This is a genomic window from Gordonia iterans (assembly GCF_002993285.1).
GTDB lineage: Bacteria > Actinomycetota > Actinomycetes > Mycobacteriales > Mycobacteriaceae > Gordonia > Gordonia iterans.
The window spans coordinates 2,182,252-2,412,937 of record NZ_CP027433.1 but is presented as its reverse complement, the minus strand read 5'-3'; the positions used below and the strand labels follow the sequence as shown (position 1 = coordinate 2,412,937).

The window sequence follows — 230,686 nt, the reverse complement described above, 5'->3', positions numbered from 1 at the left end:
AGCAGCACCACTGCGGCGGCGACCACCACTGCTATTGCCAACCCGATCAGGACCCACGCCCACCACGCCAGCCCGTGTTCGGAGTTGGTGAAGCTGTCGTCGGGAGCGGCCTGCTCACCGGGGGCACCGTCACCGGCCACGGCCAGGGTGAAGGTCCGCTGGCCCTGCACCACGTGACCGTCGGCCGAGGTGACCCGGAAATTGATCTCGTACTTGCCTGCGGGGCCAAGGGAGTTCACCGGCACCGAGACGGCGTTGCCTTCAACGGCTGCTTGTCCCTGCTGGTAGAAGTTGCGGTCAGGCCCCACGACTGTGAGGTGGGCGAACTCGGGGCGAAGGTTCTCGTTGAAGGTCACCGCCACCTGGCCGGGCGAGGTCTGCACCGTGGCCCCGTCTGCCGGGCTGGAACCGGTGGCACCGGTGTGCGCCGCGGCGACTCCGACACCGGTCAGCAGCGTGGCCAGAAAAAGGGCTCCGGCAATCGCCGCAGCGAACGAACGGGAGACTCGACAAACGCTCATATGCCACATGCTGCCAGGTCCGCTACCGTTGAGCGGTGCCGGTCCCTCGCACGTCCCTACACAGTTCAGGGTGTGCAGGTGGCGGCGCTTCTCCCACTTCGCGGCATCCTCCCCGCAGAACGGAAGGGGAGCACCGCCTGCTCGTGCGAGTACACCCGCGAAGCCGAGTCAGCGCCTGTCCCGAACCGAAAGCAGAACTTGTGACCAAGAGCACCAAAATATCGATAGCGCTAGCAGCGGTCGTTGTTCTGACGATCGGAATTTTCCTCTTCGTGAGCGCCCGAGACGACGATTCTGACATCAGCGCCGTCAACGGACCATCAACGGCGGCGAACACCGAGCTCCTGGTCCGCGCGGACAGCAACAAACTCTCCAACGGGCCAGAGGCTACCTTCGTCGAGTTCCTCGACTTCGAGTGCGAAGGCTGTCTGGCGGCGTTCCCCGCGGTGGAGGAACTGCGCACCAAGTACGGGGACCGGGTCACCTTCGTGGTTCGTCACATGCCCCTGCACAACAACTCGATGAACGCCGCCCTGGCCTCGGAGGCCGCGGCGAACCAAGGCAAGTTCGAACCCATGTACAAACGACTGTTCGAGACCGTCGGTGAATGGGGACACAAAGAGGACTCCCAGGAGGAGTACTTCGCGGGCCTGGCCCGCGACCTCGGTCTGGACATGAATCAGTACTCCGCTGATGTGAAAGATCCCGCCACGCGTGCGCGTGTTGATCAGAGCACCAAAGACGGCACAGCCCTCGGTGTACAGGGAACTCCGACCTTCTTCCTGAACGGGGAACGGCTCAACCCGAGGACCGCTCAGGACCTGCAGGCAGCCTTCGACAACGCGCTCGATGAGTGACCGCGCTACCACGAACCATCGGGGTCTGGCGGTACTGCTGACAGCCGGAGGTGTCATCGGGCTGGTCGCCGCGACGGCGCTGCTGGTCGAGAAGATCGCTCTGCTCAAGAACCCGGACTACATTCCGACATGCAGCATCAACCCGGTGCTCTCATGCGGATCGGTGATGACCACACCGCAAGCCGAAGCATTCGGCATCCCGAACCCGATCCTCGGTGTCGCTGGCTTTGCCGTGTGCGCAACGATCGGCGCGGCGCTGTTGGCCGGCGCCGACTTCTATCGCTGGTTCTGGCTGGGATTGCAGGCCGGGGTCACGTTCGCGGTGGTGTTCGTGCACTGGCTGATCTTCCAGAGCCTGTACCGGATCGGTGCCCTGTGCCCGTACTGCATGGTGGTGTGGGCGGTGACAATACCGATCTTCGTCGGAGTGACCGTCACGAATCTGCAACCGCTGGCCCAGCGGGGGCGACCGTACAGCCGCGTCATCGCTGTTGTGATCGAGTACCGGAGCCTGATCGTCACCGCCTGGTTCGCCCTGATCATCATCGCGATCACAGTCCGATTCTGGGACTACTGGACATCGCTGGTGTGAATCACCCCTTGAATCCGCGCACACGGACCCGATGACCTTCCCGTTCGACGTGGAGTTGGCCATATGACACAGACCGCCACCGCCCCGAGCCCGCCGCGTCCCGGCCCGGCCCGGCCGGGGCCGTTGCGCCGCTGGCTAATCAACCCGCTGCGCAAGTCCTGGCACGAGCTGACGTCGATGCGCACCGCGCTGGCCCTGCTGTTCCTGCTGGCCCTCGCCGCGATCCCGGGCGCACTGCTGCCCCAGCGCGACCTGAACGAGGGAAAGACGCAGCGGTACATCGCCGACCGCGGTGAACTCGGCGTCTGGATGGACCGCTTCCAGCTGTTCGAGGTCTTCTCGTCGGCCTGGTTCACCGCGATCTACGTGTTGCTGTTCGTGTCCCTGATCGGCTGCATCACCCCGCGCTGCTGGGAGTTCATCGAGCAATTGCGTGCCGAACCGGTCAAAGCGCCGCGCAACCTCAGCCGCCTGCCACGCCACCTGACCCAAACCGTCGACGGCACCCCGGAGGAACTATCCGAACGCGTCACCGCGAATCTACGTGGGTGGCGCACCAAGACCCGCGTCGTCGAACCATCCAAGACATATCCAGGCGGGGCCGTCGAAGTCTCCGCAGAGAAGGGCTACCTGCGCGAGGTCGGGAACCTGACCTTCCACATCTCGCTGGTGGCGCTGCTGGTGACCATCGCGGTCGGGAAGCTCTTCGGGTACGAGGGGACGCGCATCCTGGTGGCCGACGACGACCAAGTCCTCTGCAACACCTCCACCGCCGTGTACGACAGCTTCCGATCCGGTGCGATGGTCGACGGCACCGATCTTTCACCGTTCTGCATCACCGTCGACGAGTTCGAGGCCAGCTTCCTGCCCAACGGGCAGCCGGACATGTACACCTCGGACGTGTCGTACACGACTGACGTGTCCAAGCCCGAGGACCAGTGGGACAAGGGCATGATTCGCGTCAATCATCCGCTGCGGATCGCCGGGGACCGGATCTATGTCCTCGGCAACGGTTTCGCGCCGACCTTCACCGTGACCTGGCCCAACGGCGAGTCACGCACGCAGACCGCGCCGTTCCTCCCGCAGGACGTCCAGACCATGCTCTCCGATGGCGCCGTGCGCTTTGACACCCCGGCCGGGATGTACCCGGACGAGGACGAGCGCCGCAAGCACCAGGTCGCCATCGCCGGCCTCTTCGCTCCCTACCCGACCTATCACGCCACCTTGCTGCTTTCACAGTCAGCGCAGGTGAATAACCCGGCGGTCGCGATCCGCGTGTACGTCGGCGACGCAGGCCTGGACACCGGCCGCGCGCAGAGCGTCTACACCTTGGATCGCTCGCTGATCGACCAGGATCGCCTGGTGCGCAAGGCTTCGGTGAACCTCGACGTCGGCCAGAGCACGACGCTGCCCGGTGGCACCGTGATCCGATTCGACGGCTACAAGCGCTGGGTATCCATGCAGGTCAGTCACGACCCCGCCCAGAACTGGGTGCTGGTCTCGTCGGTGGTGATGGTGGTCGGACTTGTAGTGTCCATGCTGGTTCGACGGCGACGTCTCTGGGTACGCCTGGCGCCTGACAATTCCGGTGGCGGCGACTTCTCAAGTCTACGACGTACTGTCGTAGAAGTCGCCGGTCTGGCCCGTACAGACCAGGCCGGCTGGGGGGACGGTTTCGACGAGCAGGCCCGCGGCCTGACAGTCGACGGAGGACGCGTGAAACCCGGGAAGCTGTAGAACGACGCAAACGTGGACCAGAAGTGAGCGATTACGTCGACGCCGCGTTGAGTGGATCGACGGACGATACAGATCACGAGCACGACTAACGCGTGGGCTGGACCGCGACAGTGCGTTCACCCATCGGCGGCGACCGGACTGGAACGCCCCAGATTGTCGCCGATCTTAAGCTGCAGCCGTAGTATCACTCTGCGTGACGACATACCCAGATCTGGATAATTATGAGCAGCTGACTGACGAAGTGTATAAGTATCTGGATCGACTGTGGAAATTCGAGGTCGAAAACGATTCGGAGATGGCTGCCGATGACCAGTACCTGGAGCCTGTTAAGAGAACGTCACAGGAGTACGTCTGGCAGCTACTCGGGAGCGCAATCGATCACCTGCGTCTGGTCGGAGAATCCGGGCAACGGCAGCAGGAATCCAATCCCTTCGCCTTCTGCACTCTCATCCGTACCGCCATCACGACAGCTTCAACCGCCCTCTGGATCCTCGGCGCCGACGATCGCGCCACGCGAAGAAACCGGATCCTCCAAGTTGTTGCCGCCGATTACGCGTCGTACATACGGTTCCGAGACACCGTCAAGCAAGGAATGTCCACTCCTGAAGAGGCTGCCGCCTTCGATCGCGAAGGCGACATTCTCGATGAGCGGACGGGTTGGATCATTGCAGAATATGTCGCACCGACCGCGAAACGTCGGACAACATTGAGACAGGTTGAGGGAGAAGTTAGCGACACCGCGATGGTGAAATCGGCAGGGGCACTGCTTGACGCGAGCCAATTCGCTGGCGACATCGACCAGGGCGTTGAGCTCGTTGCTGCATGGCAGTTACTCAGTGGCTATGCCCACGGCCGCCCCTGGGCGTATCAGGCGGCGAAGACGACGTCCGGCCCGGAGTCGCCGGATGGCACAGCGCCAACAACGATCTCTGGTCAGGACTGGCAGATTCTCGGCTGCGCGGCGTTGGCGCTCGCACTGATCCGACTCGCATTTGAGCGGGCTGAAGCGCTGAGCCGAACGTGACAGTGCGTCGGGCTCTCAGCGCGGAGAGATGGACATAAGGTCCAAGGATTCAAGCTCTTCTCCGCTGATGATGAAATTGAACTCCATCTCCACCTCGATGCTCCCCGAGACAAGCACGTACCGCTCGTTCCAATCCGGGTCGATTACTACCCAGGCAGGGTCTCCGTCAAACTGGTCGGCCTTGTGAACGAACCCGTCGTAGTGGACCTCAGCAGGGAAAATCGCCGACCCGAGCGTGGTGTCCCCGTCGAGGTTCTCGTGCGTGTCAATCCAGAGGGCGTCGAGATCGGGCTCGATCGACTCGATTTGAGCGTTCTCAACCTGGCCGGGCAGTGAAAGATCGGATCCGGCCTGGTGCCTGTCGTAGTGTCTACTGATCTCGGTGCCGATCAGCCGGTCGAGTCCGCCAGGCAGAGCGCTCCGCAAGATGTCGCGTTTCGACGCGAAGAACTGGCTAACGTCCTCACCGTCGAACTCATCACGTGCCTCGGCTTCGGCGCCACCTTCCTCGGCATCTTCATCGTCGGCCTCGGCGCTCGCTTCTGTCCGGGTATTTCGGTGTTTTACCGCCTCAGAGAGTTCCTCGACGAGCGTGATCGTGCTGTCCGGCGCGGTAGTTTCGAACGACGCTTTTAGGTGGGGGTGGAGCGAACCGTGTTGCCGAAAATCCTTGTCATTTGTGACGAATAGGACGTCGCGCCCGGATCCGGCTGCCACACGACACACCGTCAGCCACAACAGCGCATCTCTGTATCCCTTGTCTGATTGATCGAATGGCGGATGCCGATCAAGTGACCAGTCCACCAAGGTGGAATGCGAAATGTCGGGTAAGTCGGCGATCTTCACGCCTGCGGCACGGAGTTGACTGCGCATCGTGGCTGCGATCTCATCTCGCCGGGGGAGGACGACCTCGTGCATCGCGTCTGGATCCGGCACGCTGATTGTGAGCCCGGCGCGGGGAGCCCGGTTGACGACCGTCCGTAGGGCTTTCTCGGTTTCGCGACGAGCCTTCGAGATGGCCGCGGCCTCGTGTTGCGCATGTTCCCTGACCACGACATCAGGGACGATAATCTCGGTTCCGTACCCATCGGCGCGGGCCAGGTCGAGGACAGTCTTCCAATGGGATCCCTCGTCGTAGGCAACGCTGTCATTCACCCAGAGCGCGTTCGTGTCGACCACGATGACAAGACCCATACCCGACAGTCTATGGGCCGCTGATGCTGGTGAGCGGAACCGTAGCCTGGCCAGTCCGTGACGGACGTGCCAGCTCCGCGGCACCGAGAGCGCCGTCCGCGCTCCATCTGCGCAGGGCCCGGCCTGACGCCCTGGCGTCGACCTACTCGTGGACGATCTCCGGTCGCTGTCGGCAGTAGAGGACGTCGAAGAGTTAGCCGCCAAGGAGCCACCTGGACGTCTAGGTGGACAACGCCACCGTTCAGCGATCGACACGTGTGTCGGACCGCGGCAAGTGAGTCGGGGAATGGTCCGATTAGAGGTGGACCGCGGCGATGGCTGGTCACGCCGTTCGGCCGCGGGTCACGGGGACACCCGCGGCTTCAGAATGAATGGATTGGGTTGGGCCTGATGAGGATCGAGTGGACGCGACGGACCGGCGACGAGATCGAGGAACTGTTGTCGATGATGATTTGCAGGGTAAGGCCGCATGGCTACCGTATTCGTCCTTCCCAGGGCGATGGCGGTATCGATGTGTGCGTGCCGGCCTCTGAAGGCCACGTGGAGATTTACCAGGTCAAGAAGTTCGCGTCGAACCTCACCTCGGGCCAACAGGCGCAGATCAAGAGATCGCACGCCAGGGTCGCCGATTACGCGAAGCAGCGTGGTTGGACGATCGACAAGTGGCATCTGGTGCTGCCACTGGACCCGACGCCCGGCAACACCACGTTTCTCGAGGAGGAAGTCCAGGCAAAGGCGGACTTTCCCTGCTTCTGGGTCGGCTTGCCGGTGATTGAAGGATGGGTCGCTCTGTATCCAGAGGTGGTCGACTACTACCTCAACGACTGGAACGACCGCCTGAAACGCGAGATAGCAGACTTTCTGAGCATGTCCAGTCTGGGGGTGTCAATCGGCTCGGTACAAGGAACGAGCGTCGCTGTCGATGAGTACGCGGATCTGAGCCCCGCCTTGGCCGTTCCTCGGATTGAAGCACTGGCGCGCACCCTCAATCGACACGACCCGCACTATACGTTTGAGATCCATATCGTCTACCAGGAGCCGACTCGCGCGCTACTCAGGGAGATGAGTTCCTCCTCGGGCGCTGTGGCGATCTCAGTCCGTCAACTTGAGGACTGTTTCATCGTCTTCGCAGTGGTGTCGCGCTGCGTCGAGTCACAGTTCGAACGACCGATCCAGGCAAAGGTCACGCTCGAAGCGAAGGTCGGCAGCGACGCAGAGCGGGACTTACGAGAGTTTCGCATGTACGGAAGGATTCCTGACGCACCGTTTGCGGCGTCGGGGATCTCCCTCGAACTCCCTGGCGGGCTTGGAGGTCAGCTTGGCGCCGGCAACGTGGCGGTGGTTCCTAGCCCGTTGGCGACTCATGAGACAGTTCGACACCGATACACAATCATTGATCCCGATGGTGTCGAATTGGCTTCGCTGGAGGTAGTGAGCCAGGGCAAGACGGTCAACTACGACAACACAGGTCTTTCGCTCTCTAGCACCGACGCATCCGGGGTGTTGACGCTCGAAGTGCTCAGTTCCATCAACCAGCCTGAACCAGTCGCTGCCGGCGAGGGTGACGAGCCGGCGATGCCGACTGTCGACATGATCTTGCGGTATCAGCGCCAGGATCCGAGTGGGAAGTTCCCGGATGAGGTCGAACCTGCACTGCGGTTTCTCGCGCACTTCCACGCACCCAATCTGCTCAATATGGCTCCCGCACGCGGGAACGGTGCAAGTTTCACCCACAAGCTCCCCGTTTCCGAGGGCGCAGATCGTCGCGCCCGGACTGCTGGCGACGAGGCCCAGTACGTGGAGGCGCTTGCTGAAGTACAGAAGCACACCGACGTCGAGCTACGAATCCCCGATCTGTCGACCGAGAGCGATGACGCCCGCAGCAGCGTGAAGTTCGCTGCGCTGATCCTGCGAGGGCAGACTGTATCCGGACACTGGGAAAGCCTGCAATTCGCCGGCGACCTCGACGCCGACCCCGAAGCACCCTTTGCGACGAGACTCGTCCATGACCTCAAAGTCCAGATCGGAGATCGCCTGCTGACTGTCGGACAGGTCGAAGCCACGATCACGGCAGAGGACGGCATCGAGGTCGAGCAGAGCACCGTCGAAGTCGATGGTGTCGAGGTCCACGCCGCCCGGATAGTAGCCAAACGTGGCCCAGGCGTCGTTGCCTACCGTCTCTGGACCGAGGACGCCACAGCAAGTGGGACCGCGAATCAGGGCGAACTCAGCCAGGGGACGTGAGCCGAGCCGAGCGACGAGGCCGAGATGCGGCTCGTCGAATGCCCAGGCGTTCGGCCGACTCGGGTCGTAATCATCGCTGACTCGATCTCCTGTGGGCCCGGCCTGCTCTCACCGCCAGGACATGGGGCACTCGTACAACGAGTCTCTGATCGAACGACGTCACCGATCCGATCGAGTTGATGAAGCAGAACGGGCCACCGGCTAGCTGGTGCCGCGTCCCCGCCGAGGGGGCGCCGGGCGGACATTGCGTGCGCCAGCCGGCTACTGCGGTCGGTGCTTCAGCTGATCGCCCGGCCATCACCCGATAGGTTCGAGGGATCGATGTTGCAGGATCGATCTGGTCGCCAGTCTGGCCTTTGATCGAGTTTGAGCACGACTGAGTGTCGACTGCGGAAGGATGGTCGTCGTTCCGATGACGCGTGTTCCACCGGTGCCGTTCCCGGCGTGGGAGGGGGTGCTGGCGATGGTTCCGGGTGCGGTGTTCTATCGCGGGCCGGGAGGCGATGCCGATAGTCACGCGCACCACGCGATCCAGATCATCGCGTCGCTCGATGGGCCGTTCACGCTGAGCTTCGATCAACACCGCGAGCGAGCGACCGCAGCGCTGATACCCAGCGGCGTGCGTCATGGTCTGACCTGCTCGTCTGGGCGTCTACTGATCGTCCTGGTCGACCCCTTCGGGCCGCGGGGCCGCCGACTGGAGGCTGCGGCGGGCCGTATGACGACTCGGCAGGTCGGCCGCGCCCTGGCTCCGGTCCTGGCTGACTCCGGTGCGGCGCCAGACCCTGGGAGTGCGGTTGATGAGTTCATCGGCGCGCTCGCCCCAGACTCACCCGACAAGGTCAGCGTGCTCTCTGATCCGGTACGGGCGGCGTTGCAGTATCTGGAAGGGGCGGCGCACGCGGGCCCGAGGCTTGCCGAGGCCGCCGCCCAGGCACACCTGTCGCCGTCGCATCTGACTCATCTGTTCAGCCGCGAGGTGGGTATGCCGTTCCGCCGGTACGGAATCTGGGTTCGATTAAGGCGGGCAGCTGAACAGGTCGCTGCGGGCGCGACGTTGACCGATGCGGCGGTCGCCGCCGGGTTCAGCGATTCCGCGCACTTGAGCCGGGTGTTCAAAGCCAACTTCGGACTGAGTCCGTCGGCCCTGCTGGCGATGGCCGTGCGTCGTGACGCTTGGCCCGAAGCCGTCACCGATGCCGATACGCGAGGGTGGTGAAGGTCCGCCGGAAAGTTCAAGGGGTGCGGCCGCGGTCGCCTACAGACTCGATGACATGGACACTCACACGTATCTCCAGGCCACCCCGATCCTCGACTTCGACGATCCTTCGCTCGAAACTCTGGTCACTGATCGCCGGTGGCGAACTCTGCCGGTGTACGAGCGCATAGGAGCGGTCTACGACTTCGTCCGGAACGAGATCGCTTTCGGATACAACGTCTCCGACGAATTGCCGGCCTCGGAGGTACTCGCCGACGGCTACGGCCAGTGCAATACCAAGACCACGCTGTTGATGGCGCTGCTGCGCAGCGTCGGAGTGCCGTGCCGATTCCACGGGGCGACGATCCACAAACGCCTGCAGAGGGGAGTGGTCGAGGGTGTGCTGTACCAGCTGGCCCCCGACGACATATTGCACAGCTGGGTGGAAGTGCGCCTGGATGATCGCTGGATCGAACTCGAAGGAGTGATCCTCGACGAGGACTACCTGACCGGCCTGCGCACGACCGTGGCCGCCGAGGGAGCGTTCCTGGGCTACGGCGCTGGCACCGACGACATCGAAGCCCCTGCCGTCGAGTGGCACGGCGACGATACCGCGATCCAGAAGACCGGCGTCAACAACGATCTCGGCGTCTACGACGCCCCGGACAGCTTCTACCGCCGACACGGAGTGAACCTGACTGGGCTCAAAGGGCTGCTCTTCCGTCACGTGGTCCGCCACCGAATGAACCGCAAGGTCACCTCGATTCGCCGTGCCGGGTGCCCGGCCCGGTGAACCTGCGCCTTCCGGGCCCTGCGCCGTTGCTGACCGCACGTCTCACCTCGACGGAATCGTTACCCGGCGCTATCATCGTCTTATGGCGATGATTGATGGTGGTGCGGTGCCGATCGATGAGGTGTCCACTGCCGCGTACGCGCATCTGTTTCAGGCGCTGGCCGAACCGACCCGCCTCGCGATCGTGCAGCACCTGGCCTCGGGTGAGCACCGCGTGTGTGATCTCGTCGAGCACATGGGACTGGCTCAGTCCACGGTCAGCAAGCACGTCAGCTTCCTCGCCGAATGCGGCCTGCTCACCTGCCGGCCTGAAGGGCGGGCGAGCTGGTATGCGCTGGCAGAGCCCGCACTGCTGCGCATCCTGATCGCGGCGGCGGAGAAGATGCTCGACGCCACCGGCAACCCCGCGGTTCTCTGTTCACATCTGCGTCCCGACGGTGTCGGGGTGGTCGTCGGGAACGGAGCGTAACGGTGGGCGCAGGACACAGCCACGGACCGGCGGAGGGCAGTGCCGGCCGTCCTGGCGACTACCGCAAGAACTTGTGGATCGCCTTCTCGCTGACAGCGATCATCGTTGTGGCCCAAGCGGTCGGGTCGGTCATCACCGGAAGCCTGGCGCTGCTGACCGACACCGCGCACGCGGCCGCCGATGCTTCGGGGTTGTTGGTGGCACTGATCGCCGCGACCCTGATGCTCAAACCTCCGACACCCCAGCGGACGTGGGGGTTCCGTCGGATCGAGGTCCTCGCGGCGCTGGGGCAGGCCACCTTGCTGATCGCGGTCGGCCTGTACGCCGCGGTTGAGGGGATTCGGAGACTGTTCGAGCCCCCGGAGATCAGCGGCGGGCAATTGCTGATCTTCGGGATCATCGGCCTGGCCGCGAATATCGTCGCCCTGGTCATCTTGACCTCCAGCCGCACCGCGAACTTCAACATGCGTGCGGCGTTCCTGGAAGTGCTCAACGACGCCCTGGGCTCTCTCGGAGTCATCATCGCTGCCGTCGTGATCGCCACGACCGGCTTTCAGCGTGCCGATGCCATCGCGGGCCTGCTGATCGCGGCCCTGATCGTGCCGCGTGCGTTCAAGCTGATCCGCGAGACGACGAGCGTCTTGATGGAGTTCAGTCCGAAGGACCTCGATGTCGAGGGCGTCCGCGAACACATCCTCGCGCTCGATCATGTGCTCGGCGTCCACGATCTTCACGCCTCCACCATCGCCACGGGCCTGCCGGTGGTCACCGCACACGTCGTCGTCGAGGACGAGTGCTTCACCGACGGTCACGCCACTGAACTGCTTGAGCAGATCAAGGCCTGCCTCGCCCAGCACTTCGACGTCTCGGTCCAGCACTCGACATTCCAGATCGAGACCGAACGCATCGCCGCGGGGGAACTGGAAACCGTGATTCACCGATAGCCCGCCGACATCCCCCTGACAGCCCCACCGCACCACCCAATGAAGGACTCCGAAAACCCATGTGCCAGCCCTGTAATCTGAGCACCCGACGCCACGACCTGCACCGAACATTCCGCTCAGCGATTCGGTCCGGCCGCGGCCGTAACGTACGCGAGGCAGCGCCGTCGTTGCGCGCGCGTCTGGTGAAGTTCGCGGCGCTGGTGTTGGCCATCGCCGTTCTCTCCTCGTGTAGCGCCTCATACGGCAGCGACGTGCAGCCCGGCGACAATGTCGCCGATCTTATGAAGCCCACCATCTCGGTGGCCAAAGAAGGCGGCGGCCGGCTGGCACCCAATTCAGTCGGGGTCGAACCCGGGCTGCCCATCGTTGTCACTGCCAACGACGGAATCCTCGCGAAAGTGAATATCCCGAAATCCGACGGCAGCGCCCTCGACGGACGGATGAGCGAGGACGGCAGCACGTGGACCAGTACCGAGGCGCTGGGCTATTCAAAGCGCTATTCCCTGCAGGCCGAGGCGGTCGGTGTCGGTGGCCGCGCAACGGTGTCTCAGCGGTTCACCACGACCTCCCCGGGGTCGCTGACCAGTGCGGTGATTCTCGGTGAGAGGACCGTGGGGATCGCCCAAACCGTCGGTATCCGGTTCACCGATCCCATCCCGGATCGCACGAAGGCGCAGAACGCCATCAAGATCACCTCTGACCCGCAGGTCGAGGGCGCGTTCTACTGGATCAGCAACTCCGAAGTTCGGTGGCGGCCCGAACACTTCTGGAAACCGGGCACCAAGGTGAGTGTCGCGGTGAACATCTACGGTGTCGATCTCGGTGACGGCCTATACGGCGACAAGAACTCGTCGTATGACTTCACGATCGGCCGGGCCCAAGAGATCTTCGCCGATGACAACACCAAGACCATCGTGGTCAAGCGCGGAGACAAAGTCATCCGAACGATGCCGACTTCCTTCGGTAAAGACAGCACGGCAACACCCCGCGGGATCTACATGATCGGCGATCGTGTCGAGCACATCATCATGGACTCCTCGACATACGGCGTCCCTGTCGAATCGGCGGCGGGATACCGCACACCCGTCGATTGGGCGGTTCAGATGTCCTACAGCGGCATCTACATGCATGGAGCTCCGTGGTCGCTCTGGGCGCAAGGCAACAGCAACGTCAGCAACGGCTGCCCGAACCTGAGCCCCGCGAACGCCGAGTGGCTGGTGAAGAACACCCTGCGAGGAGACCCGGTCACCGTCAAGAACACCAATGCCGAAGTCCTCTCCGGCACCGACGGCCTCGGCGACTGGAACATCCCCTGGTCGGTATGGAAGAAGGGCAACGCCGAATGACACCGATAAGGGCACCTCGCCCTCGCAGCACGCACGATCGGATGCGACCGGCACGGGCACACGACCTGCGATCGACACCGCACGGCCACCTGCGGTGAGCACCATCTCGACCAGCGCACCCGCGCCGGCGCCCGACAGGTACTTCGAACGGCTGACCGTGCCACTGTGGTGGTGGCCGTTCGCGTCAGGACTGGTGGCACTACTGGGCTACGAGGTGCAGATGGCGGCATACCAGCGGCCCTGGGCCATCATCACCTATCCGATCCTCGGTGTGCTGGTCGCCTGGCTGTTGTTCTCGTTGAGCAGGATGAAGATCCGCGTCGACGCCGACGGCACCCTCTATGCCCACAAGGCCATGCTCCCTGCCGACGCCATCGCACGCGGCGCCTCCGTACCGCCGTCAGCCCGCAGCGCCGCGATGGGCCGCCAACTCGACCCGGCGGCCTTCCTGGTCTACCGATCGTGGATCAAGCCGATGGTGCTCCTGGTCCTTGACGACCCTGAAGACCCCACCCCGTACTGGCTCATCTCCACCCGGCACCCCGAGAAGGTTCTGGCCGCGATGGGACTGGTCGACGCCGCCACCTCCGGCCAGATCGCACCGGCCACAGAAGAAGACTCCACCGACACCTGATCGTCGTCAACGCTGACAGATCAAGGCGGGAGGCCACGTTCTGATGCGTACCGGAGACCCTCACGCGATTGACAAGCGGACCCACTATCATATCAATATAGGTCAGAATATTGATATGTCTGATGAGCGTGATGATCTGTGTGACCTGCTCTGCCTGGACCTGCCGCACGCCGAGCGGATTCGCGGTGACCTGCCTGATCTGGCCGATGTGGAACGGCGAGCAGTTCAGGCCAAGGCGCTCGCCGATCCCACGCGACTGCGGGTAGCGGCGGCGTTGCACGTCGGGAATGAGTTGTGTGTGTGCGATGTCGCTTGGGTGTGTGGCAGCGCTCAGAACCTGGTTTCGCACCACCTGAGGCAGTTGCGATCGGCCGGGCTCGTCTCCTCGCGACGTGACGGTCGCCTGGTGATGTACTCACTCACCGAACGAGGTCGCGGACTCCTCGTCACCCTCCTCAACGACGAGGTGCTGACTGACTCGCGTCGAAGCGGCGAGGATGAGATGGTGCGCGATGTCTGAGGTCTGCTGCGGTACGACGCCGGCCGCTGCCGGAGCAGAACCGGTCCCGGATTCGGCGTCCGGCGAGCGGATTTGGCAGGTTCGTGAACTCCAGTACGCGGTCGTTGCAGTCGTGGGCCTAACGGCCGGGTGGCTGTTCGAGCGGGCCGGGATGCACTCTGCAGGCGCCGGCCTGGAATTGGCGTCCGCGGCGGTGGCGGCACTGTCGTTCGTTCCGGAGTCAGTGAGGGCGTTGGCACGCGGGAAGGTCGGCGTCGGCACGTTGATGACGATCGCGGCGATCGGCGCGGTAGCGCTGGGACAGTATGGCGAAGCCGCCATGCTCGGGATCTTGTTCTCGATCGCCGAAGGGCTGGAGCATTACGCGGTGTCGCGGACCCGGCGCGGTTTACGGGCACTTTTGGCGCTGGTACCACCGGTGGCGTCGGTGATCCGCGACGGTCGCGAGGTACAGGTCGAACCCGACGAACTGGTGCTCGGTGACGTCATGGTTCTGCGGCCCGGGGAGCGTGCGGCCACCGACGGAGTGATACTTCGTGGGCGGACCACTCTGGATGTCTCCGCGCTGACCGGCGAGTCTGTGCCGATCGAAGCCTGCCCCGGCGATGATGTCCAGGCCGGTGCAATCAACGGTGGTGGAGCGATCGAGATGACGGTCACGGCGCGGGCGGCAGACAGTTCACTCGCCCGGATCGTGCACATCGTGGAGGAGGCGCAAGAGCGGAAGGGCAGCGCGCAGCGTCTGGCCGACCGTGTGGCCCGCCCACTGGTTCCGGCCATCATGATCCTGGCCGCGGCTGTGGCGGCGATCGGCCCGGTGCTCGGTGATCCGCGGGTCTGGATCGAGCGGGCGCTGGTGGTGCTGGTCGCGGCTTCGCCGTGTGCGCTGGCGATCGCGGTCCCATTGACAGTCGTCGCGGCCGTCGGTGCGGCATCGCGCCGCGGTGCGCTGGTGAAAGGTGGCGCTGCGCTGGAACGACTCGGAGCGGTCAAATTTATCGCGCTCGACAAGACCGGAACCCTGACCCGCAACGCGCCGGAAGTCATCGAGACTCTGGCGGTCGCTGGTACTGCGGCCGGAGAGGTCCTCGCCGTCGCGGCGGCACTGGAGGCCCGAAGCGAACATCCGCTGGCGCGTGCGATCCTCGATGCCGGGCCCAAAGAGGTCCCGGCCGCCGACGGCGTGACCGCGGTAGCGGGGCACGGCCTGTATGGCACGCTCGGTGCCTCCAGCCTGCGGCTGGGTCGACCCGGATGGATCGGCAGTGGACCGCTCGAAGACGACATTGCTCGACTTCAGGAGCAAGGAGCCACCGTCGTTCTCGTGGAGCGTGACGGGCTGCTGATCGGTGCCGTCGCGGTGCGCGACGAGCTTCGTCCGGAGGCTCCAGAGGTGATTGCGCGGCTCGACGCGCTCGGTATCACCACAGCCATGCTCACCGGTGACAACCCGCGGACCGCAGCAGCGCTGGGTACCCAGGCGGGCATCGGCGAGGTGTATGCCGAACTACGCCCCGAGGACAAGGCTGAGGTCCTCACCCGGATCGCGGCCGGGCGCCCCAGCGCGATGGTCGGGGACGGGGTGAATGACGCACCCGCGCTGGCCACCGCCGACGTGGGGATCGCGATGGGCGCGATGGGTACCGATGTTGCGATCGAGACCGCCGACGTCGCCCTGATGGGCGAAGATCTACGGCATCTTCCGCAGACGGTGTCACTGGCTCGGCGGGCGCGCCGGATCATGCTGCAGAACATCGTGTTGGCGCTCGCCATCATCGTGGTACTGATCCCACTCGCTGGTGCCGGCGTGCTCGGCCTCGCCACCGTGGTGCTGATTCACGAGTCCGCCGAGGTGCTGGTAATCCTGAACGCGATCCGTGCCGCGCGGGTGAAGGACGACGCCGCTCTGGCGCAGGTGGTGGAGGTCGACGAGTCAAAGCCGCACACCGTCGCCGTGCCGCTGCTCCATACGCCCGATGACCCGTGCTGTTCGGGAAAGTAGCGGGGCGATTCGGGGGTATTCGTCTAGGAGTCCCCGGGCGTGGGGCCTGCTGGATCTGGGCTGGGTCTGCACCAACTGCGCGGGACGTGCCGCGCGAGGGAGTGTCGCCAGCGCAGCGATCCCGCTCCCCGACGGCTCCGGCACGTCCCGACTTTTCGGTGACGTAGTGGGATCAGAGCATCCGTACCACTTGCGAGAGCGCTCCGGGGCGGACGGGGGAGATCTTCACGACGTCACCGGAAGCTGGGGATTCGAGCATGGTTCCGTCCCCGAGGTAGAGCGCGACGTGTGCGCTGCCGCCGGGACCCCAGAACAGCATGTCGCCGCGTTTCATCTCTGAGAGAGGGAACTGCGGGCCGGCGGTGAATTGATAGCCCGAGTACTTGGGAAGGTCGATGCCGACGGCGGCGAAGCCGTACACCATCAGGCCCGAACAGTCGAAGCCGACCTTGTTGTAGTCGCCGTACGAGTCGGCGACACCGCCGTCCCGGACGCCCAGGGTGGGCCCGTTGGCATTGCCGCCACCCCACGCGTACGGCACACCCAACTGCGACTTCATCCGGTTAACGACCACTTCGATGCCCTGCGCGCCACGCAAGCCCGGCTGGACCTGTCCACCCTCGCCGCCCAGGAATCCCAATCGGTTCAGGAGGCTCCCGTTGCCGCTGAGGCTGCCATTGAGTGGCATACCGCCGATCCCGAGCTCGTTGAGCAGTTCGGACTGAGGCACCTGAGGGTCACCGATGAGGGCAGCGATCAGTTCCTGTCCGGCATCAAGGGCGAGCTTGGCGATGGCGGCCGCAGGGTCGGCCTCCGGATCACCTTCGATCTTGGTGGGAGGTGGCACGCCGAGCACTTCGCTCAGGGCGGGCGCCTTGCTTTTGCCACCCTTGACAGTATTGAGCTTCTGCACCAAAGCCTTGCGCTGATTGAGCAGTGCCGAGCGCTTACCGCGTTCCTCGCTGATGGCCTTGCGCGCATCGGTCACCGCCGCCAACGCGACGTTGCGGCGGTTCTCAGCGCCCTTGGCCGCGGCCGCGGTCTGTTTGCGGGCTACCTTGGTCGCGGCCGCACGATTGCTCTGCTGACTGCGCAGCTGCTGGAGATTGCGGATCACCGTGCGCTGGTGCCGGGCGAACTGATCAGCGCCGGTGACCTTCTCCAGTACCTTCTCCGGATCCGATGAAGAGACGTAGTCAGTCATCGACCCCAGGTTGTTACCCTGCCTGTTGAGGGTGCGCAGGAACGCGTCGAACTCGCGTTGGGCCGCGTCGACCTTCTTCTTGGTTGTGCGCAGCGATGCCTGCGCCGAGTCGTCAGCGGCCGCGGCCAGGCCTTGAGCAGCGATGGCGTTCTGGAAGTCGACCAACGTCTTGTTGACGTTCTGCTTCTTCGTCTCCACCGCGGAGGAGAGGTCTGCCAGGTTCTGGTCGACGGCAGCGATCTGGTTCACCAGTTTCGCGACCGGTGAGGTCTCATTCTTGGGCTCGGCACCGGCGGTGCCGGCAGTCAGCACGCCGACGAAGAAGAGAGCCCCGACGGTGCTTCCTCGCAGCGCGGTGCGTGCGCTGTTCGTTGCTCGCTTCAACCGACGCACTCCTAGCATTCCCATGAACCACTCACGACTCACTGCCCTCATACACCACGCCTACCTCACAGATGATCAGCAGTGCCTTTGACCAATGTACGTCGCATCCGACACACCTGAAAAGTGCAAGTACCGAATCACAAACTAGTGATTAACCTGCAGAAACGCACTGATCAGCGAAGACTGCGCTACAACGGTCGCTACATAACGGTTGGACAACTATCCGCTACGCGATAGGGGGACCACATGCTGTTTCCGAGGGCGAGGCCCCGTGCCCCGGTCCGCACTACCTGATGTCCGCCGGCCCTGCTGGTTGGCTCGGCGCGGTCCCACGCTGCCTGTGCGGCGGGCCCGGATTTCGGCGTCGGTGGCGCAAAGATGCCGGCTTCGTGAGGGCATCCGATTGACTCGGCCACTGTCGACGGAGGGGTAGAATGATGATGCTGTTTGATTCTCGGCGCGACCTACAGCGACGAGGGCGCTTAAGCCCAACCCGCTTTCCGACTTCTGCATACGGACAATTGCCGAGGCCGAAAGTGCGGAGTTCGGTGAGGTGTCAACACTCTGGCCCTTATCCGGATACGTGCTTTGCAGCAGCACGTGTGCTTCCGCCAGATAGGCGAATCTGCGTTCGAATCAGACACGAAAGGGGATCTAATCATGGGTACCGTTGTCTCGGCACAATATAGACTGCCTCATCATCTTTGGGTTGACTACTCGGTCATCGGAAGCACCTTCGATACCTACATCGGCCCGATTCGGGTGAAGATCATAACTCCGACGCGGTCGAGTTCATCCGTAGCCGAGACCGTCCGTCCTGATGTGTCGGGCGTGCCAGACGACGCATGGTCGCCAGCAGATGAGTGGTCGAAAACCTACGCAGGATTCGGTACAGACAACGAGACCGCGCTACTACGAATCGGCTTGGAGCTGTCCGAAGGAGCGCGCACGATCCCCAGCTATCTGCCATATCCAGAGAATCCTGAGACTGAGGCCCAACGGTCCGAGAAGATCGGGTCGATAACAGCGGCATGCATGGATGAGTGGTTCACGAGAATCGCCGAATGGACGTCCGTTGTAACAGGGGAGGATGTCAACCCCCGACATCCGGTATTCGACGCTACCGTCATCGGCGGGGGATTCGAGTACTGGAGTGGCAGTAGTTGGCAGGGGGGAGGATTTCGATTTACGATGCCTGAACCGAGAGCACTTACAAGTCTCTCTCTGCAGGCAATTCTTGACCGGGTCGCCGATTTTGAACGTCCACCATTGGAGCACCTACTCATCTGCGATAGCGTCGGTGCCATACGCCGAGAGGACCCTCGAAAAGCCGTCCTGGACGCAGCAACGGCCGTTGAGGTGTGCCTCATACGACTCGTCGACGAAGTCGAGAAATCCACTGGCGTAGGGTGCAAAGGGAAGGACAGCCGAGGCTTGATTCCGCGGTCTCGGTGGCTAGAGGGAAATTCGGCTTCATACGCTGCGGAACCCGGTTTGGCGAAGTTGGCCGATGCTCGAAATGGTGTCATTCATGCCGGGGATTCACCATCGCACGACGAGGTGAATCAGATTGTCAGGACCGCTATTGCGATAGTCGGACAACATGGTCGATCGCCCGATCCTCGTCAGCCTACAGCTACGCCATAGCCCGCTGCGCTTCGTCCGCCGGGAGATTTCAGAGAAAATACCTTACCGCAATTCGTGGCAATCGCTAGCGTTTACCAAAGGGGAAGATACAAATCACTCCTGAAGCTGGTCGATTCCGAATGTTCCCTCGCTTGCAGAGCTTCTTATGATCACTAATCTCTTCGTGCAGGTTTGTTTGCAGCTATGCTGAAGATGTTGACTAGGTGCGCGTTGTTCGTGACTGGGGGTCGCCAGATATCTGAACTTCAGATGCTGCGAAGGTCAGCTCGGATGTGGCAATATCAACGAGGCGCACAAGGTCATCGATGATGCCGTTGACCGAGTGTGTCGATTGAACCGGAGCGAGTCGGCATCGAAGACCACTGCGAAACTCGGCGCCTTCCTCTGCTCGATGCCAGAACTGCCTCGCTGTTTGCGGCTGAAAGTGCAGGCGTGTGAACCGGGTCGCCCACTTCAGAACTTCGACGTAGGTCTGATATCTGTCAACGAGCGCATCGGGGTCTAATGGCATCGGCGGGGCCGTGCGACCCAGATTGGAGTGTCGAATAAATGATTCAGCTATCATCTCAAGTGAATTGCCAGGCATTACCCGTGCGTAGACCGTCTTCCGCATGTGTCGCTCTACCTTGTGGATGGTGCGCGGGACATCTCTGGGTGGGTCGCTGTGGTTGATGCCGAGCCAACGATAGTGTTTGAGGCAGGTCATATATCGGTGGTGATTGTAGGTTTCGAAGGGCAGTCCCGAGCAACACTTGGCGCAGCCTTGCCTGGTGGTTGGGTTGGGACTGAATGCGTGCGAAATAGTAGTAGGACGGCCCATCGACCGTATGAAATCGGATTCGAAGTGCGTCGGAGGGGGTCCGCCGAGCTCCTCGATTACTCGACCGAGTTCACCCGCATACTTCGTGACCGTGCGGCGTCTTCGAGCGCAACTGAGAACGTACTCCATGTCAATAACATTGGCCTCGCAGAGTCTCCGGAGGTACGACTCCGGTGTCTCATATTGCATCGGCCGTGGCCGGACGAGTTGTTCCTCGAAGTGGTTCACGGACGAGCTTGCGGTGTTCATGCAGGCTTCTTCTTGCAGGCCGCAGGTTGGCGCTGCGCCGTACTGTTGGCGGCAATTCCCAAGTGGCGATCGGTCAACTCTTCTTGGCTCTTCGTGGATTCCTTCTCTTCGAGCATGGTGAGCATCGCGAATCCCAGCACTCGCCGCAGTGCACCGATCCGTCCGCCAGTGATGGCATGCAGCCCATCGGCATATTCGCTGAGGTCAGGTGGGCCGTCGACCAGGCTCATCTGAGTCGCGAACGCCTTCACCAGGCGAGCCCACGACCTGCGAGATCCTTCGGAGGCGTAGTCGAATGGCGAATGCCGGTGCGTCTCTCCTCGCGCCATTAGCTGCTCAGCAGCGCGGCTCCCAAGATGGACATCGAGATCGATGCCCGCGAGCACGGTGACGACCCCTGTGTTGTTAATGATCGCTTTGACCGTATTGATCGCATCATCGCCGCGGCGTCCGTCGAGTTGCACAGCATGGAACTCATCGACTATGAGCAGTGATGTCCTCCGTTGAGCGATCACTTCTGACGCCTGACGCACAAGCACCTGGTGCGAGTCTCGCTGCCGGTATGGGACAGCAAAGAAGTCGAGGAGTGAAGTCGCTACGCCCTTCGGGGTCGCGCCCGGAGCCATCTCGATCAACGCGACCGGAACATGTCCGTCCTCGCGGAACGCTGAGTACCGGCGATATGCTCGAGCCTCGGCTTCCTTTGCGAGCTGGAGCAGTGAGGTGGACTTGCCGACATTTGCCGGACCGGTGAGGACACATACCCCCTGACTTCCAATTGCTTCAAGATCCCTCATGGCAAGGTATGCGCGGACACTGCGAAGAAGTGATGTTGTCGCTTCGTTGGACAGAGTGAATCCGGAACCGAACCACCGGACTCTGCGTGCGTCGTACATTTCGCGCTCGGCATCGGGCAACTGCTCGTACTCCTCACGGGAGTGCGCCTCGGGCTCGTCGACGACTCGATCGATCCGGCGGCGCATGCCCACGAGGGTGTTCTTCACCGACGTCCGAGCGTCGGAAGTGCTTGGTCTAGTCATTCCAAAACCGATCGCTCGGGCGGACCACGACGAAGTCGTCGACATCTTCATCTAGAATGTCCGGGTCGGGTGGGGGAGGATCCTTAATTGTTGCTGGCCTCGGGTCTGAATCGTCCTGGCGCCGAGCTTTGACAGACTCGTCGCGAACCGCTTTCCGGGGCTTACGACCCTTCCGCGCTTGCGCTGCCGTCTTCTCCAACTGCTCAGCGGCCCACTCTGATGATGCCGGCGGCGAATCTTGCGCTGCGTTCCGCAGGAGTCTCAATCCCGATGCGAAGGGGTAATGTGACCGCTGGTACGAGTCCGAGATGCATTCGATCCAGTTGTCGTCCTCGGGGTGCTGAATCCAAACTCGATCTATGTCATATGGATCTTTGCGTATGACCCACTTCCCGTCTCTCGATGGCGGTGTCATTTTTCTGAACTCAGAGAGGACGTCGTTCCAATATGTCAGTCGATCGATCTGGATTCCATTGTTCTGGATGGTCCGGCGATACGCTGGCATGAGGCTTATGAAGGTCGCTTCGTCGATTGGCACAGGGACACCCGCGCCGGCGTCGAAAAGTGCCGTGTACATCTGATTCGGGCTATAGCATCGTCCGGGTACGTCACGGTCGCGGAGTTCGGAGTGGGGAGTACGCTGATACACGCGGACCCACCATTCCTCGAATGACTCGCGCAGCTCGCGAAGAGTAAGGAGGTCAGCTCGATCGGCGTGTCGACCTCGATTAGCAACGCTATTGCCGATATACCCGGGGAGCTTCTGCATCCAGGACGTCTCGATCGTTCCCATCAGGCGCTCGACGTGGCCTTTATAGGTTGGGGAGTGGGGAGGGGCCGCGATTACCCCGATCCCAAAGTGACGGCACGCTGAGACGAAGGTCTCAGAAAGGTAGTCTCTTCCTCGATCGGTGGTGATCGTCTCGGGGACGATATACGGAACGGCGATGGCTTCGGACTGTCTGTCATCACACGCCTGCATCGCCTGGTACGGGAGATCACCGGCGTCCGAGAGGTTCATGTTCGTGGTGCCGGGGCGGGACTTCCGCGGACGGAGAATTCTGGCGAGAAGATCAGCGTGTTCGACGCCAGTGGCTCCCACCGGGACGATGTCGAAACCTAGAATCGATCGCGTCGCCACGTCCAGGGCAACCGTTAGGTGTGCGCGGGCGGGCTTACCATCGGGCATGAGAGCCAGAACGTTCACTGGTGTCGAGTCGATCTCGACAAATTCTCCGGGACTTGTCGCGGACACGGGCTGTGGTCCACGGTCGTGGCGGTTCGATTCAGAGCGGCGCGTACTGGCTTTTCCGACCGCGAGTTTCCGCCGGTCGTACGCGTCGATCAATCGACGCATAGTGCGCACAGAAGGCATCTCCGGAGAATCTTTGCGATAGCGCACGGCGAGTCGTGCACGAATCTTATCGATCAAAGTAGTGATCGACACCGTGGAGTCGGACATCGTTCCGGCGAGCACAGCAAGGGTAGCCTCCAGAACTCGTTCATCGACTACCGGAACGCCGGGAGTTGTAGCTGTAGTTCGCTGATCGACGAGGGCGTGCACCCCTGAGCTACGATATGCTGCTTGTTTCCGTTGAATACTTCGAACAGAGACCTTCTGGTAACCGGCTGCGTGGAGTTCTTCGACCTTGAGGCGTTCTCGCTCAGCTTTCGTTGTACCAAGCTCGTAGCCTTTGCGTGGTACTGCGTGAGGATCGTCGGGGTCAGTCACACCAAACTCGACTTCATTGAGGTGCGGAACCCACCATCGGGCGGCGCTGAGCGCATCATCGTCAACCGGTACGGTAGCGGCGACGGATTGAGCGCCGCCGCTCGCACTGGAATTAACCACTGCGGGCCGGATTTCGTCGGCGAGAGTGAGAAGATCGACCCACACGGATTGCTCATCGCACAAGCGACGTAGGAGCGTGGCCGGCGGACTGACCCCAGCGACTATATACTCCTCGTCATTCCACACGACAAGGTCACCTAGATTTACGTACAGCACGACTTCTCCTCGCTCGCTGATGCGGTGGTAAGAATCGAGTCAAAGTCCAGACGAGCAGTCAGGTCGGTGATCAATGTGCGATGCCAGAGCAAGTGCCTGATGAAAGGCATCGCGAGAGCAGGAAATCGGCGATTGATCATTTCGCGCCCCTCCTGAACGGTCCGTCCGCCGACGAACACGTCGTGGATTCGCTCGACTATCTCGGCTGGCGGATGACAGCGGAGATGCCGTGACGAAGCCAGGAACTTGAGATTCAAGCTCAATACCGGGGCTGGTTCGTTGAGCACTACGTGTCGCCAGCCAACGGCCTCGCACACACGAGCGGTCTCATTGAACTGCACTTGTGTGCGGTGGTTCATCCGAGCGCTGGGTTTCACGTCGTACACGACTTGATCACCGTTGTAGTGAATCGCAAAGAAGTCAGGATCGTGCCACACCTGCTCGGATTCTGTGCGGAACAGTAGCCGAAACGGTTGCGCGCAGATCCGCTGCACATCACCAGATTGGTCTAATACAGCAAGGCACGAGGCCTCAAGAGCGCTCTCGTACCATACGTGTGTTCCGGTCGTCTGCCAGAAGTAGAGTCCGTGCCGGTTCAGGCGGTTCTGCCATTGCCCGCCCTGCCTGATTGGGTCGCCGTCGATAATCGGGATCCTGACGACCTTGCGGTCAGCTGCGTGCATCTGCATCTGACCGCGGCTGCGCCATTGTAGGCAATCGCGGCCTGAGGGCGTCCGAGACGCCAGGGTGGCACCAACCTCAACATCGCTCATGTGACTACCATCTCATCCGCCTACGACAATCTCGGTCTTGGATGTAAATCACCTCCGGTGGTTGACCCTGGTCTGCGGTCGGGCCGAACAAGGCGATACCGAGGTCCGCATGAGCCTCCAGACGTTCAGACCGGTCCACAGAACGTTGGCAGTTCCGGGGTCTCGGCGAGCGAATCGCGCAACCGAACTGCTGCCGCTATTTCGTCACAGTGACGTTGAAGGTGGAAGTGATTTCTGGATCCGACGCGAGGGGCCGGAGGGTTGGGCGGTCGGCCTTGTCGGCCGTGCGCGCTGAGATCGAGTTCGCCAAGTAGGGCGCGCTGGCATCGAATCCGCCAAGTAGTTGGCAGATTTCGCCAGATAGTTTGGCAATTCGCCAACTAGGCTGGCAAATCACAGTGTCACTCGGCACGATGTTGGTTGAACCCGTCCTAGTTATAAGCCGATAAGCCGATAAGATACATTATGTCAACTAAACCACTGCGTATTGCAACCGATGAATCACGAGCCTGTCTCCGACGAACTTGCGGAAACCTCAGTCGTGACCTGCAATGATACTCAAACGCGCGACGTTGCGCGGTTACCAGAACTCGCTGCGCGCCTTCACCTCGTACGTGAGCAACCCAGACTATGGCTGGGATCTCGTGTGCGAGAAGCATTTCGGCACACATCCTGCGCAGGTCTTCTTCGACTGGAACACTGCTCGTCACGTCCAAGAAGACGACAGTCAACCGCAACGCCGGCCCTACAGTCGCGAAGAGCTAGTGTCGCGTGTCGTTAATTCATAAACGCTTTGGTGGGTGGGAGAATGGGGTATGGCGAATGCACCTGCTCCGGCTATTGCGCTTCGTGATGGCGATGATGTTGAACTCGACAGGATCTTGCGGTCGACGACGGCCTCGGCTGGTCTGGTGAAACGAGCTCGTATCGTTTCCCTTGCTGCGCAGGGGGTGTCGAACGCGCGGATTCGGGAGTTGACCGGGGCGTCGAGTGCGACGGTGGTCAAGTGGCGGGCCCGGTATCTGCACGACGGGATCGCGGGGCTGGCCGATACCGCCCGTCCGGGTCGTCCCCGCCGGGTCGATCACGCCGACATCGTTGCGGCCACCCTGACGCCGCCGCCGAAGAAGTACGGCATCACGCACTGGTCCTCACGGCTGCTGGCACGACATTTGAAGATCGGGAACGCCACGGTCTCACGCGCCTGGCGCGAGTACGGAGTCCAGCCCTGGCGGGCCGGGACGTTCAAGTACTCCACCGATCCCGAGCTGGTTGCCAAAGTGACCGACGTGGTCGGCCTGTACCTGGCGCCGCCGGAGAACGCGATCGTGCTCAGCGTGGACGAGAAGTCCCAGATCCAGGCCCTGGACCGGACCGCGCCGATGCTGCCCATGCAGCCCGGGCAGATCGAACGCCGCACCCACGACTACAAACGCCACGACACCACCACCCTGTTCGCCGCCCTGGAGATCGCCACCGGGCAGGTCACCGCCGCAGTCAAGCCGCGCCACCGCCACCAGGAGTTCCTGGCGTTCCTGCGGCAACTGGATCGCACCTACCCCGACCAGGAACTGCACTTGGTCATGGACAACTACGCCACCCACAAGACCCCTGAAGTGAAAGACTGGCTCGCCCGACACAAGAACTTCCACGTCCACTTCACCCCGACCTCAGCGTCCTGGCTCAACCTCGTCGAAGTCTGGTTCGGCATCATCGACCGACAAGCCATCCGCCGCGGGATCTTCACCTCAGTCAAAGACCTCAACACCAAAATCCGCGCCTTCATCACCGGCTGGAACGACCGCAAACACCCCTTCGTCTGGACCAAGACCGCCGACGAAATCCTGACGAAAGCCCAACCGGCTAGGAATTAATGAAACGCGACACTAGACGCATTGTTTGATCATGCCGACGACGAGGTCGAACGGATCGGCACGACGAGCCGCAAAGGCTGGCAAGCGGCCTACCGCGATGCGACGATGATGAAACTTGCCTACGCGTACGGACTTCGGTTCAACGAGCTAAGCCACCTGCAGACGATTGACTTCGCCCGCAATCCGCATGCTCCCGAGTTCGGAAAGTTCGGGGTGTGCAAAGTCCGATTCGGTAAGGCGCGCCGCGGCTCGCCGCCGAAAGGGCGATCGGTGCTCACAGTCTGGCGCTGGACGCCGCCGATCATCGAGGATTGGCTCGCCAACGGCCGCGGAGATCCAGGCACTCTGGACCTGTTCACCAGCGAACGCGGGGGCCTAGTCGGCGAGACCACACTGCTGAAGCGGCTTAAGCGTTACCGGAAGGACCTCGGCATCCCCGACGGCGTCGACCTCCATTCATTCCGTCGAAGCTACGCCACTCACCTACTCGAGGCCGGATGGGACCCGCGGTTCGTACAGGATCAGATGGGCCACGAGCACGCATCGACGACCGGGATCTATCAGTTCACCTCGGACGAGTTTCGGCGATCGTCACTCCGCGCAGTACTTGATCGAACGGTTGACAACGCACTGGAACTCGGCGCTAGGAGGAACACATGACCAGACGCGACGTCGACTACACCTGGCGCCTTGCCGAACTGATGGCCGCGCGAGGGCTGAACAACACTACAGACCTCGTTCCCTTGCTTGCCGAACGAGGAATTGCGCTCTCACGTCCCCAGGTCTATCGGCTCGTCAACCAGCGCCCCGAACGCGTCTCCTTGCAACTCATTGCTGCTGTCTGCGACATCTTCAGCTGCAGCCCAGGTGACCTGCTTACGGTCACCGCAGCCGACGCGAGGCACAAGAAGGCGGTCAACGCCTCTCCCCCGAATGTCGTCACGCTCGACCGAAGCACGCGGCCGCGACGAGCGAACATCCTTGACGAGTAGACCCGGCGGTGAGGAATGACAATGGAACCCGAAGGGCTGAACCCGCGTAACACCGTTCGCGGACGCCCTCGCAAGACATACGGTACGCGGGATTGCGCCCGCTGTGGCAAACCACTGCGCCGAGTCCAGGCGACCTGGCCCGAAGGTAGAGTCTGCTTTCCCTGCTGGTTTGTTGCGATCCACACACGGGGAGAATGCCCACGCTGTGGCGTTGACCGGCTACTCCCCGGTCCAGCTGATGAGAACGGACGAAACGTCTGCGGGCCATGCGCTGGAATCGTGGACGACTTCCATTGCGGCCGCTGTGGTGCCGAAGCCGGGCACCATCGCAAGAATCTCTGCGCACGCTGCGCACTCCGCGACGACCTGCACGTCCTGCTCGGCGGCGTCCCGGCCGATCCGACCCTCGCCGGGCTCGTCGATGCCCTCTGCTCGGCCGAGCGGCCAGAATCCATCCTCATCTGGAAACGATCACCGAAAGTGCAACAGTTCCTCCGCTCGCTCGGCGACGGCTCCATTGCGCCGACCCATGAAGGCTTGGACAGCCACCCCGGGCGCGTCACCGAACACCTCCGCGCACTCATGCAGCACAACGGACTGCTGCCGCAGCGTGATCCGTGGCTCCCCGTGTTCGAGCAATGGATTGAGGCCAAACTTGCGGATCTGCCGATCGAAGTGCGACGCCCGGTGGAGCGATTCGCCACCTGGCATCACCTGCGCCGAATACGTGAGATTGAGCTAGTTGGCGGCCAGACTCGGCCCTCGATTCGCTGGTCGAAGCAGGAGATCACCGAGACCGCGAAGTTTCTGCTCTGGCTTCACCAAGCGTATGGGCGCACGGCCGCGGAATGCACAAAAGGTGACATCGATGAATGGATTGCCGGCGGTCCGACGACCCGAACCGCGATCCGCACATTCGTCGTGACAACACTGCCCGCGTTCACGGGAAGAACGATCGCGATGGACCACCGCACAGCCAGATCGACGCCGACAATATCGCAGGATCAGCGTCTCTCCTGGATACGGGAACTCTTAGCTGGCACGAGCGAGTCACTCCCGTATCGGGTCGCCGGTATCCTAATCCTCCTCTACGCCCAACCGCTGAACCGAATTGCGGCCCTGCGCACAGACGCTGTCGACGATACTCAGCACGGCCCGATGACGATCACCTTCGGCAAGCACCCCGTCGACGTGCCCGAACCATTCGCCGCACTCCTTCGCGACCACCTCAGCAACCGACCGAACCTACGAACCGGGTCCAACTCGTCGAGCCCGTGGTTCTTCCCGGGCTACCACGCTGGTGACCACGTACATGTCGACACGATCATGCATCGCTTGCGCCAGCTCGGCCTCAGCAACCTTGGCGGCCGCAACCGATCTCTCGACGAACTCGTCGTCGAATGCCCGCCGCCGATCGTCGCCGATGCAGTCAACTACAGCTGCCAAGTCGCCACGAAGCACGCAGCGAACGCCGGCGAATCGTGGGCCCGCTACACCGGCCGACGAATCCGGGAGCCTTAGGCAATTCACCAACCGTGGCGGGTCTGAAGATTGTGGCGCGCGTGACGGTCGACGGATTGCTGCCGTCAACCCGGCTCTTCGAACTTAATCGGGCAGTCCCTGGTCAGAGCTGCGGCGTGTCGTTGACGTGAAGGGCCCCTGACCTTCGTGATTCTGGATGTTGCGAAGCATTCAAGAAGCGAAGGAGCAGGGGCCGTGTCCGAGCCTACGTCGTTGTTGCTGGGTCTGGAAGGTGTGCAGGTCGTCTCGGTCTCGGTGGCGGCCGATCGCACCCGGATCGTTGATGTCGTGACCACTGATGAGCGGGCGGCATGCTGCCCCGACTGTGGGCAGAAGTCGTCGTCGGTGAAAGAGCGCACCGTCACCTGCCCGCGAGACATCGGATACGGGACTGATCCGATCCTGTTGCGGTGGAACAAGATCCGCTGGCGTTGCCGCAACACCGAGTGCCGACGGGTCACGTTCACCGAGGCCATCGACCAGGTTCGCGCGCGACGACGCACGACCGGCCGGCTGCGTGAACGGATCGGCCGCGCCATCGGCGACACGGCCCGGTCGGTGGTCGAGGTCGCCGCCGCCCACGGGGTGTCGTGGACGACTGCGCACACGGCGTTCTGCGAGGTCGCCGACCGCGAACTGCGTCCTCCGGAGCTGGTGACGGTGCTCGGGATCGATGAGACCCGCCGCGGCAAACCCCGCTGGGTCCGCGGCCAGGACGGCCGCTGGCGGCGGGTCGACCCGTGGGACACCGGATTCGTCGACCTGGCCGGTGATCAGGGGCTGCTCGGGCAGGCCACCGGCCGTACCAGTGCGGCGGTCGTCGACTGGCTGCGCGCGCAGTCCCCGAAGTTCCGGGACACGATCACCCATGTGGCGATCGATCCGTGCGCAGCCTATGCCGCGGCAGCAGCCGAGGTGTTGCCGAACGCGCAGTTGGTGGTCGATCATTTCCACCTGGTCAAGCTCGCCAATGACATGGTCACCACGGTGCGCAGGCGGGTCACCTGGGAACAACGCGGACGCCGGGGGCGGGCCGCCGACCCTGAATGGGCCAACCGGCGACGGCTGCTGACCGCCCGTGAACGTTTATCCGAACACGGCTACGCGAAAATGTGGAATGCGTTGCGCGCCAACGACCCCGGGAACGAGGTCCTGGCCGCCTACATCGTGAAAGAAGAACTCCGCGCCCTCCTCGGACTCGCTCGCAGGCGACCCGAGCGGCACGAGCTCCGTGACCGGCTCTACCGCTTCTACGACCTGTGCGCCGAGATCAACATGCCCGAGGTGAGCACGCTCGCCAGCACGATCGACACCTGGTGGCCGGCGATCCTGGCGTTCATCGACACCGGGATCACCAACGCCCGCACCGAAGGCCTCAACCGACTGGTCAAACAAGTCAAACGCGTCGCATGCGGCTTCCGAAACCTCACCAACTCACGCCGCCGGATACGATTCCACTGCACCCGCAAACAGCGGGCCCGCATCCAGTATCACTGCTGAGGTTGCCCGGTTAAGTTCGAAGAGCCGTCAACCCGGAGGGGCACTCACAAGCTGATCCGAGTGCTGGCCTCACCGATCAAACGGGCTCTTCCGGTTTCAGAGTGCATGGAGGTGTTCTGCCAGGCCGCCGGAGTGGATCAGTGACCGCAAGATGTAGTGGCGTAGGTTGCGGAATCCCAGGGCGATACCGCGGAGGTGTTCCAGGCGGCCGTTGATGGCTTCGACGGGTCCGTTGGATGCGCCGGTGTCGAAGTAGGCCAGAATCTCTGTTCGGCGGACCCACAAGGATCGGCCGAGCTGCGCTGCCTCGGCCAGCCCGGCCGGTAGGCCGACCAGGCCAACCGAACACGGCGTGCCGGCCTCGTTGAGGATCGCCGCGATCCGGCGGCACCCGGCCACCTGCCGCTGATCGGTGAACGCCTTGCCGATCTTTTCCTTGAGGGCTTCGCGGCGCGCCGCGGTCGCAGTCAGCGATCCCGCTCGCGTACGCCAGGCATAAAACGACGACCGCGGCACATTCAACTGATCACACATCCACGCGATCGGATAATTGGCCTTCTCCACCTCGATCAGGGCTGACTTCTCCTTCAGTCCTGCTCCCGGGCAAAGAAGGCTGCGGCTTTTTTTAGAAACTCGTTCTCCATTTGACCCGGCGGAGCTCTTCTTCTAATTCAGCCATACGGGCGTGATCGGCCGGGGTGAGTGATTTATCCGGCTCCGGATTATCTTGACGATACTTGTTCACCCAATTACCCAGAGTGCCGGCGTTGATACCCAACTCGGCGGCGACCGTGGCGATCGGCCGGTCCGACTGGACGACCAACTGAACCGCTTCTGCTTTGAACTGCGGACTGAACTTCCGCCGTGACCGTGCTGCCATGTCCTCGATCCTTCCTCACAAGGACTGTCCACGAACCTTGGTACACCCTCGACTGGCTGAAGCTCTGGAGTCAGCTTCGCGATCGCTTGCAGCAGCCTGACTAATCGGGAAGTCAAAACTGGACGGTAGAAGTTCCAGCCGCACTCAGACTGCAGCGGATGGCTCGCCGCCGCTCGCACCGAAACGACCGGGCTCTAGGGTTGCCTCGCCACCTCCCCGGCGACCTCGGCGATCGAGCGGTCACAACCCATCCGACAAGAAGAAGCCCCGATTTAGCGAGATCCGCCGGCGCCAGGGCGGTTCAGGTCGTGGATGGACTCGGCCGGGGTGGGTTTGTCTCCCTGCTTGCGGGCAGCAAGAAAATCATCAACGAGTTGCACGCATCCGTCGTGGTCGACGGTGCAGAGCCCAGTGAGGCGAGCGAACACGACGGGGCCGAGGAGTTGAACGATCGCGAAGGTGGTGTCGATGTTGCCGAGCTGTGCCTGTACGTCAGGATGTGTGAGGATGTGGTCAAAGGGCTGCCGGTATTCCTCGATGACTCGACTACGCAGTGAGGTGATCGCGGCCGAATCGGCAGGATCGCCGCCGACTGATCCGATTGACAGCCAAGCCAGAGTCGTAATGTTTAGCGGCGCCTGGTCAATCAGGTCGGCTTGGGCCGTGAGAAGCGCGATGAGTTGGTCGCGTACCGACCCACTGGTGGCAGAGACTTCGACGCGGGGCAACAGCCGCTCGAAGGTCGCCGCAAGCAACTGGGCGGTCCCGCCGAAATGCCGATAGAGCGTGGCCCGCGCAACCTTTGACATTCGAGTGACCGCCTCGACGGTAACCGCCTCTACACCGCCAGTGCTCAGGAGATGCGTGGCAGCGTCGAGCAATCGTTTTCGTGAGCGCAGCAGTCGCGGATCGAGCTGATCGTCGTCCGTAGCGGGCCGGTCAGCACTCCAGTCGTTCACGCTCTCCCCTTCGGCCGACGGTCGCATCTCGTCCAAGCTAACCTGTCCAGCCAGCCGGATACTGTGATACTACTTGTCTCAGACCAAGACCGGTCATCTCACAGCAAGGGGTCGGCGATGCACTCACCGCAACAGACCATCACCGAGTCATCCCGGTGGACCCGAGCCGAATGGTGGATGCTCACGGTGTCGTGCCTAGCCGTGGCGTTGGTGGTCGCGGCCATGGCCGCGCTGTACTCGGCATTACCGGAGATTGCGGTAGGGACTGGAGCGACGCAAGCCCAGCTGACCTGGATCGTCGACGGCTACACGCTGGTACTGGCGTGCCTGGTCCTGCCCGCTGGAGCGATCGGTGACCGCTATGGCAGACGCGCAGTTCTCGTAATAGGCCTGGCGATATTCACCATTGCGTCCGCACTTCCCCTGCTGCTGTCTGACCCGGCCTGGTTGATCGCTGCGCGAGCGATTGCCGGGGCGGGCGCTGCACTGGTAATGCCCTCGACGCTCTCGATTCTGACTGCTGGTTTCGCCGCCGTTCATCGCGGCCGAGCAGTAGGTGTGTGGGCTGGAGTCGCCGGCTCCGGAGCAGTGTTAGGCATCCTCGGCGCCGGGGTGTTGCTTGAGCGCTGGTCGTGGGTGTCGGTATTTGTCGGACTGACCGCAGCGGGAGCCCTACTGGCCGCGCTGGCATGCACGATCGCTGAGTCCAGCCAGCATGAGCACCCTCCCGTGGACTGGGTGGGCGCGGCGGCAGCTGCAGTCGCGGTTGCGGGAATCGTATTCGCCACGATCGAGTTTCCAGCGCGGGGCTGGGCCGACCCGATCGTTCTCGCCAGCGCCGGGGCCGGCATGTTGGCGACAGCCTTTTTTATCCTGATTGAGCTGCGATCCTCGGCCCCCTTGTTGGATGTTCGGTTGTTCGCCAAGCGCGGCTTCAGCGCCGGCTCGTTGTCGGTGGCCATCCAATTCTTGGTCACTTTCGGGGTATTCCTACTCCTGGTGCAGTACCTACAACTGATCCTGGGATACGGACCGCTGGCCTCGGCGTTGGGATTGGTGCCGATGACGGTCCCCCTGATCGTGATCTCGGTGATCGCCCCCCGACTGTCACAGCGATTTGGACTACGAGTGATGACCGTCGCCGGTCTGGTGACCATCGCAGTTGGCCTGATGCTGGTCAGCCGGATGACCGTCGACGCACGTTACCTCGACCTGCTATGGCCGCTGTTGATCATGAGCGCAGGGCTCGGACTATGCACAGCCCCAGCGACCTACGCGATCATCGCCGAAACTCCGGAGAGCAAACACGGGGTCGCCGCCGCAGTCAACGATGCGGCCCGCGAGATCGGCGCTGCGATGGGGATCGCAGTGGCCGGCAGTGTGCTGGCCGCCGGATACACCCGCCACATCCAACCCGCCCTGCCTCAGTTACCCGAACCTGCCCGCGGTCCGGTCTCCGACTCCCTGGCCGCCGCCCTAGAGATCGCCGCACAAGCCGGACCAATGGCGCAACCATTGGTCGACTACGCCAAAGAGGCATTTGTCAACGGCAGCAGTCAGGCCACACTTACGTTGGCAATCCTCACCGCCGCAGCCGCAGTCTTGCTAGCGATCCTTGCCCCGGGCACTGCTCCGCGTGACCACAAGACCAGTTCCACAGCACCGGCACACCGGGACAGCGTCGGATAGGTGGCCCGTCCGGCTTCCGGCTGCACTGACTCGTGCCTGGAGAAACTGCGCAAGGTCAGCAAGAACCGCGGTCCCTCCCGAGTGCCGAATCTCGGCGGTCGAGCTGCTGTGGCTAGCGATACCCACCATCTTCAGGGCGGGGGTCAGTGGCTGGTGCGTCCACGCCCGCCCGCTTCAACGCGCTGTAGTGCGCGGTAGAGCGTGGATCGGCCAACTCCGAGATTGCGGGCGATCACTGATGGCCCCTCCCCTGCCTCGATGCGGGCCCGGGCTTTGTCGACCTGCTCGGCGGTCAGGACTCGCTTACGACCCTTGTACTTGCCCTTCGCCTTAGCGATGGCAATGCCCTCGGCCTGACGTTCACAAATGATGGCCCGCTCGAACTCGGCGAACGCCCCGAGCAGCGAAAGCATCAGATCGGCTCGAGGATCTTGGGCGCCGGCGGCGTAGGTAGCCCGTTCATGGACAAACTCCACACTCGCGCCCTTGGCAGTGACCTCACCAACGATCTGCTTGAGATCGACCAGGGAACGAGCGAGTCTGTCCATTGACGCGACGACGAGCTCGTCACCGTCGCGCAGGTACCCGATGCACTCGGCGAGCTTCTCGCGATCGGCGCGCGAGCGCGCAGACTGCTTTTCGACATAGACCCGATCACACTCCCCCACCGCCTCGAGCTGACGCGCCTCACCCTGATCCGCAGCCGACACCCGCACATAGGCCACCCTCTGCCCGCGCGGACGCGAGGCCCGGCGAACCGACGTCGGATCCGGCTTTGGCTTCCCCTCGACGATGTTCTCCGAGTCCGTTGACTCCACCCGAAAGTTCCAGCCCAACTCGTCCCGGCGACGGAACCGAGTCCGCGCCTTCCCGCGGCTGACGATGAGCACCTCCTCGCCACTGTCACCCGAACGGCTCAGAAGCGTCCCAATCCGATCCGCCATTGAAGGCCCTCCCCGCATCCGGCGTATCAATACACCCTAGACCCGGAGAGACGACGTTTCATAACTTGGCTAACCCACCCTGCGCTACAGCGAGAACAGTGCAAGGCTCGCCGTCCCGCACGGGTGTACCCCAGGCTGTGACGCTCATCTTGTCGACGATCATCCGCCGCAACATCCAGGCCGTGGTGCGGCGGGTGACCTGGGTTCGTGGGGCAACGATGTCCCCGATATCGGCCCGGAAAATGCTTTGGTCGCAGGCGGTGCTCTCGCACCGGTAGCGCGGAACCTGCAGGTGCAGGCGGGTGGGGTGGCCCACGATCGGCAGGTCAGCGACCTCGCGGTGCACATGATCACGCAACCGTCCGGCCGCCCCGCAGCCTGGGCACCGATCATCCGGGGCAAGGAGTTCGCAGTAGAGATGGGTGCGGTCCTGCCCGTCGAGGGCTGCGCCGGTGATCGTCACTCCGAGGTCGATGGTGCGGCAAATGGTATCGGCGATCGCGGTATTCTCGGCCATGGGTCCTGTCGGTGTTCGTGGTGTGGGTGTCAGAACTTTCACCCTGACACCACAGGACCCACCTACCTCGCCACGACTCGCCGCCGGGCCCACCATGCGCAGCCCGTCCCGCCCCTACATGTAGTGGTAACCAGAACCGGTTCTACGCACCGTCAAACCGGAAGAGCCATCAAACGCTCGCCTACCGGATGGCAGGAGTGTCCTGGTACTCCTCTACGCACAACCGCTCAAGTGAGTTGCTGCCCTACATGCCGACGCCATGGGAAGACGGTGCGGATGCCAATGACCTCGCCCACCGATCGAACCTAAGGGCCAGCCACTGGCTGCGCGATCGCCGCTGCGGTGTGGCGCCCTCGCTACGCGGGGCACCGCATTAGAGAACCACGATGCGAGCGCCGTGCACGATCAGTGGCCGCTTCCGAGTCTGCCAGACATACGGTCCAACCGTTCGAGGCTCGCACCGTCGAGCCCGATGATGGTGAGGTTCTTGCCTTTCGCGGCGTACTTGTAGCGGATCGCGTCGAGAGTGGCGACAGTGGAGGCGTCCCAGATGTCGGCGTCGGAGAGGTCGATGGTGACGTTCTCCGGATCGTCAACGTAGTCGAACTGATACACGAGGTCGTTGCTGGAAGCGAAGAACAGTTCACCGGAAACGCGGTACACACGGGTGTCGATCGCACCGTCATGGTCAGTGTCGGCATCGGCGACCTTCTCGACGTTGGTCATGTGGGCAACGCGCCGGGCGAAGGCGACCATCGCGGTGAGCACGCCGACAATGACGCCGTAGGCCAGGTTGTGGGTGACTACTGTGACTGGCGTGTTCCCTCTAGATTGGTCCGCTCGGTACTGAGTCCGTGATCGCCCCCGAAGGCGGGGCGGGATAGGACAATGATCGGTATGGCTGGACGGAAGAGGCACTCGGCGGACGAGATCGTCCGCAAGCTGCGCAAGGCCGATGAGCTCGCTGCGGCGGGATCGACGGGCGAGGAGATCGCCGCCGAGTTGGAGGTGTCGGCGGCAACGCTCTACAACTGGCGACGCTCGTACGGCGGGATGGACCTGGACGCGGCGAAGGAGCTCAAGGACCTGCGGGAGCAGAACAACCGGCTCAAGCGGCTGCTCGCGGACGCGGAGTTGGAGAAGGACGCTCTGCGGGAGGTGGCTAAGGGAAAATTCTGAGCCCGGACGCCAAACGCGCCGCCGTCGACATGCTCAAGCGGGTCAAGGGCATGTCGGAACGGATGGCGTGCAAGACGGTCGGGCTCTCCCGCTCCACCTACCGCACCCCGAAAATCACTGACACACCACAGGATCCAGACGCGGAACTGCGGGGCTGGCTCCGTGATTACTCGACGAAACATCCCTGTCATGGGTTCCGCCGGGCGTGGGCGGCTTTGCGTCACGACGAGGGCCGGCAGATCAACCGCAAGAAGGTCCACCGGTTGTGGACCGACGAAGGGTTGCAGCGCAAGATCCGCTCCGCCCGTAAACGCGCCGGCGAGTCGTCCGCGCCCCCGTTCATCGAGGCGGATGCCCCGAAGGTGGTGTGGGCCATCGATTTCCAGTTCGATTCCACCATCGACGGGAAGGCAATCAAGATCGCGTCCGCGGTCGATGAGCACACCAAGCAGTCGGTGCTCAACATCGTCGAGCGTTCCGTCGACGCGCCGCGGCTCGTTCAAGAGCTGGAGAAGGCGTTTACCGCCGCGGGAGGGCCGCCGCAGGTGCTGCGACTCGACAACGGCCCGGAGTTCATCTCCCAGGTTCTCAGGGGCTTCTGCGACGGTCGGGTGGGCCTGGACTACATCCCACCAGGCACGCCGTGGAACAGCGGCACCGCCGAATCGTTCAACAGCCGGATGCGCCGCGAGCTGCTCAACCGCAACCACTGGACGTGCCTGCTCGAGGCACGGGTCGCGATCGCTGACTACAAGGAGGACCACAACACCCGACATCGGCATTCATCGCTGGGCTACCTCACGCCCGACGAGTACGCTGCCCAGTGCAGGCACACCCACACCCCGGTGGCCTGCGAGATCGACTGAAAGACGGAAATCACCCCCTGGACTCCAGGACGGGGTGGACCGGATATCGGGTACCTGCCAAGTCCCGAGTCGTGCCACTTTAGTGCCCCGTTGAGGCGTGGAGTTTCGCGATGATGTAGGCGGCGGTTCCGTCGAGTGGTGTTTCGGCCATGACGTGTTGTCCGCGTACCCGGATCATGACGTCGCGGACTGGGCGCAGTGTGGTGATGATGCGTTTGATGGAGTAGCCGGTGGTGTCGGTGAGGTGGCGGGTGACGGCGAGTGCGGCGAACACGATGGTCAGGTGCGCTTCGATGGAGTCACGCTGGTGGTGGAACATCGGCCGGGCCCGTAGGTCGCTTTTGGCCATGCGGAATGATTCCTCGACTCGGAAGAGGTCGTGGTAGGCCGCGACGACTTGTTCGCCGGAGAGCGTGTCTTTGGAGAGGCTGGTGACATAGCCTTTGAGGCCGAGGTAGGAGCGGGCCTTGTCGACCGCGTCCCAGTTCACGCCGGGCTGGTTCCCGAGGGCCACGAATCGGTCCTTCTTCGGCCGGCGCCGTCCGTCGGCGATGTCCTGGGCTCGTTCGATCTGCTTGTTCAAGGTGATGTTGTCGCGGCGCTCGCGTTTGCGTGAGTAGTGCCAGACCACCCGCCGTGTGCGAGCGTGCGCGCCGGTCCCCATGGTCCGCTTGGTCTCGATGGTTTGGCCGTCGCGAAGGTAGGTGCCGCGGCGTTCGTAGTGTTCGGCCAGGTCACGTGGCGCCGAGCCGGTGCGGGACCCTACGATGAAATCGAAACCTGCCTCCTGCAGGGCGTTGAGATTAGCGGCCGACAGCATTCCGGCGTCAGCGACGACGACGACGTCAGCGCCGTGGTGGCGTTCGCGGAACCGGGTGAGCACGGGCAGCAGGGTGCTGGTCTCTGCCCGGTTGCCGGCGAAGGAGTGCACTTCGAGGGGAAACCCGGTCGGGTCGACGAGCATCCCGACGAGGATCTGGGGGTCGACCCGCCGTTCCTTGCTCATCCCGACTTTCCGGAAGGTTTCTTCGTTCTCGGCTTCGAAGTACAGGGTCGTCACGTCGTACATCACGACAGACAGGGCCCCGCCCGCGGTGACATGCCCCAACGCCGCCGAAGCGAGCTGTGTCCGCCAGTCCTCGCTGACACTGCGTGTGAGGGTGCGCCAGATCGTGCGCAGCGATGGTGAAGGCACTCCGAGTTCGGCCAGCACTCGGATCGTGTCGGCCTTGCTCGTCGGTTCGACGATCCTGGCCAGCACCAACTGTTTGAACGCGTCAGTGCCGATCTTGTCGAACCCGAGATCGCGGTAGCCCTGTTCGAGGACTTTCCACAACACGCGCGATTGCGACCCGGCCACCTCGGGGACCGCCGGGACCTTCGCCGGCGCCAACGCCGACAAGTCGAAAGCGAGCTGACCTGCATGGAGCTTCGTATCGGCGACCTCGAGCAGCACCGCGAGTTCTTCGGGTGAATGCGCCGATCCGATGTGTTCGACGATCCGGCGCACACCACGTTCCTTCGACACGATCTGTACCGCTGTCGCACCCGACGCGGTCCGCACCTTCCGGACGAACAACCCCACACGATCGATCGTAGACACCCAGTTTAGTGCCCTAAACGGGCACTACCAGCGGCCAAAACCCCAGGTCGCAACGACCCGCCGAGCCAAGTCACCAAAATGTGGCACGAGTCAGGTCAGTCACCCAGGCTTCGTGTGCGTGAAGGACTGGGTGAGTTCGCGGGCCGCAACTCCCCATGTGCCCCCCCAGTTTCGGCGGTTCGGTCGGGACTTGCTTCGAACTGGCGATCGCCGTCACGGTCGGCACCTGTGCGCCTGAACCCCGAACGACATCGCCAGACACGACGACTCGCCAGCGAGTTCCTCGGAACATCGGCATGCCATCGCCGAGACCCACCCGTCGACCCGACGCACTGCCAGATCTGCAATACGCGCTGATTGAATATGCAGGCTTTCCAGTAAACCTCTCGTGTCATCGAAGTTGTCAGGGTCTCGCGCATCTGTCCTGTTAGGCCAAGCTCGCCGATGCATCACCTGATCTGATGCGTGACTTGCTGCAGACGATGATCAACGCCCTGCTCTCGGTCGACGCCGACGCCGTCTGCGGCGCCGAGTGGAACGCCCGCTCGGCCGAGCGCACCAACTACCGCAACGGCTACCGGCACCGACCCCTCGATACCCGCGTGGGCACCCTCGAAGTGGCCGTGCCGAAACTGCGCTCGGGCAGCAATTTTCCCGAATGGCTGCTCGAGCGCCGCTAACGCGCCGAATCGGCGCTGATCACCGTGGTCGCGGACTGCTACCTCGCGGGAGTCTCGACCCGCCGGATGGACAAGCTCGTCAAGACCTTGGGCATCGATTCGTTGTCGAAGTCGCAGGTCTCCCGGATGGCCGAAGACCTCGACGAACAGGTCACTGCTTTTCGGCATCGCCGCCTGGACGAGGTGGGGCCGTTCACGTTTCGTCACCGCCGACGCGTTGACGATCAAGGTCCGCGGAGAACAAGCAGGTCGTTAAAGCAGTCGTCTTGCTGGCTACGGGCGTCAACGGCGACGGCCACCGCGAAGTCCTCGGCATGCAAGTCGCGACCAGCGAAACCACAGCCTCGTGGAACAGCTTCTTCGCCGATCTGGTGGCCCGCGGCCTGGGCGGAGTTCGCCTGGTGACCTCCGACGCACATGCCGGGCTCATCGAGGCGATCGCAGCGAACCTACCCGCAGCGGCCTGGCAGCGCTGCCGCACCCACTACGCCGCGAACCTGATGGCCGCGTGCCCGAAATCTATGTGGCCGGCTGTGAAAGCGATGCTGCACAGCGTGTACGACCAACCCACCGCGGACGCCGTCCATGCCCAGTTCGACCGGCTCCTGGAGTACACCGAAGACCGACTACCGCAGGTCGCCGAGCACCTCGGCGATGCACGCGAGGACCTCCTCGCGTTCACCGCGTTCCCTGATGATGTGTGGCGACAGATCTGGTCCGACAACCCCACCGAGCGACTCAACCGCGAGATCCGGCGGCGCACCGATGTCGTGGGCATCTTCCCCAACAGGGACGCCATCGTCCGCCTCATCGGCGCAGTCCTGGCCGAACAGACCGACGAATGGGCCGAAGGCCGCCGCTACCTCGGCCTGGAAGTCCTCAGCAGATGCCGACTCACCCTGACCACCGACCCCGACTCGCAGACGGAGGTGAGCACCGACCCGTTGATGGAGCTCCCCGCCTGACCACAAACGAAGGATCACAAACCAGTTACACCACTACCCGGGGCTTGACCTTCGATGGCCCTGGACAGGAGCAGTACATTGCATACCGCTCACGCTAGACGCGACCACCGACATTCGAAGCTAACGGGTCCGGCGACATGACACGCAGCTCGTAAGAAGCGCACGCCCCGGCCGTTACTGTCGTGTCTGATGAGACAGGTCGGCGCTCTCAGGGCCATGGACGCCCGCGTGATCCTGCGGGTCTCGCGTCTCACGAGATGTCAGGATCGCTGAGAAGGGACATCGCGATCGATGAACCCGCACTGAAGCTGGTCTGTTTCGCCACGCAGGACAAGGCTCGTGTTGCACCCTATATCGACCAGTGTCAATTTCGATGAATGTCGAAATCAATGGGAATCGAGGTCCCGCCGGTGCGGTGTTCGCCGCTGGTGCGTGAGCCGTTGACGCCCGAGCAGTCGGTGCAGGCGGCCGCGGTGTTCAAGGCGCTCGCCGATCCGGTGCGGTTGCAGTTGTTCAGCCTGATCGCCAGCCACGACGGCGGTCAGGCGTGCGTGTGCGACATCTCGCCGGCGGTCGATGTCTCGCAGCCGACGGTCTCCCACCACTTGAAGGTCCTGCGGACCGCTGGGCTCCTGGAGTCCGAGCGTCGCGGATCGTGGGTGCACTATCGGGTGGTGCCGGCCGCCCTCGACGTCGTCGCCGGCATCGTGGCACCGCTGACCGGGAAGGCCCTGGCATGAGCGTCCAGACGCCGAGCCGCAGCGTCGCCGGGAAGTTGTCGACGCTGGACCGGTTCCTTCCGGTGTGGATCGGGTTGGCGATGGTCACCGGGCTACTGCTCGGTCGGATGATCCCGGGCCTGAACACCGTCATCGACAAGATTCAGGTAGACGGGATCTCCCTGCCGATCGCACTCGGGTTGCTGATCATGATGTACCCGGTGCTGGCGAAGGTCCGCTACGACCGCCTCGGCACCGTCACCGGCGACCGACGCCTGCTCATTGGATCGCTAGTCCTGAACTGGGTTGTCGGTCCGGCACTGATGTTCGCCCTGGCGTGGCTGTTGCTGCCGGACCTGCCCGAGTACCGCACTGGCCTGATCATCGTCGGCCTGGCCCGCTGCATCGCGATGGTGATCATCTGGAATGACCTCGCCTGCGGAGACCGCGAGGCCGCGGCCGTGTTGGTGGCGATCAACTCGATATTCCAGGTCCTGATGTTCGCCGTTCTGGGGTGGTTCTACCTGTCGGTACTGCCCGGCTGGCTCGGCCTGGAACAGACCACGATCGACGCCTCGCCCTGGCAGATCGCCAAGTCAGTGCTGATCTTCCTCGGCATCCCTCTGCTCGCCGGGTACCTCAGTCGACGGATCGGGGAACGTCGCCGCGGCAGAGACTGGTACGAACAGTCGTTCCTGCCTCGCATCGGGCCGTGGGCCCTCTACGGGCTGTTGTTCACGATCGTGCTGCTCTTCAGTCTGCAAGGCGACCAGATCACCTCCCGTCCCGCCGACGTCGCCCGCATCGCACTGCCGCTACTGGCCTACTTCGCCATCATGTGGGGCGGCGGCTACCTCCTCGGCGCCCTCCTGGGCCTCGGCTACGAACGAACCACCACACTCGCGTTCACAGCAGCGGGCAACAACTTCGAACTCGCGATCGCCGTCGCGATCGGCACCTACGGCGCCACCTCCGGCCAAGCCCTGGCCGGCGTCGTCGGACCACTCATCGAGGTCCCCGTCCTGGTCGCCCTGGTCTACGTCTCCCTCGCCCTCCGCAACCGGTTCACCCCCAACACTTCTCAGCCCACCGAAAGGGGCCTGCCATGACACCATCCGTGCTGTTCGTCTGCGTCAAGAACGGCGGCAAGTCCGTGATGGCCGAAGGCCTCCTGCGCCAAGCCGCCGGCGATGCGATCGAGGTCCACTCGGCCGGCACCCGCCCCGGCACCGCCGTCAACGCACTCTCCGCCGAAGCCCTCGCCGAAGTCGGCGTCGACATCACCGGACACGTCCCGGTGGGCATCGACCCAGCCCTGCTCGCCCGCGTCGACAAAGTGATCACCTTGGGCCGGGAAGCCGTCGTCGACGCCCCCGGCGTCACCGTCATCAACTGGGACACCGACGAGCCCTCCGAACGCGGCATCGACGGCATCGAACGCATGCGCCTGGTCCGCGACGACATCACCGCCCGCATCCGGGCGCTCGCCGCCGACCTCACCCCGGAGGTCACGGCTCCATAGACGACGGAAGCCACGCTGACTCGGTGCCGATATGGGCGCAATACGCGCGGATGCAATACGCAGGGTGTTCACTATTGGGAGTTGCCTCGCTGTCTACGCTGGCTGTCGGGTAATGCTTCCCCCAACCGCGGCTGCACCTCTACCCGCCGCGGAGCATCTGCCGAGTCCAGTACACGACGGCGCCGAGAGCGGCGACCGCTGCTCCGGCGGCGACCGACTGCCACGGCAGAGTGAACGCGAGAACTGCGCATCCGATTGCGCCGACAGCAGGAATCGTCCTTCGGGTCCGGCCCTCGGCTGACCTCAGTGTCCACGCCGACGCGTTGGCGATCGCGTAATAGACCAGCACGCCGAACGAGGAGAACCCGATGGCCTCACGGATGTCGACGGTGAGGACCAGCGCGGTGACAGCGATCCCGACGGCGAGTTCGGCATGATGCGGCACCTTGTAGCGCGGGTGCACCGCCCTGAGCGTCGTGGGCAGATGGCCGTCGCGGGCCATCGCAAGCGTGGTGCGGGAGACGCCGAGGAGCAGGGAAAGCAGTGAGCCCAGCGCCGCCACCCCGGCGCCGATCGCGACGGCGACTGCCAGCCCGGGCACTTCGGTGATCTGGGCGACCTCGGCAAGCGGCGCCGCCGACGCGGCCATCGACGCGGGGCCCAGCACCGCGAGCGTCGTGGCCGCGACCGCCGTGTACACGAGCAGCGCCAGCCCCAGTGCGACGGGAATCGCCACGGGAATCGTGCGCCTCGGGTCACGCACCTCTTCGCCGAGCGTGGCGATCCGGGCGTAGCCTGCGAACGCGAAGAACAGCAGCCCGGCCGCTTGCAGCACCCCGTAGGCGGTGACGTCGCCACCGACGGCCAACCGGTCGGAGTGCACCGCCCCGGAGCCCAGCGCGGACACCACGACGGCCGCCAGCACCGCGAGCACGACGGCGACGATCATCCGCGTCAGCAATGCCGACTTCTGCACACCTCGGCAGTTCACCGAGGTCAGCGCCACCACTGAGGCCCCCGCGACCGCCCGCGCATGCTCAGGCCAGGCATATGCGGCGACCGTGAGAGCCATCGCCGCACACGAGGCCGTCTTGCCGACGACGAAGCACCAGCCGGCCAGGAAGCCCCAGAACGGACCCAGGCGCTCACGCCCGTACACGTACGTGCCGCCGGACTGCGGGTACCGGGCTGCCAGGCGGGCTGATGCGGTCGCGTTGCAGTACGCCACCACGGCTGTCGCGAGAAGTGCGATCAGGATTCCGGATCCGGCGGCCGCGGCCGCCGGTCCGAGGGCTCCGAAGATCCCCGCCCCGATCATCGATCCCAGCCCGATCACCACCGCGTCGCCCACGCCGAACCGGCGCTCGAGACTTGGTCTCGCCGCCTCTCTGGTCATCGCCGCCCATTCCGATCACGTCCGAGTCGCCTCGGACTGTATCCGGCACTGCGGTCGGCGGTCGAGGGCCGGGGCCGGTGCAGCGGGTTGTTCACCGAATGTTCAGACAAACGCCGTCATGGTCAGAACGGAAGCGGCCTTGCACCACGGCCTCCCGGTCGTGACCGTCAGCGCGGGGTCAGGGTGAATCGCCCGACCTCGAGGCCGCCGAGGAAGGCCGGGCCTTCGTAGCCGCCGCGGCCGTCGCTGTTCATGATCACGCGGTGGCTCGGAAAGAAGTCCACGTACCCGCCGTTGCGGGTCGGGTGAATCCGGTACCGCCCGATGAGGACGAGCTCGCCGTTCTGAACGCGGCCTTCCCGCTGCAGGAGGATGATGCCGGACGACCACGTCGTCGACGTATACAGGCCCGGTCTGACGGCGGCGGCCGCTTCCCCGGTCGGGCTGAGGACTGTCGCGGTCGCGGCAGCCACGGCGACTGCGAGGGTCCGGAGAACGTGTTGACGGGTACGAGCAGACATCGTCGTCTCCTGAAGACTCGGGGTTCACAGTCTACTCCCGAATCGGCCGGTTTGACCCGAATGATGCCGTGATGCGCAGCTTCGTCGATCGCCCTCGCGCTCGTCGAAGAGGTCGGTGACCCACCGCGTGCGGTCACCGAGCGGTCGTATTCTCCACCACCAGGATCAAGTCGCGCGCCTCGACCGATCGAGGCGTCGGCACGACGATCCGCCGCACCACACCCGTGACGGGTGTCGTGCTAGAGGACTCCATCTTCATGCCTTCGATCATCGCGACTGCATCGCCGGCCTGAACCTCGTCGCCGACCTGCACGGTCGCGGCGGCGACGCCCTGAAACGGTGCTGCCACGTGGCCGGGATCGTCCGGATCCGCCTTCTCGGTGACCACCTCGTTCCCCTGCACCGAACGATCGCGGACCGTGATCGGACGCAGCTGCCCGTTGATCGTGCAGAGGACCGCGCGGAATCCCGCGTCGTCGGGCTCCCCTATCGCCTCTATCCCGAGGTAGAGCTCCTTGCCTTCCTGGATCTCGATCGCGTGCTCCTCGCCGAACCGCAGCCCGTACAGGAAGTCGACGGTCGGAAGGACCGAGACGTCGCCCCACGATTCACGGGCACACTCGAAGTCGCGGGTCGGACCGGGGAACAGCAGCCGATTGAGCGTGGCCCGGCGCTCGCCGAATCAGGGCTGTTCAGCTTCGCCGAATCCTCCGGAGAGAGCTCGGCGGTACGCGGCTCCCAGATCCGTCCGGCGATCGCCTTGGAGCGGAACGGCTCGGGCCAGCCTCCCGGCGGAACACCGAGTTCGCCGTGCAGGAACTCCAGCACGCTTGCCGGGATGTCGTATGCGCCGGGGTCCTCCTCGAATGCGGCGGGATCGACGCCGGCCGCCACCAGAGCGAGGGCGAGATCGCCGATCACCTTCGACGACGGAGTCACCTTGGGAACGCGGCCCAGGATGTCGTTCGCGGCGGCGTACATGTCCTCCACCTGTTCGAACCTGTCCGCGACGCCGAGCGCGATCGCCTGCTGCCTGAGGTTCGAGAGCTGGCCTCCGGGGATCTCGTGGCGATAGACGCGCCCCGTCGGTGACGTCAGTCCCGACTCGAACGGGGCGTAGACGCGGCGCACCGCTTCCCAGTACGGCTCCATCGCGGCCACCGCTTCCAGACTCAGATCGGTGGCGCGCCTGGCGCCTTCCGTGGCGGCGACGAGCGCTGACAGTGACGGCTGGCACGTGGTGCCCGCCATGGTGGCGCACGCGGCATCGACGGCGTCGACCCCCGCATCGATCGCCGCGAGAAGCGTCGCGAGCTGGCCGCCGGGGGTGTCGTGGGTGTGCAGATGCACCGGCAGGTCTGCACCAGGCCGTGAGGCACGTCAGGCCTCGTGACAGTAAACGGACATCAGTTGTATCTCGGACTTCGTGCGGATGCTGTGGACCCGGGGCGGCGGCCGGTCGGCGTGCCGGCCGTATTCGGTCTTGTCCGGGTGGACTACCGTCGCAGCGGTCGCGCGGCCGCGACGTTCATCCGATGTCCGGGGCGGCGGGCAGGGGCAGGGTCACCAAGCGGTCGGCTTCGGTCGAGTCGAGGCCGAGCATGAGGAGCATGTGACGGGTGTAGTCATCCGAGATCCGAGCGTCGTCGAGGTGCGGGTCGGCGTCCAGGAGTTGCATGAGGCCCAGCAGGGCGCCGCCGACCATCATCAGAGCGACCTCCGCGTCGGCGACTGAGAATCGGCCGGAGTCGATGCCGCGCTGGAGGTCGGCGAGTGCGCGAGGGCGCAGTCCGCGATCGGTCAGCAGGACCGACATGCCCTGGTTGAGCATCACGCGGACCATCTCCGGGAGCCGGCGTTGCACGCGACCGATCATGCGAAAGCTGGTGGCGAACGCTTCGGCGGGGTCGTCGATGCCTGCGACGACGACGTCGCGCATCTCCCCCCAGATATCGAGAGTGTTGGCGACGGCCTCGCTGAAGAGGTCCTCTTTGCTGTCGAAGTGGTTGTAGAAACTGCCGAATCCGACGCCCGCCTCGGTGGTGATCTCCTGCACGCTCACCGCGACGCGACCTTCGGCGAGGAGCCTCCGGGCGGCGGCGATCAGGGCCGCTCGCGTGCGCGCTCGGCGCGGGTCGGGCTTCCGGGCGGACTGGGCGGGGGCCTCGGTGGTCATGATTACAGCTCCTTCGTCGACAACCTCGTCGAACGTCGGCCTGCGGACAGCCGCGTCGTCGTGCGGGCCGTGGCGTCCGAGAGGGTGATGTCACGGGCCAGGCGGCTGCCGGATCTCGTCCGGTGCGAGTTCGAGTTTGCTGTCGCAGAAGGCTTCCTTCTGGCGAGTGAAGTCGCCCAGCGGCACGGGCGGGCCGATCTTTCGCGCGGCCTTCGGGATCCGCTTGGCCTCCCAGCTGAGGATCTCGTCGCGAGTCACTCGGCGCCCATTGATCAGCCCGGCGATGTTCAGGTGCTGGTTCGACATGTGTACGCCCGCTCTCGCCTTATCGGTTGTTAACGCAACTACAGTTGCATTTATACCGCCCCGGCGAAGCTGCGTCAACGAAACCTGAAAGGATGGCCGCATGGCCGACTCCGACGGATCATCGTCTTCCCGCCCAAGGCCCGGCGGTCGATCGGCACGGGTCGTCGCAGCCGCGCACGCCGCGGCCCTGGAAGTTCTCCGGGACGTCGGCTATGACGGTCTTCAGCTCGCCGACGTGGCCAAACGTGCCGGGGTCAACAAGACGACGGTCTACCGTCGATGGCCGACGAAGGCTGCGCTCGTCGGGGACTTGATGGCTCAGTTCACTCGATCCGCCGTGGCGACTCCGGACACGGGTGCCCTGCAGAGCGATCTGGAACTGCTCTTGACGGAGATCGCCGACGCCTTGGAAGACCGCGCGGTCCGCGCGGTGCTGTATGCGGCTCTTGCGGCCGGCGACTCCAACGATGACATCCTCGCCGCCCGCACCGGCTTCTGGGCGGAACGGTTCGCCCGCAGCGGCGAGATCGTCGAACGCGCCTGTCTCCGTGGCGAGCTCCCCGTCGGTGTCGACCCCCGGACCTTCTTGGAGATGGCTTCGGGGCCGATCTACTTCCGCGCCCTGTTCAGCGACGACGACGTCGACCGGCGCTTCATTGAGGAGGTCGCTGCGCGAATCGTCCGCGGATACCGAGCCGACTGACGACGCCCCGTTCGGCCGGATGCCGCCCTGCCTCAGGCGTGCGGGTTCACGATGATCTTGACGTGCTCCTCGTTGTTGTTGATCAGCTGGTCGTAGCCCTTGCTGACCAACTCGTCGAGGGCGATGCGGCCGGTGATGAACGGGGCGAGATCAAGCTTGCCGCTCTGGACCAGAGCGATGGTGGCCGGGTGGTCGTTGGCGTAGCCGATGGTGCCGCGCAGATCGAGTTCTTTGAGGACCAGTTTCGGCATGTCGACGGGCGGCTCGTGCCCCCAGATCGACACGTTCACGATCACTCCTCCCGGACGGACGGCATCGATCAGCATGTCGAGAACGGCAGGGACGGAAGAACATTCGAACCCGACATCGGCGCCGCGACCGTCGGTCAGCTGGCGCACCTTCTCGGCGACGTCTCCGTCGCGCGGATCGAAGACCTCGTCGGCGACGCCCGTCTTGCGTGCCATCGCCTTGCGCGCGTCCGACAGTTCGGAGATGTAGACGGTGAGGCCCTCGGCCTTGAGGACGGCCGCGGTCAGCAGGCCGATCGGCCCGGCGCCGCCGACGATCGCGGTCATGCCGGCCTTCGCCCCCGAACGCACGAACGCGTGATGGCCGACCGAGAGCGGTTCGATGAGCGCGGCCTGATCGAGCGGGATGTCGCCGATCGGGTGCACCCACCGTCGTCGCACGACGATCTTCTCCGCCAGACCTCCCCCACGGCCGCCGAGACCGATGAAGTTCATGTCCTTGCTCAGCTGGTAGTCCGAGCCGGGGCCGGTGTCGACGTCGTCACCGATGATGTACGGCTCGATGACGACGTTCTCGCCGACGCTGAGGTCGTCGACGCCCTCCCCGAGCGCGATGACGGTACCGGAGAACTCGTGCCCGATCACGACCGGCGCGGACTCCCCCGAGAGGGGATGCGGATGCCCGGCCGGCGGAATGAAGATGGGGCCTTCGAGGTACTCGTGCAGATCGGTGCCGCAGATTCCGCACCACGCGACCTCGACGGCGACGGTGCCGGGCGCGAGCTCGGGTTCGGGGACGTCCTCGATGCGGACGTCGTGGCGATCGTAGTAGCGGGCTGCGCGCATCGAGAGTCTCTTTCCCGGTCGGAACTGTGGTGGCGCTCACGCTAGCCCGCCGCGAAGGCGCCGTCGCGGGATGCAGCCGGTTGCAGTCGTCCGCTCAGTCGGCGCGCCGCTCGCCGTCGAGCGTGAGCAGCACCTTGGTGGCGCGGCGCTGATCCATCGCCGCGTAGCCCTCGGCGGCTCGCTCGAGCGGCAGGGTGAGGTCGAAGACCTTCCCCGGATCGATCTGGCGCTTCCAGATGCGGTCGATCAGGTCGGGCAGATAGCGGCGCACCGGAGCCGGTCCGCCGTGCAGGTGGATCTCGGCGAAGAAGAGCTTGTCCATCGGCAGCGTCACGCCTTTGTGGGCGACGCCGACGAACCCGACGTGTCCGCCGGGGCGGGTCGCTCCGATCGCCTGCGCGAACGATTCCTGGGTCCCGACTGCTTCGATGACGCTGTGCGCGCCGAGCCCGTCGGTGAGCTCTTTGATCTTCGCGATGCCTTCCTTGCCGCGTTCCTCGACGATGTCGGTGGCTCCGTACTCGCGTGCGAGCGCCTGACGTTCGGGGTACCGCGACATCGCGATGATCCGCTCGGCGCCCATCTGCCCGGCCGCCAGGATGCCCATCAGGCCGACGGCCCCGTCCCCGACCACGGCGACGGTCTTCCCGGCGCCCACCTGCGCGGCGTCGGCGGCGTACCAGCCTGTGCCGAGCACGTCGGAAGCCGCCAGCAGCGAAGGGATCAGGTCCGGGTCGGGCATGCCCGGCGTGGCGACCAGCGTTCCGTCGGCGAGTGGAATCCGGGCCCGCTCCGCCTGCGTGCCGATGGTGGCGCCGACGAACGCGTAGTTCACACATTTGGACTGATAGCCGTCGCGGCAGATCGGGCACTCCCCGCAGGAGATGACGAACGATCCGACGACGAAGTCGCCGGGCTTCACGGTCTTCACCGCGGCACCGGTCTCTTCGACGATGCCGACGTACTCGTGACCCATCGCGGCATGATCGACGGGTTCGACGCCGCGATACGGCCACAGGTCGGATCCGCAGATGCACGTCGCCACCAGCCGGATCACCGCATCGGTCGGTTCGACGATGCGGGGCTCTTCCCGATCCCCCACCGAAATCCGGCCCGGGGCGTCCATGATCACTCCACGCATCCGCGCTACTCCTTCGATCGGATCTTCCGCCTATGTTCTCCGATTCAGTTCATCACGGCGAGGCCCTCCGCGGGGAGGCCCTCGGAGTACCACCCTCGGCGGGGACTTCGCGCGAGCGCGAGCGGGCTCAGACTTCGATCTCCCGGATGGGCCGGGACCCCTCCCACGATCATGTAGGGCGGAACATCCTTGGTGACGACGGAGCCGGCGGCGACGATCGAGCCGTCACCGACCGTGACCCCTGGTACGAGGGTCGAGTTGGCTCCGATCCACACCCGCGCACCGATCACGACGGCCCGGGGTTCCGTGGTCGCTCGCTCGTCCGGAGCGATGGCGTGGTTGAGGCCGGCGATCACCACGTTGTGTCCGATCAGCGCATCGTCGCCGAGCGTGATGCCGCCCTGGTCCTGAAACCGGCAGCCACTGTTGATGAAGACGCGCTCGCCGATACGGATGTTCTTGCCGCAATCGGTGGTGAACGGCGGGAACACGCGAAAGCTTGCAGGCACCCGACGTCCGGTGATGCGCGACATGATCTCGACGCGTTCATCAGGAGTCGTGTAGCGCGTGTTCAGTTCCATGCACAGTGCGATCGCCTCTTCTGCGAGACGGTGCATCGACTCCGCCGACGCAGTGCCCGGAACTGCGGGTTCGCCGGCGTCCATGTGGGCGAGGAACTCTTGGTTATCGATGGTCGACTCCTGTTCGGGATGCAGGTCAGTGCCGGTCGTCGGATGCCGCGCGCTGCTCGTGGCCGCTGGTCCGGGGCCGCTGCTCGTGTGTCGCGGCCCAGCTGGCGAGGAGCTCGATGCGCTCGGCGCTCGGTGAGCCGGGTTCGGCCGTGTAGACCGTAAGCGACAGACCGGGCTCGGCCTCCATGGACAGTCCTTCGTAGGCCAAGGTCACTTCGCCGACGATGTCATGCCGGAACGTCTTGAAACCGGAGCCGTGATGGCGGACGTCATGGGCACCCCAGAGCCGGCGGAACTCGTCGCTCCGGGTCGAGAGCTCGCCAATGAGATCGTGTAGATCCTTGTTGTGCGGATCGCGCCCGGCCTCAGTGCGCAGGATGGCGACTGTGACCTCAGCGAACGCGTTCCAGTCCGGATAGAAGTCGGCTGCGCGCTCGTCGAGGAAGGTGAAACGGGCGATGTTCGGCGAAGAGCCGGGCATGTCGAACACCGAGCGATAGAAGGCCCTGGCGAGCAGATTGGCGGCGAGGATGTCCATGCGTCCGTTGCGCACGAAGGCCGGCCCTCCGGTGACCGCGTGGAGCACCCACTGGAGGCCGGGATGCGGAGTCCACGATGTCACGCTCCGCCGCTTCGGAGGCCGGGCCACCGGGCCAGCGGCGTGAGCAAGGTTGAACAGATGCGCCCGCTCGGCGTCGTCGAGCAGCAAGGCTTTGGCCAGCGCGTCGAGGATCTGCGGAGAGGCGCCGCTGATCGCCCCCCGCTCGAGCTTGGTGTACTACTCCACGCTGACGCCGGCCAGGGTCGCGACCTCGCTCCGCCGTAAACCGGGGACTCGACGGTTGGCCGCGGCGGGGAGTCCGACGTCGCCGGGACGGAGACGCGCGCGGCGAGTGGTGAGGAACTCGCGGACTTCGGCTCGGTTGTCCATGAGATCCACGGTAGGCGGGGCGCCGCTGGGCTGGGAGTCTCCGCCAGTACCCGTCCTGCCGGGGTCCGTTACCGCAGGCCGGAAGGCACGACCTTGCCGTTGACCGTCACCGTGACTGCGCCGGTCTTGGTGTTCTCGGTGATCTTGCCGTGCTCGAAGGTCACGACCTCGAGGTCGCCCTCGGTGGTGAGATCGCTGGTCGGCACGCCGAGCGGTCCGGCCGAGCCGTTCTTCCCGGTGAGCAGCGGAGTGCCGTCGGGGCCGCGCTCGGTGTTCCAGGCGTCGCGGATCTTGCCCGACGTGAGGATGTACGCGGGGGTGCCGGGGTCGTCGTTCTTCGCGGTGATCACACCGCCCTGGAACTGCTGGAACACGACACCGCTTTCCCGGGTCTCGGCGTTGTGATCACCGGTCAGCGGCTTGCCGAGGGCCTGTTTCTGCGCGGCGGTGGCGGACGCGTACTTGACGGCGATCGGACCGGTCAGCGTCACCTCGACGTCGCGCTCCCCGGTGAGCTTCACCTCGGAGGGGGCCGTCGTCGCGACGGTCTCGGCGACGGTGCCGGTGGACTCCTCCGCGTCGGCCTGCACCGACTCCGTCGACTCCCCCGCCGTCGTCGCGACCGCCGACGACTGCGGCGCCGCGTCGTCGTTCTTGTCACCGCTGCAGCCCGCGGCGATCAGCGCGAGGGCGGACAGGCCGGCGACGACGGCGGTACGACGGTGAGCGAGCTTCGTCATGGGTTCCTCTCGGGTATTCGGCGCGGGGCCGGTCCGGAACGGGCCGATCCAGACTTTCCGCCCGACTCTATCGGTACGAGGACGCCGAATCGTGCCGTCGTGACCGGTTCTTGACGGCAGCGCGCCCGCTGAGGCCGGCGATCACGGCCCGGTCTCGGTGTCCCGGACGCGCGCGATCTCTTCGACGATCTCGCGATAGGCGGCCACCCGTGCCAGGACCCGTTCGGCGCCGTACTCGGCAGCACCCTCATCCGGCGTGTTCTCCGCCCCGTAGAGCATGGCACTGAGATCTCCGTGGAGTTCGGCGCGCCGGCGTTCGTTCTCCGCGGCCTCCCGCTGCCTGCGCAACGAGTCGTCGATCAGGTCGGCCTCATCTGCACACCGGATCATCAAGTCGGCGAGGCGGTTCGCCGCATAATCCAGGCGCTCGGCGGCGATCCGTGCGTCGCCGACGATACGGCGATCATCGGGGCCGGGGTCGGCCAGCGCTGTCAGGTCGGTTGCGGTCTTGCGCAGCGCGGTCGACTTCTCGAAGTGGTCGGCGATGGTGCGCAGATCGTCGGCGAAGTCGACCTCGCCGAGCCAGCCTTCGGCCGCGGCCTCGGATGCGGCGACCCGATCGGCCGCCTCGTGCGCGGCCTCGAGCCGTTCGAGGTTCTCGCTTCCCAGCCGATCCCTCCGGCGAGCCTTGACCAACTGCACCTGTTCCTCCGAGATCGCTCGCTCGGCGGCCACGCGAAGCTCGCGCCGCTGCGTGAAGTCCTTGCGGACGAGAGTGCCGACGACGACGCTCCCGGCGGCGACCAGAATGATCGCGAACGTGATCCACACCGGTTTCGGCACCGCGATCGCGACGACCACGCCGAGCACCAGCACCACCAGGCCGACAACGGCGGCGCCGTCGTCCCGCTCGCCCATCGCCCGGACCTCCTGACGTGCGCCGACCGCGCGGCGCGACTCGCCTCACATCCTACGGAAGAGCCTCGGGCCGCGGCCCCGAGTCCACGGCACGCTGCCGCACCAGCGTGATCTGCTGCTTGATTTCCCGGTAGCCGGAGACTCGCGTCATCACCCGCGCCGCACCGGAGTCGGCGGAGTGCGGTGTCGGCGCCGCCTCGATGCCGTAGAGCATCGTGCTCAGCTCGCGGTGGAGTTCGGCGCGCTGCTGCGCCGTCCGTGCCTCCTCCCGCTCACGGCGCAGCGATTGGTCGATCAGCTGTACCTCTGCCGCGCACCGGCCGATGAGGTCCGCGCACTCAGTGCCGGATCGTTCGAGGGCGTCTGCGGCCGAACGCGCCTCGGCGACGATCCGCCGATCGTCGTCGCCCGGGCTCCGCAGCTTCGCAAGCCGGTCGGCGGTCTCGCGCAGTCCGGCCGCCTTCCCGAAACTGTCGGTGATACTCGCGATGTCGGTGCCGAAATCCACATCGCCGAGCCAGCCCTCCCGTGCCGCGTCCGAGTCGGCGATGCGCTGTGCGCCGAATATCGCGGCTTCGAGGCAGCGGGCGTTCTTCTTGCCCAGTCGCCGGGCGCGCTGCTGCTTCTCCCACTCCTCACGCTCCGCGCAGGCCCTCTCTTCGGCCCGGAGTGCCTCCTCTGCCGCCGCCTGTCTCAAGGCCCGCTTCGCCGACAGCCAAGCGCGGACCTTGGCCATGATCCAGACGAGTGCGACGGTCCCGGCAAGCGCGCCGAGCACGATCCAGATCCCTGCCGGGATCGCTGCGATCGCCCCGATAACCAGGACACCCACCACAGTCAGCAGGCAACCGGGATTGTCGTCCTTGCTCTTGGCCACGGCACCCTCCCCCCGTCTCGTCGTACCCGGCGGACTGCCGAGGTACCGACAGGTTAGGGCGGGGTACCGACAGTCTCGTCGACCCGTGACCGCGGGCGGCCGGGCCCCGTACGGTCGACCCATGGGACGCGGGTCGATTCGTGTGTTGGTCGTCGGCGCAGGCGTGGGCGGACTCGCGTCGGCAGGCGCGCTCCGCAGGGCCGGGGCCGAGGTCACCGTCGTCGAGCGGACGGACCGTTTCGGTCGAGTCGGCGCGGGACTCTCGTTGTTCGGCAACGGGTTCCGGGCGCTCGAGGCGCTGGGCCTCGACACAGCAGTGCGCGCCGTGGTCGCGCCGACGGCGCCGGAGGGTCAATCCGGCATCCGGCGACCGGACGGCCGCTGGCTGGTCCGGGGTGCGCCCACGGCGACGAGGGACCTCCGCATCGCCGATCGCACCGAGTTGCACGGGGCGCTCCTCGCCGCGGCGATCGGCGTGGACGTCCGCACAGGTGTCGACGTGGCGACGGCGCACGACGACGGCGTCGTCACGGCGGGCGGGGACCGAATGGGCGGATACGACCTCGTCGTGGGCGCCGACGGCCTGCGCAGCCGGGTACGTCGTGGTTGGCCCCACGACGCCTCCGTCGCCTACGCGGGCTACGGGGCCTGGCGGGGGATCGCCCCCTACGGCCGACCGCTGCGCGCCCACGGGGAGACCGTCGGCCGGGGCAAGCGATTCGGCATGGTGCCGCTCCGTGACGGCCGCGTCTACTGGTTCGCCGTCGTGAACGCCGACCGCACCGAACGTCCGGCCGTCGAAGCGCTCGAGTCCGGGTTCGCGTCATGGCACCGACCGATCCCGGAACTCATCGCCTCGACCGCCGCTTCACAGATCTCCTACTTGCCGATCGAGTATCTGTCCGAGCCGCCGCCGTCGTACGTTCTCCGGCGACGAGTACTTCTCGGCGATGCCGCGCACGCCATGCCCCCGGACCTCGGACAGGGGGCCAATCAGGCGCTCGAGGATGCCGCGGTGCTCGTCCGCGAACTCACGCCCGCGATCCGTACGCAAGACCCGGCTGCGATACCGCAGGCGCTGCTGCGCTACGACCGCAGACGCCGGCCCCGCAGCCGGAGGATCGCCTGGCAGGCGGCACTGATCGGGCGCGTGATGCAGTCCTCCGGTCCGCTCGGCGTGGTGCGTGACGCCGCGTTGCGGACTATCCCGGATCGGGCGGTCACCCGGCAGGCAGCGCGATTGCAGGACTGGGCGCCATGATCCGCCACACCGATTCCACCGACCGGGCCGACCGTGCACTCGCCCGCTTCCCTACCCCGGGACGATCATCACCGGGCAGTGGGCGACCTGCAAAACGGCCTGGCTCGTCGAGCCGAGCAGCAGGGTGCGGAATCCGCCGTGCCCGCGACTGCCCAGCACGATCAGCTGAGCGAGGGAGGCTGCTTCGATGATCTGCGCGGCGGGCTCTTCGATCGTCACCACCGTCTGGACGTTCACGTCGGGGTAGTCGGACAGGCAGCCGGCCAGGCGGGACCCGAGTCCCGCGCGGGCCTCGTCGACGATCCGCTGACGGCCCTGCTGAACGACGTCGAAGGTCTGCACCCCGGTGTACCCGCCGTAGGTGTGGACTGCGATCAGGCCGACACCGAGTCCAGATGCCTGGGCGAAGGCGACCTCGGTCGCGGCCTGCGACACCGGCGATCCGTCGACGCCGACCACCACGGGCCCCCCGGTCGGCGGGTCCTCGCTGACGACGACGACCGGACAACTCGCGTGCGACGAGACGTAAGTGCTCACCGAGCCGAGCAGCAGGCCGGCGACGCCGCCGAGTCCGCGGCGTCCGAGGACCATCATGTGCGCGCGGCTGGTGAGATCGCGCAGCACCAGTGCGGGACGTCCGACGACGATCTCACCGCTGGTCTCGACGTCGGTCGCGACCTCCGAGACCACCGAACGGGCGACGTCCAGAGCGCCGTCGGCCAGCGCCCGGGACGCGTCCGCGAATGCCTGCGCGGTCACGATGCCCTCGCCGAACTGGAAGGCCGGACGGTCGACGACGCTCACCAGATGCAGCGGCCGGTGGGTACGGGCGGCGGCGCGGGCCGCCCAGCGCACCCCGTCCAGGGCATGCTCTGAGCCGTCGACGGCTGCCATGATCGGCGCATTCACGGTAGGCACCGGTATCAACTCCCTGGGTCGCATCCGAGCGGGTGAGGCGTGCGAACCAGCCGAAACGCCGACGCCTACGCCTACCAACCTACGCGCGCCGGCGTCGTGCGGACCGCGGACGAAGGTCCCGAAACCACCGGGACCCCGGCCGCGGGCGGCGGCCGGGATCCCGATTCGAGCGGTGGGGTCACTCGGTCGCGACGACCTTGCCCTTGACGGTCACGACGACCTTGTCGGAGTCCTCGTCGTACGTGATCTCGCCATTGTCGAACGTCGACTTCATGACGTCGCCGGTCTCGGTCTCATCGCTTGTCGCCGCACCGAGCGGGCCGTCGGAACCGCCCTTGCCCGCGGGATCGGGCTCGCCCTCGGCGTTGCGCTTGACGTTCCAGGCGTCGCGGATCTTTCCCCAGGTGATGTACGCCGGGGTACCGTCGTCGCCGTTCTTGGCGGTGATCACACCGCCGGCGAATTGCTGGAACACCACGCCGCTGTCGCTGGTTCCGGATGCGTCGGCGCCGGAGAGGGGCGCGCCGAGATCCTCCTTCTGATCCTCAGTGGCGGCGGAGTACTTGGCGGCGATCGGTCCCGTGAGCGTGACCGTCTGACCGTCGGCGGTCTTCAACTCGACGTCGTGTGCGTGGTCGTGATCGGCGCCGTCCGCGGCTCCGGACTCGGTGGCAGACGCGACGACCGAGTTCGTGGCGGCGGGTTCGTCTTCGGAATCACTGCACCCGGCGGCCACCAGGGTGGTGGCGGCCAGTCCGGCGACGACGGCGGCGGTCTTGCGATTGGCGAACTTCCTCATGGTTTCCTCCACATGTCAGGCCTGCGCCGGGAGGATCCCGGCCCCCCCACCCGCCGTTCTGAGGGCGGTGTCACCAGCGTGTGAGAGGAACGCGAGGGCCACGCGTTTTGAGCCGGTTCGTACGGATTCGGCGGGTCCGAGCCGCGCCGACCAGGCCCTACGGCGACTATCTCCGCAGCCGGTCAGCGCAGCTTCTCGCCGTAGACGCGCTCGACGTGCAGGGCGGCCAGGACGCGCCGGTCGTCGACCATCACCTGCCGGTACTCGGTCCAGTCCGGGTGCTCTCCCGCGCCGAGCCGGTAGTAGTCGACCAATGCATCGACTTCCGCTGAGTCCGGATCGTCGCTGGGGCCGCTCAACGTCACCGGTCCTTCGGCAGTGGCCCACGTGTAGCCGTCCGGACTCGTGAACTCGATCGCTGCGCGGGGATCACGGCGCAGATTCGCGGTTTTCGCGCGACCGGCGGTCATCGAGATGTAGACGACGTCGGCGGCGCGGTGGTAGACGGCGGTCACCGGTGACAGTTGTGGCATCCCGCTGGCCTTCAGCGTCGCCAGAACGCCGATCGAGGTGTCGGAGATCAATTGCCGGGGGTCGTAACCGGAGTCGCTCATGACGTCCTCAACCCCGTGGGAGTGGTCGCTATTCCGCCGGCGGATCCGGCTGTCGGACGGGCCGCTTACAGTGAGCGCCGTGGAGTTGTACCCGGCGCCGGACGGCGCGCTGAGATGTCACTGGGCGGCGGACGGTCCAGGGATGCTCGAGTACCACGACGCCGAGTGGGGCTTCCCGGTCGTCGATGACCGTCGTCTGTTCGAGAAAGTCAGCCTGGAGGGCTTTCAGTCGGGTCTCAGCTGGCGGACCATCCTGAACAAGCGGCCGGCATTCCGGGAAGTGTTCGGCGGCTTCGATTTCGCCGAGATCGCCGAGTACGGCGAGGACGACATCGCCCGGCTGCTCGAAGACGCCCGGATCATCCGCCACCGGGGAAAGATCGAAGCCGTCGTGAACAACGCCCGGCGCGCACTGGAACTGGTCGACGAGACCGGGACGCTCGCGAACTACTTCTGGAGCTGGGAGATTCCAGCCGGTGAGATCACGGTGCCTGCGTCAGTGAGCACCTCACCGTCATCGATCGCGATGGCCAAGGACCTCAAGCGGCGTGGCTGGCGGTTCGTCGGGCCGACAACGGCTTTCGCATTCATGCAGGCGATGGGCCTGGTCAACGACCACGCCGAGGGCTGCGTGACCCTGGCGACGGTCACCGCAGCCCGGCAGGCCTTCGGACCGCCGCGGGAGCCCGATCGTCACCTGTAGGGTTGAAGTCACCCATTACGGAGAAACGGGGTCACGTGCTCGGCATCATCCTGTTGATCATCGGCGGCGTCGGCCTCGTGCTGATGCTGCTCTCGCTCGTCGGCCTGGACTTCGGCGAGTTCGACTTCGACCTGGGCGACTCCGGTGCGGGCTTCGTGTCCCTGCTGATGCCGTTCGTCACCGGGTTCGGGCTGGTCGCGGGCAGCATGATCCAGTTCGGCGGCACCGGCACCGGCAACGGCGTGGCGCTGGTGGCCGGCGCCGGTGCGGGCCTGATCATGGCGATCACTGCGGCCGCGGTGATCCGCTGGTTGTGGCGGTCCGCCGAGGAACTTCCCACCGTCGAGGTGATCGGGAGTTCGGCGCGCATCGTCGAGCCGCTGATGGCCGGCCACTACGGAACGGCAGAGATCTCGACGCCGCTCGGATCACGCCAGGTGACCGTCACCGCCGATCGGGACTTCCACCACAACGAGAAGGTGCGCGTGGTCGCCAAGATCGACGACCTGGACGCGTACTTCGTCGAACAACTCCCCTACTCCGACTTCGATTCCTGATTCGAAAGGAACACCCCTGAAATGGAAACGATCCTGATCCCCGTGATCATCGTCGTCGTTCTGCTGGTCCTGCTGGTACTGCTGCTGTTGTCTCGCTATCGGGTTCCGGGGGCCGAGGAGGCCTTCATCGTGACCGGTACCGGCAAGGGACACCAGGGCAAGGTGTACCGCGGCACCGGCACGTTCGTGCTGCCCGTCGTCCAGCGCGCGACCCGCGTGCAGCTGTCGTCGATCAAGGCGGACCTGGACACGTCGACTCCTGCCAACGACGGCATCGAACTGAAGGTCCGCGGTGTCGCTGTGGTGAAGGTGGGCGACGATCCGGAAGCAATCCTGAAAGCCGGTCCGCGTTTCGGAGACGACCTCAACCGCGTGAAAGCCCTTGTCACCGAACAGCTTTCCGGTGAGCTCCGGTCGATCGTCGGCACCATGACGGCAAAGAGCATACTGGTCGACCGCCAGGCGCTGGTCGATCAGGTCGCACAGTCGATCAAGGAGATCCTGGCCAACCAGGGTCTGCTTCTGGACAGCTTCTCGATCAACGACGTCCAGGATTCCGACGGCCAGTACTTCAGCGACCTGGCCGCCAAGGAGCGTTCGGACCAGGCTGCCATCGCCGCGCAGTCGCGTGCGGAGGCGCACCGGGTGGCCGAGCAGAGCCGGATCCACAACGAGCAGGCCATCATCGAGCAGCAGCGTGAGCTCGACATCGAACGCGAGGCCGCCCGCCAGGCGACCGATCGTGCTGCGGCTGAAGCGGACGCCGTCCGCCCGCTGGTCGAGGCCGAGCGCCGCCGCATCCAGGTGGAGAAGGACAACGAGGTGGCCGAGCAGGCCGCGCGTCTGCGCGACACGCAACTCGACGCGGAGGTCCGCCGTCCGGCCGAGGCCGAACTGTACGCCGCGCAGCAGCGCGCCGAGGCTCGCAAGGCCGAGATCGTCGCGGAGGCGGCGGCCCGCGCCGAGGGCATCCGGATTACCGGTGAGGCCGAGGCCGAGGCGCTGGAGAAGCGTGCCGAGGCACTGGGCAAGCTCGACTCGGTGGGTCAGCTTGAGCTGGTGCTCGGCAAGCTGCCCGAGATCGTGCGCGCCGGCGCTGAACCGCTGAGCGAAGCCAACATCACGCTCGTCGGCGACGGCGTCGACCCGCTCACCAAGAGTGCGGGCGCGGGACTGGTCAGCAGTCTGGAAATGATCCGCGGCACCACCGGAATCGACGTCGCGAGTCTCCTCAGCGAACTGGGCGGCAGCAACAAGCACGACGAACCTGAGAACTAGGAGTGCTCATGCGACTCTCCACTCGCAACCAGCTCACCGGCACCATCGTCGAGGTGAACCTGTGCGGCGCCGATAGCGTCCCGAGTTGATCGATCGGGCTCGACGACGAAAGATCCCGCCGTCCGAATGGACGGCGGGATTTTTCGCAGAACGGGGGTCTAGGTGTGGGTGCCCGGACCGAACCCGAAGCTGAGCGCCAAGAAGACCACGCCGATGATCAGTCCGATGATGCCGGTGATGACCGCCGCGTGCGAAGCGTTCAGGTAGTCGGTCCGCCCGGCGCGAACCACCTTCTCGCGGCCGATGAAGCCGAGGATGATTGCGATCAGGCCGGCGAACGGTGCGATGATCGGGATCCAGCAGAAGGCGATCGAGCCGATGCCGAGGATCACGCCGGCAGTGGACATGTTCCGCACGAGCGGTGCGTCGTAGTAGTGGGTCTGGTTCTTGCTCAAGATTCCCCCCAGGGTCGTCAGGCTGATGCGTCCAGAGTCGAGCCTATCGCGCATGCCGCAGCGACGGCACTACCCGAGCTTTGATCGGGTGTCGTTTAGCCGGCCGTCGTGACTGTGGCCGAGCAGCACTGGCGACCGGGTGTCAGGCGACCCAGTGTCCGTGCACGATCCGGAATGGACGGGCAGTCCGGTGTTCGCTCGGTGGCCCGGCCGCGTGCGGTGAAGCGATCACTTCACGCAATGCGCTGACGTCGGGCATTCGTATGTTGCCGGGTGGTCCGGTGTCGGACGGCGGTTCACCTGCTGCTGGGACACGGGCGGGTTCGGGTGCGAGGCGTTCGGGGTGGAACATGATGTTGCTCTGCCACCGGAGGCTGCGCCCGACGGGCCGCCACCCGACGCGTCCGGCGTCGGGACCGAAGGTCAGGACCGTCGACTCCCAATGCCCGGCAGTCTTACCGTTCATCCGGTTGTGCCGGCCGCACGCCCCACCCAGACGGTCGATATCGGTGATACCACCGTCGGTCCAGTCGGGCATATGGTGGGCTTGGGTGCGGATGAACGGGACGGTGCAGCCCGGGGCGGTGCAACCGCGGTCGCGGGCGAACAACGCCAACCGTTGCGCCGCGGTGGCGAACCGGCTCGCCCGCCCCAAATAGAGCACTTGTCCGGTGGCTTGGGAGAACACCGCCAGATACGGGATGGTGTCGGCGGCGAACTGCACCAGATCCGACACCGGGATGCGGGTGCCGGTGGCGGTCCAGCCGATCCCGGCCTGCCGCGCCAAATCCTCATCGGTCACGGTGACCACCACTTGCGAGGGAATCTGGGTGGGTGCGGGTGGCCCGGCCAGCGCGAGGGCCCAGTCGCACAACGCTTCGAGGGCGTCGTGCTGACGCTGCCCCAAGGTCCGTGTATCCCGTTCGGCGGCGGCCGCCAGGACGGCGGGGTCGAGGCCGGGTTGGTCGGCGGCCCCGCGTGGGGAGTCGGGGTCGTCGGGGTTGTTCATCCCCGTGGTGGCCCACTGATGCAAGATCACTTCGAGTTTGGCGCGCAGGACGGGGGTGAGCAGGGCGCGGACTTTGCTCATCAGTTGCCGGTTCTGCGGCTGCAGGTTGAAGGTGCGGCGGCGCTGGCGGTCGTGGTCGTCGGCCAGGGTGCCGTCGGGGTCGAGCCAGGCCAGGATCCGGTTGCCCACCACGGTGACCGCGGCCGGGTCCAGACGGCGCGCCGCATCAGCGAGCATGGCTTCGGCTTTGACGCGCTGATCGTGAGTGACCGCCGAGGGGAGTTTGTCCATGATCTCGGCCACGGCGGCGACGTGGGCGCCGCCGGCCTCACCGTCGGCCACCGCCGACGCGGTCGCTGCGAGGTGGGGTTCGAGGCGTTCACCGGTCAGGGCGCTCATGGCGCCGATGCCTTCGGCTGTGACCCGGCGGCGGCGGGCCTCACCCACCCCGAGACGCACCCCGTGGGCGTAGAGCTGGTGGGTCGAGATGTGTCCGGCGCGCCGGTACACGCCACGGTCGGAGATTTCGATGTAGAGGGCGGCGTCGAACACTTCGGCGCGGCGGTGGGTCTGTTCACGGGTGTCGAGCAGCCCCAACAGCGCGTCGTCGGACTCGGCGGCCAACAGTGCGGTTGCCTCGGCGCTCAAGCGCTTCTCGGCGGCGGTCTGTACCGCCAGCAGTTCTGCGGGCGACAGTCCGGTGATCAGCGTGTCGGGGTCGAAACCAGCGGTGTCGAGACGTGCGGTGCTGGGCCCGCTGCGGGCGTCGTCGTTGTACGAGATGCCGTTGACGGTCACGATGTTCACCTCCCCCGAAGTGCTGTTCCCGCTGTTAGAACCAGATATCCGGGTTCTCGTTGTGTGTCTGACATCACTCTACGACGGGGCTACGACAGAATCGGCGTCTGCTTCTCGGGTGAGGCGGGATTTCGACTCGCTGCGCTCGCTCAATCATCGGAGAAGGGTGCTCGGTCAATCATCGGAGGAGGGTGCTCGCTCAAGCATCAGAGGAGGTGATTTCGACTCGTGGTTCGTGAGGTTCCTCAAAGGGCGGCGCTCCCTCGATCATCGAGGGCCTCGTCAGTGCCGACGACGGCGCGGGGTGAGTCGGCTATTGGGCAGCGGCGGCGCGGGAATCCGGTCTCGGTCCGTCCAGCCGGCCACGGTGCCGAAGCGCGCCGAGCGGGCCTCCCATTGCTCGCGGTACTCGACGATCTCGTCGTGCGTGCGGGCGACGAAGTTCCACCACATGATGAGATCTTCGGCGAACGGTTCGCCGCCGAGCAGGACCGCCCGTGCCTCGGAGTCGGTCGGGTTCGTCACGGTCAGACGGTCTCTTCCCGGACCGGCGTACCCCAGATCGCCACGGCCGAGGCGCACACCGTCGAGGCTCGCCTGCTCGAAGTCCAGGATCAGACCGTGTTCGAAGGTCGGATCGACATCGAGCACCACTTCGGAGTTCGGCGCCACTGTCAGTTCGGCGCCGAGCAGCGGCGTAGCGGTCTCGACCGGCGAGGCGTCGCCGGCCAGTTCGCCGATGAACACCCGGACCGACCCGCCGGCAATATGAACGGGTGCGGGCGCATGGAACTGGAATCCTTGGGAGCCATGCCGAGCGGACTCGGGGAGGGCGACCCACAACTGCATTCCGTGCAGGCGCCGGGTCTGGGGTGTGGACACCTCCGAATGACTGATTCCAGCGCCGGCCGACATCAGGTTCAGCTCTCCCGGCCGGACCATGGCGTGTACGCCTGCACTGTCGGTGTGCTCGATCTCGCCCTCGAAGAGCCAGCTCACAGTCTGCAGACCGGTGTGTGGGTGAGGGAGGACGCGCATGCCACTGGTCCTGAGCGGAGTCGAAGGGCCGGTTGCGGAGACGTCGTCCGGCCCGTAGTGATCGGCGAAGCACCAGGCACCGACCATCGAGCGGTCGCGGGTCGGCAGGGTCCGGCGGACCAGCATGGCCCGCGGTCCGCCCAGGGGCACCTCTCGGGGGGCGACTACCTCGATGCCTTCGTCGGGACCGGGGCCGCAGTCGACTTCGATCGGGTGGGCTTCGACGTTGCTCACCTCTTCGATGGTACGTCGCTCCCCTGGATCGCAGGGAGAAGTGATTTCGACTCGCTGCGCTCGCTCAATCATCGAGGGAGTCGCCGGTCATCAAGGGAGACGCGGTGGGCTCGCCGGTCATCGAGGAGACTGCGCATGCGCCGTCAGTAGATTCACCCGCCGGCGGCGGCGACGATCTGCTCGGCCGCCAGCGCCGGAGTGAGTGTGCCGTCGAGGATGGCGCGCTCGGCATCCGTACGGACCCGGCGGACTTCCGGGTCGGATTCGAGGCGCGAGAGGATCGTCTCTTGGACCATCTGCCAGGTCCAGTTCACCTGCTGGCGGGCCCGTCGTCGTTCGAACTCCCCCGCTTCGGTGAGTACGTCCCGATGCTTGACGATCGCCTGCCAGTACTCGTCGACGCCGGTGTTCTCCAGCGCGCTCATGGTGAGCACCGGGGGCGTCCACAGGGCGTCGTGCGGATAGATCAGGCCCAGCGCGTTGCGGAGTTCGCGGGCTGCGGCGCGCGCCTCGTTGAGGTGCTTGCCGTCGGCTTTGTTCACGACGACGATCTCGGCGAGCTCCAGCACTCCCTTCTTGATGCCCTGCAGTGCGTCTCCGGTACGGGCCAGCGTCAGGAAGCTGAAGGTGTCGACCATGCCGGCGACGCTCACCTCTGACTGGCCGACGCCGACGGTCTCGACCAATACGACGTCGTATCCGGCGGCCTCGACCAGGACGATGGTCTCGCGGGTCGCTTTGGTGACGCCGCCGAGCGTGCCCGACGTCGGGGACGGCCGCACATAGGCTTCCGGTGCGGCGGAGAGCTTCCCCATGCGGGTCTTGTCGCCGAGGATCGAACCGCCGGTACGCGTGGACGAAGGATCGACGGCGAGCACCGCCACGCGATGCCCGAGATCGATCAGATGCATGCCGAGCGCCTCGATGGTCGTCGACTTGCCGACGCCGGGCACACCGGTGATGCCGACCCGGAACGAGTTGCCCGAATCCGGCGTCAGTTCGAGGAGCAGCTCCTGCGCCTTCGCGCGATGGTCGGGCCGCGTCGACTCGACCAGGGTGATGGCGCGGGCCAGTGTCGAGCGATCGCCGGACCGGACCCCGTCGGCGAGTGCCCCGACGTCGATCGTGCGTCGTGCCATCTCCCGCGTCAGCCCGCGTCCGGCAGGACCAGATCGAGTTCCAGCTCTCCGGCGAGCTTGCCGATCAGCTCCACCGCCGCATCGGCGATCACCGTGCCCGGCGGGTAGATCGCGGTGGCCCCGGCCTGGTAGAGCTCATCGAAGTCGCCCGGCGGGATCACCCCGCCGACCACGATCATCACGTCCTCGCGTCCGACGTCGGTGAGCGCCTTCTTCAGCGCCGGCACCAGAGTGAGGTGACCGGCGGCCAGCGACGACACGCCGACGACGTGGACGTCGTTGTCGGCGGCCTGCGCGGCCACCTCTTCGGGCGTGGCGAACAGCGGGCCCACGTCGACGTCGAAGCCGAGGTCGGCGAACGCGGTCGCGATCACCTTCTGGCCGCGGTCGTGCCCGTCCTGTCCCATCTTGGCGACCAGCACGCGCGGCCGACGGCCCTCCGCTTCTGCGAAGGCATCGACGACGGCGATCGCCCGATCCACGTTGCTCACGTCTTCTCCCACTTCGTGCCGGTAGACGCCGCTGATGGTGCGGATCTCTGCCTGATGACGGCCAAAGACCTTCTCCATCGCGTCGGAGATCTCGCCGCCGGTGGCGCCGTGGCGCGCGGCCTCAATGGCCAGCGCCATGAGATTGTTCGACAGATCCGAACCGCCCGACTCGCCCGCCGCACGAGTCAGGTCGGCCAGCGCCGCCTCGACGGCCGCCGAGTCCCGTTCGGCGCGCAGACGAGTGAGCTTCTCCAACTGTTCGGCGCGCACCTTGGAGTTGTCGACCTTGAGGACCTCGATCTCCTCGTCCTCGTCGACGCGATACTTGTTGACACCGATCAGCGGCTGCTGGCCGGAGTCGATGCGTGCCTGGGTGCGGGCGGCCGCCTCTTCGATCCGGAGCTTCGGCAGGCCCTCGTTGATGGCCTGGGTCATACCACCCGCCGCTTCCACCTCGGCGATGTGGGCCCGGGCCTTGTCCGCGAGGTGCGCGGTGAGCCACTCGACGTAGTTCGACCCCGCCCACGGATCGATCGGCCGCGTGGTGCCCGACTCCTGCTGCAACAGCAGCTGGGTGTTGCGTGCGATGCGCGCGGAGAAGTCGGTGGGCAGCGCGATCGCCTCGTCGAGCGCGTTGGTGTGCAGCGACTGGGTGTGCCCCTGGGTCGCGGCCATCGCCTCCACACAGGTGCGGGCGACATTGTTGAAGACGTCCTGTGCCGTCAGCGACCAGCCCGAGGTCTGCGAGTGGGTGCGGAGCGAGAGGCTCTTGGCCGACTTCGGCTCGAACTTCGCGACCAGCTCGCTCCACAGCAGACGCGCGGCGCGGAGCTTGGCGACCTCCATGAAGAAGTTCATCCCGATGCCCCAGAAGAACGAGAGCCGCGGCGCGAACTTGTCGATGTCCAGGCCCGCTTCGAGTCCGGCACGGATGTACTCGACCCCGTCGGCGAGCGTGTAGGCGAGCTCCAGATCGGCGGTCGCACCCGCCTCCTGGATGTGGTAGCCGGAGATCGAGATCGAGTTGAACTTCGGCATCTTCTGACTGGTGTACGCGAAGATGTCGGAGATGATCCGCATCGACGGCGCTGGCGGATAGATGTAGGTGTTGCGGACCATGAACTCTTTGAGGATGTCGTTCTGGATGGTCCCGGCGAGCTTCTCCGGCGGCACACCCTGCTCCTCGGCCGCCACCACATAGAGGGCGAGGATCGGGAGCACCGCGCCGTTCATCGTCATCGACACCGAGACACTGCCCAGGTCGATGCCGTCGAACAGCTGGCGCATGTCCAGGATCGAGTCGATGGCCACCCCGGCCATGCCGACGTCGCCGGCCACGCGAGGGTGATCGGAGTCGTAGCCGCGGTGGGTCGCCAGGTCGAAAGCCACAGACAGGCCCTTCTGTCCGGCGGCGAGGTTGCGGCGGTAGAAGGCGTTGGACTCCGCGGCGGTGGAGAAGCCGGCGTACTGACGAATGGTCCACGGCTGATTGACGTACATCGTGGGATACGGCCCGCGGATGAACGGGGCTTCGCCCGGAATCGAGTCGAGCGGGTAGCCGCTCTGCGCCGCGTCCTGGTCGCGGTCGGCGCGAGTGTAGACGGGTGCGACGTCGATCTGCTCGGGCGTATGCCAAACGGTTTGCTCCGGGGTGTAGCCGTGCGTGGTCGACAGTGTCTCGACGAGACCGGCCGCCTCCTCGGGAGTGGGCGTCTCGGCGAGCGCGTCCAAGTTCAGGTCGACGTCGGAGAAGTTGGGAATGGTGTTCTCGCTCATGGCTTCTCAGCCCTCCTTCGACGCGGTGAGAACGTCCAGCAGCTCGGTCAGGGTGGCGACGGCGTCGATGCCTGCTTGCAGCGAGCCGTCGGGCGAGTCATCGCCGTCGGGCCACTCTTTCGTCGGTCCGGCGAGCAGGATGCGCGAGATTCCGGCGGCGCGGGCGGCCGCGAGCACTGCGGGACCGTCGTCGGCGTAGCGCGCCTTGGTTCCGCACAGGACGGCCACCGTCTCCGGCCCTTGCGCTTGTCGTAAGGCATCGGCCGCCAACCCGACGAGCGCCTCGACGGTCACCGGACCGGGGTTGACCGCCTCGATGCCGCCGGCGGCCAGCAGGTTGCTGACGAAGGTCGTCCGCCCGTTGTGCTCGGCGACGCTGCCCAGGGGCAGTAGCAGGATGCTCGGCCGGACCGACTGGGCATCTGCCCGGTCGCGCAGTTCTTCGAACCGGCGGGCGACGCGGGCGAGCTTCCCGGTAGCGGTCGGCAGGTCGTTCGCGCCGGCGAGCGCGGAGCCGACGGCGGCCTCCCCCAGGTTCGGGAACTCCGAGACACCGGTGACGGGTGCGCTTCGATGGGCGACGGCCGCATCGCGCGCGGCGAGCGCCTCGTCGATCCAGCGGGCGATCGCTCCCTGGTCCAGGGCGTCGGTGTAGCCGCCGTGAGTCTCGACGTCGGTGAACACCTTCCACCCGGCGGCGGCGAGGTCGCCGGTGAGCTGTTCGACATACCAGGATCCGCCCGCCGGATCGAGGACACGGCCGATGTTCGACTCCTCGAGGAGCAGCAGCTGCGTGTTGCGGGCGATGCGCGCGGAGAAGGTCGGGCTCGACGAGCGGGAGTCCTGGGGCAGGGCGGCGTCGTACCCGAGCACGGTCACCTGATCGGCGCCGCCGACACCGGCGCCGAACGCGGCCACCGTGGTGCGCAGCATGTTCACCCACGGATCGCGTTGGGTGAGCATCGACAGGTCGGTGACGGCGTGCGTCAGGGCCGCGCCGTCGCCGGGGGCGTCCAGAACCTGGGCGACGCGCGCCCACATCAGGCGCAGGGCGCGGAGCTTGGCGATGGAGGCGAACTGGTCGTCGCCGACCGCGACCGCGAAGGAGATCTGACGCAGCGCGTCGCCCGGCGCGAGGCCGGCAGCGACCAGGTCGCGGACGTGAGCTACCGCGGCCGCCACCAGCAGGCCGAGCTCCTGGACGTTGGTCGCGCCGGACTGGGCGAAGTCGGTGCCGTCGACGCGGAAGGTACGGACCCGTCCGGGACACGTCGCGGCCAGAGCGGTCGCCTCGTCGGCGGGCACGGTGGCGCGGCCCGAATAGGCCGCCGTGTACGGAGAGAGGCCGAGGCTGTGCGTGGTGCTCAGCAGCGACGGCGCCTGTTCGGGAGCGGCCGGAGCGTCGTCGAGCAGTCGCAAGAACTCCCGGGCGGCGGCGATGCCGTCGGAGCCCGCGTCCAGGGTGACCGGCATGAGGTCGAGGTAGACCCCGGCGAGCGCTGCGCCGAGCTCACCGACCGGCACCGCGGCGCCGACCTTCAGCCAGATGCCGCTCGCGCCGCTGCCCGCAGCGTCCAGGACGGTCTCGTTGACCCCGGCGGGCGACTGACCGGCCAGATCGCCGAAGCGCTCGGTGACCCGCCAGCCCTGAACTACATCGCGGGCTGCGTCGGCGCCGCGCACGAAGGGGAAACTGCCGGGCAGTCCGCGCTCGGGCGTCTCGTCTCGACGGGTATACAGGGGGCGTACGACGACGTCGTCCCGTGTCTCGCTCGACAGGAGCACGTCGGGTGCGCCGGGCAGATCTGCCGGCTCGACGCGCCGCCCCTTGGCGAGGACCGCGGCGGCGGCGGCGGACCAGCGCTCGTAGTCGTCGTCGAGCTGGTCGCGGGTGTGTAGGTTGCCGTCTGCCGTCATCGCTGCCGTAGTCCTCCGTGGTCGCTGGGCCTGGATGCACAGTAACGGATGAGCAGTGTGACATTTCGCGATGGCGTTGTGACCCGTGACACCGGGACGTGCGGCGTGGATCAGCGTTGTGGGCGGCCTAAGCTTGCTGGGTGCGTCGTTCCAATCGGTCCCGGGTGGTGGACGAGCCGGTAGACCTGGTCTCCGGCGCCGTCGGCCCGGCGCCGTCGTCGCCTGCCCGGCGGCCGCTCTGGCGTGCGCTGGCCGGACTGGCCGCGGTCGTAGCGGTGCTCGTCGGCGCCTACCTGGTGCCGCTGCCGTCGGTGGAGCGGGCGCGGGAGTGGTCCGATGCGCTCGGCCCGTGGTTCGCCTGCGTGTTCTTCGCGGTGAACACGATTGCGATCGTCGGACCGATTCCGCGGACGGCGTTCACGGTGACGGCCGGCGCGTTGTTCGGACCGGTGGTCGGTTTCACCGGTTCGATGGCGGTGGCCGCGGTCGCCGCGACGGTGGCGTTCGTGTTGGCGCGCCGGCTCGGGCGTGCCCGGGTGGAGCGGCACCTGGACAAGCCGGGGTTCCGGGCCGTCGAAGAGCGCCTGGAGCGACGGGGCTGGCTCGCAGTCGGCTCGTTGCGGCTGATCCCGGTGGTGCCCTTCGCCGTGGTGAACTACGCGTCCGGTCTCTCGTCGGTGCGGCCGATGCCGTATTTCGTGGCGAGCGTCGTGGGTACGGCGCCGGGTACCGCCGCGGTGGTGTTCCTCGGCGATGCGCTGGCGGGCGAGGCGTCGCCGGTGATGATCGTGGTGTCGGCCGCCTTGTTCTCGCTCGGCGTGGTCGGCCTGATCGTCGACTCCCGACTACCGGTGGGAGAATCAAGTGCAAAGGCTTGATTATGAGATATCAAGCATGGATACTTGATTTGAGAATATCAAGCATAGAGACTTGATGGAGGTGACGGCATGTTCGTGCTGACCGCAGACCAGCGCGCGAGCCGCAGCGATGCCGACCGCGTTCCCGACCTGCTCGACCGTTACCGGGGCGCGCCGGTCGTGCGGGCCTTCGAGCGCACGGCCGGCGACGAGGTAGAGGCGGTGTTCGACGATCCGGCCGCGCTGGCCCGAGTCGCGGTCGATCTGGCGGCCTCCGGCCACTGGTCGGTGGGCGTCGGCGTCGACGACGTCGACCTGCCGCTCCCCCGCCAGACACGCGCCGGACGTGGCCGCGCATTCGAAGCGGCCCGGGCGGCGGTCGAATCGGCGAAGGGGCAGCGGGTGCCGCTGCAGGTGCGTGGGTCGTCATCGTGGTGCCGCCCGGCACAGACCGCCGCCTGCCTCCTGGTGGATCTGGAGACCGGACGCACCGAAGCGGGCCGGGAAGCGGTCGAACTGGTCGCCTCCGGGCTCACCCAGGCGCAGGCCGCGGAACAGTTGGGCATCACTCCGCAGGCGATCTCGCTGCGGCTGCGCTCGGCGCGGTGGGACCTGCAACGTGACACCGAGGACCTCGTCGTCGTGCTGCTGCGGCACAGCGACGTTCGGCCGGACGGCGGGCAGGAGGAATGACGATGATCGCGACAGTGCTGATGGCCCTCGCCGTCGCGTATGCGCTCGCCGGAGTTCCGGTGCGGGCCCGGCTGGTGAAGGACCCGGATCGCTCGGACGCCGACCTGATCCGCTTCGACCTCGTCATGTCGGCCGCTCTGACGGCACTGCTGGGAGCGGCGGCCGTCGCGGCTGCTGTGTCGGACGGCTTCGACGGCCCGGCACTCGTCGCGGGCCGGGTCCTGGCCGTGGTCGCCGCGGCGACGACCGGCGGCTACGCGGTGCGCGCGGTCCTGGCCGCCGGCGGCATCCCGACGCGTGACGACAACTACGACGACCCCGCCCTCGATCCCCCGCTGCGAGGCGGCCGGGTGATCGGCCTCATGGAGCGCACCGGCATCGCGGTCAGCCTGCTCTTGGCGTGGCCCGCCGGAATCGCCGTGATCCTCGGCGTCAAAGGACTGGCCCGTTTCCCCCAGTTGCGTGAGCACCATGCGAGCGAGCAGTTCATCCTCGGCACCTTCGCGTCAGTCCTCTGGGCGTGCGCCGCCGCCGGAATCGGCTGGCTCCTCGGGCACAGCTGACGAGGCGCGTCGGCACCCCGACCTCCACCAGCCAGGACGCTCGGTCGCGGACCCGACCGGAGCTACTCCGGCGGTTCGGTGACGAAGTCGATCAGTTCCTCGACGCTGCGGATCAACGGCACTTCGAGCTCACGGAAGCTGGACACCGCGTTCAGCACCCGGCGCCAGCCGTCCTGCGGGGTTCCCCAGCCGAGCGCATCGCAGATGCCGGTCTTCCAGTCGGTGCCCATCGGTATCACCGGCCAGGCCTCGATGCCCACGGCCGCGGGCTTGACCGCCTGCCACACGTCCACGTAGGGATGACCGCACACCAGCACGTCAGGCCCGACGCCGGTGGTCAGCTTCTCCTCCTTGGAACCGGACACCAGGTGATCCACCAGGACTCCAGCCCGACGATGCGGTGCCGGCTGGAAGTCGGCGAGCGCGTCGTCGAGGTTGTCCAGGCCGTCCAGGCTCATCACGACGACGCCCTCGGCGCGCAGGTCGTCGCCCCACACGCGTTCCAGCAGAGTCGCGTCGTGGACGCCTTCGACGAAGATCCGGCTCGCTCGCGCGGTCCGCGCACGCTGTTTCGGGAGTGCTCGGGATCCGGACGCGGTCTGGATGGTCTGGGGTGCGTTGGGGCCGCGTCCGCGGGGCCGGACCAGCGTCACCGGGGCGCCGTCGATCAAGAAGGCCGCGGGATAGGCGTGGAAGACGCGCGTGCGCCCGTGGCGGTCCTCGAGCCGGACCATGTCCGCGGCGTAGGTCTTCTCCCACCCGACCACGGCGCCACAGAATCCGGTGCCCGCGTCCTCGACCACCAAGCCGGGCTCCCCAGCCACCTCGGGCGCCTTCGGTTTGGCTCGACGGGGCTGGGAAAGAACGTCACGTCCGTAGCGATCATTCGTCACGGGTGCTCAGGGTAGGCCATGCGGAGGTGTTCACGCCGGGCGACGCTCCGCGTATCGTGGTGTGGCCATGTCGACATCACCACCTCGGGCCCTGCTGCGCGCCTGGCCGGCGTCTGCGCTCGCCCTGTGGGCGACCGCGTGGCGGGCCGGTGTCGTCGCACCGGACGACGCGGTGCACACCCTGCACGACTACGCCCAGGCGCATGAAGTCGACGCTGCGCCGGGCACCGGGATCGTGTCGAGCGACTCCGTGCTGGACCTGCTGAAGCTGGTCGGGCGCGCCACGGCCTGCGCCGTCGTGCTCCCCGCACCGGGAGATGCCCAGGGCCTGCCTCCTCGAGTGCTGAACGACGATGTTCTCGCCGCCCGCGAAGTGCTCTTGTTGGCCCCGGAGGCCGGAGAGCGGCTAGCGATGACAGCGCGAGGAACGGCTGAGCGCTGCCGGTGGACGGTCCGCGCGCTGGACGACTCGGTGGACATCGAGGCGATCGGCGCCGACCAGACCGCCGGCGAGCTCGAATACGAGCTGCGCGAGGCCGTCGCCGAGGCGGCCACGGTGATCGCCGGCCTGTCCGGCCCGCGCACGTCCGGACCGGCCGACCTCCGCGATGCGCTCGCCGCCCGTACCCGGGCGCTCGGTCTGGACCTGCCCCCGCACGAGCGGCAGCGGGTGGACCGGATGCTCGCCACCGCCGGGCAGATCGACGCGATCATCAGCCTGGTCGCTTCGACGGGACTCGGGGCCGGCGGCAGTCTCGGCGTCTCGGCCGAGCAGGTCGCGTCGGCGGACGCTCAACTCCGGCGGCTGGCGGCGCTCACTCGCAGGGCTCGCGCCGCCGCCGTCAACACCCTGCTCCGCGACTTCCGCCGAGAGCCGTGACGCCGCGTCAGCGGATCGGTGCGCGTGACGCGCGAATCCGCTGACGCTTAGGCCCGGACCGAGCGGATCCGCTGAATCTCAGCGCGTGGGCCGGGCCGGAAGCGCGCAGCAACCGGTACGGCAGAGCGAGCCGTTGTCGCCGCAGCCGAGAACATCGCAGTCGCCTTCCCCGTCGGCGTACCGCTCAACCAGATCGGCCGCCATCGAGATGAACGCCGGATCGGTGCCGACGGTGCCGGCGCGCGCGTACGCCAGCCCGAGTTCGGCGGCGCGATCGCGGGCCTCGGAGTCCAGGTCCCAGATCACCTCGAGGTGGTCGGAGACGAAGCCGATCGGGCACACGACGACGCGGCCGACACCCTGCGCGGCGAGTGCTTCCAGGTGGTCGCAGATGTCGGGCTCGAGCCACGGAACGTGGGGCGGGCCCGAGCGCGACTGCCACACGACGTCGTACTCGCCGACGCCGAGCTCGGCGGCGACCCGGGCCGCGGCATCGCGCACCTGCCGCGAGTACAGGTGGCCGCCGGCTTCGGGAGGACCGGCGGTCCGGTCGGCCGCAAGCGGAATGGAGTGCGCGGTGAACACCAGCCGAGCGGGCGGCCCCGCCCCCAACTCCGCCTGCGCCCGTCGTACCGTGGCCGCGGCCGCGGCGGTGAACCCCGGCTCGGACCAGTACTGCGGGAGCTTGCGCAGCAGCAGATCGTCGCGCCGACCGGTCTCGTCCAGCGCACGCGCGACGTCCTCGTGGTATTGGCGACAGCCCGAGTACCCACCCCATGCGGACGTCGGGAAGACGAGGGCGCGGGAGTGTCCGTCGGCCACGATCTCCGAGACCGCATCGGCGACGTACGGCGTCCAGTTTCGGTTACCGAAGTAGATCGGCAGTTCGATTCCGCGGCTGCGCAGTTCGGCGGCGAGCGCGGCGATCATGTCCAGATTGAGCCGGTTGATCGGTGACACTCCGCCGAAGTGCAGATAGTGTTCGACCACCTCGTCGAGCCGCTCCGGGGGAACGCCGCGGCCCCGGGTGACGTTCTCCAGGAAGGGTCGGACGTCCTCGGGACCGTCGGGGCCGCCGAAGGAGAGGAACAGCAGTGCGGTGAACCGGCCTGTCGTCGTGTCGGCACGGTTCGTCGCTGCGCTCCTCCCCGACTCGTTGAGCGATGCCGGGGCTCGACCGGCGACGGCGTCCGGGAGATCAGCCTGCCGCACGTCAGCTCAGCATGTTCTCGGGAAACCAGGTGTTGTGGCTGGCGCCGCCGTCGACGTAGACGATCGAGGCGGTGGTGGCCGGCAGCCAATCAGAGAGCAGCGCGACGACGCTCTTGCCGACGGGGGTGGGATCGTCGACGTTCCAGCCGATGGGCGAGGCGCCGTCCCAGTACTCGTTGAGCATGTTCAGCTTCTTGGCATCGTCGGTCGCGGTGCCCGAGATCGCCTTGGCCGCCAGCGTCTTGATCGGGCCCGCGGCCACCAGGTTGGAGCGGATCTTCTTGGCGTAGCCGACCTCGCGAGCGACGTACCGGTTCACCGACTCCAGGGCGGCCTTGGCCACGCCCATCCAGTTGTAGTCCGGCACGGCGGTGCGCGGGTCGAAGTCCATGCCCACGATCGAGCCGCCCTCGTTCATCACCGGCAGCACCGCGCGGGCCAGCGACGCGTAACTCCACGCGGAGATCTCGAAGGCCTTCGCGACGTCGGGACCGGGCCCTTCCAGGAACGGCAGCGCGTCGGGCCCCATCAGGGTGCGCGGGGCGAAGGCGATCGAGTGCACCACACCGTCGACGCCCTCGGGTGCCAGTTCGCGGACGCGGTCGGCGAGCGCGCCGAGGCTCTCTTCGTCGGTCACGTCGAGCGGGATCGCGTCGGGGACTTCCTGCGGCAGGCGCTTGGCGATGCGATTGATCAGCCGCAACCGCTCGGGGATGCCGGTGATGATCACCGTGGCGCCGGCTTCCTGAGCCTGTGCCGCGGTGGCGAAGGCGATGGATGCGTCGGTGATGATGCCGGTGACCAGGACGGTCTTGCCCGCGAGGATTCCGCTCACTGTGGTAGCTCCTTGAAGTCGAAGAGGGGTGTCGAGGGCGAGATCGCCCGGTCGGGAACGGTCAGTGGCCCATACCCAGGCCGCCGTCGACGTTGATGACGTTGCCCGTCACGTACGCCGAATCGTCCGAGGCGAGGAAGCTGACGACGGCCGCGACCTCCTCGGGCCGGCCCATCCGCTTGGCGGGGATGGCCTGGTCCACCGCGGTCTTGGTGTACTCCTCGGGCAGCGAGCGGGTCATGTCGGTGTCGATCAAACCGGGCGCCACGACGTTCGCCGTGATGTTGCGGGCGCCGAGCTCACGGCTGACCGATCGGGCCAGGCCGATCACGCCGGCCTTGGACGCAGCGTAGTTGGCCTGTCCCGGGGTGCCCATCAGGCCCACCACCGAGCCGAGGTAGATGAAGCGGCCCCAGCGCTTGCGCAGCATGTCGCGAGTGGCGGCCTTGGTGACCCGGAAGGCCCCGGTCAGGTTGGCGTCGACGACGCGCTCGAAGCTGTCGACACCCATGCGCATGAGGAGCGTGTCCTCGGTGATCCCGGCGTTGGCCACGACCACCTCCACCGGTCCCTGGTGCTCGGCGACGGTCGTGAACGCGGCATCGACCGATTCGGTGTCGGTCACGTCGCACTGGACGCCGAACAGACCTTCGGGAGCGCCCGAGCCGCGATGGGTCACCGCGACCTTGTGGCCGTCGGCGGCGAGGCGCTGTGCCACCGCCAGGCCGATGCCGCGGTTGCCTCCGGTGACGAGGACCGAGCGCGGGGTGAAGTCTGCATTCTTGTCTGACATGGTTGCTTAACCTATCTCACGGAAGTCGGCGATTGAGGAGGAGGGCGGCCAGCAGCGCGGCCAGCACCACCATGGTTCCGGCGATGAGCCAGGGCCGCGAATTGTCCCCGCGTTCCCGCTCGAAACCGATCTGGCGTTGCAGGGTCTCGTAGACCCGGTTCAGTTCGTCGAGGCTCGAGGCGGTGTAGAACTCGCCGCCGGCGAGATTGGCGATCTGGCGCAGCGACTCGTCGTCGACCGGCACCGGTACCCGCTCCACTTGGCCGCCCGGGCCTTCGAGTTCGACGGTGCCGTGCATGGTGCCGAACGAGATGGTGGAGACCGGGATCTGCTCCTCTTTGGCCTTGCGGGCCGCAGTGAACCCACCGCGCGGATCGTCCGGGCTCTCCGGCACAGTCTGCTTGCCGTCCGACAGCAGGACGATGTGCGCGGGCGGGGCGTGATCGTCGCCGCCGAGCGCGGAGTTGAGGGTCTGGATCTGGTCCAGTGCCGCGAAGATGCCTTCGCCGGTCGCCGTCTTGTCGGCCAGCTTGAGCTTGCCGAGGGCGTTCTTGGTCGCGTTGTGGTCCGGTGTCGGCGACACCAGCGTCGAGGCGGTGCCGGCGAACGACACCAGACCGAGGTTGATGCCGGGTGTCAGCTCGTCGGCGAACCGCTTGCCGGCAGCCTGGGCGGCCTCCAGTCGGGAGGGCGCGACGTCGGTGGCCTTCATCGAGTTGGAGACGTCGACGACGAGCATGACCGTCGCCCGGTCGCGGGGCACGTTGCGCTCGGCGAGCGGGCCGGCCATCGCGATGGTCAACAGGAGCAGGCCGACGGCCAGGAACGCGAAGGGCACATGCCGGAAGCGGTCCTGCTTGGCCGGCGTGACGCTGCGCAGGACGTCGAGGTTCGCGAACCGGAGGGCGCGGGCCTTGCGGCGGCGCATCTCGAGGACATAAGCCGCGACAAATCCGGCGACGAGCAGGCTCGCCAGGAGCCACCAGGGGTGCCCGAACCAGCGTCCCATCAGCGTACCCCCGCCGCACGACGGCGCCGGCCCACGAAGCGCACCGTGTCGGCGATCCAGTCGCGGTCGGTGCGCAGGGTCATCAGGGCGCCCGCCGAACCGCGGAAGGTGCTCTGCACCTCGGCGCGATGGGCGGCGGCCGCCGCGGCGAAGTCGGCGCGCACCCGCGGGGTCACGTCGATCTCCACGATCTCGCCGGACTCGGCGTCGGCCAGCGTCACCGGTCCGACGTCGGGCAGTTCGACGTCGAGCGGGTCGAGCACCTCCACGCCCAGGAGCTCGTGATGCGCGCCGATGGCGCGCAGCGAGCGGGACCAGTCCAGGGGCCCGAGGAAGTCGCTGATCACCACCGCCATGCCACGCCGGCGCTGCGGGCGCCGCAGCGCTTCCAGACCCGCGTTCAGATCGCCGCGCACACCGGTTTCGGCCCGGTGGGTGGTGGCCAGAGCCTTCAGCAGGTTCCGCGCATGCGCCCGGCCCGCCCGGGCGGGGATCCTGGTCACCGAGTCGCCGGTGACGATCACCGCGCCGTGGCGGTTGCCGCCGCCGGACGTGAGATGGACGATCGCCGCGGCTGCCGCCACCGCGAGATCGCGTTTGCTGTGTTCGCCGGAACCGAAGTCCAGACTGGCCGAGGCGTCCATCACGAACCACGTCTCCAGTTCGCGGTCGGCGATCATCTGCCGGACGTGCGGCTGCGTGGTCCGGGCGGTGACCGACCACTCCATCCGCCGGATGTCGTCGCCCGGCTGGTAGGGCCTGGCCTCCCCCGGTTCGGACCCCGGACCCGGGATCAAGCCGAGATGCGAACCCTGCAAGACGCCGTCGAGCTTCCGGCGGACCGTCAGTTCGAGGCTGTTGAGCGCGGCGGTGAGCTGCGGGTCGTCGAGCCGCCCGCCGCGCAGCGCCGGGAGATCGCTATTGGCCGACATGACCGTCCGGCTGCACGGCCGCGCGCTGCTGAGCCGGCATCGGCGCGTTGCCCGGCGCGTGCGGCTGCTGGGCCGGGGCGGCGCTGACCTGTGGCAGACCCACGGTCTGCAGAATCCGGGTGATGATCTGATCCGGGGTCACCTCGTCGGCGAGAGCGTCGTAACTCAGCACCAGGCGATGGCGCAGCACGTCTGGAATGATCTCGACGATGTCCTGCGGGATCACGTAGTCGCGGCCGCGGATCACCGCGAGGGCGCGAGCGGCGGCCACGATGCCCAGGGTGGCGCGCGGCGATGCGCCGTACGAGAGCCAGGTCTGCACGTCGGTCAAGCCCAGGTCGGCGGGACGGCGGGTCGCGTTGATCACCCGGACGACGTAGTCGACCAGGGCGTGGTGCACGAACACGTTCGCCGCGACCTTCTGAAGGCGGATGGTGGTCGCCGGATCGAGGATCTGCGACGCGGTGGGGGGCTCGATGCCCATCCGGTACACGATCTCGCGCTCCTCCTCCACCGACGGGTAGTCGACGAGCACCTTGAACAGGAAGCGGTCGCGCTGCGCCTCCGGCAGCGGGTAGACGCCCTCGTTCTCGATCGGGTTCTGGGTGGCCATCACCAGGAACGGGTTGGGCATCGGGTAGGTGACACCGCCGATGGAGACGTGCCGCTCGGCCATCACCTCGAGGAGGGCCGACTGCACCTTGGCCGGTGCGCGGTTGATCTCGTCGGCGAGCAGGAAGTTGGCGACGACCGGGCCCAGCTCGGTGTCGAACTCCTCCCGGCCCTGCCGGTAGATGCGCGTGCCGATGAGGTCGGTGGGGACCAGGTCGGGGGTGAACTGGACGCGCGAGAAGCTGCCTCCGACGACCGTGGCAAAGGTCTCGACCGCAAGAGTCTTGGCGACGCCGGGCACGCCTTCGAGAAGGATGTGACCGCGTGCGAGGAGGCCCGCGAGGATGCGCTCGACCAGCTGGTCCTGGCCCACGATGACGCGCTTGACTTCGTACATCGCTCGCTCGAGGAGTTTGACGTCCTCGGGGGTGAGCGCGTTCTCGGCGGCGGGTGAACTCAAACCGGGACTCCTCAGGTGGGGCGATGGAGCGCGCAGGCTCCGCGTCGTTCATGCTGCCGACAGCCTACCGGGAGCGCCGATCGGGACGCTCGGGGCTCGGCCGGCGCCGGCCCGCGAGATCAGAGCAGGCGCACGACCTGCGGCAGCGCGCCCGCCATCACCGGCGAGATCTTGACGACGTCGCCGGACTGCGGGGCCTCGATCATGGTGCCGTCGCCGAGGTAGAGCGCGACGTGCTGGCTGCCGCCCGGGCCCCAGAAGAGCATGTCGCCGCGCTTCATCTCCGAGATCGGGAACTGCGGTCCGGAGGTGAACTGGTAGCCGGAGTACTTGGGCAGGTCGATGCCGACGCCGGCGAAGGCGTAGACCATCAGTCCGGAGCAGTCGAAGCCGACCTTGTTGTAGTCGCCGTGGGCGTCGGCGACGCCGCCGTCGCGGATGCCGAGGGTGGGGCCGTTGCCGTTGCCGCCGCCCCACGCGTAGGGCACGCCCAGCTGTGACTTGGCACGGTTGATGACCAGTTCGATCGCCTGCGGGCCGCGCAGTCCCGGACGCACCTGTTCGCCGCCACCGCCGAGCAGCGAGCCCAGCCGGTTGATGAGGCTGCCGGAGTCGCCGGTGCTGCCGTTGAGCGACTGACCGCCGAGGCCGAGTTCGTCGAGCAGTTCCGAGTGCGGGATCTGCTGCTCGCCGATCAGACCGGCGAGGAGCTGCTGTCCGACGTCGACGGCGAGTTTGGCGACGGCGGCGGCCGCCTCGACGGCAGGATCGCTCTCGGCCGGGGTGTTCGGCAACGCGCCGAGCACGTCGCTGAGGCCGGGTGGTGCGGCGGCCACCTTGTTCTTGCCGCCCTTGAGCTTCTCCAGCTTCTGCACCAGCGCGGTGCGCTGGTGCAGAAGCGACGAGCGCTTGCCGCGTTCTTCGCTGACGGCCTTACGGGCTTCGGTGACCGCCGACACGGCGGCGTCCCGCCGCTTCTCGGCGCCCTTGGCCGCGGCGGCCGTCTGCTTGCGGGCCACCTTGGTCGCGGCCGCCCGGTTCGCCTGCTGGTTCCGCTGGTGCTGGAGGTTGCGGATCACGTTGCGCTGATGCCGGGCGAACTGCTCGGCGCCGGTGGCCTTCTCCAGGACCTTGTCGGGATCGGACGACGACACGTAGTCGGTCATCGATCCGAGATTGTTGCCCTGCCGGTTGAAGGTGCGCAGAAACGCGTCGAACTCCTTCTGCGCGGCGGCGACCTTCTTCTTGGTCGCCCGCAGGGAGGCTTGCGCGGAGTCGTCGGCCGCGGCGGCCAGCCCCTGGGCGGCGACCGCGTTCTGGAAGTCGACCAGGGCCTTGTTGACGTTCTCCTTCTTCGCCGCCACCTGGGTGGTCAGGTTCGCGAGGTTCTGGTCGACGGTGGCGATCTGGTTCACCAGACTCGCGACCGGGGATGCGTCTTTACCGGGGTCCGCGGCGGCGGTTCCGGCGGTCAGCACTCCGACGAGGAGGGCGGCCCCCGCGGCGCTGCCGCGCAGCGCCGTGCGTGCGCTGTTCGTTGCTCGCTTCAACCGACGTACTCCCTAGCTCTCCCCATGGGTCACCCACGGCGCATCGTTCCCTTAGGACTCGCCTGACCCCGGGCGACTCATCTGTGTCGTTTAGAACCGTACGTCACATGAGACACACGTGAAAAGCGCGAAGAATGAATTACACACAGGTGATTACCTGCGGAAATGCACTGATCAGCGCAAAGTGACCCCGCCATCGTCGATAACGGTTGAGTAACAGGCCGGAAAGACGCCGGCCGACGGGGTGCGGCGCCGCTACCGCGCGTCGGATCCCGGCCGCTCGTCGTCGTTGCGGACGTCGTCGTCGGGGTCGGCGGCGGGGCCCGCAGCCGGGCCGTTCGTTGCCGGGGCCGGGGCGTCGGCAACGGGACGCCGGCGGCGCAGTTGCGTCATCCGGGCGACGACGGCCCCGATCACCACGACGACGATCAGCCCGATGGTCACGAGCGTCCAGTCCACATGCGGTGCGGTGGCGCGGTCGTAGATCTGCTCCGCGGCGATCGCGGGCGCGGTGCCGGCGGTGACCTCGGAGGTTCCGTCTTCGAGCTCGACGCGGCTGAACTCGCTGGAGGAGGTGCCGGTGCCGGTGCCGCCGAACACGATCACGGTGCCGCCCACCTGGGTCTGCAGTTCGGTCGCGATGTCCCGGAACACGGTGAAGGGCGTATACGTCTTGTCCAGGACCACCAGATGGAGTTCGTGTCCGTTGGACTCGGCCTTGGCCACCACCTGCTCCAGGGCGGGCGACTGGTCGGCCGGTGCGTAGACCCCGGTCGCCTTCAGCTGGGCCACGATGGCGTCGAGATCCAGGTCGGACCACTGTTCGGTGGTGTCGGCAGGCTTCGCGATGGTGAAGGTGGCCGGGCCCGGGGTCATGCGTGCTCCTGAAGGTCTGGGTCTGACGGAAACCCGCTGGGGTCGTCGCGCTCACCTTACTGGGAGCACGGCGGCCGGCCCGCGCACCCCGGCCGACGACAGTTCACCGCGCCGAGCCGCACCGTTAGTCGAAACCAGTACGCGCGTACTGCTATCATGGACGCGCAGCGGTCGCGAGCCCCAGCCCGTTCGGGGCCGCTCGGAATTCCCCCGCCGGCGCAGCCCGTCGGCGGTCACGCACGATGAGAGTGGAGCACACGTTGAGCAAGGATTCGTTTGGCGCCCGCGGCACCCTGGAGGTGGGCGACAACTCTTATGAGATCTTCCGCCTCTCCGCCGTTCCCGGCACCGAGAAGCTGCCGTACGCACTGAAGGTTCTCGCCGAGAACCTGCTGCGCACCGAGGACGGCGCGAACATCACCACCGAGCACATCAACGCCCTGGCGAACTGGGACCCGAACGCCGAGCCGAGCATCGAGATCCAGTTCACCCCGGCCCGCGTCCTGATGCAGGACTTCACCGGTGTGCCCTGCGTGGTCGACCTGGCCACCATGCGCGAGGCCGTCGCCGCGCTGGGCGGCGATCCGAACAAGGTGAACCCGCTCTCCCCCGCCGAGATGGTCATCGACCACTCGGTGATCCTGGACGTGTTCGGCACCGCCGATGCCTTCGAGCGCAACGTGGAGCTGGAGTACCAGCGCAACGGCGAGCGCTACCAGTTCCTCCGCTGGGGCCAGGGCGCGTTCGACGACTTCAAGGTCGTCCCGCCGGGCATGGGCATCGTGCACCAGGTGAACATCGAGCACCTCGCGCGCGTGGTGATGACCCGCAACGGGCAGGCCTACCCCGACACCTGTGTCGGCACGGACTCGCACACCACGATGGAGAACGGCCTGGGAATCCTGGGCTGGGGAGTCGGCGGCATCGAAGCCGAGGCGGCCATGCTCGGCCAGCCGGTCTCCATGCTGATCCCGCGCGTGGTCGGCTTCAAGCTGACCGGTGAGATCCAGCCGGGCGTCACCGCGACCGACGTGGTGCTCACCGTGACCGACATGCTCCGCCAGCACGGCGTGGTCGGCAAGTTCGTGGAGTTCTACGGTGCCGGCGTGGCCGAGGTGCCGCTGGCCAACCGCGCCACGCTGGGCAACATGAGCCCCGAGTTCGGTTCGACCTGCGCGATCTTCCCGCTCGACGAGGAGACCATCAACTACCTGCGCCTGACCGGCCGCAGCGACGAGCAGCTCGCTCTCGTCGAGGCGTACGCCAAGGAGCAGGGCATGTGGCACGACACCGAGAACGAGGCTCAGTACTCGGAGTACCTGGAGCTCGATCTGTCGACCGTCGTCCCGTCGATCGCCGGTCCGAAGCGCCCGCAGGACCGCATCCTGCTCTCGGAGTCCAAGGTCGCCTTCCGCAAGGACATCCACAACTACGTCGAAGAGAACATGCCCGCCGAGCACACCCAGCTCGACGAGGCCGTCGAGGAGTCGTTCCCGGCGTCCGATCCGGCGGCGCTCTCCTTCGCCGACGACGGTGCGGTGAACGTGCAGTCGGCCGCCAACGGCGCCGAGGGGCGCCCGAGCAAGCCGGTCCCCGTCTCGGGCGAGCGCGGTGAGTTCATCCTCGACCACGGCGCCGTCGCGGTCGCGGGCATCACCTCGTGCACCAACACGTCGAACCCGTCGGTCATGCTCGGCGCCGGCCTGCTGGCCCGCAACGCGGTGGAGAAGGGTCTGACCAGCAAGCCCTGGGTCAAGACCAACATGGCGCCGGGGTCGCAGGTGGTCTCGGACTACTACGAGAAGGCCGGCCTGTGGCCGTACCTGGAGAAGCTCGGCTTCTACCTGGGCGGTTACGGCTGCACCACCTGCATCGGCAACACCGGTCCGCTGCCCGACGAGATCAGCAAGGCCGTCAACGAGCACGACCTGACCGTCACCGCCGTGCTCTCGGGCAACCGCAACTTCGAGGGACGCATCTCCCCCGACGTCAAGATGAACTACCTGGCGAGCCCGCCGCTGGTGATCGCCTACGCGCTGGCCGGCACGATGGACTTCGACTTCGAGACCGAGCCGCTGGGTCAGGACCCGGAGGGCAACGACGTCTTCCTGAAGGACATCTGGCCGTCGGCCCAGGAGATCGACGACACCATCAAGTCGGCCATCAACGCCGACATGTTCAGCAAGTCGTACGCCACGGTGTTCGACGGCGACGAGCGCTGGCAGGGTCTGGACACCCCGGACGGCGACACCTTCGCGTGGGATCAGAACTCGACCTACGTCCGCAAGGCGCCGTACTTCGACGGCATGAAGATGGAGCCCGAGCCCGTCTCGGACATCAAGGGCGCCCGCGTGCTCGCGCTGCTCGGCGATTCGGTCACCACCGACCACATCAGCCCGGCCGGCCCGATCAAGCCCGGCACCCCCGCCGCGCAGTACCTGGACAGCCACGGTGTGGCCCGCAAGGACTACAACTCGCTGGGCAGCCGTCGCGGCAACCACGAGGTGATGATCCGCGGCACTTTCGCCAACATCCGCCTGCAGAACCAGCTGCTCGACGGTGTGTCCGGCGGGTACACCCGCGACTTCACCCAGGAGGGCGGCCCGCAGAGCTTCATCTACGACGCGTCGCAGAACTACCAGAAGGCCGGCATCCCGCTGGTCGTGCTGGGCGGCAAGGAGTACGGCTCGGGCAGCTCGCGCGACTGGGCCGCCAAGGGCACCGTGCTGCTCGGCGTGAAGGCCGTCATCACCGAGTCCTTCGAGCGCATCCACCGCTCGAACCTGATCGGCATGGGCGTCGTGCCGCTGCAGTTCCCGGAGGGCGAGTCCGCCAAGACTCTGGGTCTGGACGGCACCGAGGTGTTCGACATCACCGGCCTGGAGCAGCTCAACGAGGGCGTGACGCCGGAGACCCTCAAGGTCACGGCCACCAAGGAAGACGGCCGGGTGATCGAGTTCGACGCCAAGGTCCGGATCGACACCCCCGGTGAGGCCGACTACTACCGCAACGGCGGCATTCTGCAGTACGTCCTGCGGAACATGATCAAGAGCTGACCGGGCGGACGTAGCGACGGGAAGTATGCACAGTGCCTAAGGTCAGCGATGACCGGCTGGCCGCGCGCCGTCGGGAGATCCTCGACGGCGCGCGGCACTGCTTCGCCGAGTACGGGTACGACGGCGCCACGGTGAAACGGCTGGAGGAGGCCACGGGACTGTCCCGGGGCGCGATCTTCCACCACTTCAAGGACAAGGAAGCCCTGTTCCTCGCGCTGGCGCGCGAGGACGCCGAGCGAATGGCCGACGTGGCCGCCGAGGAAGGTCTGGTCCAGGTGATGCGCGACATGCTCGCGCGGCCGAAGGACTTCGACTGGCTCGGCACCAGGCTGGAGATCGTCCGGAAGATTCGCACGGATCCGGCGTTCGCCAGCGCGTGGTCGAGTCACGCCGAGGGGCTGGAAGCGGTGACCCTCGCGCGGCTGAAGCGCAAGCGGGAGGACGGTGCGCTCCGCAAGGACGTGCCGACCGAAGTGCTGGTGACCTACCTGGACGTGGTGCTCGACGGGTTGATCACCCGGCTGGCCACCGGTCAGTCCACGGACGACCTGCACGCGGTGCTGGACATGGTGGAGGCATCCGTGCGTGCGGCGAACTGAGTCGGCGGCGATCGCACATCGACGTGACGAGCGGGACGAGGGACGTGACGGTCCCCCGTCCCGCTTTTCGTCGCCGACGATCGCGCCGCGCCGCCACCGGGTTCTTAGCCTGACCTCACTCCCGATACGATCGCGTTGTGAATCCGCGTCCCCGCTCCCGGCGGTCTGCCGTGCGCCCCGGCATGCTCGACCGGATGCACGCAGGCACCCGCATCGCGGTGGTCACCGGCCCGATCGACCTGCCGGATCCGGACACTGCGGGCGAGCGCCTCGCCGCGTTCGCCCGGCTCGGGCCGGCGACCCGCATCGCGTTGCTGCCCGAACCGGACGGCCGACGGTGGGTGCACGTGCCCGATGCGATGCCGGGTGCCGTCGCCGACGCTCCGTCCGATCCGCGCGATCTGTTGCGCAGCGCCTGCGCGCGGACGCCATTCCAGGTGACCCTGGCCGGCGACTACCTGCTCACCGAGCACGACCACGGGATCGGCGAGATCCAGCTCGCGCTGTATGCGATGCTCGTCGTGACCGGAGCCCTGGATTCGGCCCCCGGCCTTTCTCGGTCGCTCAGCCGTCGGGACGACGGGCTGGTATCCGCTGCTGTCCGCGTCTTCGGCTCCGATCCGCGGCGGGTGCGTGCGGTGCTCAAGATCCTCGAGCAGCTGCCGGATCCGGTCGACGACGGAGTGCCTGACGTCCCGGCGACGCCGGCCGGTTCGGCCGGAACGCGCGTCGAGGCCGTCCGGCTCGATGCCGCCACCGTGGCCGGCGTGCGGCGATGGCGCGACGCCGCCGGTGTCGCCGCGTCGCTGAAGACACTGCTGCTCTGCGGGGTGGTGCGCGCCCTCGACGACGCCGGTCTGGCCCTGCATCCGGACATCGTGGTTCCGGTGGACTGCGTCGTTACCTTCGGACCGGCGTCAATCCGCTCGGAAATTTCGTCGCCGGCCTGCGGTTCCGACACCGTGCGGGCGACGATCCCGAGCGGCTGCAACGGGCACTCTCCGAGACGATCGAGTCGGGCCGTCCGGTCGCCAGCGCGGTGCGCAGCGCATCCGCGGTGGCGCTGCAGCGGTACCGCCGGACGGGTCACGAGGAGGCCGCCGGCGGCACTCTCCCGCGTCTGCTCTTCTCCGGGATCAACGAGATGGCGCCGCTGCGCGCGCTCGGGTGGCGGGACCCCGCGGCGGGTGCGTTGTACGGGCGGGTCGATCCGATCGGGCCGGCCGACCTGACCCTGGGCACGGTCGGCGTGCACGGTGCGGTCACGCTGAGCGTCTCGTTTCACCCGGACCGGCACCCCGCCGGCGTGATCTCCGCCGCATTACAGCGATTCGCCGCGGATCCGACTTCCCACTTCCAGTAAGTCTCCCCTAAGCTAGCCAAGGTTTACCTAACCTCTGCTAGTTTGGAGACTTCTGTGTCCGGTCCGACGTCGGCTCCGCCGTCGCTCTGCGTGGTGATCTGCTGTTACACCGCTGACCGCTGGGCGCTGCTGACCCGGGCGATCGACGCCGTGCACGAGCAACTGTCCGGATCGGACTCGCTGGTGATCGTCGTCGATCATCATCACGACCTGCAGGCCGCCCTGGAGCGCCGATTCGGCTCTCGCCGCCGCCTGAGCGTCGTCCCGAGCGCCGACCACCGGGTCTGTCGGCGGCGCGCAACACCGGTCTGCAGTCTGCGGCCGGCGAAGCCGTGGTGTTCCTCGACGACGACGCCGTGGCGCAGCCGGGCGCCCTGGATGCGGTCCGACGGGCCTTCACCGACCCCGGCGTGGTGGCCGTCGGCGGTGCTGTGCAGGCCGACTGGGCCGCCGGCGGACCGCCGCGCTGGTTCCCGGACGAGTTCGGCTGGGTGGTCGGCTGCGACTACCGGGGACTCGCCGGATCAGGTGCGGTGATCAGGAATCCGATCGGGGCGGCCATGGCCGTTCGCCGGGCCGCACTGGCCGCCGTCGGCGGGTTCTCCACCGAACTGGGGCGGGTCGGGACCTTCCCCGCCGGGTGCGAGGAGACCCTGATGGGCATCGCTCTGCGGCGAGCCGATCCCGACTCCCGCATCGTCCGCGACGAGCGCTTCCGCGTCCGGCACGCCGTGCCCGCCGCGCGCGGCGAGGTCGGCTACTTCGTCCGCCGCTGCTACCAGGAGGGTCGATCCAAGGCGGTGCTGGCCGGCTTGTCGAGCACCGACGAGGCGCTGTCGAGTGAGCGCTCGTATGTCACGAAGACCCTCACCAGCGGCTTCGCCGCCCACCTGCGGCACCACCCGGTCCGCGCTCTCGCGCTGGCACTGGGTCTGGCCTGCACCGCGGGGGGATTCGTCTCGGGCGCCGTGCATCGTCTGCTGCACCGTCCCCTCTGGAAGGGAAAGATGTCGACATCTGTCTCAGCCCTGCTGCGCAATCCGCGCACCTCCCGGTTCGCCGCACTGCTGCTCCTGGCCTACTTCGCCGCGGAGTGGATCGTGTCCGCCTCCTGGCGGGGCGGCTTCACGTACCGGTGGGCGCGCTCGGGCGAGCTGGGCATCCCGTACTGCGGCGCCCGCGGCGACCTGCCGTGCAGCAGCATCTGGCCGCTGATGAACGCCGGAATGATCCTGACCGGTGCGGCGATCATCGTGATCGCCGCCTCGTGGCGCGCGCTGAAGTGGGTGCCGAACACCGCCACCGGCGCGCTCTGCGTGAGCGGTGCCGGCCTGATCGCCTCGGGACTGGTCACCGAGCGAGTCGACTACGCGGTACACGCCACGCTGATGAACGTCTTCCTGGCCTTCGGGGCCGCCGGCTGCCTGCTCGTCGCGGCCTCGTCGAGCGCCCGACTGCCGGGATCAGGCCGGCTGGTGCTCGGTGTCGCCGGAGCGGTGGCGTCGGTCGCGGTCCTGGCCTACACCGGTGGCCTGACCGGCTGGCTCGGGCCGGGCGGAACCGAACGCGCGGCCGTCTACTCGATTCTGATCGGTCTGTTCGTCGCGGCGCTTCGGGGTGCCGCGAGGATCCCGGATCACTCGCGGACCGCTGGCGAAACGGTTTCCGGTGACTCGGCTTCCGGTGACAGGACTTCGGGCGACACGGCGACGACTCGGCTCTTCCCCTGGGCCAGGAGCCGCCGAGCCGCACTCCCAGCTTTCCTGGCCTCGACCATGGCGGTCTCGGTCCTCGCCGCGGGCTGTACGACGTCGACGGCCGCGGAACCCGAACCGCGAGTGCTGTTCGCCGACGACTTCGACGGCCCTGCCGGTCCGGTCGGCGCCCCCTGGCAGCCGCAGGTCGGCGCCGGCGGCTGGGGAAACGACGAACTGCAGCGGTACACCGACTCCACCGAGAACGTCAGGCTCGACGGCAAGGGCAATCTGGCGATCACCGCCCACTACCGGGACGGCGAGATCACCAGTGGCCGAGTGCACACACTCGGCGAGTACTCGCTCGTCAACGGCCTGGTCGCCGCCCGCATCTCGCTGCCTGGCGGCCGGGGGCTCCACCCGGCCTTCTGGCTGCTGGGAGACGACATCGAGAAGGTCGGCTGGCCCGACGCCGGTGAGATCGACGTCATCGAAACCCTCAACGACGCCGGGGACTTTCACACCGGCGTCCACGCACCGCAGGATTCGGCCGAGCGCGGCCAGAATCTCTCCGCCAGCGGCCCCGCTCCGGTGCCGCTCTCCGGTCAATTCCGGGTGTACTGGATGCGCAAGTCGCCCGGGCGCATCGAGACCGGGATCGACGATGAGACGCTGTTCGCGGTCACCCGCGCCGATCTGGCCGACGACGCGCGCTGGGTGTTCGATCAGCCCTTCCACCTCCTCCTGAACCTCGCGGTCGGCGGTGACTGGCCCGGGCCCCCGGACGAGTCGACGCCGAATCTGTCGACCATGCTCATCGACTGGGTCAAGGTGACCGAACTGTGAACGAAGTCCACGACGTCCTCTCCGTCCCGATGACTCCGGGCGGCCCGCCGGCCTTCCCCGAGGCGACCTGGATCAGGCGGGTGGTCACCCTGTCGAGGATAGGCGGCACATGGACATCCGCCGCGGTGCCGCGTCTGGCACTCCCCCGCGGTCGGCTTCTTCCAGGACGCCGATAGACTCGCTGAGCACACCATGATGTGAGGAAGCGATGCTGACACCCGGACGGACCTTCGCCGAGCACTACCGTGTGGTCCGGCGGCTCGGCGCGGGTGGAATGGGTCAGGTCTACCTGGTGGAGAACCTTCCGCTGCAGCGGCTGGAGGCGCTGAAGACTCTGGATCCGGAGAAGTGCGATCAGCTGGCTGCCCGCTTCATCCGGGAAGCGCAGGCCGCGGCCAAGCTCCAGCACCCGTCGATCGTCTCCATCTACCATGTCCGCCCCGACGCCACGCCGCCGTGGTTCACCATGCAGTACGCCGGGGGCGACGATCTCGACCGGACGCCCACCCGCTCGGACCGGGAAGCACTGGACGTGGTCGAACGGCTCGCCGGAGCGCTCGACTACGCCCACCGACGGGGCGTGGTGCACCGGGACGTCAAGCCGGCCAACGTGATCGTCGCCCGGGACGAGGCCGGTGCGATCGAATCGTGCTGTCTGCTCGACTTCGGCATCGCCAAGCTGGCGGAGGTGACTCCCCTGACCGCCGCTGGGGGTGTGGTCGGGACGCTGCAGTTCCTCGCCCCGGAGGCGTGGAACGGCGAGGCCGGTCCGGCGGCCGACCAATACGCCCTCGCCTGTACCGCCTACGCGCTGCTCGGCGGCCGTTCGCCGTTCTCCGGGCAGGTCCGCGATCTGATGGTCGCGCACATGATGCTGCCGCCGCCCAAGCTCAGCGACGTCCGGCCCGAGGCGGCCTCGGCGTCCCGGGTGCTCGAGCGGGCGCTGGCCAAGTCGCCGCACGACAGGTACGCCTCATGCGGGGAGTTCGCCGCGGCGCTGGCTGCGGCGCGCCGCGAACCTTCCACGCCGGCGTCGCCGCCCGACGAGGACGAACGCCTGCCCGGAACCGTCGTCCGGTTCCCCACGCCGCCTCCGGCGGCCAGGCGCACCGCCGCGCGGTCGTCCGGTTATCTCGGACCGCGTTTGACCCGGGACTGACGACGCTCGGCTAGACTGCGGCATGCACACTACGGTGTGCAACCGTTTTGGGGGTGACGATGACAGCAGTGCCGACAGGCGGCTGCCGGGGATCAGAGCGGCCGTTGTGCCGCCGATCGGCAGATGTGGCGGGATCCTTTGCCGCACAGACGTTTCCCGGTGAGGCTGTACCCGGGCCGGGGTTCGTCGCCCTCATGGACCTCGTTCCGACAGTTCCGCCCCGTCTCACGGAAGAAGTTTCATGACCGAGCCCGCCGGGAACCTCCTGCCGATCTACTTCGTGGCCGACCACTCCGGCTCGATGGACCTCTACATCGACGATCTCAACCAGGCGATCCGGGACCTGCTGGAGACCATGCGCTACGAGTCGTTCGCGGCCTCCAAAGTGCGATTCTCGATCATCGGTTTCAACGCCGGCGCCGGCGTCGTGCTTCCCCCGACGGATCTGCGGTACGTCGAAGAGGTGCCGCAGTTCGAGGCGTACGGCATGACCAGTTTCAGCGTGATGCTCGACCTTCTCGCCGATCAGATCCCCGTGGACGTCGCCGCGCTCAAGGCCGAGGGCTATCGCGTGTACCGCCCCGCCGTCTTCCTGATGACCGACGGCTATCCGACGGATGAGGAGCACGAGTGGCGAGGCGCCCTCGAGCGGCTGAACGCCATCCCCGCGCGCCCCACCATGCTGACGTTCGGGATCGGCGACGCGCTGGACGAGGTGCTGGTCGCGCTGGCCTCCCCGAATCTGGCTCACCGGTACGACGGTCACGGCAGCCCCGCGGACGGTCTCAAGAGCGTCATCACATCGCTCACCAACTCGGTGGTGCAGTCCGGCAACGCGATGGCCGACACCGCGGTCGCACCGCAACTGCACTTCGAACCGCCGACCGACTTCATCCGCATCGACATCGACGAGGTGTGAACGTGCGGTTGCGGAAGAAGCCGAAACGCCCCGACGACGACACGCCGCCGCCCGCGGAGCCGGCCGGCGGCGCCGGCGCGATTCCGGATCCGGTCGCGGTCGCCCCGCCACCTCATCCCGTGCCGCCTCCTCCGGTATCTCCTGATCCCTGGTCTATTCGCCCCGCGGTGCCGCTCCACACCGGCGATCAGCTCCCTGCGATCGGCGTCGAGGACGGGTGGCCGTCGTACCGGCCCGTGGTGGTCGGAGAGTCCTCCGTCCCGCGCACCGCGGTCCCCGTCGTCGGTCCGGCGCGGTCGGTGTACCGGCCGGACACGGTCCTCGACGGCTGGACCGAGGCCGGTCTCGGAATGCTGGCCGCATCGGTGCGGGGCGACGGGCACCGCAGGACCGGCCTGCCCCGCCAGGACGACGTGGCGGTGCTGTACGACGCTCAGCGCCGCCGGGTCGTCGTGGCGGTGGCGGACGGGCTCTCGGCCGCCAGTCACGCGCACCAGGCCGCGTCGGCGGCATGTCGGTACGCCGTGCAGTGGCTCGACACCCAGTGCGGCGACGTCGCGGCGACGGACATCCCGTGGGAAGCACTGATCGGTGCCGCAGCACACCAGGTCCGGTTGGTCGCCGAGCAGGCCGTCACGCCCGACCCCGGCCTCGACGACCTTGCGCGCCTCAATGTGCTCGCCGCCGCCGCGGCGACCACGTTCAGCTGCGTGGTGATGGACATGAGAGACGGCGAACCGGAGCAGGAGTATCTGTCGGGTTCGGGCGTCGCGATCGGAGACTCGTCGGTCGTGCGGCTCTCGGAGGCCGGTTTCGAGTTCCTCGGCGGCGCCAAGAGCGAGGATCCCGGCGGACTGGCCCGGTCGGAGGTGCTGCCACTCCCCTACTTCGCGCCGTCGACCATCGAGCCGTTCAGCGTCGACCTGTACGCCGACGAGTACCTGCTGGTCGGGACGGACGGCGTATGGGACGCCCTGGGTGGGGGCGGTGGCCGGTTGGGCTCCGCACTCGGCCGCGTCCTCCGGAGGGCGCAGCCGTCGATGACGGAGTTCGGGCACGTCGTCGACTTCGCCAAGGACACTTTCGACGACGACCGCACGCTGGCCGCACTCTGGCTGTCCGAGAGAGGTGAGAACGATGGATGTGATTGACCGTGCGTCGCTGAATCTCGGGGCACGTCTGAACAAGGGCGGCCAGGGTGTCGTGTACCCGATCGTCGACGACGGGAGCGGCGCCGACTACGTGTACAAAGAGTACGTCTCCGGCGTCGACGTCGACTACGCGGTGCTCGACCAGTTCCCGGGCCGCTTCAAGATGCTGCCGCCGCGCACCCGCACGAGGCTCGCCTTCCCTCGGAAGCTGGTCGCGGTCGGCACGGAGCGTCTCAGCGGCTTCGTGATGCCGCGTATCCCGGAACGGTTCTTCCTTCCCAACGGACGGGAGAAGAAGCTCCAGAACCTGCTGAACGGTCCGGAGTTCGCGGCCAAGATCGGCACGCCGTTCTCGGACCGGGAACGATTCCTGCTGCTCGCGGATCTGGCGACCACACTCCACGAACTGCATGACGACGGCATCGCGGTCGGCGACATCTCGCCGATGAACGTGCTCTACACGTTCGACCCGGAACCGGAGGCGTACCTGATCGACTGTGATTCGATGATCGTCGGCGGACATCGGGCGCTCGATCCCGCGGAGACGCCGGACTGGGACGCCCCCGGCGGCACCGGACCTCCGGACGAGGCCGACGCCGACGATGCCTACAAATTCGGACTCCTGGTGCTTCGGCTGCTGGTCGGCGACCAGCAGGTCCGCGACCCGGATCGACTCCCGGCAGGCACCCCGGCCGAGATCGCCGCGCTGCTGCGCACGAGTCTCAGTTCCCGGCGACGCACTCGACCGCGGATCGAGGCCTGGCTCGCGCCGCTGTCCAGGGCCGCGGACTCCGCGTCGCGCACCCGGCACAAAGCGGCGGCGAAGCGCCGGCCGACCGCCGCGACGCGACCGGTCGGGCAGTACGGCACTCCGTCGAACACCGGCCAGATGAGTTCCGGTCAGACCAGCACCGGACAGGGCAGGGCGCAGAGCGTGCCGCCCGTGGCGGGCGTCGCTGCGACGGCCGGAATGGCCGGCGGCTATGCGGTGCCGGTACGGCCCGTCACGCACTACGGCCAATCTGGGCTCGTTCCGGGTGCTGCTCCCGTCGGTGATCCGAACCCGTCCGGCGGGTCGAGCCCCTGGGGTTCACTGCTCGCAATCTTGGTGGTGCTGGGCGTCGTGGTGGCCGGCGTGGTCCTCTGGACGAACCGAGGCGGCGGATCGACTGAGGAGCGTTCGGCTACCGAGCCGTCGTCGAGCTCGGTCGTCACCACCGAGTAACAACCGCCTCCGATCACCACCTACGACCCGCCGACCTCGAAGTCACGGGTCTCCGCGACGCCGCCGGTACCGGGCGGAACCCCCGTGGATGCGCTGTCGTGTGGAGCTCGAACCACCTGGGGTGTCACGAAGGATGGAGAGGACTGGATTCCGTCCTTGAACATCGGGGTCGGGGCCACGACACCTGCCACGCGCTGCGACTTCGCCGAGAACGTCGCAAGAGAGTACGGCAAAGCGGATAGCGTCAATACGACAGTGGTGGCGCGAAGCCCAAGCCTGCAGCGCGACTTCACGATGTACTGCAGCGAGACCAGCAAGGAACCGTACGTTCTCCGCTGCCATGATGGCGCGAACGCCGAGGTCTACCTCTATTACTGATCTTCGCGATTGTGCGCCGTAACACACTGCGCCGTGACGTCGACATACCGGACAGTCGGGTCCCACTCTGGGTCGGGAGAAGCGAGCGGAGTCATGCTCACCTCTACTCGACGCCGGATCCTCGCGATGATGGCCGTGTTTGCGCTGGTTCTCAGCGCGTTGATGATCGGCGGTCCGGCGAGCGCGGACGGCGACGATTCCTCCGGCCCTGGTTCCTCCACGTCCGCGAGTACTTCTGAAGAGTCGCCTGCCGACGACGATCCACCCCCGGGATCGGTGTCGTCGTCGGTGCCGTCGTCGCCGAGCAGTTCGGTGCCGTCGTCGAGCCCTTCGTCGTCGAGTCCATCCAGCGAACCGCCGACGGCCGACGGCTTTCTGCACATGCGCGCCATCGACATCACGACCGGACGTGAACTGGTGAACGTTCCGGCCCGGGTCTGGCGGCCGACCGAGACCTCCGACACCACTATGCCCTCCGCGTTCGCGTTGCCGCCCGGCCCGTACCGCGTCGAGGTGCTTGCCGTCCCGGCCGGCTATCGGCTGGTCTCTTCCTGGGCGTTCAACGCGATCGTGGTGTCCCAGAAGGAGTCGTGGGTGACCTTCGAATTCGCGCCCGTCTCCGGGCAGCGCGGCCGGGTTCCGATCAAGAAGATTCCGTCCGGGCGGACGCAGTGATCATCGCAGTCGTCCGTCGACTGCTGATCGTCCTCATGACGGTCGGAGCGCTGGTGCTGACCTCCTGCGGCTCGCCGCAGGAAGCGCCGCAGTCGCAGACGGGCGCCCAGGAATCTCTACCCCCGCCGGTTCTCGCCGAATCAGGTGAGCCCTCCACCCCCGCCCGGTTGACCGTCGACGGCGCCACCGCGCCTACTCAGACGGTGGACACCGACGACGACGGGGTGCTGCTGCCGCCCGTAGACGTGCAACAGCTCGGCTGGTGGGTCGGTTCGGCACAACCCGGATCGGGGGCGGGGACCATCGTCATCACGGGACATGTCGACGACGTCGAGCAGGGTGACGGCTTCGCCGCACGGTTCGCCGACCTCGAAGCGGACGACGCCGTCGCGGTGACCACCGCAGACGGTTCCGTCCACCGCTATCGCGTGACGGAAGCCGCAGCAGTGAACAAGGAGGGCGGTCTGCCGGTCGGCGAGTTGAATCGCCTCGACGGTCCGGAGACTCTGGCGCTGGTGACGTGCGGCGGGCCCTTCGTCGGGCCGCCGCTGGGCTACCGCGACAACATCGTGGTGTTCGCCGTACCCGAAGAGTATTGAACTCGGCCCGCTCGCTCGTAGAGCGCTCCATTTCGATGACTGAGGGTGCGCTCCCTCCTCCGATGATTGAGTCCTCCCTCGGTGATTGAGCGAGCGCCCTCCCTCGACGTTTGAGCGAGCGCCTCCTCTCGATGATCGAGCGAGCGCCTCCTCTCGATGATTGAGCGAGCGCCTCCTCTCGATGATTGAGCGAGCGCAGCGAGTCGAAATCACCCCCTCAGATTGTTGTGGGTTGGGCCCGTGCGAGGCGCCCCCTTCGCTCGTTGAGCCGGTGCGAGGCGCCAGCCGAGCGCCGTGTCGAAACGCCCCCTTGCTCGTTGAGCCGGTGCGAAACGCCAGCCGAGCGCCCCCCTCGCTCGTTGAGCCGGTGCGAAACGCCAGCCGAGCGCCCCCCTCGCTCGTTGAGCCGGTGCAAAACGCCAGCCGAACGCCCCTCGCTCGTTGAGCCGGTGCGAGGCGCCAGCCGAGCGCCGTGTCGAAACGCCCCGCCCGCAAAGCGAAGAGCAGAATTGTCAGAGGGCCGCCGTACAGTGACCTCAGACACACAAGAAGAACCGAGAAGTCCCGGTTCGACCAGCGGAAACAGCACTTCGGGGGAGGTGAACATCATGGCCGTCAACGGCATCTCGTACAACGACGACGCCGCCGCCGCTGTGGGCGCGACCGATCGCGCCACCCCCACCGACGCCACGGACGTGTTCGATCCTGCGGTGCTGCTCGCCGGCCTCTCACCAGCCCAGCTGCTGGCAGTACAGACCACCGCCGAGCAGCGCCTGACCGCCGAGGCGACCGCACTGGTGGCCGCCGAGTCCGACGACGGCCTGCTCGGGCTGCTCGATGCCCGTGAACAGACCCGCCGCCGCGCCGAAGTGTTCGATGCCGCCCTCTACATCGAGATCTCCGACCGTGGCGTGTACCGCACCGCCGGACACATCTCAGTCCACCAGCTCTACGCCTACGGCGCGCGTCTGGGTGTGGGTGAGGCCCGCCGGCGCCGGGTCACCGCCGAGGGCATCGGTGCGATGGGCGCCCTGTCTGGTGAGCGTCTCGAACCACAGCTGACCGCGACCGCCACGGCGGTCGCCGACGGGGACGCCGGCGGCGCGCATGTGGCCGCGGTGGCGGAGATCATGGACAAACTCCCGTCGGCGGTGACCCATGACGAGCGGGTGAAGGCCGAGGCCATGCTCGCTGGTGCGGCGCGGCGTCTGGACCCTGCCGCGGTGACGGTGGTGGGTAACCGGATTCTGGCGTGGCTCGACCCCGACGGGACCCTGGCCGACGACCACGACCGTAAACGGCGGCGCACGTTCAATCTGCAGCCGCAGAACCGGCAGCTGATGAGCAAAGTCCGGGCCCTGCTCACCCCCGTGTTGCGCGCCAAGCTGGAGGTGATCCTGCATCAGTGGGCCACTGCCGGGATGAACAACCCCGACGACCCGGACTCCCCACGTGGGGCGGCAGACCAGCCCGGCCTGGACCCCGCCGTCCTGGCCGCCGCCGCTGAACGGGATATGCGGACGCTCGGGCAGCGGCAGCATGACGCTCTGGAAGCGTTGTGCGACTGGGCCCTGGCGTTGGCCGGTCAGCCCGCACCCACGAGGATTCCGTCGCAGACGGTGGTGACGGTGACTGATGAGGATCTGGCGCGGCAGGCCGGGATCGGCTGGACGGCGACTGGTGCCCGGATTCCGGTGTCGGATCTGGTGCAGTTCGCCGCGGACACGGTCCCGTATCTGGCGGTGTTCTCTAAAGCCACCGGACAGGTGCTGTATTTGGGGCGGGCGAGTCGGTTCGCGACGGCGGCGCAAAGGTTGGCGTTGTTCGCCCGTGACCGGGGGTGCACCGCACCGGGCTGCACGGTGCCGTTCATCCGTACTCAAGCCCACCATATGCCCGACTGGACCGACGACGGACAGACCGATGTCGATCGTCTGGGTGGGGCGTGCGGACGTCATAACCGCATGAACGGTAAAGCCCCGGGGCAGTGGGAGTCGACCGTCCTGACCTTCGGGCCCGACGCCGGGCGTGTGGGCTGGCGGCCCGTGGGCCGCGACACGCGGTGGCAGAGCAACGTTCTGTTCCACCCCGAACGCCTAGCCCCCGAACGACCGGCACCCGACCTCGGGCACGGCCACCCCACAACCGCGGCGGCCGGACCACCCGGCGACCCCGGACAATCCGGCGACCCCGGACCATCCGGCGACCCCGGACCATCCGAGGACCTCGGACCACCGGAGGATCTCGGGTATCCCGACGCGCCCCGGGTCACCCGAAGATTCTGGACCACTCGAGGACTTCGGGGATCCCGACGACCTCGGACCACCCGAGGATCCTCGACCACTACGGGCCGTCCCCGATCCGGGGGAAGAGTCCCGGTCGACCCGCCCTCGGGCGTCGAACAGATCCTCGCCCGGCTCCTGGCACAGGCAGTCTGACCGCACCACCGCGGCCAGGCCGCTGGTGCCGCCCTGTGCCAGACCGGACGCTCTGAGCGGAGCAATGCCCCGGCGGATCGGCGATGCGGCGGCTGGCGCGCCCGGGCGAAATCGGTGGGCATGCGACACTGATCCGTGTCGAGAGAACCGGTTTGGAGCGGTGCCGATCAGTCCGTTGCCGCCGCATACGGCGCGCGAGCCCAGGAGTATGTCGATGCCGTCGGCCGTATGGATCATGTCGATCCTGCCGATCTGGCCTTGGTGACCGGATGGGCACGAGGTCTCGCCGGGCCGGTGCTCGATGTCGGTTGTGGGCCGGGCCAGTGGACCGCTCACCTCGCCGGACTGGGCTTCGACGTAAATGGAATCGACCCGACGCCGGAGTTCATCGCGATCGCTCGCGCCTCCGATTCGGCCGCACCCGACTGCACTGCACGCTACCGGCTGGGCAGTGCTCACGACCTCGGCGTCGAGGACGGTTCTCTCGGCGGAATCCTCTCCTGGTACTCGCTGATCCATCTTGAGCCCGGCCTGATCAGCACCGCGCTCGCGGAGTTCGCACGCTGCCTGCGGCCTGGTGGAGGCCTGGCGCTCGGCTTCTTCACCGGCGAAACGGTGGCGTCGTTCGACCACGCCGTCGCGACGGCCTACCGCTGGCCCGTCGATCTGCTTGTTGAGGCCGTCGATGCCGCCGGCCTCACCGTGACGCACACCGAGCGGCGCCCAGTTCGGACTGCGCGCGACCACGCTGCGATCCTCGCCGTACGACGCGCGTAGAGTGTTCGCGCGTGACCGCAGTGCCCTCGTATCTCTCACTTGAGTCGCCACAGGTCGAGATCACCGTCACCGACGACGATCTCCGGCGAATGGCGCGCCAGGCGTCGACCGCCGTCGTCCTGCGCACGGGACTGGTGCTGATCGTCCTCGTCGCGATCTGCGTGGCAGCGACGGCGCTGGCACTGAACTTGTCGATCCGCGTCGCGTTCGGCATCGTCCCCGCGAGCGCGATCGTGCTGTTCGTCCTCCTCAAGCTGCGCTGCGACCGATCGCTGTACTGGATGATGAACAGCGGTCGTGCGGCGGCGAGCTATCGTCTCGCAGTGTCGTACGGGCCGGACCATCTCGACTACGCCGATGTCGACCGATCGGTGGCGCGGCTGCTCTACTCCACGGTGACAGCGGTGAGCGTTCGGGACGACGTCGTCGTGATCTATCGCGGTCGCACAGCAGGGCTGATTCCCCGTGCGTTGATCGACGACACGACGCTCGCCCGTTTGCGCGACCGGGGCAGGTCCGCGCAGGTGCCGGGTCCGCATCCGCAACGCCTGTCTCGTCCGGAGATCACCGTCCCGAATCCGGACGTCGAGGCCGTGTACCCAGCCGCAGACCTGCCCTCGCTGAGCGCCGCGGCGAGCCGGTCTCTTGCCTGGAGGGTCACGTCCGGACCGATCGCGGTGGTCGTGGTGTCGAGCGTGATCGGCATCGTCGCTGCACTGGTCGTCGAGCCCCTGCTCGTGATTCTTGTCGCGATCTTCCTACCGCTCGCGACCGCCGCGCTAGTGCTGCTCTGGTTCGCGGTGAAGTCGTCGTGGGCCCAGAACATCCTGATCCTGTTGACCGGAGGCGCGCCGGGGCCGTTCTACCGTTACACCTGCGTCACCGGACCGGACCACCTCGACCTGGGGATCGACGACCGACACGTGAGCCGGCTGTACTTCGGAGGCAGTGATGCGGTGAAGCTGCGGGTCTTCGACCGCGTGGTGCTCGTCTATCGAGGCGGACTCGTGCTCTTCGCCGTGCCCCGGGAGTTGTTCGACGACGGAGCGCTCAGCGCGATGGAGGCGGCCGGCGTCAAGGTCACGCGAGCTCGATGAGCTCCTGGTACTCGTCGGACCAATGGTCCTCGGTGCCGTCGGGCAGCAGAATCACGCGCTGCGGATCAAGTGCGGCCGCCGCGCCCGGATCGTGTGTCACCAACACGACGGCTCCGGTGTAACTGCGCAGCGCCTCGAGGACCTGCTCGCGTGAGATCGGATCCAGGTTGTTGGTGGGCTCGTCGAGCAGCAGGACGTTGGCCGCCGACGACACCAGTCCCGCCAGGGCAAGTCGTGTCTTCTCACCGCCGGACAGCGTCCCGGCCGGCTGCTCCAACTGGGGCCCGGAGAACATGAACGCGCCGAGCAGCCCGCGCAGGTCCTGCTCCCCCGCATCCGGTGCGGCGTGACGGATGTTCTCCCAGACGGTCGCGTCGTCGTCGAGCGTGTCGTGCTCTTGCGCGAAGTAGCCGAGCTTCAATCCGAACCCGGGCTCGATGGACCCCAGGTCCGGCTTCTCGGTCCCGGCGAGCAGCTTGAGCAGCGTGGTCTTCCCGGCGCCGTTCAGACCGAGCACGACGACGCGGCTCCCCTTGTCGATCGCCAAATCCACGCCGGTGAAGATCTCCAGCGAGCCGTAGACCTTGGTGAGCTCCGACGCCGTGAGCGGAGTCTTGCCGCACGCCGCGGGCTCGGGGAAGCGGATCTTGGCCGTCTTGTCGGCGACGCGCTCCTCCTCGAGCTCGTTGATCATCTTCTCGGCGCGTTTGAGCATCTGTTGTGCCGCAGTGGCTTTAGTGGCCTTGGCGCCGAGCTTGGCGGCCTGCTCCCGAAGCGCTCCGGCCTTCTTCTCCGCGTTGGCGCGTTCCCGGCGGCGGCGCTGTTCGTCGGTAGCCCGCTGATCCAAGTACCGCTTCCAGCCCATGTTATAGACGTCCACCTCGCCGCGCACGGCATCGAGGAACCAGACCCTGTTCACCACCTCGGCGAGCAGGTCCACGTCGTGACTGATCACGACGAGCCCGCCGTCGTGGTTCTGCAGAAAGGTGCGCAACCAGGCGATCGAGTCCGCGTCGAGATGGTTGGTCGGCTCGTCGAGAAGCAGTGTGGTGTCAGACTTTCCGGAACCGTCGGACGCGGCGAACAGGATCCGGGCCAATTCGACACGCCGGCGCTGGCCTCCCGACAACGTGCGGAGCTCTTGCTCGAGCACTCGGTCCGGGAGGCCGAGGCTGGAGCAGATGCGCGCAGCCTCTGATTCGGCGAGATAGCCGCCCAGCGCGCCGAAGCGCTCCTCGAGGCGGGAGAACTTGCTGATCGCCTTGTCGCGCACGCGATCGTCGTCGGTATCGGCCATGAGCGTCTGCTGCTTGGCCATCTGAGCCAGGATCTGGTCGAGTCCGCGTGCGGAGAGCACGCGGTCCTTGGCCAGGACGTTCAGGTCGCCCTCTTTCGGGTCCTGCGGCAGATAGCCGAGTGGCCCGCTCCGGCGGACGGTACCGGCGTACGGCTCGGTCTCGCCTGCCAGGATCCGCAGGCTGGTCGTCTTGCCTGCGCCGTTGCGACCGACCAAGCCGATTCGGTCGCCGGGCGCGATGCGCAGGGCGTCTCCGGGGGCCGACAACAGGGTACGGGCGCCGGCTCGAACCTCCAGATCCGTCGCGGTAATCACGACGAGCCATGCTACCGGCGCGGCGGCAAGCCCCGAAATCGTCCGACGACGGCGTAGTGGTCCGATCCGGCGACCCGGATGCGGCGGAACTCCACCGGCTCGGGTCCACCACGCGAGAGCATCCGGTCCAGTGCGAGCAGCGGCGGAAAGAAGCGGTCCGCCGGGTAGGTCGGCACCATCCCGGCCCCGGTGTGCTCGGCGGCGTCGATCATTCCCGGCCTGCCGGGCGCCACCGCGGTCAGCGCACGGTAGGCACGGTGGTCGTGGGTGGCGTTGAAGTCCCCGGACACGATCACCGGCAGTTGCTCGTCCACCAGGTCCTCCCGGAGTGACGTCAGCTCCGACCGCCATTGCGCCGAGGTATTCGGGTACGGCGGCATCACGTGCAGCCCGTACACCGCTAGCGGTGCCTTGTGCGGCACGGCGATCACGGTCCGCAGATTGGGCAGCCAGAAACCGTCGAGCCGACGTCGCTCGACGATCGGGAACCGCGAGAACACTCCCCCGCCGTTACCCGCCCGCGCCGGCTGCGTGTACGAATACCGGAGGTCGTCCGTGATCGGCGACGCCTCGACTGCGGCCAGCGCCTCGGCGGTGAGCTCCGTGACGGTGAGGACGTCAACATGCTCGCGGCGCACCAGATCGGCGAGCTCGGAGACCTCTGCTTGTCCAAGCATGAGGTTGAACTGCAGGACGGTCAGTTCGGACGGTCCCCCAGATCTGGAAGGGAGGTACAGCGGGACCTGTGTGAACGTCGATACCAGCACGACGACCACTCCTGCGGCGGTGAGCCACCACGCCCGCAGAACGGCGCCCAGTAGCAGCCCACCAAGCGCCACGGCCATCAGGTAGGGCGCGAACGCGGCCAGACTCACCACTGTGTCGGTGCGCACTCGGGTGAAGTGGAGCCAGAATCCGACGACCCCCACCGCGAGGCAGCCGCCGCAGACCAGCAGGCCGGCTCGCCTCCACGCTCCCGCTCGCCGCCACACCCGGTGAACATTAGCGCCCGGACGGCGAGATCGGTCGCCGCACTGCGTGATCGCCGAGCACGGCCCCGCCGAATCGGACCCGTGGGATGACCTAGGCTGGATGACTATGACTGATATCACCGCCGCACTATCCGGAAAGTCCGCCCTCGTCACCGGTGGGAGCCGGGGCATCGGCCTCGCCATCGCCACCGAGCTCGCCTCCCGTGGAGCCGCTGTGGTGATCACCGGCCGCAAACCCGAGCCGCTGGCCGAAGCGGCGGACGCCATTGGCAGCGAGGTGCCCGGTGCCACCGTCACGGCGGTGGCCGGCAACACCGGCGACGCCGCCCATCGCGCAGAGGCGGTCGCCGCCGCCGTCGCTCAGGGCGGCATCGACATCCTGGTGAACAACACGGGAATCAATCCGGTGTACGGCGCACTGATGGACGCCGACCTCGACGCGGTTCGCAAGACGTTCGACACGAATGTCGTCGCCGCGCTGGGTTACATCCAGGAGGCCTACCGCGCCGGTATGCAAGAGTCCGGCGGCTCCGTGGTGAACATCGCCTCGGTCGCCGGACTTCGATCGACCGGCGTGATCGCGACGTACGGAGCGTCCAAGGCCGCGCTGATCCGGCTCACCGAGGAGCTCGCGTGGCAGCTCGGCCCGAACATCCGGGTCAACGCGATCGCTCCGGGCATCGTCAAGACCAAGTTCGCCGCGGCGCTGGTCGCCGCAGGCGAAGAAGAGGCCACACGCTCGTACCCGATGGGCCGCCTCGGTTCGCCCGAGGACATCGCGAAGGCGGTCGCCTTCCTGGTCGGCGACGACGCGCCCTGGATCACCGGCGAGACCCTGCGCGTCGACGGGGGCCTGCTCGCCACCGGCAGTCTCTGACGTGACCCGGTGACCCGGCTCCTGATCGTCGGTGCGGGTCCGGCGGGCCGGGCACTGGCGCATCGGGTCCTCGTGCACGGCGGCGACGTGATTCTGGTCGACCCGGACCCGCATCGGCCCTGGACGGCCACGTTCGGCGCGTTCGCTGACGACCTTCCCGCATGGCTGGCCGTGGATCGGGTAATCGCCTGTGCCGCACCTGAGTTCGTGGTCTACACGCCGACCCGCCGAGCGGTGCCCCGCCCCTACGCGACACTGTCCGCCACCGGACTCCAGCGCGAGCTCGACATCTCGGGCGCAGAGACGGTGGCAGGGCATGTCACACGGGTCGACGCTCGCGCGGTGATCTTGGAGGATGGCCGACGGCTGACGGCCGACCGTGTCGTCGACGCGCGCGGCGCCTGGACCGACGATCCACGGATCCCCCGGCAGACCGCGTACGGGACGTTTCACCCGACACCGGAAGGCCGGGACCCGGAGATGGTCCTGATGGACTGGCGCGGCGCCGGCGTCGTCGCACCGAGCTTCAGCTACCGAGTCGACCTCGGAGACGGGCGCACGCTGGTCGAGGAGACTTGCCTGGCAGGCGCGCCGCCGGTGCCCCTCGAAGTCCTGGCGGCGCGCAATACCGACCGCGCCGAGTCGCCCGGCGCCGCGGACAGCGCCGAGCCCTCGGCCGAGCGAGTCGACTTTCCCCTGCATCCGGCGCAGCTGCCGTGGCATGTCCCGGCCGCAGACGACCGCGGGGTGCTGCGTTTCGGCGCCGGCGGCGGGCTGATGCACCCGGCGACCGGATACAGCATCGCCGGCTCGCTCGCGGCGGCCGACGAGGTGGCCGCGACGATCGTCCGGGGCGACGATCCGGCGGCGCTGCTCTGGACGACGCGGGCGCGCCTGGTGTACCGCCTGCGCCTGATCGGTCTCGCCGTCTTGCTCGGGTTCGACGGCCCCGGGCTCGCCGAGTTCTTCGACGCCTTCTTCCGCCTGACGGTGCGGACGCAGCGCGCCTACCTCGGCGGCCGGGACGACCTCCGCGGAACCACGACCGCGATGTGGGCGGTGTTCCGCCGGCTGCCCGCGAAACAGAAAGCGCGCCTGGTGACGCTCACCGGGCGCGCTCTCGGGCGGATGGTGGTCAGGACTCCTGGTCCTGGGCGGCCTGGGCCTCGGCGATCGCCTTCTCCACGTCGAGCTCCTTGACCTGCTCGATCAGTGAGTCCAGCGCCTGCGGCGGCAGCGCGCCGGCCTCGTTGAAGACCAGGTTGCCCTTCTTGAAGACCATCAGGGTCGGGATCGAACGAATGCTGGCGGCTGAGGCCAGCTGCTGCTCGGCCTCGGTGTCGACCTTGCCGAAGACGATGTCCGAGTGATTCTCGGAGGCTCCTTCGAAGGTCGGGGCGAACTGGCGGCACGGGCCGCACCACGACGCCCAGAAGTCGACGAGGACGATCTCGTTCTCCAGGATGGTCTTTTCGAAGGTCTCACCGGTCAGGTCAACTGTGCTCATGACTTCCTCAACGTCGCGCGCCGTCTGCGGTATTCCACGGCACTGTGCGGTCTGGACTGTGCAACAGCTCGGCTGTCTTCTCGGAACAACGTGGCTGTCGGGTCGAGGCTACGTGCCACGAGTCGGTCCCCGCAGCCAGCCGGCGCTACCGCTGGTCGTCGCCGGACGATCCCGGGAGCGGCTGATTGAGCACCGTCTTGTCCGCGTCCGGTGCGTCGTCGCCGGACTGTCCGGTGGCGGGCGTGGAACCATCCGTCCGCGGCGGCGGAGGCAGCGGCTGATTGAGCACCGTCTGTTGTTCGTCTGCCTGCTGGTCTCCGGAGTTCCGGTCGCCGGCCTTCTGGTCCGCCGACTGCGGCGCCGGGGCGGTCGCACCCGTGCGCGCCCCGGGCGGCAGAGGCTGATTGAGCACGGTCTGCTGTTCGGCCGGCAGCGGTTGCTGAGCCGATGGTCGCTGCGGGGCGGGCGGGCGGCGGTCCAGGCCGGGAGAAGCGGAGATGGGTGGAGCCGCCGGCGCGCGTCCCGGCGCCGCGGGGGTGCCCGGCCGCCGGTCTCCGGGTAGCCGGGTACCGGGCTGAACCGGGCCCGGCTGCCGACGGTGTGGTTGCCGGGGCTGCGGCGGGCGGCGGTCGTAGCCGCCGGGACGGTTTCCGGGCGCTCCCATCGCGGGGTGGTGCTGCCGAGAGGGACCGAAGCCGGGCAGACCGGTCTGTGGTCCCTGCGGGTGCGGGCCGTGCTGGGGGCCGAACTGCGGTGCGCCGGGTCCGTTCGAGTGCGGTTCCGGCCGCGGGCGCTTCCGGCGCAACAGCAGCCAGAGGAGGAACAGCAGGACGAGCACTCCGACGCCGATCAGCGGCCCGAGCCAATACCAGAGTCGGATGCCCCCGGACTTCTCCTGTTCCGCCGGAGGCGTCGCCAGGGTCACGCCGTGGCTCTCCAGGTAGCTTCGCAGGGCGATGTTGTCGGTGATGAAGTTGAACGCGGCCTTCTCGTCTGCCAGGGCCGAGTAGTGGGAATTGGTGCCGATCACCTGACCGTCGTCGTCGACGGTGGGCCCGCCGGACATGCCCTGCCCGAGGGTCGCCGAGATCTCGGTCCGGATCTGTCCCGAGTCCGTGGTCTGCCGGGACGAGACTGCCCCCTTCTTGTACGACGGCTGCGCGAGTCGCTCGGCGTCGCCCTGCACCGCACCCGGGAAGCCCACCGCGACCACGTCCTCGCCCGGCTCGGGCTCCTGGTCGGAGATCACCAGGGCGGGGAGGTCTTCGGGTGGATTGCCGAGCTTGAGAACCGCGTTGTCGCCTTCGGTCGACTTCTGCGAGGCCACCACCTCGGCGGGGGTCCAGTCGGCGAAGATCTGATCGTCGCCGTCGGGCTGTCGGAGCCGTACCGACGCGGGTCCGTCGGTCTCGACGTCCCACTGCTGGCGGACTGCCTGCTCATAGGCCTGCGACGCCCAGTCGGCGCTCTCGTTGTTGAGCAGCTGCAGGAACCGGACGGCCTGGCGCCGGAACGAGTTGCCGATCGCCTCGTCTTCGGCGTTCACGCAATGCCCGGCGGTCGCGATGTAACCCGCCGGATCCACGATGTATCCGGTGCAGTTGCCGGTCACTTCGAGCGTCGGCGAATAGCGCGGACCGCGCTCGAGCGGCATCAGCACCCGTCCGGAGAACTCCATCTCGAGGAAGACGAGCGACGGGCCCACCTTAGATGCGACCGACTCCTCCATCTCGTCCGCCGCCGCCGGGGCCGTCGTCAGCACCGAGAGTGCGGTCAGCACAACCGCGGCCATGAGCGCCAGGAAGCGCGTCGTCAGTCTCACGGACGTGAAATTATCACAGGCCTCAGACGGTGAAGCCGAGCGCGCGCAGCTGCTCCCGGCCGTCGTCGGTGATCTTGTCCGGTCCCCACGGCGGCAGCCAGACCCAGTTGATCTCCACATCGGTGCACAGACCGCTGGTCACCAGCGCACCGCGGGTCTGATCCTCGATGACGTCGGTGAGCGGGCAGGCCGGCGAGGTCAGCGTCATGTCGAGTTTCACCGAGGCATCGTCGTTGATCTCGAAGCCGTACACCAGGCCCAGGTCGACGACGTTGATGCCGAGTTCGGGGTCGACCACGTCTCGCATAGCCTCCTCGACGTCGTCGTAGGCGGGCAGGGACGTCTGCGGTTCTTCCATCAGTGGGCTCCTGAGGTCTCGACGGACTGGGCGAGCGCGTCTTTGAAGGCGAGCCAGCCCAGGAGTGCGCATTTCACGCGCGCGGGATACTTGCTGACACCGGAGAAGGCGATGCCGTCGCCGATCACGTCCTCGTCACCGGTGTCGGCGCCGCGCGAGGTCAGCATGGCGTTGTAGGAGTCGACGGCGGCGAGCGCCTCCGGCACGTCCAGCCCGACGATCTGGTCGTAGAGCACCGAGGTGGACGCTTGCGAGATGGAGCAGCCCTGACCGTCGTACGAGATGTCGGCGACGGCACCGTCGACGATGCTCACGCGCAGGGTCACCTCGTCCCCGCACGTCGGATTGACGTGATGGACCTCGGCGTCGAACGGCTCACGCAGACCGCGCCCGTGGGGATGCTTGTAGTGGTCCAGGATCACGTCCTGGTACATCTGTTCCATCCTCATCGGGCCACCCCCGCAGACTCCTCCGCCGCGGCGGTGCCGAAGAACTGCTGGGCTTTCCGGATGCCCGCGGCCAGGGCGTCGATCTCGTCGAGCGTGTTGTACAGCGCGAACGACGCCCGTGCGCTCGCGGCCACCCCGAGCCTGCGGTGCAGCGGCCACGCGCAGTGATGTCCGACGCGGATCGCGACGCCCTCGTCGTCGAGCACCTGCCCGAGGTCGTGGGCGTGAATGCCGTCGACGAGGAACGAGACGGCGCCGCCGCGGTTCTCCGCGTCCGCGGGACCGATGATCCGCACACCGTCGATCTCGATGAGACGCTGCAGCGCATACGTGGTCAGGATGTGCTCGTGCGCGGCGATCCGGTCCATGCCGATCGCCGTGAGGTAATCGACAGCCGCGGCCAGTCCGACGACTTGCGAGGTCATCGGAACGCCGGCCTCGAAGCGCTGCGGCGGGGCGGCGTATGTGGACGCCTCCATCGTCACCGTCTCGATCATCGATCCGCCGGTCAGGAACGGAGGCAGCTGTGCCAGGAGGCCGGACCGGCCGTACAGCACGCCCACCCCGGAGGGTCCCAGCATCTTGTGGCCGGAGAAGGCCGCGAAGTCGACGCCGAGGGCGGCGAAGTCGACCGGCATGTGCGGCACCGACTGGCAGGCGTCGAGCACCGTGAGCGCGCCGACCTCGCCGGCCCGCCGTACCAGTTCGGGCACGTCGGTCACCGCGCCGGTCACATTCGACTGGTGCGTGAACGCGACCACCTTGACCGTGTCGTCCAGGGCCAGGGAATCCAGATCGATGCGACCGTCGTCGGTGACGTCGTACCAGCGCAGCGTGGCGCCGGTGCGACGGCAGAGTTCCTGCCAGGGCACCAGGTTCGCGTGGTGTTCCAGCTCGGTGATCACCACGGTGTCACCGGGACCGAGCGGGTCTCCCCCGAACACCGATGCCGCCCGCGCGTCGCCCAGTGTGTAGGTGACCAGGTTCAGCGCTTCGGTGGCGTTCTTGGTGAACACCAACTCGTCGACCGCGACGCCGACGAACGCCGCGATGGTCGCTCGCGCGTTCTCGTACGCGTCGGTGGCCTCCTCGGCCAGCTGATGCGCCCCCCTGTGCACGGCGGCGTTGTGATTCGTCAAGAAATCACGCTCGGCGTCGAGCACCTGGATCGGGCGCTGTGAGGTGGCGCCGGAATCGAGGTACACCAGCGGCTTGTCGTCGCGCACCGTCCGGTGCAGGATCGGGAAATCCGCGCGGACGGTCGTGACGTCGAAGGCGGTGTCGACGGTCATCGGACTACTCGGCCGCGGCCGCGGCCGCGGTGAACCGCACGTAGCCGTTCTCCTCCAGCTCGTCGGCCAGTTCGGGACCCCCGGACTCGACCACGCGACCGTCGACGAAGACGTGCACGTAGTCGGCCTTGATATAACGCAGGATGCGTGTGTAGTGGGTGATCAGCAACACGCCGCCGCCCTCGCGCTCCTTGTAGCGGTTGACGCCCTCGGACACCACGCGCAACGCGTCGACGTCCAGACCGGAATCGGTCTCGTCGAGCACGGCGATCTTCGGCTTGAGCAGCGCCAGCTGGAGGATCTCCAGCCGCTTCTTCTCGCCGCCGGAGAAGCCCTCGTTGACTCCGCGCTCGGCGAACGCCGGATCGACGTCGAGGTCGGCCATCGCTTCGCGGGTCTCCTTGACCCAGTGGCGCAGCTTCGGGGCCTCGCCGCGCACCGCGGTGGCGGCGCTGCGCAGGAAGTTCGACGTCGAGACGCCGGGGACCTCGACCGGGTACTGCATCGCCAGGAACAGGCCGGCGCGGGCCCGCTCGTCGACGCTCATCTCGAGCACGTCCTCGCCGTCGAGGGTGATGGAGCCCTGCGTGACCGTGTACTTGGGATGGCCGGCGATGGCGTACGCCAGCGTCGACTTGCCCGAGCCGTTCGGGCCCATGATGGCGTGGGTCTGATCCGAGGACACAGTCAGATTCACACCCTTGAGGATGCGGATCGGCTCGGCGTCGGGGTCGTTCTGGGCGACGTCGACGTGCAGGTCACGGATTTCGAGTGTGCTCAACAGGTTCTCTTTCTTGGGCTGAGTGGTCTCGACTTCGCTCGACCACCGAAGGGCTGTGGGGTTGTGTCAGGCGCCGGCCGATTCGAGTTCGGCTTCGATGGCCGCCTCGAGTCGCTCGCGCAGTTCGGGCACGGCGATCTTGGCGAGGATCTCGCCGAAGAAGCCGCGGACCACCAGACGGCGGGCCTGGTCCTCCGGGATGCCGCGGGACTGCAGGTAGAAGAGCTGCTCGTCGTCGAACCGCCCGGTGGCGCTGGCGTGACCGGCACCGACGATGTCGCCGGTCTCGATCTCCAGGTTCGGCACCGAGTCGGCGCGGGCGTTGTCGGTGAGTACCAGGTTGCGGTTGAGCTCGTAGGTGTCGGTGCCCTCCGCGGTCGGGCGGATCAGCACGTCGCCGATCCACACGGTGTGGGCCTCGCCGCGCTTGTCACCGGACGGATCGCCCTGCAGAGCGCCCTTGTAGACCACCTGCGAGCGGCAGTGCGGCGCCGAATGATCGACGAGCAGGCGCTGCTCCAGGTGCTGGCCGGCATCGGCGAAGTACAGGCCCCACATCTCCACGTCACCGCCGGGCTGGCGGTACTGCACCCGCGGAGACAGGCGCACGGTGTTGCCGCCCAGGCTGATCGCGAAGTGCCGGAGTACCGCATCACGCTGCATTCCGACATGGTGAGCGGTGACGTGGACCGCGTCGTCGGCCCAGTCGTGCACGTTGACGACGGTCAGGTGGGCGTTGTCGTCGACGACGAACTCGATGTTCTCGCCGATGGTGCCGCCGCCGCGCTGATCGATCACCACGGTCGCCCGGCTGAACGCCTCGGCGTGGATCTGGAGGTGCGAGTAGGCCACCTCGCCGGCACCGGGACCGGTGACGGTCACGGTGACCGGTTCGGCCACCTGGGCTTCGCGCTCGATGGTCACCACGGTGGCCGCGGGGAACGACGAGAACGCCTGCGCGGCGATCCGGTCGAACGGGACACCGCCGGCGCCCAGGCGCTCGTCACCGCGCGCCACGGTCTCGGTGCGCACGCCGTCGGCCTCGCTCACCTCGACGACGGTCGCCGCGGTCGCGACCGCGGAGCCGTCGTGCAGACCGCGCAGCCGGCGGAACGGGGTGAACCGCCACGCCTCCTCGCGCTGGTTCGGCACCTCGAAGGCGTCGACGTCGAACGAGGAGAACAGCTCGCCCTTGTTGACCACCGGCGCGGTGGCTTCGGTTCCGGTCTGGTCCGACACTGTCATCAGCCGACCGCTCCTTCCATCTGCAGCTCGATGAGCCGGTTGAGTTCCAGGGCGTACTCCATGGGCAGTTCCTTGGCGATCGGCTCGACGAAGCCGCGCACCACCATCGCCATCGCCTCGTCCTCGGTCAGGCCGCGACTCATCAGGTAGAAGAGCTGGTCGTCGGACACCTTCGAGACCGTCGCCTCGTGCCCCATGGTGACGTCGTCCTCGCGGATGTCGACGTACGGGTAGGTGTCGCTGCGGCTGATCTGGTCGACCAGAAGCGCATCGCACTTGACCGTGCTGCGGCTGCCGTGCGCGCCCGGGTTGATCTTGATCAGACCGCGGTACGACGACCGCCCGCCGCCGCGCGCCACCGACTTGGAGACGATGTTGCTCGAGGTGTACGGCGCCAGGTGCACCATCTTGGACCCGGTGTCCTGGTGCTGGCCCTCACCCGCGAACGCGACCGAGAGCACCTCGCCCTTGGCGTGTTCGCCGGTCAGCCAGACCGCCGGATACTTCATGGTGACCTTGGAGCCGATGTTGCCGTCGACCCACTCCATGGTGGCCCCGGCTTCGGCCTTGGCACGCTTGGTGACCAGGTTGTACACGTTGTTCGACCAGTTCTGGATGGTCGTGTAACGGCAGCGCCCGCCCTTCTTCACGATGATCTCGACGACCGCCGAGTGCAGCGAATCGGACTTGTAGATCGGTGCGGTGCAGCCCTCGACGTAGTGCACGTAGGCGTCCTCGTCGACGATGATCAGCGTGCGCTCGAACTGGCCCATGTTCTCGGTGTTGATCCGGAAGTAGGCCTGCAGGGGGATGTCCACGTGCACGCCCGGCGGAACGTAGATGAACGAACCGCCCGACCACACTGCGGAGTTGAGTGAGGAGAACTTGTTGTCGCCGGCCGGGATCACGCTGCCGAAGTACTCGCGGAAGATCTCCGGGTGCTCACGCAGCCCGGAGTCGGTGTCCAGGAAGATCACACCCTTCTCTTCGAGATCTTCGCGGATCTGGTGGTAGACGACCTCCGACTCGTACTGGGCGGCGACGCCGGCGACCAAGCGCTGCTTCTCCGCCTCCGGGATGCCGAGCCGGTCGTAGGTGTTCTTGATGTCCTCGGGCAGGTCCTCCCACGACTGGGCCTGCTTCTCGGTGGACCGCACGAAATACTTGATGTTGTCGAAGTCGATGCCGTCGAGGTCGGCGCCCCAGCGGGGCATCGGCTGGCGATCGAAGATGCGCAGCGCCTTGAGTCGCTGTTCCAGCATCCACTCGGGCTCGTTCTTCTTCGCCGAGATGTCGCGGACGACGGCCTCGGACAGACCGCGCTGGGCCGAGGCGCCGGCCGCATCGCTGTCGGCCCAGCCGTAGCCGTAGCGGTCGAAGGACGCGATGGTCTCTTCCTGGGACAGCGGGACCGCAGTCGCGGTCGTCGCGGCGGGATCGGTGACCGTCATCGTGAGGCCTTTCCATGGGGGTCGGGGGCTGGGCTGGTGGATAGCGGGGGCCGTGGCGGACCGGCCGGTGGGCGCTCCGGAGGCTCCTTCGCGCGTGGGACGGGGACACGCTTGCCGTCGGCGGGCGGATGCAACGGTACGTGGGTCGTGCACACGCAGTCGCCGTTGGCGATGGTCGCCAGCCGCTGGACGTGGGTGCCGAGCAATTCGGTGAACCGCGCCGTCTCGGCCTCGCACAGTTCGGGGAACTCGGCGGCCACGTGGGCCACCGGGCAATGGTGCTGGCAGATCTGGACTCCGGTGCCGGCCTCGCGGACGTCCGCCGAGTAGCCGGCACCGGTGAGGGCATCGGCGATCTCGTGCAGGGTGCGCACGGTGTCGGCCTCACCGGTCGCCGGAGTCACCTCCTCGACGATCCCGTCGATGCGGTCGCGCGCGAAGTCGTCGACCGCATCCTGACCGCCGATCGCCCGCAGCTTGCGCAGGGCCGCGCCGGCGAGGTCGTCGTACGCGTGCCGGAGCTTGCCGCGTCCGGCCGGACTCAGCTGAAACCACTTGGCAGGGCGTCCGCGTCCGCCGCGCCCGAATCCGGGCGCTGCGGTCTCGATGTCGCCGGCGGCCTCCAGAATGTCCAGGTGGCGGCGCACGCCCGCCGGACTGATGCCCAGCCGCTCGGCGATGTCGCCTGCGGTCAGCGGTCCCTCGTCGACGAGCAACGAGACGACGGCGGCGCGGGTCTGGCCGTCTGCACCAGACCCGTCCGCGATCTGCTCCTTGAGCAGCGTCTTCTCGCCGTCCACGCTTTTCACAACATTATTGTTACGTAATTATTCCCGCGCTTCCAGCAAGGCTTGCCTAAGCCGCCCGCGTGCAGCGAGAGCGGTTGTGATCCGGGTCATGCCCTAGAGTCTGACGGGTGCGGCAAGTTCCCGGAGTGCGCCCTGCGCTCGACTACCTCGGCCTGTCCCGGCCCGCGCGGAACACCGACATCGATGCCACCGGCGACTACGGCATCACGGTGGCCCGACTACACGGTGACGAGCGCGAGGTCGGTCCGCTCAACGCCCTCGAGAACCTGCGACTGCGGCGCATCCGGCTGTTCGGGACCACCGGCGCAGTACTCATCCTGATCGGCTCGCTCGGCACCGGGATGATGCCGGTGCTACAGAACCCGATCGTCGGCATGCGGGTGCTCTCCCTGCCGTCGAGGATGTACTCCACTGCGCTGACCGTCTCCATCGGCGGCACGATGATGCTGGTCCTGGCGTGGATCCTGCTCGGTCGGTTCGCGATCGGCCGGTACAGCGTGGAGGTGGCCGAGAACCGCAGCCCGGCCCGCCGGATGACGCGGGCCCAGGCCGACCGGACTCTCGCCATGTGGATCGTGCCTCTGCTGTTCGCTCCGCCGCTGCTCAGCAAGGACGTCTACTCGTACCTTGCGCAGAGTGCCATCGCGTACCGCGGCATGGATCCGTACACGTACAGTCCGCTGCGGGGTCTGGGAGTCGACCACGCGCTCACCCTCTCCGTACCGAACCTGTGGAAGGACACGCCCGCGCCCTACGGCCCGCTCTTCCTGTGGATCGGCGAGCAGATCACGATGCTCACCGGCGAGAACATCACCGCGGGCATCGTGCTGCACCGGGTCGTCGCGCTGGCGGGAGTGGCGATGATCGTCTGGGCACTCCCCCGGCTCGCCCGTCGCTGCGGCGTCTCCGCCGTCGCCGCCCTCTGGCTCGGTGCGCTCAATCCGCTGGTGATCCTGCACCTGGTCGGCGGCATCCACAACGAAGCCCTGATGATCGGCATGATGCTCGTCGGCATGGAGTGGTGTTTCCGCGCGATCTACGGCGTGGCTGCGTTGCGCGACGGCTGGCGCCCGTCCCGGACGGGCTGGCTGCTCGTCGCGGGCATCGCGATCATCGCGGCCTCCGCGATGATCAAGGTCGCCTCGATGCTGGCGCTCGGCTTCGTGGGTGTGGCACTCGCCAGGCGGTGGGGCGCGACGCTTCCGGCGCTCCGCAACGCTCCGTGGCGGAGCTGGTGGTCCCGCTCCAAGACGACGGTCCGGGCGCTGGCGGCGTCAGCGGCGTTCAGCGGGGTGGTGACCGCCACGGTGATCGTGCTGATCTGCCTGGGCACCGGTCTCGGTTTCGGCTGGACCTCGACCCTCTCGACCGGTGGCATCGTCCGCTCGTGGATGTCGATGCCGACGCTGCTGTCGGTCGTCGCGGGCCGGATCGGACTCTGGCTGGGGCTGGGCGAACAGACACAGGCCATCCTCGACGTCGCCCGCCCGATCGGGCAGCTGATCGCGGCGGCGTTCGTGGTGCGGTGGCTGCTGGCCTGCGTGGCCGGCCGCATCCATCCGCTCGGCGGCCTGGGCATCGCGATGGCCACGTTCGTGGTGTTCTTCCCCTTCGTGCAGGCGTGGTATCTGCTCTGGGCGATCATTCCGCTGGCCGCCTGGGCCACGACGCGCTGGTTCCGGGTCGGCACAGTTGTGATCTCAGCGATAATCGCCGTCGTCGTGATGCCGACCAGTTCGGACACCCCGCCGTTGGTCGTCGCCCAGGGCCTGGCCACCGGACTGCTGTTGACGGCGCTGGCCAGCGCGTTCTTCTTCATCGACCACCCGACACGACGCTGGCTCCGCAGCCGGCGCCGTGCCTGACCCGGCTGCCGGGTGACGACGGCCTGGGCTTAGGCTGATCCTCGTGCACCCCGACCTCCCCTCCTCCCCCGCGGTCGCGGTCCGGGGGCTGGTCAAGCGATTCGGCGGCGTCACCGCCGTCGACGGGCTCGACCTGGAACTGCCCCGCGGACAGATCCTGGCGCTGCTCGGCCCCAACGGCGCAGGCAAGACCACCACCGCCGAGATCTGCGAAGGGTTTCTGAGTCCCGACGCCGGCGACGTCCGCGTCCTCGGACTCGATCCGGTCGCCGAGAACGAACAGCTCCGGACCCGGATCGGCGTGATGCTTCAGGGCGGCGGCGCCTATCCGGGCGCCAAGGCCGCCGAGATGCTCCGTCTATGCGCGGCGTACAGCGCCGACCCGCTCGACCCCGACTGGCTGCTGGACGTGCTCGGCCTGCGCGAGTGTGCCGGGACGTCGTACCGCAGGCTGTCCGGGGGGCAGCAGCAACGGCTCGCGCTCGCCTGCGCTCTGGTGGGCCGCCCGGAGCTGGTCTTTCTCGACGAGCCGACGGCCGGTCTGGACGCGCACGCGCGAATCCTGGTGTGGGAGTTGCTCGCCCGGCTCCGCGACGACGGCGTCTCGGTGCTGCTCACCACCCACCTGCTCGACGAGGCAGAGGCTCTGGCCGACCGGATCGTGATCATCGACCACGGCCGCGTGGTCGCCGCCGGGACGCCCGCGGACCTGACGCGAGCACAGGTGCAGGACCGCCTCCGGCTGGTCACCGCCGAGCCGATCGACCCGGTTCTGCTGGCCGCCGACCTCGGTCCGGACTACCGCTGTGAGGCGGGCGCCGGCGCGTTGTGCACCGTGACCGGGCCGATCGATCCCGCGCTGATCGCCCGCGTCGCGGCCTGGTGCGCCGACCGCGGCGTCCTGGCCACCGAGATCAGCACGGCGGCCGACAGCCTGGAAGACGTGTTCCTTTCGCTCACCGGACGAGAGGTGCGCTCGTGACCGCCGTCGAGAACCGATTCGCGCCCGGGACGTTCACCCCGGCCCCGCGGCCCGCGCCGCTCACCCGGATGATCGCCGCGCAGACCCGCATGGAGCTGACCCTGCTCCTGCGCAACGGGGAACAGCTGCTGCTCACGCTCTTCATCCCGCTCACCCTGCTGATCGGGCTGTGTCTGCTCCCGATCGGCGCCCTCGGCGCGGATTCGGCCGAACGGGCCGATGCGCTGGTGCCGGCGATCATGGCCGTCGCGATCATGTCGACGGCGTTCACCGGTCAGGCGATCGCGGTCGGTTTCGACCGCCGCTACGGTGCGCTCAAACGACTCGGCGCCACCGCGATCCCCCGTTGGGGCATCATCGCCGGGAAGTCCTTGGCGGTGGTCATCGTGGTGGCCGGGCAATCGGTGCTGATCGGAGTGATCGGCGTCGCCCTCGGCTGGCGACCGTCGCTTCCCGGACTGTTCCTCGGAGTCGTGGTCATCGCCCTGGGCACCCTGGCCTTCGCCACCCTCGGGCTGCTGCTCGGCGGCACGTTGAAGGCCGAGGTGGTGCTCGCGCTGGGGAACCTCGTCTGGTTCGTCCTGCTGGCGCTGTCCGGTCTCGTCGTCTTCGGCGACGAGGTTCCCGATGCGGCACTGTGGATCGCTCGTTGCTCGCCGTCCGGAGCGCTGACCGAGGCGCTCACCCAGGCCACGCAGGCGGCTTCCTTCGACGTCTTCGGTGTCGTGGTCCTTCTTCTCTGGGCCGCACTCGGCGGCCTCGGCGCAGTCAGGTGGTTCAAGTTCGAATGAGCAGCTCCCAAGCCGGCACCGCCCGCTGGTTCGGTTTCCGCACGCCCACGCTCCGGTTCCTCTACGCCTGGGCGATCGCGGATCTGGCGGCCAACGTCCTCCTGGTGGTGACCGGCGGCGCGGTGCGCCTGACCGGTTCGGGCCTGGGTTGCCCCACCTGGCCGCAGTGCGGCGACGGCAAGTACACCCCGCCGATGAGTTACCACGGCGTGATCGAGTTCGGGAACCGGATGCTCACCTGGGTGCTGGTGGCGATCGCGATCGCGACGTGGGTGGCCGCCATGCGGTATCGCCCGGTCGATCGCGTCGCGCGCCGCCTCGCCACCGCGGTCGCGCTGGGCATTCCCGCACAGGCCGTCATCGGCGGCATCACCGTCCTGACGCAGTTGAATCCGTGGGTCGTGGCATTCCACTTCCTGGTGACGATGGCGATCATCTCGGCGGCCACCTGGCTGGTGTACCGCACCCGACCGGGCCGCTCGGTGGAGGCCGGATCCGGACAGGCGCAGACCGGCGTCGACGACGACGTCGAGCTTCCGCGCGATTCGGTGATCGCGCGTCTGGGCGTCGCCCTCGCCTGGACGGTCTACACGGTCACCTGGATCACCGTCTACCTCGGCACCGCGGTGACCGGGTCGGGCCCGCACTCCGGTGACGAGAACTCGCATCGCAACGGACTCGATCCGGCCTGGGCGACGCAGCTGCACGCCGACGCCGTCTGGGCCCTCGTCGGCACCAGCTTCGCGCTGATCCTGCTGGCGATCATCGCCCGCCTGCGGATGCGCCGGGCCGCCCTCTGGTTCGGCGGGGCGATCGTCCTGCAGGGCGTGATCGGCTACGTCCAGTACGCCACCAGTCTGCCGATCCTGCTCGTGCTCTTGCACATGCTCGGTTCGGCCCTTCTGATGATGGGCGCCACGGTGCTGGTGCTGGAGGCCTCCGCCGCCCGCCGTACCCGGGATCTCGCCGACTCGCCGGCACCCGGCGCCTGATCGGTCGCCGGAATCGGGCCGCGCTGCGCTCAACTCCGAGACCAGGGTGCCCGGCACCTTCGTCTCGGTCTGGCACCCTCGGCCGAGGGTGCCAGATCCAGTTCAGGGTGCCCGGCACCCTGAATTCGGCCGACGTGAGAAGGCCCGTGACGTCAGGTCAGCGGTAGTCGACGATCTTGCGGTTGCGCGGCCGGGGGAAGAACCGGGTCTGGTCGGCGACCCAGCCGGCCATCTTGCGCCAGTGGCTCGGAGTGACCGTGGCCTTGGTGGTGAGCTCGCGGTCCCACTCACCCGTCTGCAGGCCCTCGATCTGGGCGACGAGATCCTTCGCCTCGTCCATCGACGCGACCATCCGGTCGCCGAGCACGCCGTCCTTCTCGCCCACCAGAGTCACGCGGACGCCCGCACCGCCGACGGGCTGCAGCACGGCGGTGGCCGCGCCGTTCTCGGTTGCCACGTACCGGCGGATCGACGACACGACGCCGGCACCGGGCTCGGGGGTCGCCTCGGTACCGTTCTCGGGATTCTGGCCGTTGCTCGCTTCGGTCATGAGCTCATCATAGCCGCGTGCCACACTGAGGTATGCGCGCGATCAGTGTGACGACCACCGGCGGCCCCGAGGTGCTCGAGTACGGACCCGCACCCGACCCGCAACCCGGTCCCGACGAGGTGCTCGTCCGGGTCCACGCCGCCGGAGTCAACTTCATCGACACGTACTTCCGCGACGGCCTCTACCCGGCGGCACTCCCCTACGTGCCCGGCCTGGAGGGCGCCGGCGAGATCGTCGCAGTCGGTCCCGCCGTCACCGACCGGCATGCCGGAGAGCGCGTCGCCTGGTGCGACGTCCCGGCGAGCTACGCCGAACTGGTGGCGGTCCCGGCCGCCCGCGCCCTGCCGATCCCCGACGGAGTCGAGTACGAGGTCGCGGGTTCGTCGCTGCTCCGCGGACTCACCGCGCACTACCTGCTGGACGGGGTTTCGACGGGGCTCAACCAGCGGACGGGGCTCAACCAGCGGACGGGGCTCAACCAGCGGACGGGGCTCAACCAGCGGACGGGGCTCAACCAGCGAAACGGACAGGACCAGCGCGAGCAGACGGTGCTCGTCCACGCGGGCGCCGGGGGCGTCGGACTCATTCTGACGCAGCTGGCCAAGGCTGCCGGGCTGCGCGTGATCACCACGGTCTCCTCCGATGCCAAGGAGCAGCTCTCGCGGGCGGCGGGCGCCGACGAAGTGCTGCGCTACACCGACGACGTGCCCGGCCGCGTCCGCGAATTGACCTCCGGGCGCGGCGTCCCCGTCGTGTACGACGGCGTGGGCGCGGCCACCTTCGAGCAGTCTCTCTCCTCGGCTGCCGTCCGCGGGACCGTCGTCCTGTTCGGGGCGGCCGCCGGCCCGGTACCGCCGTTCGACCTGCAGCGCCTGAACCCGCTCGGCTCACTGTCGGTGACGCGGCCCACACTGGCGCACTTCATCGCAGATCCCGCCGAGTTGGCATGGCGCGCAGGCGAATACTTCGGCGCGCTCGCCGACGGCTCGGTGCACGTCCGGATCGGGCAGACCTATCCGCTGGCCGAGGCGGCACAGGCGCACCGAGATCTGGAAGCACGGCGAACGACCGGCTCGACGGCGCTGATCCCGTGAGTGCCGCGGCACCGGGACTGCCCCCCGGCCGGATCGCCGTCGCAGTCGGCAGCGCGGTCGTCGTCGTGCTGCTCGCGGTGCAGCGTCCGGCCGGCCCGATCACCACCGCGTTCTTCCTCACCGTGCTGGTCGCCGTGGGCGGGGCCGCGGTCGGCTGGCCCCGCAAGGCGCCCGACCCGCGGGCGCAGGAGCACGACCGCGCACAACGACAACGCTGGGAGCAGGCCACCGCGGCGCACGACGACGTGCTCGCCGCGTACGGCGCCTTCGAGCTCGATCCGGCGATGCTGCTCCGCTTCCCCGCCATGTGGGATCTCTCGGCGCCACCGATCGTGAACTTCCACGACGCGCTCGAACTGGCCGGCTCGTTGCGCTCGGACGAGTATCCGGGCGCCGACCACGCCCTCGAATACGTCGGCGCGGTCTCCATGCTGCGCACCGACTGGGCGGCGGCGGAACGGCACGCGCGATCCACCGGGACCGGCGGGCTCAGCGATGCGGACGCCGGAGAATGCCGCAAGGCGATGAGTTTGTGGCAGCACGCCGAAGGCGCCACCGGACCCGAACGCGCCACCTACCTGGAGCGGGTGCTGGGCACGCTCGACGGACTGGCCGACCGCGGCGTGGTCGCGATGCCGGAGAAGCTGCATGACGCGCTGGCCCGGGAAGTCCAGAAGGCGATCGAGGCGTAGACCTGCTCGCCGATCACCACGTGCCGTCGCGCAGGAATGCGCCGTCGCGCCGATAGACGGCTTCGCCGGACTCGCGGCCCGATCCGACCTGCAAGCGCAGGACGGCACCCTCGTCGCGGCCGCCCGGCGCCGAGCCGATCGCGAACGAGACGACGTCGCCGTCGAACGCCGGCAGATCGTTCCGGGCCAGCAGGTCGTCGCGGGCGCGCAGCAGGGCCGAGGTCGTGAAGTCGCGCAGTGCGAAGCCCTCGCTGTTGTCGGCGTACGTCCGCGGGGTGGCCAGCGGGAACGTTCCCGGTACCACCTTGATCGCCGAGTACGGTCCGCGGACCAGACTCAGTGCGAATCCGCCGGAGTTCTGGATCGACGACGCGGTGATCGGCGACGAGCCTTCGGTGATGGTCCGGAAGTCGAGCTGCCGGATCGACGGTGACGCGGGGTCGATGCGGTGATCGCGCAGCGTCTTGTCGGCGATCGTCAGAACCCGGTCGACATACGCCGCACCGGCGGTGTCGGCGGCCCGGCCGTCCATATCGACCTCGATCGGGCGGAAGGCCACCGTGAACTCGGCGACCAGCATCCGGTCGGTGCGGCGCTTGAGTTCGATGCCGTCGGCGGGATGCACGTCGTCGGCGTTCAGCTTCAGCTCGGCGGCGACCCGGCGGACCTCTCCGGTGGCGGTGTTCAGGTCGAGGTTCTTCAGGTCGTCCCGGGAGAACGTGCGACGATCATTCGCTCGCCGCCGGTCAGTGGAGTACCACCGCCCGTCGCTGCCGTGGGTGCTGACGGCGTCACCGGTGTCCGCGTCGTAGACGACGACGTGCGTCGACCGGTCGTCCAGGTCGATCGACAACAGTCGCGCCGAACCGTTCGGCAGCAACTCGTCGGCTCGATCGAGGGCTTGATCCAGTCGCGCATCCGGATCGCTCGGCAGCCCGCTCGTCACCTCGTTCTCCGCGTCGGCCGAGCCGCCGGAGGGCGAGGACGCGGCGGCGTGCTCGCGGACCGCGGACACCGCCGCGACCGCCGGGAGGCCGAGCACGAGCAGCAGAGCCGGGATCAGGATGACCCCGATCTGGGCCGCCGCCGGTCTTCGGCTTCCGAGCAGTCCGAGGACGAAGAAGGGCGCCGCCGCCACCGCAAGCGCGCCCACCACCCGCCACGCTGTGGACTGGGCGGTCACGGCCGTCACCAATCCGGTGACGGAGAGGGCGATCGCGACCGCCAGTGCGGCGACAGCAGCAGCGGGACTGGGCTTCATCGACTCCACTGTGACAGATTCGGTGCGCCCGGGCACGGCCTGCTCCGCAGCGTTCGCGGTGGCCGCCGTCCCGGGACACTACGAGAAGTACGAGGCGATGGTCGGCAAGTTCAGCACCGCGTCCACGGCCAAACCGCAGAACAGGAGCGCCAGGTATTCGTTGGACTGCAGGAAGATCTTGAGCGGCTTCACCTCGGCGCCGCGCCGGGTCTCCCGGTAGAGCTTGGTGACGCACCAGATGAACCACACTCCGGACAGCACCGCGACAGCGGTGTAGATCCAGCTGGTCACCGGAATGAGGAAGAACGACGTGACGACGGTAAGCCAGGTGTAGACCAGCATCTGGCGGGTGACGCGCTCGTCTGAGGCGATCACCGGCAGCATCGGCACGCCGGCGGCGCGATAGTCCTCGCGGTAGCGCATGGCCAGCGCCCAGGTGTGCGGAGGCGTCCAGAAGAACACCACCAGGAACAGCACCACCGGTTGCCAACTCAGCGTGCCCGTGACCGCGGCCCAGCCGACCAGGGCGGGCATGCACCCCGCCGCGCCGCCCCAGATCACGTTCTGCCAGGTGCGGCGCTTGAGGATCAGCGTGTACACGAGCACGTAGAAGGCGATCGTGATCATCACCAGCACCGGAGGCAGCCACTTGCCGCCCGTGCCGTAGTACAGCACCAGGAACGAGGCGATCGCCAGCACGATGCCGAAGACGAGGGCGTTGCGCACGGGTACCGCGTGCCGGGCCAGCGGCCGTTTCTGGGTGCGCTTCATCTTCTGATCGATATCGGCGTCGGCGACCATGTTCAGGCTGTTGGCGCTCGCGGCGCCCATCCAGCCGCCGATCACGGTGATCAGGATCAGCGCGATGTCCACGTGGCCGCGGTGCGCCTGGAGCATCACCGGAATGGTCGACACCAGCAGCAACTCGATGACGCGCGGCTTGGTGAGAGCGATGTAGGCCAGGAGCGTCGCCTTGATCCTTGCCGCCGCCGAACCGGGTGCCGGCGCACCGCCGGAGACGGAAGGCTGCGGCGCCGGATCACCGCTGGCGGAAGCGCGTGAACTCACGCTTTCCCCACTCTTCAACGCCAGACTCCCTTGTCTTCGTGCGGCCGGCCCACCGGGCCGGATCGTTCGCGAGACTCCTCGCGCGGCAGCGACGCAGAAGGTCGAGATCGGCGGGGCTGCCCGCACAGAATCCTAGCCCTCCCCGCCGCGGGGGAAGAATCGGGGCCGTCGCACGAGATGCGGACGATAGGTCCGTAGACGAGAATCGGGGTCCGTACCCTAGGCTGGAAGCATCTGCCGCCCCAACCCACAGGAGAAGCCCCCACCGTGGCCGTTACAGACGAGATCCGAGAGCTGACCCAGCAGGTGCACCCCGCCGACTGGACGGACGTGGACACCCGGGCGGTCGACACCGCGCGGCTGTTGGCCGCCGACGCCGTCCAGCACTGCGGCAGCGGCCACCCGGGCACCGCGATGAGCCTGGCTCCCCTCGCCTACACGCTGTATCAGCGGGTGATGCGGCACGACCCCGCCGATCCGGACTGGGTCGGTCGCGACCGCTTCGTCCTGTCCTGCGGACACTCGAGCCTCACCCAGTACATCCAGCTCTACCTCGGCGGGTTCGGGCTGGAGCTCGAGGACATCGAGGCCCTGCGCACGTGGGACTCGCTGACCCCCGGCCATCCCGAGTACGGGCACACCAAGGGCGTGGAGATCACCACCGGCCCGCTGGGCCAGGGTCTCGCGTCGGCCGTCGGCATGGCGATGGCCGCGCGCCGTGAGCGCGGACTGTTCGACCCGGACGCCCCGGCCGGCGAGAGCCCGTTCGACCACACCGTCTACGTCGTCGCTTCCGACGGCGACATCGAGGAGGGCGTCACCTCTGAGGCGAGTTCGCTGGCCGGAACGCAGCGACTGGGCAACCTGATCGTGTTCTACGACAAGAACCACATCTCGATCGAGGACGACACCACGATCGCACTCACCGAGGACACCGGTAGGCGCTACGAGTCGTACGGCTGGGACGTCCAGTACATCGAGGGCGGCGAAGACGTGGTCGCGATCGAGAAGGCCGTGGCGCATGCCAAGAGCGTCACCGACAAGCCGTCGATCATCCTGATCCGCACCGTCATCGCGTGGCCGGCCCCGACCAAGATGAACACCGGCGCCTCGCACGGCAGCGCACTGGGAGCCGACGAGGTGGCCGCCACCAAGAAGATTCTTGGCTTCGACCCGGAGAAGAGCTTCGAGGTCTCCGACGAGGTGATCGCCCACACGCGCTCACTCGCCGAGCGGGCGGTCGCGACCCGGGCGCAGTGGCAGACCGGTTTCGATGCGTGGGCGCAGGCCAATCCGGAGCGCAAGGATCTGTTCGACCGTCTGTACGCGTACGCGTTCCCGGAGGGCTGGACCGAGGTCCTGCCCGCGTGGGAGCCCGGTGACAAGGCGGTCGCGACCCGCTCGGCGTCCGGCAAGGTTCTTTCGGCGCTCGGTCCCGTGCTGCCGGAGTTGTGGGGCGGCTCGGCGGACCTGGCCGGATCGAACAACACGACGATGGACGGCGCCACGTCGTTCGGCCCCGAGGACATCTCCACCGCCACCTGGACCGCCCACCCCTACGGGCGCACCCTCCACTTCGGCGTGCGGGAACACGCGATGGGCGCGATCCTCAACGGCATCGTGCTGCACGGCCCGACCCGTCCGTACGCAGGCACCTTCTTGCAGTTCGCCGACTACATGCGCCCGGCGGTCCGCCTGGCGGCGCTGATGAAGATCGATCCGATCTACGTCTGGACGCACGACTCGATCGGCCTGGGCGAGGACGGCCCCACGCACCAGCCGGTGGAGCATCTGGCCGCGCTGCGCGCGATTCCCGGGCTGGACGTGGTGCGCCCGGCCGACGCCAACGAGACGGCGCACGCGTGGCGCCACGTGCTCACCCGGCGTGGCGTCCCGGCCGGGCTGGCCCTGACCCGTCAGAACGTGCCGGTGCTCGCGGGCACCTCGTTCGAGGGAGTCAGTCGCGGCGGCTACGTGCTGTCCGATCCGGAGGGCACTCCCGAGGTGGTCCTGATCGGCACCGGCTCAGAAGTGGCCCTGGCGGTAGAGGCAGCGCAAGCTCTTGCCGCCGAGGGCGTTTCGGCGCGCGTCGTCTCGATGCCGTCGATCGAGTGGTTCGACGAGCAGGATCGGGAGTACCGAGATTCGGTACTTCCGGCCGGTGTGCCGCGCGTCGTGGTCGAGGCCGGGATCGCCATGCCGTGGTACCGCATCGTGCACGGCGGAGGCGGCATCTCCCCGGCCGCAGGCGCGATCGTGTCGCTCGAGCACTTCGGTGCCTCGGCGCCGTATCAGAAGCTGTACGAAGAGTTCGGCATCACCGCCGACGCAGTGGCTGCAGCCGCCCGCGGTCTGCTCGGACGCTGAGCCGGCGACGGCCGACCACACCCAGGAGGACACCGACATGCCCCAGAACAGCAAGCTCGCCGATCTCTCCGAAGCCGGGGTGTCGGTCTGGCTCGACGACCTGTCCCGCGACCTGATCGACTCGGGCGCGCTGCGGGACCGGATCGACGAATACTCGGTGGTCGGCGTGACCACCAACCCGGCGATCTTCCAGGCCGCGATCGCCAAGTCGGACATGTACGACGAGCAGATCACCCGGCTCGCCGCCGAGGGCGCCGACACCGACGGTGCGCTGACCGCGATCACCACCGACGACGTGCGCTCGGCGTGCGACGTGTTCGAGCCGGTGTTCGTCGCCACCGACGGCGTCGACGGCCGCGTGTCCATCGAGGTGGACCCGAGACTGGCGCACGACACCGACGCGACGGTGGCCCAGGCTGTGGAGCTGTGGAACCTGGTCGACCGCGGCAACACCCTGATCAAGATCCCCGCGACCAAGGCGGGTCTGCCGGCGATCACCCGGGTGCTCGCCGAGGGCATCAGCGTCAACGTGACGCTGATCTTCTCGGTGGATCGCTACCGCGAAGTGATCGACGCCTTCCTCGACGGTCTCGACGCCGCCCTGGAGAACGGTCACGACATCGCGCGCATCGTCTCGGTGGCGTCGTTCTTCGTGTCCCGTGTCGACACCGAGATCGACAAGCGTCTGGACGCCATCGGCACCCCGGAAGCGCTCGCGCTGCGGGGCAAGGCCGGGCTGGCCAACGCTCGACTGGCGTACGCCGCGTATCAGGAGGTCTTCGACCTCGGTGTCCGCTTCCCGGCGCTCAAGGCGCACGGCGCGCGTCCGCAGCGGCCGCTGTGGGCGTCGACCGGAGTCAAGAACCCGAACTACCCGGACACCCTGTACGTGAGTGAGCTGGTCGCACCGGACACCGTCAACACCATGCCGGAGAAGACGATGGAGGCCTTCGCCGACCACGGCTGGGTCGACACCGAGTCGATTCTCGGCAAGGCGGCGGAGAGCCAGGAGGTGTTCTCGGCACTGAGCGCCGCGGGCATCGACTTGCCGGACGTGTTCGCGCTCCTCGAGCGCGAGGGCGTGGAGAAGTTCGAGTCCGCCTGGGACGAACTGCTCACCGCCACCGCGGCTCAGCTCGACACCGCCAAGGCGTAGCGATGCCGGCCTCCGGCGGATGGACCAATCCGCTCCGTGATCCCGCCGACCGGAGGCTCCCGCATATCGCCGGGCCCTCGGCGCTGGTGATCTTCGGCATCACCGGCGACCTCTCCCGGCGCAAGCTGATGCCGGCGATCTACGACCTCGCCAATCGCGGCCTGCTGCCGCCCAGTTTCGCGCTGGTCGGCTTCGCACGCCGGGAATGGGACCACCAGGACTTCGCCGAGTTCGTCAAGAAGGACGTCGAGGAGCGCTCCCGCACCGGCTTCCGCGAGGAGCAGTGGGCCAAGCTGGCCGAGGGCATCCGGTTCGTCGAGGGGGCGTTCGAGGACGATGTTGCCTTCGACCAGTTGCGCGAGACCCTGGCGCAACTGGACCGTGAACGCGGCACCGACGGCAATCACGCCTTCTACCTGGCGATTCCGCCGAAGGCCTTCCCCACCGTGCTCAGCCAGCTGCGGCGTACCGGGATGGCCACCTCGGAGGACCCCGACACCTGGCAGCGCGTGGTGATCGAGAAGCCGTTCGGCCATGACCTGGAATCGGCACGTGAGCTCAACACCCTGGTGAACAGTGTGTTCCCCGAGGAGTCGGTGTTTCGCATCGATCACTACCTGGGCAAGGAGACCGTCCAGAACATCCTCGCGCTGCGATTCGCGAACCAGTTGTTCGAGCCGCTCTGGAACAGTCACTACATCGATCACGTCCAGATCACCATGGCCGAGGACATCGGGCTGGGCGGCCGCGCCGGTTACTACGACGGCATCGGCGCCGCTCGTGACGTCATCCAGAACCACCTGCTCCAATTGCTGGCGCTGATCGCGATGGAGGAGCCGGTCTCGTTCTCTCCACGGGAACTGCAGGCCGAGAAGATCAAGGTGCTCTCGTCGACGCGAAACATCGCACCGATCTCCGAGAACTCCGCACGTGGTCAGTACGGACCCGGCTGGCAGGGATCCGAGCAGGTCCCCGGTCTGCTCGAGGAGGGCTTCTCGCCCGATTCGACGACGGAGACCTATGCCGCGATCGCCGTCGAGGTGGACACGCGCCGCTGGGCGGGTGTGCCGTTCTTCCTCCGCACCGGCAAGCGGCTGGGCAAGCGCGTCACCGAGATCGCGCTCGTGTTCAAGCGGGCGCCGCATCTGCCGTTCGACGATTCGATGACCGCCGAACTCGGCCAGAACGCGATGGTGATCCGGATCCAGCCGGACGAGGGCGTCAACCTCCGCTTCGGCTCCAAGGTGCCGAGCACCAGCATGGAGGTGCGCGACGTCAACATGGACTTCAGCTACGGCGAGGCCTTCACGGTCAGCTCCCCGGAGGCCTACGAGCGACTGCTGCTCGACGTCCTGCTCGGCGAGCCGTCGCTGTTCCCGGTGAACGAGGAAGTCGAATTGAGCTGGTCCATCCTGGACCCCGTCCTGGACGAATGGGCGGCATCGGGCCGCCCGGAGACCTATGAGGCCGGAACCTGGGGACCGGAGTCGGCCGACGAGATGATGGAGCGGACCGGCCGGGCCTGGCGCCGGCCGTGACTCCGCCCGCCAGGCGAAGGGAGCCCCGATGATCGTCGATCTGCCCGACACCTCCACCCAGGAGGTCAGCAAGAAGCTGGTGCGGATGCGCAACACCGGCGGCGAGGTGACCGTCGGCCGGGTGCTCACCCTGATCATCGACACCGAGCCGGGGGAGGTCGCCGAGACCGCGGTCGAGGTGGCCAACGAGGCGAGCCGGGAACATCCGTGCCGCGTGATCGTGGTGATCCGCGGAGAACGGGACGAGCAGACGCGCTTGGACGCGGAGATCCGGGTCGGCGGCGACGCCGGAGCCTCCGAGGTGGTGCTGTTGGCGCTGTTCGGCGAGCTCTCCGAGCACGCGCACTCCGTGGTGACGCCGTTCCTGCTGCCCGACACTCCGGTGGTGACGTGGTGGCCCGGCCGCGCGCCCGACCGTCCATCAGCGGATCGGTTGGGCCGCTTGGCGTCCCGGCGCATCACCGACGCTCGTCACGCGCCGGACCCGGCGTCTTTTCTGGCCGCACGACGGCTGGGCTACAGCCCGGGCGACACCGATCTCGCGTGGTCGGCGATCACCCCGTGGCGGGCCATCCTGGTATCCGCGCTGGATCGTCCTCCGCATCTGCCGGTGATCTCGGCGAGCATCACCGGTCCCGCCGGGAATCCGGCGGTCGACTTGTTCGCGGGCTGGCTCGCGCACTGCCTGGACGTGCCGGTTCGGCGCGGCACGGGCCGGTGGCAGGTGGTACTGGAGCGCCCGGACGGCGTTCTGGAGATGACGCTCGACAAGCTCGGGGGTCTGCTCCGCTCCCCCGGCCATCCCGACGGCCGTGCGGTCTTCAAACGCCGCAACACCGCCGAGTGCCTGGCCGAAGAACTGCGTCGTCTCGATGCCGACGACGTGTATCACGCTGCGCTGGAAGGTCTTTCCGGCGCCATTCACGAGATCTGAGGTACCCGCCATGAGCGAGCTCGAGACACTGATCTTCGACGACGACGTCGTCCGCGTCACCACCGCCGCGCAGCGCTTCGCCGATGCGGTGCGCCTTGCGCAGACCGGGCGCGGGGTGGCTCGCGTCGCCCTGACCGGCGGGTCGAACGGCATCGGTCTGCTGGCAACGCTCGCCCGGGACCCGTCGTCGGTGGACTGGTCTCGCGTGGAACTGTATTGGGGAGACGAGCGCTTCCTCCCCGAAGGAGACCCGGAGCGCAACTACGTCCAGGCCCGGGAGGCGCTGCTCGATCACGTTTCGATCGCGCCCGAGAGGGTCCACGCCATGCCCGCCTCCGACGGCGTCCACGGCGACGACATCGAAGCCGCGGCCCATGCCTACGCGGCGCTGATCGCACCGGATCTGGTCTTCGACGTCCACCTCCTGGGCATGGGCGGCGAGGGCCACATCAACTCACTGTTCCCGCACACGGCGGCGACGGCCGAGGAGTCGGCCCCGGTGGTCGCGGTGACCGAATCGCCGAAGCCGCCGCCGCGCCGGATCACCCTCACCTTCCCCGTGGTGAACCGTTCCCGCGAGGTGTGGTTCCTGGTGTCCGGTGCGGAGAAGGCCGAGGCGGTGGCAGCCGCGCACACCGGCGCCGACCGCGCCGACTGGCCGTGTGCCGGAGCGCACGGCACCGAACGCACGCTGTGGTTCCTCGACCGCGCCGCCGCGGCGGGGCTGCCGGACTGAGCGGCTTCGGCGATCCTGAGGACGTCGGCTAACCGCTGTTGCGCAGCGCCGTCGCCAGCCCGTTCATCGTGAGCTGGATAGCCCGCCGGATCTCGCCGGTGTCCTCACCGCCGCGGAAGCGCTTGAGCAGCTCGATCTGCATCAGGTTCAGCGGCTCGAGGTACGGGAACCGGTTGTGGACCGAACGTTTGAGGGCGTCGTTGTCGGCCAGCAGGTCGTCGGTGCCGGCGATCCTGCGGTACATGTCGAGGGTGCGTGCGTGCTCGACGGCGATCATCGTGAACACACGCTCACGCAGGGCCGCGTCGGGGACCAGCTCCGCATACCGGGCCGCCAGGCCCATGTCGGACTTGGCCAGCACCTGCGCCATGTTGCTCATCACCGAGCGGAAGAACGGCCACCGCCGGTAATAGTCGGACAGGAGTGCGAGGCGGTCGGGGTCGTCGCCGATCCACTGGGCGAAGGCGCTGCCGGTGCCGTACCACCCGGGCAGCATCACGCGGCATTGCGTCCACGAGAGCACCCAGGGAATCGCCCGCAGGTCCGAGATCGCGGTGGTCTGCTTGCGCGACGTCGGACGGCTGCCGATGTTCAGCGCGCCGATCTCCGACAACGGTGTGGAATCGGTGAAGTACTCCACGAATCCCGGGGTCCGGTGCACCAGTTCGCTGTAGGCCTCACGGGCCAGTGCGGCGAGCTCGTCGAGCACCGCGTACGCCTCCTGGGAGTCGTCGCCGAGCCCCTCGGTGTCCAGGAGTGTGGACTCCAGGGTCGCAGCCAGGAGCGTCTCCAAGTTCCGTCGCGCACCGACGGGTTCGGCGTACTTGGCCGCGATGATCTCGCCCTGCTCGGTGAGCCGGAGAGCACCCTGCACGGCGCCCGGCGGCTGCGCGAGGATCGCGTCGTAGCTGGGCCCGCCTCCCCGACCGACCGTACCGCCGCGCCCGTGGAACAGGCGCAGCGTGATGCCGGCCTCCTTCGCCGCCGCCACCAGATCGAGTTCGGCGCGGTACAGCGCCCAGTTCGCCGCGAGGTAGCCGCCGTCCTTGTTCGAGTCCGAGTAGCCGAGCATCACCTCCTGCGCGCCCTGCTGCCCGCGCCGGGAACCGGGCGCGCAGTCGGAGTCACTGCCGTCGATCATGGCCCGGTAGAACGGGAGTTCCAGTGCCGCCGTGATGATCCCGGCACCGGCCTGCAGGTCTTCGATGGTCTCGAACAGCGGCGCCACTCGAACCGTGCACGACGGCATCCCGTCGCCGTCCAATTCGTACAGCCCCGCCTCTTTCAACAGAATCATCGCCTCGAGCATGTCCGAGACCGACTGACACATGCTGATGATGTACGTCGGCACCGCCTCCGGACCGAAACGCCGAACCGCCTGGGCCGCCGCACGTACGACGCCGAGCTCCTTGACCGCGAGGTCGCTGAGCTCGGAGTCCGGACCGGTGAGCGGCCGCCGCGAGGTGAGCTCGGCCGACAGCAGTGCGACCCGGTCCGCTTCGCCGAGCGCGGTGTAGTCGTCGCATACGCCGGCCCATCTCAGGAGTTCGGAGACCACCTCCTCGTGGGTCTCGGAGTTCTGCCGCATGTCGAGGCCCGAGAGGTGGAAACCGAAGGTGCGCACGGCTTCTCGAAGTGCACCGAGCCGGTTGTCGGCGATGACGTCGTCGACCACGGCCCGCAGCGCCCCGTCGACGGTGTCGAGGTCGGCCAGCAGTTCGGCCGGATCGGCATACACCGGATGCCCCTGGACCCATGACATCTCGGTCGCCGACAGGTACTCCGGGCCGAGCAGCTCGAGCATCGTCGCGACCAGGCGGGCCTGCACCGTGCGCAGCGCCGACCGGAACGGTTCGTCGTCGTCCTCCGGCACCGCCCCGCTGAGTGCGCGCAGCCCCTCCGTGATCGGCGGCACCAGTCGTGCCGACATGGCCAGCTCCTGACGCAGCAGGGTCAGCTCGTCGAGGTGGTGGCGCATCGCTGTGACGGCGGCGGCGGTGGTCGCCTCGGTGACCACCGCGCCGGTCACGTACGGGTTTCCGTCACGGTCGCCGCCGATCCACGAACCCATCCGGATCATCGACAGATCTTCGAGTCCCGACCCGGGATAGGCGCCGGTGAGCGCTGCCCGCACGTCGCGGTTGAGGTTCGGGATCACCTGGAAGAAGGAGGCGTCGTAGTAGCGCAGACCGGTGGTGATCTCGTCGGAGATCGTCAGCCTGCGCAGCCGGATCAGCGCCGTCTGCCAGAGCCTCAGGATCTGCTCGGAGATCTCCCGGTCCAGTCCCTGTTGTTCGGCAGGCGTGAGTTCCGTTCGGGCCCGCGTCCGCATCAGTTCGGTGATCCGGTTCTGCGCCTCGAAGACGCTGCGCCGCCGCGTCTCGGTCGGGTGGGCGGTGATGACCGGAACCACAGCGGCATGCGCCAGCGAGGCACCCACCTCGCCGTCGGCCAGCTGCGCGCCCGCCAGCGCCGTGAAGGTGGCCTCCAGACTCGACGGCACCGGCGGATCGCCGGCCCGCAGATGGATGCGGCGCCTCCGCTCCCGATGCAGGTCTTCGGCGAGATTCGCCAGCAGCGCGAAGTTGGAGAACGCGCGGATCACCGGCATCAGTTCCCGCACCGACGGCGCGGTGTAGCGGCCGGCCAGGTCGTCGCGAGTGATCTCCGAATACCGGATCGCGAACGCATCGCGCCGCGAGTTCTCTACCAGCGCGAAAGTCTCCGGCCCGGCATGGGCCTTGATCACCTCGCCCAGCAGGCCGCCGAGAAATCGGATGTCCTCGCGGAGCGGCTCAGTGGCGGCACGTCCGGTGTCGTCGACCAGGATGTGCTCGATCATCGGTGTCGAGACCGCCCGTGCGACTACGTCGGCGGGATCAGCGGAAGCGCGCGAGTCTGGTTGCATGCCACCAAGTATCGCCGCCCACCGCGTGTGCGTCCAAGCGAATGTTCACTCTTCGAAAGACAACAGATCCGGTACGCGCCAGGCGTACCGGATCACCGAGTGTCGCTGGGTCAGGAGTACTTGATGTCCAGGCCCACGCCGACGATGAAGATCAGCCAGACGATGCCGACGAAGATGGTGATCCGGTCGAGGTTCTTCTCCACCACGGACGAGCCGGAGAGGCTGGACTGGACGCCGCCGCCGAACAGCGAGGAGAGACCGCCTCCCTTGCCGCGATGCAGCAGCACCAGAACGATCAGCAGCAGGCTGGTGATGATCAGGCCGATGTTGAGCGCGAGAGTCACGAGGGATGGATCCGTTCGGTCAAGTGAACTGTGGCAGGTCACCGGAGTTCACGGGAGAACTCCAGGCAACCTGCCACAGTCTACGCGATGGTTCGGCCGATCAGAGCAGCGGCCCGCCCGCGGCGATCGCCGCGAGCTGAGCGAACTCGTCCGCCTTGAGCGACGCGCCGCCTACCAGCGCGCCGTCGACGTCGTTCTGACTGACGATCTCCGCCGCGTTCTTGGCGTTGACGCTGCCCCCGTACAGGATCCGCAGGCCGGCCGCGGTCGCCTCGTCGGCGATCTCGGCGATGGCGCCGCGCACGGCGGCGCACACTTCCTGAGCGTCCTGTGCGCTCGCGACCCGACCGGTGCCGATGGCCCACACCGGCTCGTAGGCCACCACGGTCTTGGCGATCTCCCCGGCCGACAGCCCGGCCAGCGACGCCTTGATCTGCTCGACGTTGTACGCGACGTGTCCGCCTGCTTCGCGGACTTCCAGCCCCTCGCCGATGCACACGATAGGGGTCAGGTTGTGCCGGAGCGCCGCCTTGGTCTTCGACAGGACGATCTCGTCGGTCTCCCCGTGCAGGGTACGACGCTCGGAGTGTCCGACGGCGACGAAGGTGCAGCCGAGCTTCTCCAGGAAGGCCCCGCTGATCTCACCGGTGTAGGCCCCGGAATCGTGCTCCGAGAGATCCTGCGCACCGTACGTCAGCAGCAGCTTGTCGCCGTCGACGACGGTCTGCACGCTGCGGATGTCGGTGAACGGCACCAGCACGGTCACGTCGACCTTGTCGTAGTACTTCTCCGGCAGCGCAAAGGCCACCTTCTGCACCAGGGCGATCGCCTCGAAGTGGTTGAGGTTGCACTTCCAGTTGCCCGCCATGAGCGGCTTGCGTCGGCCGCCTCGCGCGGCGTCGGTCGAATCCGTCATCTTCAGCCTTCCGTCTCCAGAACCGCCAGACCCGGCAGTTCCTTGCCTTCGAGGTACTCCAGGGAGGCGCCGCCACCGGTGGAGATGTGCGAGAAGGCGCTGTCGGGGAGCCCGAACGAGCGCACCGCGGCCGCCGAGTCGCCGCCGCCGACCACGCTGAAGGCGCCGTCCTGCGTCGCCGCGGCGATCGCCTCGGCGACGCCCCGGGTGCCGGTCGAGAACTTCTCGAACTCGAAGACGCCCATCGGCCCGTTCCAGAACACCGTCTTGGCGCCGCCGAGGACTGCGGAGAAGCGCTCCACGGTGCCCGGACCGATGTCCAGTCCCATGCCCTCGGTGAACCCGTCGCGGGTGAACGCGATCGACGTCTCGGCGTCGGCGGCGAACTTGTCGGCGACGACGATGTCGTGCGGCAGATGGATCACGTCGCCGAACCTGTCCAGCAGGTCCCGGCACGTGTCGATCATGTCTTCCTGCAGCAGCGAGTCGCCCACGGGGCTGCCCTGCGCCTTGATGAAGGTGAAGGCCATGCCTCCGCCGATCACCAGGGTGTCGACCTTGGGGGCCAGCGCCTCGATCACAGCGAGCTTGTCGGACACCTTCGAACCGCCGAGCACCACTGCGTACGGGTGCTCCACCTCCGAGGTGATGCGCTTGAGCACGTCGACCTCGGTGGCGACCAAGTCGCCGGCGTAGGCGGGCAGCAGCTCGGCGACGTCGTAGACCGAGGCCTGCTTGCGATGCACCACGCCGAAGCCGTCCGAGACGAATGCGCCGTCGTCGCCGACGAGCTCCACCAAGTCACGGGCGAGCTTGGCGCGTTCGGCGTCGTCCTTGGCGGTCTCCCGCGGATCGAACCGGATGTTCTCCAGCAGCAGCACGTCGCCGTCGGTCAGGCCCTCTGCCCTCGCGAGGGCATCGGAGCCGACCACGTCAGCGGCCAGCTGGACGTTGCGGCCCAGTTCCTGCGAGAGGCGCGCGGCGACCGGGGCCAGGGACAGCGCGGGGTCCGGCTCGCCCTTCGGACGGCCCAGATGCGCGGTGACGATCACCTTCGCGCCGGCGTCGACCAGCTGACTCAGCGTCGGGACGCTCGCCAGGATGCGGCCCGGGTCGGTGATCTCACCGCCGTCGAGCGGCACGTTGAAGTCCGAGCGGACCAGCACGCCTCGGCCCGAAACACCTTCGGCGAGAAGGTCTTTGAGAGTGCGTACAGACATGGGCGTCAGAGCGACTTGCCGACGAGGGTGATCAGATCGGCGAGGCGGTTCGAGTAGCCCCACTCGTTGTCGTACCAGGAGACCACCTTCGCCTGGTTGCCGATGACCTTGGTCAGCCCGGCGTCGACCAGCGACGAGTGCGGATCGGTGACGATGTCACTGGAGACGATGGGCTCGTCGTAGTACTTCAGGATGCCCTTCATCGGCCCGTCGGCAGCGGCCTTCATCGCGGCGTTGATCTCTTCGGCGGTCGCTTCCTTCTCGAGCTCCACGGTGAGGTCGGTGACCGAACCGGTGGGGATCGGCACACGCAGGGCGTAGCCGTCGAGCTTGCCCTTGAGCTCCGGGAGCACCAGTGCGATGGCCTTGGCGGCGCCGGTGGAGGTCGGGACGATGTTGACCGCGGCGGCGCGGGCACGACGCAGGTCCTTGTGCGGGGCGTCCTGCAGGTTCTGATCCTGCGTGTAGGCGTGCACGGTGGTCATCAGGCCCTGCTTGATGCCGAAGTTGTCGTGCAGGACCTTGGCGAAGGGCGCCAGGCAGTTGGTGGTGCACGACGCGTTCGAGATGATGTTCTGGCTGCCGTCGTAGAGGTCGTCGTTGACGCCCATCACGATGGTGATGTCCTCGCCGCTGGCCGGCGCCGAGATGATGACCTTCTTGGCCCCGGCGTCCAGATGGCCCTGGGCCTTGTCTCGCGACGTGAAGATGCCGGTCGACTCGACGACGACGTCGACGCCCAGCTCGCCCCACGGCAGCGCCGCCGGGCCCTCCTTGATGGCCAGCGCCTTGATGCGCTTGTCGCCCACCACGATGGTGTCGCCGTCGACGCTGACGTCTTCGGGCAGGCGGCCCAGGATGGTGTCGAACTTCAGCAGGTGGGCAAGGGTGTTGATGTCGGTCAGATCGTTGACCGCGACGATCTCGATGTCGGAGGTGCCGGCCGCATTCTGCGCCAGCACGGCACGGAAGAAGTTCCGGCCGATCCGGCCGAATCCGTTGATGCCTACCCGAACAGTCACAATGAGCTCCTTAGCCATGGGTGAAGAGCCGGGAGGGTTGGTCCGGCCCACTGGGATCCAGCCTAATGGCCCGGCCCGATCGTGACACCGTTAGGGGCTGATGCGTCGTCGATGCGTCGTCGATGCGTGTCGATCACGCTTCGTCGAGCAGTTCCGGCGTCACCGCGGACTCGGTGTCGGGCAGCCCTTCGGCCCGCGCCTTCTTGTCCGCCATGGACAGCAGGCGGCGGATGCGGCCCGCCACCGCGTCCTTCGTCATCTGCGGATCGGCGAGCTGACCGAGCTCCTCCAGCGAGGCCTGACGATGTTCGACGCGGAGGCGTCCGGCGGTCACCAGGTGCTCGGGCACGTCGTCGCCGAGGATCTCCAGCGCACGTTCGACCCGGGCGGCGGCGGCGACCGCAGCCCGGGCGGACCGCCGCAGATTCGCATCGTCGAAGTTCGCCAGCCGGTTGGCCGTGGCACGGACCTCGCGCCGCATCCGGCGCTCCTCCCACACCAGACGCGTCTCCTGCGCGCCCATTCGGGTGAGCAGCGCGCCGATCGCCTCGCCGTCGCGGATCACCACGCGGTCGCTGCCGCGCACCTCACGCGCCTTGGCGGCCACGCCGAGCCGCCGGGCCGCGCCGACGAGTGCGAGCGCAGCCTCCGGCCCGGGGCAGCTGACCTCCAGCGATGACGACCGTCCCGGCTCGGTCAACGAGCCGTGCGCCAGAAAGGCTCCGCGCCACGCGGCCTCGGCATCGCCCACGCTGCCGCCGACCACCTGAGCGGGCAGGCCGCGCACCGGTCGGCCGCGCGAATCGAGCAGACCGGTCTGGCGGGCGAGAGCCTCGCCGTCCTTGCTCACCCGCACGATGTAGCGGGAGCTCTTGCGCAGTCCGCCCGAGCGCAGGACGTGGACCTCCGACGGATAGCCGAACAGGTCGTGGATCTCGTGACGAAGTCGTCGGGCGACGTTGCCGAGATCCACCTCGGCCTCCACCACCACCCGGCCGGCCACGATGTGCAGCCCACCGGCGAAGCGCAGGAGCGCTGAGACCTCGGCCTTCCGGCAGCTGTGCTGCGGAACCGACAGACGACTCAACTCGTCCTTGACCGCTCCTGTCATGGCCAACTCGCCGAACCTCCTCTAGTCACGTTCCCGCGCCCGTCACGATCGCCGTCTCGCGACCGGCGCAGGGCGGGCACCACCTGTTCCACGTTACCGCGAGGTCAGGTACTGCCCGAATCTGCCAGAAGGCGGTCCACCGTCACCGCGGACTTCAGCGGATCGTGGACGTTCTGGCCCGGCACCGCCAGGTCTGCGACGCGCAGTCGGGCGCCGAACTGGCGGGCCGTGCGCTCCAGATGCTCGCGCTCGCGGCCCGCGGGCACCGACGGCGCATCGACGACGATGTCGTCGACCTGCAGCGAGTCCGCATGAGCCGCCAGCACATGCAGGTGCCGTTCGACGGAGAAGCCGGTGGTCTCCCCCGGTTCGTTCGCCAGGTTCACGAACAGGATCTTGCGGGCCGCGGTCTCCCGCAGCGCAGTCAGCTGTTCCGGGACCAGCACGTGGGGGATCACGCTGGAGAACCAGGAACCGGGCCCGAGCGTCACCACGTCGGCAGCCTGGATCGCTTCCACGGCTTCCCGGCACGGGGCCGGCGCCGGCGGGGTGACCCGCACCCGCCGAACCACTCCGGGCGTCGTGGCCACCGCCACCTGCCCCCGGATCACCCGGCCGAGACGCGGATCCTCCTCCAGTCCGGTGACGTCGGCCTCGATCACCAGCGGCTCGGTCGCCATCGGGAGCACGCGGCCGTCGATCCCGAACAATTCCACCAGCGAGTCCAGCGCTCCGACCAGATCGTCGGTGAATTCGTCGACCCCGGCGAGGAGCAGGTTGCCCACCGGATGTCCGGCCAGCGCGCCGCTTCCGCCGAACCGGTGCTGCAGGATCGCCGCCCAGCGGGAGTGCCGCTGGGCGGCGGCGGGGTCCGTGGCGGCGAGGTCGTCGAGCGCGGCCGGCGCCGACATGAGGGCGGCCAGCGCCATCCGCAGGTCGCCGGGCGGGATCCGGTCGAGTTCGCGGCGCAACCGGCCGGACGAGCCGCCGTCGTCGGCGACCGTGACCACGGCGGTCACCGCGGGAGTCAGATACCGCAGGGCGGTGAGCGTGTTGTAGAGCCCGTGACCGCCGCCCAGCGCCACGGCCTTCAGACCGTCGTGCTTCAGACTGCTGTGCCGCAGGTCCGCGGGCGGCGGCGCGCTCATTCGCGCCCCAGATCGCGGTGCGTGGACTGCACCTCGTACCGGGGGCGCCCGTCGTCATCGGTCTCCGCGGCCAGCCGTCGTTTCAGTTCCTCGGTCATCGCCACGCTGCGGTGTTTGCCGCCCGTGCATCCGATGCCGATCGTCATGTAGCCCTTGCCTTCTCGCAGGTAGCCCCGGGCCACGATGTCGACGAGCTCGACGTACCGGCGCAGGTACTCCGAGGCGTCCGGCTGGCCGAGCACGTAGTCGCGCACCGGTGCCTCTCGGCCGTTGTGATCGCGCAATTCGGGAATCCAGTACGGATTCGGCAGAAAGCGGACGTCGGCGACCAAGTCGCAGTCGATCGGCAGACCGTACTTGAAACCGAACGACTGCACCGCGATCGTGAGGCCCTGCCCCGTCTTGGAGGGGAACGCGTTGGCCACCATGCTGCGCAGCCGGGTCGCGGACAGATCCGACGTGTCGATCACGGTTTCGGCGTCGGCGCGCACGCCCGCGAGCATTTCGCGCTCGGCGTCGATCCCCTCCGAGAGGGTGCCGCTGCCCTGGAGTGGATGCCTGCGCCGCACCTGTTCGAACCGGCGGATCAGCACCGGGTCGGAGGCGTCGACGAAGAGCAGGTTGGTGTGGGCACCGCCGTCGGCCAGGTCGCCGCGCAGCTGCGCGAGATCCTCGGCGAAGGTGGGCCCGGTCGGGCGGACCACCATGGCGATCTTCTGCGCGCCGAGCTCACTGGTGCGCACGCCGTCGACCACCTGAGCGATCACCGACACCGGGACATTGTCGGCGACGTACCAGCCGTCGTCCTCCAGGACGTTGGCGACCGAGGTCCGGCCCGCGCCGGACATGCCGGTGACGAACAAGACGGTGGTGGTCGCCCCCTCGGGATCGGTCACTGTGCAGTCCTCTCTGTACTGGTCGGTCCCGCCGCGGAGACCGCCTCGAGTCCGGCGTCCGGGTGCAGTGCCTCGTAGACGCTGCGCGCCGTGGTGATGCCGATACCCGGAACTTCGGCGATCTCATCGATCCCGGCCTGCTTGAGCCGTGCCACCGAGCCGAAGTGCGTCACCAGCGCGGTGCGCCGGGTCGCGCCCAAACCCGCGATGCCGTCGAGCGCGGACGCCGTCATCCGCTTGCTGCGTTTGGAGCGATGGAAGCCGATCGCGAAGCGGTGCGCCTCGTCCCGTACGCGCTGCAGCAGGAAGAGCGCCTCTGAATTGCGTGGCAGGATCACCGGATCATCGTCGCCCGGAATCCAGACTTCTTCCAGTCGTTTGGCCAGACCGATCACGGTCACGTCGGTGACCCCTAACTCGTCCAGGACTGCGGCCGCGGCGTGGACCTGCGGCTGACCGCCGTCCACGACGAACAGATTCGGCGGATAGGCGAATCTCCGGGGCCGTCCGGTGCTCGGATCGATCGCCGCCTCGGGTGCGAGGTCCCCCCCGTTCTCGTCCGCCGGGGTCTCGACTCCGCTCGACCGGCGTGGCTCTCCGCTCGACCGGCGTGGCTCTCCGCTCGAGCAGCGTGGATCTTCGCTCGACGGGCGCAGATCGTCCTGGCGGTGCCGCACGAAGCGGCGACGGGTCACCTCGGCGATCGAGGCGACGTCGTCGCTGCGCCCGTCTCCGGCCGCCTCCTTGATCGAGTAGTGCCGGTAATCGGATTTGCGGGGCAGCCCGTCCTCGAACACGACGAGCGAGGCGACCACGTCGGTGCCCTGCACGTGGGAGATGTCGATGCACTCGATGCGCAGCGGGGCGTCGTCCATGCCGAGTGCCTCCTGCAGCTCGGTGAGCGCCGCCGACCGCGTCGTCAGGTCACCGGCCCGTTTGAGCTTGTGCCGGGTCAGCGCTTCCCCTGCGTTGCGCTCGACCGTCTCGGCAAGCGCCCGCTTGTCGCCACGTCGCGGGACCCGCAGCGAAACGCGGCTGCCCCTCCGCTCGGAGAGCCAGGCGCCCAGTTCCTCGGCGTCGTCGGGCAGCTCGGGCACCAGGACTTCGCGGGGAATGCCCGAACTCATCTCGGACTCGTCGCCGTAGAACTGAAGCAGGAAGGTGCCGACCTGGTCGCCGAGCGCGGCGTTCTCCTGCACCTCGACCACCCACCCGCGCTCGCCGCGCACCCGGCCGTCACGCACGTGGAAGACCGCCACCGACGTCTCCAACTCGTCGCCCACCATGGCGATCACGTCGGCATCCGTGCCGTCGCCGAGCACCACGGCCTGCTTCTCCATCGCCCGCCGCAGGGCGGAGAGATCGTCGCGGAGCCGCGCGGCCCGCTCGAAGTCCAGATCTTCTGCGGCGACGGTCATCTCGCGCTCGAGACGGCGCATCAGCGAATCGGTCTTCCCGGCCAGGAAGTCGCAGAAGTCCTCGGCGATCTCGCGATGCTCCGAGGCGCTCACCCGGTCGATGCACGGCGCGGCGCATTTGTCGATGTAGCCGAGCAGACAGGGCCGGCCCATCTGCGCGTTGCGGCGGAAGACGCCGTTGGAGCAGGTGCGCACCGGGAACACGCGCGTGAGCAGGTCGACCGTCTCCCGAATCGCCCACGCGTGCGCGTACGGCCCGAAGTACCGCACGCCGGGCTTGCGGGCACCGCGATAGACGAAGACGCGCGGGTACTCCTCGTTCATGGTGACGGCCAGCATCGGAAAACTCTTGTCGTCCCGGTACCGGACGTTGAACCGCGGATCGAACTCTTTGATCCAGTTGTATTCGAGCTGCAGGGCCTCCACCTCGGTGCCCACGACGGTCCATTCGACCGCAGCGGCGGTGGTCACCATCTGCCGGGTCCTCGGATGCAGACCGGACAGGTCGGCGAAGTACGACGTCAGACGCGAACGCAGGTTCTTCGCCTTGCCGACATAGACCACCCGCCCGTGCGCGTCCCGGAACTTGTAGACGCCGGGAGCGGTCGGAATCGTGCCCGGTGCCGGGCGGTAGGTCGTCGGATCGGCCACGTGATCCAGCCTAGCCGTCGGCACCGACACGGGCCTCCGCCACCGAACGGCCCGGAGCCGACTCGGCGCTGGGCTCAGGCCCGGCCGACGACGCTGGTGCCGTAGACCTTCAGCGCCCGGTAGCCCAGGCGGTACGACGCGGAGGTCATCTCGTCACCGGCCTCACCGTCGTGGGCGACACGGATCGGGGTCGCCGATTCGATCTCGAAGGCGGGCACCTGTGCCTCCTGGTACAGGCGCGACGCCTTGATCCGGCCGGAGACCAGCGAGGCCGCCAGCCGGAGGGTCTCGAATCGGTGCCCGGTCTCCAGAAACCGGACGTCGATCAGGCCGTCGTCGAGCCGCGTACGCCGACCGGGGAAGAAGCCGGCTGTGCCGTACATGCCGTTGCCCAGAAAGAAGAACAGCGTCTCGACCTTCTCCCCGTTCACCGTCACGGTGACGGGCTCACTGTGACGCAGCACGTACAGCCCTGCCCGCAGCGTCGCGATCGGACGGCTCGCGCTGTGCTGGAAGCGCTCTCGGGCTTTCACGTACTCCGGGTAGGCGCCGATGCTCGAGGTGTTCAGGATCAGCTGGTCGTCGTTCAGCCAGAGGACGTCGACGCGGGTGACCGCACCGGCCTTGACCGAGGCGACCGTGCCCGAGACCTTCTCCGAGCCGATGTCCTTGGCGAAGTGATTGAAGGTCCCCGCAGGGAACACCGCGAGCGGAAGGTCGGCCTTGATCGCCTGCTCGGCGACGGTCGAGACGGTGCCGTCCCCGCCGGCCACACCCAGCACCTCCGCACGCCCGGCCGCCTCGCGCGCAGTCGCGGCGATGTCCTCGACCTGGGACAGGTCGACGATCTCTGCGCCGGGCAGTTCCCGCTCGATCTCGGCCTGCACGCGCTCGCCGGTGCCGTCGCCGGACGCCGGATTCACCAGGATCACCATCCCCTCACCGTGCGGGCGCGGCGGCTGAGGCACGGTACTGGGCGGCGGCACGACGATCGCGTGATCGTCGACCGGCGGAACGATCTGCGCACCCAGCACGGCCAGGCCCGCCCCCAGCGCGAAGCCGCCCAGCACGTCGCCCGGATAATGTGCGCCGGTCGCGACGCGAGACAGTCCGACCAGACCGGCGAGCCCGGCCAGTGCGTAGCCCATCGGACGGTTCTCGACGGCCACACCCATCGCGAAGGCCGCAGCGCTGGCCGAGTGACCGGACGGGAAGGAGCTCGACGTCGGTTGCCGCCGCAGGCGCATCAGGTTGACCCGGGCGGTGTCGGGACGCCGCCGCGGGTGCAGCCGCTTGCTCACCTGATTGGCGATCAGGCTCGCCGCACCGAGCGTGGCGACTCCCCTGACGGCACCCCGCTGCAACGACGTCTCGCCGGACAGGCCGAGGGCCGCCGCGATCGCGAACCACAGCTTGCCGTGGTCGGCGGCGGCCGACAGCGGCTTCATCGTCTCGTCGAGCAGCGTGCTCGGCGAGCCCGCCACCGCGTCGAAGAGTCTGATGTCGAGCTCGGACAGCCCCGCAGTGAGTTCCTGCATGGTCCGTTCGACGGTGTTCGGGCGGGCTCGGCGGGGAAGGAAGCGAGTCATCCTCCGACCGTATCGCCGGAGGAGTCCGCGCACCCGCCCAAATCGTGACAGTCAGGGGGCAGATTCTGTCCGTGTCAGGCGGATCGGTCGTTCCGCGGGCCCCGGTCGCCGACCGTGTACTTCTCCTGGACCTGCCGGAATCTCCGCATCGCCGTCACCGCCGCATCGCCGTCGCGCGCCTGGATCGCCATCACCGGGATGTGCTCGTCGTACGGGAACAGCAACCGAGCCCACTGGGCCTTGTCCGGGTAGTCCATCCCGACGACGTCGTCCCAGCCGTAGACCCGTTCGGTCACCAGGTTGAGGACGCCGACGCCCTGCGGGCCGACTCGGATCCGCGGTCGGACCAGCAGCAGAAGCGCACCGCAGATCACCAGGCCGACGCCGATCAGCGACAGCTTGTCCGCCCAGTCGATGTTCACCCCGGTGTACGAATAGTCGAGGAGCAGGCCGAAGGTCACGTGGATCGCGATGACGACGACGATCGCGATCGCCACCAGTCTCCGTACCGCCTTGGGCCGGTACTCGTACTCCCAGTCGCCGGCGCCGTCCGACGGCGGTGTCGCGTCGGTCGGGCTCATGGCGCGGAGAGTTCCCGCAGCACCAGGGCGGAGGCCAGCGCCGCTGTCATGGCCTGTGCGCCCTTGTCTTCCGACGAACCAGGCAGTCCGGAGCGATTGATCGCCTGCGCCTCGTTCAGGGTCGTCAGCACACCGTTGCCGACCGGCGTCGACTCGTCGAGCGAGACCCGGGTGAGTCCGGCCGTCACGGCGTCGCAGACGTATTCGAAGTGCGGGGTCTCGCCCTTGATCACCACGCCGAGGGCGACCACCGCGTCATGAGTCCTGGCGAGCGCCTGCGTGATCACCGGCAATTCGATGGCTCCGGCCACCCGCACCACCGTCAGATCGGTGACCCCGGCCCTCGTCGCGGCGGCGACGGCGCCGTCGAGCAGCGCCGTGCAGATCACCTCGTGCCATTGCGACGCGACGACGGCGACCTTCAGGACGCCGGCATCGGCCAGTTCCAGGGCGGGTTCGCCGTGACCGCTCATGCGTTCGCTCCGTCGCTCGTCGCGGTCGCCACCGTCTCGTCGAGACCGGTGAGGTCGTGCCCCATCCGGTCGCGCTTGGTCTGCAGGTAGCGGAGATTCTCTTTGTTGGCGCGCACCGGCATCGGGACGCGGTCGACGATCTGCAGTCCGTAACCGTCGAGCCCGACGCGCTTGGCCGGGTTGTTCGTCAGCAGACGCATCGAGCGGATCCCGAGGTCGACCAGGATCTGCGCCCCGATCCCGTAATCGCGAGCGTCGGCGGGCAGCCCGAGCTCGAGGTTGGCGTCGACGGTGTCGGCGCCGGCGTCCTGCAACTGGTAGGCCTGCAGCTTGTGAAGCAATCCGATGCCGCGCCCCTCGTGACCGCGCATGTAGAGCACCACGCCGCGGCCCTCTTTCGCCACCGCCTCCAGCGCCGCGTGCAGCTGCGGGCCGCAGTCGCAGCGGAGCGAACCGAACACGTCTCCGGTGAGGCACTCGGAGTGCACGCGGACCAGCACGTCTTCGCCTTTGCCGCCGTCACCGAGGACGTCGCCTTTGACCAGTGCGACGTGCTCGACGTCGTCGTACGGACTCGAGTAGCCGACGGCGGTGAAGTCGCCGTACTCGGTCGGGATTCGTGCCTCGGCGACCCGGACGACGTGCTTCTCGTTGCGGCGACGCCAGGCGATGAGGTCGGCGATGGAGATCATGGACAGTTGATGCTCGTCGGCGAAGACACGCAGCTCGTCGGTGCGCGCCATCTCGCCCTCGTCCTTCTGGCTGACGATCTCGCAGATGACGCCCGCCGGGCGCAGTCCGGCGAGTCGCGCCAGGTCGACGGCGGCTTCGGTGTGTCCGGGCCGCCGCAGGACGCCGCCCTCCTTGGCGCGCAGCGGCACCACGTGTCCGGGGCGGGTGAAGTCGTGCGCCTGGGCCGTGGGCTCGGCGAGCTTGAGGATGGTCGTGGCGCGGTCGGCGGCGCTGATACCGGTGCCGACCCCTTCCCGCGCGTCGACCGTCACCGTGTACGCCGTGCCGTGCTTGTCCTGGTTGACCGAGTACATCGGCGGCAGCCCGAGCCGATCGCAGTCGGGGCTCTCGAGCGGGACGCAGATATAGCCGGACGTGTAGCGCACCATGAATGCCACCAGCTCCGGTGTCGCCTTCTCGGCGGCGAAGATCAGGTCGCCCTCGTTCTCGCGGTCCTCGTCGTCGACGACCACGACGGCCTTGCCCGCCGCGATGTCGGCGAGTGCCCGTTCGACGCTGTCCAGCGTCACCTTCGGTGTCTCGTCACTCATGAAGTCACTCGCCTCTCGGATTTCCGGCGGCGGACGCACTCGTCAGCCGCTCTACATACTTCGCGATCACGTCGACCTCCAGGTTCACCGGGTCCCCCGCCTGGGCCAGACCGAGAATCGTCTCGGCGAGCGTGGTCGGGATCAGCGAGACCTCGAGCCAGTGCCGACCCGCGTCGGCACCGACGGCCGAGACCGTCAGCGAGGTTCCGTCGATCGTGATCGACCCCTTCTCGACCACGTACTTCGCCAATTCTTCGGGAACGCCGACGCGCACGACGGTCCAGTTCTCTGTCGGCGAGACGGCCAGAATACGTCCCACCCCGTCGACGTGACCTTGCACGATGTGCCCGCCGAACCTGCCGCCGGCCGCCATCGCGCGCTCCAGGTTCACCGGCGCGCCAGGCTCCAGCCGACCGAGCGAACTGCGCTGCAGGGTCTCATCCATCACGTCCACCGCGAACACGTCGTCGTCCAGTTCGACGACGGTCAGACATACGCCGTTCACCGCGATCGAATCGCCGAACGACGCGTCACTGGTGACCAGGCGGCCGCGGATCCGCAGGCGCGCGGCGCGATCGAGATCGTCCCGCGCGACGATCTCGCCGCGTTCCTCAACGATTCCGGTGAACACCGTGTCTCCTCCACCCTGTCGTGCACCGGGTCCGGTGCGCGCTCGGGGAGGACAGACCGCGGCCGGCTGCCGCGTCGTCGTTCTCTCGTATCCGGACTCTGACCGTCGGCCCCGGAATCTCACCGGAGTCTGCTGACCCCGCACACAGCGGGCGCTCGCGGGCTCGAATCCCGCCCGGCCTGCGCCGAGCGGAGTCCATCACCGCCGGTGGGGACTTTCACCCCGCCCCGAGAACTCGCCTTCGAAACTATCACGGCGGCAGGTGGCCGCGCCTTCGGCACCCGCGCTGTCCTGCGGTGTTAGATGGACCCAGACCGCGCGGAAACCCCTCTCGCGCGTCCCACCGACTCTCTGGGGGAGAACATGACGACCAACCCGCCCAACGTTCCCGGATCGCACTCACCCGTGCAGAAGAGCGCCGGCCGCGACGTGCTGTCCTTCGTCAAACGCTTCTGGCTGCCGATCGTCCTGCTCATCCTGGCGATCATCTTCATCGCGACGAACACCAACAGCTACGACTTCACCATCGGGTGGATCCATGTGAACGCACCGGTGTGGCTGATGACGGTGATCCTCGTCCTCGTCGGCTTCATCATCGGCTGGTTCGTCGGCCGGCGCGGCAAGAACGACTGAGGCCGCTGAGTCGTCAGGCCCGGCTCGGCACCAGGGTGACGAGGAGGTCGTCGCCGAGCGCCATGAACGACTCGCGCCGGAAGCGATGCGCCTTGGCGAGCGTCGTGACGTTGCCGTCCACCACCGCCGGCACCCCGTCGCCGAGCACGGTCGGTGCGAGGTACCACTGGATCTCGTCGACCAGGCCGGCGACCAGAAACGCGCCGACCACACCGGGGCCGCCTTCGACGAGAATCCAGGAGGCGTCCGGCACGGCGGCGAACACGTCCACCGGATCGTAGGAGCGCACCTGTATCAGCGGCGCGGTGCCGTCGCGCAGCTTCGCGTCCGGCGGCAGATCCCGCTGGCCGACCACGACCCGCGTCGGCTGGTGCGGGTACAGCGTCCCGTCGGAGCGGCGCGCGGTGAGCGACGGATCGTCGGCCAGGGCGGTTCCGGTGCCCACCACGACCGCGTCGATCCTGGCGCGCTGCGCGTGGGCGTGGGCACGCGCGTCCGGGCCGGTGATCCACCGGCTGGTGCCGTCCGGTGCGGCGATCCGGCCGTCGATGGACGAGGCGATCTTGACGGTCACCAACGGGCGACCGTGCTGCTGCCGGAACAGCCACGGCCGCAGCGGTCCCCACCGCACGTCGGCCTCCAGCACGCCGCCCACGGCGGGCACGCCGCCCGCGGTCAGGATCGACGCTCCTCCTCCGGCCTGCGGGTTCGGATCCGCCACTCCGTAGAACACACGGGCCACGCCGGCCTCCAGGAGTGCCTGCGTGCAGGGTCCGGTCCGTCCGGTGTGCGCGCAGGGTTCCAAGGTGACCACCGCGGTGCCGCCGCGCGCCGCCGCCCCGGCCGCCCGCAGCGCCATCACCTCGGCGTGGGGTCCGCCGGGTGGCTGTGTGTGTCCGATGCCCGCGACACCGCCGTCGGCGTCGAGGATCACCGCGCCGACGGGCGGATTGGGCGAACTGAACCCCTGCGCGGCGGCGGATGCTTCGAGGGCGAGATCCATCGCGTCTTCGACGGCATCGGTGATCTCCGGAGGTGCGGGTTCGTGGTCGGTCGTCATCGGCGGGCAGCGCGTCCTTCGGGTGCTGGTCGGCGGTTCGGCGGGTGCTCAGACGCCGGCGGACGACGCGGCGGCGGCCAGGCGGCGCAGTTCGGCGACCCGGGCGGCGGGATCGTCGCCACCGTAAACTGCCGATCCGGCGACGAAGCAGTCCACGCCCGCCTCGGCGGCCTCTTCGATGGTGCCGTTGTGGATGCCGCCGTCGATCTCGACGATCAGCGTGAGCTGCTCGGCGTCGATCACCTTGCGGAGCTCGCGAACCTTGCCGAGCACCTCCGGCATGAACGTCTGGCCGCCGAAGCCCGGTTCGACGCTCATGATCAGCAGTGTGTCGAATTCGGGCAGGATCTCCAGGTACGGGGCCAGCGCGGTGCCCGGCTTGATGCCCAGCCCGGCCCTGCCGCCGGCCGCTCGGATGTCGCGCGCCACGGAGACCGGGTCGTCGGTGGCCTCGGCGTGGAACGAGACGTTGTACGCGCCGGCTTCGGCGTACGGCGGCGCCCAGCGCCCGGGGTCGGTGATCATCAGGTGGCAGTCGAGCGGAATGTCGGTGGCCTTCAGCAGCGATTCCACTACGGGCAGACCGAGCGTGAGATTCGGGACGAAGTGGTTGTCCATGACGTCCACGTGCACCCAGTCGACGCCGGGGTCGACGTCGGACGGGCCGACGGCGGCGATCTCCGAGGCCAGGTTCGCGAAGTCGGCGGACAGGATCGAGGGCGCGATCATCGGAGCGGAGCGAGCGGGCCGGGGTGAGTCGGCGCCGGGAGCGGAGCGAGCGGGCCGTGGTGAGTCAGGACGTTGACACATGCGTGTGAGTGTATTGCCTTCTCGCGCGCCGGCTACACGTGGCCGGACACGTAGCGCGGCCGGGAGCCGACCGTGGACAGCAGCGCGTCGTGCAGCTCCGGACCGTACTCCTCCAGGCTCGGCCAGTCGACCAGCACCAGCCCGCACTCGGTGCGCGCGTACGGGGTGCTCTGGATCAGCCAGTCGCCGACGAGCGCGGTGAATCCGCACGACGGGCACTGCTCCTCGGGCTCGTCCCCGCCGTCCCACCATTCCTGCGGGTCCCAGTCGCTCAGCAGTTCGTGGCACTGCGGACACTCGGGCGGGAGGCTGTCGGAGAAGGCGCTGACCGTGGCACCGGGGCCGAGGTCGACCGAGACGTCGCTGCGCTCCTCCAGCGGCAACGGATGCCCGTCCTGGGCCGCGGAATGCGCGACGGACATGATCTCCTCCACACGCGCTTCGTCGACCGGTCCGCCGGCTTCGACCGGATCGTCGTCCGGGTCGGCGCTCAGCACCAGCCGGACCGCCTCGGTCATCTGCTGTTCCGCGACCGAACCGGAGTCGTTGAGGGAGAAGTAGAACTGGAGGAACCTGCTCACAGAAGGACCTTTCGACGGGGCTCAAGGATCTGCCTCGCTCGTTGAGCCGCCGAGGAACGAGGCGAGTCGAAACGACCTTTCGACAAGCTCAAGGAGCGGGTCGACAAGCTCAAGGAGCGGGTCAACGAGCTCAAGGGGCGGGTCGACAAGCTCAAGGAGCGGGTCAACGAGCTCAAGGGGCGGGTCGACAAGCTCACGGGGCGGACGGCCTTGCGACGAGGCTCAACGATCTGCCCCGCCCGTTGAGCCGCCGAGGAACGAGGCGAGTCGAAACGACCTTTCGACAAGCTCAAGGAGCGGGTCGACAAGCTCAAGGAGCGGGTCAACGAGCTCACGGGGCGGGTCGACAAGCTCACGGGGCGGACTGCCTTGCGACGAGGCTCAACGATCTGCCCCGCCCGTTGAGCCGCCGAGGAACGAGGCCAGTCGAAACGACCTTTCGACAAGCTCAAGGAGCGGCTCGACAAGCTCAAGGAGCAGGTCGACAAGCTCAAGGGGCGGGTCGACAAGCTCAAGGAGCGGGTCGACAAGCTCAAGAAGCTGACGGCCTTGCGACGAGGCTCAACGATCTGCCCCGCCCGTTGAGCCGCCGAGGAACGAGGCCAGTCGAAACGACCTTTCGACAAGCTCAAGGAGCGGCTCGACAAGCTCAAGGGGCGGGTCGACAAGCTCAAGGAGCGGGTCGACAAGCTCACGGGGCGAACAGCCTTGCGACGGGGCTCAAGGATCGGCATCGGTGGACACGTTCACGGGGTGACTGGATTCGGCGGGCGGCGGAGCACCGCGAGGAACATGGCGTCGGTGTCCTGGCGATGCGGCCAGAGTTGCACGTGCGGGCCCGGGCCCAGCGTCTCCGGATCGAAGACGTCACCGGAGGTGAACGGCCGGGCATCCAGCTGGGTCGCCTCCACTCCACCCGGCCCGTGCGCGGCGTCGAGCACTGCCGCGATCACCTCGGTGGTCTCCGCGGGGTGCGGAGAGCACGTCGAGTAGACGACGACGCCGCCCGGCCGGACCAGGCGCAGGGCCTCGGTCAGGAGATCGGTCTGCAGTGTCACCAACTCGGGCACTTCGGCAGGCGTCCGGCGCCAGCGCGCTTCGGGACGACGCCGCAGGGAACCCAGACCTGAGCACGGGGCGTCGACGAGAACGCGGTCGTAGCCGGGTTCCAGTCCGCTGGTCCGCCCGTCGGCGACGTGCACGTCCACCGGCAGGCCGTCGACCACCTTCTCGATCAACTGCGCGCGGTGCTCGGAGATTTCGACGGCGTCGAGGTGTGCGCCGTCGACCGCCGCCAGCGAACCCAGCAGCGCGGCCTTTCCGCCGGGACCGGCACACAGGTCGAGCCAGCGCCCGCGGTCGTCGCCGTCGAGCTCCGCCCGCGCCAGCGTCAGCGCCACCAGCTGACTGCCCTCGTCCTGCACCCCCGCGAAGCCCTCGCGGACTGCGTCGAGCTGCCCCGGGTCGCCGTCCGGCAGATACACGCAGTACGGGGAGTAGCGCCCCTCCTCGCCGCCGCTGACCAGTGCCAGTTCTTCGGCGGTGATCTGACCGGGCCGCGCCACCAGATGCACGATCGGGCGTTCGTCGTCGGCTGCCAGCGCCGCCTGCAACTCCCCCGCCGATCGACCGAGGGCCGAGAAGAACACCTCGGCGATCCAGCGCGGGTGTGCATACGTGAAGGCGAGATTGCCGATCAGATCGTCCAGAATCGACGGGGCGAGGGCGTCGATCCACTGCTGCTCGGTGCGCTGAGACACCTTGCGCAGCACCGCGTTGACGAATCCGGCCGGGCCCATGCCCTGCTCGCTGCGTACCAGGTCGACCGACGTCGACACCGCGGCGTGCGATCCGATTCTGGTGCGGAGGAGCTGATAGGCGCCCAGCCGCAGGACGTCGAGCAGGTCGCCGTCGATGTCGGCGACGGGGCGGTCTGCGGCCGCCGCGATCACCGCGTCGAGCGTGCCCTGCGTCCGCAGTGTGCCGTAGGCGAGTTCGGTGGCGAGCGCGGCGTCGCGGCCGGTGATCCGTCGCTCACGCAGCAGCTTCGGCAGCAGCAGGTTCGCGTAGGCGTCGCGCTCGCGCACCGCTCGCAGGACGTCGCGGGCGACGAGCCGGTCCTGGCCCAGTTCCTTGTCGCGGGTCTTCCGGTCGCGGCTCACGCGAAGCGCTCCTCACCGGTCAGTCGGGCACCACGCGCCCAGTCTGCGGCGGGCAGCGCCTTCTTGCCCGGCGGCTGCACCTCGCCCAGTCGGACCGCACCCGACGCGGTCCCGACGAACACCGCCCTCTTGCCAGCCGAGATCGCTCCTGCGGCAAGCGATTTCGGGTCCGACCCGTCCGGCAGCAGGGCATCGTCGGCGATCGAGACGGGCCCGACCTTGATCCGCACCTCGCCGAGACGGGTCCACGCGCCCGGAGCAGGAGTGTGCGCTCGCACCGCCCGATCGATCAGGTGCGAGGGCAGGTCCCAGCGCACCTGTGCGTCGTCGACCGTGATCTTCGGCGCGTACGACACCCCGTCGGCGTCCTGCGGGACCGGCACCAACTCGCCGGCGGCGATCCCGTCGACGACGTTCCGGGTGAACTGCGCGCCCGACTCGGCGAGGCGTACCAGGACGTCGCCCGCGGTGTCCGTGGAGCGGATCCGTTCGGTGAAGACCCCGAACACGGGTCCGGTGTCCAGCCCTGCCTCGAGCTGGAACACGCTCGCGCCGGTGACGTCGTCGCCGGCCGCGATCGCCGCCTGCACGGGCGCGGCCCCGCGCCAGGCGGGCAGCAGCGAGAAGTGGAGGTTGATCCAGCCGAGCGGCAACGCCGACAGCACTTCTGGGGGGATCAGGCCCCCGTAGGCGACCACCACCCCCAGTTCGGCCTCCCATCGCGCCAGCGCTTCGGCGACCTCGGGCTCGGACATCCGCGCCGGGGTGATCACCTCGATGGCGTGTTCGTCGGCCAGAGTGCCGACCGACGACCGGACCGTCCTGCGTCCGCGGCCCGCAGCGGTGTCTGGGCGCGTGATGACGCCCACCACCCGGTGGTCGTCGGAATCGATCAATTCCTGCAACGTCGGAACCGCCGCCTGCGGGGTACCCGCGAACACCACTCTCATGTCAACCGATGGTATTCGGGTCCACCTGGACCCGGATACCCGCGGTGTCTTCGTGACGTGCATGTCTCAGCACCTGCGCCGCGCGCAGAGCGGCGGCGAGTTCGCGGCCGTGCACGCGCTCGGTGCGCAGGAGCACTCGCTCGATCTCGCCGGCCCCCTCGAACCCGGCAGGCGGACGCACCCCCGGCGGCAGCGGCACCGGACCGAGGCGCTCGGTTCCGGTGGGCTCGTCGATCATCGCGAGGAACGCGGCCACCGCGGCCGGAGGTCCGTCCACCGACGCCATCGCGACGGCGGGCGGGAACCCGAGCTCGCGGCGCACCGCGAGCTCGTGTGCCGCGAAAGTGACCGGGTCCCAGCGGATCAGGGCCTGAACCGGGGTGAGAGCGGCATCGGCCACGATCACCACCCGTCCCCCGTCGGTGTGCGGGCAGACCAGACTCGCCACCGCCATCCAATGCTGCACGGCCTCCTCAGCCGCGCGGAGATCCTGCCTGTCGAGCTGAGCCCAGGTGTCCAGCAGCACCGCCGCCCCGTAACCGCCCACGGCCCGGGGCTGCGCTCCGGGCGTCGCCACCACCACTCGTGCGCCCTCATCGATCTCGCCGACGATCTTGTCGCCGCCGGACGTCACGACCGGGACGCCGCTGAACGCACGACCGAGCTCCTCGGCGGTGCGCCTGTCCCCGACCACCAGGGCGCGCACCGCGGTGCCACCGCAGTTCTGGCAGACGAAGCGGAGCTCCGGCCGGCCGCACCAGCGGCAGGCGAGATCGCCCCGGTCGCTCATCTGGAGAGGTCCGTGGCAGGAACGACAACGCGCATGCTCCCGGCACCGCGCACACGCGACGGAGGGAAGGTAGCCCCTCCGCGGCACGCTGAACAGCACCGGTCGTCCGTCGGCCAGTGCTCGCCGGGCCGCGTCGAAGGCGATGGCGGGGATGCGCGCCGACCGCGCCAGCGGGTCGCCCGCGATGCGACGATCCGTCTCGGAGATGCCGTCGATACGCGGCATCGCGGTCCGGACGGCCTTCCGCGGCGCGACGAGATCGCGCGCCCAGCCCGATTCGACGAGGGCCTGCGACTCCGCGGTCCGGGCGAAGCCGCCGATCACCAGGGCCGAGCTCGTCTGATGAGCGCGGAGGACGGCGACTTCACGTGGGTGCGGATACGGCGCGCGCGGCTCGTCGAGGCTGCGATCGCCGTCGTCGAACACCACGGTCAGCGCCAAGCGGTGCACGGGTGCGAAGACTGCGCTGCGCGTACCGATCACCACGCGGGCCCGGCCTCGCAGCACCTGCAGCCAACGTCGGTACCGGGCGGTGGGTCCGAGTCCGGCGGCCAGAGTGACGCACCATTCCCCCAGCAACCGGGCGCACGCGGCCTCCAGCCGGTCGAGGTCACGCTGATCCGGCACCACGATCACGACCCCGCGACCCTGCCCGGCGACGACGGCGGCGAGCTCGGCCAGACGCTCGGCGGGATCCTCGCCCGGCAGGGCCTGCCACACCACCCGCGGATGCAGCGTCTCCTCGCGCAGGGCCTCGAGGAACCCCGCGCCGCCGTCGTAGGCGTGCCACGCCGCAGGATCGGGTGCCTCGATCGGGAAGTCGGGGGCGTCGGCGGGTTCGGCCTTCTCGACCCGCGCGTGCCGGGGCGGCACCGCCAACCGCAACACGTCCGGCATGGTGCCCGCGTACCGATCGGCGACCGCACGCGCCAGTCTGGCGATCTCCGGCGTGAGGACCTGCTCCGGGGAGACCACGCGCTCGAGCCATGCGAGTCGGCCTCCGTGATCGCTCTCCGGAAGCCGCTCCAGCAGAAAGCCGTCCACCAGCCGTCCGGAGAACCGCACCCGAACGCGCACGCCGGGCTGGGCGTCCTGGTCCATCGCTTCGTCGATCAGATAATCGAACGGACGATCCAGGTGAGCCAGACCGAGCATCGGGAGCACCCGGGCAACCGGATCCCTCGGCGCGGGAAGCCGACGATGCCTGTCCTTGGCCGGGGGCTTCGCCGGGTCGGCGGCCACCGCAGAGCCGGCCGTCTCGTGCGCAACGTTCTTCGGCCCGGATGTCACATCGCGAAGCCTAGTCGAGGCCCGATGTGCCGTGAGCCCGCGTGGCGGGCAGCCGGGTCCCGGGGTCTGGACACCCCAGACCATCGGGCCTGGCTCGGCCGGCGACGAAAGGCTAGGCGAGCCCGGCGGCGGCGCGAAGCTCGGCGACGCGGTCGGTGCGCTCCCAGGGCAGGTCGACGTCGGTGCGGCCGAAGTGTCCGTAGGCGGCGGTCGGCGCGTAGATCGGGCGCAGCAGATCCAGATCGCGGACGATGGCGGCCGGACGCAGGTCGAAGACCTCGGTGATCACCTTCTGGATGGTGCCGACGTCGACCTTCTCGGTGCCGAACGTCTCGACGAACAGTCCGACCGGCGCGGCTTTGCCGATCGCATAAGCCACCTGCACCTCGATGCGCTTGGCCAGACCCGCCGCGACGGCGTTCTTGGCGACCCAGCGCATTGCGTACGCGGCGCTCCGGTCGACCTTCGAGGGGTCTTTGCCGGAGAACGCGCCGCCTCCGTGCCGGGACATCCCGCCGTAGGTGTCGACGATGATCTTGCGGCCGGTGAGGCCCGCATCGCCCATCGGGCCGCCCAGCACGAAGCTGCCCGTCGGATTGACCAGCAGGCGCGGATTCGAGGTGTCCAGCGGAGTGGGCAGGTCGAGGTCGGCGAACACCGGTTCCAGCACGTGCTTGGCGATGTCCGGGGTCAGCATGCCGGCGATGTCGATGTCGGCGGCGTGCTGAGTGGAGACCACCACGGTGTCCAGGCGCACCGGAACGTCGTCGGCGTACTCGACGGTCACCTGCGTCTTGCCGTCCGGACGCAGGTACGGCAGCGTGCCGTCCTTGCGCACCTGCGTCAAGCGGCGCGAGATCCGGTGCGCGAGCGCGATCGGCAGCGGCATCAGTTCGGGGGTCTCGTCGGTGGCGTACCCGAACATCAGGCCCTGGTCGCCGGCGCCCTGCAAGTCGATCTCGTCGGCGTGAGTTCCGGTCTGCGCCTCGTGCGACGCCGTCAGGCCCTGCGCGATCTCCGGCGACTGGGCGCCGATCGCGACGTTCACGCCGCAGGAGGCGCCGTCGAAGCCCTTGGTCGACGAGTCGTAGCCGATCTCCAGGATCTTCTCGCGCACGATGGTCGGGATGTCGGCGTAGGCCACGGTGTTGACCTCGCCCGCGACGTGCACCTGACCGGTCGTCACCAGCGTCTCGACGGCGACCTTGGCATTCGGGTCCCGCTCCAGCAGCGCATCCAGGATCGAATCGCTGATCGCGTCGCAGATCTTGTCCGGATGTCCTTCGGTGACGGACTCGCTGGTGAACAGGCGGGACGCTGACGCGGTCATCGGTTCCTCTCGGGTGCGGCGAGGTGGTCGCCGGAGTGGTTGGCAATGGAGATCGGCCAGGTCGGCGGACCTGATCGGTCAGGGGGACCTAACTATCTCGCACGACTGACGCTACTTCGTCAAGGATTCTGCTCGCCATCAAGGTCTTGGAACCGAACGGCAGCGCGGTCTCGGCTCCCTCGGAGGTGAGGATCCATCCCGCGTTGTCCTCGGTGCCGAACGCGCGGCCCTCCCCGACCGCGTTCACGACCAGCAAGTCACAGCCCTTGCGGCGCAGTTTGGCCCGGCCGTGGTCGAGCACGCCGCCGTCGGCATCGCCGGTCTCGGCGGCGAACCCGACGATGACCGTGGAGACCGGGATCACACCGTCGCGGCGCGCCTGCACCAGGCCCGCGAGGATGTCCGGATTGGTCGCCAGTTCGATGGGCGCGGGGCCCTGATCGCCCTTCTTGATTTTGGCGCCGGCCACCGCGGTGGGCCGGAAGTCGGCCACGGCGGCGGCCATGATCACCACGTCGGCGGCAGCGGCACGCTCCTGCATCTCCCGGGCCAGGTCCCGTGCGGAATCGATGTGCACGACGTCGACCGCGGCGGGCTCACCGGGCTCGCTCACCGCACCGGAGACCAGGGTCACGTGCGCACCGCGCTGCGCCGCCACGCGCGCCAGGGCGTACCCCTGCTTGCCGGAACTGTGATTTCCGAGATACCGCACCGGATCGAGTGCCTCACGGGTGCCGCCAGCGCTGATCAGCACGCGCCGACCGGCGAGGTCGTACGGGAGCGCGTCGGCACGGGTCAGCAGAAGATCGCCGAGCAGTCCGATCTCGGTGGGCTCGGGCAGCCGTCCGGCCCCGGTGTCGGCGCCGGTCAGCCGGCCCGACGCGGGGGTCGCGACGGTCGCGCCGTGGGCGCGGAGGGTCGCCACGTTCGCCTCAGTCGCCGGGTGCTCCCACATCTCCGTGTGCATCGCCGGCACGAACAGCACCGGGCAGCGCGCGGTCAGCAGGGAGGCGGTCAGCAGGTCGTCGGCGCGCCCGGCGGCCGCACGGGCCATCAGATCGGCCGTGGCCGGCGCGATCACCACCAGATCGGCTTCCCGTCCGAGAGCGACGTGCGCCACCTCGTCGACGTCGTCGAACACCTCGGTGGTGACCGGGTTGCCGGAGAGCGCTTCGAAAGTCGCGGCACCCACGAAGCGAAGCGCACTGCGGGTCGGGATCACCCGGACGTCGTGTCCCGCCTCGGTGAAGTGCCGGATGACCGAACAGACCTTGTACGCGGCGATTCCGCCGCCTACGCCGACGAGGATGCGCCGGCGCGCGAGGCCGTCACTCATGACCGGCGCTTACTCGCCTTCGGTGTGCTCGAGCAGGTCCGAGTGGATCTCGCGCAGGGCGATGGTGAGCGGCTTCTCGTGCACACCCGGCTCCACCAGGGGCCCGACGTACTCCATCAGGCCTTCGGCCAGCTGGTTGTAGTAGTCGTTGATCTGGCGAGCCCGCTTGGCCGCGTAGATCACCAGGGCGTACTTGGAGGAGGTGCGCTCGAGCAGCTCGTCGATGGGCGGATCGGTGATGCCCAGCGGGGTGTCGTAGACGGTCTCTTCGACGAGATCGACGTCGATCTCGGTTTCGGTGCTCACGCGTGTGTCTCCAAAGTTCGTTAGTCTTCCCGCCCCACCCGGGGCGAGGGAATCGGGCCGCCGCAGTGCGTTCCCCGAAGGGATGTCAGCGGCCGATCAGCAAGTTTACCAACTGGCGGGCCGAAGCGTCGACATCGTCGTTCACGACGACGTGTTGAAACTCGTCCACGGCGTCCATCTCGACCTTCGCGGTGGTCAGCCGCCGCTCGATCACGTCGGGGCTCTCAGTGCCGCGGCCGGTCAGCCGACGGACCAGCTCGTCCCAGCTCGGCGGCGCCAGGAACACCGTGATCGCCTCCGGCAGGTGTGCGCGCACCTGCCGCGCCCCGGCCAGATCCACCTCGACGAGCATGGGCGTGCCGGCGGCCAGCGCTTCGCGGACCGGCGCGGCCGGGGTGCCCGAGCGTTGCAGTCCGCCGTGGATGTCGGCCCATTCCAGCAACTCGTCGTTCTCGATCATCGTGTCGAAGTCGGCACGGGTCACGAAGCGATAGTCGCGCCCGTCGACCTCGCCCGGCCGCGGTGCGCGCGTCGTCGCCGACACCGAGAAGCGAAGATCGGGCAGCAGCTCGCGCATGCGCTGCACGACCGTCGACTTCCCGACGGCCGAGGGGCCGACCAGTACAACCAGTCGGCCCCTCGGCGGGGAATGCTCTGCGGGCACGCTCAGGAGCTGAACTTCTCGAGCAGAGCCTTGCGCTGACGCTCGCCGAGACCGCGCAGGCGGCGGGTCGGGGCGATCTCCAGCTCGGTCATGATCTCCTGCGCCTTGACCTTGCCGACCTTCGGCAGGGCCTCGAGCAGAGCCGAGACCTTCATCTTGCCGAGGATCTCGTTGTCCTCGGCGTCGGCCAGGACCTGCTTCAGGTCGGTGCCGCCGCGCTTCAGGCGCTCCTTGAGCTCAGCGCGGACACGACGTGCCTCAGCGGCCTTCTGCAGGGCTGCGGCGCGCTGCTCATCTGTCAACTGGGGAAGAGCCACGGTTCCTCCGTCTTTCCTCGGTAGCGGTTCGGTTTGGACCACCGACGCTATCTCAGCATCGGGTGGCTGTGCTCCACGGCTCCGGGGGAACCGGTGGGGCTTCACAACGATCCTATCCATATCTCGTCATGACCAGGACAGACGGTACCCCGCTGAGTCCCCGTCGACGAACACCGCCCCTGGGCGAGTCGGAAGTCGGACGCATCGGTAACCTCACGCAGCATGTCGCAGTCTGACCTGGCCACCCTCGCGCGCGTGCTGCGCGACGAGCTGGCCCCGCACACCCGTTCCGAATCCGTCGTCCTCTCGGACCGCCCGCACGCCAAGCTGCTGCGTTACGGCAGCGCCGAGCAGCTCACCGCCGCCCGCGAGAGCGGGGCGGTGCCGGTGCTCCTGGTGCCGCCGCTGGCCGTCCCGGCGAGCTGCTACGACCTCGCGCCCGGGGCGGAGCCGGGCAACTCGGTGGTCGAGTTCTTGCTGTCGACCGGCACGGTGCCGTACGTGATCGACTTCGGCGACGTCGGCCGCGCCGAGCGGGGCCTCGGGTTCGAGGACTACTTCGACACCTTCGTGCCGCGGGCGATCGGCGAGGTGATCGACGACTTCCGCGGCAGCGGGGACGCCGTGGACCTGATGGCCTGGAGCCTCGGAGGCACGATCAGCTTCATGGCCGCGGCGCACGACCGGAACCTGCCGATCCGTTCGATCATCAGCGTCGGCACTCCCCTGAACTACCTGAAGATTCCGCCGTATCCGTTGGTGCGCAAGATCTTCGGGCCTACGGGTGGTCGTCCGGCAACCTATGTACTGCGCGCCCTCGCCGGCATCCCGGCACCGATCGTGCGCACCGTCTACCGCGGCTTCGCTTGGGAGCGCGAGCTCAAGAAGCCGTGGTTCATCCTGTCGAACCTCGACGACACCGAAGCTCTCGAGCGCATGCAGGTGATCGACCGCTTCCAGCGTTCGCTGCCCGGCTACCCGGGCAAGGTCTCCGAGCAGATGCTGGTGAACTTCGTGGTGCGCGACGAAGTGTCCCGCGGGCGGCTCGAGTTCGACGATCACACGGTGGACCTGACCACGATCACCGCGCCGGTCTTCATGGTCGGCAGCCCGCGTGACGCGATCGCCCCGTACGCCGCGGTGAAGCACGGCGAGAAGCTGTTCACCTCGTCGTCGCACGTCGAGTTCCACACCGTGCCGACGAGCCACCTGGGCCTGCTCACCGGACCGGCCGCAGCCGAGCACACCTGGCCGGCGATCGCCGCGTTCCGGGCCAAGCTCGACGCCGAGCGACTCTGAGCGCGTTCACCGAAACCGCCCCGGTCGGTCAGCGCAGCGCCGACTCGATATCGTCGCGCGTCTGCGCGGTAGCGGCCGCGAGCGCGGTCGCGTCGGGCCCGGCCCGGAGAATGCTGCGGGAGGCCGCCGGCAGCAGCCACGACAGGTCCGTGGTGCCGCCGAAGATCGCCGCCAGGTCCGCAGGTGTGGCGCCCTGCGCACCCAGGCCCGGGGACAGGATGGGTCCGGCCAGCGCCGACAGATCCAGGCCGTGCTCGCGGGTGGCGCCGACCACGACGCCGACCGTCCCGGCACCGTCGGCGTTCACCGCGGCGGCCGCGTCGACGATGGACTGAGCGACGGTGGTTCCAGCTCGGCCCGGCTGAATCAGCGCGGTCTGGAGCACCGCCCCCTCCGGATTGGACGTGCGGGCCAGCACGAACACTCCCCGATCGGCGGCGCGGGCCTGCGCCACGGCCGGTTCGAGCGCGCCGAACCCCAGGTACGGCGAGACGGTGACCGCGTCCGAGCACAGCGGGGAGGCATCGTCGAGCCAGGCCGTCGTGTACGCCGCCATGGTGGAGCCGATGTCGCCGCGCTTGGCGTCGGCCAGCACCAGGGCGCCGGCCGCCCGGCAGCCGGCGACGACCTCCTCCAGGACCTCGAAGCCGCCCGACCCGAACGCCTCGAAGAACGCCACCTGCGGCTTGATCACAGCGGCGACCGGACCCAGACCCTCCACACAGGCCAGTCCGAAGGCGCGCAGGCCGTCCACCGACACCGGCAGGCCCCACTGTTCCAGCAGCGCGGCGTGCGGGTCGATGCCGGCGCACAGGCGGCCCCGCTCGGCGACCGCTGCGCGATAGCGCGCAGCGAACCCCACCGGCTCGGGATGCGACCTCATTTGTTGCCCAGGAGTTGAGCGTGGCGCCGCTGCAGCGACTCCACCCCCATGGTCTCGCCGAGGGCGGCCTCGATGCCCTGCACCGCGGCGCCGGCGCCGGGCACCGTCGTGATGCACGGGATGCCCGCGGTGATCGCGGCCGCACGGATCTCGTAGCCGTCGGCGCGCGGGCCGGAGCTTCCCGCCGGGGTGTTGACGATCATGGCGACCCGTCCGTCCCGGATCATCTCGACCACCGACTCCTCTCCTTCCGCCGCCTCGTAGTGCTTGCGCACCTCGGTCACCTCGATGCCGTTGCGCCGCAGCACGTCTGCGGTGCCCTTGGTGGCCAGCACGGTGAAGCCGAGATCCGCCAGACGCTTGGCCGGGAAGGCGATCGAGGCCTTGTCGCGGTTGGCCACCGAGACGAACACCGCGCCCTGTGTCGGCAGCGCACCGGACGTCGCGGTCTGCGCCTTGGCGAATGCCCGGCCGAAGTCGCGGTCGAAGCCCATCACCTCGCCGGTGGACTTCATCTCCGGGCTCAGCAGCGTGTCGATCGCGGCACCGTCGGGAGTCCGGAACCGGTTGAACGGAAGCACCGCCTCCTTGACCGCCACCGGCGAGTTCACCGGGATCACGGTGCCGTCGCCGCTGGCCGGGAGCACGCCCTGGTCGCGCAGTTCGGCGATGGTCATGCCCATCATCACGCGCGCGCACGCCTTGGCCAGCGGCACCGCGGTCGCCTTGGACACGAACGGCGCGGTGCGGCTCGCGCGCGGGTTGGCCTCCAGCACGTAGAGGACGCCGTCCTTGAGCGCGTACTGGACGTTGAGCAGGCCGCGCACGCCGATCCCTTCGGCGAGGGCCTCGGTGGATCGTCGTACCGCCTCGATCTCCTCGGCGCCCAGCGTGATCGGGGGCAGGGCGCACGCCGAGTCGCCGGAGTGGATCCCGGCCTCCTCGATGTGCTCCATCACCCCGCCGACGTACAACTCGGCGCCGTCGTAGAGCGCGTCGACGTCGATCTCCACCGCGTCCTCCAGGAAGCGGTCGACCAGCACCGGACGGTCGTCCGAGATCTCGGTGGCGCGCGAGATGTAGTCGGCGAGGGACTCCTCGTCGTACACGATCTCCATGCCTCGCCCGCCGAGCACGTACGACGGCCGGACCAGTACCGGGTACCCGATGTCGGCGGCGATGTCGCGGGCACCCTCGAAGGTGGTCGCGGTACCGAACTTCGGGGCGGGCAGGCCGGCGGCGACGAGCACCTTGCCGAACTCGCCGCGGTCCTCGGCCAGGTCGATGGCGCTCGGGCTGGTCCCGACGATCGGCACCCCCTCCGCCTGCAACTGGGCGGCCAGTCCGAGCGGGGTCTGTCCGCCCAGCTGCACGATCACTCCGGCCACGGTGCCCGACAGCGACTCGGCGTGGATCACTTCGAGGACGTCCTCGAGGGTCAGCGGCTCGAAGTACAGGCGATCGGCGGTGTCGTAATCGGTGGAGACGGTTTCCGGGTTGCAGTTGACCATCACCGTCTCGTATCCGGCTTGGCTCAGCGTCAGGGCGGCGTGCACGCAGGAGTAGTCGAACTCGATGCCCTGGCCGATCCGGTTGGGGCCGGAGCCCAGGATGATCACCTTCGGGCGGTCCGGCTGCGGCGCGATCTCCGAGGTCGCCGCGGGATCCAGTTCGTAGGTCGAGTAGTGGTACGGGGTCTTGGCCTCGAACTCCGCGGCACACGTGTCGACGGTCTTGTAGACCGGACGGACCTCGCAGGAATGCCGGAACGTGCGCACCGCGGCCTCGTCGGCGAGCGCGGCGTCACCCGAGGCCGCGCGCAGTGCCGCGATCTGCCGGTCCGACAGTCCACTGTGCTTGGCCAGCCGCAGCAGGTCCGCGTCGAGCCGCTCGGCGTCGCGCACCTGCGCGCCGACCTCCCCCATCCACGCGATCTCGGCGAGGAACCACGGGTCGATCGCGGTGGCCTCGTAGATCTGCTCGATGCTCGCACCGGCCTCCATGGCCTGCATGATCTTGTACATGCGGCCGTCCTTGGCGACGGAGATCTCGGCGAGCAGCGCCTCGAGGTCCAGCGTCGCCGGATCGGGCCGGTTCGCCTCGGTCCAGAACCCGGCGGCCTTGGTCTCCAACGACCGCATCACCTTGCCGAGGGCTTCGGCGAAGCTGCGGCCCAGGCTCATCGCCTCGCCCACCGACTTCATGGTCGTGGTGAGGGTGTCGTCGGCGCCCGGGAACTTCTCGAACGCGAACCGCGGCGCCTTCACCACGACGTAGTCGATGGACGGCTCGAAGCACGCCGGTGTCGCCTTGGTGATGTCGTTGGTGATCTCGTCGAGCGAATAGCCGATGGCGAGCTTGGCGGCCATCTTGGCGATCGGATAGCCGGTCGCCTTGGACGCCAGCGCCGACGAGCGCGACACGCGCGGGTTCATCTCGATCACCACGAGGCGCCCGTCGCGCGGATTCTGCGCGAACTGGATGTTGCAGCCGCCGGTGTCGACGCCGACCTCGCGGATGATCGCGATCGACTGGTCGCGCATCTTCTGGTACTCGACGTCGGTGAGGGTCATCGCCGGCGCCACGGTGATCGAATCGCCGGTGTGCACGCCCACCGGGTCGACGTTCTCAATGGAACAGATCACGATCACGTTGTCGCGGTTGTCCCGCATGAGCTCGAGCTCGTACTCCTTCCAGCCGAGGATCGACTCCTCGATCAGGACGTTCGCCGTGGGCGAGGCCGCGAGGCCCCCGCCGGCGATCCGATCCAGATCGGCGTCGTCGTAGGCCATGCCCGAGCCCAGCCCGCCCATGGTGAACGACGGCCGTACCACGACCGGGAACCCGAGCTCGGCAACCGTTTCGCGGACCTCGTCCATGGTGTGGCAGACACGCGACCGGGCGCTCTCGCCGCCGATCTCGGCGACGATGTCCTTGAACATCTGGCGGTCCTCGCCGCGCTGGATGGCGTCGATGTCGGCGCCGATCAACTCGATGCCGTGCTTGGCCAGGATCCCACGCTCGTGCAGGGCGACCGCCGCGTTGAGCGCAGTCTGACCGCCGAGGGTGGGCAGCACGGCGTCGACCGGGTGGCCCCCAGCTGCCTCGGTCTCGAAGACCTTCTCGATGAACTCGGGGGTGATCGGCTCGACATACGTGGCGTCGGCGAACTCCGGGTCGGTCATGATGGTCGCCGGATTCGAATTGACCAGCGACACACGCAGGCCCTCGGCCTTGAGGACCCGGCAGGCCTGGGTGCCCGAGTAGTCGAACTCGCAGGCCTGACCGATGACGATCGGGCCGGAGCCGATCACCAGGACGTGCTTCAGATCGGAACGGCGTGGCATCAGGAATCGGTCCCTTCCGGGGTCTGGCTCGCGGCGCGCGTGTCCATTGCGGCGACGAACTTGTCGAAGAGGTTGGCGGCGTCGTGCGGGCCGGACGCGGCCTCGGGGTGGTACTGGACCGAGAAGGCCGAGCCGTCGATCAGCTCGACGCCTTCGACGACGCCGTCGTTGGCGCACACGTGGCTGACGCGCCCGCGACCGAAGTCGGTGTCGAACTCGTCCCCGGCCTTGCCCTCCAGGGCGAAACCGTGGTTCTGCGAGGTGATGGCGACCTCGCCGGTGGCGACGTCGACCACCGGCACGTTGATGCCGCGGTGCCCGAACTTGAGCTTGTAGGTGCCCAGGCCGAGTGCCCGGCCGAGGATCTGGTTGCCGAAGCAGATTCCGAAGAGCGGGAGCTTGGCCGCGAGCACCTGCCTGGTCAGCTCGACGGCCCGGTCCGCCGTGGCCGGATCGCCCGGACCGTTGGACAGGAAGAAGCCGTCCGGCTCGATCGCCATGATGTCGTCGAAGGTCGCTCCGGCGGGCAGGATGTGCACCTCCACCCCGCGGGCGGCCAGCATCCGGGGAGTGTTGGCCTTGATCCCCATGTCGAGCGCGGCGACTCGGAAACGCGGTTCCCCCGCGGCCTCCACGACGTAGGGCTCGAGCGTGCTCACCTCGGCGGCGAGATCGGCGCCGGCCATCGGGGCCTGCGCGCGTACCCGGGCCAGCATGTCGTCGTCGGTCGAGACGGCCTCGCCGGAGAAGATCCCGGCCCGCATGGAACCGGTCTCGCGGAGCGTGCGGACTACGGCGCGGGTGTCGATCCCGGCGATGCCGACGACCCCCTGCGCGCTCAGCTCGTCCTCCAGGCCGGAGGTGGCGCGCCAGTTGGAGACCCGGCGCGCGGGATTGCGCACAGCGTAACCGGCCACCCAGATCTTGCCCGGATCCTGATGGTCGATGAAGTCGGCGGACCAGCGCACCTGCGAGCGCTTGCCGAGCAGGCTCTCGCCGTCCTCGGTGTTCCAGCCGGTGTTGCCGATCTGCGGGGCGGTGGAGACCAGGATCTGCCGGTGATAGCTCGGATCGGTCAGCATCTCCTGATAGCCGGTCATCGCGGTGCAGAAGACCGCCTCCCCCAGCGTGACGCCTTCCGCGCCGAAGCTGAGTCCTGTGTGGACGTCGCCGTTCTCCAGGACCAGTACAGCTTTGCTCATGACTTCTTCCTCTTCGTGTCCGGCCGTCGGTCGGATCTCGACTCCGCTCGATCGCCGGGAATGTCTGCTCGATCGCCGGGAATGTCTGCTCGATCGCCGGGGCCGTCCGTGCGATCACCGCTTTCGAGTTCGGCGAACGTCGCCTCGGTGACCTCGCGGTACGCCTGCGTCCAGTACTGGTATTCGTCCTTCTCGTCACCGCGGATCCCGGAATCGATCTCGGCGCCGGAGGGCAGCCGCCAGCGGATGGTGAGCACGCCGTCGCGCGTCATCACCTTTCCGGCGTGCCGGTTCTCGGTCCGGACGGCGGTGATCGCGTCGTCCGGGATCCAGATGTCCGAGGCGCCCCGCCGCGCCAGGAGGATCCCGCCGGGGTACCGGGAGAACTCCACCGCGGAGCGGTCGCCGAAGTCGCGCAGCGCGACGCGGGTGACCCAGCCGGGGGCGACCGTGCTGCCCAGGTACACCCCGGTCGACGGACCGAGGAGTCGTTCACCGGGGTCGTCGGGCACCGCCGGTGGATCACCCAGGATCGCCGCCTGCGCCCGGCCCCGCTTGCGCCACCCCCGCAGCGCCAGCGCGACCAGTGCGAGCCACAGCAGCACGACGGCGGCGACCAGCAGCACGTCGAACAGCCACGAGCTCATCGGTGCGTCACCGTGCCGCGCAGCACCGTGCCGAGCACCCGGCCCGGAAGGGTCATCGCGGCGTACGGCGTGTTCCGCGACTTGCTGGCCAGCTCGTCGGGGACGACGGTCCATTCCGCGTCCGGGTCGACGATCGTGAGGGTGCCGGGCTCCCCGACCTCGATCGGGCGGCCCTGATCGTCGAGCCCGACGATCTGCGCCGGCCGCTCGCTCATCACCCGGGCGACGCCTCGCCAGTCCAGCAGGCCGGGGCGGACCATCGTCAAGGCGATCACCGACAGCGCCGTCTCCAGACCGAGCATCCCCGGCTTGGCCTGCGAGAACTCGCAGCACTTCTCCTGGGAGGCGTGCGGCGCGTGATCGGTCGCGACGCAGTCGATCACCCCTTCGGCCAGTGCCGCCCGCAGAGCGAGCTTGTCACGCTCCTCGCGCAGCGGAGGGTTCACTCGATTGACGCCGTCGTAGGTCTCCAGGCGGGAATCGTCGAGCAACAGATGATGCGGCGTCACCTCGGCGGTGATGTCGATCCCCTGGCTCCGGGCGAACCGGATCAGCTCGACGGTGCCCTCGCAGGAAGCGTGTGCGACGTGCACCCGCGCACCGGCGTCGCGGGCCAGGAGCGCGTCCCGCGCGACGATGGACTCCTCCGCGGCGCGCGGCCAGCCGGCCAGACCGAGCCGCGCCGCGGTGGGACCGTCGTGTGCGACGGCCCCGACGGTCAGCCGCGGATCCTCGCTGTGTTGCGAGATCAGCACGCCCAAGCCGCGGCTGTATTCCAGCGCACGCTTCATGAGCACCGGGTCGTGCACGCACTTGCCGTCGTCGCTGAAGAGCTTCACCTTCGCCGCGCCGTCGGCCATCATGCCCATCTCGGCGAGCTGTTTGCCCTCCAGACCGACGGTCACCGCACCGACCGGGTGGACGTCGCACAGCCCCACCTCACGCCCGATCCGCCACACCGCGTCGGTCAGGGCCGCGTTGTCGGCGACCGGCGCAGTGTTGGCCATCGCGAAGATCGCGGTGTAGCCGCCGCGTGCCGCCGCGGCCGAACCCGTCGCGATGGTCTCGGTGTCCTCGCGACCGGGCTCGCGGACGTGCGTGTGCAGGTCGACGAAGCCCGGCAGCAGCACACCGCCGCGGCCGTCGAGCGTCGCGGCGCCGGCCGGCGCCGGCAGCCCCGGGCCGATCTCGGCGATGACGCCGTCGGACACCGCGACGTCGACCGGGTCGCCCTCACCGTAGAGCCGGACATCGGTGATGAGCACCGAACCTGTGGCCGTCACTGCTGCGCGCCTCCTGCATGCTGATGATGGGCTGGGGTCGTATCCGGCTGGTTGTGGTCATCGGGCCCGCTCGCAGGCTCCGCGCGCTCGTCGCTGGCCAGGAGCCGGAAGAGCACCGCCATGCGGACGTGCACGCCCGCGCGCACCTGGTCCAGAACCACCGACTGCGGGGCATCGGCGACGTCGAACCCGATCTCCATGCCGCGCAGCATGGGCCCGGGGTGCAGCACCGCCGCGTGCTCGGGCAGCAGCGCGAGCCGGTTGTCGTTGAGCCCGTAGCGCACCGAATACTCCCGGGCGCTCGGGAAGAACCCGCCGCTCATCCGCTCGGCCTGGACGCGCAGCATCATCACCGCGTCCGCCGACGGCAGCTCGGCGTCGAGCTCCGTGCTGACCCGCACCGGCCAGGTGTGGACACCGGTCGGCAGCAACGTCGGCGGCGCGACCAGCACCACGTCGGCGCCGAGGGTGGACAGCAGGAAGGCGTTCGAGCGCGCGACCCGGGAATGCAGGACGTCGCCCACGATCGCAATCCGGCGGCCGTCGAGGGAGCCGAACTTGGCCCGCAGCGAATACGCGTCGAGCAGGGCCTGCGTGGGGTGCTCGTGCATGCCGTCGCCGGCGTTGATCACCGACGGTCCGGTGGTCGGCAGGCCGAGGATGTCGGTGCCGTCGTTGGTCCAGCGCGCGATCTGCGCCGCCGCCCCCGACGCCGGGTGACGGACGATCAGCGCGTCCGCGCCGGCCGCCCGCAGGGTCTTGGCGGTGTCGCGCAGCGACTCCCCTTTACTGACCGACGAACTGGACGCGCTGACGTTGATGACGTCTGCGCTCATCCACTTGCCGGCCACCTCGAAGGAGACGCGGGTGCGGGTGGAGTTCTCGTAGAAGACCGTCATCACGGTGCGGCCACGCAGCGTCGGCAGTTTGCGCACTTCGCGGCCGGCCAGTGCCTGCTCGAAGCGGGCGGCTTCGTCGAGCAGTTCGATCGCGTCGTCGCGGCTCAGGTCCGCGGTGGAGAGGAGATGCTTCACCGGCCGGCTCCCGGGGTGGTCGGGACGGGGGTGCGCAGGACCACTTCGTCGGTCTCGTCGTGTTCGGCGAGGTGGACTTCGACGTCCTCGTCGCGCGCGGTGGGGATGTTCTTGCCGACGTAGTCCGCCCGCAACGGCAACTCGCGGTGCCCGCGGTCGACCAGGACCGCCAGTTGCACCGCGGACGGGCGTCCCAGATCGCGCAGGGCGTCCAGGGCGGCGCGGACGGTGCGTCCGGAGAACAGGACGTCGTCGACGAGGATCACCAGGGCGCCGTCGACGCCACCGGTCGGGACCAGCGTCCGCTCCAGCGGACGGTGCGGCTTGTCGCGCAGGTCGTCGCGGTAGAGGGTGATGTCGAGGTAACCCGTGGGCACCTCGACGCCGCTGAACTCGGCGATCTTGCCCGCGAGCCGGGTCGCCAGCGAGGTTCCGCGCGTGGGAATCCCGATGAGGACCACCGGGGTCGCGCCGTCCGAGTCGAGCGCGGTCTTCTCGATCACCTGGTGCGCCATTCGCGCCACCGTGCGGCCGACGTCGGACGCATCCAGCAGCGTCCTGGTGCGGTGCCTCGTCGAGGCCACCGGGGATTCCGCGGGTTCCGGGGAACCGCTGACCGGCGTGGTCAAACCGACCTCCTTCTCCGCCTCACTGGACGGATCGTTAAAGGAATTGCCGAGCCGAATACTACTCCTCGGCGGTCGCCGCCCGCACCTGGGGTGCCAGCACCGCGATGCGGTCGAGCACGCCGTTGACGAAGGCCGGCGAGTCGTCGGTCGACAACTCCGTGGCGAGCTTCACAGCCTCGGTCAGGACCACCTTGACGTCGATGTCCGGGGCGTACAGCAGCTCCCACGTCGCCAGGCGGAGGATCGCCCGGTCGACGGCGGGGAGCCGCTCGAACTTCCAATTCAGCAGATGCGAGGAGATGATCGCGTCCACCTGCTCGGCGTCGGCGGTCACCCCCTCGACAGCCCGGACCGCATAACCGGTCATTTCGCCGACCGCGTCGTGATCGTCGAACACTTCGCGGCGCTCGGCGATCAGTGTGGTCGCGGGGACGCCCTTCGCGTCGGCCTCGAACAGGAGGTCGACAGCGCGCCGCCGCTGCCGGTGGCGGCCGCGGGGCTCGGGCGTGCGGGGCCGGTCAGCTGTTGACACGGCCGAGGTAATTCCCGTCGCGCGAATCGATCTTGAGCTTGTCGCCGGTGTTGATGAACAGCGGCACCTGGACCTCGGCCCCGGTCTCCAGGGTGGCCGGCTTGGTGCCGCCGGTGGAGCGGTCGCCCTGCAGGCCCGGGTCGGTCTGGGTCACCTCGAGCTCGACGGTCACCGGAAGCTCGACGTACAGCGGCGCGCCCTCGTGGGTGGCGACCTGGACGGTCATGTTCTCCAGCAGGAAGCGTGCGCCGTCGCCGACGGTCTCCGGGGCGATGGTGATCTGGTCGAAGGTCTCGCCGTCCATGAAGACGTAGTCGGTGCCGTCGTTGTAGAGGTAGGTCATGTCGCGACGGTCGACGGTGGCGGTCTCCACCTTCACACCGGCGTTCCAGGTCTTGTCGACACTCTTGCCCGACAGCACGTTCTTGATCTTGGTACGCACGAAGGCGGGACCCTTGCCCGGCTTGACGTGCTGGAACTCCAGAATCTGCCAGAGCTGGCCGTCGATCTTGAGGACGAGGCCGTTCTTGAAGTCGGCGGTAGTCGCCATGAAAAGTACTCCTTGATGAAAGTCAGAGGATCCTCAACGCCCGGGGGGCGTGAGTCAGCGACCGTGCGCCGGAGCCGGTGACCACCAGGGTGTCTTCGATCCGGACGCCGCCGCGCCCAGGTAGATAAATACCGGGTTCGACGGTGACGGTCGCGCCGTCAAGCAGTGTACCGGTCGCCGCCGAGCCGATCGGAGGCGCTTCGTGGATCTGCAGGCCGACGCCGTGTCCGAGACCGTGCACGTAGTACTCGCCGTACCCGGCGCCGTCGATGATCTCCCGCGCGGCGGCATCGACCTCGCGGGCCCGCGCGCCGGCCGCGAGCGCCGCACGGCCGGCCTCCTGCGCGGTCTGGACGACCCCGTGGATCTCGCGCTGCCAATCCTGCGGCTCACCGAGAACGAACGTCCGCGTCATGTCCGAGTGATAGCCGTCGTACACGGCTCCGAAGTCCATCTTCACCAGATCTCCGGATTCGAGGACCGCGCCGGTCGGCCGATGATGCGGGATCGCCGAGTTCGGGCCCGCCGCCACGATGGTCTCGAACGCGATCGCCGACGCCCCGCGGGCGTACATCTCCCATTCGAGTTCCCTGGCCACCTCGCGCTCGGTGCGTCCGGGCCTCACCGCCCCGCGCTCGATCAGCGCCTCCAAGGCCTGGTCGGCGATCGCGCAGGCCTGCTCGACGGCGGCGACCTCGGCGTCGTCTTTGCTTTCGCGCAGATGCTCCACCAGCCCCCGGACCGGCACCAGGGTGATCGTCCCGAGCCGATCGGCGGCGGTCAGGTCGTGGAACTGCGCGACCGTCACCGCCGCGGCTTCGAACGCGACCCGTGGGCTGCCGGAGCGGCCCGCCGCGGCGGCGAGCAGCGCGGCCAGGGTGTCGCGGGCGATGATCGCGTCCAGTCCGGGCGACTGCGCCGCGACCTGCTCGGTGTAGCGACCGTCGGTGGCGATCCGGTCACGGTCCCGATCGTCGCCGGACCAGACCAGGACCGAGCCGTTGCTCCCGGTGAAGCCGCTCAGATAGCGGACGTTGACGAGGTCGCTGACGACGATCGCGTCAGCGCCGTGCTCGGGCAGCACGGCTGCGAGGGCGGAACGCCGGGTGGTGGAGCGAGGGAGGGAGATGTGCGAAACGGCCATGTCCTGATTGTTGTACAGGTCTCATCCCGGTACGGTATCGGCATGGATTCGTGGCTCCTGCGTGGACTCGTCATGTCGGTCGTACAGATCGCCGCTCGTATTCTCCTCGGTCTGGCGATCATCGCCTGGCCGGTCCAGTCGCCGATCTACCGCGCCGTCGCAATCGCCGTCGGGGTGCTGGTCGCCGTCGTCTGGGGTGGCTACGACGGCATCCGCGACGCCCGCGCGAACCCCGACCCCGACGACTACGAAGACCTCACCATGCGCTGGCTCAAGGCCGGTCTGGTCGCCGGTCTGATCTCCTGCTTCGTCTGCTGGATCCTCGGCACCTTCTGGTTGGACGGCATCGGCCAGGCCGATTTCTGGATCGAGATGATCGCGGGCACGTCGTTCATCACCCTGCTGGTGTACGTCCCGGCGTTCTTCGGCGTCAGCATCGGCCGCTACCTGGTGCGCCGCGAGCAGCGCAAGGGCGAGGACGACGACTGGTCGCACCACGAACTGCACAACCAGCCGACCGAGCCGGTCAAGACCGGCGCCTGACCGCACAGCGCGATACGAGACAGCGCGATACGCGACAAGAGGTCCGGACTACCCCGCCGAGTCCGGACCTCCTGTTCACGACCGCAGTCGGCCATCCGCGACTGCCGTAGGCCATCCGCGACACCCGGCTGTAGAAGCGACGGTCCCAAGTGTCGCTTCTACACCGGGCAGTCGCGGACCCGTTCCGACTGTCGCGGCCGGTGCGGAACGGCGGAGCACCGTTCACGATCAGACGAGGTCGACGCCGTCGAAGTAGTCGCTGTGTCCGGCGACGTCGGCGGTGACGTCGTAATCGAGGATGTTCGGGTAACTGCTGCCGAACCCCGCCGCGCCCACGGCGGTACTGCCGGCCATCGCGGTCTTGAAGAGGATCTTGAGAACCTTGTCGTTCGACGAGTAGTAGTTGTGCACCGTGCCGTGGACCGAGGAGCTCAGCTGACGCCAATCGCCGTTGCGGCCGCGCGCTGCGCCGACCAGGTGGACCGCGCCGACCGCGGGACCGTCGTCCGTGGTGCCCAGAGTCTCCGCGGCGGTGATCATCGCCCGGCCTCCGAGGCTGTGCCCGATCAGGATCACCTCGTCCACCTCGGTGCGAGCGAGGATTCCGGCGAGTGCCGCCCCGGTCTTGTCGGCCCGGACCGCCGCCGCATGCCACGGGTTCTTCATCAGACCGACGCCGGCCATCGCCCAGCCCACCGGGCCCACGAGCGCCGCGGCCGCCTTGTTCGCCATGGCCCCTGCCGCTCCGGCGACCGCTCCCCCGCCGCCGAAACCGACCCCGCCGGCCGCGTACCTGGCGATGCCCTGCAGTTCCTTCGAGCCCCAGCGCACAAGATAGATCGGCGAGTCCGGATACCGGACCTCCGCCATCTGCACGGCCGCCCGCCAGTCCTGGGCGTTCTGAGTGAGGAAGCCGCGTGCGATCAGCACCGGGGTGCCCGGTCCGTCGCGGAACAGCTCGATGCCGAACGACTTGTCGTCGCTGACGTACGCGTTGATCACGCTCGCCCCGAACGCTCCGCCCAGCGAGGCGCCCACCGCGGTGATCACGGCGGTTCCGCCGGCCACTCCGAGCGCGATGCCGCCGGACCCGACCGCACCCCCGCCGAGGGCGGCGAGGCCCCAGCTGCTCGCGGCGGCGCCGTACAGACCGCCGACCTTCACTCCGATCAGCCCGCCCAGCGCGGGAGCCGCGGCGTACGCCACCGGGCCGAGCACCGCCCCGCCCAAGAGTCCGAAAGTGACCAGCCGCGTGTGCCTCGCCAGATTCGGCTTGTCGAACTCGAGGATCTCCTCGTACCGGTCCGGCGAGGCGATCGTGTCCTTCGCTCGCTCGAAGCTGGGCAGCTCGTGCCGGTGCTCGGCACAGTACTTGGGCAGTTTGACCGAACCGGGACCCCGCACCGCCATATTGCGGCACCGCGGCGCCGGGCACACGCGGGTGGGTGAACCGCACGCCGTACAGAGATAAGTCGGCAGGCGGCGACGGAGAGTGATCGCGCCGTGCGTCGTCTTCGCGAAGCAGCCCGAGCACCAGCGGTCGGCGAGAACCTCGCCGTTGAGCCGATCGACGAACCCGGAGATCTCCTTGGCGATCTGCTCGTGGACGGCCGCCTGCGCCGCCTGATTCTTCTCGTCGTCGGGTTCCTCGGCGTTCAGCGACGCGATCGAGTGCTTCGCGTACGCCCACGCGTTGTTCACCATCGCCTGATTGGCGGTCATCGCCTCGTCGCCCTCGATTGCCGAAGGTTTCGACTGCGCAAGGGATCCCGTCATCTTGAGGCGACGTCCCATCGGCGACCTGAGGACGCACAGAACGTCGTCCACTCCAATGACGCTGACCGCCAGAGTTGCACTCATCTGATGATTCACTTCCTGTTGTGCATGTGTCGTAAGAACTGTACGACGAGCCACTGACAACATGGTGTGCAGTCGGTGCCACAACGGACCGTTGTCGGTCGTTCAGACGACAGTGATCGTCGGGCTCGAGCGTGGTCAGCTGGTCCCACGGCGACTTCGACGAGACCTGATACCAGGCGACGCCAGCAGCGGCCACGACATCTCGTCGGGCTGGAAGTGTTTGGGACCACGTGCCCAGAACAGCTTCTCGTAGTCACCGCGCCACCAGAACGTCGCGTACAGCGCGACGGCGATCACGGAGGCGATGAGATTCGCCCACCACGGCATCGACAGGACTCCTTCGTCCAGTCGTGATCACGGCGCCCGACCGAGCGCCGCTGCGGCACCCGCGCGCCGTCAGCCGAGCAGGATGCCGCCGGAGCCGCGCTCACCGGCGACGGCCCCGTACGCCGCGGCGATCAGCGCGGGGTCCGGCGCCTCCAGGCGACCGGGCTTGGCCAGGCCGTCCAGCACGACGAACCGGAGCATGCCCGAACGGTTCTTCTTGTCCCCGGCCATGTACTTGAGCAGATCGCCGAGGGCGTCGGGGTCGTACGAGGTCGGCAGCCCGACCGCCTCCAGGACGGTGCGGTGGCGGTCGGCGGTCTCGTCGTCGAGACGGCCGGCGAGGCGGGCGAGTTCGGCCGCGAAGATCATGCCGACCGAGACGGCGGCGCCGTGACGCCACTTGTACCGCTCGCGGCGCTCCAGCGCGTGTCCGAGAGTGTGGCCGTAGTTCAGGATCTCGCGCAGCGACGACTCTTTCAGGTCGGCCGAGACGACGTCGGCCTTCACCTGCACGCTCCGGCGGATCAACTCGGGCAGGACGTCACCGGCGGGATCGAGCGCGGCCTCCGGATCGGCCTCGATCAGCTCCAGGATCACCGGATCGGCGATGAAACCGGTCTTGATCACCTCGGCCAGGCCGGCGACGATCTCGTTGCGCGGCACCGTCTCCAGCGTGCCCAGATCGATCAGCACCGCATCCGGCTCGTGGAAGGAGCCGACGAGGTTCTTACCCGCGTCGGTGTTGATTCCGGTCTTGCCGCCGACGGCCGCGTCGACCATGGCCAGCAGCGTGGTCGGCACGTGCACGACGCCGATGCCGCGCATCCAGGTGGCCGCCGCGAAACCGGCCAGGTCGGTGCACGCGCCGCCGCCCAGGCTCACCACCTTGTCGTTGCGCTTCATCCCGATCTTGCCGAACACGTCCCACAAATAGGCGGCGACCTGGAGGTCTTTGCCGTCCTCGGCATCGGGGATCTCGACCCGATGCGCGTCGATTCCGCGCTCGGTCAGGAACTCGCGGATCTGTTCTGCGGTCTGCTTGAGCGGCGGCTGATAGACGATCGCGACGTGGTCGGCGCTCGCGACGGCCTCGCCCAGGTCGGTCAACAGACCGCGGCCGATGATCACGTCGTACGGGTCGGCCGCACGGACGGCCACCTTCACTGGCTCAGTCATGGTCCTTCTCCTTGGTCAATCGGCTTCGGCTCGTCACTTCGTTTCTCTCGCGTCGCAGCCGGGGTCCGGTTCGGTCCGGCGCTACGCCGTGCTCCGATCCGCGGGCTCGGGCCCCCGAGGGGCCAGCAGGCTCAACACGCGTTCGACGACGACGCCTACCGGAGCGGTCGCGTCGACGACGTGGGTCGCGACGGCCTCGTATGCGGGGACGCGTCCGGCCAGCAGTTCGGCGTATCGGCCCGCGGGATCCGGGTCGTTCAGCAGCGGACGGTCCGAGTGCTCCACGCGCGCGAAGCCCTCGGCCGGGCCGATGCGCAGATAGACGACGGGATGATCGCTCAGGGCGGCCGCGATGTCCGGCACGGTCACCGATCCGCCGCCGAGTGCGACGACACCGTCGAACGTGGCGAGCGCGTCGAGCACCACGTCGCGTTCGAGCGCCCGGAACGCCGCCTCGCCGTCGTGGGCGAAGATCTCCGGAATGGTGCGGCCGGCGCGGCGCTCCAACTCCGCATCGGTGTCGAGGTAGCCGACCCCGAGAGCATCCGCGAGCGCGCTGCCCACCGTGGACTTCCCGGAGCCCATGAACCCGGTCAGCACCGCGCGGGGGGTGCCCGTCATGGGCGCGGCGGGCGCGCGTCGATCGCGTCGAGGTAGCTGCGCAGATTGGCCGCGGTCTCGGCGGCCGAGTCGCCGCCGAACTTCTCCAGCGCGGCCTGAGCCACGACGAGAGCCACCATCGCCTCGGCGACCACACCGGCCGCCGGGACCGCGCAGACGTCGCTGCGCTGGTGGATGGCAGTCGCCGGCTCGCCGGTGGTCATGTCGACAGTGGACAGCGCCCGCGGCACCGTCGAGATCGGCTTCATGGCGATCCGGACGCGCAGGTCCTCACCGTTGGTCATGCCGCCCTCGGTGCCCCCGGCCCGGTTGGTGGACCGGAGCACGCCGTCGGCGCCGGGCACCATCTCGTCGTGCGCCTGGCTGCCCCGCCGTCGCGCGGTCGCGAAGCCGTCGCCGACCTCGACGCCCTTGATCGCCTGGATCCCCATCAGGGCGCCGGCCAGCCGGGCATCCAGGCGAGTTTCGCCGGACACGTGCGAACCGAGGCCGATCGGCACCCCGGTCGCGATGATCTCGACGACGCCGCCGAGGGTGTCGCCGTCCTTCTTCGCCGCCTCGATCTCGCCGATCATGGCGGTCTCGGCATCCTTGTCGAAGGCCCGGACCGGGCTCGCGTCGATGGCCGGCAGATCGTCGTAGCGTGGCACGGGGCCGTCGTACGGTTCGCTGGCACCGATCGAGACGACGTGCGAGAGCACCTCGATCCCGAAGACCTGCCGCAAGAAATTGCGGGCGACCGTGCCTGCCGCGACCCGGGCGGCGGTCTCCCGGGCGCTCGCGCGCTCCAGGACCTGGCGCGCGTCGTCGAACCCGTACTTCAGCATCCCGGAGTAGTCGGCGTGACCGGGGCGCGGCCGGGTGAGCGGCGCGTTGCGGGCGCCCTCGAGCTCGGCCGGATCGACCGGATCGGCCGACATGACCTTCTCCCACTTGGGCCACTCGCTGTTCCCGATCTCGATCGCGATCGGGCTCCCCATCGTCACGCCGTGCCGGAATCCGCCGATCAGCGTCAGTTTGTCGGCCTCGAACTTCATCCGCGCACCGCGGCCGTAGCCCAGGCGCCGGCGGGCGAGTTGTTCGGCGATGTCAGCCGAGGTGACCTCGACTCCGGCCACCATGCCCTCGACCAACGAGATCAGGGCGGGGCCGTGGGATTCTCCAGCAGTAGTCCAGCGCAACACAAGGGACAATTGTTCCAGAAGTCTCCCGGAGAGCCGTCATCGGCTCGAACTGCGGAGCCGCAGGCGCTACCTCCACTGGCCGTAGTCCGGCTTCAGAACGGTATTCACGTCGACGGTCACGCCGCCGACCCGCCTCTGGCCGGGAATCTGATGCAGGTGCGCGGCGGGATGCAGATAGCCCTTCGGGGTGCCCCAGTCGTGCTGCCAGAACCAGCGCGCCATGCCGAACGACGACGCCCACTGGATGGTCGACGCGTTGCCGTAGACGCCCACCCGTCCGGCGCCGATCACCGAGCGCCACGCCAGCAGATACGGTGCGATCTGGGTGACGAACTGGGTGAACGTCGGATCGTCGTCGATGGAGACGTAGATCGGGGCGGTGTCGGGTCCGCCTGCTGCCCGGTGGATGGCCACGCCCCGCCGGCCGTGGTCGAGCCCGGCGGGGTAGCCGCCGAGCCAATCCGCGGTGTCCCCCTTGCCGAACTGGTAGTTCGAGACGACGGTCAGTCCGGCCGCTCGCATCGCGGCCGCCTCGTCGGCCCGCAGCGGTTTGCCGGTCATGTACTCCGCACCCGGCCGGCGCTCGGAGATGTAGCGGATCACCCCGGCGTGCCCCGCGTCCTTGACGGCCGCGGGAGACGGGATCCCCACCGCGTAGTCCAGGATCGTGCCGTGCGAGATGTTCGCGGGCAGCGACGGCGGCAACTCGGAGGAGCCCCGGGCCAGCGCTCCGGCGGGACCCTCCCCGGTCTCGGCACGGGCGCCGGAGGCGGCGATCGTCGTCGTACCTGCCACGACCGCACCGGTCGCCGCCGCGGCGAAGAAGCGGCGACGGGACACCGCGGGGATTCGGTCAGACACCGGAGACCTCACTGATCGACGACGAAGCTCACCGACCACCCTAACGCCTGACCCCACGAGCCTCTCTCACCTCATCAGTCACAACTCGGACACGACCTTGTCCACCGGGTTCACCATCGTCTGCTGCATTGTCGTCTGGCTGCCGGGTTAACCGAGCAGCCGGAACACAATCCGGCAGTTCGAGACGAGCGCGACAGTGGTCAGAGTCCCGCGAGCGCGTCGACGGCCGCGACGAGAAGCGCGGCCGCGACCAGCGCTGGACCGTGCGGGACGGCACGACGACGCGCGAGCGCACACGCGGCGACCGTCAACACGGCGGCGAGCAGCAGGGCGACGAGCGCCGACGACGGCGAGCCCAACAGCACTCCGCACCCGGGGGCGAGCTTGACGTCTCCCCCACCACACCCGCGCGCGGCGAATCCGGCCAGATAGGGCGCCGTCAACGTCACCGCCGCGAGGCCCGCGACGGGATCCTCCCAAGCCGCCAGCACGGCGATCAGCAGGAGCGGGAGGGTGAGCGCGTTCGGCGCGCGTCCGGTGCGGCGGTCGTACGCGGCGACGGCCGCCAGCAGTGCGAGGAGGGCCCAAGTCATGGCTCCAGCGTGAGCCGTCACCGGCGCGGCTGCTCAGCGCTGTCCACAGGCCGCCGTACGGCGATCGACTTGTCCACAGGTCGGGACCGGACCCGGCCAGTGAGTGCCCGGGCGTCAGCGGAAGGCGGGGGCGTCAGCGCAGGGCGGCGGCCATCGCCGCGCGGGGCGCGGGCAGGCCGGTGAACTGCTCCACCTGGCTGTAGGCCTGGTTCAGCAGCATCGTCAGTCCGCCGACCACCACACCGCCGGCGTCGCGTATCGCGGAGGCCAGTGGAGTGGGCCAGGGGTCGTAGATGACGTCGACGAGTCGTTCGGCACCGCGCAGCGACGACACGATGGGTGCGGTCGCTCCGGCGGGCACCGTGGAGACGACCACGTCGGCGCGGTCGACCGCCTCGCGCAGCGGCGGTCCGTCTTCGAAGCCGACCACCCGGCACTCGACACCGAGGCGGCCCGCCAGATCCACGGCGCCGGCGGCCCGCGCGGCGCTCCTCGCGACGATCGTCACCTTCCCGACGCCCCACTCGGACAACGCCGCCAGCGTCGGCAGCGCGGTGCCCCCGGCGCCGACGATCACCGCTGAGGAGGCATCGGCGGGCACTCGGGCTTCGGCGAGCGCACCCGTCATCCCGTCGACGTCGGTGCAGTCGGCGCGCCAGCGGCCGTCCGGCAGGCGCACCAGGGTGTTCGCCGAACCGATCAGCTCAGCGCGCGCGGTGCGCTCGTCGGCGAATTCCAGGGCCGCGATCTTGCCGGGCATCGTCACCGAGAACCCGGCCCACTCGGGCCCGGCGGCGGCCACGCGGGACGGCAACTCCTCGGCGGTGGTCTCCAGTGCGTCGTAGGTCCAGCCGTCCAGACCGAGGGCGGCATAGGCGGCGCGGTGCAGATCCGGTGACCGGGAGTGCCCGACCGGTGTGCCGAGCACCGCGGCGCGGCGCGGACCGTCGCGCACGATTCCCGGGCCGGCGGCACCGGGCGCCATCAGCTGCAGCCCGTGACGACGAGCTTGTTCCGGCAGGCGACCTCGCGGTTGCGCTTGTGCCGCTCGAAAGTCCGGGCGAACAAGGTGGTGCCCTGCTTGTCGACGGTCACGAAGTAGAGCCAGTCGCCCTGTGCCGGGTTCTCGACTGATTCGAGGGCACGCTCGCCCACCGCGCCGATCGGCGTCGCCGGCAGCCCGTCGCGCTGATAGGTGTTCCACTCGTTCTTGTCGCTGAACGCCTTGCCGCGCACGTCGATGTCGGTGATCTCGGCGGTGTAGTTGACAGTGGAGTCCATCTGCAGACGCTGTTCCCGTTCCAGTCGGTTCAGGATCACCCGGGCCACCTTGGCGTAATCGTCGGGCTGGCTCACCTCGGCCTCGACGATGGAGGCGACGATCAGCGTGTCGTACGGCATCAGCCCCGAATTGTTGGCGCTGAGCAGGCCCCACGTCTCGAACCGGGCGACGCTGCGGGTGATCAGCGAATGCAGCAGTTCCTGGGCGTTCAGCCGCGGATCGAGATCCTCCCACGCGCCCGAGGCGATCAGGCCCTCGAGCCGGCGATGGTCGCCGGCGAGCTTCTCCACCGGGGCCTTGGCCCAGTCCGGCACACCGAGCTCGCCGACCGTCGCGGTCGCCGCGGCCTGCTGCAGCTCCTCGGCCGTGACGCCGTAGGAGGTCCCGTCGGCCTCGACCGTGGTGGCGGCTTCGATCTCGGCGAAGATCCCGGGAGTGACCTTTCCGTCGACGCCCTTCTTCGAGTCCAGCTGGGCGCCTTCGGGGATCACGAGACGGCCGACCCGATACTCCTTGTCGCCGTTCGCCATCTTCTCGACGGCTGCGGCGCCGGAGATCCCGGTGGGCAATCGGTAATATCCGCCGGAGAGCGCCTGCGAGCCGGCCGCGTTCACGAATGCGTGCTGGCTCCCCACCACCCCCGCATCGGCCAGGATCTGGCCCATGTCGCGCAGGGACGAATGTTCCGGAATCGCCACCAACGTGGGTTGTCCGCCGGTGTCCGAGGCGAAGTCCTTCCGGGAGTCGAACACCCCCAACGCGTGCAGCGCGAATCCGCCTGCCAGGACCAGCACGAGGACCACCGCGAGACCGGCGATGAGCACTTTGCGATTGTTCCGCGACGCCGGCATGCCCTGCGCGGTGCCCTCGTCTCCCGGTCCGTCGCCGCCGGGACCGTCGCCACCCGGTCCGCCGGCCGCGTGCGCGCCGCGGCGCGGGGCGTCGTCGAGGATGTCGAAGCCGGTGTGCGGCCCAGTGGTGACGGTCGTGGCCGGTCCGGCGACCAGGGCGTCCTGCTCGGTGGTCGGGGTGACGTCGGCCGGCGACACCGCGTTCGTAGCCGGCATCCACTCGGTGTCGAGGGCGTCGAGCGGGGTCGCGCCGATCTCGGCGGAGGTAGCGCGCTCGGCCGGGATCGCCGGCAGCTCGTCGGTCGTCGGAGACGCGGCGCGTGCATGCGCCTCGAACGACGACGGCGGTGCGGCGTGCGCCGCCGGACGCGGCTCCGGATCCGGGGCGCGGTGAACCGGCGCGGGATCGGGGGCTCGGTGAAGCGGCTCCGCCGCGGGGTGAGCGAGGGGTGCGGGGCGAGTGGCCGCGGCCGGACGCACCTGCGCTGACGAGGTTTCGGGTGCCGGGTGCGGCTCGGGTGCCGGGCGAGCCGGCGGTGCGGTGAAACCGCGGACGCTCAACTCCGGGAGCGCCGGCTCGGCGTACCGGATCTCCAGGTAAGGGTTCTTCGACCGTTCCGGACGGCGGTAGTCGACCGTCGGGTCGGGCAGATCCGGCTCGGTCCGGACCAGCGGGATGCTGCCGGTCGTCGTCGGATCCCCTGGGGCGCGACGCCCGCGATGGCGGGTTCGCGAGGCTCGCCGCGGTGTGCCCGGCACCGGAGGCATGTTCGGGCCTCCGTTTTCGTCCGGTCCTTGCTGATCAGTCACTGGCGCCCCATCCTCCGCTGCGGTGCGTGTCGAGCCATCCCTGAAGGATAGCGACCGCGGCGGCTTGATCGATGACGGCGCGCGCAGCCTTTCCCTTGCGGCCACTGGCACGCAGAGCACCGGCCGCGGTCACCGTCGTGAGTCGTTCGTCGTGGTAGATCACCGGCACCGGGTCGATCGCGGCGGCGATCGCCTCTCCGAAGGCGCGCGCGGCCTCCACGGCCGCGCCCTCGGTGTTCCGCAGGGTTCGCGGCAGACCGATCACCACCTGCACCACCTCGTACTCGGCGGCGATCACCGCAATCCGGCGCACGTCGGCGTCGTCGGACGTCCGCTGCACGGTCTCCACCGGCGTCGCCAGGATCCCGTCCGGATCGCAGACTGCGACGCCCACCCGGACGCTCCCGACGTCGATGCCGAGGCGCCGTCCCCGCGGAGCGATCACGGTCGCCGAGCGGAGCCGTGGTGCCGATCCCCTACCACTTCTCGCACCCGGCGAAGTGCCGCGTCGATGCCGCCGGCGTCGCTTCCCGAGCCCTGCGCCAGGTCCGGCTTTCCGCCGCCGCGACCGGAGACCAGCGGCGCCACCTCGCGGACCAGGTCACCGGCCTTGAGTCCGCGATCGCGCGCCGCGTCGGTGGTGGCGACGACGAAGGGCACCTTCTCGCCGTCCACCGAGAACAGCGCGACGACGGCATCGCGATCGGCGACCTTGCCCCGCAGTTCGGTGGCCAGCCCGCGCAGGCCGTTGGCGTCGACGCCGTCGGCGATCCGCCCGGCCACGACCAGCGTGCCCTCCACCGTCTCGGCGTCGTCGATCAGGCCGACGACCGCCGCGCGCGCCTGCTCGGCACGCACCGCGTCCAGGGCCTTCTCGGCCTCGCGCAGCCGGGTCACCAACTGCTCGACGCGGTCGGGCACCTGCTCGGACGGCACCTTCAGCGAGGATGCCAGACCTGCCATCAGCGCCCGTTCCTTGGAGAGATAGCGCAGCGAGTCCATCCCCACGTACGCCTCCACACGGCGGACGCCGGACCCGACCGACCCTTCGCCGATCACGGTGACCGGTCCGATCTGTGCCGAGCTCTCGACGTGGGTGCCGCCGCACAGCTCCATGGAGAACGGTCCGCCGATCTCCACCACCCGAACCTGGTCGCCGTAGTTCTCCCCGAACAGTGCGAGCGCGCCCATCTGTTTGGCTTTGGCCAAATCAGTCTCGAAGGTGTTGACCCGGTAGTTCGCCTCCACGGCCTCGTTGCTGATCTGCTCGATCTCGGCGCGCTGCGACTCCGACAGCGGCGCCGCGGCGTGAAAGTCGAAGCGCAGGTATCCGGGGCGGTTCAGCGAACCGGCCTGGGTCGCGGTGGGACCGAGGATCTGCCGCAGCGCGGCGTGCACGAGGTGGGTGCCCGAGTGGCCCTGGGTCGCGCCGTGCCGCCAGCCCGCGTCCACCGAGGCGAGCACCTCGTCGCCCTCGACGACCTCGCCCTCCTCGACCACCACCTTGTGCAGCCACACCCGCTTGTTCAGCTTCTGCACGTCCTTGACGCGCAGCCGCGCACCGGTGGCCGTGGTGATGGCGCCGGTGTCGGCGAGCTGGCCGCCGGACTCGGCGTAGAGCGGACTGCGATCGAGGATCACTTCCAGTTCGGTGCCCGGTGTCGCCGACCGCACCCGCTCGCCACCGGCGATCATGCCCAGCACCCGTGCCTGGGACACCAGCTCGTCGAAGCCGGTGAACTCTGTCGGCCCGCGATCGAGGAAGTCGCGGTAGACCGAAAGATCTGCGTGGCCGGACTTGCGGGCGGTCGCGTCGGCCTTGGCGCGGCTGCGCTGCTCGGCCATCAACTCGGCGAAGCCGTCGCGATCGACCTCGAGACCGGCTTCGGCGGCCATCTCCAGGGTCAGATCGATCGGGAAGCCGTAGGTGTCGTGCAGGGCGAAGGCGTCGTCGCCGCTGATCCGGGTGCCGCCGGCCTTCTTGGTGCCCGCAGCCGCGTCGGCGAAGAGCTTGGAGCCCGAGGCCAGTGTCTTGGCGAAGCTGGTCTCCTCGGCGACGGCGACCGACCGGATGTGGTCGCGCTGCTCGGCCAGTTCCGGGTACGACGGACTCATCAGTTCGATCACCCGCTCGACGATCGCGCCCATGGTCGGCTGATCCGCACCGAGCAGGCGCATCGAGCGCACGACGCGGCGCAACAGCCGCCGCAGGACGTACCCGCGGCCGTCGTTGCCGGGGACCACGCCGTCGCCGATCAGCATGACGGCCGTGCGCGAGTGGTCGGCGATCACGCGGAAGCGCACATCGTCGTCACCGGCGCCGGGAGCGGAGCGAGCGGGCCGAACGTCACCGCTGCCCGCACCGTAGGCCCGTCCGCTGAGTTCGGAGGCCAGGTCGATGACCGGCTTGAGCAGGTCGGTCTCGTAGACGTTGTCGACGCCCTGCAGGATGCAGGCCACCCGCTCGATGCCCATGCCGGTGTCGATGTTCTTCTTCGGCAGCGGCCCGAGGATCTCGTAGTCCTCTTTGGCGCCGCCGGCTCCGCGCTCGTTCTGCATGAACACGAGATTCCAGATCTCGATGTAGCGATCCTCGTCGGCCTCCGGGCCCCCTTCGATCCCGTATTCCGGGCCGCGGTCGTAGAAGATCTCCGAGCAGGGGCCGCATGGGCCGGGCACGCCCATCGACCAGTAGTTGTCCTTCATGCCGCGGCGCTGGATGCGCTCGGCCGGAACGCCGATCACGTCGCGCCAGATGGTCTCGGCCTCGTCGTCGTCGAGGTACACCGTCGGCCACAGCTTCTCCGGGTCGATGCCGTAGCCGCCCTCCTCGACCGGATCGGTGAGCAGCGACCAGGCGAACTCGATGGCCTCGCGCTTGAAGTAGTCGCCGAACGAGAAGTTCCCGGCCATCTGGAAGAAGGTGTTGTGGCGAGTGGTGATGCCGACCTCGTCGATGTCCAGCGTCCGCACACACTTCTGCACGCTCGTGGCGCGCTGATAGGGCGGGGTCTGGTCGCCCAGGAAGTACGGCTTGAACGGCACCATTCCCGCGTTGACGAACAGCAGGTTCGGATCGTCGAGGATCAGCGAGGCGCTGGGCACCTCGGTGTGTCCGGCCCGGATGAAGTGATCCAGGAAGCGCTTCCGGATGTCATGCGTCTGCACTGCGGTGTCGTCCTCGGGGTCGATGGTGGTTCCAGCGAGATTCCATTTTCCTACACGGAAATGGAACGCGACTCACCAGCCTACCGTCGTGGCCTGGTTGAGCCACCCTCCGGCATCGATTGCCCCTTTGACCCCGTCTGTCACACTCGCTCCCGGTGCGCCACGGGGCAGTCGTCACCATCGGCAGATCGACGGCCGCCCGGTGCGCGTCACCGCGTGCGCGGGCCCTTTGTGATCCTGCGCACGATGCCGCGCAGGCGTGCCACGCGCGGTCCCAGTTCGCGCTCGAAGCCGTGGTCGCTCGGGTGGTAGTAGTCGCGTCCGACCAGCGGATCCGGCGCGTACTGCTGGGCCACGACGCCACCGGGATACTCGTGCGGATACTTGTAGCCGACCGCGTGACCGAGGTCCTTGGCGCCCCCGTAGTGACCGTCGCGCAGGTGCGCCGGGACGCTCCCGATTCGCCCGGCGGCGATGTCGGCCGCGGACTCGCCCATCGCCTTCACCACACCCGCCGATTTCGGCGCGGTCGCCAGATGGATGGTCGCCTGAGTGAGGGCCAGGCGCGCCTCCGGCATGCCGACCAGCTGCACCACCTGGGCGGCCGCGACCGCCGACTGCAGCGCCGTCGGGTCGGCCATGCCGATGTCCTCGCTGGCATGGATCATCAGCCGGCGGGCGATGAAGCGCGGGTCCTCCCCGGCGGCGATCATCCGGGCCAGATAGTGCAGTGCCGCGTCGACGTCGGAACCGCGGATCGACTTGATGAAGGCGCTGATCACGTCGTAGTGCTGATCGCCGTCACGGTCGTACCGGACGGCCGCGCGATCGATCGCCGACTCCACATCGGACACCTCGATGAGCACCGGGTCGGGATCGCCGTCCCCCTCACCGGCTGCTTCGGCCGCATCCCGCAGGACGCCGTCGGCGGTCGCTTCGAGCGCCGTCAGCGCGCGCCTGGCGTCTCCGCCTGCCACCGCGATCAGGTGATCGAGTGCATCGTCGGTCAGCTCGACCGATCCGGCCAGCCCGCGCGGGCTCTCGACCGCACGATTGACCACCGCGGCGACGTCGTCGTCGGACAACGGCTGCAGCTGCAGCACCAGCGAACGCGAGAGCAGCGGAGCGACGACGGAGAACGACGGGTTCTCGGTGGTCGCCGCCACCAGCAGCACGATGCGGTTCTCCACCGCGTCCAGCAGCGCGTCCTGCTGGGTCTTGGAGAACCGGTGGACCTCGTCGATGAAGAGCACGGTCTGCTGTCCCTGGGCGAGCCGCCGCCGGGCCATGTCGATCACCGCGCGCACCTCTTTGACCCCCGCGGACAGGGCCGACAGCGCCTCGAACCGGCCCCCGGTCGCCCGGCTGATCAGCGAGGCCATGGTCGTCTTTCCGGTGCCGGGCGGACCGTACAGGAGCACCGACGACGCACCGGAGCCGTCGATCATGCGCCGCAGCGGCGCGCGCTCGCCCAACAGATGCTGCTGCCCGACGATCTCGTCGAGCGACTCGGGCCGCATCCGGACCGCGAGCGGGCGGCTCGGCGCACCCGGAACCGCGGAGTCCACGGCACCGGGACCGGCGGCGGCCGCGACGGCCGGATCGGCGAACAGCCCGGGATCGTCGTTCATCGGCACCGGACCCGACTCACTCGAACCAGAAGAGACGCAGCGCGTGCTCCATCTCCTCGGCGGCGGCGGCGAGCTCGGCGTCCTGCGCCCGGCGCGCCGCATCGACCAGATCGGCCCAGCGGGTCAGCACCACGCGCGCATCGCCGGTGTTGAGCGCCCAGTCGTGCCCGTTGGCGCCCCCGGTGACCATCCAGTGCGTGCTGAGCCAGACCCACAGGACCCGCGCGTCCAGCAGCCGCCGGTCGGTGTCGGCATCGCGCCGGAGAACCGGCCACAGCCCCTGCACCTCCGAGCGCCAGGCGTCCACCAGCATCTTCTCCAGGTCCTCCCGGAAGCTGACCGCCGACTCGGCGAGATAGGCCGGGAACGTGACCAGGGCGTAGGCGACGTCGAGCGAGGCATCCCGGAAGGCCCCCAGCTCGTAGTCCATGAACTGGACGCCGTCCTCGTTGATCAAAATGTTCTCCGGGCCCACGTCCGACGGACTGAACGCCCGCAGATCCCCGGCGTCGAACAGGCACAGCCCCGAATCCAGGTCGGCGGCGAGCCGCGGCGACAAGGCGATGCCGAGGCGGTCGGCGAGGGCCGGCGCACCGTCGCGCGCGGCGAGCACCTGCCGCTGCACTTCGTCGACATCCGCGGCGGGCCCGCGCCCGGCGGTCCGGCGCAGCAGGGCGCCGAAGTCCTCCTCACCGCCCATCGTGGCCGCGTGCATCCGGCCCAGCGCCTGCCCCCAGGCGCTGACCGCACGCGCCGCCGCACCCCGGTCCTCCCCCAGCAACTCGATCATCCCACGACCGTGACCGAGGTCGGTCAGCACCAGGACCCGGGCCTTCTCGTCGACCGCGACCAATTGCGGCCCGGGCCGCGAACTGTTCGGCAGCGCGGTGGCGTACCGGTAGGCGGCGACCTCCCGCAGGAACGGCGCCGACGGGGCGTCGTCGTCGATCACCTTGATGACGACGGTGCGCCCGGACGTCAGCGGATTCTCCACCAGCCGGGCGCGCACCACCGTGCTGCGTCCGGTCCCGCCGAGATCGTCCGGGTCGGTCAGAGTCACCTGGGCCCCGGCCCGGCGGGTCAGCAGAGCCTCACCGGTGGCGAGAGCCTCGGTGAGCAGAGCTTGCTCGATCACGGTCATCGGTTCGCCGTCTACTGAACCTTCGCGGGTTCGGCGGTACCGGAATGCGCCTCGGCGTTCGGGGACTCGGTCTTCGGGGCCGCCTTGGGCTTGGCGTCGATGCCCGACTCCTTGCGCTGCTCAGGGGTGATCGGTGCGGGCGCGTCGGTCAGCGGATCCACGCCGCCGCCGGACTTCGGGAACGCGATCACCTCGCGAATCGACGGCTCACCGGCCAGCAGGGCGGTGATGCGATCCCAGCCGAAGGCGATGCCGCCGTGCGGCGGTGCGCCGAAGGCGAAGGCGTCGAGCAGGAAGCCGAACTTCTCCTGCGCCTCGTCGTGGTCGATCCCCATGATCTCGAAGACCCGCTCCTGCACGTCGCGACGGTGGATGCGGATCGAGCCTCCGCCGATCTCGTTGCCGTTGCAGACGATGTCGTAGGCGTAGGCCAGGGCCCCTCCCGGATCGGCCTCGAGGTTCTCCAGCGACTCCGGCTTGGGCGAGGTGAAGGCGTGGTGCACTGCGGTCCACGCACCGGTCCCGACGGCGACGTCTCCGGATGCCGTCGCATCGTCGGCCGGCTCGAACAGCGGCGCGTCGACGACCCAGGTGAACGCCCACTCCCCGGGCTTGATCAGACCCAGCTTGTCGGCGATCTCGTTGCGTGCCGCCCCCAGCAGCGCACGCATCGGCTTCACGGCGCCTGCCGCGAAGAAGATGCAGTCACCCGGCTGCGCACCGACATGCGCTGCCAGGCCTTCGCGCTCGGCGTCGGAGAGGTTCTTGGCGACCGGACCGGTGAGCGCACCGTCCTCCTGGACCAGGACGTACGCCAGCCCCTTGGCTCCGCGCTGCTTGGCCCACTCCTGCCAGGCGTCCAGTTGACGTCGCGGCTGCCCGGCGCCGCCCGGCATCACCACGGCGCCGACGTAGGGCGCCCGGAAGACCCGGAACGGCGTCTCGGCGAAGTACTCGGTGCACTCGACGAGCTCGATGCCGAAGCGCAGGTCGGGCTTGTCGCTGCCGAACCGGCGCATGGCCTCGGCGTAGGTGATGCGCGGGATCGGCGTCGGGATCTGGTAGCCGATCAGTTTCCACAATGCGACCAGAATCTGCTCGGCGAGGGCGATCACGTCGTCCTCGTCGACGAAGCTCATCTCGACGTCGAGCTGGGTGAACTCGGGCTGGCGATCGGCGCGGAAGTCTTCGTCCCGGTAGCAGCGGGCGATCTGGTAGTAGCGCTCCATCCCGGCCACCATCAGCAGCTGTTTGAACAACTGCGGACTCTGCGGCAACGCGTAGAACGTTCCGGGCTGCAGGCGGGCCGGCACCAGGAAGTCTCGCGCACCCTCCGGCGTCGACCGGGTCAGCGTCGGGGTCTCGATCTCCACGAACTGGTTGGCGGCCAGCACGTCCCGGGCCGCGGCGTTGGCCTGCGAACGCAGTCGCAGCGCCCGCGCCGGACCCTCCCGCCGCAGGTCCAGGTAGCGGTACCGCAGGCGCGCCTCCTCGCCCGGATGCTCGTCGAGCTGGAACGGCAGCGGCGCCGATTCGTTGAGCACGACGAGCTCACGCGCGTTGATCTCGACGGCGCCGGAGGCCAGGTTCGCGTTCTCGCTGCCCTCCGGGCGCACCTCGACGGTGCCGGTCACCTGGACGCAGTACTCCGCGCGCAACCGGTGGGCCGCCTCGGCCACCTGCTCGTCGCGGAAGACCACCTGCACCAGCCCGGAGGCGTCGCGCAGATCGATGAACACGACCCCTCCGTGATCCCGGCGGCGGGCGACCCAACCTGCGACGGTGACGGTCTGGTTGGCGTTCTCACGACGGAGTGACCCGGCGAGATGGGTGCGAAGCACTGAATTCCTTTCAGCGGCGGAAGGACGGCAGACATACTCGACCCTCCATCGTAGTGGGCGTGCCGGTGCGTCGGCATCCCGCCCGCACGTTCCGGTCCGCTCTTGGACCCGATCGGGCGCAAGCGTGTCATCATGAGCGGGTGACTTTCCAGGGCAGTGGTGGATTCGACACCGGCGGTGTCAGTGCAGGCGGTGGCGGCAACGGCGGCAAGATCGCGCTCGGCGGCGGCGCGGGCCTGCTGTTGACCGTCGTCGCGCTGCTGTTCGGCCTCAATCCCGGTGATCTGACCGGTTCGAGCCCGAACTCGTACCAGCAGGCGAACGAGACCGGCACCAACGCCGAACTGCAACAGCACATCGACTCGTGCACCGTCGAGAAGGCGAACGCCGGCGACTCGGTCTGCATCATCACGGCGACCGTGGCGAGCCTGAACGAGGTCTGGCCGACGCTGATGAAGGGCTACACCTCACCGAAGACGGTCATCTTCAGCGGCGCGGTCACCACCGCGTGTGGTCACGCGACGTCGGCGATGGGCCCGTTCTACTGTCCCGCCGACGAAACGGCGTACTTCGACCCGACGTTCTTCGCCGACCTCAAGCGGATGGGCGGCTCCGACGGGGCGGCCGCACAGGAGTACGTGGTGGCGCACGAGTTCGCGCACCACGTGGAGAACCTCACCGGGGTTCTCGCCAAGGGCCAGCGCATGGGCAACGACGGCTCGGTCCGCATCGAACTCCAGGCCGACTGCCTGGCCGGAGTGTGGTTCCACCACGCGCAACGCGGATCGGGCAAGGGATTCATCGAACCGTTGACCGACCAGCAGATCTCGAACATCATCCAGACGGCCAAGGCCATCGGCGACGACACGATCCAGGGCGCCAACTCCAACCCCGAGGGCTGGACGCACGGCTCGTCGGCGCAGCGCGTCCGGTGGTTCACCATCGGCTACGACAGCGGCGAACCCCGCCGGTGCGACACCTTCGCCACCAACGACCTGTAGCCGCAGCAGGCCCGAACGCCTCAGGCCAGGCGTGCGGAGAGGTCGGCGACGACCTCGTCGAGCGCGATCGAAGACTGCTCGCCCGTCGCGAGATCCTTCACCTCGACGGTGCGCTCGGCCAGCTCGTTCGCCCCCAGAACCAGCGCGAGCCGGGCGCCGGACCGGTCGGCGGCTTTCATCGCCCCCTTGAGGCCGCGGTCGCCGTAGGCGAGATCCACGCTGATGCCGTGCTCACGCAGCCGCCCCGCGACGGCCACCAGCTCGTCCTTGGCGTCGGCGCCCAGCGGCACACCGTAGACCTGCACCCGTCCCTGCCCGGCCACCGAGACGTCCTCGGCGGCCAACGCCAGCACCGTGCGGTCCACGCCGATGCCGAAGCCGATGCCGGAGAGGTCCTGCTTGCCGCCGATCTGCTTCATCAGTCCGTCGTACCGCCCGCCGCCGCCGATGCCGGACTGCGCGCCGAGGCCGTCGTGCACGAACTCGAACGTCGTCTTGGTGTAGTAGTCCAGGCCGCGGACCAGGCGCGGATTCAGTTCGTACTTCACCCCGAGCTGGTCGAGGTGCTTGCCGACGGCAGCGAAGTGCTCACGCGCGGACTCGCTGAGGTGATCGATCATCAGCGGCGCACCGGCAGTCATCTCCTTGACCTCCGGCCGCTTGTCGTCGAGCACGCGCAGCGGATTGAGCCGGGCGCGCTCGCGCGTGGCCTCGTCCAGATCAAGGCCCAAGAGGAATTCCTGCAACACTTCCCGGTACTGCGGCCGGCACGTGTCGTCGCCGAGCGAGGTCAGCTCCAGCCGGTAGCCGGACAGGCCGAGCCGCCGATAACCCTCGTCGGCGACGGCGATCACCTCGGCGTCCAGGGCGGGATCGTCGACGCCGATCGCCTCGACGCCCACCTGCTGCAGCTGTCGGTACCGCCCGGCCTGCGGTCGCTCGTAACGGAAGAACGGTCCGGAGTAGCAGACCTTGACCGGGAGCTGTCCACGATCGAGACCGTGCTGGATCACCGCGCGCATCACCCCGGCGGTGCCCTCCGGCCGCAGCGTGACGGTCCGGCCTCCGCGGTCGGCGAAGGTGTACATCTCCTTGCTGACCACGTCCGTGGACTCCCCGACGCCGCGCGCGAAGAGCGCCGTGTCCTCGAAGATCGGCAGCTCGATGTGGCCGTAGCCGGCGCGGTGTGCAGCGTCGGTCAAGGCGTTGCGGACGGTCAGAAAGTCGGCGGAGGCCGGCGGGAAGTAGTCCGGCACCCCCTTGGGTGCGGTGAATTCTCCGCTCACAGTCCGAAACGTCCCTTCTTGATGTCCAGTGAACCGGCCAGGAACGGGTTGGTGGTCCGCTCGGCGCCGACGGTCGTCTGCGGTCCGTGGCCGGGGAGCACGACGGTCTCATCGGGCTTCGGCAGGATCCGCTCGGTGATCGAGTCCAGCAGTTGCTGATGGTCGCCGCCGGGCAGATCGGTGCGCCCGATAGAGCCCTGGAACAGCACGTCACCACTGAAGCAGACGGGAACGGCCGACGTTCGGCCGGGACCGTCGGCGGGCAACTCGGTGGTCAGCAAGACGCTGCCGCGGGTGTGACCGGGTGCGTGATCGACCTTCCAGCGGATGCCCGCGATCTCGATCTCCTCACCGTCGGCGAACTCGATCACCTTCTCCGGCTCGCGGAACTTCATGACGCCGATCATCGTCGCCAGCGCCTTGCCCAGACCCTCGCCCGGATCCGCCAGCATGGCGCGGTCGTCGGGGTGGATGTACACCGGGATCGAGTACTCGTCGGCGAGTTCCTGCGCGTTCCAGGTGTGATCCAGGTGCCCGTGCGTCAGGAAGACGGCGACCGGCGTGAGGCCGCGGTCGGCGAGCACGGACCGCACCTGCGGCGCCGCATCCTGACCAGGGTCGATGACGATGGCCTCGCCCGACGACTCGTCGGCGACCACGTAGCAGTTGGTCTGGAACATCCCCGCGGGGAAGCCGGTGATGAGCATGCGTCCATTGTGTCACTGGGCCTCGACTCCGCTCGACCGGCATGGCGATCCGCGCGCTCGGCACGGCGGCCGAGGCGCACGGCGCTCACCGCGCACGGCCCGCGCCGCGCCCGGTCGGTCGCCGGGCGGCTGTGACCGCTGCGATAGCATGGTGCCCGCGCCGTGACGCTCGCGGCAGGCACATCTGGCCCAGCCGCCGATGACACAGGAGGATCACCCCGCGTGACGACCAATGAGGAGCGCCGCGAGGCCGCCAAGCGCAAGCTAGAACAGCGACTCGAAGCCGAACGGCAGCAGGCCCGGCGACGTCGCCTCGTGATCGCCTCGGCCGCCGGCCTCGTGGTGGTGGCGGTCGTCGCCGTCGGCGCGTACTTCGGCTGGCGCGCGTGGGACGACAGCCGCCGCGTGGACTGCGTCTACAACGAAGCGCAGGATCCGTTCAAGGAGCTGCCGGATGCCCTGCCGGACACCGTGCCGGCGGAGCAGCGCGAGCAGTCGCAGGCACTGCTCGACCACTACAAGAAGGCCGCGCAGCTCCAGCGCAGCGCACCGAAGCCGGACGACCACCCGTTCAAAGAGGGCACGGTCGGTCTCACCTTCGACACCACCGTGGGCGCCATCCCGATGACGCTGAACCGCGCCGACGGGCCGTGCAACGTCAACGGCGTCCTGACTCTCGCTCAAAGCGGCTACTACGACGACGTGGCCTGCCACGGCATTGCGGTCGGCGAGAACGGCGGCGCCGCCCTCTGCGGCGATCCGACCGGCACAGCGGGACTGCCGGGCGTGCAGGGCGGCAATCCCGGCTGGAACATGCCCGACGAGCTCCCCACCGGCCTGAAGCCGCACGGCGAGCCGAACCCGATGGCCCCGACAGAGCAGGCCGTCACCTATCCGCGCGGCACCGTCGCGGTGTTCAACGCCAACAGCGAGGGCAATCCGATGTTCGGGCAGGAGCCGGTCGCCAACACCGGTGCGGGCACCCTGTACTTCTTCCTCCAGGACACCGCCCTGCTGCCGCGGTTCACCGTGATCGGCACCGTCGACGAGCCCGGCCTGGCGACCCTGGACAAGTTCGAGAAGGGCGGCATCGTCCCGAGCCCGGGCAACACGGCGCCCAAACCGGGCGAGAAGCTCGAAGCCGGTCAACCGAAGACGCCGATCGTGATCACCTCGACCACCGTGCGCGACTGAGGTCTCGATACGGGCCTCGTACCTCGGCCCTACTCGACCACCATTGACGAGTCCGCGGCCGGGTCGGGACGAGCAAGCCAGTGGTCGAGTAGCGACGAGCAAGCCGGTGGTCGACTAGCGACGAGCAAGCCGGTGGTCGAGTAGCGACGAGCAAGCCGGTGGTCGAGTAGCGACGAGCCGTTAGGCGAGGAGAGTATCGAGACCTAGGCGAGGAGAGTATCGAGACCCCGTCCGAGGACAGTGCCCCGACCGGGTCTCAGGCGGCCGAGGTCACCCGGTAGACGTCGTAGACGCCCTCCACGCTGCGTACGACGTTCAGGACGTGGCCGAGATGCTTCGGGTCGCCCATCTCGAAGGTGAACTTGCTGACCGCCACCCGATCGCGGGTGGTCTGCACCGAAGCGGACAGGATGTTGACGCGCTCGTCGGCCAGCACCCGCGTGATGTCCGAGAGCAGCCGGTGCCGATCGAGCGCCTCCACCTGAATCGCCACCAGGAACACCGACGACGGATTGGGCGCCCAGCGCACCGGAACCAGCCGCTCAGACTGCGCGCGCAGCGCACCGGCGTTGGTGCAGTCGTCACGATGCACGCTCACCCCGCCGCCGCGCGTGACGAAGCCGAGGATCTCGTCCCCGGGCACCGGGGTGCAGCACTTGGCGAGCTTCACCAGAATGTTGTCGACGCCCTCCACCTGGACACCGGAATCGCCGCCAGACGACCGTGTGCCCTGCACCACGGTCGACGGCGTCGACCGTTCGGCGAGCTGCTCCTCGGCGCTCTCCACGCCGCCGAGCATGGCGACCAGCCGGTGCACCACGCGTCCCGCGGTCAGATTGTGTTCGCCGACCGCGGTGTAGAGGGCGTCGACGTCGCTGTACCCGAACTCCTTGGCCAGGACGCTGACCGAGTCGGCCGACATCAGGCGCTGCAGCGGCAGCCCACCGCGGCGCACCTCCTTGATGATCGCCTCTTTGCCGGCTTCCAGCGCCTCTTCCCGGCGTTCCTTGGCGAACCATTGCCGAATCTTGGCCTTGGCGCGCGGTGACGCCACGAAGCTCTGCCAGTCCTTGCTCGGCCCGGCCGACTCGTCTTTGGAGGTGAAGACCTCCACCACTTCGCCGTTCTCCAGCGGCCGCTCGAGCGCGACCAGCCTGCCGTTCACCCGCGCGCCGATGCACCGGTGCCCTACTTCGGTGTGCACCGCATAGGCGAAGTCCACCGGCGTGGAGCCGGTCGGCAGCGTGATCACGTCCCCCTTCGGGGTGAAGACGAAGATCTCGCGGACCGCGAGGTCGTAGCGCAGCGACTCCAGGAACTCCCCGGGATCGGCGGCTTCGCGCTGCCAGTCCAGCAGCTGCCGCATCCAGGCCATGTCGTCGACCTCGCCGGCATCGGCGGCCTTGCGGCCCTTGCCCTTTCGGCCCTCCTTGTACCTCCAGTGCGCGGCGATGCCGAACTCCGCGGTGCGGTGCATGTCGTGCGTGCGGATCTGCACTTCCAGCGGCTTGCCCTCCGGGCCGATCACCGTCGTGTGCAGGGACTGATACACGCCGTAGCTGGGCTGGGCGATGTAGTCCTTGAAACGCCCCGCCATCGGGTGCCACAGCGAATGCACGACGCCGATCGCCGCATAACAGTCGCGCACGTGATCGCACAGGATCCGCATGCCGACCAGATCGTGGATGTCGTCGAAGTCCCGGCCCTTGACGATCATCTTCTGATAGATCGACCAGTAGTGCTTCGGACGGCCCTCGACGGTGGCCTGGATGCGCGCCCCCGCGAGCGCGTTGTTGAGGTCGCTCCGGACACGCTCGAGATAGGTGTCCCGGCTGGGCGCGCGGTCGGCCACCAGCCGGACGATCTCCTCGTACCGCTTCGGGTGCAGAATCGCGAAGGAGAGGTCCTCGAGCTCCCACTTGACCGTCGCCATGCCGAGCCGGTGCGCCAGCGGTGCGATCACTTCGAGCGTCTCGCGCGCCTTGCGCGCCTGCTTCTCTGGGGGAAGGAAGCGCATAGTCCGCATGTTGTGCAGCCGATCGGCCACCTTGATCACCAGCACCCGCGGATCGCGGGCCATCGCGATGATCATCTTGCGGATCGTCTCGCCCTCGGCCGCGCTGCCGAGCGCCACCTTGTCGAGCTTGGTGACGCCGTCGACCAGGTGCGCCACCTCCGAACCGAAGTCGGACTCCAGCTGCTCGAGGGAATACCCGGTGTCCTCGACGGTGTCGTGCAGGAGCGCCGCGACCAGCGTGATGGTGTCCATGCCGAGGTCGGCCAGGATCGTGGCGACGGCCAGCGGATGGGTGATGTACGGGTCGCCGGACTTGCGGAACTGGCCCTCGTGATGCGTGCTCGCCACCTCGTACGCGCGCTGCAGCACCGAGACGTCGGCCTTCGGGTAGACATCGCGGTGCAGGGTGGCCAGCGGCTCCAGGACCGGCTCCACAGCGCTCCGCGGTCCCGCGGTGATCCGGCGAGCCAGCCGGGCGCGCACCCGGCGAGAACTCAGGGATGCGCCACCGTCTTCGGGCTTGCGCCCGATGTCCGCTTCGCTCATGAGGAAAGCTTAGTGGCTGATGCGCTCACCCGCGGCACAGGTGGTGGACGGGCACGTCGGCGCCCACTCCGGCTGCCACCGTCGCCCGGCCCGGCAGGTCGGCGAGCTCCATGATCACCGACAGCGCGTGCACCCGGGCCCCGGCGAGCCGGAGGAGCCGGGCCGCGGCCACCAGGGTGCCGCCGGTGGCCAGCACGTCGTCGAGCACCGCCACGCGCCGGCCTCGCAGGTCGAGGCCCTCGGCCGGCAGTTCCAGTCGCGAGGTGCCGTATTCGAGGTTGTAGTCGACGCCGATCACCGGCGGCGGCAACTTCCCGGCCTTCCGGACCGCGATCACACCCACGCCGAGTTCCCGCGCGACGGCGCCGCCCAGCAGAAAGCCGCGCGCGTCGATGCCGGCGATCAGATCCGCGCCCCGGCAGTGCTCGGCGAGGGCCGACACCACCGCCGCGAGACCGTCGGGATCGGCGAGTACCGGCGTGAGGTCCCGGAACTCCACCCCGGGCGTGGGGAAGTCGGCGACCACCCGGGTGTGCCGGTCGATGGCCGCACACGCCCGGTCGTGCGCGGCCGTGTGGGGCGAGCTATGCGTCGGGGGCGTCATCGGGGCACTCACCTGCGCACCCATCGGTCCATGTTCCAGCCGGTACCGGTCCGCGCCAGCCCCGGCACCACCTGGGCGACCCCGGTGTGTTCGCGGGCGCGGACCGTGCCGTAGAGCGGAATCGAGGTCAGCGCGTTCCACGCGGCGGTCTCGGCCGTCCGGACCAGCGGCAGGCGTGCGCTGTCGCTGGTGGTCAGCGACAGGTCGTTGATCGCCCCGGAGGCCTGCGGATTGCGGAAGCCGGAGATGTTCAGCGGATCTCCGCCGAAGAGCTGATAGGCGTCCGGGAAACCGGACGCCACCCCGGCGGCGGCGATGCCGGTGGCGCCGTTGGTCAGCAGGACGTCGACGTCCCGCCCCAGGGCACCCGGGGTCAGCTCCGCCGAACTCGCGTCGGTGACGGTCAAACCGGCCGAACCGCAGGTGTCGATGATCTGCTGCGCGACGGCCTGCGCCACCGGATCCGGCGACACGTAGCCGAGACGCAGCGTCACCGGCGCGCGGCGGCCGTCTTCGCCGGCCGGCCGCTGCTCCAGGAGCGCCCGCGCCCGGCGGACGTCGGCGCGCGGGTAACGGCGCGCGAACTGGGCGTTCAGCGCACTGCCGAGCGAATCGGCGGGCGAGACGGTCCGCAGCGACCAGACCAGGCCGTTCGCCCCGAACCGCCGCGCCAGCGCGTCGCGCGGCACGCACGTGGCGAACGCCTGGCGCACCAGCCGATCAGCGGCGGTTCCCCGCCCGGCAAGCACCAGCTGGGTCACCGAGAGCGGCCGTGGATCCCGCTCCGCAGCCCGGTTCTCGGTCCCGTCGTACTCGGAGGTCGCACGGCCCTGCACCCGGTCACCGGTGTTCAGGTCGGCGGTGTCGGCCACCTCGAGGCCGTCGTCGACGGCCTTGCCGGCATCGGTGCCCCGCGGCCACACGGTGATGTTCCCGGTCGCCGGGGCCTCGCCCCACCACTTGTCGTTCGCGACCAGCTTCAGGCCGCCGTCGACCGTGTATTCGGAGAGGCGGTACGGTCCGGCCGACGGGAAGTCCTCGGCGGGCACCGGCTGTCCGGGCGTCAGGGTGAAGCCGGCGTTCCAGACCTCGGCGATCCGTCCTATCGCAGCACGGTCGCCGTCGGCGAACGCACCGACCACATCGTCGACGGCGGCCTTGCGGGCGACGACGTGGGCGGGCAGCAGACTGCCGACCCCGAACAGCGCCGCCCACTGCACGTAGTCCCGGCCGCGGGCGAAGGTGACCACCGCGGTCTTCTCCCCCGCCGTGCAGTCGATGCGCGCGATATCGCGGTAGCCGGCGTCGGTGGCAGCGGCGAACCCCGGCGTCCGGCCGCTCATGGCGGTCGCGGCGAGCACGAGGTCGTCGCACACCATCGGGGCACCGTCGGACCACTGCGCCCCGTCGGCGAACGTGTAGGCGAGCGTCAGCGAGGGTCCCTCCTCGACGGTCACCGTGCCGATGTCGCGGTCGGCCACCACCTGGCCGTCCGGCCCGAGGTAGCTGAACCCGGGCAGCACCCGGGCCAGTGCCATCACGGCGCCGGAAGCATAGCCGTCGACGGTGTTGACGTTGTAGGAGCCGACGCGCGCATCGATCAGATAGTCGATCTGGTCCCGGCCGCTGTCGCCGCACGCGGAGAGCGTGGCGGTCAGGGCGGTCACCAGGCCGAGGACGGTCGCGGTGACCGCCGCGCGACGGCGCCTGATCACGCCCGGGCTCCGGCGGCCTCGGCGGCCCGCCGACGGCGCGCCAGCACCTTCTGAGTGTGCGCCTTCACCTCGGGCCGTCGTTCTTTCAGGGTCACCAGCAGCGGCGAGGCCAGGTAGATGGACGAGAACATGCCCACGACGATGCCGACCAGCTGGACCAGAGCGAGGTCTTTCAGCGTGCCGACGCCGAGCATCCAGACCGCGACGATCATCAGCGAGATGATCGGCAAGATCGAGATCACGGTGGTGTTGATCGAGCGCATGAAGGTCTGGTTCACCGCCAGGTTGGTCTGTTCGGCGTAGGTCCGCCGGGTGCTGGCGAACACGCTGCGCGTGTTCTCCTGCACCTTGTCGAACACCACCACCGTGTCGTAGATCGAGAAGCCCAGAATCGTCAGCAATCCGATCACCATCGCCGGGGTCACTTCGAATCCGACCAGCGAATAGATCCCGGCGGTCACCACCAGGTCGAAGAAGAGCGAAGCCATCGCCGCGATCGACATCTCCTTGTCGAACCGGACCGTGATGTAGACGAACACCACCGCCAGGAAGACGATGAGCGCGATCAACATCTTGCGGGTGATCTCCTGGCCCCACGTGCTGCTCACGTCAGAACTGCTCACGTCGTTCACCGTGATGGCCGGCGCGAACGCCTCGGCGAGCGCCTCGGAGACCTGAGCGGTCTGCTCCTGGGTCAGATGCTCGATGCGGACCTGGATGGTCGACGATGCCCCGCTCCCGGCCGTCTGCACCTGCTGCGGCTCTATGCCCAGCGAGTCCTCGATCACCTGCTCCACCGAGGAGGTCGTCAGCGGAGCCTGGTTCGGCAGCGCGATCTGCGTGCCGCCCTCGAAGTCGATGCCGAAGGTGAAGCCGCGGAAGATCATCGACAACGCACAGATCAGGAGTATCACAGCGGTGACGATGTACCACTGGCGGCGCTTCCCGATGACGTCGAACGCACCGGTTCCGCTGTACAGGCGCGAGAAGAAGCTCTTGCTCTTGTCGGCCTCATAGTCGGCGTCGACCCACTCGGTGGTCGGCGAGGTGTCGTCGACCACCTCGGTCTGGTCCGGCGACTGCGGCGTGGGGGTGGTCATTCCACCGACTCCTTCCGGGTCGAGGCCGCGGCGGGGCGCGACCGGGAGGCGGCCTTGCGGCGCTGGCGGGCGACCTCGCTGACCGCGCCGAGACCGTTGATGCTCGGTTTGGACAGGAACTTCGACCGCGTCGCGAGTTCGACCACCGGATGGGTCACCAGGAACACCACCATCACGTCGAGGATGGTCGTGAGACCGAGGGTGAAGGCGAAGCCCTTGACCTCGCCGACGGCCAGCACGTAGATCACCACGGACGCGATGAAGCTCACCGCGTTACCGGTCCAGATGGTGCGGCGAGCACTGGCCCAGCCGCGTGGCACTGCGGAGCGGAAACTCCGGCCCTCGCGCATCTCGTCCTTGATGCGCTCGAAATAGACGACGAACGAGTCCGCTGTCATGCCGATGCCGATGATCAGGCCCGCCATGCCCGCCAGGTCGAGTGTGAACCCGATCCAGCGGCCCAGCAGCACCATGATGCCGTAGACCATCAGCCCGGCCAGCACCAGTGAACCCACCGCCACGAAGCCGAGCATCCGGTAGTAGGCCATCGCGTACACGAAGGTCGCGATCAGGCCGATCAGGCCGGCGATGAGCGCAGCGCGCAGCGCCTGCCAGCCGAGGGTCGCCGACACCGTCTCCGCTTCCGAGGAGGTGAACGAGAGCGGCAGCGACCCGTACTTGAGCGAGTTGGCGAGGTTGGTCGCCTCGTCCTGGGTGAAGTCACCGCTGATCTCGGTGGTGCCGAGGATCTGGGACTGGATGGTGGCCGCACTGACCACCCGCGAATCGAGCGTCACCGCGGTGACCTTGCCGATGTTCTTGCCGGTGTAATCGGCCCAGGTGCGCTGCCCGTCGCCCTTGTAGTCGACGGTCACCACCCAGCCGCCGGTCTGATTCTGGCCGGCCGAGGCCTTGTCCACGTCGCGGCCGTCGATGATCATCGGCGCCAGCAGATAGACGGTCTCGCCGTCCTCGCCACAGGTCACCAGGTACTCGTCGGGCCGGTCGTGGCCCACCAGCACGTCGCCGGAGTCGGGTGCACAGTTCACCTTGGCCATCTGGGCCCGCAGTTCCTGCAGCCGCTCCGGGGACGCGCCGGCCGGGGCCTGCCGCAGCTTGCGCTGCTCGGCGATGGCCGCAGCCTGCTGCTCGGCGGTCATGTCGGAGGGCTTGGGCCCCTCCGCCGGCGGCTGCTCCTGCGCCGGCGCCGAATCGTCGACCGGTCGGATGTAGAGCCGGGCGGTCTGGCCGAGGGCGCGCGCCTGCTTGCCGTCGTCGCCGGGCACGGTGATGACGATGTTGCTGCCGTTGACCACCACTTCGGAGCCGCCGACGCCGAGGCCGTTGACGCGCTGTTCGATGATGTTGCGGGCGATGTCGAGTTGCTCGCGGGCCGGCGCCTTGCCGTCGTCGGTGCGTGCGGTCAGCACCACGCGGGTGCCGCCTTGCAGGTCGATGCCGAGTTTGGGCTCAGGCTTGCCGCCGCCGGTGAAGAAGATCAGCGCGTACACCAGGCCGAGCAGCACCAGGAAGGCCGTCAACGGCTGCCACGGCGGAACGCCGCGGCGCGCCGTGCTCCGGCGCGGACGTGGGGTGGGATTGCTCACGGGCGGAAAGCCTACTTGTCCTTCGTATCGGTGTCGGCAGGAGCGATCTCCGGCGCGTCGTCGGCGACCTTCTCCCCAGCTGCGTTCTCCGGGGCCGCCTTCTCGGCGGCCGCGTCGCGCGCGGCATCCTCTTCGGTGTAGTCGGGGACGCGGAACGCATCCTCGTCCTCGGTCTCGACGGCCGGGGCGTCGGCGCCCTCGGTGATCACGTCGCGGATCGCGAGACGATTCCACGTGGTCACGACACCCGGAGCGATCTCGACCTCGACGGTCTCGCCCTCGTCTCCCACGATGGTGCCGAAGAGTCCCGAGGTCAGCTGGACGCGGGCGCCCGGAACGGCCTGCGCCTGAAGCTGTTGCTGTGCCTGCTGCCGCTTCTTGTTGTTGCGGAAACTGAGGAACATGAAGCCGACGAGCAGCGCCAGCATGAGCGGGAGAAAGAGTCCATCCATGCGCTCCATAGTGCCAGGACCGCCCCCATCGGACCGTGTCCGGGTCGCCGGAATCGTCTCAGGGCAGGTCGTCGTCGAACAGGCTCGGGCCCGGCTCCTCCCGTGCGCGCACGCCCAGGGTGTGGTGCACCGCACCGGCGGGCGGCGGCAGCCCGAGGTGGTGCCACGCGGCGGCGGTGGCCACCCGGCCGCGGGGCGTCCGCGCGATCATCCCGGCCCGCACCAGGAACGGTTCGCAGACCTCCTCGACGGTCGCCGGCTCCTCGCCGACCGCCACGGCCAGGGTGGAGACCCCTACCGGCCCCCCGCCGAACCCCCGGACCAGCGCGCCGAGCACCGCCCGGTCGAGGCGGTCGAGGCCGAGCTCGTCGACGTCGTACACCGCCAGCGCGGCGCGGGCGCTGGCGGTGTCCACCCGCCCGTCTCCACGTACCTCGGCATAGTCCCGGACGCGGCGCAACAGCCGGTTGGCGATGCGCGGGGTGCCGCGCGAGCGCCCGGCCACCTCGGCCGCCGCGTCCGGATCCAGGGCGATGCCGAGGATCGAGGCCGATCGGCGCAACACCCGGACCAGGTCGCCGGTCTCGTAGAACTCCATGTGCGCGGTGAAGCCGAATCGGTCGCGCAGCGGCCCGGTGAGCGCCCCCGAGCGAGTCGTGGCGCCGACGAGGGTGAACGGTGCGACGTCGAGCGGTATCGAGGTGGCCCCCGGCCCCTTGCCCACGACGACGTCGACCCGGAAGTCCTCCATCGCCAGATACAGCATCTCCTCGGCCGGCCGGGCGATGCGGTGGATCTCGTCGATGAAGAGCACGTCGCCCTCCACCAGGTTCGACAGCATGGCAGCGAGGTCCCCGGCCCGCTCGAGAGCGGGACCCGAGGTGATCCTTATCGCCGCCCCCATCTCGGCGGCGATGATCATCGCGAGCGAGGTCTTGCCGAGGCCCGGCGGACCCGACAAGAGGATGTGGTCCGGTGTGCGCCCGCGGTTCCGGGCGGCGTGCAACACCAGCTCGAGCTGCTCGCGCACCTTCGCCTGGCCGATGAAGTCGGCGAGCGTCCGGGGCCGCAGGCTCGCGTCGAGCTCGGAGTCCCCGGGCACCGTCGCCGGCGCCAGCAGTTCCTCGTCGGGGTACTCGCCGGTCATCGCCGCGGTCCGAGAGCCGACAGGGCCGCACGGAGCGCCGTCTGCGAGTCCGCCTCCGGCTGGGCGGCGAGCACCTCGGTGACCGCCTTCTGGGCGGCGGCATCGGCGAAACCGAGGCCCACGAGCGCTTCGGCGACCTGCGCACCGATACCGGCGGCGGTTCCCGGCAGCGCGGCGCCCGGCTCGCCGGCCGGCGCCCCGACCTTGTCCCGGAGTTCGACGACGAGCCGCTCGGCCACCCGCTTACCGATGCCCGGGACCGAGGTCAGCGCCTTAGTGTCCGAGTCGGCCAGGGCGCGGCGAAGCCGGTCCGGTTCCAGCACCGCCAGGGTCGCCATCGCCAGCCGCGGCCCGACGCCGGTCACCGTCTGCAACACCCCGAAGAGTTCGCGCGCGTCCGGATCGATGAACCCGTAGAGAGTCATCGAGTCCTCGCGGACGATCATCGCCGTCATCAGCCGGGTGCGTTCGCCTCGACGCAGAGTCGCCAGGGTCGGGGGCGTCGCCAGCACCCGGTATCCCACGCCCGCGCATTCGACCACCACGTGATCGAGTGCGATGTCGATGACCTCGCCGGAGACCGAGGCGATCACTGGCCCACCACCTTCTCGTGTCGTCGTGCCTGCTCCCGCCGCGCTGCCTCGAGACGCCGGCGATGCGCCTCCTGCGCGAGGCGGGCCTTCGCGGCCGCGGCTTCCATCCGTTCGTTGACCGGACCGCGCCAGCAGTGGCAGATGGCCAGCGCCAGCGCGTCGGCGGCATCCGCGGGCTTGGGGGCCTGCTGCATGCCCAGGATTCGGGTGACCATCATCGTGACCTGAGCCTTGTCGGCGCGGCCGGAACCGGTGACGGCGGCCTTCACCTCACTCGGAGTGTGGAAGCGGACCGGCACGTCGCGGTGGGCTGCGGCCAGGGCGATCACCCCCGCGGCCTGCGCGGTCCCCATCGCGGTGCTGACCTGGCGCTGCGCGAACACCCGCTCCACGGCGACGACGTCCGGGGCGTGCGTGTCCATCCAGTGCTGGGCGGCGGCGTAGATCGCGCTCAGCCGGTCTGGCAACTCCATCGAGGCGGGCGTGCGGACGACGTCGACGTCGAGCGCGGTGACCGTGCGACCGGACCCGGACTCGACCAGGGCGATGCCGCACCGGGTCAATCCCGGGTCCACTCCCATGACACGCACCGCGCTGCCCCTTCCGACACGTCGCATCCCGACCGCTGCGAACAGTTGTTCGAGATTCTAACGCACCGGTCAGACATCCGATCGCCCGACACGCGGCGCGCGCGGCAGGCTAGTCGTCCTCGAGTTCGGCGAGGACCTCGTCGCTGATGTCGACGTTGCTGTAGACGTTCTGGACGTCGTCGGAGTCTTCGAGCGCGTCGATCAGCTTCATCACCTTGCGAGCGCCGTCCGCGTCGACGGCCACCTCGACCGAGGCGCGGAAGTCGGGCTCGGCCGAGTCGTAGTCGATGCCGGCCTCCTGCAGCGCGGTGCGCACCGCGACCAGGTCACCGGGTTCGGACACCACCTCGAACGCCTCCCCGAGGTCGTTCACCTCCTCGGCGCCGGCATCGAGCACGGCCAGGAGCACGTCGTCCTCGGTCTGCTCGCCCTTGGGCAGAGTCACCACGCCCTTGCGGGTGAAGAGATAGCTCACCGAACCGGGATCGGCCATGTTCCCGCCGTTGCGGGTCATCGCGGTGCGCACCTCCGTGGCGGCGCGGTTGCGATTGTCGGTGAGACACTCGATCAGCAGGGCCACCCCGCTCGGACCGTAGCCCTCGTAGGTGATGTTCTGCCAGTCGGCGCCGCCGGCCTCTTCGCCGCCGCCGCGCTTGCGGGCGCGCTCGATGTTGTCGTTGGGCACCGACGACTTCTTCGCTTTCTGAATGGCGTCGAAGAGTGTCGGATTGCCCGCCGGATCACCGCCGCCCGTGCGCGCGGCGACCTCGATGTTCTTGATGAGCTTGGCGAACATCTTGCCGCGCTTGGCATCGATGGCGGCCTTCTTGTGCTTGGTGGTAGCCCATTTGGAGTGTCCACTCATGAGGCTCTCCCTTCCTTGACCATGTCGACGAAGTACTGATGGACCCGCAGGTCGCCGGTGACCTCGGGATGAAACGACGTGGCCAGCACGCCGTTCTGCCGCACAGCGACGATACGCCCCGCCGCCGGCCCGGCGGGCACGGTGGCCAGGATCGTCGTGTCGGGACCGGCCTCCTCCACCCACGGCGCGCGGATGAAGACCGCACGCAGCGGGTCTGCACCGGGTTCGTCCGTGATGCCCGCGAAATCCAGATCGGTCTCGAAGGACTCGACCTGGCGGCCGAAGGCGTTGCGCCGCACGGTGACGTCGAGCGCATCCAGGTGCCGGGCGTCGGCCCGCGTGTCCAGAATCCGCGATGCGAGCAGAATCATGCCTGCGCACGAGCCGTATGCCGGCAACCCGTCCCGGAGCGCCTGGCGCAGCGGGTCGTCCAGCTCGAACACACCGAGGAGCTTGCTCATCGTCGTCGACTCTCCGCCGGGGATCACCAGACCGTCGACGGCGTGCAGTTCGCTCTCCCGCCGCACCGGAACGGCCCGCACCCCGCAGGCCGTCAGCGCGTCGACGTGCTCGCGCACGTCGCCCTGCAGGGCGAGGACGCCGACCACCGCGGTCACGAATCGGCTTTCATGATCGAGACCTGGTCGGCGGGCACGTTGGTGCGGGTGAGACCTTCCTGGGTCACCGCGGCCACCATCCGCCCGGCGCGGTCGAAGATCCGTCCCTGCGTCAGCGAGCGCCCGCCGCTCGACGACGGTGAGGTCTGGTCGTAGAGCAGCCAGTCATCGGTGCGGAACGGCCGCAGGAACCACATGGCGTGGTCGAGCGACGCGGTCTGCGCCTGCGCGCCCGGGTGCGGAACCTTGGCCGAGCCCAGCAGCGTCATGTCGCTCATGTAGGCGAGGGTGCACACGTGCAGCAGCTGGTCGTCGGGCAGTGCGTGGCGGTAGCGGAACCACACGCGCTGCTGTGCGGCCAGGCCGCCGGCCAGCACCAGCTGATCACGGGGCACGATGCGGATGTCGAAGTTCTCCCACTCCTGGAACAGCGAGCGCTCGGCGTCGGATCCGACGTCGCGGCGATCCAGCAGCGTCTCCGGGTCGACGGCCGGCGGCACGGCGTCCTGGTGTTCGAGGCCCTCGTCCCCGGTGACGTGAAACGACGCCGACATCGAGAAGATCGCTTCCCCGTTCTGGACGCCGGTGACCCGGCGCGTCACGAACGAGCGCCCATCACGGATCCGGTCCACCAGGAAGATCGCCGGTTGGTCGGCCTTCCCGGGCCGCAGGAAGTACCCGTGCAGCGAATGCACCGCGAACTCCGGTGCGACCGTCTTGGTCGCGGCGACCAGCGCTTGTCCGGCGACCTGACCGCCGAAGGTCCGGCGCAGCACACTCGGGAACACTCCCCCGCGATAGATGTCGTCGTCGATCCGTTCGATCGTCAGGATGTCTTCGATACTCGGCACCCGCCGATTATCGCACCCCGCGACCGCCGGCCCCGGCCCCGGTACGTTGGACGCCATGACCCGAGACGACGATCTCTCCTCCGATCTGCCCCTGTCTTCCGATCTGCGCGCGGTGCTCGACGGCCGGTGGGCGGCCAGCCGGGACGTGGTGCGCCGGTACATCGAGGAAGCCGGCCTGGTGCCCCTGTCCGGTGTGCCCCTGCCCGACTACCGCGCACGGATGCTCGACCTGATGAAGCAGATGGTGCCCCTCGGCTTCCCGGCGCAGGGCTTCGCTTCGCCCGACGGTCCTTCCGATCCGGGTGCGGCCGTCACCGCGATCGAGACCCTCGGATATGGGGACCTCTCGCTGATGGTCAAGGCCGGCGTCCAGTGGGGCCTGTTCGGGGGCGCGATCGAGAACCTCGGCACGCAGTCGCACCATGAGCGCTTCCGCCAGGGGCTGATCGATCTGGACGTCCTCGGCTGCTTCGCGATGACCGAGACCGGTCACGGGTCCAACGTGCAGGCGCTGGAGACCACGGCCACCTACCTGCCCGACACGCAAGAGTTCGAGATTCACTCCCCGACTCCGTCGTCGCGCAAGGACTACATCGGCGGCGCCGCCGAACACGCGCAGTACGGCGCGGTCTTCGCGCAGCTGATCACCGGCGGCCCCGGCGAGACGCCGCACAGCCGCGGCGTGCACTGCTTCGTGGTCCCCCTCCGCGACGAGAACGGCGACGATCTGCCGGGCGTCACCACCTCGGACTGCGGCTACAAGGGCGGACTGCCGGGCGTGGACAACGGCCGGATCATGTTCGACCGCGTCCGGGTCCCGCGCTCGGCGCTGCTCAACCGGTATGCCGACGTCGCCGACGACGGTACGTACTCCAGCCCGATCGAGTCGGACAACCGCCGCTTCTTCACCATGCTCGGCACCCTGATCCGGGGGCGCGTCACCGTCGGCGCCTCCGGTGGCGCGGCCGGACGCCTCGCCCTGACCCTGGCCGTCGAGTACGCCCTGAAGCGCCGTCAGTTCAGCGGCCCCGGAGACGAGGGCAGCGAGCTGCTGCTGCTGGACTACCGGGCCCACCAGCGCCGGCTGCTCCCGCTGGTCGCCCGGGCGTATGCCTTCGCGATCGCCCAGAACGAGGTGACCGAGCAACTGCACGAGATCCAGGTGCTCGACCCCGACGACGTCGACCCGCGGGAGCTCCGGCGCCTGGAGGCCAAGGCCGCCGGTATCAAGGCCGGCCACACCACCCTGGCGTCGCGCGCCGCGATCGAGGCCCGGACCGCATGCGGCGGCGCCGGCTACATGGCGGAGAACCGCCTGCCGCTGATCCGCGACGACCTGGACGTCTTCACGACCTTCGAGGGCGACAACCTGGTGATGACCCAGCTCGCCGCCAAACAGCTGCTCACCGACTACGCCGACGAGGTCGACGGCCTCGACGCCGGCGGCTGGGTCCGCTTCGTCGCCGGGATGGCCCGCGACGTGGCAGCCGAGAAGACCGGCATCCGGCAGTTGGTGCAGACCATGCTGGACGCCTCCGACGAGACTCCGGACGACAGCGACCTGACCGACGCCGACACGCAGCTCGCCCTGTTCCAGGGGCGCGAGGACCATCTGGTGCGCACCGCCGCCGCCCGCATGCGGCGTGCCGGCGACGACGACACCGATGCCTTCGAGGTCTTCACCGCCACCCAGGACCACCTGATCAAGGCGGGCGAGGCGCACATCGAGCGAATCGTCCTGGAGGCCTTCCAGGCCGCAATCGACCGGCTCGACGAGGGCTCAGCGGTGCGCGAGACGCTCCAGACGGTGCGCGACCTGTTCGTCTACTCCGCGCTGGAAGCCGATCTGGGCTGGTTCCTGATGCACCGCTATGTCTCGGTGGAGCGGGCCAAGGCGATCCGCCGCGGCGTCAACGAGCTGTGCGAACGGCTCCGTCCGATCGCCGGCGATCTGGTGGAGGCCTTCGGCATCCCCGAGGTGGCACGGAACGTTCCGATGCTGACCAGCCTTGCCGCGACAGTCCCATCGTGACGTCCGGCCCCGCCGGCCCGGGCGGTTTCCGAGCTTGTCGCCGGGGTGTCACAAGGGCGGTTCGGCATCCGGAGTCCAGCGCAGCAGGTCGCCGGGCTGACAGTCGAGGGCCTCGCACAGCGCCGCGAGGGTGCTGAAGCGGATCGCCTTCGCACGGCCGTTCTTCAACACCGCGAGGTTCGCCGGCGTGATGCCGACCCGGTCGGCGAGTTCGCCGACGGACAGTTTCCGTCGCGCCAGTTGGGGTTCCGGTAGTAATCGCGCGGAAAACAACACATATGGCTGGACCAGCGACGATGCCGTCGTGATCGGCTCGGGCGGTGCGCTGGTTTGCGTCAGATGCGGGGTGGGGCGGGGCTGCTGATGATGCGGTGGATGGTGGAGCGACCGACGCTGTATTCCTCGGCGAGGTCGGCCAGGCTGGCGTCGTCGCCGGGGTCGTGGTAGCGGCGGTGGATCGTTTTGCGTGCTGCGAGAGGCAGTTTCGGCTGTTTGCCCTTGAGGCGGCCCTTGGCGCGGGCCTTGGCCATGCCTTCACGGGTGCGCAGGTGGCCCAGGTTGGCCTCGAATTCGGCGACCATGGCCAGGGTTTGCAGGAAGAGTTTGCCGAACGGGTCGTTCCAGTCGTAGACGGAGCTGCCGAGCCCGAACAGGACATCGCGCTTGCGCAGGTCGGTGAGGATTTCTCCGGCTTCGGCCATGTTGCGGGCGAATCGGTCGAATTTCGTTGTGGTCAGCACGACCTGCCGCCCGCTGACGGCCGCCGCTGCCGAGGTCACTGCGGCGAGCGCGTTGTCGAGGCCCGTGCGGTTGCGGCGGGTGGTGCCGGAGAACCCGGTGTCGATGAAGATCCGGTCGCGTGGAACGCCGAGAGTGAGGAGTTGGTCGGTTTGGATCTCGACGTCTTGTTCATCGGTGGAGCAACGGCAGTATCCGACGCGGAACGGTTCACCCATACCCGGAATTGTTCCGGATAGCGGGGGTTGAGCGGGACGGTACGCGGAACACCTCTACGGAACACCTGCGAGCTGGGCGGCAGTCCGCGGATCGTGGTGTTCCGGTGGCCGATCGGCTTACGGGACAGTCGTCGAGTGCCGGTCTGCGGGGTTCGGTGGCAGGTGGGGTGGATTGTCGGGCGGGGCGTGGACGATGAGGATGTCGCAGTGGGCGTGGCGGGCGAGTTCGATGGGCAGGCTGGGTAGCCAGCGGGCCAGCAGCGGGTGGCGGTGGGGGTGGCCGGTGACGATGAGGTCGGTGCCGGTGGTGGCGGCCAGGTGCAGCAGGGCGTGCAGGGTGGGTGGGGCCAGGATGTGGGTGGTGATGTCGGTGGCGCCGTGGGCGGTGGCGTGGTGGCGGGCGGTGCGCAGGATCGTGTCGGTGGGGGTGGTGCCGCGGAGTTGGTAGGCGTCGGGTCCGAGCCGGTCGAGGTCGGGGCCGAGGGTGTGGGCGTCGATGTCGTGGCGGGCGCACAGGATGAGCAGGCGGGCGTGGCTGGCGCGGGCGAGTTCGGCGGCGTGGTCGATCACCCGGTAGGAGCGGTCGGAGCCGTCGGTGTCGACGAGGATGGTGTGGTAGGCCGTCATGACGACCTCCCTTTCACGGTGAGTATCAGCTGTGGGGGTCCTGCAGTGTGGATGCCGGTTCGCGCACCGTGGTCGTGGTCGTGGTCGTGGTCGTGGTGGGGGTGGGCCGGGGTGTGCGTCCGGGGGCGAGGATGGCCAGCGCGAGTGCTCCGGCCGCGGTGATGGCCGCCAGCGCGAGCGCGGCCTGGGTGCTGCCGTGTACGAACGCGGTCTTGGCGAATTCGGCCAGTGGCTGGGCGGCGGGTCCGGCGCGGTCGGCGACCTGCAGGGCGGCGGCGAGGGAGTCGGCGACCGGGCCGCGAGCGGGTTCGGGCAGCTGGGGCAGGGCGGGTTGGATGTGGTGGGTGTATCCGGCGGCGAGCACGCTGCCGGATACGGCGATTCCGATGGCCGCGCCGATCTCGCGGGCGGCGTCGTTGACGGCGGCGGCGACACCGTGTTTGGCCACGGGGGTGTCGGCGACGATGGCGTAGGTGGCCGGGGCGGTGCACAATCCCAGCCCGGCGCTCAGGATCAGCAACGGCCACAACAGGTCTGGGTAGTCGGCGGCCAGGGTCAACCGGCTCACCAGGAAGAGTCCGGTCGCGATGGCGAGCAGCCCGGTGACGGTCATCGCCCGCAGCCCGACCCGGCTCGACAGCCACGGCGCGATCACCGAGATCGCCACCAGCGGCACCGCCATCGGCACCAGGCCCAGCGCCGAACCGAGCGGCCCGTACCCGAGGATCAATTGCAGGTATTGCACCAGCAGCAGGAACACCCCGAAGGTGACCAGGAACTGGATGGTCACCGACAGTGACCCGGCCCCGAACCCCCGCCGGGCGAACAACCGCACATCCAGCAGCGGCGCGGCGACCCGCAACTCCATGATCACGAACACCACCGCCGCGGCGACACCGAGCGCGAGGGTGGGGGTCACGAGCGGGTCGAGCCAGCCGCGCGCGGGGATCTCGACGCAGGCGAACACGATCGCCGCGATCGCGATCGCCACCGCCACCGCGCCCACCCAGTCCACCGGCGGGTGTTCCCGCTCGCGGGATTCGGCGATGGTGCACGCCAGCGCGGCCAGCACCACCCCGGCCACGGTCAGTCCCACGAACACCGATTCCCACGACCACCGCGCCAGCAGCAGTCCCGAGCCGAGGATCCCGAGCACCGCACCGGACCCGGCGACCCCAGCCCACACCCCGACCGCGCGCCCGCGATGCGCTTCGGGCAGCCCCGCGGTCAGGATCGACAGGGTCGAGGGCATCACCAGTGCCGCGCCCGCGCCCGCCGCCGCGCGGGCCGCGATCAGCCACACCGGCCCCGACATGAGCAGCGGCAGCGCCGAGGCCACGGAGAACACCGCCAGGCCCGCGATCAGCACGACGCGGCGCCCGTAGCGGTCACCCACCGCGCCGGCGGGCAGGACCAGGCACGCCAGGATCAGGGTGTAGCCGTCGACGATCCAGGTCAGCTGCGATTGGGTCGCCCCGGTCGCGACCGCGATCAGCGGCAACGCCGAATACAGTGCAGCCATCGCCGCGACGACCAGCGCCACCGCCAGGCACGACACCGTCAGCATCCACCATTCGGCCCGCGCCAGCACACTGTGACCGTCAGTCGTTTCCGGTGCGTTCACCGGCACCTCCCACCCGACGAAACCATCGGTATCGCTTCGCTACCATGAGTATCACAGGCGAGAGTGGTTGCGATAGAGTCGAAATCGGACACATTCACCGCCGCCCGTTTCCTTGGAGGTCTTCCCGACCATGACCACCCGCGACCAGGCCGACACCCGCACCGGACCCGCCGCGCCCCACTCCGCCACCGGCGAGCAGGACGCGGATCTCGATCAGGCCGATCCGCGGTTGGCGCGCTCGCGGGCACGGTTGCTCGACGCGGCCACCCATCTGCTGGCCACCGGCGGTATCGACGCGGTCACCATCGACGCGGTCACCCGCACCTCGAAAGTCGCGCGCACCACCCTCTACCGGCACTTCGGCAGCAGCACCCACCTGCTCGCGGCCACCTTCGAACGCCTACTCCCACGCGTGGACACCCCACCCGACGACGGGCCCGTGCGCGAGCAGTTGATCGCGTTGCTCACCGCCCAAGCCGACCTGATCGAGAACGCTCCCCTCCAGCTGACCACCCTGTCCTGGCTGGCCATGGGATCCATTACCCCCGACCCCGGCGCACCCCCTGACTCGGGCGCGGTCACCTCCCTGCGCGCCCAGGTCATCCGCCGCTACCGCGAACCGTTCGACCACATCCTCACCAGCCCTGAGGCCCGCGCCCACCTCGGCGACCTCGACACCACCTTCGTCATCATCCAGCTGCTGGGCCCGATCGTCTTCGCTCGCCTCACCGGGCTGCACAGCATCGACCACCACGACTGCGCACGCCTGGTCGACGATTTCCTCACCGCCCACCACAACCACAACACCCGCAAGTAAAACCGACAAAAGCCCGCACGTACGGAGGTCGGGTCAACGGCTCTGGCTCAATTCGGGTGTGAGGGATACCAGAGCCGTTGATCGAACACTCCTGGACGAGGCCGCTGCTGCGTCGTCGTGTCCCGTGTCAAGTAGTTGGCAGGTTTTCGGTCTCGGGGAAAGTTGGGGATCCGAGGGCCGACCAGGCCAGGGTGGATCTGGATCGGCCGGTTCCAAGCGATGGCTTCGTGCGGCCGGACGGTGTTGTGCTCGACCCGGTAGGCGTCAGCGTGCTTCACCACGGCCAAGACGTCATCGATCTCCTCGAGGAACAGTCGCTCGTACTTCAGCGACCCGAAACCGCGTTCGCGCGAGCCGTTCTGGCCCGGCGACCTGACTCGGGTACCGACGTGGCGCAGTTCGGGGTGTGCGGTGACGAACGCCTCGAAGCGGAACGACCGGAACGGGCCGCCGTTGTAGGTCACGATCGTCGCCGCGGGCTCGAGACCACGGCCGGGCTCGCGTGGGCACGTTTCGGCCAGCGGGTGGTCGTACGACTGCTCGTAGTCGGCCAAAGCGCGCTCGATCGCGGTGATCGCGTTCGTGCTGGTTCGCCGTCGGCGACACATGCCAGGGATGCTCGTATTTGCTCCAGTAGTCCCGGCAATCCGCGATACGCCACGTCCCGCCAGCGGTGGTCTCGAACTCACTGAAGTCCAAACGCTACACCTGATTCGGGCCGGTGGGCTCGGCGGCGAACGCAGCCTTGCGGCTGGCGGCAGCAGACCCTCGTCTCGCAGGCACCGCAGCACGGTCGCCTGCGACACCGGGTGCCCGTCGCAACGGCACATCGCCCACACCTTGCGATGGTCGAACCGGACCGCCGCCAGCACTGCAGGTGGGAATTTTCGCAGGTACCAGCAGGAAGTATCCAGGGCCGCCAAGTGGCCGTGATCGCGCGGCAGTCGAGGTTTGGCCTGCGAGGTTCTCGGCTGACTCAGCGTGGGGTATGTCGCACCACCCGGTCTGCGTTCGCGGCGTGACTGAAGAGAGGCGTGACCACTAAGGCCGGGCAAGGTACTCGAAGTCGGACTGTCCGCCGCGGATCCTAACCCCACGATGTGAGCAGGGACCCGTGCTCGATGATCTAGAGAGGATTCCTAGATTTCGACGACGGCAAGCTCTCCTTCGGCATGCAGGGAGCGCAGGCGCTTCTTGTCGAACTTGCCGACCGAGGTCTTGGGCACCTCGGAGACGAAGCACCAACGCTCGGGCAGCCACCATTTGGCGACCTTGCCAACGAGGAAGTCACGCAGATGGGCAGGTGTGGGCTCGCGCCCGTCACGTACGACGATCACCGCGAGGGGACGTTCCTGCCACTTCTCGTCCGGCACCCCGATCACAGATGCCTCGAGCACATCGGGGTGTCCGGCGAGCAGCAGTTCGAGCTCGACCGAGGAGATCCACTCCCCGCCAGACTTGATCACGTCCTTTGTGCGGTCGGTCAGCGTGACGAAACTGCGTTCATCGATCCGACCGACGTCGCCGGTGCGCAACCAACCGTCCTGAAACTTCTCCCCGTCATCCTCTTCGCCGATGTACGAGCCGGTGATCCAAGGTCCGCGCACCTGCAGCTCGCCGACGGCTTCGCCGTCGTGCGGGAGCTCATTGCCCGCGTCGCCGACGATCCTCAATTCCACACCTGGAACCGGACGGCCTTGAGTGGCTCGCAGGCGCCACCGCTCCTGCGTGTCGAGCGATGCCGGCGGACGCGCGACGGTGGCCAGCGGCGAGGTCTCGGTCATTCCCCACGCCTGGACAACCTGTACGCCGTACTTCTCCTCGAAGATCTCCATCAGGTGAACGGGCACGGCGGAGCCACCGCAGGCAACCAGGCCGAGAGAGGAGATGTCGTAGCTGGGGTTGGCCTCCACGAAGTTCAGCACGTCGTTCCAGATCGTCGGGACCGCGCCTGCGACGGTTGGCTTCTGGGCATCGATGAGCCGTACCAGCGGCTCGGCCTGCAGGAACCGGTCAGGCATGAGAAGGTCGGCACCTGCCATGAGGGCGGCATAGACCAGTCCCCAGGCGTTGGCATGGAACATCGGCACAATAGCGAGGATCCGGTCATCGCAGCCGACTCGCAGTCCGTCGGCGGCGCAGGCCGCCATCGAATGCAGGTAGGTCGACCGGTGGCTGTAGGCGACGCCTTTGGGGGTCCCGGTGGTACCGGAGGTGTAACACATGGCGGCTGCTGACTGCTCATCGAGGTCAGGCCAGTCGAACGTCTCGGGCTGAGCGGAGATGAACTCCTCGTAACCCACGACTGTGAGCCCGTCACGGTGCAGCGGGGTGAGGTCCACCCCCCCCCGGTCACGACGACGGTGTGCACACTGGTGATGTGCGGCAGCACGGGGGCCAGCAGCGGGACCAGGCTTCCGTCGAGAATCACGACCCGGTCCTCGGCGTGGTTGCCTATGTAGACGAGTTGATCTGAGGCGAGGCGTAGATTGAGAGTGTGCAGTACCGCGCCCATCGAGGGCACCGCACAGTAGGCTTCCACATGTTCCTGGTTGTTCCACATAAAGGTTGCGACGCGCTCATCGCCTGTGATCCCGCAACCGCGCAACGCGTTGGCCAACTGGGCGGACCGCCGTCCGATCTCGGCGAACGAGGCGACCTTCACGCTCCCGTCGGGCTGCAAGGTCCGCACGGTTGCCGAGCCATGCACACTCGAGCCGTGGCGCAGAATCGCCGCAGTTGTCAACGGGACGTTCATCATCGTGCTCTGCATAGCATTCCTTGTTGAGAGAGTTGCCTTCGAACACAGCGATCCGGAGACCGAGCGTCCGGGGAAAAGTGGGGCTGTCAGCGATCTGCAGCCATAAGCGAGCTTGAAGCAGACTCCAGGGACTCGACCAGGTCCAACTCCAGCTCTGGCAGCCGGCTAGCCGCCAAAGACATCCCGGCCGCGCGCGCTCGCACATCAACGTCGCGCCGGATACCGGCACGTGCAGTCTCGGTCCATGCCTGCGCACAACGGCTGGCGGAGACGGCGAGTTGAGCGGTGGCGAAGTCGCCGGTCAGGCGTGCGACATCCGCGCAGCCATCGGCGAGCAATCGGCGGAACAGCCCGCCGCCGGTACCTGCCTTCTCGATAAAAGCGCTCAGGCTGAACAGGAGGATCTCGAGGTCGTCTATCGGAAGATCGGCCCAGGTCCGAACGTCGGCCGCCAGCTGTACGACCGCAGCTAGGCCCTCGGCCCCGGCCGCCGCTGTCGTGAGATCGACGATCCCGGGCTGCGACGGGCGGCGCATACTGGCCGCGGACTGGCGAAATGCCTCTGCCGCTACTTCCGCCACGTCTGGCAGCGCGTCCGGCCAGATGATGCGGTAGGTGCAGTGGCGCGTCGGTTCCGGGAAAGACTTCGAGGACCGCGCCCGAGCCAGCGCATCGAGCGGGACCTCCTGCACCTCGGCGCGGTCATTGTCCACGACAAAAGCGATCCCCTCGGCCTCGTCGTGACCGATCACGACGATATCGTGGCGACTCATCCGCAACTGGACCCGCAGGTACGGCAACTCACCGATGTCGCCCCACACCAGACTGGGTCTGCCTGCTTCGATCTCGTCGAGAACCCATGACCATCCCTCGCGAGGATCGTCGGTCGTGAGAACGTGGACCTGTCCGCCGAGTCGGCGGGGTAGATCGACTTCGAAGTCGGCACCTCGTCCCACCAGGTACAGCGGTGGGACGAGGTCGCTCGACCGGAGGTAGGATAGCCCCACCGCGCCACCGAGCGCGAACACCAGACCTTCGTCGGGCGGTCCATCCCACCCCAGACCATGCCAGTGCAGAAGATCGCGCATCGCGCCAGAGCCGCAATGCCCCGCCATCCGATGCGGGTAGTCCTTGATCAGGGTTCTGCGGGGCATAGGAGTTCCTCTTCGGTGGATCGGCGCACGACGGGGTTCGAAGACTGGATCAGTTGCTCCGGATTCTGTCCAGGTAGGCCTGGCGTATCCTCATGTCGACGTCGTCGAGGAACACCGAGTCCGTGCCCAGGGCCGATCCGAGCCAGGTAGCCAACCGACCGGGGACGAACTTCATCGCGGCGACCATGCCGCCGGCGAGGCGGGTGACACGCACGAAAGAACGCGGATTCTCGATCAGATCGGCTGTCGCTCGAGCGATCTCCTCGGGCTCGGCGTTGCGCAGTCCCTTGGCCCCAGCCGTCCCAGCGACGAGCTCGGTGTTGGTGAACGTAGGCCGGACCGTGGACAGCTGGACCCCGGACTTGCGGTATTCCTGTCGTGCTGCCTCAGTGAACCCGATGACCGCGAACTTGGTGCCGCAATAGGTCGCCAGACCGGGTACGGCGAGCTCACCGGCCAGTGATGCGGTGTTGATGATGTGCCCGGCACGCCGCGGCAGCATCCGTTGGAGGGCGAGTTTGGTCCCGAAGATGACTCCCAGGACGTTGATCTCGACCTGCCGCCGGGTCACCGCGTCGGCTTCCTCGTGGGCGTGCCCGGTGGGCATGATGCCCGCGTTGTTGATCAGCACGTCGAGGGGGCCGAGGCCCCCCTCGACCAGGTCGAGAAATTCGCGGAACGAGTCGGGATCGGTGACATCGAGGCGGGTGACGACCTTCACCCCGAGCTCGACGGCGGCCTCTTTGGCACGTGCCTCGTCGACGTCGCCGATGGCGACGCGGTGGCCTCGTCGGATCAGCTCCTTCGCGGTCTGGTAGCCGATGCCGCGGGCTCCGCCGGTGATCGCCACAGTCTTGGCGGCAGTGTGGGGGATGTGCGTCGTCACTTGCTGTTCTCCTTGTTCAGGCCGAGGCGTTGCCACAGGCCGCGGCCGGCTGCCGCGCGCAATACTCTTTCGGCGATGGCCGCACGCCGGGAGGTGTACGGGTACCACGTGAGTTCTCGTGCCGGGACAGGAATCCGCGGCTCGGTCACCGCCTGGACCCGGCAGTACTTGTGCAGCCCGTAGGCACCGCCGAGCCGCGCACCGATACCCGATGCCTTCCATCCACTGTGCGGCAGTGTGGTGGCGAAGAGGTTGCTGAAGACGTCGTTGATGTTGACCGCACCCGCGTCCAGGCGTTTCGCAATGCGCTGTGCCCGAGCGTGGTCGCGGGTCCACACCGTCGCAGACAGGCCGTACGCCGAGTCGTTGGCCAGACGGATGGCCTCGTCTTCATCCGCGACCAGCATCACCGGGATCGTGGGGCCGAAGGTCTCCTCGGTCATGCAAGCCATCGTGTGGTCGACACCGACCAGGACGGTCGGAGCGTAGTAGTTCCCGACCGCACTCCGGGTTCCGCCGGCCAGGACCCGCGCACCCGCCGCCACCGCCTGGCTGACGTGGCGATCGGCGATCTCGACCTGCCTCGCAGTGACCATCGCACCCACGTCGTCACCTGTCGCCGCACCCTGGGCCAGGGAGCGCACCCTCTGCGTCAGCCGGGCCACGAACTCGTCGTAGATCTCAGCTACCACGTATACCCGCTCGACGGAGATGCAGACCTGCCCTGCGTTGAACAGACCGCCCCACGCGATCCCCTCCACCGCACGAGCAAGGTCGGCGTCCTCCAGCACTATCGCCGGATCCTTACCGCCCAGCTCCAGGCTCACCGGCTTCAGGTGCTCGGCGCAGCGGATCGCGACCGCACGCCCGGTGGCTGTCGAGCCGGTGAACTGCACGAAGTCAGCGGCGTCCACCACCGACGCACCCGCTTCGCCGGCACCCACAACATGGGCCAAGACCGGAGGGGCGCCGATCTCGTGCCAGCCCTCGACGACCCGCGCACACGTCAGTGGCGTCTCCTCCGAGGACTTCGCCAGGACCGCGCATCCGGCAGCCAACGCGGGCGCTGCATCCATGAGGAAGAGGGTGATCGGGAAGTTCCAGGGCGTGATGAGCCCGACAACCGGATATGGGTGGTAGGTCTTGGACAGCCGCTTCGGCAGACTCAACAGACTCGAGGACCTGACCTGCTCGCCAGCGAGAAACCTCTCGGCGTTGTCAGCGTAGTAGGTGATGAATTCGCACGACGCGGTCGTCTCCACGAGGGCATCTGGGCGCACCTTGCCCGTTTCGGCTTGCAGCAGATCGGTGAGCTCGTCGGTGTGAGCCAGGATCCAGTCCCGCCAGCGATGCAACCATCTGGCGCGTTGCCGCGGGCCAGCCTCGACCCACCCGACCTGGGCGCAGCGGAGGTCAGCCGCGACACCGTTCACGGTCTCGCGATCATCCACAGGGACGGTTGCGATCAGCCGGCCATCGGCTGGGTTGCACACGTCCAAGGCGTCCGCTGCGGTCGCCGTGCTCATCGGTCCTCCAGGGGTGAGTGGAACCCACCGGAGATCCCGTCGGGCTGGGTGCGGCTGGTGGGTGTGTCGGTGAAAGCGTCAGCGATCACGTCAGCGCGCTTGAACATCAACGGTCCATAGGTATGCCGAAGCTCGGTCAGGATCGCGTTCAAAGGCAGATCGTCGAAGATGCCGCGCTCGCGGACGTACTCCATATGCTGGGCTCCGTCGGCGGTGAAGGCGTGCAGGAGTGCGTCGCGATCACCGTCGAAATCCACCGGCGGCACACCGAAACGCGCACACAACTCGGTGTTGAACGCAGGCGTCGCCTTCAACCACCGGCCGTCGATGTAGAGACGGCTGTAGCCGTGATAGACGAACAGGTCTGTGCCGCCCATGAGCGCTCGCAGCGCTTCGGTCTGCAGGTGATTGCGGACGTCAGCGAAACCCAGCAGCGCCGGAATCCCTGCCGCTCGGCACACCGCGGTCAAGAGCACCGCCTTCGGGACGCAATAGGCGCGCCCGGACTCGAGGACGAAGCTGGCTCGATAGTGGGCGGGATTGTCCGACACCGTGTAGGGGTCGTACCAGATCTGGTCACGGACGGCGGTGAAGAGGCGATTGGCCTTGTCCCGGTCGGTGCTCGCATCCCCAACCGCGGCGGCGGTGAATGCCCGGACGGACTCGTGCTCGATGTCGAGGAAGTCGGTCGCCCCCAAGAACGCCACCGGTGCCGGATTCATCTGCGCTCCAGGGTGATCGGCAACCCGTCGACAGGAATGGGGAGCGAGGTGTTGTCCCATCTCACTTCATACTGGTCGGGGACCGACCAGGTGTAAGTGCGCAGCATGTGGTGCAGGATCGCCTTGACCTCGAGGGTGCCGAAGTGCAGACCAATGCACTTGTGCACTCCTCCGCCGAAGGGGATCCACCCGAAACGGTGATTCTGGTCCTCATGGCGCGGCTCGCTGAAACGGTCGGGGTCGAAGGTGTCGGGCTCGGTCCAGCACGACTCGTCGAAGTGGTTCACCGCAGGAGCCACGGCCACCAGGGTGTCCGCCGGGATGTGGCGTCCGGCAATCTCCACGTTCTCGATCGTCTTGCGCATCACGATCGGCACGGGCGCCACGAGGCGCAGCGTCTCCTTGATCACCAGGTCGAGAGTCGCCATCGAGTCCAGGTCGTCGATGTCGGGGCGGCGTTCACCGAGTCGGTCGGACTCGGCCCGAGCCCGTTCCTGCCAGGCTGGGTGCTTGGCGAGGAAGTAGGCGGCAGCGGTGGTGGTGATGGTCGAGGTATCGTGGGCCGCCATCATCAAGAAGATCATGTGGTTGACGACGTCCTCATCAGTGAACGCCTCACCGTCGGCCGTGCGCGCATGGCACAGCCCCGCAAAGAGGTCGTCTCCCTGGGCACTTCGAGCCGTCGGCAGATGCCGGGTGAAGTAGTCCTCCAGGAGCGTGCGCCCATGGACTCCGGCGCGCCACCGAGTCCCCGGCAGCGGGAAACGGATGATCGAGCTGGCTGCGCGCACGGTGGCCACGAAGGCGTCGTTGATGGCGTCAGTGTCCTCGCTCCCTCCCCGACCTGCCATGAAGACCTCCGTTGCGACGTCGAGAGTCAGGGCCTTCAACAGTGGGTAGATGCGCGTGGACCGGCCCGCTGTCCACCTGCGGATGCTGGTCTCCAGCGTCGGGCCGAGCTGGTCGACGTAGCCGGCGAGCCGGTCGCGGGTGAACGCCTCCTGCATGATCCGCCGATGCATCCTGTGCTCGTCGAAGCTCATCAGCATCAGGCCCCGGTGAAAGAAAGCATCGATGAGATAGGTCCACCCGTCCTGGGAGAACGACTTCGCCTTGGTCGTCAGCGCCTCCTGTGTGGCATCCGCGCCCGCCACCATCACGATTCTCGTGCCGAAGGCGCCCATCCACCAGACCGGTCCGAAGCGTTGGTACCTGGCCCGGGTGAAGTTGGAGCCGAACCTGATGTAGTCCAGGGTGTGACCGAGCAGAGGCATGCCCGCGGTCCCTCGGACGGGCTCGAGCCCCGACCCCGCCGGGGGCGGGGCGAGCTCACGAACAGGCCACTGGTCGCTGACCCCTAGCAGGGTCGCGTCGGCCCGACTCGGCAATGGTGCCAGGAATACCGACGAGAGCCGCTCACGACCCTTCGCCAGCGGGAGCTGGATGATGTTCGTCACTGACGTTCCTTTCCGAAATGTGGGCCCGTACTCGCTGTTGTCGTACCATCGCCGCCAAGGGACCGATCACCTCAGACAGAGCCTGCGAGCACCAGTTCGGTCCGGCCAATGGGGAGTCGCTGCGTGATGACCCGCTTGCTGAACATGAAGTGACGGGGCCGGTTGATGCAGTCGGCGGCGATGAGCTCGCCCGCACGCAGGTAGAAGCAGGTGAAGTCGCGGTCCCGGGTCGGGTCGCCGCTGAGGACGACTTCGTCGTACCCGGTGTTGAGACCGGCGATCTGGAGCTTGAGATCGTATTGATCCGACCAGAACCATGGAAGCGCCGCGATCATCTTGGACTTGCCGCAGACGGTCGCGGCCGCCACCTTGGCCTGCTCACCCGCACTCGGCACGGACTCCAGGCGTATGCGACGGCCGTAACGGGCCATGTCATGGCTGGCGCAGTCCCCAGCCGCCACGATGTCGGGGTCGCTGGTCCGGGTCTGGTCGTCGATCACGACGCCGTTGTCGACGACCAGACCCGCGGCGGCGGCGAGCTCGGTGTTCGGCTCAACGCCGATACCGACAATGACGAGGTCGGTGGGAATTGATTCGCCACTGGACAGGAACACCTCGCGGACCCTGCCGTCACCTGATAGAGCTTCGACCAGCGCGCCCGTCCGGATGTTCACGCCCTCCTCCCGGTGGATCCGGTCGAAGAACGCCGATACAGCGGGGGCGGTGACCCGTTCGAGGACGCGCTCGGTCGCCTCGAGTACAGTGACCTCCAGACCGAGCGCACGCAATGAGGCGGCCGTCTCCAGTCCGATGTAGCCGCCGCCGATGATCACAGCCCGACACCCGGGGCTGGTGGCCTCTCGGATCATCTCGACGTCCGCAGCGGTGCGTAGGTAGTAGACGCCGACCAGGTCGGCCCCCGGGATGGAAAGCCGTCGAGGGCGGGCCCCAGTGCACAGCGCGAGCTTGTCGTAGGGCAGCGCGTCGCCGGTGCTCAACACGAGATGACCAGCCGAGCGGTCGATCGCCTCCACCTTCGCATTCAGGAGTTGGATCCCCTGCTCGGTGTAGAATTTGGCGCTGCGGATCGCGAGTTCGTCGAGCGTGCTCTTCCCCGCCAGGTAACCCTTCGACAGCGGCGGGCGTTGATAGGGCAGCGCCGACTCCTCGCCGATGAGGACGATCTCACCGGTCCACCCTTCCTGGCGCAGACTGGCCGCGAGTTGGGCCCCGGCATGGCCGGCCCCGACGATGAGGGCCCGCTGCGAGGTCATGCGCTGGATTTCGGGGTGAGGCGGACCATCATCTTGCTGATGCCCCTCACGAAATTGGACTGCACGTACTCTGGCTCGCCGACGACCTCGATATTGTCGAAACGGGGAAGCAACTCCTCCCACAGGATCCGCAGCTGGAGCTCGGCCAGCCGGTTGCCCATACAACGATGGACGCCGAAGCCGAAGGAGATGTGGTTGCGGGCGTTGGCCCGGTCGATGATGAACTCATCGGGCCGTTCGAACACGCGCTCGTCGCGGTTGCCCGAGGCGTACCACATCACTACTTTGTCGCCCTTGCGGATGAACTGCCCGTTCAGAATGGTGTCGGCCTTGGCGACCCGGCGCATATAAGCCAGCGGGGTTTGCCACCGGATGATCTCCGAGCCCATGTTGGGGATCAGGTCGGGGTTTGCCTTCAGCTTCTCGAACTGATCGGGGAAGCGGTTCAGCGCAAGAACACCGCCGCTCATCGAGTTGCGGGTCGTGTCGTTGCCTCCGACGATCAGCAGCACGAGGTTGCCCAAGAATTCCATCGGGCGGTCGATCAGGTCCTTGGTGTTCTCGTTGCTCTGCAACATGGTGATCAGATCGAAGCCGGGTTCCTCCCCGGCAGCCATCCGCGCTGCCTTGTCGTGCCAGAGAGCGCTGAGACCTCGCGCCATGTCGCGCATGCCGGGGAACACCTCGTCGTTGTCCGAGGGCCCGCCGTTGGCTTGCTCCAGCGACGTCGCGAGATCTGACCAGTAGACGAGCTTGCGACGCTGCTCGTACGGGAAGTCCAGAAGGGTGGCAAGCATCCGAGCGGTCAACTCGATCGAGACGTTCTGCACCCAGTCGAACGGCTGATCCACGGGCAGGTCGTCCAGCACCTCCTGCACACGCGATCGAATCAGCCCCTCCATCTCACGCAGGTTCTTCGGCGCAACAACGCCTTGGACAGCGGCCCGCTGCGCGTCGTGGCGTGGCGGATCCATCGCGATGAACATCGCGATATCAAGGAAACGAGGCGGGGCCCCGATGACAATGAACGGCTCGGCGGAGAAGAGCTCGTGGTTCTTGTCCACGGCCACGATGTCGGCATGCCGCGTGACAGACCAGAACGGACCGAACGCACTGTTGGGCTGGTAGTGGACCGGCGCCTCGTTGCGCAAGCGCTCGAAGTAGGACTGCCAGCGCCCCTGGCGATAGAGAAAAGGGTTGCTGAGGTCGATGTCGGCGAGCTCGACGTCCTCGACCGGCGGGATAGGACTCTCGACGAAGAGCTTCTCTCCGTTCGTCCCGGTCACCCATCGCCGGGTCTTGTCATACAGATGCGCGCCCTGGATCTGCAGATCCATCGGGATGGTCGACTGAACCTTGGCGGTGATTGCTTCAGGAATCTTCATCAGGTCTTAACCGTTTCTCGCCGTCACATCTGGAATTCGGGTAGTTCGACGATCAAGCCGTCCCACGCCGCCGACGCCGCCATCTGGCAGGACAGCCGGGAGGTCGGCTGGCGCTCGGGGTTCATCGCGAGCATCTCCTCCTCCTCGGGACCCGAGAGGCCGACCTGCTCGGACCATTGCGGATCGACGATCACATGACAGGTACCGCACGCGGCTTCGCCTCCGCAGTCGCCGTCGATGCCGGGCACCGCGTTGTTGGTCGCGACCTGCATCAGCGACTGCCCTTCCTCGATGGGCGCCTCGTGCTTCTGGCCATCGTGGGAGACAAAGGTGACAACTGCCATAGCCAACTCCTGGATACGTCGTCCTCAATGTGAACTTGGTCAAAGTGTTGCCGAAGACGAGCGCGGCGGCTATGTTCGGCAGAGTCAGAAACTTGTGAATTCGGCTCAAAGGGGACCAGGGTGAACCTCAACGACGAGGGTGTGCCTCCACTCATGTTCGCGCAATTGCTCGAGAGCCAAGCACTCGACTCAGACGCTGTCGCGCGGCTTCGCAACATCATGGCTCGCGAAGGAATCGACGAGACGACGTTGATCCAGCGGAACATCCAGGCCCCGATACGGTGGTTTCGCGAGGTGTACCCCGCACTCGATGTCGACCAGGCAACTACGCTCGGCTTCGCGTTCGCCGAGCAGGCTCAGTTGACGTCCTTTGGCCCGTTGAGCTTTCCTCTGGTCAGTGCAGGTTCGGTAGCCGAGATCGTCGAGCTGCTCACCTATCTGCCTTTGATCTCGACGGCCCTCAGCCCACAGTTCCACCCAAGAGACGAGGGGCTTACTGTGGGGCTCAGCGCACATACAGGCGATCCGGCCCTGAACTGCCTGGTCGTCGCGTACAGCGGGTCGGCGCTCCTGCGCCTGCTTGACATGCTCGCTGGCGATGTGCCGACCGTCACCCTCCATCTGAGCTGGTCGGCGCCGAACTTTCTGGCCAATCATGAGGACGCCCTAGCTGGGCGCCTGTACTTCGACGCTCCGACGTCATTCCTTCGTGTCCCCGCGGATACCCTCAACGAGGTATGTAGGTTCTCCGATCCCGTCGCCTATCGCCTCGCCATCGTTGATCTGCAGCAAACCCTCGAACAGCGAAGCAGAACCACGTCTTTCTCGGAGAAGGTGCGACGGCTCCTGGAGGAGGATCCCGGCAAACGAAGTAACGACTGGGTCGCACACGAGCTCTCGATATCCCGTAGCACACTCAAGCGGCGCCTGTCCGAGGAGGGGACCACCTTTCGCGAGTTGCGCGAATCATTCCTGCGTGATCGTGCGATGCTGCGGCTGCTCGACCGATCGATGTCGGTGAGTGAGATCGCTGCGGATCTCGGATACAGCGACCTCGCCAGCTTCTCTCACGCCTTCAAGCGGTGGACTGGTCGCTCTCCACGCGAATTTCGGCACGAATAACCTACCCGTCCCGCCGCTGGTATAAAAAAGGCTGCGCGAAGTGGTGGACTTCGGATCAGCCTCGAACATGCACAGTGATCAGCGAGTCATATTGAGAGCATGTCTCATGTGGAGAGCTTCTTGAAGCAGGTGAGCGCCGCGGCGAGTTGCAGGAAGCCGGTGAAGTGCTCGGCGTGGCGTTCGTAGCGGATTGTGAGCCTGCGGTAGCCGGTGAGCCAGGCGAGGGTGCGTTCGATCTTCCATCGGTGCCGGCCGAGGCGGTCGTTGCGTTCGATGCCGCGACGAGCGATCCGCGGGACGATCCGGCGCTCCCGCAACCAGCAACGGTGAGCGGCGGAGTCGTAACCTTTGTCGGCGCGCAGGCGACCCGGTTTGCGTCGTCGCGGCCCACGACGGGACCTGACCGCGGGAATGGCCTCGACCAGCGGCCGCAGCATGGTGCTGTCGTGGGTGTTCGCTGCAGAGACGCCGACAACCAGCGGAATTCCCTCGGCCTCGGACAGGACGTGGATCTTCGATCCTTTCTTGCCGCGATCGACCGGGCTGGGCCCGGTCAAAGATCCCCCCTTTTCGCCCGGACACTCGCGGCGTCCAGGATCGCTGCCGACCAGTCCAGCTCACCCGAGCCGCCGAGTCGATCGAGCACCTCGCGGTGCAGTTTCTCGAACACCCCCGCGCGCACCCAGGCCGTGAAGCGGCGATGCGCGGTCGGGACGCTGACCCCGAACGACGGCGGCAGGTGCCGCCAGGCGCAGCCGCTGGTCAATACGAACACGATTGCGGTGAACACCGCCCGGTCGTCGACCGGCGCACTGCCACCACCCTGCGGTCGGGGGGCGAAGGCCGGAATCAGCGGTTCGGCGATCTCCTACAACGCATCCGGCACCAACCGGATAGACAACTCGTCAACCACGAACTACATCATGCATCACAACCCACTTCATCCACGTGAGACACGCTCTGAATACTAGCTTGCCCGACCGCGGCGCCCAACTATCGGCTGTCCGCCAGATGTCGGCGCATGTTCGGCCCGTCCAGGGCGATGATCTCGGCGCCGGCGACGATCCGGTTGAGGATCGATTCGGCGATGACCGCGTCCTGGAGCGACTTGTACCAGTCCGGCGGATCGAACTGCGAGGTCACCAGAGTCGAACCTCGACCTTCACGAGCGGCCAGGATGTTGAGCAACTCGGCCGCGGTGTGCGCAGCCACCGGCGTCGTCAGGAAGTCATCCAGGACCAGCAGGTCACAGTTGTGCAGATCCGTCAGGAAATCCAACCGCCGCTGCGAGGTCGGTTCCAACACGGCGAGCCGGTTGGCCAGATCGTCGAGCCGGAAGAACCTCGCGCTGTAGTACTTTCGGCACGCGGCATTGAGCAGTGCCAGAGCCACATAGGTCTTGCCCACGCTGGACTGACCGAGCACGACAAGATTGCGGGTCGACTCGATCCATTGACAGCTGGAAAGCCGTGCGATTAGCTCCCGATTGAGGTTGCGGTCAGCCAGATAACGGATCTCTTCTACGCAGGCATCAGGGTTTGGCGTTCTGGAGGCCTTGAGTAGTTTCTGGGTCCGACGTTCCTGTCTGGCCGTGATCTCCTTATCCAGCGCGTGGAAGATCTTCTGGGAGAAGGTCCACTCGTCGCAGGCGGGATCGTTGGCCAGCTCGATGACGGTCTGCCCGAACGCGGTCATACGCAGCTGCGTGAACAACGGCATGTCCGCGTCGGTGAGGTGACGATCGATCACTTGGCCCCTCCCTCATCCGTCAAGTCGGCTCCGGTGGCTCCGGTCAAGGCAGAAAGGCTGAACTGCTCGGGCCCGGCCAGATGCGCCCCGGTGGTGTCGCGCTGTCCCGCCGGTGGCGCTACCGACGCAGCAGTCGCTGGTTCCGCCGCGGTGGTCGGTCGTGCGGCGGCCTGGGCCCGCAGCGCCGCCAGGCGTTGCTTGACCGCGGTGTAGGAGATCGCCCGTCGGGTCTGTTCGGAGACAAGTTGCCCGCAAGCCCGCTCGAGGAGTTGTTTGTCGCTCTTCCCCAGGGCGAGGATGTTCTGGCACGAGCGGTAGCCCTGGGCCTCGATGCGTTGCCGGTCGAGCAGGTCGCTGATCGCGGCCACGGTGCACGGACCGACCTTGTGGGCCTGGCGCACGAAGTACGCCCGGGACCACAGATCCGAGGATTGCAGATGCTGGGCGGGCACGTGCTCGGGGTCGGTGACGTACGAGTGCCGGCGCCCGGAGACGGCATGGGAGGCGATGACTTCTCCGTCGCACATGATTGCGAGTGTTTCGCCGGTGATCTTCACATCGACGAGCTGACCGGCGAAGGTGTGGGGCACCGAATACTTCACCGTCGCGATCTCGACGTGGTAATCCCTGTTGACCTTGGATTTCCTCCAGGTCACCGGCTGCCACCGTGCGTCGGGCAGCGCCAGCAGTTGTGGCTGCTCGTGCTCGGCGAACAACTCCCGCCGGCTGATCTTCTGTCCGCGGAACGGGATGCGGTCATTGATCTGATCGACCTGGACGTTGATGGCCTCGCCCAGGTCGTCCAGGCTGGCGAACCGGCGGTCGGCGAGTCGGCCGATCACCCAGTTCGTCACGATCTTGACCCCGGACTCGACGTGCCCCTTGTCGCGGGGCCGCACCGCTCTGGTGGGCACCGCGGCGGTGCGGTGGTACTCGAGGAAGTCCCGGTAGGCGTGGTTGACCTCGCGGGCCCTGTCCCCGCGTGTGATCTGGTTCGACGCGGTCGAGGTGTTATCGGGCACGACCACTTGCGTGACGCCGCCGAAGTACTCGAATGCCTGCACGTGGGCATCGAGCCAGTTCGCTGCCTTCTCGTCCAGGCATCCGCAGGCGAAGACCATGCCCGAGTACGGCAGCGATGCCACGAACACCGACACCCGGGTCCTGCTGCCGGTGACCGGGTCGAAGATCGCCATCGTGGTGCCGGCCCAGTCGACCTGCATCGTGTGCCCGGGTACGTGCGCGATCCGCATCGTCAGATCGTTGACCTCGACGTACTCACCGATGATCTGGCAGAACCGCTGGTAGCTGTAGTGCCGCTGCCCCGGCGCCCCTTCGGTTTCCAGGTAGTTGGCCCACAGCACCCGCAGTGGGAGCTTCTTCTTGCCTGAGCGCTTCTTCACCGCGGCGGCGACATCGAACATCACGAAATCGATTGAGGCGTTCTTTCGCCCATCGGTGAACAAGGCGTCGATCTCCTCGGCGGTCAACGCCTCGATCTGGTCCTCGGTGGTCAGCTCCCGTTCACCGCAGATCTTCTTCGCTTTGGCGATCGTGCGGTGCGAGCATCCTGCGATCGCTTCGATCTCCCGGTACGACCTGCCTTGCAGCAACTGTGACATCACCAATCGGTAATCAGTCACCCGTGCCTCCTGTTTCGGGTTCACGCGCAGCCGAATTGCCACGCGTGAACCCGAGACGAGCACATCGCCTCGGCTACCGCTACCGGATGCTCATACTCGCGCTACCCGATCGTCAGAACCGTGCTACTCGAAACGCGTTCCTAACACACGGCCGTGTTCCAGCGACGGCTGGATCCTCCGTATCCTCGCCCTGCAAGGCGCGGACCTGGGCAACCGCATGTTCAGCATCGACCTCGCCGAAGAAGCCCGGGACGGGCGCGGTCACCCGCACCTCGAAAGTCGCGCGCACCACCCTCTACCGGCACTTCGGCAGCAGCACCCACCTGCTCGCGGCCACCTTCGAACGCCTACTCCCACGCGTGGACACCCCACCCGACGACGGGCCCGTGCGCGAGCAGTTGATCGCGTTGCTCACCGCCCAAGCCGACCTGATCGAGAACGCTCCCCTCCAGCTGACCACCCTGTCCTGGCTGGCCATGGGATCCATTACCCCCGACCCCGGCGCACCCCCTGACTCGGGCGCGGTCACCTCCCTGCGCGCCCAGGTCATCCGCCGCTACCGCGAACCGTTCGACCACATCCTCACCAGCCCTGAGGCCCGCGCCCACCTCGGCGACCTCGACACCAGCTTCGCCATCATCCAACTCCTGGGCCCGATCGTCTTCGCCCGCCTGACCGGGCTGTACAGCATCGATCACGACGACTGCGCGCGCCTGGTCGACGACTTCCTCACCGCCCACCGCGGGTAGTCGGCAAAAGCCCTGCCACGCTGCCCGATCGCCTCGTCTGCGCACCCCGGCGCGCAGTCGGTTCGGATTCAGAACAGGGTGTCGCGGACCCGCAACGGCCGGTAGCCGGTGGGTCCGAGCTGAGCCAACTCGGCGTCGATGTCGACCTCGATCGCGCCGAAGAAGTTGATGTTGGCGCTGTGCGCGGGCGAGATGTGGGCCAAGACCTCCTCGTCGATGCGCCGCCCAGCCCGGCGCATCTGCTCGACCGCCAGCCCGTAATACTCGGTGGTCCAGGTGATGAGGGCGTTGGTGACCAGGGTCAGACACCATGCCTGCTCGGTCTGGGCTTCCAAGTGACGGGCGCGGAAGGCTCCTTCGTGGGCATAGAGGAGGCCACGTTTGAGGGCGTGGATGGATTCGCCCTTGTTGAGCTGGCGCGAGATCTTGCGCCGGTAATCAGGGTCGGTCAGATACCGGCAGGCATAGATGGTGCGGCGCATCGCCCCGTACTCTTTCAATGCTGCGGCGAGGGCGTTCTGTCTTCCCGACGCCGAGAGCTTGCCGACCAGCAGCGAGGCGGTGGCGTGCCCGAACTTCAGCGATCCGGCCAGCCGCAGCAGGTCGTCGTAATGCTCGGCGATCAGGTCCAGGTTCAACTTCCGTGTCAGCAGAGCGCCGGCGTGCGGGAACAGGGTGTCGGCCTCGGCGCGCGGCACCGGCCGGTACAGGGTGATCTTGCCCAGATCCCGGATACGCGGGGACAGCTGCATCCCCAGCAGATCGAACAGCGCGAAGTTCACCAGGGTGACCCCGTGAGTATCGGTCGCATGCTCGGTGACTGGCAGATCCGTTGCGTTGCCGAGGATTTCGTCCAGGACGTAGTGGGCTTCGCGGCGGGTGGTAACGATGACCTTGGTGCCGTAGGTGGTGTGCTGATCGGTGACGTGGGTATAGGTCGACAGGCCCTCCTCGGCGAAGAAGTGATTCACCGCACGGGCGGTGACCGATTTGCCGCGCGTCGGGAACCTCTGCCCGTCCGATGACGAGAGTGTGCCGGTGCCGAACACCGTGGTCAGTGGCAGTCTCTGGTGGTAGCCGATGATCGCCAGGTTCGCCGCGCGCAGCGTCTCCTCCCGCACATACCACTCCGCGGTCCAGGACAGAATGTCGTAGGAGATCCCCGACGCCGCAGCCATATTGGTGAGACCGAGGTTCGTCGAGTACGCCAGCAGCACCGCGATCAGATTGCGTTTCAACTCCGGGCTCCGCGTCTGCTTGCCGCCCGCGTGGGTGAAACAATCCAGGTAGCCGGTGCGCTTGTCCATCTCGATCAGCACCGACACGATCGGCGCGAACGGCAGCATCTCGGTCAGCTCGGCCTTCAACTCGATGGCCTCGGTCGGAATGTCCTCGGCGCTCAGCGGGGAGATCACCAGATCACCGGTCTCGTCCAAGCGCACCGGCCCGTCACCGGCGGCGAGCATCTGCTCCAGCTCACCGACCGCCGTCAACCACTCGTCGGTGAGCGCGGCCAACGCGGCGGCCGGGTCGGCGGGTTTGTCGACCAGGCGGCAGAATTCGGCTCGCTGCGGCTCCCATTGGGTCGGGGTGAGCAGGTAGGCGGCCGGGTCGGCGTAGCGGCGTGATCCGGGCACGAACACGTCCCCGGTACGCAGCCCGTCCCGCAACCCGAGCAGCACGCACAGCTCCCAAAAGTGACGATAGGCAACGGTATTGCCGGTCTTGCGGGCCTCCTCGAGATAACCGCGCCACTTGGTCGGCACGAACCCCGCCGGTGCGTCGTCGAACACCTTGCGGCGACCGGTCGCGTTGAGTTCGCGCAGCATGTCCACCGCGATCAGCAACTCCGTCGCCGCCGTACCACCGGAGAACCGGACCGCCGACAACACCGCCGGAGTGAACTTCCTCAGATACGAATACGAACTATCGAGAGCGGCCAGATGCCCGTGATCACGCGGCAACCGCGGCTGGGCCTGCGCAATCGCCGCACGCAACCGCTCCAACCCGATGCTTCCGCCCCGGATCAACCCGCCCACATCCTCATCAGGGATCTGCGGGTCGATGAGGATGGATAGGAGGTCATCCAGCAGCGCTTGCCGGTCCTCCCCGGTCTTCGCCCGGTCGGCCAGTTGCTCGCGCATCCGGTTCTCCGCGGCACTGAACTTCCCCGACAGCGCCTGATCGAACAACGCCACCACCTCATCGAGCACATCAGCGGCCGACTGCGCCAGCACCGTCAACAAGATCGGATACCGGCGCTGCGGATCGCGACGCTCCAACGCCTGCCCGGTCAGACGGCGGCCCAGCATGGCCAGGAACCGGCGACGCTCAGTCGGCAACACCGACAGATCAAGAGTGTCCGCGCCCAAACCGCGCACGAACTCCAGCTTCTCGACCTCGTTGCGCACAGCGGCTGTCGACGCCTCCACCGGAGGCGTCGACAGCCACCGCAACCGAGACATCCGGATCGAGACATCGGTGACCAGCAAGCCGTCCAACTCCGCGCAGCGTTGCGGCGTCAGCTCATGCGCCAACCGGTCGTAGGTCTCTCGTTGGGCCTGCTCACGCGCGTGCACGACGCGGCGGACCACGGTGTCGGGGCTGGGCCGGATCACCCGCGCCGAGATCAGATACTCACACCCCAACCGAAACAGCAGGGTCGGGGAATCGTGCTCCATCGCCCGCGCCAACAGGAACTCGTCGAGTTCTTTCAACTCCATCGCACCCGCGCTCTGCCAGCTCAGATACTGGGCCACCAGGTGCAGATGCGCGGTGCGGGTCTGCGCCCGGCGGCCGTACGAACGGATCTGCGACGCATCGACTTTCAGCTGATCCGCCAACCGTGCCACCACCACCGGCGGCGCGGCGGCGACCTTGTCCGGCACGAACCCCAGCCACGGCAGCGTGCACAACGCCACCGCCAGACCGAGCTGATCCTCCGGACCACGCCCCCGCCCCGGCGCGACGAACGCGATATCGGCCGACGTCAGCGTGAAGAACCGGAACAGCTCCTCGCGGCTGACTTCTGGAAACTCCCGCAGACGCGCCAACTCCTCAGCCGCGAATACCTGCGTCGCCATGAAACCCGACCTCCAGCACACCGACCAACCTCATCGGCAGCCAAGCCAAGCACCTACCGCACCCGCCCGCAGCCCGAACCGATCACAACACCATCGCCGCTGGTCCAGCCATATGTGTTGTTTTCCGCGCGATTACTACCGGAACCCCCAGTTGCACGTCGACGTCGATCTCGATCGGCATCAGATCACGCTGTCCAGTTCGGCGGCCATCGCTCCGGCCTCAGACGAGCGCGATCTGGAAGATGCCGATCCCGAGCACGACCACCAGCCGGGTGGCCAGCAGCAGCGTCGATGTCCGGCAAGACCGGAGGCGTCTCAGTCGGTGACGCGGGCCAGGACGACGGTCACGTTGTCGTGCCCGCCCGAGTCGAGAGCGCACTCGACGAGTGCCTGCGCCGCCGAAGCCAGGTCCGGTGATTCGGTGACCACGGCCCCGATCTCGTCGTCGGTCAGTTCACCGTTGAGACCGTCCGAGCAGAGCAGCACGGTGTCGCCGGCCACGGCCGGGAATGCGTAGAAGTCCGCCTGCGGCGTGGTCATCCCGGCGCCGAGGGCGCGGGTGATCACGTT

Annotated in this window: 202 protein-coding genes, 10 pseudogenes and 1 riboswitch (2 of these 213 running past the window's edge); of the genes and pseudogenes, 71 read left to right on the top strand and 141 right to left on the bottom strand. The window is 67.9% G+C overall.

All coding sequences use genetic code 11. The features are described 5' to 3' along the window. Window positions 1-521, bottom strand: partial view of a copper resistance CopC family protein gene (locus C6V83_RS11070; protein WP_199832496.1) — the 5' portion only. Its footprint begins 22 nt before the window's first position; only the first 521 of its 543 coding nucleotides appear in the window; it begins with the start codon at window positions 519-521; the stop codon falls past the left edge of the window. A 200-nt stretch (window positions 522-721) separates the two neighbouring features. Here C6V83_RS11070 and C6V83_RS11065 point away from each other — a divergent pair, with 200 nt between their 5' ends. The 4 genes from C6V83_RS11065 (at window position 722) to C6V83_RS11050 (ending at window position 4,731) form a co-directional block, all read left to right on the top strand. Then, entirely contained in the window at window positions 722-1,378 is a 657-nt protein-coding gene (locus tag C6V83_RS11065; RefSeq protein WP_105942440.1) for a DsbA family protein, read from the top strand. Continuing rightward, complete coding sequence (locus C6V83_RS11060) at window positions 1,371-1,970, top strand: vitamin K epoxide reductase family protein (RefSeq protein ID WP_105942439.1); 600 nt, start codon at window positions 1,371-1,373, stop codon at window positions 1,968-1,970. The genes C6V83_RS11065 and C6V83_RS11060 overlap by 8 nt, the downstream gene beginning before the upstream one ends. A 63-nt stretch (window positions 1,971-2,033) precedes the next feature. Continuing rightward, window positions 2,034-3,707 (top strand): cytochrome c biogenesis protein ResB, encoded by a 1,674-nt coding sequence (locus tag C6V83_RS11055; RefSeq protein ID WP_105942438.1) that lies wholly within the window; start codon window positions 2,034-2,036, stop codon window positions 3,705-3,707. Window positions 3,708-3,900: 193 nt separating this feature from the next. Beyond that, on the top strand, window positions 3,901-4,731 hold the full coding sequence (locus C6V83_RS11050) for a hypothetical protein (RefSeq protein WP_105942437.1): 831 nt from the start codon (window positions 3,901-3,903) through the stop codon (window positions 4,729-4,731). A 15-nt stretch (window positions 4,732-4,746) separates the two neighbouring features. Here C6V83_RS11050 and C6V83_RS11045 read toward each other — a convergent pair whose 3' ends face one another. Continuing rightward, complete coding sequence (locus C6V83_RS11045; RefSeq protein ID WP_105942436.1) at window positions 4,747-5,925, bottom strand: PIN domain-containing protein; 1,179 nt, start codon at window positions 5,923-5,925, stop codon at window positions 4,747-4,749. A gap of 390 nt (window positions 5,926-6,315) precedes the next feature. Between C6V83_RS11045 and C6V83_RS11040 the strand changes: the two genes are divergently transcribed. The 9 genes from C6V83_RS11040 (at window position 6,316) to C6V83_RS11000 (ending at window position 16,075) form a co-directional block, all read left to right on the top strand. Continuing rightward, on the top strand, window positions 6,316-8,169 hold the full coding sequence (locus C6V83_RS11040; RefSeq protein ID WP_105942435.1) for a hypothetical protein: 1,854 nt from the start codon (window positions 6,316-6,318) through the stop codon (window positions 8,167-8,169). 412 nt (window positions 8,170-8,581) lie between these two features. Next, window positions 8,582-9,388, top strand: a complete 807-nt coding sequence (locus C6V83_RS11035) for a helix-turn-helix transcriptional regulator (protein WP_105943877.1) — start codon at window positions 8,582-8,584, stop codon at window positions 9,386-9,388. A gap of 55 nt (window positions 9,389-9,443) precedes the next feature. Next, a complete protein-coding gene (locus C6V83_RS11030) occupies window positions 9,444-10,160 on the top strand; it encodes a transglutaminase-like domain-containing protein (RefSeq protein WP_105942434.1) in 717 nt (238 codons plus the stop codon). An 82-nt stretch (window positions 10,161-10,242) separates the two neighbouring features. Then, window positions 10,243-10,629 (top strand): ArsR/SmtB family transcription factor, encoded by a 387-nt coding sequence (locus C6V83_RS11025; RefSeq protein ID WP_199832495.1) that lies wholly within the window; start codon window positions 10,243-10,245, stop codon window positions 10,627-10,629. A gap of 2 nt (window positions 10,630-10,631) precedes the next feature. Further along, a complete protein-coding gene (locus C6V83_RS11020; RefSeq protein ID WP_105942433.1) occupies window positions 10,632-11,573 on the top strand; it encodes a cation diffusion facilitator family transporter in 942 nt (313 codons plus the stop codon). Window positions 11,574-11,695: 122 nt separating this feature from the next. After that, window positions 11,696-12,919 carry a L,D-transpeptidase gene (locus C6V83_RS11015; RefSeq protein ID WP_407646280.1) on the top strand — a complete coding sequence of 408 codons (1,224 nt, stop codon included), beginning with the start codon at window positions 11,696-11,698 and terminating at the stop codon, window positions 12,917-12,919. 94 nt (window positions 12,920-13,013) lie between these two features. Continuing rightward, window positions 13,014-13,553, top strand: a complete 540-nt coding sequence (locus tag C6V83_RS11010) for a DUF3093 domain-containing protein (protein ID WP_234353690.1) — start codon at window positions 13,014-13,016, stop codon at window positions 13,551-13,553. 115 nt (window positions 13,554-13,668) lie between these two features. Then, on the top strand, window positions 13,669-14,073 hold the full coding sequence (locus C6V83_RS11005; protein WP_105942430.1) for an ArsR/SmtB family transcription factor: 405 nt from the start codon (window positions 13,669-13,671) through the stop codon (window positions 14,071-14,073). Continuing rightward, on the top strand, window positions 14,066-16,075 hold the full coding sequence (locus C6V83_RS11000) for a heavy metal translocating P-type ATPase (RefSeq protein ID WP_105942429.1): 2,010 nt from the start codon (window positions 14,066-14,068) through the stop codon (window positions 16,073-16,075). Before C6V83_RS11005 ends, C6V83_RS11000 begins: the two co-directional genes overlap by 8 nt. A gap of 172 nt (window positions 16,076-16,247) precedes the next feature. Here C6V83_RS11000 and C6V83_RS10995 read toward each other — a convergent pair whose 3' ends face one another. From C6V83_RS10995 to C6V83_RS10985, 3 genes are all read right to left on the bottom strand, one after another. Further along, on the bottom strand, window positions 16,248-17,663 hold the full coding sequence (locus tag C6V83_RS10995; protein ID WP_234353689.1) for an NlpC/P60 family protein: 1,416 nt from the start codon (window positions 17,661-17,663) through the stop codon (window positions 16,248-16,250). Window positions 17,664-20,375: 2,712 nt separating this feature from the next. Next, window positions 20,376-21,383, bottom strand: a complete 1,008-nt coding sequence (locus C6V83_RS10990) for an ATP-binding protein (protein ID WP_159067502.1) — start codon at window positions 21,381-21,383, stop codon at window positions 20,376-20,378. 28 nt (window positions 21,384-21,411) lie between these two features. Next, entirely contained in the window at window positions 21,412-22,767 is a 1,356-nt protein-coding gene (locus tag C6V83_RS10985) for a Mu transposase C-terminal domain-containing protein (protein ID WP_159067501.1), read from the bottom strand. 237 nt (window positions 22,768-23,004) lie between these two features. Here C6V83_RS10985 and C6V83_RS10980 point away from each other — a divergent pair, with 237 nt between their 5' ends. Beyond that, entirely contained in the window at window positions 23,005-23,343 is a 339-nt protein-coding gene (locus C6V83_RS10980; protein ID WP_159067500.1) for a hypothetical protein, read from the top strand. Window positions 23,344-23,414: 71 nt separating this feature from the next. Here the strand turns inward: C6V83_RS10980 and C6V83_RS10975 are convergent, their stop codons facing one another. Beyond that, complete coding sequence (locus C6V83_RS10975; protein WP_105942424.1) at window positions 23,415-24,200, bottom strand: TnsA-like heteromeric transposase endonuclease subunit; 786 nt, start codon at window positions 24,198-24,200, stop codon at window positions 23,415-23,417. Window positions 24,201-24,766: 566 nt separating this feature from the next. Here C6V83_RS10975 and C6V83_RS18735 point away from each other — a divergent pair. The 6 genes and pseudogenes from C6V83_RS18735 to C6V83_RS10945 all read left to right on the top strand — a co-directional run. After that, a pseudogene (locus C6V83_RS18735) lies at window positions 24,767-24,964 on the top strand (site-specific integrase); the annotation flags it as partial. A gap of 51 nt (window positions 24,965-25,015) precedes the next feature. Then, window positions 25,016-26,074: an IS630 family transposase gene (locus tag C6V83_RS10965; protein ID WP_105942423.1), complete on the top strand. Its 1,059-nt coding sequence runs from the start codon at window positions 25,016-25,018 to the stop codon at window positions 26,072-26,074. Between the two features lie 12 nt (window positions 26,075-26,086). Beyond that, window positions 26,087-26,734 (top strand): annotated as a pseudogene (locus C6V83_RS10960) (tyrosine-type recombinase/integrase); the annotation flags it as partial. After that, entirely contained in the window at window positions 26,731-27,066 is a 336-nt protein-coding gene (locus tag C6V83_RS10955) for a helix-turn-helix domain-containing protein (RefSeq protein ID WP_005943417.1), read from the top strand. The pseudogene C6V83_RS10960 and the gene C6V83_RS10955, both read left to right, overlap by 4 nt. 279 nt (window positions 27,067-27,345) lie before the next feature. Then, entirely contained in the window at window positions 27,346-28,587 is a 1,242-nt protein-coding gene (locus C6V83_RS10950) for a recombinase XerD (RefSeq protein WP_325027275.1), read from the top strand. Between the two features lie 150 nt (window positions 28,588-28,737). Then, entirely contained in the window at window positions 28,738-30,087 is a 1,350-nt protein-coding gene (locus tag C6V83_RS10945; RefSeq protein WP_407646279.1) for an ISL3 family transposase, read from the top strand. 96 nt (window positions 30,088-30,183) lie between these two features. Here the strand turns inward: C6V83_RS10945 and C6V83_RS19010 are convergent. From C6V83_RS19010 to C6V83_RS10930, 3 genes and pseudogenes are all read right to left on the bottom strand, one after another. After that, window positions 30,184-30,417 (bottom strand): annotated as a pseudogene (locus tag C6V83_RS19010) (transposase); the annotation flags it as partial. A 295-nt stretch (window positions 30,418-30,712) separates the two neighbouring features. Then, window positions 30,713-30,967 carry an IS3 family transposase gene (locus C6V83_RS10935; RefSeq protein ID WP_005943414.1) on the bottom strand — a complete coding sequence of 85 codons (255 nt, stop codon included), beginning with the start codon at window positions 30,965-30,967 and terminating at the stop codon, window positions 30,713-30,715. A 272-nt stretch (window positions 30,968-31,239) separates the two neighbouring features. Then, window positions 31,240-31,953 carry a TetR/AcrR family transcriptional regulator gene (locus tag C6V83_RS10930; protein ID WP_105942421.1) on the bottom strand — a complete coding sequence of 238 codons (714 nt, stop codon included), beginning with the start codon at window positions 31,951-31,953 and terminating at the stop codon, window positions 31,240-31,242. Window positions 31,954-32,043: 90 nt separating this feature from the next. Here C6V83_RS10930 and C6V83_RS10925 point away from each other — a divergent pair, with 90 nt between their 5' ends. Beyond that, window positions 32,044-33,615, top strand: a complete 1,572-nt coding sequence (locus C6V83_RS10925) for an MFS transporter (protein ID WP_005943412.1) — start codon at window positions 32,044-32,046, stop codon at window positions 33,613-33,615. A 143-nt stretch (window positions 33,616-33,758) separates the two neighbouring features. On the opposite strand, the gene C6V83_RS10920 is transcribed toward C6V83_RS10925, so the two are convergent. The 3 genes and pseudogenes from C6V83_RS10920 to C6V83_RS10910 all read right to left on the bottom strand — a co-directional run. Continuing rightward, complete coding sequence (locus tag C6V83_RS10920) at window positions 33,759-34,559, bottom strand: recombinase family protein (RefSeq protein WP_105942420.1); 801 nt, start codon at window positions 34,557-34,559, stop codon at window positions 33,759-33,761. A 133-nt stretch (window positions 34,560-34,692) separates the two neighbouring features. After that, a pseudogene (locus C6V83_RS10915) lies at window positions 34,693-35,076 on the bottom strand (transposase family protein); the annotation flags it as partial. Between the two features lie 405 nt (window positions 35,077-35,481). After that, window positions 35,482-35,886, bottom strand: a pseudogene (locus C6V83_RS10910) (STAS domain-containing protein); the annotation flags it as partial. Between the two features lie 87 nt (window positions 35,887-35,973). Between C6V83_RS10910 and C6V83_RS10905 the strand changes: the two are divergent. Continuing rightward, a protein-coding gene (locus C6V83_RS10905) for an IS3 family transposase (protein WP_105943874.1) occupies window positions 35,974-37,121 on the top strand; the annotation gives its coding sequence in 2 pieces (ribosomal slippage) (window positions 35,974-36,241 and window positions 36,241-37,121; 1,149 coding nt in all). Between the two features lie 79 nt (window positions 37,122-37,200). Here C6V83_RS10905 and C6V83_RS10900 read toward each other — a convergent pair. Then, the gene (locus tag C6V83_RS10900) at window positions 37,201-38,706 is read right to left on the bottom strand and encodes an IS1634 family transposase (RefSeq protein ID WP_105942419.1); all 1,506 of its coding nucleotides are present in this window, start codon (window positions 38,704-38,706) and stop codon (window positions 37,201-37,203) included. 455 nt (window positions 38,707-39,161) lie between these two features. Here C6V83_RS10900 and C6V83_RS10895 point away from each other — a divergent pair. The 4 genes and pseudogenes from C6V83_RS10895 to C6V83_RS10880 form a co-directional block, all read left to right on the top strand. Beyond that, window positions 39,162-40,369: pseudogene (locus tag C6V83_RS10895) on the top strand (IS256 family transposase); the annotation flags it as partial. A 377-nt stretch (window positions 40,370-40,746) separates the two neighbouring features. After that, window positions 40,747-41,109, top strand: a complete 363-nt coding sequence (locus C6V83_RS10890; protein ID WP_199832494.1) for an ArsR/SmtB family transcription factor — start codon at window positions 40,747-40,749, stop codon at window positions 41,107-41,109. Next, window positions 41,106-42,197 carry an ACR3 family arsenite efflux transporter gene (gene arsB / locus C6V83_RS10885; protein WP_105942418.1) on the top strand — a complete coding sequence of 364 codons (1,092 nt, stop codon included), beginning with the start codon at window positions 41,106-41,108 and terminating at the stop codon, window positions 42,195-42,197. The genes C6V83_RS10890 and arsB overlap by 4 nt, the downstream gene beginning before the upstream one ends. Further along, on the top strand, window positions 42,194-42,610 hold the full coding sequence (locus tag C6V83_RS10880; protein ID WP_105942417.1) for an arsenate-mycothiol transferase ArsC: 417 nt from the start codon (window positions 42,194-42,196) through the stop codon (window positions 42,608-42,610). Before arsB ends, C6V83_RS10880 begins: the two co-directional genes overlap by 4 nt. A gap of 139 nt (window positions 42,611-42,749) precedes the next feature. On the opposite strand, the gene C6V83_RS10875 is transcribed toward C6V83_RS10880, so the two are convergent. The 7 genes and pseudogenes from C6V83_RS10875 to C6V83_RS10855 all read right to left on the bottom strand — a co-directional run bounded on the left by C6V83_RS10875 (window position 42,750) and on the right by C6V83_RS10855 (window position 47,009). Beyond that, window positions 42,750-44,006 carry an APC family permease gene (locus C6V83_RS10875; RefSeq protein WP_105942416.1) on the bottom strand — a complete coding sequence of 419 codons (1,257 nt, stop codon included), beginning with the start codon at window positions 44,004-44,006 and terminating at the stop codon, window positions 42,750-42,752. Between the two features lie 167 nt (window positions 44,007-44,173). After that, window positions 44,174-44,527, bottom strand: coding sequence for a hypothetical protein (locus tag C6V83_RS10870; protein WP_105942415.1), 354 nt, complete (start codon window positions 44,525-44,527; stop codon window positions 44,174-44,176). Between the two features lie 133 nt (window positions 44,528-44,660). Then, the gene (locus tag C6V83_RS19150) at window positions 44,661-44,930 is read right to left on the bottom strand and encodes a biotin/lipoyl-containing protein (protein ID WP_456071337.1); all 270 of its coding nucleotides are present in this window, start codon (window positions 44,928-44,930) and stop codon (window positions 44,661-44,663) included. A 165-nt stretch (window positions 44,931-45,095) separates the two neighbouring features. After that, window positions 45,096-45,176 (bottom strand): annotated as a pseudogene (locus C6V83_RS19145) (hypothetical protein); the annotation flags it as partial. A 101-nt stretch (window positions 45,177-45,277) separates the two neighbouring features. Then, window positions 45,278-45,679, bottom strand: a pseudogene (locus tag C6V83_RS19140) (pyruvate carboxylase); the annotation flags it as partial. A 376-nt stretch (window positions 45,680-46,055) separates the two neighbouring features. Beyond that, on the bottom strand, window positions 46,056-46,703 hold the full coding sequence (locus C6V83_RS10860; protein WP_105942414.1) for a TetR/AcrR family transcriptional regulator: 648 nt from the start codon (window positions 46,701-46,703) through the stop codon (window positions 46,056-46,058). A 90-nt stretch (window positions 46,704-46,793) separates the two neighbouring features. Next, entirely contained in the window at window positions 46,794-47,009 is a 216-nt protein-coding gene (locus C6V83_RS10855) for a hypothetical protein (protein WP_105942413.1), read from the bottom strand. Window positions 47,010-47,109: 100 nt separating this feature from the next. Between C6V83_RS10855 and C6V83_RS10850 the strand changes: the two genes are divergently transcribed. Continuing rightward, window positions 47,110-47,712, top strand: coding sequence for a TetR/AcrR family transcriptional regulator (locus tag C6V83_RS10850; RefSeq protein ID WP_105942412.1), 603 nt, complete (start codon window positions 47,110-47,112; stop codon window positions 47,710-47,712). A gap of 32 nt (window positions 47,713-47,744) precedes the next feature. Here C6V83_RS10850 and C6V83_RS10845 read toward each other — a convergent pair whose 3' ends face one another. The 7 genes and pseudogenes from C6V83_RS10845 to C6V83_RS10815 form a co-directional block, all read right to left on the bottom strand. After that, the gene (locus C6V83_RS10845) at window positions 47,745-48,806 is read right to left on the bottom strand and encodes a 2,3-butanediol dehydrogenase (protein WP_105942411.1); all 1,062 of its coding nucleotides are present in this window, start codon (window positions 48,804-48,806) and stop codon (window positions 47,745-47,747) included. A 94-nt stretch (window positions 48,807-48,900) separates the two neighbouring features. Next, entirely contained in the window at window positions 48,901-49,947 is a 1,047-nt protein-coding gene (locus tag C6V83_RS10840) for a zinc-dependent alcohol dehydrogenase family protein (protein WP_105942410.1), read from the bottom strand. Window positions 49,948-49,991: 44 nt separating this feature from the next. Continuing rightward, the gene (locus C6V83_RS10835) at window positions 49,992-50,612 is read right to left on the bottom strand and encodes a DapH/DapD/GlmU-related protein (protein WP_199832493.1); all 621 of its coding nucleotides are present in this window, start codon (window positions 50,610-50,612) and stop codon (window positions 49,992-49,994) included. A gap of 52 nt (window positions 50,613-50,664) precedes the next feature. Further along, a pseudogene (locus C6V83_RS10830) lies at window positions 50,665-51,570 on the bottom strand (MmyB family transcriptional regulator). A 68-nt stretch (window positions 51,571-51,638) separates the two neighbouring features. Continuing rightward, window positions 51,639-52,310 (bottom strand): LGFP repeat-containing protein, encoded by a 672-nt coding sequence (locus C6V83_RS10825; RefSeq protein ID WP_105942408.1) that lies wholly within the window; start codon window positions 52,308-52,310, stop codon window positions 51,639-51,641. Between the two features lie 141 nt (window positions 52,311-52,451). Then, window positions 52,452-53,228, bottom strand: a complete 777-nt coding sequence (locus C6V83_RS10820) for a hypothetical protein (protein ID WP_105942407.1) — start codon at window positions 53,226-53,228, stop codon at window positions 52,452-52,454. A 52-nt stretch (window positions 53,229-53,280) separates the two neighbouring features. Continuing rightward, the gene (locus tag C6V83_RS10815) at window positions 53,281-54,105 is read right to left on the bottom strand and encodes a hypothetical protein (protein WP_105942406.1); all 825 of its coding nucleotides are present in this window, start codon (window positions 54,103-54,105) and stop codon (window positions 53,281-53,283) included. On the opposite strand from C6V83_RS10815, the gene C6V83_RS10810 reads away from it, so the two are divergent. Continuing rightward, the gene (locus C6V83_RS10810) at window positions 54,083-55,366 is read left to right on the top strand and encodes an FAD-dependent monooxygenase (RefSeq protein ID WP_325027260.1); all 1,284 of its coding nucleotides are present in this window, start codon (window positions 54,083-54,085) and stop codon (window positions 55,364-55,366) included. The genes C6V83_RS10815 and C6V83_RS10810 overlap by 23 nt on opposite strands. Window positions 55,367-55,417: 51 nt before the next feature. Here C6V83_RS10810 and C6V83_RS10805 read toward each other — a convergent pair whose 3' ends face one another. The 3 genes from C6V83_RS10805 to C6V83_RS10795 form a co-directional block, all read right to left on the bottom strand. Further along, complete coding sequence (locus C6V83_RS10805) at window positions 55,418-56,284, bottom strand: universal stress protein (RefSeq protein ID WP_234353685.1); 867 nt, start codon at window positions 56,282-56,284, stop codon at window positions 55,418-55,420. A 178-nt stretch (window positions 56,285-56,462) separates the two neighbouring features. Beyond that, window positions 56,463-57,083, bottom strand: a complete 621-nt coding sequence (locus C6V83_RS10800; protein WP_105942404.1) for an LGFP repeat-containing protein — start codon at window positions 57,081-57,083, stop codon at window positions 56,463-56,465. A gap of 182 nt (window positions 57,084-57,265) precedes the next feature. Further along, window positions 57,266-57,697, bottom strand: a complete 432-nt coding sequence (locus tag C6V83_RS10795; protein ID WP_105942403.1) for a PPOX class F420-dependent oxidoreductase — start codon at window positions 57,695-57,697, stop codon at window positions 57,266-57,268. 79 nt (window positions 57,698-57,776) lie between these two features. Between C6V83_RS10795 and C6V83_RS10790 the strand changes: the two genes are divergently transcribed. The 3 genes from C6V83_RS10790 to C6V83_RS10780 are packed head-to-tail and all read left to right on the top strand — an operon-like array spanning window position 57,777 to window position 60,235. Beyond that, window positions 57,777-58,400, top strand: a complete 624-nt coding sequence (locus C6V83_RS10790; protein ID WP_407646152.1) for a DNA-3-methyladenine glycosylase I — start codon at window positions 57,777-57,779, stop codon at window positions 58,398-58,400. A gap of 35 nt (window positions 58,401-58,435) precedes the next feature. Then, window positions 58,436-58,957, top strand: a complete 522-nt coding sequence (locus C6V83_RS10785; RefSeq protein ID WP_105942401.1) for a hypothetical protein — start codon at window positions 58,436-58,438, stop codon at window positions 58,955-58,957. Window positions 58,958-58,978: 21 nt separating this feature from the next. Beyond that, a complete protein-coding gene (locus tag C6V83_RS10780) occupies window positions 58,979-60,235 on the top strand; it encodes a flotillin family protein (protein ID WP_105942400.1) in 1,257 nt (418 codons plus the stop codon). A 158-nt stretch (window positions 60,236-60,393) separates the two neighbouring features. Here C6V83_RS10780 and C6V83_RS10775 read toward each other — a convergent pair whose 3' ends face one another. The 6 genes from C6V83_RS10775 to C6V83_RS10750 form a co-directional block, all read right to left on the bottom strand. Then, on the bottom strand, window positions 60,394-60,690 hold the full coding sequence (locus C6V83_RS10775; RefSeq protein WP_105942399.1) for a hypothetical protein: 297 nt from the start codon (window positions 60,688-60,690) through the stop codon (window positions 60,394-60,396). A gap of 142 nt (window positions 60,691-60,832) precedes the next feature. Further along, entirely contained in the window at window positions 60,833-62,497 is a 1,665-nt protein-coding gene (locus C6V83_RS10770; RefSeq protein WP_159067499.1) for an HNH endonuclease signature motif containing protein, read from the bottom strand. Window positions 62,498-62,779: 282 nt separating this feature from the next. Beyond that, entirely contained in the window at window positions 62,780-63,769 is a 990-nt protein-coding gene (locus C6V83_RS10765) for a pirin family protein (RefSeq protein ID WP_105942397.1), read from the bottom strand. Between the two features lie 152 nt (window positions 63,770-63,921). Then, window positions 63,922-64,908, bottom strand: a complete 987-nt coding sequence (meaB, locus tag C6V83_RS10760) for a methylmalonyl Co-A mutase-associated GTPase MeaB (RefSeq protein ID WP_105942396.1) — start codon at window positions 64,906-64,908, stop codon at window positions 63,922-63,924. 8 nt (window positions 64,909-64,916) lie between these two features. Next, complete coding sequence (scpA, locus tag C6V83_RS10755; RefSeq protein ID WP_105942395.1) at window positions 64,917-67,175, bottom strand: methylmalonyl-CoA mutase; 2,259 nt, start codon at window positions 67,173-67,175, stop codon at window positions 64,917-64,919. Window positions 67,176-67,181: 6 nt separating this feature from the next. After that, complete coding sequence (locus C6V83_RS10750) at window positions 67,182-69,092, bottom strand: methylmalonyl-CoA mutase family protein (RefSeq protein ID WP_105942394.1); 1,911 nt, start codon at window positions 69,090-69,092, stop codon at window positions 67,182-67,184. 140 nt (window positions 69,093-69,232) lie between these two features. On the opposite strand from C6V83_RS10750, the gene C6V83_RS10745 reads away from it, so the two are divergent. From C6V83_RS10745 to C6V83_RS10735, 3 genes are all read left to right on the top strand, one after another. After that, a complete protein-coding gene (locus tag C6V83_RS10745) occupies window positions 69,233-69,970 on the top strand; it encodes a TVP38/TMEM64 family protein (protein WP_234353684.1) in 738 nt (245 codons plus the stop codon). A 69-nt stretch (window positions 69,971-70,039) separates the two neighbouring features. Then, window positions 70,040-70,642, top strand: coding sequence for a hypothetical protein (locus C6V83_RS10740; protein WP_105942393.1), 603 nt, complete (start codon window positions 70,040-70,042; stop codon window positions 70,640-70,642). Between the two features lie 2 nt (window positions 70,643-70,644). Continuing rightward, a complete protein-coding gene (locus C6V83_RS10735; protein ID WP_199832491.1) occupies window positions 70,645-71,205 on the top strand; it encodes a hypothetical protein in 561 nt (186 codons plus the stop codon). A gap of 62 nt (window positions 71,206-71,267) precedes the next feature. On the opposite strand, the gene C6V83_RS10730 is transcribed toward C6V83_RS10735, so the two are convergent. Beyond that, window positions 71,268-72,098 (bottom strand): DUF3097 domain-containing protein, encoded by an 831-nt coding sequence (locus tag C6V83_RS10730; RefSeq protein WP_105942391.1) that lies wholly within the window; start codon window positions 72,096-72,098, stop codon window positions 71,268-71,270. A gap of 67 nt (window positions 72,099-72,165) precedes the next feature. Between C6V83_RS10730 and C6V83_RS10725 the strand changes: the two genes are divergently transcribed. Then, entirely contained in the window at window positions 72,166-72,978 is an 813-nt protein-coding gene (locus C6V83_RS10725; RefSeq protein ID WP_105942390.1) for a serine/threonine protein kinase, read from the top strand. A 78-nt stretch (window positions 72,979-73,056) separates the two neighbouring features. Here the strand turns inward: C6V83_RS10725 and C6V83_RS10720 are convergent, their stop codons facing one another. From C6V83_RS10720 to C6V83_RS10685, 8 genes are all read right to left on the bottom strand, one after another. After that, the gene (locus tag C6V83_RS10720; RefSeq protein ID WP_234353991.1) at window positions 73,057-74,073 is read right to left on the bottom strand and encodes a ferrochelatase; all 1,017 of its coding nucleotides are present in this window, start codon (window positions 74,071-74,073) and stop codon (window positions 73,057-73,059) included. Window positions 74,074-74,191: 118 nt separating this feature from the next. Continuing rightward, the gene (gene inhA / locus C6V83_RS10715) at window positions 74,192-75,025 is read right to left on the bottom strand and encodes an NADH-dependent enoyl-ACP reductase InhA (RefSeq protein ID WP_105942388.1); all 834 of its coding nucleotides are present in this window, start codon (window positions 75,023-75,025) and stop codon (window positions 74,192-74,194) included. 61 nt (window positions 75,026-75,086) lie between these two features. After that, the gene (gene fabG1 / locus C6V83_RS10710) at window positions 75,087-75,818 is read right to left on the bottom strand and encodes a 3-oxoacyl-ACP reductase FabG1 (protein ID WP_105942387.1); all 732 of its coding nucleotides are present in this window, start codon (window positions 75,816-75,818) and stop codon (window positions 75,087-75,089) included. A gap of 16 nt (window positions 75,819-75,834) precedes the next feature. After that, a complete protein-coding gene (locus C6V83_RS10705) occupies window positions 75,835-76,827 on the bottom strand; it encodes a VWA domain-containing protein (protein ID WP_105942386.1) in 993 nt (330 codons plus the stop codon). Continuing rightward, entirely contained in the window at window positions 76,827-77,759 is a 933-nt protein-coding gene (locus C6V83_RS10700; RefSeq protein WP_105942385.1) for a DUF58 domain-containing protein, read from the bottom strand. Before C6V83_RS10700 ends, C6V83_RS10705 begins: the two co-directional genes overlap by 1 nt. Beyond that, window positions 77,746-78,831, bottom strand: a complete 1,086-nt coding sequence (locus C6V83_RS10695) for an AAA family ATPase (protein WP_234353683.1) — start codon at window positions 78,829-78,831, stop codon at window positions 77,746-77,748. The genes C6V83_RS10700 and C6V83_RS10695 overlap by 14 nt, the downstream gene beginning before the upstream one ends. A gap of 119 nt (window positions 78,832-78,950) precedes the next feature. Next, entirely contained in the window at window positions 78,951-80,381 is a 1,431-nt protein-coding gene (locus tag C6V83_RS10690; RefSeq protein ID WP_105942384.1) for an NlpC/P60 family protein, read from the bottom strand. Window positions 80,382-80,636: 255 nt separating this feature from the next. Further along, window positions 80,637-81,257 (bottom strand): Rv1476 family membrane protein, encoded by a 621-nt coding sequence (locus C6V83_RS10685; RefSeq protein ID WP_105942383.1) that lies wholly within the window; start codon window positions 81,255-81,257, stop codon window positions 80,637-80,639. 242 nt (window positions 81,258-81,499) lie between these two features. Here C6V83_RS10685 and acnA point away from each other — a divergent pair, with 242 nt between their 5' ends. The 14 genes from acnA (at window position 81,500) to C6V83_RS10605 (ending at window position 99,233) form a co-directional block, all read left to right on the top strand. Further along, the gene (gene acnA / locus C6V83_RS10680; protein WP_199832490.1) at window positions 81,500-84,313 is read left to right on the top strand and encodes an aconitate hydratase AcnA; all 2,814 of its coding nucleotides are present in this window, start codon (window positions 81,500-81,502) and stop codon (window positions 84,311-84,313) included. A gap of 32 nt (window positions 84,314-84,345) precedes the next feature. Further along, the gene (locus C6V83_RS10675) at window positions 84,346-84,912 is read left to right on the top strand and encodes a TetR/AcrR family transcriptional regulator (RefSeq protein WP_105942382.1); all 567 of its coding nucleotides are present in this window, start codon (window positions 84,346-84,348) and stop codon (window positions 84,910-84,912) included. A 137-nt stretch (window positions 84,913-85,049) separates the two neighbouring features. Beyond that, on the top strand, window positions 85,050-86,144 hold the full coding sequence (locus tag C6V83_RS10670; protein ID WP_159067498.1) for a hypothetical protein: 1,095 nt from the start codon (window positions 85,050-85,052) through the stop codon (window positions 86,142-86,144). A gap of 250 nt (window positions 86,145-86,394) precedes the next feature. Continuing rightward, window positions 86,395-88,815, top strand: coding sequence for a glycosyltransferase (locus C6V83_RS19085; RefSeq protein ID WP_407646278.1), 2,421 nt, complete (start codon window positions 86,395-86,397; stop codon window positions 88,813-88,815). A gap of 208 nt (window positions 88,816-89,023) precedes the next feature. Next, complete coding sequence (locus tag C6V83_RS10655) at window positions 89,024-89,974, top strand: serine/threonine-protein kinase (RefSeq protein ID WP_105942380.1); 951 nt, start codon at window positions 89,024-89,026, stop codon at window positions 89,972-89,974. 241 nt (window positions 89,975-90,215) lie between these two features. Next, window positions 90,216-90,893, top strand: a complete 678-nt coding sequence (locus C6V83_RS10650) for a vWA domain-containing protein (RefSeq protein WP_105942379.1) — start codon at window positions 90,216-90,218, stop codon at window positions 90,891-90,893. 167 nt (window positions 90,894-91,060) lie between these two features. Then, window positions 91,061-92,044: a protein phosphatase 2C domain-containing protein gene (locus C6V83_RS10645; protein WP_159067497.1), complete on the top strand. Its 984-nt coding sequence runs from the start codon at window positions 91,061-91,063 to the stop codon at window positions 92,042-92,044. After that, entirely contained in the window at window positions 92,031-93,269 is a 1,239-nt protein-coding gene (locus C6V83_RS10640) for a hypothetical protein (RefSeq protein WP_159067496.1), read from the top strand. Before C6V83_RS10645 ends, C6V83_RS10640 begins: the two co-directional genes overlap by 14 nt. 84 nt (window positions 93,270-93,353) lie before the next feature. Further along, entirely contained in the window at window positions 93,354-93,647 is a 294-nt protein-coding gene (locus tag C6V83_RS10635) for a hypothetical protein (protein ID WP_159067495.1), read from the top strand. Window positions 93,648-93,740: 93 nt separating this feature from the next. Beyond that, window positions 93,741-94,322 carry a hypothetical protein gene (locus C6V83_RS18345; RefSeq protein WP_159067494.1) on the top strand — a complete coding sequence of 194 codons (582 nt, stop codon included), beginning with the start codon at window positions 93,741-93,743 and terminating at the stop codon, window positions 94,320-94,322. Then, the gene (locus C6V83_RS10620; protein WP_325027239.1) at window positions 94,319-94,921 is read left to right on the top strand and encodes a class F sortase; all 603 of its coding nucleotides are present in this window, start codon (window positions 94,319-94,321) and stop codon (window positions 94,919-94,921) included. The genes C6V83_RS18345 and C6V83_RS10620 overlap by 4 nt, the downstream gene beginning before the upstream one ends. Before the next feature lie 608 nt (window positions 94,922-95,529). Further along, a complete protein-coding gene (locus C6V83_RS10615) occupies window positions 95,530-97,359 on the top strand; it encodes a DUF222 domain-containing protein (RefSeq protein ID WP_159067493.1) in 1,830 nt (609 codons plus the stop codon). Window positions 97,360-97,587: 228 nt separating this feature from the next. Next, window positions 97,588-98,136 carry a class I SAM-dependent methyltransferase gene (locus tag C6V83_RS10610; RefSeq protein ID WP_105942372.1) on the top strand — a complete coding sequence of 183 codons (549 nt, stop codon included), beginning with the start codon at window positions 97,588-97,590 and terminating at the stop codon, window positions 98,134-98,136. Between the two features lie 11 nt (window positions 98,137-98,147). Continuing rightward, window positions 98,148-99,233 (top strand): hypothetical protein, encoded by a 1,086-nt coding sequence (locus tag C6V83_RS10605; RefSeq protein WP_105942371.1) that lies wholly within the window; start codon window positions 98,148-98,150, stop codon window positions 99,231-99,233. On the opposite strand, the gene C6V83_RS10600 is transcribed toward C6V83_RS10605, so the two are convergent. Both C6V83_RS10600 and C6V83_RS10595 read right to left on the bottom strand, forming a co-directional pair. Then, window positions 99,217-100,845 (bottom strand): ABC-F family ATP-binding cassette domain-containing protein, encoded by a 1,629-nt coding sequence (locus tag C6V83_RS10600; RefSeq protein ID WP_105942370.1) that lies wholly within the window; start codon window positions 100,843-100,845, stop codon window positions 99,217-99,219. The two genes, C6V83_RS10605 and C6V83_RS10600, sit on opposite strands and share 17 nt — an antisense overlap. Window positions 100,846-100,856: 11 nt before the next feature. Then, window positions 100,857-101,738 (bottom strand): endonuclease/exonuclease/phosphatase family protein, encoded by an 882-nt coding sequence (locus C6V83_RS10595; RefSeq protein ID WP_159067492.1) that lies wholly within the window; start codon window positions 101,736-101,738, stop codon window positions 100,857-100,859. 205 nt (window positions 101,739-101,943) lie between these two features. Here C6V83_RS10595 and C6V83_RS10590 point away from each other — a divergent pair, with 205 nt between their 5' ends. Continuing rightward, window positions 101,944-102,714, top strand: coding sequence for an SDR family oxidoreductase (locus tag C6V83_RS10590; protein ID WP_105942369.1), 771 nt, complete (start codon window positions 101,944-101,946; stop codon window positions 102,712-102,714). A gap of 9 nt (window positions 102,715-102,723) precedes the next feature. Then, on the top strand, window positions 102,724-103,914 hold the full coding sequence (locus C6V83_RS10585; protein WP_105942368.1) for a lycopene cyclase family protein: 1,191 nt from the start codon (window positions 102,724-102,726) through the stop codon (window positions 103,912-103,914). Here C6V83_RS10585 and trxA read toward each other — a convergent pair. From trxA to C6V83_RS10540, 9 genes are all read right to left on the bottom strand, one after another. Continuing rightward, the gene (gene trxA, locus C6V83_RS10580; RefSeq protein ID WP_105942367.1) at window positions 103,850-104,221 is read right to left on the bottom strand and encodes a thioredoxin; all 372 of its coding nucleotides are present in this window, start codon (window positions 104,219-104,221) and stop codon (window positions 103,850-103,852) included. The two genes, C6V83_RS10585 and trxA, sit on opposite strands and share 65 nt — an antisense overlap. Window positions 104,222-104,366: 145 nt before the next feature. Beyond that, window positions 104,367-106,043 carry a S1 family peptidase gene (locus C6V83_RS10575; protein ID WP_159067491.1) on the bottom strand — a complete coding sequence of 559 codons (1,677 nt, stop codon included), beginning with the start codon at window positions 106,041-106,043 and terminating at the stop codon, window positions 104,367-104,369. Window positions 106,044-106,065: 22 nt separating this feature from the next. Further along, entirely contained in the window at window positions 106,066-106,401 is a 336-nt protein-coding gene (locus C6V83_RS10570) for a metal-sulfur cluster assembly factor (protein WP_105942365.1), read from the bottom strand. Continuing rightward, window positions 106,401-106,850 (bottom strand): Fe-S cluster assembly sulfur transfer protein SufU, encoded by a 450-nt coding sequence (gene sufU, locus C6V83_RS10565; protein ID WP_105942364.1) that lies wholly within the window; start codon window positions 106,848-106,850, stop codon window positions 106,401-106,403. The genes C6V83_RS10570 and sufU overlap by 1 nt, the downstream gene beginning before the upstream one ends. Further along, entirely contained in the window at window positions 106,847-108,142 is a 1,296-nt protein-coding gene (locus C6V83_RS10560) for a cysteine desulfurase (RefSeq protein ID WP_105942363.1), read from the bottom strand. Before C6V83_RS10560 ends, sufU begins: the two co-directional genes overlap by 4 nt. Window positions 108,143-108,146: 4 nt before the next feature. After that, window positions 108,147-108,923: a Fe-S cluster assembly ATPase SufC gene (gene sufC, locus C6V83_RS10555; protein WP_105942362.1), complete on the bottom strand. Its 777-nt coding sequence runs from the start codon at window positions 108,921-108,923 to the stop codon at window positions 108,147-108,149. 66 nt (window positions 108,924-108,989) lie between these two features. Continuing rightward, window positions 108,990-110,168: a Fe-S cluster assembly protein SufD gene (gene sufD / locus C6V83_RS10550; protein WP_105942361.1), complete on the bottom strand. Its 1,179-nt coding sequence runs from the start codon at window positions 110,166-110,168 to the stop codon at window positions 108,990-108,992. After that, window positions 110,168-111,619: a Fe-S cluster assembly protein SufB gene (gene sufB / locus C6V83_RS10545; protein WP_105942360.1), complete on the bottom strand. Its 1,452-nt coding sequence runs from the start codon at window positions 111,617-111,619 to the stop codon at window positions 110,168-110,170. Before sufB ends, sufD begins: the two co-directional genes overlap by 1 nt. Continuing rightward, window positions 111,616-112,419 (bottom strand): helix-turn-helix transcriptional regulator, encoded by an 804-nt coding sequence (locus C6V83_RS10540; RefSeq protein ID WP_105942359.1) that lies wholly within the window; start codon window positions 112,417-112,419, stop codon window positions 111,616-111,618. Before C6V83_RS10540 ends, sufB begins: the two co-directional genes overlap by 4 nt. Window positions 112,420-112,535: 116 nt before the next feature. Here C6V83_RS10540 and mptB point away from each other — a divergent pair, with 116 nt between their 5' ends. Genes mptB through C6V83_RS10520 form a run of 4 tightly spaced genes read left to right on the top strand, consistent with a single transcriptional unit; the run spans window position 112,536 to window position 117,058 of the window. After that, window positions 112,536-114,293: a polyprenol phosphomannose-dependent alpha 1,6 mannosyltransferase MptB gene (mptB, locus tag C6V83_RS10535; RefSeq protein WP_105942358.1), complete on the top strand. Its 1,758-nt coding sequence runs from the start codon at window positions 112,536-112,538 to the stop codon at window positions 114,291-114,293. Window positions 114,294-114,336: 43 nt separating this feature from the next. Next, a complete protein-coding gene (locus C6V83_RS10530; protein ID WP_105942357.1) occupies window positions 114,337-115,275 on the top strand; it encodes an ABC transporter ATP-binding protein in 939 nt (312 codons plus the stop codon). Continuing rightward, on the top strand, window positions 115,272-116,066 hold the full coding sequence (locus C6V83_RS10525) for an ABC transporter permease (protein WP_234353682.1): 795 nt from the start codon (window positions 115,272-115,274) through the stop codon (window positions 116,064-116,066). Before C6V83_RS10530 ends, C6V83_RS10525 begins: the two co-directional genes overlap by 4 nt. Beyond that, complete coding sequence (locus C6V83_RS10520) at window positions 116,063-117,058, top strand: COX15/CtaA family protein (RefSeq protein WP_105942356.1); 996 nt, start codon at window positions 116,063-116,065, stop codon at window positions 117,056-117,058. The genes C6V83_RS10525 and C6V83_RS10520 overlap by 4 nt, the downstream gene beginning before the upstream one ends. Before the next feature lie 157 nt (window positions 117,059-117,215). Here C6V83_RS10520 and C6V83_RS10515 read toward each other — a convergent pair whose 3' ends face one another. After that, window positions 117,216-117,608 carry a hypothetical protein gene (locus C6V83_RS10515; protein WP_234353681.1) on the bottom strand — a complete coding sequence of 131 codons (393 nt, stop codon included), beginning with the start codon at window positions 117,606-117,608 and terminating at the stop codon, window positions 117,216-117,218. Between the two features lie 32 nt (window positions 117,609-117,640). On the opposite strand from C6V83_RS10515, the gene C6V83_RS10510 reads away from it, so the two are divergent. Both C6V83_RS10510 and C6V83_RS10505 read left to right on the top strand, forming a co-directional pair. Next, a complete protein-coding gene (locus C6V83_RS10510) occupies window positions 117,641-118,702 on the top strand; it encodes a quinone oxidoreductase family protein (RefSeq protein ID WP_105942355.1) in 1,062 nt (353 codons plus the stop codon). Then, window positions 118,699-119,394, top strand: a complete 696-nt coding sequence (locus C6V83_RS10505; RefSeq protein WP_234353680.1) for a hypothetical protein — start codon at window positions 118,699-118,701, stop codon at window positions 119,392-119,394. Before C6V83_RS10510 ends, C6V83_RS10505 begins: the two co-directional genes overlap by 4 nt. Before the next feature lie 13 nt (window positions 119,395-119,407). Here C6V83_RS10505 and C6V83_RS10500 read toward each other — a convergent pair whose 3' ends face one another. Both C6V83_RS10500 and C6V83_RS10495 read right to left on the bottom strand, forming a co-directional pair. Next, on the bottom strand, window positions 119,408-120,655 hold the full coding sequence (locus C6V83_RS10500) for a hypothetical protein (RefSeq protein WP_159067490.1): 1,248 nt from the start codon (window positions 120,653-120,655) through the stop codon (window positions 119,408-119,410). A 78-nt stretch (window positions 120,656-120,733) separates the two neighbouring features. Further along, window positions 120,734-121,741, bottom strand: a complete 1,008-nt coding sequence (locus C6V83_RS10495) for a heme o synthase (protein ID WP_105942353.1) — start codon at window positions 121,739-121,741, stop codon at window positions 120,734-120,736. A gap of 249 nt (window positions 121,742-121,990) precedes the next feature. Here C6V83_RS10495 and tkt point away from each other — a divergent pair, with 249 nt between their 5' ends. The 5 genes from tkt to pgl are packed head-to-tail and all read left to right on the top strand — an operon-like array spanning window position 121,991 to window position 128,454. Beyond that, window positions 121,991-124,090: a transketolase gene (tkt, locus tag C6V83_RS10490; RefSeq protein ID WP_105942352.1), complete on the top strand. Its 2,100-nt coding sequence runs from the start codon at window positions 121,991-121,993 to the stop codon at window positions 124,088-124,090. A 37-nt stretch (window positions 124,091-124,127) separates the two neighbouring features. Then, window positions 124,128-125,246 carry a transaldolase gene (tal, locus tag C6V83_RS10485; RefSeq protein WP_105942351.1) on the top strand — a complete coding sequence of 373 codons (1,119 nt, stop codon included), beginning with the start codon at window positions 124,128-124,130 and terminating at the stop codon, window positions 125,244-125,246. 2 nt (window positions 125,247-125,248) lie between these two features. Next, on the top strand, window positions 125,249-126,784 hold the full coding sequence (zwf, locus tag C6V83_RS10480; RefSeq protein WP_105942350.1) for a glucose-6-phosphate dehydrogenase: 1,536 nt from the start codon (window positions 125,249-125,251) through the stop codon (window positions 126,782-126,784). 28 nt (window positions 126,785-126,812) lie between these two features. After that, window positions 126,813-127,718 (top strand): glucose-6-phosphate dehydrogenase assembly protein OpcA, encoded by a 906-nt coding sequence (locus tag C6V83_RS10475; RefSeq protein ID WP_105942349.1) that lies wholly within the window; start codon window positions 126,813-126,815, stop codon window positions 127,716-127,718. A 10-nt stretch (window positions 127,719-127,728) separates the two neighbouring features. Then, the gene (gene pgl / locus C6V83_RS10470; RefSeq protein WP_105942348.1) at window positions 127,729-128,454 is read left to right on the top strand and encodes a 6-phosphogluconolactonase; all 726 of its coding nucleotides are present in this window, start codon (window positions 127,729-127,731) and stop codon (window positions 128,452-128,454) included. A 28-nt stretch (window positions 128,455-128,482) separates the two neighbouring features. On the opposite strand, the gene ppc is transcribed toward pgl, so the two are convergent. The 14 genes from ppc to C6V83_RS10400 form a co-directional block, all read right to left on the bottom strand. Next, the gene (gene ppc, locus C6V83_RS10465) at window positions 128,483-131,362 is read right to left on the bottom strand and encodes a phosphoenolpyruvate carboxylase (RefSeq protein WP_105942347.1); all 2,880 of its coding nucleotides are present in this window, start codon (window positions 131,360-131,362) and stop codon (window positions 128,483-128,485) included. A gap of 110 nt (window positions 131,363-131,472) precedes the next feature. Further along, window positions 131,473-131,706: a preprotein translocase subunit SecG gene (gene secG / locus C6V83_RS10460; RefSeq protein ID WP_105942346.1), complete on the bottom strand. Its 234-nt coding sequence runs from the start codon at window positions 131,704-131,706 to the stop codon at window positions 131,473-131,475. Between the two features lie 100 nt (window positions 131,707-131,806). Continuing rightward, entirely contained in the window at window positions 131,807-132,622 is an 816-nt protein-coding gene (gene tpiA / locus C6V83_RS10455; protein ID WP_105942345.1) for a triose-phosphate isomerase, read from the bottom strand. A gap of 2 nt (window positions 132,623-132,624) precedes the next feature. Further along, entirely contained in the window at window positions 132,625-133,842 is a 1,218-nt protein-coding gene (locus C6V83_RS10450) for a phosphoglycerate kinase (protein ID WP_105942344.1), read from the bottom strand. Between the two features lie 5 nt (window positions 133,843-133,847). Continuing rightward, window positions 133,848-134,864: a type I glyceraldehyde-3-phosphate dehydrogenase gene (gene gap, locus C6V83_RS10445; RefSeq protein ID WP_105942343.1), complete on the bottom strand. Its 1,017-nt coding sequence runs from the start codon at window positions 134,862-134,864 to the stop codon at window positions 133,848-133,850. 133 nt (window positions 134,865-134,997) lie between these two features. Next, the gene (gene whiA / locus C6V83_RS10440; RefSeq protein WP_105942342.1) at window positions 134,998-135,981 is read right to left on the bottom strand and encodes a DNA-binding protein WhiA; all 984 of its coding nucleotides are present in this window, start codon (window positions 135,979-135,981) and stop codon (window positions 134,998-135,000) included. 98 nt (window positions 135,982-136,079) lie between these two features. Beyond that, on the bottom strand, window positions 136,080-137,123 hold the full coding sequence (locus C6V83_RS10435; protein WP_105942341.1) for a gluconeogenesis factor YvcK family protein: 1,044 nt from the start codon (window positions 137,121-137,123) through the stop codon (window positions 136,080-136,082). Further along, a complete protein-coding gene (gene rapZ, locus C6V83_RS10430) occupies window positions 137,120-138,019 on the bottom strand; it encodes an RNase adapter RapZ (protein ID WP_105942340.1) in 900 nt (299 codons plus the stop codon). Before rapZ ends, C6V83_RS10435 begins: the two co-directional genes overlap by 4 nt. Continuing rightward, the gene (uvrC, locus tag C6V83_RS10425; RefSeq protein ID WP_105942339.1) at window positions 138,016-140,088 is read right to left on the bottom strand and encodes an excinuclease ABC subunit UvrC; all 2,073 of its coding nucleotides are present in this window, start codon (window positions 140,086-140,088) and stop codon (window positions 138,016-138,018) included. Before uvrC ends, rapZ begins: the two co-directional genes overlap by 4 nt. A gap of 74 nt (window positions 140,089-140,162) precedes the next feature. Next, window positions 140,163-141,677: a bifunctional phosphatase PAP2/diacylglycerol kinase family protein gene (locus C6V83_RS10420; protein ID WP_105942338.1), complete on the bottom strand. Its 1,515-nt coding sequence runs from the start codon at window positions 141,675-141,677 to the stop codon at window positions 140,163-140,165. Between the two features lie 74 nt (window positions 141,678-141,751). Further along, the gene (locus tag C6V83_RS10415) at window positions 141,752-142,258 is read right to left on the bottom strand and encodes a PH domain-containing protein (protein WP_105942337.1); all 507 of its coding nucleotides are present in this window, start codon (window positions 142,256-142,258) and stop codon (window positions 141,752-141,754) included. Continuing rightward, on the bottom strand, window positions 142,255-142,731 hold the full coding sequence (ribH, locus tag C6V83_RS10410) for a 6,7-dimethyl-8-ribityllumazine synthase (protein ID WP_105942336.1): 477 nt from the start codon (window positions 142,729-142,731) through the stop codon (window positions 142,255-142,257). Before ribH ends, C6V83_RS10415 begins: the two co-directional genes overlap by 4 nt. Further along, a complete protein-coding gene (locus C6V83_RS10405) occupies window positions 142,728-144,014 on the bottom strand; it encodes a bifunctional 3,4-dihydroxy-2-butanone-4-phosphate synthase/GTP cyclohydrolase II (RefSeq protein WP_105943864.1) in 1,287 nt (428 codons plus the stop codon). Before C6V83_RS10405 ends, ribH begins: the two co-directional genes overlap by 4 nt. A 4-nt stretch (window positions 144,015-144,018) precedes the next feature. Then, complete coding sequence (locus tag C6V83_RS10400) at window positions 144,019-144,645, bottom strand: riboflavin synthase (protein ID WP_105942335.1); 627 nt, start codon at window positions 144,643-144,645, stop codon at window positions 144,019-144,021. A 75-nt stretch (window positions 144,646-144,720) separates the two neighbouring features. Then, a riboswitch (FMN riboswitch) is annotated at window positions 144,721-144,884 on the bottom strand. Between the two features lie 124 nt (window positions 144,885-145,008). On the opposite strand from C6V83_RS10400, the gene C6V83_RS10395 reads away from it, so the two are divergent. Next, window positions 145,009-145,278, top strand: coding sequence for a LapA family protein (locus C6V83_RS10395; RefSeq protein ID WP_234353679.1), 270 nt, complete (start codon window positions 145,009-145,011; stop codon window positions 145,276-145,278). Between the two features lie 13 nt (window positions 145,279-145,291). On the opposite strand, the gene ribD is transcribed toward C6V83_RS10395, so the two are convergent. From ribD to mihF, 11 genes are all read right to left on the bottom strand, one after another. Beyond that, complete coding sequence (ribD, locus tag C6V83_RS10390; RefSeq protein WP_234353678.1) at window positions 145,292-146,338, bottom strand: bifunctional diaminohydroxyphosphoribosylaminopyrimidine deaminase/5-amino-6-(5-phosphoribosylamino)uracil reductase RibD; 1,047 nt, start codon at window positions 146,336-146,338, stop codon at window positions 145,292-145,294. A gap of 48 nt (window positions 146,339-146,386) precedes the next feature. Beyond that, entirely contained in the window at window positions 146,387-147,067 is a 681-nt protein-coding gene (gene rpe / locus C6V83_RS10385; protein WP_105942334.1) for a ribulose-phosphate 3-epimerase, read from the bottom strand. A 113-nt stretch (window positions 147,068-147,180) separates the two neighbouring features. After that, window positions 147,181-147,729: a hypothetical protein gene (locus C6V83_RS10380; protein WP_105942333.1), complete on the bottom strand. Its 549-nt coding sequence runs from the start codon at window positions 147,727-147,729 to the stop codon at window positions 147,181-147,183. 746 nt (window positions 147,730-148,475) lie between these two features. Next, the gene (locus C6V83_RS10370) at window positions 148,476-149,891 is read right to left on the bottom strand and encodes an RsmB/NOP family class I SAM-dependent RNA methyltransferase (protein ID WP_105942332.1); all 1,416 of its coding nucleotides are present in this window, start codon (window positions 149,889-149,891) and stop codon (window positions 148,476-148,478) included. Then, a complete protein-coding gene (gene fmt / locus C6V83_RS10365; protein WP_105942331.1) occupies window positions 149,888-150,841 on the bottom strand; it encodes a methionyl-tRNA formyltransferase in 954 nt (317 codons plus the stop codon). Before fmt ends, C6V83_RS10370 begins: the two co-directional genes overlap by 4 nt. A 1-nt stretch (window position 150,842) precedes the next feature. Then, window positions 150,843-152,873, bottom strand: a complete 2,031-nt coding sequence (locus C6V83_RS10360; protein WP_448223779.1) for a primosomal protein N' — start codon at window positions 152,871-152,873, stop codon at window positions 150,843-150,845. A 160-nt stretch (window positions 152,874-153,033) separates the two neighbouring features. Continuing rightward, window positions 153,034-154,251 (bottom strand): methionine adenosyltransferase, encoded by a 1,218-nt coding sequence (gene metK, locus C6V83_RS10355; protein ID WP_105942329.1) that lies wholly within the window; start codon window positions 154,249-154,251, stop codon window positions 153,034-153,036. Window positions 154,252-154,339: 88 nt separating this feature from the next. After that, entirely contained in the window at window positions 154,340-155,587 is a 1,248-nt protein-coding gene (gene coaBC / locus C6V83_RS10350; RefSeq protein WP_105942328.1) for a bifunctional phosphopantothenoylcysteine decarboxylase/phosphopantothenate--cysteine ligase CoaBC, read from the bottom strand. 9 nt (window positions 155,588-155,596) lie between these two features. Further along, complete coding sequence (rpoZ, locus tag C6V83_RS10345) at window positions 155,597-155,893, bottom strand: DNA-directed RNA polymerase subunit omega (protein ID WP_105942327.1); 297 nt, start codon at window positions 155,891-155,893, stop codon at window positions 155,597-155,599. Between the two features lie 85 nt (window positions 155,894-155,978). Continuing rightward, a complete protein-coding gene (gmk, locus tag C6V83_RS10340; RefSeq protein WP_105942326.1) occupies window positions 155,979-156,557 on the bottom strand; it encodes a guanylate kinase in 579 nt (192 codons plus the stop codon). A gap of 2 nt (window positions 156,558-156,559) precedes the next feature. After that, a complete protein-coding gene (gene mihF, locus C6V83_RS10335) occupies window positions 156,560-156,874 on the bottom strand; it encodes an integration host factor, actinobacterial type (protein WP_105942325.1) in 315 nt (104 codons plus the stop codon). 222 nt (window positions 156,875-157,096) lie between these two features. On the opposite strand from mihF, the gene C6V83_RS10330 reads away from it, so the two are divergent. Further along, entirely contained in the window at window positions 157,097-158,173 is a 1,077-nt protein-coding gene (locus C6V83_RS10330) for an alpha/beta fold hydrolase (protein ID WP_105942324.1), read from the top strand. A 28-nt stretch (window positions 158,174-158,201) separates the two neighbouring features. On the opposite strand, the gene pyrF is transcribed toward C6V83_RS10330, so the two are convergent. The 10 genes from pyrF to C6V83_RS10280 form a co-directional block, all read right to left on the bottom strand. Beyond that, window positions 158,202-159,056 (bottom strand): orotidine-5'-phosphate decarboxylase, encoded by an 855-nt coding sequence (gene pyrF, locus C6V83_RS10325; protein WP_105942323.1) that lies wholly within the window; start codon window positions 159,054-159,056, stop codon window positions 158,202-158,204. Next, the gene (gene carB, locus C6V83_RS10320; protein WP_105942322.1) at window positions 159,053-162,403 is read right to left on the bottom strand and encodes a carbamoyl-phosphate synthase large subunit; all 3,351 of its coding nucleotides are present in this window, start codon (window positions 162,401-162,403) and stop codon (window positions 159,053-159,055) included. The genes pyrF and carB overlap by 4 nt, the downstream gene beginning before the upstream one ends. Further along, window positions 162,403-163,605, bottom strand: a complete 1,203-nt coding sequence (gene carA, locus C6V83_RS10315; protein ID WP_105942321.1) for a glutamine-hydrolyzing carbamoyl-phosphate synthase small subunit — start codon at window positions 163,603-163,605, stop codon at window positions 162,403-162,405. Before carA ends, carB begins: the two co-directional genes overlap by 1 nt. Continuing rightward, window positions 163,602-164,252: a PH-like domain-containing protein gene (locus C6V83_RS10310; protein ID WP_105942320.1), complete on the bottom strand. Its 651-nt coding sequence runs from the start codon at window positions 164,250-164,252 to the stop codon at window positions 163,602-163,604. Before C6V83_RS10310 ends, carA begins: the two co-directional genes overlap by 4 nt. After that, complete coding sequence (locus tag C6V83_RS10305) at window positions 164,249-165,535, bottom strand: dihydroorotase (protein WP_105942319.1); 1,287 nt, start codon at window positions 165,533-165,535, stop codon at window positions 164,249-164,251. Before C6V83_RS10305 ends, C6V83_RS10310 begins: the two co-directional genes overlap by 4 nt. Next, a complete protein-coding gene (locus C6V83_RS10300) occupies window positions 165,532-166,569 on the bottom strand; it encodes an aspartate carbamoyltransferase catalytic subunit (protein ID WP_234353677.1) in 1,038 nt (345 codons plus the stop codon). Before C6V83_RS10300 ends, C6V83_RS10305 begins: the two co-directional genes overlap by 4 nt. After that, window positions 166,566-167,153, bottom strand: a complete 588-nt coding sequence (pyrR, locus tag C6V83_RS10295; RefSeq protein ID WP_105943861.1) for a bifunctional pyr operon transcriptional regulator/uracil phosphoribosyltransferase PyrR — start codon at window positions 167,151-167,153, stop codon at window positions 166,566-166,568. The genes C6V83_RS10300 and pyrR overlap by 4 nt, the downstream gene beginning before the upstream one ends. Window positions 167,154-167,256: 103 nt before the next feature. Then, on the bottom strand, window positions 167,257-167,730 hold the full coding sequence (gene nusB / locus C6V83_RS10290; protein WP_105942318.1) for a transcription antitermination factor NusB: 474 nt from the start codon (window positions 167,728-167,730) through the stop codon (window positions 167,257-167,259). Further along, entirely contained in the window at window positions 167,717-168,280 is a 564-nt protein-coding gene (gene efp, locus C6V83_RS10285) for an elongation factor P (RefSeq protein WP_105942317.1), read from the bottom strand. The genes nusB and efp overlap by 14 nt, the downstream gene beginning before the upstream one ends. Before the next feature lie 22 nt (window positions 168,281-168,302). Continuing rightward, window positions 168,303-169,424, bottom strand: a complete 1,122-nt coding sequence (locus C6V83_RS10280; RefSeq protein WP_105942316.1) for a M24 family metallopeptidase — start codon at window positions 169,422-169,424, stop codon at window positions 168,303-168,305. A gap of 42 nt (window positions 169,425-169,466) precedes the next feature. On the opposite strand from C6V83_RS10280, the gene C6V83_RS10275 reads away from it, so the two are divergent. Further along, window positions 169,467-169,967: a B-4DMT family transporter gene (locus C6V83_RS10275; protein ID WP_105942315.1), complete on the top strand. Its 501-nt coding sequence runs from the start codon at window positions 169,467-169,469 to the stop codon at window positions 169,965-169,967. 228 nt (window positions 169,968-170,195) lie between these two features. Here the strand turns inward: C6V83_RS10275 and C6V83_RS10270 are convergent, their stop codons facing one another. The 14 genes from C6V83_RS10270 to aspS form a co-directional block, all read right to left on the bottom strand. Continuing rightward, window positions 170,196-171,743 (bottom strand): DUF726 domain-containing protein, encoded by a 1,548-nt coding sequence (locus C6V83_RS10270; RefSeq protein WP_234353676.1) that lies wholly within the window; start codon window positions 171,741-171,743, stop codon window positions 170,196-170,198. 219 nt (window positions 171,744-171,962) lie between these two features. Further along, window positions 171,963-172,154: a hypothetical protein gene (locus C6V83_RS10265; RefSeq protein ID WP_105942314.1), complete on the bottom strand. Its 192-nt coding sequence runs from the start codon at window positions 172,152-172,154 to the stop codon at window positions 171,963-171,965. Between the two features lie 69 nt (window positions 172,155-172,223). After that, window positions 172,224-173,330 carry a 3-dehydroquinate synthase gene (gene aroB, locus C6V83_RS10260; protein WP_105942313.1) on the bottom strand — a complete coding sequence of 369 codons (1,107 nt, stop codon included), beginning with the start codon at window positions 173,328-173,330 and terminating at the stop codon, window positions 172,224-172,226. Between the two features lie 81 nt (window positions 173,331-173,411). Beyond that, window positions 173,412-173,951, bottom strand: coding sequence for a shikimate kinase (locus C6V83_RS10255; RefSeq protein WP_105942312.1), 540 nt, complete (start codon window positions 173,949-173,951; stop codon window positions 173,412-173,414). Then, a complete protein-coding gene (gene aroC, locus C6V83_RS10250) occupies window positions 173,948-175,153 on the bottom strand; it encodes a chorismate synthase (RefSeq protein ID WP_105942311.1) in 1,206 nt (401 codons plus the stop codon). The genes C6V83_RS10255 and aroC overlap by 4 nt, the downstream gene beginning before the upstream one ends. A 48-nt stretch (window positions 175,154-175,201) precedes the next feature. Then, window positions 175,202-175,984, bottom strand: coding sequence for a DUF1906 domain-containing protein (locus C6V83_RS10245; protein WP_407646277.1), 783 nt, complete (start codon window positions 175,982-175,984; stop codon window positions 175,202-175,204). A 212-nt stretch (window positions 175,985-176,196) separates the two neighbouring features. Further along, the gene (locus tag C6V83_RS10240) at window positions 176,197-176,589 is read right to left on the bottom strand and encodes an A24 family peptidase (RefSeq protein WP_105942309.1); all 393 of its coding nucleotides are present in this window, start codon (window positions 176,587-176,589) and stop codon (window positions 176,197-176,199) included. Between the two features lie 133 nt (window positions 176,590-176,722). After that, window positions 176,723-177,574: a shikimate dehydrogenase gene (locus tag C6V83_RS10235; protein ID WP_105942308.1), complete on the bottom strand. Its 852-nt coding sequence runs from the start codon at window positions 177,572-177,574 to the stop codon at window positions 176,723-176,725. Further along, window positions 177,574-179,490 (bottom strand): endolytic transglycosylase MltG, encoded by a 1,917-nt coding sequence (mltG, locus tag C6V83_RS10230; protein ID WP_105942307.1) that lies wholly within the window; start codon window positions 179,488-179,490, stop codon window positions 177,574-177,576. The genes C6V83_RS10235 and mltG overlap by 1 nt, the downstream gene beginning before the upstream one ends. Before the next feature lie 34 nt (window positions 179,491-179,524). Further along, window positions 179,525-179,977, bottom strand: coding sequence for a Holliday junction resolvase RuvX (ruvX, locus tag C6V83_RS10225; protein WP_105942306.1), 453 nt, complete (start codon window positions 179,975-179,977; stop codon window positions 179,525-179,527). Then, complete coding sequence (alaS, locus tag C6V83_RS10220) at window positions 179,974-182,700, bottom strand: alanine--tRNA ligase (RefSeq protein WP_105942305.1); 2,727 nt, start codon at window positions 182,698-182,700, stop codon at window positions 179,974-179,976. Before alaS ends, ruvX begins: the two co-directional genes overlap by 4 nt. Window positions 182,701-182,909: 209 nt before the next feature. Continuing rightward, window positions 182,910-184,331: a replication-associated recombination protein A gene (locus tag C6V83_RS10215; protein WP_105942304.1), complete on the bottom strand. Its 1,422-nt coding sequence runs from the start codon at window positions 184,329-184,331 to the stop codon at window positions 182,910-182,912. Window positions 184,332-184,347: 16 nt separating this feature from the next. Continuing rightward, window positions 184,348-185,472, bottom strand: a complete 1,125-nt coding sequence (locus tag C6V83_RS10210) for a hypothetical protein (protein WP_105942303.1) — start codon at window positions 185,470-185,472, stop codon at window positions 184,348-184,350. Window positions 185,473-185,483: 11 nt separating this feature from the next. Further along, window positions 185,484-187,313: an aspartate--tRNA ligase gene (aspS, locus tag C6V83_RS10205; protein WP_105942302.1), complete on the bottom strand. Its 1,830-nt coding sequence runs from the start codon at window positions 187,311-187,313 to the stop codon at window positions 185,484-185,486. Window positions 187,314-187,453: 140 nt separating this feature from the next. Between aspS and ypfJ the strand changes: the two genes are divergently transcribed. Beyond that, complete coding sequence (ypfJ, locus tag C6V83_RS10200; protein ID WP_105942301.1) at window positions 187,454-188,314, top strand: KPN_02809 family neutral zinc metallopeptidase; 861 nt, start codon at window positions 187,454-187,456, stop codon at window positions 188,312-188,314. A 20-nt stretch (window positions 188,315-188,334) separates the two neighbouring features. Here the strand turns inward: ypfJ and hisS are convergent, their stop codons facing one another. Together hisS and C6V83_RS10190 are read right to left on the bottom strand one after the other, a co-directional pair. Further along, on the bottom strand, window positions 188,335-189,600 hold the full coding sequence (hisS, locus tag C6V83_RS10195) for a histidine--tRNA ligase (protein WP_105942300.1): 1,266 nt from the start codon (window positions 189,598-189,600) through the stop codon (window positions 188,335-188,337). After that, window positions 189,597-190,307 carry an MBL fold metallo-hydrolase gene (locus C6V83_RS10190; RefSeq protein WP_105942299.1) on the bottom strand — a complete coding sequence of 237 codons (711 nt, stop codon included), beginning with the start codon at window positions 190,305-190,307 and terminating at the stop codon, window positions 189,597-189,599. The genes hisS and C6V83_RS10190 overlap by 4 nt, the downstream gene beginning before the upstream one ends. Before the next feature lie 222 nt (window positions 190,308-190,529). Here C6V83_RS10190 and C6V83_RS10185 point away from each other — a divergent pair, with 222 nt between their 5' ends. Continuing rightward, window positions 190,530-191,501, top strand: coding sequence for a peptidylprolyl isomerase (locus C6V83_RS10185; protein ID WP_105942298.1), 972 nt, complete (start codon window positions 190,530-190,532; stop codon window positions 191,499-191,501). A gap of 256 nt (window positions 191,502-191,757) precedes the next feature. Here C6V83_RS10185 and C6V83_RS10180 read toward each other — a convergent pair whose 3' ends face one another. From C6V83_RS10180 to C6V83_RS10125, 12 genes are all read right to left on the bottom strand, one after another. Further along, window positions 191,758-194,064 (bottom strand): RelA/SpoT family protein, encoded by a 2,307-nt coding sequence (locus C6V83_RS10180; RefSeq protein ID WP_105942297.1) that lies wholly within the window; start codon window positions 194,062-194,064, stop codon window positions 191,758-191,760. A 25-nt stretch (window positions 194,065-194,089) separates the two neighbouring features. Next, window positions 194,090-194,668: an adenine phosphoribosyltransferase gene (locus tag C6V83_RS10175; protein ID WP_105943859.1), complete on the bottom strand. Its 579-nt coding sequence runs from the start codon at window positions 194,666-194,668 to the stop codon at window positions 194,090-194,092. Between the two features lie 8 nt (window positions 194,669-194,676). Continuing rightward, complete coding sequence (locus C6V83_RS10170; RefSeq protein WP_234353674.1) at window positions 194,677-196,383, bottom strand: ABC transporter substrate-binding protein; 1,707 nt, start codon at window positions 196,381-196,383, stop codon at window positions 194,677-194,679. Next, the gene (gene secF / locus C6V83_RS10165) at window positions 196,380-197,483 is read right to left on the bottom strand and encodes a protein translocase subunit SecF (RefSeq protein WP_105942296.1); all 1,104 of its coding nucleotides are present in this window, start codon (window positions 197,481-197,483) and stop codon (window positions 196,380-196,382) included. The genes C6V83_RS10170 and secF overlap by 4 nt, the downstream gene beginning before the upstream one ends. Then, the gene (secD, locus tag C6V83_RS10160; protein WP_105942295.1) at window positions 197,480-199,090 is read right to left on the bottom strand and encodes a protein translocase subunit SecD; all 1,611 of its coding nucleotides are present in this window, start codon (window positions 199,088-199,090) and stop codon (window positions 197,480-197,482) included. The genes secF and secD overlap by 4 nt, the downstream gene beginning before the upstream one ends. A gap of 11 nt (window positions 199,091-199,101) precedes the next feature. Continuing rightward, entirely contained in the window at window positions 199,102-199,542 is a 441-nt protein-coding gene (yajC, locus tag C6V83_RS10155) for a preprotein translocase subunit YajC (RefSeq protein WP_105942294.1), read from the bottom strand. A 58-nt stretch (window positions 199,543-199,600) separates the two neighbouring features. Further along, window positions 199,601-200,689 carry a Holliday junction branch migration DNA helicase RuvB gene (gene ruvB, locus C6V83_RS10150; protein ID WP_105942293.1) on the bottom strand — a complete coding sequence of 363 codons (1,089 nt, stop codon included), beginning with the start codon at window positions 200,687-200,689 and terminating at the stop codon, window positions 199,601-199,603. Next, entirely contained in the window at window positions 200,686-201,282 is a 597-nt protein-coding gene (gene ruvA / locus C6V83_RS10145; protein ID WP_105942292.1) for a Holliday junction branch migration protein RuvA, read from the bottom strand. Before ruvA ends, ruvB begins: the two co-directional genes overlap by 4 nt. Further along, complete coding sequence (gene ruvC / locus C6V83_RS10140) at window positions 201,279-201,872, bottom strand: crossover junction endodeoxyribonuclease RuvC (RefSeq protein WP_105942291.1); 594 nt, start codon at window positions 201,870-201,872, stop codon at window positions 201,279-201,281. The genes ruvA and ruvC overlap by 4 nt, the downstream gene beginning before the upstream one ends. 109 nt (window positions 201,873-201,981) lie before the next feature. After that, window positions 201,982-202,737, bottom strand: coding sequence for a YebC/PmpR family DNA-binding transcriptional regulator (locus C6V83_RS10135; protein WP_105942290.1), 756 nt, complete (start codon window positions 202,735-202,737; stop codon window positions 201,982-201,984). After that, window positions 202,734-203,354, bottom strand: a complete 621-nt coding sequence (gene pdxT, locus C6V83_RS10130) for a pyridoxal 5'-phosphate synthase glutaminase subunit PdxT (RefSeq protein WP_105942289.1) — start codon at window positions 203,352-203,354, stop codon at window positions 202,734-202,736. Before pdxT ends, C6V83_RS10135 begins: the two co-directional genes overlap by 4 nt. Next, complete coding sequence (locus C6V83_RS10125) at window positions 203,351-204,205, bottom strand: acyl-CoA thioesterase (RefSeq protein ID WP_105942288.1); 855 nt, start codon at window positions 204,203-204,205, stop codon at window positions 203,351-203,353. The genes pdxT and C6V83_RS10125 overlap by 4 nt, the downstream gene beginning before the upstream one ends. A 55-nt stretch (window positions 204,206-204,260) precedes the next feature. On the opposite strand from C6V83_RS10125, the gene C6V83_RS10120 reads away from it, so the two are divergent. Beyond that, window positions 204,261-206,237 carry an acyl-CoA dehydrogenase family protein gene (locus C6V83_RS10120; RefSeq protein ID WP_105942287.1) on the top strand — a complete coding sequence of 659 codons (1,977 nt, stop codon included), beginning with the start codon at window positions 204,261-204,263 and terminating at the stop codon, window positions 206,235-206,237. A 48-nt stretch (window positions 206,238-206,285) separates the two neighbouring features. On the opposite strand, the gene C6V83_RS10115 is transcribed toward C6V83_RS10120, so the two are convergent. The 4 genes from C6V83_RS10115 to C6V83_RS10100 all read right to left on the bottom strand — a co-directional run bounded on the left by C6V83_RS10115 (window position 206,286) and on the right by C6V83_RS10100 (window position 209,387). Beyond that, window positions 206,286-206,513, bottom strand: a complete 228-nt coding sequence (locus tag C6V83_RS10115) for a helix-turn-helix domain-containing protein (RefSeq protein WP_234353673.1) — start codon at window positions 206,511-206,513, stop codon at window positions 206,286-206,288. 59 nt (window positions 206,514-206,572) lie between these two features. Further along, complete coding sequence (locus C6V83_RS10110; RefSeq protein WP_010596700.1) at window positions 206,573-207,193, bottom strand: recombinase family protein; 621 nt, start codon at window positions 207,191-207,193, stop codon at window positions 206,573-206,575. A 117-nt stretch (window positions 207,194-207,310) separates the two neighbouring features. Then, the gene (locus C6V83_RS10105) at window positions 207,311-207,820 is read right to left on the bottom strand and encodes a universal stress protein (RefSeq protein ID WP_105942286.1); all 510 of its coding nucleotides are present in this window, start codon (window positions 207,818-207,820) and stop codon (window positions 207,311-207,313) included. 25 nt (window positions 207,821-207,845) lie between these two features. Then, complete coding sequence (locus C6V83_RS10100; protein WP_064257765.1) at window positions 207,846-209,387, bottom strand: MFS transporter; 1,542 nt, start codon at window positions 209,385-209,387, stop codon at window positions 207,846-207,848. 187 nt (window positions 209,388-209,574) lie between these two features. Between C6V83_RS10100 and C6V83_RS10095 the strand changes: the two genes are divergently transcribed. Next, entirely contained in the window at window positions 209,575-210,261 is a 687-nt protein-coding gene (locus C6V83_RS10095) for a TetR/AcrR family transcriptional regulator (RefSeq protein ID WP_008382024.1), read from the top strand. A 47-nt stretch (window positions 210,262-210,308) separates the two neighbouring features. Here C6V83_RS10095 and C6V83_RS10090 read toward each other — a convergent pair whose 3' ends face one another. The 10 genes and pseudogenes from C6V83_RS10090 to C6V83_RS10045 form a co-directional block, all read right to left on the bottom strand. Continuing rightward, window positions 210,309-210,950, bottom strand: coding sequence for an integrase core domain-containing protein (locus tag C6V83_RS10090; protein WP_234353672.1), 642 nt, complete (start codon window positions 210,948-210,950; stop codon window positions 210,309-210,311). A 450-nt stretch (window positions 210,951-211,400) separates the two neighbouring features. Then, window positions 211,401-213,034 (bottom strand): annotated as a pseudogene (locus C6V83_RS10085) (long-chain fatty acid--CoA ligase). Between the two features lie 74 nt (window positions 213,035-213,108). Further along, window positions 213,109-214,176, bottom strand: a complete 1,068-nt coding sequence (locus tag C6V83_RS10080; RefSeq protein ID WP_003937320.1) for a BtrH N-terminal domain-containing protein — start codon at window positions 214,174-214,176, stop codon at window positions 213,109-213,111. Between the two features lie 49 nt (window positions 214,177-214,225). Further along, window positions 214,226-215,062 carry an SDR family oxidoreductase gene (locus C6V83_RS10075; RefSeq protein WP_003937319.1) on the bottom strand — a complete coding sequence of 279 codons (837 nt, stop codon included), beginning with the start codon at window positions 215,060-215,062 and terminating at the stop codon, window positions 214,226-214,228. Then, window positions 215,059-216,588: an aldehyde dehydrogenase family protein gene (locus C6V83_RS10070; RefSeq protein ID WP_003937318.1), complete on the bottom strand. Its 1,530-nt coding sequence runs from the start codon at window positions 216,586-216,588 to the stop codon at window positions 215,059-215,061. The genes C6V83_RS10075 and C6V83_RS10070 overlap by 4 nt, the downstream gene beginning before the upstream one ends. Further along, on the bottom strand, window positions 216,585-217,310 hold the full coding sequence (locus C6V83_RS10065) for a transglutaminase-like domain-containing protein (RefSeq protein ID WP_003937317.1): 726 nt from the start codon (window positions 217,308-217,310) through the stop codon (window positions 216,585-216,587). Before C6V83_RS10065 ends, C6V83_RS10070 begins: the two co-directional genes overlap by 4 nt. Next, window positions 217,307-218,767, bottom strand: a complete 1,461-nt coding sequence (locus tag C6V83_RS10060) for a cytochrome P450 (protein ID WP_003937316.1) — start codon at window positions 218,765-218,767, stop codon at window positions 217,307-217,309. Before C6V83_RS10060 ends, C6V83_RS10065 begins: the two co-directional genes overlap by 4 nt. A gap of 71 nt (window positions 218,768-218,838) precedes the next feature. Next, window positions 218,839-220,041 carry an NAD(P)/FAD-dependent oxidoreductase gene (locus tag C6V83_RS10055; RefSeq protein WP_003937315.1) on the bottom strand — a complete coding sequence of 401 codons (1,203 nt, stop codon included), beginning with the start codon at window positions 220,039-220,041 and terminating at the stop codon, window positions 218,839-218,841. Next, entirely contained in the window at window positions 220,038-221,426 is a 1,389-nt protein-coding gene (locus C6V83_RS10050) for a cytochrome P450 (protein WP_003937314.1), read from the bottom strand. The genes C6V83_RS10055 and C6V83_RS10050 overlap by 4 nt, the downstream gene beginning before the upstream one ends. Before the next feature lie 23 nt (window positions 221,427-221,449). Continuing rightward, window positions 221,450-221,770, bottom strand: coding sequence for a 2Fe-2S iron-sulfur cluster-binding protein (locus C6V83_RS10045; protein WP_003937313.1), 321 nt, complete (start codon window positions 221,768-221,770; stop codon window positions 221,450-221,452). A 120-nt stretch (window positions 221,771-221,890) separates the two neighbouring features. Here C6V83_RS10045 and C6V83_RS10040 point away from each other — a divergent pair, with 120 nt between their 5' ends. Next, a complete protein-coding gene (locus tag C6V83_RS10040; RefSeq protein WP_199832487.1) occupies window positions 221,891-222,892 on the top strand; it encodes a helix-turn-helix domain-containing protein in 1,002 nt (333 codons plus the stop codon). 104 nt (window positions 222,893-222,996) lie between these two features. Here the strand turns inward: C6V83_RS10040 and C6V83_RS10035 are convergent. From C6V83_RS10035 to istA, 3 genes are all read right to left on the bottom strand, one after another. Continuing rightward, window positions 222,997-223,757, bottom strand: a protein-coding gene (locus tag C6V83_RS10035; protein ID WP_199832648.1) for an IS5 family transposase whose coding sequence is annotated in 2 segments (ribosomal slippage) — window positions 222,997-223,472 and window positions 223,472-223,757 — 762 coding nt in all. Because the reading frame shifts where the segments join, the coding sequence is not laid out codon by codon here. Between the two features lie 128 nt (window positions 223,758-223,885). Continuing rightward, window positions 223,886-224,641 (bottom strand): ATP-binding protein, encoded by a 756-nt coding sequence (locus C6V83_RS10030; protein WP_003937311.1) that lies wholly within the window; start codon window positions 224,639-224,641, stop codon window positions 223,886-223,888. Next, window positions 224,638-226,284: an IS21 family transposase gene (gene istA / locus C6V83_RS10025; protein ID WP_029540274.1), complete on the bottom strand. Its 1,647-nt coding sequence runs from the start codon at window positions 226,282-226,284 to the stop codon at window positions 224,638-224,640. The genes C6V83_RS10030 and istA overlap by 4 nt, the downstream gene beginning before the upstream one ends. Before the next feature lie 323 nt (window positions 226,285-226,607). Here istA and C6V83_RS10020 point away from each other — a divergent pair, with 323 nt between their 5' ends. Further along, window positions 226,608-227,033: a TetR/AcrR family transcriptional regulator C-terminal ligand-binding domain-containing protein gene (locus C6V83_RS10020; RefSeq protein WP_232512637.1), complete on the top strand. Its 426-nt coding sequence runs from the start codon at window positions 226,608-226,610 to the stop codon at window positions 227,031-227,033. A 68-nt stretch (window positions 227,034-227,101) separates the two neighbouring features. Here the strand turns inward: C6V83_RS10020 and C6V83_RS10015 are convergent, their stop codons facing one another. Continuing rightward, window positions 227,102-230,116, bottom strand: a complete 3,015-nt coding sequence (locus tag C6V83_RS10015; protein ID WP_071935988.1) for a Tn3 family transposase — start codon at window positions 230,114-230,116, stop codon at window positions 227,102-227,104. Window positions 230,117-230,431: 315 nt separating this feature from the next. Continuing rightward, window positions 230,432-230,686: the 3' portion of a PP2C family protein-serine/threonine phosphatase gene (locus C6V83_RS10010; RefSeq protein WP_105942283.1), read on the bottom strand. It continues 528 nt past the right edge of the window; only the last 255 of its 783 coding nucleotides appear in the window; the start codon falls outside the window, past its right edge; it ends in the stop codon at window positions 230,432-230,434.

What these genes read in the sequence shown, in the direction of transcription:
- C6V83_RS10855 (WP_105942413.1), bottom strand. Translation starts at nt 47,009, where the DNA reads ATGTCGAACCAGCACCTGAACATCGCCGGGCTGATCAATGGGCGCCGA.
- C6V83_RS10705 (WP_105942386.1), bottom strand. Translation starts at nt 76,827, where the DNA reads ATGGGACGCTGGTTCGGGCACCCCTGGTGGCTCCTGGCGAGCCTGCTC.
- C6V83_RS10110 (WP_010596700.1), bottom strand. Translation starts at nt 207,193, where the DNA reads ATGGGTGAACCGTTCCGCGTCGGATACTGCCGTTGCTCCACCGATGAA.
- C6V83_RS10415 (WP_105942337.1), bottom strand. Translation starts at nt 142,258, where the DNA reads ATGAGCCCGACCGACGCGACACCGCCGTCGGACGGCGCCGGCGACTGG.
- C6V83_RS10860 (WP_105942414.1), bottom strand. Translation starts at nt 46,703, where the DNA reads ATGACCACCGAGGCCCCCGCCCAGTCCGCCCGGAAGCCCGACCCGCGC.
- C6V83_RS10070 (WP_003937318.1), bottom strand. Translation starts at nt 216,588, where the DNA reads ATGAGCACGGCGACCGCAGCGGACGCCTTGGACGTGTGCAACCCAGCC.
- carA (WP_105942321.1), bottom strand. Translation starts at nt 163,605, where the DNA reads ATGAGCAAAGCTGTACTGGTCCTGGAGAACGGCGACGTCCACACAGGA.
- C6V83_RS10405 (WP_105943864.1), bottom strand. Translation starts at nt 144,014, where the DNA reads ATGAGTGACGAGACACCGAAGGTGACGCTGGACAGCGTCGAACGGGCA.
- C6V83_RS10120 (WP_105942287.1), top strand. Translation starts at nt 204,261, where the DNA reads ATGACCCGAGACGACGATCTCTCCTCCGATCTGCCCCTGTCTTCCGAT.
- C6V83_RS10310 (WP_105942320.1), bottom strand. Translation starts at nt 164,252, where the DNA reads ATGAGCTCGTGGCTGTTCGACGTGCTGCTGGTCGCCGCCGTCGTGCTG.
- tal (WP_105942351.1), top strand. Translation starts at nt 124,128, where the DNA reads ATGCCCCAGAACAGCAAGCTCGCCGATCTCTCCGAAGCCGGGGTGTCG.
- arsB (WP_105942418.1), top strand. Translation starts at nt 41,106, where the DNA reads ATGAGCGTCCAGACGCCGAGCCGCAGCGTCGCCGGGAAGTTGTCGACG.
- C6V83_RS10845 (WP_105942411.1), bottom strand. Translation starts at nt 48,806, where the DNA reads ATGCGCGCAGCCCGCTACTACGATCGCCACGACGTCCGCATCGAGGAC.
- C6V83_RS11045 (WP_105942436.1), bottom strand. Translation starts at nt 5,925, where the DNA reads ATGGGTCTTGTCATCGTGGTCGACACGAACGCGCTCTGGGTGAATGAC.
- C6V83_RS10510 (WP_105942355.1), top strand. Translation starts at nt 117,641, where the DNA reads ATGCGCGCGATCAGTGTGACGACCACCGGCGGCCCCGAGGTGCTCGAG.
- C6V83_RS10890 (WP_199832494.1), top strand. Translation starts at nt 40,747, where the DNA reads ATGTCGAAATCAATGGGAATCGAGGTCCCGCCGGTGCGGTGTTCGCCG.
- C6V83_RS11000 (WP_105942429.1), top strand. Translation starts at nt 14,066, where the DNA reads ATGTCTGAGGTCTGCTGCGGTACGACGCCGGCCGCTGCCGGAGCAGAA.
- C6V83_RS10935 (WP_005943414.1), bottom strand. Translation starts at nt 30,967, where the DNA reads ATGGCAGCACGGTCACGGCGGAAGTTCAGTCCGCAGTTCAAAGCAGAA.
- aroB (WP_105942313.1), bottom strand. Translation starts at nt 173,330, where the DNA reads ATGACTGAGCCAGTGAAGGTGGCCGTCCGTGCGGCCGACCCGTACGAC.
- C6V83_RS10210 (WP_105942303.1), bottom strand. Translation starts at nt 185,472, where the DNA reads ATGACCGTGATCGAGCAAGCTCTGCTCACCGAGGCTCTCGCCACCGGT.
- C6V83_RS10240 (WP_105942309.1), bottom strand. Translation starts at nt 176,589, where the DNA reads ATGACTTGGGCCCTCCTCGCACTGCTGGCGGCCGTCGCCGCGTACGAC.
- C6V83_RS10255 (WP_105942312.1), bottom strand. Translation starts at nt 173,951, where the DNA reads ATGACGGGCACCCCCCGCGCGGTGCTGACCGGGTTCATGGGCTCCGGG.
- C6V83_RS18345 (WP_159067494.1), top strand. Translation starts at nt 93,741, where the DNA reads ATGCTCACCTCTACTCGACGCCGGATCCTCGCGATGATGGCCGTGTTT.
- C6V83_RS10235 (WP_105942308.1), bottom strand. Translation starts at nt 177,574, where the DNA reads ATGGCGCCCGGTGCCGCCGGCCCGGGAATCGTGCGCGACGGTCCGCGC.
- C6V83_RS10190 (WP_105942299.1), bottom strand. Translation starts at nt 190,307, where the DNA reads ATGCTCATCACCGGCTTCCCCGCGGGGATGTTCCAGACCAACTGCTAC.
- C6V83_RS10050 (WP_003937314.1), bottom strand. Translation starts at nt 221,426, where the DNA reads ATGAAGATTCCTGAAGCAATCACCGCCAAGGTTCAGTCGACCATCCCG.
- C6V83_RS10925 (WP_005943412.1), top strand. Translation starts at nt 32,044, where the DNA reads ATGCACTCACCGCAACAGACCATCACCGAGTCATCCCGGTGGACCCGA.
- C6V83_RS11055 (WP_105942438.1), top strand. Translation starts at nt 2,034, where the DNA reads ATGACACAGACCGCCACCGCCCCGAGCCCGCCGCGTCCCGGCCCGGCC.
- C6V83_RS11040 (WP_105942435.1), top strand. Translation starts at nt 6,316, where the DNA reads ATGAGGATCGAGTGGACGCGACGGACCGGCGACGAGATCGAGGAACTG.
- C6V83_RS10420 (WP_105942338.1), bottom strand. Translation starts at nt 141,677, where the DNA reads ATGACTCGCTTCCTTCCCCGCCGAGCCCGCCCGAACACCGTCGAACGG.
- fabG1 (WP_105942387.1), bottom strand. Translation starts at nt 75,818, where the DNA reads ATGTCAGACAAGAATGCAGACTTCACCCCGCGCTCGGTCCTCGTCACC.
- C6V83_RS10780 (WP_105942400.1), top strand. Translation starts at nt 58,979, where the DNA reads ATGGAAACGATCCTGATCCCCGTGATCATCGTCGTCGTTCTGCTGGTC.
- ribH (WP_105942336.1), bottom strand. Translation starts at nt 142,731, where the DNA reads ATGAGCGGTCACGGCGAACCCGCCCTGGAACTGGCCGATGCCGGCGTC.
- coaBC (WP_105942328.1), bottom strand. Translation starts at nt 155,587, where the DNA reads ATGAGTGACGGCCTCGCGCGCCGGCGCATCCTCGTCGGCGTAGGCGGC.
- C6V83_RS11035 (WP_105943877.1), top strand. Translation starts at nt 8,582, where the DNA reads ATGACGCGTGTTCCACCGGTGCCGTTCCCGGCGTGGGAGGGGGTGCTG.
- C6V83_RS10475 (WP_105942349.1), top strand. Translation starts at nt 126,813, where the DNA reads ATGATCGTCGATCTGCCCGACACCTCCACCCAGGAGGTCAGCAAGAAG.
- sufB (WP_105942360.1), bottom strand. Translation starts at nt 111,619, where the DNA reads ATGACGGTCACCGATCCCGCCGCGACGACCGCGACTGCGGTCCCGCTG.
- C6V83_RS10275 (WP_105942315.1), top strand. Translation starts at nt 169,467, where the DNA reads ATGGATTCGTGGCTCCTGCGTGGACTCGTCATGTCGGTCGTACAGATC.
- C6V83_RS10965 (WP_105942423.1), top strand. Translation starts at nt 25,016, where the DNA reads ATGGCGAATGCACCTGCTCCGGCTATTGCGCTTCGTGATGGCGATGAT.
- C6V83_RS10850 (WP_105942412.1), top strand. Translation starts at nt 47,110, where the DNA reads ATGGCCGACTCCGACGGATCATCGTCTTCCCGCCCAAGGCCCGGCGGT.
- C6V83_RS10105 (WP_105942286.1), bottom strand. Translation starts at nt 207,820, where the DNA reads ATGACGGCCTACCACACCATCCTCGTCGACACCGACGGCTCCGACCGC.
- sufU (WP_105942364.1), bottom strand. Translation starts at nt 106,850, where the DNA reads ATGAGGATGGAACAGATGTACCAGGACGTGATCCTGGACCACTACAAG.
- fmt (WP_105942331.1), bottom strand. Translation starts at nt 150,841, where the DNA reads ATGAGAGTGGTGTTCGCGGGTACCCCGCAGGCGGCGGTTCCGACGTTG.
- C6V83_RS10640 (WP_159067496.1), top strand. Translation starts at nt 92,031, where the DNA reads ATGGATGTGATTGACCGTGCGTCGCTGAATCTCGGGGCACGTCTGAAC.
- C6V83_RS10180 (WP_105942297.1), bottom strand. Translation starts at nt 194,064, where the DNA reads ATGAGCGAAGCGGACATCGGGCGCAAGCCCGAAGACGGTGGCGCATCC.
- C6V83_RS10735 (WP_199832491.1), top strand. Translation starts at nt 70,645, where the DNA reads ATGATCGCGACAGTGCTGATGGCCCTCGCCGTCGCGTATGCGCTCGCC.
- C6V83_RS10590 (WP_105942369.1), top strand. Translation starts at nt 101,944, where the DNA reads ATGACTGATATCACCGCCGCACTATCCGGAAAGTCCGCCCTCGTCACC.
- C6V83_RS10135 (WP_105942290.1), bottom strand. Translation starts at nt 202,737, where the DNA reads ATGAGTGGACACTCCAAATGGGCTACCACCAAGCACAAGAAGGCCGCC.
- C6V83_RS10920 (WP_105942420.1), bottom strand. Translation starts at nt 34,559, where the DNA reads ATGGCGGATCGGATTGGGACGCTTCTGAGCCGTTCGGGTGACAGTGGC.
- C6V83_RS10820 (WP_105942407.1), bottom strand. Translation starts at nt 53,228, where the DNA reads ATGGGCGAGCGGGACGACGGCGCCGCCGTTGTCGGCCTGGTGGTGCTG.
- trxA (WP_105942367.1), bottom strand. Translation starts at nt 104,221, where the DNA reads ATGAGCACAGTTGACCTGACCGGTGAGACCTTCGAAAAGACCATCCTG.
- C6V83_RS10520 (WP_105942356.1), top strand. Translation starts at nt 116,063, where the DNA reads ATGAGCAGCTCCCAAGCCGGCACCGCCCGCTGGTTCGGTTTCCGCACG.
- C6V83_RS10610 (WP_105942372.1), top strand. Translation starts at nt 97,588, where the DNA reads ATGGATCATGTCGATCCTGCCGATCTGGCCTTGGTGACCGGATGGGCA.
- C6V83_RS10700 (WP_105942385.1), bottom strand. Translation starts at nt 77,759, where the DNA reads ATGTCGGCCAATAGCGATCTCCCGGCGCTGCGCGGCGGGCGGCTCGAC.
- yajC (WP_105942294.1), bottom strand. Translation starts at nt 199,542, where the DNA reads ATGGATGGACTCTTTCTCCCGCTCATGCTGGCGCTGCTCGTCGGCTTC.
- C6V83_RS11005 (WP_105942430.1), top strand. Translation starts at nt 13,669, where the DNA reads ATGTCTGATGAGCGTGATGATCTGTGTGACCTGCTCTGCCTGGACCTG.
- C6V83_RS10055 (WP_003937315.1), bottom strand. Translation starts at nt 220,041, where the DNA reads ATGACCTCGCAGCGGGCCCTCATCGTCGGGGCCGGCCATGCCGGGGCC.
- C6V83_RS10825 (WP_105942408.1), bottom strand. Translation starts at nt 52,310, where the DNA reads ATGACGAAGCTCGCTCACCGTCGTACCGCCGTCGTCGCCGGCCTGTCC.
- C6V83_RS10515 (WP_234353681.1), bottom strand. Translation starts at nt 117,608, where the DNA reads ATGACCGAAGCGAGCAACGGCCAGAATCCCGAGAACGGTACCGAGGCG.
- metK (WP_105942329.1), bottom strand. Translation starts at nt 154,251, where the DNA reads ATGACCGCGTCAGCGTCCCGCCTGTTCACCAGCGAGTCCGTCACCGAA.
- C6V83_RS10500 (WP_159067490.1), bottom strand. Translation starts at nt 120,655, where the DNA reads ATGAAGCCCAGTCCCGCTGCTGCTGTCGCCGCACTGGCGGTCGCGATC.
- C6V83_RS10395 (WP_234353679.1), top strand. Translation starts at nt 145,009, where the DNA reads ATGACGACCAACCCGCCCAACGTTCCCGGATCGCACTCACCCGTGCAG.
- C6V83_RS10065 (WP_003937317.1), bottom strand. Translation starts at nt 217,310, where the DNA reads ATGAATCCGGCACCGGTGGCGTTCTTGGGGGCGACCGACTTCCTCGAC.
- rpe (WP_105942334.1), bottom strand. Translation starts at nt 147,067, where the DNA reads ATGATCGCGCCCTCGATCCTGTCCGCCGACTTCGCGAACCTGGCCTCG.
- C6V83_RS10655 (WP_105942380.1), top strand. Translation starts at nt 89,024, where the DNA reads ATGCTGACACCCGGACGGACCTTCGCCGAGCACTACCGTGTGGTCCGG.
- C6V83_RS11060 (WP_105942439.1), top strand. Translation starts at nt 1,371, where the DNA reads ATGAGTGACCGCGCTACCACGAACCATCGGGGTCTGGCGGTACTGCTG.
- zwf (WP_105942350.1), top strand. Translation starts at nt 125,249, where the DNA reads ATGCCGGCCTCCGGCGGATGGACCAATCCGCTCCGTGATCCCGCCGAC.
- C6V83_RS10880 (WP_105942417.1), top strand. Translation starts at nt 42,194, where the DNA reads ATGACACCATCCGTGCTGTTCGTCTGCGTCAAGAACGGCGGCAAGTCC.
- ruvB (WP_105942293.1), bottom strand. Translation starts at nt 200,689, where the DNA reads ATGACCGGCGAGTACCCCGACGAGGAACTGCTGGCGCCGGCGACGGTG.
- C6V83_RS10615 (WP_159067493.1), top strand. Translation starts at nt 95,530, where the DNA reads ATGGCCGTCAACGGCATCTCGTACAACGACGACGCCGCCGCCGCTGTG.
- C6V83_RS10800 (WP_105942404.1), bottom strand. Translation starts at nt 57,083, where the DNA reads ATGAGGAAGTTCGCCAATCGCAAGACCGCCGCCGTCGTCGCCGGACTG.
- C6V83_RS10975 (WP_105942424.1), bottom strand. Translation starts at nt 24,200, where the DNA reads ATGAGCGATGTTGAGGTTGGTGCCACCCTGGCGTCTCGGACGCCCTCA.
- acnA (WP_199832490.1), top strand. Translation starts at nt 81,500, where the DNA reads ATGAGAGTGGAGCACACGTTGAGCAAGGATTCGTTTGGCGCCCGCGGC.
- C6V83_RS10330 (WP_105942324.1), top strand. Translation starts at nt 157,097, where the DNA reads ATGTCGCAGTCTGACCTGGCCACCCTCGCGCGCGTGCTGCGCGACGAG.
- C6V83_RS10280 (WP_105942316.1), bottom strand. Translation starts at nt 169,424, where the DNA reads ATGGCCGTTTCGCACATCTCCCTCCCTCGCTCCACCACCCGGCGTTCC.
- C6V83_RS10095 (WP_008382024.1), top strand. Translation starts at nt 209,575, where the DNA reads ATGACCACCCGCGACCAGGCCGACACCCGCACCGGACCCGCCGCGCCC.
- C6V83_RS10100 (WP_064257765.1), bottom strand. Translation starts at nt 209,387, where the DNA reads ATGCTGACGGTGTCGTGCCTGGCGGTGGCGCTGGTCGTCGCGGCGATG.
- C6V83_RS10450 (WP_105942344.1), bottom strand. Translation starts at nt 133,842, where the DNA reads ATGTCTGTACGCACTCTCAAAGACCTTCTCGCCGAAGGTGTTTCGGGC.
- carB (WP_105942322.1), bottom strand. Translation starts at nt 162,403, where the DNA reads ATGCCACGCCGTTCCGATCTGAAGCACGTCCTGGTGATCGGCTCCGGC.
- C6V83_RS10270 (WP_234353676.1), bottom strand. Translation starts at nt 171,743, where the DNA reads ATGACGGGATCCCTTGCGCAGTCGAAACCTTCGGCAATCGAGGGCGAC.
- C6V83_RS10560 (WP_105942363.1), bottom strand. Translation starts at nt 108,142, where the DNA reads ATGACCGTCGACACCGCCTTCGACGTCACGACCGTCCGCGCGGATTTC.
- ppc (WP_105942347.1), bottom strand. Translation starts at nt 131,362, where the DNA reads ATGCAACCAGACTCGCGCGCTTCCGCTGATCCCGCCGACGTAGTCGCA.
- secF (WP_105942296.1), bottom strand. Translation starts at nt 197,483, where the DNA reads ATGACCACCCCCACGCCGCAGTCGCCGGACCAGACCGAGGTGGTCGAC.
- C6V83_RS10015 (WP_071935988.1), bottom strand. Translation starts at nt 230,116, where the DNA reads ATGGCGACGCAGGTATTCGCGGCTGAGGAGTTGGCGCGTCTGCGGGAG.
- C6V83_RS10685 (WP_105942383.1), bottom strand. Translation starts at nt 81,257, where the DNA reads ATGACCCCGGGCCCGGCCACCTTCACCATCGCGAAGCCTGCCGACACC.
- C6V83_RS10175 (WP_105943859.1), bottom strand. Translation starts at nt 194,668, where the DNA reads ATGACGCCCCCGACGCATAGCTCGCCCCACACGGCCGCGCACGACCGG.
- C6V83_RS10080 (WP_003937320.1), bottom strand. Translation starts at nt 214,176, where the DNA reads ATGCCCCGCAGAACCCTGATCAAGGACTACCCGCATCGGATGGCGGGG.
- C6V83_RS10740 (WP_105942393.1), top strand. Translation starts at nt 70,040, where the DNA reads ATGTTCGTGCTGACCGCAGACCAGCGCGCGAGCCGCAGCGATGCCGAC.
- C6V83_RS10835 (WP_199832493.1), bottom strand. Translation starts at nt 50,612, where the DNA reads ATGGACGCCGGCGAACCCGCAGTTCCGGGCACTGCGTCGGCGGAGTCG.
- C6V83_RS10570 (WP_105942365.1), bottom strand. Translation starts at nt 106,401, where the DNA reads ATGGAAGAACCGCAGACGTCCCTGCCCGCCTACGACGACGTCGAGGAG.
- C6V83_RS10750 (WP_105942394.1), bottom strand. Translation starts at nt 69,092, where the DNA reads ATGACGGCAGACGGCAACCTACACACCCGCGACCAGCTCGACGACGAC.
- C6V83_RS10435 (WP_105942341.1), bottom strand. Translation starts at nt 137,123, where the DNA reads ATGAGCGCGCCGCCGCCCGCGGACCTGCGGCACAGCAGTCTGAAGCAC.
- C6V83_RS11025 (WP_199832495.1), top strand. Translation starts at nt 10,243, where the DNA reads ATGGCGATGATTGATGGTGGTGCGGTGCCGATCGATGAGGTGTCCACT.
- pyrF (WP_105942323.1), bottom strand. Translation starts at nt 159,056, where the DNA reads ATGAGGTCGCATCCCGAGCCGGTGGGGTTCGCTGCGCGCTATCGCGCA.
- C6V83_RS10875 (WP_105942416.1), bottom strand. Translation starts at nt 44,006, where the DNA reads ATGACCAGAGAGGCGGCGAGACCAAGTCTCGAGCGCCGGTTCGGCGTG.
- C6V83_RS10795 (WP_105942403.1), bottom strand. Translation starts at nt 57,697, where the DNA reads ATGAGCGACTCCGGTTACGACCCCCGGCAATTGATCTCCGACACCTCG.
- pgl (WP_105942348.1), top strand. Translation starts at nt 127,729, where the DNA reads ATGAGCGAGCTCGAGACACTGATCTTCGACGACGACGTCGTCCGCGTC.
- C6V83_RS10650 (WP_105942379.1), top strand. Translation starts at nt 90,216, where the DNA reads ATGACCGAGCCCGCCGGGAACCTCCTGCCGATCTACTTCGTGGCCGAC.
- C6V83_RS10930 (WP_105942421.1), bottom strand. Translation starts at nt 31,953, where the DNA reads ATGCGACCGTCGGCCGAAGGGGAGAGCGTGAACGACTGGAGTGCTGAC.
- efp (WP_105942317.1), bottom strand. Translation starts at nt 168,280, where the DNA reads ATGGCGACTACCGCCGACTTCAAGAACGGCCTCGTCCTCAAGATCGAC.
- meaB (WP_105942396.1), bottom strand. Translation starts at nt 64,908, where the DNA reads ATGGCACGACGCACGATCGACGTCGGGGCACTCGCCGACGGGGTCCGG.
- C6V83_RS10725 (WP_105942390.1), top strand. Translation starts at nt 72,166, where the DNA reads ATGTCGACATCACCACCTCGGGCCCTGCTGCGCGCCTGGCCGGCGTCT.
- tpiA (WP_105942345.1), bottom strand. Translation starts at nt 132,622, where the DNA reads ATGACGGATTCGACCGACGCCGCGCGAGGCGGCCGACGCAAGCCGCTC.
- C6V83_RS10215 (WP_105942304.1), bottom strand. Translation starts at nt 184,331, where the DNA reads ATGAACGACGATCCCGGGCTGTTCGCCGATCCGGCCGTCGCGGCCGCC.
- scpA (WP_105942395.1), bottom strand. Translation starts at nt 67,175, where the DNA reads ATGAGCGAGAACACCATTCCCAACTTCTCCGACGTCGACCTGAACTTG.
- C6V83_RS10955 (WP_005943417.1), top strand. Translation starts at nt 26,731, where the DNA reads ATGACCAGACGCGACGTCGACTACACCTGGCGCCTTGCCGAACTGATG.
- C6V83_RS10870 (WP_105942415.1), bottom strand. Translation starts at nt 44,527, where the DNA reads ATGTCTGCTCGTACCCGTCAACACGTTCTCCGGACCCTCGCAGTCGCC.
- mltG (WP_105942307.1), bottom strand. Translation starts at nt 179,490, where the DNA reads ATGCCTCCGGTGCCGGGCACACCGCGGCGAGCCTCGCGAACCCGCCAT.
- ribD (WP_234353678.1), bottom strand. Translation starts at nt 146,338, where the DNA reads ATGACGACCGACCACGAACCCGCACCTCCGGAGATCACCGATGCCGTC.
- C6V83_RS10265 (WP_105942314.1), bottom strand. Translation starts at nt 172,154, where the DNA reads ATGCCGTGGTGGGCGAATCTCATCGCCTCCGTGATCGCCGTCGCGCTG.
- C6V83_RS10840 (WP_105942410.1), bottom strand. Translation starts at nt 49,947, where the DNA reads ATGCGTGGAGTGATCATGGACGCCCCGGGCCGGATTTCGGTGGGGGAT.
- C6V83_RS10045 (WP_003937313.1), bottom strand. Translation starts at nt 221,770, where the DNA reads ATGGCAGTTGTCACCTTTGTCTCCCACGATGGCCAGAAGCACGAGGCG.
- sufD (WP_105942361.1), bottom strand. Translation starts at nt 110,168, where the DNA reads ATGACAGTGTCGGACCAGACCGGAACCGAAGCCACCGCGCCGGTGGTC.
- C6V83_RS11030 (WP_105942434.1), top strand. Translation starts at nt 9,444, where the DNA reads ATGGACACTCACACGTATCTCCAGGCCACCCCGATCCTCGACTTCGAC.